The 227,997-nt window shown below is 74.9% G+C and carries 188 protein-coding genes, 7 tRNA genes and 2 riboswitches (1 of these 197 cut by a window edge); of the genes, 104 read left to right on the top strand and 91 right to left on the bottom strand.

Features of this window, described 5'->3' with window-relative positions; genetic code table 11:
• Positions 1–26 carry the end of a hypothetical protein gene (locus ACZ6PY_RS16680; protein WP_091258764.1) on the top strand. It extends 226 nt beyond the left edge of the window, so only the last 26 of its 252 coding nucleotides appear in the window; its start codon lies off the left edge, out of view; its stop codon occupies positions 24–26.
• A 41-nt stretch (positions 27–67) separates the two neighbouring features.
• Entirely contained in the window at positions 68–1,714 is a 1,647-nt protein-coding gene (locus ACZ6PY_RS16675) for a ribulokinase (protein WP_466073032.1), read from the top strand.
• A gap of 237 nt (positions 1,715–1,951) precedes the next feature.
• Here ACZ6PY_RS16675 and ACZ6PY_RS16670 read toward each other — a convergent pair whose 3' ends face one another.
• Positions 1,952–3,388, bottom strand: a complete 1,437-nt coding sequence (locus tag ACZ6PY_RS16670; protein ID WP_466073030.1) for a glycine hydroxymethyltransferase — start codon at positions 3,386–3,388, stop codon at positions 1,952–1,954.
• Between the two features lie 18 nt (positions 3,389–3,406).
• Positions 3,407–3,496: riboswitch (ZMP/ZTP riboswitch) on the bottom strand.
• A gap of 136 nt (positions 3,497–3,632) precedes the next feature.
• On the opposite strand from ACZ6PY_RS16670, the gene ACZ6PY_RS16665 reads away from it, so the two are divergent.
• Positions 3,633–4,439: an SDR family NAD(P)-dependent oxidoreductase gene (locus ACZ6PY_RS16665; RefSeq protein ID WP_466073028.1), complete on the top strand. Its 807-nt coding sequence runs from the start codon at positions 3,633–3,635 to the stop codon at positions 4,437–4,439.
• 61 nt (positions 4,440–4,500) lie between these two features.
• Here ACZ6PY_RS16665 and ACZ6PY_RS16660 read toward each other — a convergent pair whose 3' ends face one another.
• The 4 genes from ACZ6PY_RS16660 to ACZ6PY_RS16645 all read right to left on the bottom strand — a co-directional run bounded on the left by ACZ6PY_RS16660 (position 4,501) and on the right by ACZ6PY_RS16645 (position 8,312).
• Positions 4,501–5,001: a hemerythrin domain-containing protein gene (locus ACZ6PY_RS16660; protein ID WP_466073026.1), complete on the bottom strand. Its 501-nt coding sequence runs from the start codon at positions 4,999–5,001 to the stop codon at positions 4,501–4,503.
• A gap of 110 nt (positions 5,002–5,111) precedes the next feature.
• Entirely contained in the window at positions 5,112–6,587 is a 1,476-nt protein-coding gene (locus tag ACZ6PY_RS16655) for a S8 family peptidase (RefSeq protein WP_466073024.1), read from the bottom strand.
• 146 nt (positions 6,588–6,733) lie between these two features.
• A complete protein-coding gene (locus ACZ6PY_RS16650) occupies positions 6,734–7,597 on the bottom strand; it encodes an NAD(P)H-hydrate dehydratase (RefSeq protein WP_466073023.1) in 864 nt (287 codons plus the stop codon).
• Positions 7,581–8,312, bottom strand: coding sequence for a histidine phosphatase family protein (locus ACZ6PY_RS16645; RefSeq protein WP_466073021.1), 732 nt, complete (start codon positions 8,310–8,312; stop codon positions 7,581–7,583). Before ACZ6PY_RS16645 ends, ACZ6PY_RS16650 begins: the two co-directional genes overlap by 17 nt.
• Positions 8,313–8,521: 209 nt before the next feature.
• On the opposite strand from ACZ6PY_RS16645, the gene ACZ6PY_RS16640 reads away from it, so the two are divergent.
• The 3 genes from ACZ6PY_RS16640 to ACZ6PY_RS16630 all read left to right on the top strand — a co-directional run bounded on the left by ACZ6PY_RS16640 (position 8,522) and on the right by ACZ6PY_RS16630 (position 10,250).
• Positions 8,522–8,752 carry a hypothetical protein gene (locus ACZ6PY_RS16640; RefSeq protein ID WP_466073562.1) on the top strand — a complete coding sequence of 77 codons (231 nt, stop codon included), beginning with the start codon at positions 8,522–8,524 and terminating at the stop codon, positions 8,750–8,752.
• Positions 8,753–8,901: 149 nt separating this feature from the next.
• Positions 8,902–9,231 (top strand): hypothetical protein, encoded by a 330-nt coding sequence (locus tag ACZ6PY_RS16635; RefSeq protein ID WP_466073019.1) that lies wholly within the window; start codon positions 8,902–8,904, stop codon positions 9,229–9,231.
• Between the two features lie 44 nt (positions 9,232–9,275).
• Positions 9,276–10,250 carry a DNA polymerase domain-containing protein gene (locus ACZ6PY_RS16630; RefSeq protein WP_466073017.1) on the top strand — a complete coding sequence of 325 codons (975 nt, stop codon included), beginning with the start codon at positions 9,276–9,278 and terminating at the stop codon, positions 10,248–10,250.
• A gap of 3 nt (positions 10,251–10,253) precedes the next feature.
• On the opposite strand, the gene ACZ6PY_RS16625 is transcribed toward ACZ6PY_RS16630, so the two are convergent.
• Positions 10,254–10,760, bottom strand: a complete 507-nt coding sequence (locus tag ACZ6PY_RS16625) for an Lrp/AsnC family transcriptional regulator (RefSeq protein ID WP_262286519.1) — start codon at positions 10,758–10,760, stop codon at positions 10,254–10,256.
• A gap of 72 nt (positions 10,761–10,832) precedes the next feature.
• On the opposite strand from ACZ6PY_RS16625, the gene pdhA reads away from it, so the two are divergent.
• The 5 genes from pdhA (at position 10,833) to ACZ6PY_RS16600 (ending at position 17,682) form a co-directional block, all read left to right on the top strand.
• Positions 10,833–12,038: a pyruvate dehydrogenase (acetyl-transferring) E1 component subunit alpha gene (gene pdhA / locus ACZ6PY_RS16620; protein WP_466073561.1), complete on the top strand. Its 1,206-nt coding sequence runs from the start codon at positions 10,833–10,835 to the stop codon at positions 12,036–12,038.
• Positions 12,038–13,042 carry an alpha-ketoacid dehydrogenase subunit beta gene (locus ACZ6PY_RS16615; protein ID WP_466073015.1) on the top strand — a complete coding sequence of 335 codons (1,005 nt, stop codon included), beginning with the start codon at positions 12,038–12,040 and terminating at the stop codon, positions 13,040–13,042. The genes pdhA and ACZ6PY_RS16615 overlap by 1 nt, the downstream gene beginning before the upstream one ends.
• A gap of 53 nt (positions 13,043–13,095) precedes the next feature.
• Positions 13,096–14,427: a dihydrolipoamide acetyltransferase family protein gene (locus ACZ6PY_RS16610; protein WP_466073559.1), complete on the top strand. Its 1,332-nt coding sequence runs from the start codon at positions 13,096–13,098 to the stop codon at positions 14,425–14,427.
• Between the two features lie 101 nt (positions 14,428–14,528).
• The gene (locus ACZ6PY_RS16605; RefSeq protein WP_466073013.1) at positions 14,529–16,208 is read left to right on the top strand and encodes a right-handed parallel beta-helix repeat-containing protein; all 1,680 of its coding nucleotides are present in this window, start codon (positions 14,529–14,531) and stop codon (positions 16,206–16,208) included.
• 196 nt (positions 16,209–16,404) lie between these two features.
• Positions 16,405–17,682 carry a L,D-transpeptidase gene (locus tag ACZ6PY_RS16600; protein ID WP_466073011.1) on the top strand — a complete coding sequence of 426 codons (1,278 nt, stop codon included), beginning with the start codon at positions 16,405–16,407 and terminating at the stop codon, positions 17,680–17,682.
• 57 nt (positions 17,683–17,739) lie between these two features.
• Here the strand turns inward: ACZ6PY_RS16600 and ACZ6PY_RS16595 are convergent, their stop codons facing one another.
• On the bottom strand, positions 17,740–18,759 hold the full coding sequence (locus ACZ6PY_RS16595; protein ID WP_466073009.1) for an SMP-30/gluconolactonase/LRE family protein: 1,020 nt from the start codon (positions 18,757–18,759) through the stop codon (positions 17,740–17,742).
• A gap of 179 nt (positions 18,760–18,938) precedes the next feature.
• Here ACZ6PY_RS16595 and ACZ6PY_RS16590 point away from each other — a divergent pair, with 179 nt between their 5' ends.
• A complete protein-coding gene (locus ACZ6PY_RS16590) occupies positions 18,939–19,292 on the top strand; it encodes an anti-sigma factor antagonist (protein ID WP_466073007.1) in 354 nt (117 codons plus the stop codon).
• Between the two features lie 61 nt (positions 19,293–19,353).
• Here the strand turns inward: ACZ6PY_RS16590 and ACZ6PY_RS16585 are convergent, their stop codons facing one another.
• The 7 genes from ACZ6PY_RS16585 to ACZ6PY_RS16555 all read right to left on the bottom strand — a co-directional run bounded on the left by ACZ6PY_RS16585 (position 19,354) and on the right by ACZ6PY_RS16555 (position 23,210).
• Entirely contained in the window at positions 19,354–19,722 is a 369-nt protein-coding gene (locus ACZ6PY_RS16585) for an FKBP-type peptidyl-prolyl cis-trans isomerase (protein WP_091258728.1), read from the bottom strand.
• 211 nt (positions 19,723–19,933) lie between these two features.
• Positions 19,934–20,650 (bottom strand): helical backbone metal receptor, encoded by a 717-nt coding sequence (locus tag ACZ6PY_RS16580; protein ID WP_466073005.1) that lies wholly within the window; start codon positions 20,648–20,650, stop codon positions 19,934–19,936.
• Positions 20,651–20,732: 82 nt separating this feature from the next.
• Positions 20,733–21,284: a hypothetical protein gene (locus ACZ6PY_RS16575; RefSeq protein WP_466073003.1), complete on the bottom strand. Its 552-nt coding sequence runs from the start codon at positions 21,282–21,284 to the stop codon at positions 20,733–20,735.
• On the bottom strand, positions 21,281–21,799 hold the full coding sequence (locus ACZ6PY_RS16570; RefSeq protein ID WP_466073001.1) for a hypothetical protein: 519 nt from the start codon (positions 21,797–21,799) through the stop codon (positions 21,281–21,283). Before ACZ6PY_RS16570 ends, ACZ6PY_RS16575 begins: the two co-directional genes overlap by 4 nt.
• Positions 21,800–21,827: 28 nt before the next feature.
• Positions 21,828–22,220, bottom strand: coding sequence for an Asp23/Gls24 family envelope stress response protein (locus ACZ6PY_RS16565; protein WP_466072999.1), 393 nt, complete (start codon positions 22,218–22,220; stop codon positions 21,828–21,830).
• 11 nt (positions 22,221–22,231) lie between these two features.
• The gene (locus ACZ6PY_RS16560) at positions 22,232–22,420 is read right to left on the bottom strand and encodes a hypothetical protein (protein WP_355061564.1); all 189 of its coding nucleotides are present in this window, start codon (positions 22,418–22,420) and stop codon (positions 22,232–22,234) included.
• Positions 22,421–22,598: 178 nt separating this feature from the next.
• Positions 22,599–23,210: a GNAT family N-acetyltransferase gene (locus ACZ6PY_RS16555; protein ID WP_466072997.1), complete on the bottom strand. Its 612-nt coding sequence runs from the start codon at positions 23,208–23,210 to the stop codon at positions 22,599–22,601.
• Positions 23,211–23,333: 123 nt separating this feature from the next.
• Here ACZ6PY_RS16555 and ACZ6PY_RS16550 point away from each other — a divergent pair, with 123 nt between their 5' ends.
• Both ACZ6PY_RS16550 and ACZ6PY_RS16545 read left to right on the top strand, forming a co-directional pair.
• Positions 23,334–24,200, top strand: a complete 867-nt coding sequence (locus ACZ6PY_RS16550; protein WP_466072995.1) for a PDDEXK family nuclease — start codon at positions 23,334–23,336, stop codon at positions 24,198–24,200.
• A gap of 267 nt (positions 24,201–24,467) precedes the next feature.
• A complete protein-coding gene (locus ACZ6PY_RS16545) occupies positions 24,468–25,820 on the top strand; it encodes a hypothetical protein (RefSeq protein ID WP_466072993.1) in 1,353 nt (450 codons plus the stop codon).
• 57 nt (positions 25,821–25,877) lie between these two features.
• Here the strand turns inward: ACZ6PY_RS16545 and ACZ6PY_RS16540 are convergent, their stop codons facing one another.
• A complete protein-coding gene (locus ACZ6PY_RS16540) occupies positions 25,878–26,702 on the bottom strand; it encodes a hypothetical protein (protein ID WP_466072991.1) in 825 nt (274 codons plus the stop codon).
• A gap of 173 nt (positions 26,703–26,875) precedes the next feature.
• A complete protein-coding gene (locus ACZ6PY_RS16535; protein WP_262286501.1) occupies positions 26,876–27,223 on the bottom strand; it encodes a histone-like nucleoid-structuring protein Lsr2 in 348 nt (115 codons plus the stop codon).
• 245 nt (positions 27,224–27,468) lie between these two features.
• Between ACZ6PY_RS16535 and lon the strand changes: the two genes are divergently transcribed.
• A complete protein-coding gene (gene lon, locus ACZ6PY_RS16530; RefSeq protein WP_466072989.1) occupies positions 27,469–29,805 on the top strand; it encodes an endopeptidase La in 2,337 nt (778 codons plus the stop codon).
• Between the two features lie 79 nt (positions 29,806–29,884).
• Here the strand turns inward: lon and ACZ6PY_RS16525 are convergent, their stop codons facing one another.
• The gene (locus tag ACZ6PY_RS16525; RefSeq protein ID WP_466072987.1) at positions 29,885–31,651 is read right to left on the bottom strand and encodes a DEAD/DEAH box helicase; all 1,767 of its coding nucleotides are present in this window, start codon (positions 31,649–31,651) and stop codon (positions 29,885–29,887) included.
• A gap of 192 nt (positions 31,652–31,843) precedes the next feature.
• A complete protein-coding gene (locus tag ACZ6PY_RS16520; protein WP_466072985.1) occupies positions 31,844–32,584 on the bottom strand; it encodes an ArsR/SmtB family transcription factor in 741 nt (246 codons plus the stop codon).
• Positions 32,585–32,715: 131 nt separating this feature from the next.
• Here ACZ6PY_RS16520 and ACZ6PY_RS16515 point away from each other — a divergent pair, with 131 nt between their 5' ends.
• Positions 32,716–34,935 (top strand): family 43 glycosylhydrolase, encoded by a 2,220-nt coding sequence (locus ACZ6PY_RS16515; RefSeq protein WP_466072983.1) that lies wholly within the window; start codon positions 32,716–32,718, stop codon positions 34,933–34,935.
• Positions 34,936–35,003: 68 nt separating this feature from the next.
• On the opposite strand, the gene ACZ6PY_RS16510 is transcribed toward ACZ6PY_RS16515, so the two are convergent.
• Positions 35,004–35,537, bottom strand: a complete 534-nt coding sequence (locus tag ACZ6PY_RS16510) for a 2'-5' RNA ligase family protein (protein ID WP_466072981.1) — start codon at positions 35,535–35,537, stop codon at positions 35,004–35,006.
• 121 nt (positions 35,538–35,658) lie between these two features.
• Between ACZ6PY_RS16510 and ACZ6PY_RS16505 the strand changes: the two genes are divergently transcribed.
• The 4 genes from ACZ6PY_RS16505 to ACZ6PY_RS16490 all read left to right on the top strand — a co-directional run bounded on the left by ACZ6PY_RS16505 (position 35,659) and on the right by ACZ6PY_RS16490 (position 40,124).
• On the top strand, positions 35,659–36,681 hold the full coding sequence (locus ACZ6PY_RS16505; RefSeq protein WP_466072979.1) for a cytochrome P450: 1,023 nt from the start codon (positions 35,659–35,661) through the stop codon (positions 36,679–36,681).
• Entirely contained in the window at positions 36,678–37,463 is a 786-nt protein-coding gene (locus ACZ6PY_RS16500; protein WP_466072977.1) for an isocitrate lyase/PEP mutase family protein, read from the top strand. The genes ACZ6PY_RS16505 and ACZ6PY_RS16500 overlap by 4 nt, the downstream gene beginning before the upstream one ends.
• Positions 37,464–37,570: 107 nt before the next feature.
• The gene (locus ACZ6PY_RS16495) at positions 37,571–38,539 is read left to right on the top strand and encodes a hypothetical protein (protein WP_466072975.1); all 969 of its coding nucleotides are present in this window, start codon (positions 37,571–37,573) and stop codon (positions 38,537–38,539) included.
• A gap of 4 nt (positions 38,540–38,543) precedes the next feature.
• Entirely contained in the window at positions 38,544–40,124 is a 1,581-nt protein-coding gene (locus ACZ6PY_RS16490) for an asparagine synthetase B family protein (protein WP_466072973.1), read from the top strand.
• A gap of 63 nt (positions 40,125–40,187) precedes the next feature.
• Here the strand turns inward: ACZ6PY_RS16490 and ACZ6PY_RS16485 are convergent, their stop codons facing one another.
• Positions 40,188–41,156, bottom strand: coding sequence for an NADP-dependent oxidoreductase (locus ACZ6PY_RS16485; RefSeq protein ID WP_466072971.1), 969 nt, complete (start codon positions 41,154–41,156; stop codon positions 40,188–40,190).
• A gap of 94 nt (positions 41,157–41,250) precedes the next feature.
• Here ACZ6PY_RS16485 and ACZ6PY_RS16480 point away from each other — a divergent pair, with 94 nt between their 5' ends.
• The 5 genes from ACZ6PY_RS16480 (at position 41,251) to ACZ6PY_RS16460 (ending at position 45,311) form a co-directional block, all read left to right on the top strand.
• Positions 41,251–41,850 carry a TetR/AcrR family transcriptional regulator gene (locus ACZ6PY_RS16480; RefSeq protein WP_466072969.1) on the top strand — a complete coding sequence of 200 codons (600 nt, stop codon included), beginning with the start codon at positions 41,251–41,253 and terminating at the stop codon, positions 41,848–41,850.
• 45 nt (positions 41,851–41,895) lie between these two features.
• The gene (locus ACZ6PY_RS16475; protein WP_466072967.1) at positions 41,896–42,720 is read left to right on the top strand and encodes a MerR family transcriptional regulator; all 825 of its coding nucleotides are present in this window, start codon (positions 41,896–41,898) and stop codon (positions 42,718–42,720) included.
• Between the two features lie 103 nt (positions 42,721–42,823).
• Complete coding sequence (locus ACZ6PY_RS16470; RefSeq protein ID WP_466072965.1) at positions 42,824–43,297, top strand: DUF1203 domain-containing protein; 474 nt, start codon at positions 42,824–42,826, stop codon at positions 43,295–43,297.
• Positions 43,298–43,336: 39 nt separating this feature from the next.
• Positions 43,337–44,272: a PfkB family carbohydrate kinase gene (locus tag ACZ6PY_RS16465; protein WP_466072963.1), complete on the top strand. Its 936-nt coding sequence runs from the start codon at positions 43,337–43,339 to the stop codon at positions 44,270–44,272.
• Between the two features lie 46 nt (positions 44,273–44,318).
• Positions 44,319–45,311: a linear amide C-N hydrolase gene (locus ACZ6PY_RS16460; RefSeq protein WP_466072961.1), complete on the top strand. Its 993-nt coding sequence runs from the start codon at positions 44,319–44,321 to the stop codon at positions 45,309–45,311.
• 43 nt (positions 45,312–45,354) lie between these two features.
• Here ACZ6PY_RS16460 and ACZ6PY_RS16455 read toward each other — a convergent pair whose 3' ends face one another.
• A complete protein-coding gene (locus tag ACZ6PY_RS16455) occupies positions 45,355–46,806 on the bottom strand; it encodes an LVIVD repeat-containing protein (protein WP_466072959.1) in 1,452 nt (483 codons plus the stop codon).
• 138 nt (positions 46,807–46,944) lie between these two features.
• Between ACZ6PY_RS16455 and ACZ6PY_RS16450 the strand changes: the two genes are divergently transcribed.
• The 5 genes from ACZ6PY_RS16450 to ACZ6PY_RS16430 all read left to right on the top strand — a co-directional run bounded on the left by ACZ6PY_RS16450 (position 46,945) and on the right by ACZ6PY_RS16430 (position 53,292).
• On the top strand, positions 46,945–47,643 hold the full coding sequence (locus tag ACZ6PY_RS16450) for a DUF305 domain-containing protein (protein ID WP_466072957.1): 699 nt from the start codon (positions 46,945–46,947) through the stop codon (positions 47,641–47,643).
• Between the two features lie 352 nt (positions 47,644–47,995).
• Positions 47,996–49,231 carry a sensor histidine kinase gene (locus ACZ6PY_RS16445; protein WP_466072955.1) on the top strand — a complete coding sequence of 412 codons (1,236 nt, stop codon included), beginning with the start codon at positions 47,996–47,998 and terminating at the stop codon, positions 49,229–49,231.
• Positions 49,228–49,893 (top strand): response regulator, encoded by a 666-nt coding sequence (locus ACZ6PY_RS16440; protein WP_151460504.1) that lies wholly within the window; start codon positions 49,228–49,230, stop codon positions 49,891–49,893. The genes ACZ6PY_RS16445 and ACZ6PY_RS16440 overlap by 4 nt, the downstream gene beginning before the upstream one ends.
• 148 nt (positions 49,894–50,041) lie before the next feature.
• Complete coding sequence (locus tag ACZ6PY_RS16435) at positions 50,042–50,806, top strand: ABC transporter ATP-binding protein (RefSeq protein WP_466072953.1); 765 nt, start codon at positions 50,042–50,044, stop codon at positions 50,804–50,806.
• A gap of 5 nt (positions 50,807–50,811) precedes the next feature.
• A complete protein-coding gene (locus ACZ6PY_RS16430; RefSeq protein WP_466072951.1) occupies positions 50,812–53,292 on the top strand; it encodes an ABC transporter permease in 2,481 nt (826 codons plus the stop codon).
• Positions 53,293–53,401: 109 nt separating this feature from the next.
• On the opposite strand, the gene ACZ6PY_RS16425 is transcribed toward ACZ6PY_RS16430, so the two are convergent.
• The gene (locus ACZ6PY_RS16425; RefSeq protein ID WP_466072949.1) at positions 53,402–54,802 is read right to left on the bottom strand and encodes a serine/threonine-protein kinase; all 1,401 of its coding nucleotides are present in this window, start codon (positions 54,800–54,802) and stop codon (positions 53,402–53,404) included.
• Positions 54,803–55,363: 561 nt separating this feature from the next.
• On the opposite strand from ACZ6PY_RS16425, the gene ACZ6PY_RS16420 reads away from it, so the two are divergent.
• From ACZ6PY_RS16420 to ACZ6PY_RS16385, 8 genes are all read left to right on the top strand, one after another.
• Complete coding sequence (locus tag ACZ6PY_RS16420; protein ID WP_466072947.1) at positions 55,364–56,005, top strand: RNA polymerase sigma factor; 642 nt, start codon at positions 55,364–55,366, stop codon at positions 56,003–56,005.
• A gap of 16 nt (positions 56,006–56,021) precedes the next feature.
• Positions 56,022–56,798 (top strand): hypothetical protein, encoded by a 777-nt coding sequence (locus ACZ6PY_RS16415; RefSeq protein ID WP_466072946.1) that lies wholly within the window; start codon positions 56,022–56,024, stop codon positions 56,796–56,798.
• A 222-nt stretch (positions 56,799–57,020) separates the two neighbouring features.
• On the top strand, positions 57,021–58,256 hold the full coding sequence (egtA, locus tag ACZ6PY_RS16410) for an ergothioneine biosynthesis glutamate--cysteine ligase EgtA (RefSeq protein WP_466072944.1): 1,236 nt from the start codon (positions 57,021–57,023) through the stop codon (positions 58,254–58,256).
• Positions 58,253–59,590: an ergothioneine biosynthesis protein EgtB gene (egtB, locus tag ACZ6PY_RS16405; RefSeq protein ID WP_466072942.1), complete on the top strand. Its 1,338-nt coding sequence runs from the start codon at positions 58,253–58,255 to the stop codon at positions 59,588–59,590. Before egtA ends, egtB begins: the two co-directional genes overlap by 4 nt.
• Positions 59,591–59,606: 16 nt before the next feature.
• Positions 59,607–60,353 carry an ergothioneine biosynthesis protein EgtC gene (gene egtC, locus ACZ6PY_RS16400; protein ID WP_466072940.1) on the top strand — a complete coding sequence of 249 codons (747 nt, stop codon included), beginning with the start codon at positions 59,607–59,609 and terminating at the stop codon, positions 60,351–60,353.
• Positions 60,354–60,394: 41 nt separating this feature from the next.
• Positions 60,395–61,360, top strand: coding sequence for an L-histidine N(alpha)-methyltransferase (gene egtD, locus ACZ6PY_RS16395; protein ID WP_466072939.1), 966 nt, complete (start codon positions 60,395–60,397; stop codon positions 61,358–61,360).
• A gap of 223 nt (positions 61,361–61,583) precedes the next feature.
• Positions 61,584–62,171, top strand: a complete 588-nt coding sequence (locus ACZ6PY_RS16390; RefSeq protein WP_466072937.1) for a TMEM165/GDT1 family protein — start codon at positions 61,584–61,586, stop codon at positions 62,169–62,171.
• A gap of 162 nt (positions 62,172–62,333) precedes the next feature.
• Entirely contained in the window at positions 62,334–62,537 is a 204-nt protein-coding gene (locus ACZ6PY_RS16385; protein WP_466072935.1) for a hypothetical protein, read from the top strand.
• A gap of 76 nt (positions 62,538–62,613) precedes the next feature.
• Here the strand turns inward: ACZ6PY_RS16385 and nhaA are convergent, their stop codons facing one another.
• On the bottom strand, positions 62,614–63,915 hold the full coding sequence (gene nhaA / locus ACZ6PY_RS16380) for a Na+/H+ antiporter NhaA (protein WP_466072934.1): 1,302 nt from the start codon (positions 63,913–63,915) through the stop codon (positions 62,614–62,616).
• A 347-nt stretch (positions 63,916–64,262) separates the two neighbouring features.
• On the opposite strand from nhaA, the gene ACZ6PY_RS16375 reads away from it, so the two are divergent.
• Positions 64,263–65,717, top strand: coding sequence for a tyrosine-protein kinase domain-containing protein (locus tag ACZ6PY_RS16375; RefSeq protein WP_466072932.1), 1,455 nt, complete (start codon positions 64,263–64,265; stop codon positions 65,715–65,717).
• Here the strand turns inward: ACZ6PY_RS16375 and ACZ6PY_RS16370 are convergent.
• Positions 65,698–66,303 (bottom strand): arsenate reductase/protein-tyrosine-phosphatase family protein, encoded by a 606-nt coding sequence (locus ACZ6PY_RS16370; protein WP_466073558.1) that lies wholly within the window; start codon positions 66,301–66,303, stop codon positions 65,698–65,700. The genes ACZ6PY_RS16375 and ACZ6PY_RS16370 overlap by 20 nt on opposite strands.
• Before the next feature lie 144 nt (positions 66,304–66,447).
• Here ACZ6PY_RS16370 and ACZ6PY_RS16365 point away from each other — a divergent pair, with 144 nt between their 5' ends.
• From ACZ6PY_RS16365 to ACZ6PY_RS16345, 5 genes are all read left to right on the top strand, one after another.
• Positions 66,448–67,671 (top strand): glycosyltransferase family 4 protein, encoded by a 1,224-nt coding sequence (locus tag ACZ6PY_RS16365; protein ID WP_466072930.1) that lies wholly within the window; start codon positions 66,448–66,450, stop codon positions 67,669–67,671.
• Positions 67,672–67,862: 191 nt separating this feature from the next.
• A complete protein-coding gene (locus ACZ6PY_RS16360; protein ID WP_466072928.1) occupies positions 67,863–69,584 on the top strand; it encodes a DUF4012 domain-containing protein in 1,722 nt (573 codons plus the stop codon).
• A 13-nt stretch (positions 69,585–69,597) separates the two neighbouring features.
• The gene (locus ACZ6PY_RS16355; RefSeq protein ID WP_466072927.1) at positions 69,598–70,209 is read left to right on the top strand and encodes a hypothetical protein; all 612 of its coding nucleotides are present in this window, start codon (positions 69,598–69,600) and stop codon (positions 70,207–70,209) included.
• Positions 70,210–70,318: 109 nt separating this feature from the next.
• Complete coding sequence (locus tag ACZ6PY_RS16350) at positions 70,319–70,750, top strand: protein-tyrosine phosphatase family protein (RefSeq protein ID WP_466072925.1); 432 nt, start codon at positions 70,319–70,321, stop codon at positions 70,748–70,750.
• A gap of 11 nt (positions 70,751–70,761) precedes the next feature.
• On the top strand, positions 70,762–72,027 hold the full coding sequence (locus tag ACZ6PY_RS16345) for a D-alanyl-D-alanine carboxypeptidase family protein (protein WP_466072924.1): 1,266 nt from the start codon (positions 70,762–70,764) through the stop codon (positions 72,025–72,027).
• 84 nt (positions 72,028–72,111) lie between these two features.
• Here ACZ6PY_RS16345 and ACZ6PY_RS16340 read toward each other — a convergent pair whose 3' ends face one another.
• On the bottom strand, positions 72,112–72,306 hold the full coding sequence (locus ACZ6PY_RS16340) for a hypothetical protein (RefSeq protein ID WP_466072923.1): 195 nt from the start codon (positions 72,304–72,306) through the stop codon (positions 72,112–72,114).
• 213 nt (positions 72,307–72,519) lie between these two features.
• Here ACZ6PY_RS16340 and ACZ6PY_RS16335 point away from each other — a divergent pair, with 213 nt between their 5' ends.
• Positions 72,520–73,824 (top strand): D-alanyl-D-alanine carboxypeptidase family protein, encoded by a 1,305-nt coding sequence (locus ACZ6PY_RS16335; RefSeq protein ID WP_466072921.1) that lies wholly within the window; start codon positions 72,520–72,522, stop codon positions 73,822–73,824.
• A 12-nt stretch (positions 73,825–73,836) separates the two neighbouring features.
• Here the strand turns inward: ACZ6PY_RS16335 and ACZ6PY_RS16330 are convergent, their stop codons facing one another.
• Positions 73,837–74,862, bottom strand: a complete 1,026-nt coding sequence (locus tag ACZ6PY_RS16330; protein WP_466072919.1) for a LacI family DNA-binding transcriptional regulator — start codon at positions 74,860–74,862, stop codon at positions 73,837–73,839.
• 181 nt (positions 74,863–75,043) lie between these two features.
• Here ACZ6PY_RS16330 and ACZ6PY_RS16325 point away from each other — a divergent pair, with 181 nt between their 5' ends.
• Positions 75,044–75,910 carry a M15 family metallopeptidase gene (locus ACZ6PY_RS16325; protein WP_466072917.1) on the top strand — a complete coding sequence of 289 codons (867 nt, stop codon included), beginning with the start codon at positions 75,044–75,046 and terminating at the stop codon, positions 75,908–75,910.
• Here the strand turns inward: ACZ6PY_RS16325 and ACZ6PY_RS16320 are convergent, their stop codons facing one another.
• On the bottom strand, positions 75,911–76,678 hold the full coding sequence (locus ACZ6PY_RS16320; protein WP_466072915.1) for an alpha/beta hydrolase: 768 nt from the start codon (positions 76,676–76,678) through the stop codon (positions 75,911–75,913).
• 164 nt (positions 76,679–76,842) lie between these two features.
• Here ACZ6PY_RS16320 and ACZ6PY_RS16315 point away from each other — a divergent pair, with 164 nt between their 5' ends.
• Positions 76,843–77,235, top strand: a complete 393-nt coding sequence (locus ACZ6PY_RS16315) for a hypothetical protein (RefSeq protein WP_466072913.1) — start codon at positions 76,843–76,845, stop codon at positions 77,233–77,235.
• 145 nt (positions 77,236–77,380) lie between these two features.
• Positions 77,381–79,387 carry a GTP-binding protein gene (locus ACZ6PY_RS16310; protein WP_466072912.1) on the top strand — a complete coding sequence of 669 codons (2,007 nt, stop codon included), beginning with the start codon at positions 77,381–77,383 and terminating at the stop codon, positions 79,385–79,387.
• On the opposite strand, the gene ACZ6PY_RS16305 is transcribed toward ACZ6PY_RS16310, so the two are convergent.
• Positions 79,365–79,976: a DUF6058 family natural product biosynthesis protein gene (locus ACZ6PY_RS16305; RefSeq protein ID WP_466072910.1), complete on the bottom strand. Its 612-nt coding sequence runs from the start codon at positions 79,974–79,976 to the stop codon at positions 79,365–79,367. The two genes, ACZ6PY_RS16310 and ACZ6PY_RS16305, sit on opposite strands and share 23 nt — an antisense overlap.
• A 478-nt stretch (positions 79,977–80,454) precedes the next feature.
• On the opposite strand from ACZ6PY_RS16305, the gene ACZ6PY_RS16300 reads away from it, so the two are divergent.
• The 6 genes from ACZ6PY_RS16300 to ACZ6PY_RS16275 all read left to right on the top strand — a co-directional run bounded on the left by ACZ6PY_RS16300 (position 80,455) and on the right by ACZ6PY_RS16275 (position 82,170).
• Positions 80,455–80,527 (top strand) — tRNA-Pro (locus ACZ6PY_RS16300).
• 27 nt (positions 80,528–80,554) lie between these two features.
• A tRNA-Glu gene (locus ACZ6PY_RS16295) sits at positions 80,555–80,627 on the top strand.
• A 28-nt stretch (positions 80,628–80,655) separates the two neighbouring features.
• A tRNA-Gly gene (locus ACZ6PY_RS16290) sits at positions 80,656–80,729 on the top strand.
• Positions 80,730–80,759: 30 nt separating this feature from the next.
• Positions 80,760–81,959: an RtcB family protein gene (locus ACZ6PY_RS16285; RefSeq protein ID WP_466072908.1), complete on the top strand. Its 1,200-nt coding sequence runs from the start codon at positions 80,760–80,762 to the stop codon at positions 81,957–81,959.
• A 41-nt stretch (positions 81,960–82,000) separates the two neighbouring features.
• Positions 82,001–82,073, top strand: a tRNA-Arg gene (locus tag ACZ6PY_RS16280).
• Between the two features lie 24 nt (positions 82,074–82,097).
• Positions 82,098–82,170: transfer RNA gene (locus ACZ6PY_RS16275), tRNA-Gln, on the top strand.
• Positions 82,171–82,176: 6 nt separating this feature from the next.
• Here the strand turns inward: ACZ6PY_RS16275 and ACZ6PY_RS16270 are convergent.
• Genes ACZ6PY_RS16270 through ACZ6PY_RS16260 form a run of 3 tightly spaced genes read right to left on the bottom strand, consistent with a single transcriptional unit; the run spans position 82,177 to position 83,036 of the window.
• Positions 82,177–82,341: a hypothetical protein gene (locus ACZ6PY_RS16270; RefSeq protein ID WP_466072906.1), complete on the bottom strand. Its 165-nt coding sequence runs from the start codon at positions 82,339–82,341 to the stop codon at positions 82,177–82,179.
• A gap of 9 nt (positions 82,342–82,350) precedes the next feature.
• The gene (locus tag ACZ6PY_RS16265; RefSeq protein ID WP_091094605.1) at positions 82,351–82,557 is read right to left on the bottom strand and encodes a helix-turn-helix domain-containing protein; all 207 of its coding nucleotides are present in this window, start codon (positions 82,555–82,557) and stop codon (positions 82,351–82,353) included.
• On the bottom strand, positions 82,557–83,036 hold the full coding sequence (locus ACZ6PY_RS16260; protein ID WP_466072904.1) for a DUF2975 domain-containing protein: 480 nt from the start codon (positions 83,034–83,036) through the stop codon (positions 82,557–82,559). Before ACZ6PY_RS16260 ends, ACZ6PY_RS16265 begins: the two co-directional genes overlap by 1 nt.
• A gap of 57 nt (positions 83,037–83,093) precedes the next feature.
• Here ACZ6PY_RS16260 and ACZ6PY_RS16255 point away from each other — a divergent pair.
• Positions 83,094–83,166, top strand: a tRNA-Arg gene (locus tag ACZ6PY_RS16255).
• A gap of 11 nt (positions 83,167–83,177) precedes the next feature.
• Positions 83,178–83,248, top strand: a tRNA-Cys gene (locus tag ACZ6PY_RS16250).
• A gap of 30 nt (positions 83,249–83,278) precedes the next feature.
• On the opposite strand, the gene ACZ6PY_RS16245 is transcribed toward ACZ6PY_RS16250, so the two are convergent.
• From ACZ6PY_RS16245 to ACZ6PY_RS16225, 5 genes are all read right to left on the bottom strand, one after another.
• On the bottom strand, positions 83,279–84,175 hold the full coding sequence (locus ACZ6PY_RS16245) for a Gmad2 immunoglobulin-like domain-containing protein (protein WP_466072903.1): 897 nt from the start codon (positions 84,173–84,175) through the stop codon (positions 83,279–83,281).
• Positions 84,163–85,554: an ATP-binding protein gene (locus ACZ6PY_RS16240; protein WP_466072901.1), complete on the bottom strand. Its 1,392-nt coding sequence runs from the start codon at positions 85,552–85,554 to the stop codon at positions 84,163–84,165. The genes ACZ6PY_RS16245 and ACZ6PY_RS16240 overlap by 13 nt, the downstream gene beginning before the upstream one ends.
• 7 nt (positions 85,555–85,561) lie before the next feature.
• On the bottom strand, positions 85,562–86,242 hold the full coding sequence (locus ACZ6PY_RS16235; protein ID WP_466072899.1) for a response regulator: 681 nt from the start codon (positions 86,240–86,242) through the stop codon (positions 85,562–85,564).
• A 92-nt stretch (positions 86,243–86,334) separates the two neighbouring features.
• On the bottom strand, positions 86,335–86,889 hold the full coding sequence (locus ACZ6PY_RS16230; RefSeq protein ID WP_466072898.1) for an AMIN-like domain-containing (lipo)protein: 555 nt from the start codon (positions 86,887–86,889) through the stop codon (positions 86,335–86,337).
• Between the two features lie 115 nt (positions 86,890–87,004).
• On the bottom strand, positions 87,005–87,598 hold the full coding sequence (locus tag ACZ6PY_RS16225) for an HD domain-containing protein (RefSeq protein ID WP_466072896.1): 594 nt from the start codon (positions 87,596–87,598) through the stop codon (positions 87,005–87,007).
• A gap of 142 nt (positions 87,599–87,740) precedes the next feature.
• Here ACZ6PY_RS16225 and ACZ6PY_RS16220 point away from each other — a divergent pair, with 142 nt between their 5' ends.
• From ACZ6PY_RS16220 to ACZ6PY_RS16195, 6 genes are all read left to right on the top strand, one after another.
• A complete protein-coding gene (locus ACZ6PY_RS16220; protein WP_466072895.1) occupies positions 87,741–88,685 on the top strand; it encodes a TolB family protein in 945 nt (314 codons plus the stop codon).
• Between the two features lie 146 nt (positions 88,686–88,831).
• Positions 88,832–89,623, top strand: coding sequence for a class I SAM-dependent methyltransferase (locus ACZ6PY_RS16215; protein WP_466072894.1), 792 nt, complete (start codon positions 88,832–88,834; stop codon positions 89,621–89,623).
• Positions 89,624–89,678: 55 nt separating this feature from the next.
• Positions 89,679–90,680, top strand: coding sequence for a hypothetical protein (locus ACZ6PY_RS16210; RefSeq protein WP_466072892.1), 1,002 nt, complete (start codon positions 89,679–89,681; stop codon positions 90,678–90,680).
• Entirely contained in the window at positions 90,677–91,330 is a 654-nt protein-coding gene (locus ACZ6PY_RS16205) for a hypothetical protein (protein ID WP_466072890.1), read from the top strand. The genes ACZ6PY_RS16210 and ACZ6PY_RS16205 overlap by 4 nt, the downstream gene beginning before the upstream one ends.
• A 15-nt stretch (positions 91,331–91,345) precedes the next feature.
• On the top strand, positions 91,346–92,248 hold the full coding sequence (locus tag ACZ6PY_RS16200; RefSeq protein ID WP_466072888.1) for an inositol monophosphatase family protein: 903 nt from the start codon (positions 91,346–91,348) through the stop codon (positions 92,246–92,248).
• A 120-nt stretch (positions 92,249–92,368) separates the two neighbouring features.
• Entirely contained in the window at positions 92,369–93,589 is a 1,221-nt protein-coding gene (locus tag ACZ6PY_RS16195) for a helix-turn-helix domain-containing protein (protein ID WP_466072887.1), read from the top strand.
• Here ACZ6PY_RS16195 and cutA read toward each other — a convergent pair.
• Entirely contained in the window at positions 93,543–93,866 is a 324-nt protein-coding gene (cutA, locus tag ACZ6PY_RS16190) for a divalent-cation tolerance protein CutA (RefSeq protein WP_466072886.1), read from the bottom strand. The genes ACZ6PY_RS16195 and cutA overlap by 47 nt on opposite strands.
• A gap of 159 nt (positions 93,867–94,025) precedes the next feature.
• Between cutA and ACZ6PY_RS16185 the strand changes: the two genes are divergently transcribed.
• From ACZ6PY_RS16185 to ACZ6PY_RS16165, 5 genes are all read left to right on the top strand, one after another.
• Positions 94,026–94,280, top strand: coding sequence for a hypothetical protein (locus ACZ6PY_RS16185; protein WP_466072884.1), 255 nt, complete (start codon positions 94,026–94,028; stop codon positions 94,278–94,280).
• A complete protein-coding gene (locus tag ACZ6PY_RS16180; protein WP_466072882.1) occupies positions 94,277–94,456 on the top strand; it encodes a hypothetical protein in 180 nt (59 codons plus the stop codon). The genes ACZ6PY_RS16185 and ACZ6PY_RS16180 overlap by 4 nt, the downstream gene beginning before the upstream one ends.
• A gap of 79 nt (positions 94,457–94,535) precedes the next feature.
• Positions 94,536–95,171 (top strand): M23 family metallopeptidase, encoded by a 636-nt coding sequence (locus tag ACZ6PY_RS16175; protein ID WP_466072880.1) that lies wholly within the window; start codon positions 94,536–94,538, stop codon positions 95,169–95,171.
• Between the two features lie 24 nt (positions 95,172–95,195).
• Positions 95,196–95,654 carry a GNAT family N-acetyltransferase gene (locus ACZ6PY_RS16170; RefSeq protein WP_466072878.1) on the top strand — a complete coding sequence of 153 codons (459 nt, stop codon included), beginning with the start codon at positions 95,196–95,198 and terminating at the stop codon, positions 95,652–95,654.
• Positions 95,655–95,796: 142 nt separating this feature from the next.
• Positions 95,797–96,528 carry a dienelactone hydrolase family protein gene (locus tag ACZ6PY_RS16165; protein WP_466072876.1) on the top strand — a complete coding sequence of 244 codons (732 nt, stop codon included), beginning with the start codon at positions 95,797–95,799 and terminating at the stop codon, positions 96,526–96,528.
• Between the two features lie 64 nt (positions 96,529–96,592).
• Here ACZ6PY_RS16165 and ACZ6PY_RS16160 read toward each other — a convergent pair whose 3' ends face one another.
• Positions 96,593–97,375 carry an SDR family oxidoreductase gene (locus ACZ6PY_RS16160; protein ID WP_466072874.1) on the bottom strand — a complete coding sequence of 261 codons (783 nt, stop codon included), beginning with the start codon at positions 97,373–97,375 and terminating at the stop codon, positions 96,593–96,595.
• Positions 97,376–97,531: 156 nt separating this feature from the next.
• Between ACZ6PY_RS16160 and sigJ the strand changes: the two genes are divergently transcribed.
• Entirely contained in the window at positions 97,532–98,410 is an 879-nt protein-coding gene (sigJ, locus tag ACZ6PY_RS16155) for an RNA polymerase sigma factor SigJ (protein WP_466072872.1), read from the top strand.
• Between the two features lie 45 nt (positions 98,411–98,455).
• On the opposite strand, the gene ACZ6PY_RS16150 is transcribed toward sigJ, so the two are convergent.
• The gene (locus tag ACZ6PY_RS16150; RefSeq protein WP_466072870.1) at positions 98,456–99,355 is read right to left on the bottom strand and encodes a GNAT family N-acetyltransferase; all 900 of its coding nucleotides are present in this window, start codon (positions 99,353–99,355) and stop codon (positions 98,456–98,458) included.
• A 91-nt stretch (positions 99,356–99,446) separates the two neighbouring features.
• The gene (locus ACZ6PY_RS16145) at positions 99,447–100,511 is read right to left on the bottom strand and encodes a questin oxidase family protein (protein ID WP_466072868.1); all 1,065 of its coding nucleotides are present in this window, start codon (positions 100,509–100,511) and stop codon (positions 99,447–99,449) included.
• A gap of 116 nt (positions 100,512–100,627) precedes the next feature.
• On the opposite strand from ACZ6PY_RS16145, the gene ACZ6PY_RS16140 reads away from it, so the two are divergent.
• A complete protein-coding gene (locus ACZ6PY_RS16140; RefSeq protein ID WP_466072867.1) occupies positions 100,628–101,641 on the top strand; it encodes an ArsR/SmtB family transcription factor in 1,014 nt (337 codons plus the stop codon).
• A gap of 47 nt (positions 101,642–101,688) precedes the next feature.
• Here the strand turns inward: ACZ6PY_RS16140 and ACZ6PY_RS16135 are convergent, their stop codons facing one another.
• The gene (locus ACZ6PY_RS16135; protein ID WP_466072865.1) at positions 101,689–102,012 is read right to left on the bottom strand and encodes a nuclear transport factor 2 family protein; all 324 of its coding nucleotides are present in this window, start codon (positions 102,010–102,012) and stop codon (positions 101,689–101,691) included.
• Positions 102,013–102,190: 178 nt separating this feature from the next.
• On the opposite strand from ACZ6PY_RS16135, the gene ACZ6PY_RS16130 reads away from it, so the two are divergent.
• Positions 102,191–102,706, top strand: a complete 516-nt coding sequence (locus ACZ6PY_RS16130) for a winged helix-turn-helix transcriptional regulator (protein WP_466072863.1) — start codon at positions 102,191–102,193, stop codon at positions 102,704–102,706.
• A gap of 16 nt (positions 102,707–102,722) precedes the next feature.
• On the opposite strand, the gene ACZ6PY_RS16125 is transcribed toward ACZ6PY_RS16130, so the two are convergent.
• The gene (locus ACZ6PY_RS16125; protein WP_466072862.1) at positions 102,723–103,955 is read right to left on the bottom strand and encodes an ArsB/NhaD family transporter; all 1,233 of its coding nucleotides are present in this window, start codon (positions 103,953–103,955) and stop codon (positions 102,723–102,725) included.
• A gap of 107 nt (positions 103,956–104,062) precedes the next feature.
• Here ACZ6PY_RS16125 and ACZ6PY_RS16120 point away from each other — a divergent pair, with 107 nt between their 5' ends.
• A complete protein-coding gene (locus ACZ6PY_RS16120) occupies positions 104,063–109,858 on the top strand; it encodes a WD40 domain-containing protein (protein ID WP_466072860.1) in 5,796 nt (1,931 codons plus the stop codon).
• A gap of 227 nt (positions 109,859–110,085) precedes the next feature.
• Positions 110,086–119,751, top strand: a complete 9,666-nt coding sequence (locus ACZ6PY_RS16115; protein ID WP_466072858.1) for a hypothetical protein — start codon at positions 110,086–110,088, stop codon at positions 119,749–119,751.
• Positions 119,752–119,803: 52 nt separating this feature from the next.
• Here ACZ6PY_RS16115 and ACZ6PY_RS16110 read toward each other — a convergent pair whose 3' ends face one another.
• From ACZ6PY_RS16110 to ACZ6PY_RS16100, 3 genes are all read right to left on the bottom strand, one after another.
• Positions 119,804–120,646 (bottom strand): PhzF family phenazine biosynthesis protein, encoded by an 843-nt coding sequence (locus tag ACZ6PY_RS16110; RefSeq protein ID WP_466072856.1) that lies wholly within the window; start codon positions 120,644–120,646, stop codon positions 119,804–119,806.
• Between the two features lie 16 nt (positions 120,647–120,662).
• A complete protein-coding gene (locus ACZ6PY_RS16105; protein ID WP_466072855.1) occupies positions 120,663–121,181 on the bottom strand; it encodes a GNAT family N-acetyltransferase in 519 nt (172 codons plus the stop codon).
• Positions 121,182–121,290: 109 nt separating this feature from the next.
• Positions 121,291–122,535 (bottom strand): RICIN domain-containing protein, encoded by a 1,245-nt coding sequence (locus ACZ6PY_RS16100; RefSeq protein ID WP_466072854.1) that lies wholly within the window; start codon positions 122,533–122,535, stop codon positions 121,291–121,293.
• A gap of 221 nt (positions 122,536–122,756) precedes the next feature.
• On the opposite strand from ACZ6PY_RS16100, the gene ACZ6PY_RS16095 reads away from it, so the two are divergent.
• Positions 122,757–125,402, top strand: a complete 2,646-nt coding sequence (locus tag ACZ6PY_RS16095; protein WP_466072853.1) for a glycoside hydrolase family 3 N-terminal domain-containing protein — start codon at positions 122,757–122,759, stop codon at positions 125,400–125,402.
• Positions 125,403–125,454: 52 nt separating this feature from the next.
• Here the strand turns inward: ACZ6PY_RS16095 and ACZ6PY_RS16090 are convergent, their stop codons facing one another.
• The 3 genes from ACZ6PY_RS16090 to smpB form a co-directional block, all read right to left on the bottom strand.
• Positions 125,455–126,732: an MFS transporter gene (locus ACZ6PY_RS16090; RefSeq protein WP_466072851.1), complete on the bottom strand. Its 1,278-nt coding sequence runs from the start codon at positions 126,730–126,732 to the stop codon at positions 125,455–125,457.
• On the bottom strand, positions 126,729–127,304 hold the full coding sequence (locus ACZ6PY_RS16085) for a helix-turn-helix domain-containing protein (protein WP_466072849.1): 576 nt from the start codon (positions 127,302–127,304) through the stop codon (positions 126,729–126,731). Before ACZ6PY_RS16085 ends, ACZ6PY_RS16090 begins: the two co-directional genes overlap by 4 nt.
• A gap of 89 nt (positions 127,305–127,393) precedes the next feature.
• Entirely contained in the window at positions 127,394–127,876 is a 483-nt protein-coding gene (gene smpB / locus ACZ6PY_RS16080) for an SsrA-binding protein SmpB (RefSeq protein ID WP_466072848.1), read from the bottom strand.
• A 118-nt stretch (positions 127,877–127,994) separates the two neighbouring features.
• Here smpB and ACZ6PY_RS16075 point away from each other — a divergent pair, with 118 nt between their 5' ends.
• Positions 127,995–128,780: a hypothetical protein gene (locus ACZ6PY_RS16075; protein WP_466072846.1), complete on the top strand. Its 786-nt coding sequence runs from the start codon at positions 127,995–127,997 to the stop codon at positions 128,778–128,780.
• Here the strand turns inward: ACZ6PY_RS16075 and ACZ6PY_RS16070 are convergent.
• Positions 128,705–130,936, bottom strand: a complete 2,232-nt coding sequence (locus ACZ6PY_RS16070) for an FUSC family protein (protein ID WP_466072844.1) — start codon at positions 130,934–130,936, stop codon at positions 128,705–128,707. The genes ACZ6PY_RS16075 and ACZ6PY_RS16070 overlap by 76 nt on opposite strands.
• A 176-nt stretch (positions 130,937–131,112) precedes the next feature.
• Here ACZ6PY_RS16070 and ACZ6PY_RS16065 point away from each other — a divergent pair, with 176 nt between their 5' ends.
• The gene (locus ACZ6PY_RS16065) at positions 131,113–131,973 is read left to right on the top strand and encodes an NAD(P)-dependent oxidoreductase (RefSeq protein ID WP_466072842.1); all 861 of its coding nucleotides are present in this window, start codon (positions 131,113–131,115) and stop codon (positions 131,971–131,973) included.
• Between the two features lie 19 nt (positions 131,974–131,992).
• Here the strand turns inward: ACZ6PY_RS16065 and ACZ6PY_RS16060 are convergent, their stop codons facing one another.
• Genes ACZ6PY_RS16060 through ACZ6PY_RS16050 form a run of 3 tightly spaced genes read right to left on the bottom strand, consistent with a single transcriptional unit; the run spans position 131,993 to position 134,195 of the window.
• Positions 131,993–132,646 (bottom strand): lysoplasmalogenase, encoded by a 654-nt coding sequence (locus tag ACZ6PY_RS16060; protein ID WP_466072840.1) that lies wholly within the window; start codon positions 132,644–132,646, stop codon positions 131,993–131,995.
• Complete coding sequence (locus ACZ6PY_RS16055) at positions 132,643–133,470, bottom strand: sterol desaturase family protein (protein ID WP_313720043.1); 828 nt, start codon at positions 133,468–133,470, stop codon at positions 132,643–132,645. Before ACZ6PY_RS16055 ends, ACZ6PY_RS16060 begins: the two co-directional genes overlap by 4 nt.
• Positions 133,467–134,195 (bottom strand): FadR/GntR family transcriptional regulator, encoded by a 729-nt coding sequence (locus ACZ6PY_RS16050; protein ID WP_466072838.1) that lies wholly within the window; start codon positions 134,193–134,195, stop codon positions 133,467–133,469. The genes ACZ6PY_RS16055 and ACZ6PY_RS16050 overlap by 4 nt, the downstream gene beginning before the upstream one ends.
• 135 nt (positions 134,196–134,330) lie before the next feature.
• Between ACZ6PY_RS16050 and htpG the strand changes: the two genes are divergently transcribed.
• The gene (gene htpG, locus ACZ6PY_RS16045; RefSeq protein ID WP_466072836.1) at positions 134,331–136,223 is read left to right on the top strand and encodes a molecular chaperone HtpG; all 1,893 of its coding nucleotides are present in this window, start codon (positions 134,331–134,333) and stop codon (positions 136,221–136,223) included.
• A 60-nt stretch (positions 136,224–136,283) separates the two neighbouring features.
• Here the strand turns inward: htpG and ACZ6PY_RS16040 are convergent, their stop codons facing one another.
• The 3 genes from ACZ6PY_RS16040 to ACZ6PY_RS16030 form a co-directional block, all read right to left on the bottom strand.
• A complete protein-coding gene (locus ACZ6PY_RS16040; protein ID WP_466072834.1) occupies positions 136,284–136,982 on the bottom strand; it encodes an SDR family oxidoreductase in 699 nt (232 codons plus the stop codon).
• A gap of 32 nt (positions 136,983–137,014) precedes the next feature.
• Entirely contained in the window at positions 137,015–137,485 is a 471-nt protein-coding gene (locus ACZ6PY_RS16035; RefSeq protein WP_466072832.1) for a winged helix-turn-helix transcriptional regulator, read from the bottom strand.
• Positions 137,486–137,559: 74 nt separating this feature from the next.
• A complete protein-coding gene (locus ACZ6PY_RS16030; RefSeq protein ID WP_466072831.1) occupies positions 137,560–139,128 on the bottom strand; it encodes an LLM class flavin-dependent oxidoreductase in 1,569 nt (522 codons plus the stop codon).
• A gap of 338 nt (positions 139,129–139,466) precedes the next feature.
• Positions 139,467–139,638: riboswitch (cyclic di-AMP (ydaO/yuaA leader) on the top strand.
• Between ACZ6PY_RS16030 and ACZ6PY_RS16025 the strand changes: the two genes are divergently transcribed.
• Complete coding sequence (locus ACZ6PY_RS16025) at positions 139,638–140,303, top strand: transglycosylase family protein (protein WP_466072830.1); 666 nt, start codon at positions 139,638–139,640, stop codon at positions 140,301–140,303. It overlaps the preceding riboswitch by 1 nt.
• 136 nt (positions 140,304–140,439) lie before the next feature.
• Positions 140,440–140,901 carry a YbaB/EbfC family nucleoid-associated protein gene (locus ACZ6PY_RS16020; protein WP_466072828.1) on the top strand — a complete coding sequence of 154 codons (462 nt, stop codon included), beginning with the start codon at positions 140,440–140,442 and terminating at the stop codon, positions 140,899–140,901.
• 90 nt (positions 140,902–140,991) lie between these two features.
• Here the strand turns inward: ACZ6PY_RS16020 and ACZ6PY_RS16015 are convergent, their stop codons facing one another.
• Positions 140,992–143,049, bottom strand: a complete 2,058-nt coding sequence (locus tag ACZ6PY_RS16015; RefSeq protein ID WP_466072826.1) for a M4 family metallopeptidase — start codon at positions 143,047–143,049, stop codon at positions 140,992–140,994.
• Positions 143,050–143,665: 616 nt separating this feature from the next.
• Between ACZ6PY_RS16015 and ACZ6PY_RS16010 the strand changes: the two genes are divergently transcribed.
• Entirely contained in the window at positions 143,666–145,582 is a 1,917-nt protein-coding gene (locus ACZ6PY_RS16010) for a Xaa-Pro dipeptidyl-peptidase (RefSeq protein ID WP_466072824.1), read from the top strand.
• Positions 145,583–145,624: 42 nt separating this feature from the next.
• Here ACZ6PY_RS16010 and ACZ6PY_RS16005 read toward each other — a convergent pair whose 3' ends face one another.
• On the bottom strand, positions 145,625–146,857 hold the full coding sequence (locus ACZ6PY_RS16005; RefSeq protein ID WP_466072822.1) for a PucR family transcriptional regulator: 1,233 nt from the start codon (positions 146,855–146,857) through the stop codon (positions 145,625–145,627).
• 229 nt (positions 146,858–147,086) lie between these two features.
• Here ACZ6PY_RS16005 and ACZ6PY_RS16000 point away from each other — a divergent pair, with 229 nt between their 5' ends.
• The 4 genes from ACZ6PY_RS16000 (at position 147,087) to ACZ6PY_RS15985 (ending at position 151,303) form a co-directional block, all read left to right on the top strand.
• On the top strand, positions 147,087–147,989 hold the full coding sequence (locus tag ACZ6PY_RS16000; RefSeq protein WP_466072820.1) for a dihydrodipicolinate synthase family protein: 903 nt from the start codon (positions 147,087–147,089) through the stop codon (positions 147,987–147,989).
• Between the two features lie 163 nt (positions 147,990–148,152).
• The gene (locus tag ACZ6PY_RS15995) at positions 148,153–150,210 is read left to right on the top strand and encodes a M6 family metalloprotease domain-containing protein (RefSeq protein ID WP_466072819.1); all 2,058 of its coding nucleotides are present in this window, start codon (positions 148,153–148,155) and stop codon (positions 150,208–150,210) included.
• A 71-nt stretch (positions 150,211–150,281) separates the two neighbouring features.
• Complete coding sequence (locus ACZ6PY_RS15990; protein WP_466072817.1) at positions 150,282–150,713, top strand: hypothetical protein; 432 nt, start codon at positions 150,282–150,284, stop codon at positions 150,711–150,713.
• Positions 150,710–151,303, top strand: a complete 594-nt coding sequence (locus tag ACZ6PY_RS15985; protein ID WP_466072816.1) for a TlpA family protein disulfide reductase — start codon at positions 150,710–150,712, stop codon at positions 151,301–151,303. The genes ACZ6PY_RS15990 and ACZ6PY_RS15985 overlap by 4 nt, the downstream gene beginning before the upstream one ends.
• Before the next feature lie 99 nt (positions 151,304–151,402).
• On the opposite strand, the gene ACZ6PY_RS15980 is transcribed toward ACZ6PY_RS15985, so the two are convergent.
• Together ACZ6PY_RS15980 and ACZ6PY_RS15975 are read right to left on the bottom strand one after the other, a co-directional pair.
• Entirely contained in the window at positions 151,403–152,812 is a 1,410-nt protein-coding gene (locus ACZ6PY_RS15980; protein ID WP_466072814.1) for a CoA transferase, read from the bottom strand.
• Positions 152,813–152,848: 36 nt separating this feature from the next.
• Positions 152,849–155,164 (bottom strand): transglycosylase domain-containing protein, encoded by a 2,316-nt coding sequence (locus ACZ6PY_RS15975; RefSeq protein WP_466072812.1) that lies wholly within the window; start codon positions 155,162–155,164, stop codon positions 152,849–152,851.
• A 223-nt stretch (positions 155,165–155,387) separates the two neighbouring features.
• Here ACZ6PY_RS15975 and ACZ6PY_RS15970 point away from each other — a divergent pair, with 223 nt between their 5' ends.
• Positions 155,388–156,647, top strand: a complete 1,260-nt coding sequence (locus ACZ6PY_RS15970; RefSeq protein ID WP_466072810.1) for a glycoside hydrolase family 6 protein — start codon at positions 155,388–155,390, stop codon at positions 156,645–156,647.
• 45 nt (positions 156,648–156,692) lie between these two features.
• On the opposite strand, the gene ACZ6PY_RS15965 is transcribed toward ACZ6PY_RS15970, so the two are convergent.
• Positions 156,693–157,370 carry a hypothetical protein gene (locus ACZ6PY_RS15965; RefSeq protein WP_466072808.1) on the bottom strand — a complete coding sequence of 226 codons (678 nt, stop codon included), beginning with the start codon at positions 157,368–157,370 and terminating at the stop codon, positions 156,693–156,695.
• Positions 157,371–157,515: 145 nt separating this feature from the next.
• Positions 157,516–158,790, bottom strand: a complete 1,275-nt coding sequence (locus tag ACZ6PY_RS15960; protein ID WP_466072806.1) for a hypothetical protein — start codon at positions 158,788–158,790, stop codon at positions 157,516–157,518.
• A 156-nt stretch (positions 158,791–158,946) separates the two neighbouring features.
• On the opposite strand from ACZ6PY_RS15960, the gene ACZ6PY_RS15955 reads away from it, so the two are divergent.
• Genes ACZ6PY_RS15955 through ACZ6PY_RS15945 form a run of 3 tightly spaced genes read left to right on the top strand, consistent with a single transcriptional unit; the run spans position 158,947 to position 161,846 of the window.
• On the top strand, positions 158,947–159,882 hold the full coding sequence (locus ACZ6PY_RS15955; RefSeq protein WP_466072804.1) for a diacylglycerol/lipid kinase family protein: 936 nt from the start codon (positions 158,947–158,949) through the stop codon (positions 159,880–159,882).
• 43 nt (positions 159,883–159,925) lie between these two features.
• Positions 159,926–160,699 (top strand): nucleotidyltransferase domain-containing protein, encoded by a 774-nt coding sequence (locus ACZ6PY_RS15950; RefSeq protein WP_466072802.1) that lies wholly within the window; start codon positions 159,926–159,928, stop codon positions 160,697–160,699.
• Positions 160,700–160,754: 55 nt separating this feature from the next.
• Positions 160,755–161,846, top strand: coding sequence for a glycoside hydrolase family 18 protein (locus ACZ6PY_RS15945; RefSeq protein ID WP_466072800.1), 1,092 nt, complete (start codon positions 160,755–160,757; stop codon positions 161,844–161,846).
• 15 nt (positions 161,847–161,861) lie between these two features.
• On the opposite strand, the gene ACZ6PY_RS15940 is transcribed toward ACZ6PY_RS15945, so the two are convergent.
• From ACZ6PY_RS15940 to ACZ6PY_RS15905, 8 genes are all read right to left on the bottom strand, one after another.
• Entirely contained in the window at positions 161,862–162,719 is an 858-nt protein-coding gene (locus ACZ6PY_RS15940; protein WP_466072798.1) for a peptidoglycan-binding domain-containing protein, read from the bottom strand.
• A gap of 357 nt (positions 162,720–163,076) precedes the next feature.
• Complete coding sequence (locus tag ACZ6PY_RS15935) at positions 163,077–164,705, bottom strand: hypothetical protein (RefSeq protein ID WP_466072796.1); 1,629 nt, start codon at positions 164,703–164,705, stop codon at positions 163,077–163,079.
• On the bottom strand, positions 164,702–166,501 hold the full coding sequence (locus ACZ6PY_RS15930; RefSeq protein WP_466072794.1) for a hypothetical protein: 1,800 nt from the start codon (positions 166,499–166,501) through the stop codon (positions 164,702–164,704). Before ACZ6PY_RS15930 ends, ACZ6PY_RS15935 begins: the two co-directional genes overlap by 4 nt.
• Before the next feature lie 41 nt (positions 166,502–166,542).
• Positions 166,543–168,384, bottom strand: coding sequence for a hypothetical protein (locus ACZ6PY_RS15925; RefSeq protein ID WP_466072792.1), 1,842 nt, complete (start codon positions 168,382–168,384; stop codon positions 166,543–166,545).
• Positions 168,381–172,895 carry a hypothetical protein gene (locus tag ACZ6PY_RS15920; RefSeq protein ID WP_466072790.1) on the bottom strand — a complete coding sequence of 1,505 codons (4,515 nt, stop codon included), beginning with the start codon at positions 172,893–172,895 and terminating at the stop codon, positions 168,381–168,383. Before ACZ6PY_RS15920 ends, ACZ6PY_RS15925 begins: the two co-directional genes overlap by 4 nt.
• Positions 172,892–177,697, bottom strand: a complete 4,806-nt coding sequence (locus ACZ6PY_RS15915; RefSeq protein WP_466072788.1) for a hypothetical protein — start codon at positions 177,695–177,697, stop codon at positions 172,892–172,894. The genes ACZ6PY_RS15920 and ACZ6PY_RS15915 overlap by 4 nt, the downstream gene beginning before the upstream one ends.
• A 1-nt stretch (position 177,698) precedes the next feature.
• Positions 177,699–181,316, bottom strand: coding sequence for a DUF6603 domain-containing protein (locus ACZ6PY_RS15910; protein ID WP_466072786.1), 3,618 nt, complete (start codon positions 181,314–181,316; stop codon positions 177,699–177,701).
• Between the two features lie 28 nt (positions 181,317–181,344).
• Positions 181,345–185,709 (bottom strand): peptidoglycan-binding protein, encoded by a 4,365-nt coding sequence (locus ACZ6PY_RS15905; RefSeq protein ID WP_466072784.1) that lies wholly within the window; start codon positions 185,707–185,709, stop codon positions 181,345–181,347.
• 295 nt (positions 185,710–186,004) lie between these two features.
• Between ACZ6PY_RS15905 and ACZ6PY_RS15900 the strand changes: the two genes are divergently transcribed.
• Together ACZ6PY_RS15900 and ACZ6PY_RS15895 are read left to right on the top strand one after the other, a co-directional pair.
• Complete coding sequence (locus ACZ6PY_RS15900) at positions 186,005–186,634, top strand: response regulator transcription factor (protein WP_466072782.1); 630 nt, start codon at positions 186,005–186,007, stop codon at positions 186,632–186,634.
• A gap of 114 nt (positions 186,635–186,748) precedes the next feature.
• The gene (locus ACZ6PY_RS15895) at positions 186,749–187,357 is read left to right on the top strand and encodes a LuxR C-terminal-related transcriptional regulator (protein ID WP_466072780.1); all 609 of its coding nucleotides are present in this window, start codon (positions 186,749–186,751) and stop codon (positions 187,355–187,357) included.
• Here the strand turns inward: ACZ6PY_RS15895 and ACZ6PY_RS15890 are convergent.
• The 6 genes from ACZ6PY_RS15890 to ACZ6PY_RS15865 form a co-directional block, all read right to left on the bottom strand.
• Positions 187,287–189,071 (bottom strand): ATP-binding cassette domain-containing protein, encoded by a 1,785-nt coding sequence (locus tag ACZ6PY_RS15890; protein ID WP_466072778.1) that lies wholly within the window; start codon positions 189,069–189,071, stop codon positions 187,287–187,289. The genes ACZ6PY_RS15895 and ACZ6PY_RS15890 overlap by 71 nt on opposite strands.
• A complete protein-coding gene (locus ACZ6PY_RS15885) occupies positions 189,068–190,735 on the bottom strand; it encodes an ABC transporter ATP-binding protein (protein ID WP_466072776.1) in 1,668 nt (555 codons plus the stop codon). Before ACZ6PY_RS15885 ends, ACZ6PY_RS15890 begins: the two co-directional genes overlap by 4 nt.
• A gap of 63 nt (positions 190,736–190,798) precedes the next feature.
• Positions 190,799–190,918: a SapB/AmfS family lanthipeptide gene (locus ACZ6PY_RS15880; protein WP_109816733.1), complete on the bottom strand. Its 120-nt coding sequence runs from the start codon at positions 190,916–190,918 to the stop codon at positions 190,799–190,801.
• A gap of 74 nt (positions 190,919–190,992) precedes the next feature.
• A complete protein-coding gene (locus ACZ6PY_RS15875) occupies positions 190,993–191,112 on the bottom strand; it encodes a SapB/AmfS family lanthipeptide (RefSeq protein ID WP_269692070.1) in 120 nt (39 codons plus the stop codon).
• 72 nt (positions 191,113–191,184) lie between these two features.
• Entirely contained in the window at positions 191,185–193,752 is a 2,568-nt protein-coding gene (gene lanKC, locus ACZ6PY_RS15870; protein ID WP_466072773.1) for a class III lanthionine synthetase LanKC, read from the bottom strand.
• A gap of 243 nt (positions 193,753–193,995) precedes the next feature.
• Positions 193,996–194,850 (bottom strand): S1 family peptidase, encoded by an 855-nt coding sequence (locus ACZ6PY_RS15865; RefSeq protein ID WP_466072771.1) that lies wholly within the window; start codon positions 194,848–194,850, stop codon positions 193,996–193,998.
• Between the two features lie 187 nt (positions 194,851–195,037).
• Here ACZ6PY_RS15865 and ACZ6PY_RS15860 point away from each other — a divergent pair, with 187 nt between their 5' ends.
• The 4 genes from ACZ6PY_RS15860 (at position 195,038) to ACZ6PY_RS15845 (ending at position 200,358) form a co-directional block, all read left to right on the top strand.
• On the top strand, positions 195,038–197,830 hold the full coding sequence (locus ACZ6PY_RS15860; RefSeq protein ID WP_466072769.1) for an FAD-binding and (Fe-S)-binding domain-containing protein: 2,793 nt from the start codon (positions 195,038–195,040) through the stop codon (positions 197,828–197,830).
• 24 nt (positions 197,831–197,854) lie between these two features.
• On the top strand, positions 197,855–198,277 hold the full coding sequence (locus tag ACZ6PY_RS15855) for a glutaredoxin domain-containing protein (protein WP_466072767.1): 423 nt from the start codon (positions 197,855–197,857) through the stop codon (positions 198,275–198,277).
• Positions 198,278–198,354: 77 nt separating this feature from the next.
• A complete protein-coding gene (locus tag ACZ6PY_RS15850; RefSeq protein WP_466072765.1) occupies positions 198,355–199,386 on the top strand; it encodes a nitronate monooxygenase in 1,032 nt (343 codons plus the stop codon).
• A gap of 105 nt (positions 199,387–199,491) precedes the next feature.
• Complete coding sequence (locus tag ACZ6PY_RS15845) at positions 199,492–200,358, top strand: SDR family NAD(P)-dependent oxidoreductase (RefSeq protein ID WP_466072763.1); 867 nt, start codon at positions 199,492–199,494, stop codon at positions 200,356–200,358.
• A gap of 54 nt (positions 200,359–200,412) precedes the next feature.
• On the opposite strand, the gene ACZ6PY_RS15840 is transcribed toward ACZ6PY_RS15845, so the two are convergent.
• Genes ACZ6PY_RS15840 through ACZ6PY_RS15820 form a run of 5 tightly spaced genes read right to left on the bottom strand, consistent with a single transcriptional unit; the run spans position 200,413 to position 204,215 of the window.
• Entirely contained in the window at positions 200,413–201,651 is a 1,239-nt protein-coding gene (locus ACZ6PY_RS15840; protein ID WP_466072761.1) for a styrene monooxygenase/indole monooxygenase family protein, read from the bottom strand.
• A gap of 19 nt (positions 201,652–201,670) precedes the next feature.
• Positions 201,671–202,261: a GTP-binding protein gene (locus ACZ6PY_RS15835; protein WP_313720081.1), complete on the bottom strand. Its 591-nt coding sequence runs from the start codon at positions 202,259–202,261 to the stop codon at positions 201,671–201,673.
• Entirely contained in the window at positions 202,254–202,589 is a 336-nt protein-coding gene (locus tag ACZ6PY_RS15830; RefSeq protein ID WP_466072759.1) for a DUF742 domain-containing protein, read from the bottom strand. The genes ACZ6PY_RS15835 and ACZ6PY_RS15830 overlap by 8 nt, the downstream gene beginning before the upstream one ends.
• Positions 202,590–202,611: 22 nt before the next feature.
• Positions 202,612–203,061 (bottom strand): roadblock/LC7 domain-containing protein, encoded by a 450-nt coding sequence (locus ACZ6PY_RS15825; RefSeq protein ID WP_313720083.1) that lies wholly within the window; start codon positions 203,059–203,061, stop codon positions 202,612–202,614.
• Positions 203,058–204,215, bottom strand: a complete 1,158-nt coding sequence (locus ACZ6PY_RS15820) for a sensor histidine kinase (protein WP_466072756.1) — start codon at positions 204,213–204,215, stop codon at positions 203,058–203,060. Before ACZ6PY_RS15820 ends, ACZ6PY_RS15825 begins: the two co-directional genes overlap by 4 nt.
• Positions 204,216–204,446: 231 nt before the next feature.
• Between ACZ6PY_RS15820 and ACZ6PY_RS15815 the strand changes: the two genes are divergently transcribed.
• From ACZ6PY_RS15815 to ACZ6PY_RS15805, 3 genes are read left to right on the top strand one after another with little or no spacing between them, the layout of a single operon-like run.
• Complete coding sequence (locus tag ACZ6PY_RS15815) at positions 204,447–205,103, top strand: SGNH/GDSL hydrolase family protein (RefSeq protein WP_466072754.1); 657 nt, start codon at positions 204,447–204,449, stop codon at positions 205,101–205,103.
• Positions 205,104–205,140: 37 nt separating this feature from the next.
• The gene (locus tag ACZ6PY_RS15810) at positions 205,141–205,521 is read left to right on the top strand and encodes a VOC family protein (protein WP_466072752.1); all 381 of its coding nucleotides are present in this window, start codon (positions 205,141–205,143) and stop codon (positions 205,519–205,521) included.
• 49 nt (positions 205,522–205,570) lie between these two features.
• Complete coding sequence (locus tag ACZ6PY_RS15805) at positions 205,571–205,837, top strand: YegP family protein (protein ID WP_466072750.1); 267 nt, start codon at positions 205,571–205,573, stop codon at positions 205,835–205,837.
• Positions 205,838–205,848: 11 nt separating this feature from the next.
• Here ACZ6PY_RS15805 and ACZ6PY_RS15800 read toward each other — a convergent pair whose 3' ends face one another.
• Together ACZ6PY_RS15800 and ACZ6PY_RS15795 are read right to left on the bottom strand one after the other, a co-directional pair.
• On the bottom strand, positions 205,849–206,958 hold the full coding sequence (locus ACZ6PY_RS15800) for a carboxylate-amine ligase (RefSeq protein ID WP_466072748.1): 1,110 nt from the start codon (positions 206,956–206,958) through the stop codon (positions 205,849–205,851).
• A gap of 182 nt (positions 206,959–207,140) precedes the next feature.
• Positions 207,141–207,446 carry a hypothetical protein gene (locus tag ACZ6PY_RS15795; RefSeq protein WP_466072746.1) on the bottom strand — a complete coding sequence of 102 codons (306 nt, stop codon included), beginning with the start codon at positions 207,444–207,446 and terminating at the stop codon, positions 207,141–207,143.
• Positions 207,447–207,565: 119 nt separating this feature from the next.
• Here ACZ6PY_RS15795 and ACZ6PY_RS15790 point away from each other — a divergent pair, with 119 nt between their 5' ends.
• Together ACZ6PY_RS15790 and ACZ6PY_RS15785 are read left to right on the top strand one after the other, a co-directional pair.
• Positions 207,566–208,186 (top strand): L-threonylcarbamoyladenylate synthase, encoded by a 621-nt coding sequence (locus ACZ6PY_RS15790; RefSeq protein WP_466072744.1) that lies wholly within the window; start codon positions 207,566–207,568, stop codon positions 208,184–208,186.
• 76 nt (positions 208,187–208,262) lie between these two features.
• Positions 208,263–209,837, top strand: a complete 1,575-nt coding sequence (locus tag ACZ6PY_RS15785) for a Na+/H+ antiporter (RefSeq protein WP_466072742.1) — start codon at positions 208,263–208,265, stop codon at positions 209,835–209,837.
• 59 nt (positions 209,838–209,896) lie between these two features.
• Here the strand turns inward: ACZ6PY_RS15785 and ACZ6PY_RS15780 are convergent, their stop codons facing one another.
• Entirely contained in the window at positions 209,897–211,315 is a 1,419-nt protein-coding gene (locus tag ACZ6PY_RS15780) for a glycoside hydrolase family 10 protein (protein WP_466072740.1), read from the bottom strand.
• A 340-nt stretch (positions 211,316–211,655) separates the two neighbouring features.
• Here ACZ6PY_RS15780 and ACZ6PY_RS15775 point away from each other — a divergent pair, with 340 nt between their 5' ends.
• Positions 211,656–212,495, top strand: coding sequence for a S1 family peptidase (locus ACZ6PY_RS15775; RefSeq protein ID WP_466072738.1), 840 nt, complete (start codon positions 211,656–211,658; stop codon positions 212,493–212,495).
• Between the two features lie 48 nt (positions 212,496–212,543).
• Here the strand turns inward: ACZ6PY_RS15775 and ACZ6PY_RS15770 are convergent, their stop codons facing one another.
• From ACZ6PY_RS15770 to ACZ6PY_RS15750, 5 genes are all read right to left on the bottom strand, one after another.
• On the bottom strand, positions 212,544–212,903 hold the full coding sequence (locus tag ACZ6PY_RS15770; RefSeq protein ID WP_313720093.1) for a hypothetical protein: 360 nt from the start codon (positions 212,901–212,903) through the stop codon (positions 212,544–212,546).
• A 100-nt stretch (positions 212,904–213,003) separates the two neighbouring features.
• On the bottom strand, positions 213,004–214,179 hold the full coding sequence (locus ACZ6PY_RS15765; RefSeq protein ID WP_466072736.1) for a zinc-dependent alcohol dehydrogenase: 1,176 nt from the start codon (positions 214,177–214,179) through the stop codon (positions 213,004–213,006).
• Positions 214,180–214,189: 10 nt separating this feature from the next.
• Positions 214,190–215,170: an SRPBCC family protein gene (locus ACZ6PY_RS15760; RefSeq protein ID WP_466072734.1), complete on the bottom strand. Its 981-nt coding sequence runs from the start codon at positions 215,168–215,170 to the stop codon at positions 214,190–214,192.
• A 114-nt stretch (positions 215,171–215,284) separates the two neighbouring features.
• Positions 215,285–215,617: a putative quinol monooxygenase gene (locus tag ACZ6PY_RS15755; RefSeq protein ID WP_466072732.1), complete on the bottom strand. Its 333-nt coding sequence runs from the start codon at positions 215,615–215,617 to the stop codon at positions 215,285–215,287.
• 46 nt (positions 215,618–215,663) lie between these two features.
• Positions 215,664–216,617 (bottom strand): hypothetical protein, encoded by a 954-nt coding sequence (locus ACZ6PY_RS15750; protein WP_466072730.1) that lies wholly within the window; start codon positions 216,615–216,617, stop codon positions 215,664–215,666.
• A 248-nt stretch (positions 216,618–216,865) separates the two neighbouring features.
• Between ACZ6PY_RS15750 and ACZ6PY_RS15745 the strand changes: the two genes are divergently transcribed.
• Together ACZ6PY_RS15745 and ACZ6PY_RS15740 are read left to right on the top strand one after the other, a co-directional pair.
• Positions 216,866–217,939: a DUF6081 family protein gene (locus ACZ6PY_RS15745; RefSeq protein ID WP_466072728.1), complete on the top strand. Its 1,074-nt coding sequence runs from the start codon at positions 216,866–216,868 to the stop codon at positions 217,937–217,939.
• Positions 217,940–218,001: 62 nt separating this feature from the next.
• Entirely contained in the window at positions 218,002–218,307 is a 306-nt protein-coding gene (locus ACZ6PY_RS15740) for a DUF1330 domain-containing protein (protein ID WP_262281925.1), read from the top strand.
• A 10-nt stretch (positions 218,308–218,317) separates the two neighbouring features.
• On the opposite strand, the gene ACZ6PY_RS15735 is transcribed toward ACZ6PY_RS15740, so the two are convergent.
• From ACZ6PY_RS15735 to ACZ6PY_RS15725, 3 genes are all read right to left on the bottom strand, one after another.
• Complete coding sequence (locus tag ACZ6PY_RS15735) at positions 218,318–219,061, bottom strand: N-acetyltransferase (protein ID WP_466072726.1); 744 nt, start codon at positions 219,059–219,061, stop codon at positions 218,318–218,320.
• Positions 219,062–219,172: 111 nt separating this feature from the next.
• On the bottom strand, positions 219,173–222,316 hold the full coding sequence (locus ACZ6PY_RS15730; protein WP_466072724.1) for a GH92 family glycosyl hydrolase: 3,144 nt from the start codon (positions 222,314–222,316) through the stop codon (positions 219,173–219,175).
• Between the two features lie 104 nt (positions 222,317–222,420).
• Complete coding sequence (locus tag ACZ6PY_RS15725) at positions 222,421–223,458, bottom strand: LacI family DNA-binding transcriptional regulator (protein ID WP_466072722.1); 1,038 nt, start codon at positions 223,456–223,458, stop codon at positions 222,421–222,423.
• A gap of 359 nt (positions 223,459–223,817) precedes the next feature.
• Here ACZ6PY_RS15725 and mmsA point away from each other — a divergent pair, with 359 nt between their 5' ends.
• From mmsA to ACZ6PY_RS15710, 3 genes are read left to right on the top strand one after another with little or no spacing between them, the layout of a single operon-like run.
• The gene (gene mmsA, locus ACZ6PY_RS15720; RefSeq protein WP_466072720.1) at positions 223,818–225,365 is read left to right on the top strand and encodes a multiple monosaccharide ABC transporter ATP-binding protein; all 1,548 of its coding nucleotides are present in this window, start codon (positions 223,818–223,820) and stop codon (positions 225,363–225,365) included.
• Complete coding sequence (mmsB, locus tag ACZ6PY_RS15715; RefSeq protein WP_466072718.1) at positions 225,362–226,660, top strand: multiple monosaccharide ABC transporter permease; 1,299 nt, start codon at positions 225,362–225,364, stop codon at positions 226,658–226,660. Before mmsA ends, mmsB begins: the two co-directional genes overlap by 4 nt.
• 55 nt (positions 226,661–226,715) lie before the next feature.
• Positions 226,716–227,822, top strand: coding sequence for a substrate-binding domain-containing protein (locus ACZ6PY_RS15710; protein ID WP_466072716.1), 1,107 nt, complete (start codon positions 226,716–226,718; stop codon positions 227,820–227,822).
• Positions 227,823–227,997: the final 175 nt, after the last annotated feature.

Here is a 227,997-nt window from a genome sequence, read left to right as displayed (position 1 = left end):
ACCACCTCAAGCGCCCGCTGCGCTGACCGGCTAGCGTGATCCTCCCAGTTCGGGGGAGGAGCAGCGGGTGGGCCGGTACGTCGTCGGGGTGGACCTCGGCACGCTCTCCGGGCGCGCCGTGGTGGTCGACGTGGCCGACGGCGCCGAGCGGGGCAGCGCCGTGCACGCGTACCGGCACGGGGTGATCACCGAGCGGCTGCCCGGCGGGCGTGCGCTGCCGCCCGGCTGGGCGCTGCAGGACCCGGCCGACCACGTCGAGGTGCTGCGCACCGCCGTGCCCGCCGCCGTCCGGGCCGCCGGGATCGACCCGGCCGAGGTGATCGGCATCGGCCTCGACGCCACCTCCTGCACGGTGCTGCCCGCCCGCGCCGACGGCACCCCGCTGGCCGGGCTGCCCGAGTTCCGGGACCGGCCGCACGCCTGGCCGAAGCTCTGGAAGCACCACTCGGCGCAGCGCCAGGCCGAGCGGATCAACGCCCTCGCCGCCGCGCGCGGCGAGCCCTGGCTGGCCCGCTACGGCGGCCGGGTCTCCGCCGAGTGGCAGCTCGCCAAGGCCCTGGAGGTGCTGGAGGAGGACCCGGAGGTCTTCCGCCGCGCCGAGCGCTGGGTCGAGACCGCCGACTGGCTGGTCCGGCGGCTCTGCGGCCGTCCCACGCGTAACGCCTCGGCCGCCGGCTTCAAGGGCCTCCGCCAGGACGGCCACTACCCGGACCCCGACTTCCTCGCCGCGCTGCACCCGGACCTTCCGGACCTGCTCGCGAAGATCGACGACGGGCCGTTGCTGCCGCCGGCCGCCCGCGCCGGCGCCCTCACCGCCGAGGCGGCCGGCTGGACCGGCCTGCCCGCCGGGACCCCGGTGGCCGCCGGGGCCATCGACGCGCACGTCACCGCGGCGGCGGCCCGGTCGGTCGCGCCCGGGCGGATGCTCGCCGTCCTCGGCACCTCCACCTGCCTGATCATGAACGCGGAGACCTGCCACGAGGTGCCCGGCGTCTGCGGCGTCGTCGAGGACGGCGTCACCGCCGGCCGGTGGGGCTACGAGGCCGGCCAGAGCGGGGTCGGCGACATCTTCGCCTGGTACGTCGAACGGGCCCTGCCCGCGCCCTACGCCGAGGAGGCCGCCCGGCGCGGGATGTCCGTGCACGAGCTGCTGGACTCGCTCGCCGCCGACCAGCCGGTGGGCGGGCACGGGCTGCTCGCCCTGGACTGGCACAGCGGCAACCGGTCGGTGCTCATGGACCACGAACTGAGCGGCGTGCTGGTCGGGCTCACCCTGGCCACCCGGCCGGAGGAGATCTGGCGGGCCCTGCTCGAGGCCACCGCGTTCGGCGCCCGCACCGTGGTCGAGGCCTTCGAGGCCGCCGGCGTACCCGTCGACGAGCTGACCGCCGCCGGCGGGCTCACCGCCAACCGGCTGCTCCTGCGCATCTACGCCGACGTGCTGCGCCGCCCGCTGCACGTGGTGGACGCCGCGCACCCGGCGGCGCTGGGCGCGGCCGTCCACGCGGCGGTGGCCGCCGGGGCGTACCCGGACGTGGAGAGCGCGTCGGCGGTGATGGGCGCGGCGATCCGCGAGACCTGGCACCCGGACCCGGCCCGCGCCGACGCCTACGACGAGCTGTACGCCGAGTACCGCGCCCTGCACGACCACTTCGGCCGCGGCGGCACCACCGTCCTCCACCGCCTGCACACCCTCCGCCACCGCACCACCTGACCCCCCACCCGGCGCCCAACCCACCCCGCGCCCAACCCACCCCGCACCCCGGCCCACCCCGTTGATCATGAAGTTAGCGCCATGGAACGCGCTTTCCGTTGGCGCTAACTTCATGATCAACGCGGAGAGGGCGGGGCGGCGGCGGGGGTGGGGTGGGGTGGGGTGGGGTGGGGTGGGGAGTGCCGGACGCCCCGCTCGGCCGGGGGCCGGGCGGGGCGTCGGGGTTGCGTGGTGGGGTCAGCCCAGGTCCACCGCCGGGTAGAGCGGGAAGCCGCTCAGCAGGTCGCTGGCCTGCTTGCTGACCGTTTCGGCCAGGGCCGGGTCGAGGACGTACTTGGCCTTGGACGGGGTGCCGTCCGCGTTCGCGCCCGGCGTGGTCTGGCTGAGCACGGTGTGGATCAGCTCGGCGGTCGTGTCCATCTCGGTGCCGCCGAGGCCGCGGGTGGTCAGCGCCGGGGTGCCGATGCGGATGCCGGAGGTGTACCAGGCGCCGTTCGGGTCCTGCGGGACGGCGTTGCGGTTGGTCACGATCCCGGAGTCGAGCAGCGCCTGCTCGGCCTGCCGGCCGGTGAGCCCGTAGCCGGTGACGTCGATGAGCACCAGGTGGTTGTCGGTGCCGCCGGTGACCAGCTTCGCGCCCCGGCGCAGCAGCCCCTCGGCGAGCGCCTGGGCGTTGTCGACGATCCGCTGGGCGTAGCCGGCGAAGTCGGGGCGGCGGGCCTCGGCCAGGGCGACGGCCTTGGCGGCCATCACGTGCGGCAGCGGGCCGCCGAGCACCATGGGGCAGCCCCGGTCGACCTGGTCGGCCAGCTCCGGGCCGCAGAGCACCATGCCGCCGCGCGGGCCGCGCAGCGACTTGTGGGTGGTCGTGGTGACGATGTGCGCGTGCGGCACCGGGTCGAAGTCGCCGGTGAAGACCTTGCCGGCGACGAGGCCCGCGAAGTGCGCCATGTCGACCATGAAGGTGGCGCCGACCGAGTCCGCGATCTCCCGCATGATCCGGAAGTTGACCTTCCGGGGGTACGCCGAGTAGCCGGCCACCAGGATCAGCGGCCTGAACTCGCGGGCCGCCTCGGCGACCTTGTCGTAGTCGATCAGGCCGGTGGCCGGGTCGGTGCCGTAGCTGCGCTGGTCGAACATCTTGCCGGAGATATTCGGCCGGAAGCCGTGGGTGAGGTGGCCGCCGGCGTCCAGCGACATGCCCAGCATCCGCTGGTTGCCCAGCTCCCGTCGCAGCGCGAACCAGTCCGCCTCGGTGAGGTCGTTGACCTGGCGCACCTGGGCCTTCTTCAGGGCCGGCGACTCGACCCGGTCGGCCAGGATCGCCCAGAAGGCGACCAGGTTGGCGTCGATGCCGGAGTGCGGCTGCACGTACGCGTGGGCCGCGCCGAACAGCTCCTTGGCGTGCTCCGCGGCGAGCGCCTCGACGGTGTCGACGTTCTGGCAGCCGGCGTAGAAGCGGCGGCCGATGGTGCCCTCCGCGTACTTGTCGCTGAACCAGTTGCCCATGGCCAGCAGGGTGGCCGGGGAGGCGTAGTTCTCGCTGGCGATGAGCTTGAGCGACTCGCGCTGGTCGGCCAGTTCGGCCCCGATGGCGTCCGCCACCCGCGGCTCGACGGCGCGGATCACCTCCAGCGCACTGCGGAAGGCGGTGGACTCGGCGTTCAGCGACATGCGACCTCCAGGTGACGTGCGGAAGGCCCAGGCGCTCGGCGTGCGTCCTCATGACGGGACCGCTTCCCGATGGTTCTCCATCCCCACGCGCCAGTCACGGCCCGCGCCGATCCTACCGGGTGCGCCGGAGCCGGGCGGGTGCACCTCCGCCGCGTGCCGGCGGGGTTGGGCGGCCCGGGGCTGGGCAAACCCCCGGGGGAGGGGCCCGGCCACGCGGCCCGCGTCCAGGGAGGGAGACCCGAGGATGAGCACACCGACCACCGACCGTCCGCTCGCCGTGGTGACCGGCGCGTCCAGCGGCATCGGGTACGAGTTGGCCGCCCAGTTCACCGAGCACGGCTACGACGTGGTGGTCGCCGCCGAGGACCCGGGGATCGCCACGGCGGCGCGGAACCTGCGCCGCGACAGCGGCCCCGAGGCGTACCCGGTGCAGGTGGACCTGGCCACGCCCGACGGGGTGGAGCAGTTGGCGCGGGTCGTGACGGAGCTGGGCCGCCCGGTGGACGCCCTGGCGCTGAACGCCGGCCGGGGCGCGGGCGGGAGCTTCGTGGGCGGCACCGACCTGAGCGACGAGCTGAACATCGTCGACCTGAACGTGCGGTCGACCGTGCACCTGGCCAAGCGGCTGCTGCCGGGCATGGTGGAGCGGGGGCGGGGGCGGGTGCTGTTCACCTCGTCGATCGCCTCGACCATGCCGGGGCCGTTCCAGCTCGTCTACAACGCCTCGAAGTCGTTCGTGCAGTCCTTCGCCGAGGGGCTGCGCAACGAGCTGAAGGACAGCGGGGTCACGGTCACCTCGCTGATGCCCGGCCCCACCGACACCGAGTTCTTCGAGCGGGCCCACATGGAGGACACCCGGGTGGGCCAGGGGAAGAAGGACGACCCGCGCGCGGTGGCCGAGGACGCCTTCGAGGCCCTCATGAAGGGGGAGCACAAGGTGGCGGCCGGCTCGTTCGTCAACAAGCTGCAGACCGCCGCCGGCAAGATCGTTCCGGACCGGCTGAAGGCGGAGCAGCACCGGAAGATGGCCGAGCCCGGCTCGGGCAGCTGACCCGCGTACACGGCGGCGGGACCCGGCCCCGGCCGGGTCCCGCCGTCCGGTGAAGCCGAGGTCAGGCGACGACGGCGTCGAGCGACTTCTTCAGCGCCTTCGGGGCGGTCGGCGTCTTCGGGGCCTTCGGGCGCAGGTCGATCATGCGCTGGCCGATCTCCTGGAGCTGGTTACGGCCGAGCGCCTCGCGGACCTTGGGGAACCACTCCTGCTCCTCCTCCTCGACGTGGTGCAGCACGTTCTCGATCAGCACCGTCGTCTTGGCGTTGTAGCGCTCGTCGTCGGCGTCCATGGTGAACAGCTCGAAGCAGAGCACGTCGGCGACGTGGTGCTCCTCGTACGACTCCAGGATGTCGTCCTCGACGTCCGGCACGAGCTTGCGGACCTCCGGGTACATCACCTCGTTCTCCAGGTAGGTGTGCACCGTCAGGGCCTCGATGATCTGCCGCACCAGCTTCTGCCGCTCGCCCGCCGGACCCTCCTCGGCGTCCTGGAAGGCCTTGAACAGGCGGCGCATCTCCTTGTGGTCCTCCTTGAGCAGGACGATCGCGTCGGTGGACACCGGGGGTACCTCCTAGAGTCGGTTGATGTCGCCCCCGTACCCCCGTCCCCACCAGGACAAACGAGTGGGGCCCGGCGACTCGTCGCCGGGCCCCACCGATGGCGCTGCCGCTACCTGACCACGTTGAACGCGTCGACCATGCCGGCGCCGTAGAACGAGTTGCGCGCACCGCCGGAGCAGGTCGCGTCGTAGGCGTCACCCAGCAGCGGGACCGGGTTGTAGACGCCCGCCGGGCAGGACCGCGCGACCGACGTGCGCTCCAGGAACGACGCCAGCTGGCCCGGGGTCATCCCCGGGTGCGCCGACAGGGCCAGCGCCGCGACGCCGGTGGCGTGCGGGCCGGACATCGAGGTGCCCTGCTTGTACCCCCACCCGTTGGTGCGGGTGGCGGTGTTGAAGGTGGTCGACAGGATGGCGTCGGTGGTGGTCGAGCGCGCACCCTGCGTCCGGTACCGGGTGTCGCCACCCGGCGCCGTCACGTCCACCACACCCTGGCCGTACGAGGAGTAGTAGCTCTTCTCGCCGGTCGGGCCCACCGCGGAGACGGTCACCACGCCCGGCGCCTCGGCCGGCAGGTCGAGGCAGGCGTTGGTGAGGTTCTCGCGGTTCTCCGGCGTCCCGTTGTCCGGGCTGCCGGTGTCGGTGATCTTGTGGGCCAGGTCGTAGTTGGAGTTGCCCGCGGACGCCACGGTGAGCACGCCCTTGGACTGCGAGTAGCGGATCGCCCGCTGCACGGCCTGCCACACCGGACGCTGGCGCGCGTCGTTGCGGCAGTTCAGCTCCCACGGGTCGATGTAGTAGCTGTTGTTGGTCAACTGCATCCCGTGGTCGGCGGCCCACAGGAACCCGCAGACCGCGGCCTCCGGGAAGATGTAGCCGTCGTCGTTGACCACCTTCACGGCGGCGACCTTGACGCCCGGCGCGATGCCGGTCACGCCGACGCCGTTGACGGCGGCGGCGATGGTGCCGGCCACGTGGGTGCCGTGGTCGCTGGTGGTCGGGTTCCACGCCGCCTCGGTGGTGTTGCTGACACCGCCGACGCAGGACGTGCTCTTGTCCTTGGCGATCTGCGTCGCCAGGTCCGGGTGGGTGCTGGAGATGCCGCTGTCCAGCACGCCCACGACGACGTTGGCGCTGCCGCTGTTCACCGCGTGGGCCTGCGGCACGTGGATCATGTCCATGTCCCACTGCTGGCCGTAGAGCGGCTCGGTGGTCGGGTCGTCGGTGGCGGCGGCGACGTCGGCCGCGGAGACCTCCACGGTCTCGCCCTCGTCGAGGGCGGTGCCCAGGCCGGCGGTGGACGCGACCGCCTCGACGCCCGCCCCCGCCACCTGCGTGGCGAAGTCCGGGTTGGTCGAGCGGACGACGAGCACGCCGATCTGGTCGTAGGAGGCCACGACGGTGCCCTTGGCAGCCGCCACGCGGGCGGCGGCCTTGCTGGTGTTGGCGCCCTGCGGGGCGAGGACCAGGTACGAGGTGTCCGGTCCGGCGGCGGCCGCCGGTGCCAGCCCACCGCTGAGGGCGAGGCCGACGCCGAGCGTCGCGGCGGACGCGGCGGCCAGTGTCTTGCGACGGAGGTTCTTCACACAGCCTCCCAGGGGGCCGATCTGGTCGGACCCGCTCCCTGGCGGGAAGCGGGCCGGCGGAGGACGAGCAGGCTGCTCGCCTTCGAGGGATCAGCGCCGCCGGTCGGTGTGGTGTTACACACACCTGAACGGCCGGACAACACCCGTCAGACGGTGGCCACCGTGTAGGGGATCTCGTCGAGCAGTTCGCGTGCCAGGAAGCCGATCCGGCCGTACCGGGGGACCAGGCGCTGCCCGCTCACCGCGTGGGCGAACGCGGCCCAGCAGGCGGCCTGCGCCGGCTCGGCGCCCCGGGAGAGCAGCCCGGCGAGCAGCCCGGCCCGGACGTCCCCGCTGCCCGAGGTGCCCAGGCCCGCGTCGCCGCTCTCCTCCCGCCAGGCCCGCCCGTCGGGAGTGGCGATGTGCCCGTAGAGGGAGACCACGGCGTCGTACCGGCGGGCCAGTCGCACGGCCTCGGCGTCCAGGTCGTCGCCGGGCTCCCGGTCGAGCAGGTGCCGGGCCTCGGTGAGGTTGGGCGTGAGCACCACCTTGCGTCCCGAGCCGACCAGCAGGTCCGGCTCGTGGCTGAGCGCGCCGAGGGCGTACGCGTCGAGCACCAGCCCGGTCTCCGGGCCGGCCGCGTCGAGGACGACGTGCAGCAGCGCCCGGGTGGCGTCGATGTCCTTGAGGCCGGGCCCGACCGCCACCACGTCCGCCTCGGCGATCAGGCCGTCGAGCAGGTCGCCCGGGTCGCCCCGGACAGCGCCGTCGGCGGTCTCCGGCAGGCCGACCACCAGCGCCTCGGGCACCTGGATGCTGAGCGCGGCGGCGGTGGACTCGGCGGCGGCCAGTTGCAGCACACCGGCGCCGGCGCGCAGCGCGGCCACCCCGGCGAGCAGCACCGCGCCGGGGGTGAACCGCGACCCGCCGACCACCAGCACGGTGCCCCGGGCCTCCTTGCCGCCGGTTGGCACCGGCAGCGCCCAGTCCCGCAGCAGCGCGGGGGTGATGACCTCAGACCGGCTCGGCATGGACCTCGTCCTCCCTGGTCGGACGCGCCCCCTGCCGGTGCAGGTGGGAGACGTCGTTGAACACGTCCGGGGTCAGCCGGCCGGTGGCGTCCGCCGACCAGCCGGTGACCGAGCAGTTGGCGATGACCTGCTCCCGGGTCAGCGCCATCAGCTCCACCTCGGTGAGCCCCTCCACGAGGTACCGCAGCAGGAAGACCAGCGCGTCGTGGCCGAACAGCAGCACCCGGCCGCCGGCGTGGTCCCGGCGCAGGTCGCCGAGGAGCGTACGCAGCCGCAACGCCACGTCGGTCCAGGACTCCCCGCCGGGCGGCCGGTAGTAGAACTTGCCGAGCCGGTCCCGGCGCGCCGCCTCGTCGGGGTGCCGCCGGCGGACGCCGTGCCCGGTCAGCCCGTCGAGGATGCCCAGCTCGCGGTCGCGCAGCCGCTCGTCGCGGCTCGCCGGCACGCCGGTGCCGGCGAGGGCCAGCTCGGCGGTCCGCACCGCCCGCAGGTACGGCGACACCACCGCCACGTCCGGCCGCCGCGCCTCGGGCAGCCCGGCGAGCCACCGCCCGGTCGCCCGGGCCTGCTCCTCACCGGTGGGCGACAGGGGCACGTCCGCGTCCCGGTGGGTCAGGTCGATCAGCTCGGCGCCCGCGGCCTCGGCGGCCGTGGCCGCCACGTTCGCGGTGCTCTCGCCGTGCCGGACGATCCAGAGGGCTGCCAGTTCCGCCATGGGGCCTCCGGTACCCGGGTGCTCCGGCGGGTAACCGTGCCGGTCGGTGGTGGCCGGCACACCCGCGGGGCGTGAACGGCGGCCGGGCGGGTAAGCGCGGTCGGCCCGTACGCGGGCGGGCCGACCCAGGGGAAACGGCGGCCGGGCGGGTAAGCGCGGTCGGCCCGTACGCGGGCGGGCCGACCCAGGGGAGGTGTGCCGTGGCGACGATGGTGCGAGAGCCGACGAGCCCGGTGAAGGACAAGAACTACGACCTGATCCACGCGGTGCAGATGTCACTCCAGCACGTCTGGCAGATGGAGACGTACATCGCCGACGCGGAGGACCGGGGCGACACCGAGCTCGCCACCTGGTTCCGCGCGATCCAGGAGAACAACCGCAAGGCCGGAGAGCAGGGCAAGAAGATGCTCGCCGACCGGCTCCAGAAGGAGAACGGCTGACCGTACGCGCCGGTGGCCGGGTGGGTGCGCCCGCCCGGCCACCGGCGTGTCCGGTACCCGCCACGCCGGGCGGGCGGCGCGGAGTGGCATCGACCGGGCAGAATGTCGTCCGGCGCACCGGGGTGGGCCCGGTCGCGGGGAGGCGACGCATGGGGACGGTCATCAGGGGTCTGCGCGAAGCGCTGGTGCTCTTCCTGATCGCGGCGGTGGCGATCGCGATCGCGGTGGGGATCTGGGTCGGGGTCAGCGGCGGCGACTTCGTCCACCGGCTTGGCGTGGCGTTCATGCTGGTCGGCGCGGTGATCGGGATGACCGGTGACCTGACGCTGAGCCGGATCGGCATGCTGCCGGCCCGGTCCACCTTCGGTCTGGCTCCGGAGCGGGAGGACGGCGGCGGGGGCCGGGTCCTCACCGGCGTCGGCATCTTCCTCTTCGTCTCGGTGCCGCTGATCATCGTCGGGGCCCTGCTCATCACGTGACGAGATCCCCGCGCCGGGACCGTCCGCGTCGTACGGTGTGAGGCGTGGCGACCACGGCGGCCGAGGAGATCCGGGTGGGGGAGCGGCTGGTCCGCGTCTCCAGCCCCGACAAGCCCTACTTCCCCGAGCGCGGCCTGACCAAGCTGGACGTGGTGCGTTACTTCCTGTCCGTCGGGGACGGCATCCTGCGCGCGCTGCGCGACCGACCGACCATGCTGGAGCGCTGGCCGCGCGGCGTGTTCGAGGGCGCGAAGATCGCCACCCGGCAGACCAACAAGGGCGACGCGTTCTACCAGAAGCGGCTGCCGGCCGGCGCGCCCGACTGGGTGCGCACCGCGCACATCACCTTCCCGAGCGGCCGGACCGCCGACGAGGTGGCCCCGAGTGAGCTGGCCGTGGTGATCTGGGCGGCCAACCTGGGCACGCTGCGGTTCCACCCCTGGCCGGTGTCGGCCGGTGACGTGGAGCGTCCCGACCAGCTCCGCATCGACCTGGACCCGATGCCCGGCGTGGACTTCGCCCAGGTGGTCCCGGTCGCCCACGAGGTGCGCGCGTTCCTCGACGAGCTGGGCCTGGTGGGCTACCCGAAGACCACCGGCGGCCGGGGCATCCACGTCTACCTGTCGATCGAGCCGCGGTGGAGCTTCGGGGAGTGCCGGCGCGCGGTGCTGGCGCTGGGCCGGGAGATGGAGCGCCGGCTGCCCGACCTGGTCACCACCACCTGGTGGCGGGAGCAGCGGGACCGGCCGGTCTTCGTCGACTACAACCAGATGGCCCGCGACCACACCGTGACCTCGGCGTACTCGATCCGGCCCACCCCGCGGGCGCTGGTCTCGGCGCCGCTGGACTGGGCGGAGCTGGACGACGCCCGGCCGGAGGACTTCGACGTGGTCAGCCTGCCGGCCCGCTTCGCCGAGCGGGGCGACCCGCACGCCGGCCTGGACGAGCGCCGGTTCTCCCTGGAGCCGCTGCTGGAGCTGGCCGACCGGGAGGGCCTGGAGGCCCCGCCGGAGCGGTAGCCGTCACTGCCACGGGCTCAGCGTCCCGTCGAACTCCTCGAAGACCAGCCAGGTGCGGGTCGACAGCACCCCGGCGATGCTCTGCACCCGGTCCAGCACCACGTCCCGCAGGGTGGCGTTGTCCGGCGCCCGGACCAGGGCCAACACGTCGTGCTCGCCGCTGAGCAGCGCCGCGTGCTCGATGTAGCGCACCCGGGCCAGCTCGGCGGACACCTCGCGCCAGGTGTTCTGCTCGATGGTCAGCGCGATGTACGCCGAGGTGCCCAGCCCGGCCGGCTCGGGCGCCACCTGGGCCCGGAACCCGGTGACCACCCCGTCCCGCAGCAGCCGCTCCACCCGGGCGTACGCGTTGGTGCGCGAGACGTGCACCCGTTCGGCCAGCGTACGGATGGAGAGCCGGGCGTCCTCGGTCAGTTCGCGCAGGATCCGCCGGTCGACCTCGTCGAGTGGCCCGGCCGAACGTCCCGTTCCGCCCGCCGTGCCCGCTGTGCTTCCGGTCTCCTGGCTCATGAGGGTCGCCTTCCGGTGCCATTCGTCCTGCGTTCACGCCGGATGTTGAGTCAATCATCCGACAGCGGAAGCATAGGGCCACCACACGTCCAGGAGGTCCCCGCCGTGACGACCACACCCCAGGCGGTCCGCAGGGCATCCCCGCGCACCCGCCGGCCGGCAACCCCGGCCGTTCCCGACCCCACCGACGGCCTGCTGCCGAAGAGCGAGCCGGTCCGGCTGCTGAACCCGGACGGCACCCCGCTGCCGGCCCGGGACGACTACCCGGAGCCGCCGGTCGAGGCGCTGCGCGAGATGTACCGCCGGATGGTCGTCGGCCGTCGCTTCGACGTGCAGGCCACCGCGCTGACCAAGCAGGGCCGGCTCGCCGTCTACCCGTCCTCGCGCGGGCAGGAGGCCTGCCAGGTCGGCGGGGTGCTGGCGCTGCGCGACACCGACTGGGTGTTCCCCACCTACCGCGAGTCCATGGCGCTGACCGCCCGCGGCATCGACCCGGTCGAGGTGCTCACCCTCCTCCGCGGCGACTGGCACTGCGGGTACGACCCGACGGCCGTGCACACCGCGCCGCAGTGCACCCCGCTCGCCACCCAGTGCGTGCACGCCGCCGGGCTCGCCTACGGCGAGTCCTACCAGGGGCGGGACACCGTGGCGCTGGCCTTCATCGGTGACGGCGCCACCAGCGAGGGCGACTTCCACGAGGGCGTCAACTTCGCCGCCGTGTTCAAGGCCCCGGTCGTCTACTTCGTGCAGAACAACAAGTACGCGATCAGCGTGCCGCTGTCCCGGCAGACCGCCGCGCCGAGCCTGGCCTACAAGGGCGTCGGCTACGGCGTGCCCAGCGAGCAGGTCGACGGCAACGACCCGGTGGCCGTGCTCGCCGTGCTGACCCGCGCCGTGGCGCACGCCCGCGCCGGCAGGGGCCCGTACCTGGTCGAGGCGCACACCTACCGCATGGAGCCGCACACCAACGCCGACGACCAGACCCGCTACCGGGACGCCGAGGAGGTCGAGGCGTGGCGCGACCGCGACCCGATCGCCCGGCTGGAGGCGTACCTGCGGAACCGGGGCGCGCTGGACGACGCCGCGGTCGCGGCGATCGCCGAGGAGGCCGAGGCGTACGCCGCCGCGCTGCGCGACCGGATGAACGCCCAGCCCGAGGTGGACCCGCTCAGCCTCTTCGACCACGTCTACGCGGAGCCGACCCCGCAACTGGTCGAGCAGCGTGACCAGGTCCGCGCCGAACTGGCCGCGGCCCGCGCCGAGGAGGGGGACGCCTGATGGCCACCATGACCATGGCGAAGGCGCTCAACGCCGCGCTCGCCGACGCGATGCTGGACGACGAGCGGGTGGTCGTCTTCGGCGAGGACGTCGGGCAGCTCGGCGGCGTCTTCCGGATCACCGACGGGCTCCAGGCCCGGTTCGGCGACAAGCGCTGCTTCGACACCCCCCTCGCCGAGGCCGGCATCGTCGGTTTCGCGGTCGGCCTGGCCATGTCCGGGCTGCGCCCGGTGGTCGAGATGCAGTTCGACGCGTTCGCGTACCCGGCGTTCGAGCAGATCGCCTCGCACGTGGCCAAGCTGCGCAACCGCACCCGGGGGGCGCTCAGCGTGCCGATCGTCATCCGGGTGCCCTACGCGGGCGGCATCGGCGGCGTGGAGCACCACTGCGACTCGTCCGAGGCGTACTACGCGCACACCCCGGGCCTGAAGGTCGTCACCCCGGCCACCGTCGAGGACGCGTACTCACTGCTGCGCGAGGCGATCGACGACCCGGACCCGGTCGTGTTCATGGAGCCGAAGAAGCTCTACTTCGGAAGCGCCGAGGCGGGGCTGCCGGCCCGGACCGCGCCCTTCGGCAAGGCCGCCGTGCGCCGCGCCGGCACCGACGCCACCCTTGTCGCGTACGGGCCGGCGGTGCCGGTCGCGCTGGAGGCCGCCGAGGCCGCCCGCGAGGAGGGCTGGGACCTGGAGGTGGTCGACGTGCGCACCATCGTGCCGTTCGACGACGCCACCGTGACCGCCTCGGTGCGGAAGACCGGCCGCTGCGTGGTCATCCAGGAGGCGCAGGGCTTCGCCGGGGTCGGCGCGGAGATCGCCGCCCGGGTGCAGGAGCGCTGCTTCCACGCCCTGCACGCCCCGGTGCTGCGGGTGTCCGGGCTGGACATCCCCTACCCCGCGCCGATGCTGGAGCACACCCACCTGCCCTCGGTCGACCGGGTGCTGGACGCCGTGGCCCGGCTCCAGTGGGACGACCAGCCGGACGAGCGGTGGGTGGCGGCATGAGCGAACGCACCGAGCGAAGCGAGGGCCGTGAGGGCATGCCCGGCCGGCACGGCATGAGCACCGCGACCGGGACGCGGGACTTCCTCCTGCCCGACCTGGGCGAGGGCCTGAGCGAGGCGGAGATCGTCGAGTGGCGGGTCGCCGTCGGCGACGTGGTCACCGTGGACCAGACCGTGGTCGAGGTGGAGACCGCCAAGGCCGTGGTCGACGTCCCCTGCCCGTACGCCGGCCGGGTCGTGGCCCTGCACGGCGCGGTGGGTGAGGTCCGCCCGGTGGGCCAGCCGCTCATCACGATCGCCCCGCTCGACCGCGACGGCGGCGACGACCCGCACGCCACCTACCGCGAGGAGGAGCGGGCCGGCTCCGGCAACGTCCTGATCGGGTACGGCACCGGCCACGGCGGCTCCGGCCGGCGGCGCCGCCGCCCCCGGCTGGCCCTGGCCCCCGAGCCCGGCACCGCGCCGGCCGCCCCCGCCCCGCCGGCCGCCCCCGCGGACGGCACCGCGCCGCTGGTCATCTCGCCGATCGTCCGGCGGCTGGCCCGGGAACACGGCCTCGACCTGGCGGCCCTGCGCGGCACCGGGCCGGGCGGGGTGATCCGCCGCGCCGACGTCGAGGCGGCGTCCACCGCGCCGCTCGCCGCCGTCCCGGACGCCCCGGCCGCGCACGTCGGGCTGGCCCCGGCCGGCGACGGCGACGTGGTCATCCCGCTCACCGGCATCCGCAAGGTCATCGCCGACAAGCTCTCCCGCAGCCGGCGGGAGATCCCCGAGGTGACCATCTGGGTGGACGTGGACGCCACCGGGCTGCTGGCGACCCGGGCCGCGATCAACGCCGCCACCCCGGAGGCGCCGGTCAGCATCCTGGCCCTGCTGGCCCGGATCTGCCTGAGTGGCCTGCGGAGGTACCCGCAGCTCAACGCCCACGTCGACACCGAGGGGCAGCGGATCGTCCAGTCGGCCGGGGTGCACCTGGGCATCGCCGCGCAGACCGACCGGGGCCTCGTCGTCCCGGTGCTGCGCGACGCCCAGCGGCTGACCACCCGGGAGCTGGCCGCGGCCCTCGCCGAGACCACGGCGGCCGCCCGGGCCGGCAGCCTGCCCCCGGCCCGGCTCACCGGCGGCACCTTCACGCTGAACAACTACGGGGTGTTCGGCGTGGACGGGTCCACCCCGATCATCAACCACCCGGAGGCGGCGCTGCTCGGCGTCGGCCGGATCGTCGACAAGCCGTGGGTGGTCGACGGGCAGCTCGCCGTGCGCAAGGTGACCCAGCTCAGCCTCACCTTCGACCACCGGGTCTGCGACGGCGGGGTGGCCGGCGGCTTCCTGCGGCACGTCGCGGACTGCGTGGAACAGCCCGCCCTGCTGGTGGCGAACGTCTGAGCCCCGGCCCCGGCCCCGGCCACCCTCGGGGCCGGGGCCGCACACCTGTTTCTCCGCCGACGGACCGGGAAGACGAGCCCGGTCGCCGACGGGAGGGACGGATGACGTATCCGCACATGCCCTCGGCCGGTGGGGTACGCCCGCATCCGGTCGCCGGCGCGCCACTGATGTGCGACGCGCGGGAGCACGGGCTGACCGGGGACGGGACCACCAACGACCAGCCGGCCTTCGCCGCGCTGGTGGACCTGCTGGGTGACGCGTACGCCGCCGACGGGCGGGCCCGGGTGATCTACTGCCCGCCCGGGGTGTACTCGATGCGGGACGCCGGCACGGTCTGGCGGAGCGGCGTCTCGCTGGTCGGCGCGGGCCCCGGCGCCACCCGGTTCGTGCTCGGCAACCCGGGTGACCGGGCCGACCCGGCCCCGCTGGCGTTCCACACCGCCGAGCTGCACGGCGCGAGCCGGGAGCGGCACCTGGCGTACTGCACCTTCGCCGACTTCGAGATCGACGGGTCCGGGGTGGCGATGGCCGAGTACCACCCGCTGGCCAAGGGGCTGGGCCTCCAGTACGTGGTGCGGGGCATGTTCCGCAACCTCTACATCCACCACACGGCGGCGACCGGCCTGGGCTGCGACTTCCTCCAGGACTGCCTCATCGACGGGGTGCTGGTGGCCGGCTGCGGGCGGATGGACAACGGCACCGAGATGGGCGGCGCGGGAATCGGGATCGGGATCGGCGGCTGGGGCAGCGTCGAGCGGGTCAACGTGGTGAACTGCTCGGCGGTCGGCAACGCCACCAGCGGGATCTTCTTCGAGCTGCAGTTCGAGGGCGGGCTGCGACCGCGCGGCATCCGGGTGGTGGGCTGCCACGCCGAGGGCAACCGCTTCGGCGTCGCCGACTGGGGTGCGAACGGCCTCGTCGTGTCGGCGTGCACGCTGGTCGGCAACCTCGACGCCGGCTTCCAGGTCTCGGCCAAGGGCACCACCGGCACGGCGGGTCGCGGCGGCCTCCTCACCGACTGCGTGATCGACGCGAACCTGCGCGACGGGATCAGCATCGGCAACACCCCCGGCCCGTACACCGTGCGGGGCAACCGGATCAGCGGTAACGGCCGGTATGGCTACCACCAGCGCAGCCTGGGCGGCGCGGGGCAGGAGTGCGCCCGGGAGATCGTCGTCGAGAGCAACGACTTCTACGGCAACAGCCTGGACGCCGTCCGCTTCGACCGGCCGGTCCGGGACGCGTTCGTCGTCGACAACCGGATCCGGGCGAACGGCCGGCAGTGCGGGCCGGCCGACCGGAGCGGCGGCGACACGGTCCGGTACGGCGAGAGGTCGGTGGTCGACCGCCGGGCGAGCTGGCGGGACGACGCGCACCGGGGCAAGACCATCCGGGTGGGCGAGCGGGTCGCGGTGGTCGCCGCGAACGACGAGAACGAGCTGCACCTGGCCCCGGTCCGGCCGGGCGCCTTCACGGGCTGGAGCGGCGACATCCCGAATCCGGGCAGCAGTTACGAGCTACCCGCGCCGCCGGCGACCCGGGCCGGCATCACCGTCAACGCGACCATGGACTCGGCCACCATCCGCGGCAACCGGGTCTGGGACAGCCACGAGCCGACCACCCAGACGCACGGGCTCTGGGTCACCGCGGAGGGCGGCTGCGTCGGCTGCCGTGTCGAGGACAACGACCTGGCCGGGAACGCGGAGGCGGCCGTCCGCCTGGACACGCCGCCCGTGGGCGGCCGTTGGGACCGCAACCACGGGGACGACGACCGGGCGTGAACCGGTCGTCGCGGTCCGTCCGTCGCAACCGGTCACGGCCGTGACGCGCCGCCCGTCCACGTCGCCGATTCCCATTCCCGTACGCTCGCGCCGAAATCGAAGTCAGCCGCCTCTGGCAATTCCGCCGAATATGCCACGCCGTCCCGAGGGCCGTACAGAATGTGAACCAAGGGGGACTGGAAATGGGGTGCGGAATATGGACGTGAGGCGGCGATTGACGCTATTGGCGGTAACCATCGCAGCCACACCGCTGGTGGTCGGCGGGTGCACCGCCGGCCAGCGGGAGGCCGTCAAGCCCGGTCACGGCAAGGCGGCGGCCCCGCCGTCGGTGACCCTCACCCCGGCGGACCGGACGAAGGGCGTGCCGGTCAGCGCCGAGGTGGGAACCACGGTCAGCGGCGGGAAGGTGACCGCCGTGAAGCTCACCGACGACAAGGGCCGGCCGGTGCCGGCGAAGCCGCGCGAGGACGGGTCGGGCTGGGTGCCGGACCGGCCGCTGGAGAATTCGCGGACGTACACCGCGGAGGTGACCGCGACCGGCGATTCCGGGCGGACGACCACGCAGAAGACGACGTTCACCACGATGGCGAAATCCACCAAGCCGACCGTCACGAGCGAGCTCTATTTCACCAGCAAGCAGACGTACGGGACGGCGATGCCGGTGGTTGTCGCATTCGATCCGCCCATTCCTAAAGAGGCCAGAGCGGACGTGCAGCGCCGGTTGTTCGTGAAGACCGACCCGCCGCAGCCGGGCACCTGGTCCTGGATGGCGGACGGCAAGCAGGTCGAATACCGGGCGCCCGACTTCTGGAAGTCCGGTACGAAGATCAGCGTGCGGAGCGCCCTGGAGGGGCTGCCGATCGGCACGGACGCCATCGGCGACGCCGACCACAGCGCGACCTCCACGATCGGCCGGCAGGTCTCGCTCGAGATCGACAACGCCACCAAGCAGATGTCCGTCTTCCGGGAGGGCAAGCTGCTCCGCAAGGTCCCGGTGAGCCTCGGCAAGTCGAGCACGCCCACCTCCAGCGGCAAGATGGTGATCATGGAGAAGTTCGACCACACCACCTTCGACACCCGGGGTTCGGCCGATCCCTACGTGGTCGAGGTGGACGACGCCCAGCGGCTCACCTGGGGTGGCGAGTTCATCCACTCGGCCCCGTGGTCGGAGGGGGAGCAGGGCTTCACCAACACCTCGCACGGCTGCACCAACGTCTCGGCGGCCGCCGCGGACTGGCTGATGGGCGTCACGCAGGTCGGCGACCTGGTGACCGTCAAGGGCACCGAGGTGAAGCTGGACCAGGGCAACGGCTTCACGGCCTGGAACGTCGGCTGGGACGAGTTCGTCAAGGGCAGCGCGCTGCCCGTACCGGCGGGGTTGAAGCCCACGCACAGCGCCGTGCCGCACCCGGGCGCGGTGGCCGGCGGGTCGTCGCCCGCCCCCGCCCCGTCGAAGAGCAACAGCGGCGGCTGACCACCGGGGAGGAACGGCCGGGCCGGCCCGCGACAGCGCGGGCCGGCCCCGCGCCGTTCAGTCCAGGTCGACCCGGGCCACGCCCGTCGCGGTCAGGCTGCCCAGCCAGAGGCGCCGCCCGTGCTGCCGCACGCCGGTGACCATCGGGTACGTCCCGCTCGGGCCGTGCAGGGTGCGCAGCACCCGACCGGTGCCGTCCACCAGGGCGACCAGCCCGTAGCGGCGGGGTTGCGGCTGCACCGCTCCCGGCAGCAGGGCCACGACCTGGCGCACCCGGGGATGCGGCAGCAGCTTCTCCATGATCGGCAGCCGCGGGCTGGGCAGCGCGATCCAGTAGGTCCCGTCGCCCACGGCCGAGACGTTGTCCGGATAGGCCGGCAGGTCGGCCAGCACGGTGGCCCGGCCGTCGGGCAGGTCCACCCGGAGCAGCCGGTGGGTGGCGGTCTCGACCAGCATCAGCGCGGACTCGTCCGGGGTGAGCGCCACTCCGTTGGGGAAGTAGAGCCCGCCGGCCACCACCTCGGTGCGCCCGGTCCGCCGGTCGTACGCCAGCACGCGGCCGTTGGGCCGGTGCTCCAGCAGGTCCCGCTTCCAGTGCGAGAGCGGGAACCGGTCCGACGAGTCGGTGAAGTAGACCGTGCCGTCGCGGGCCACGGCGGCGTTGTCGGCCAGGTGCACCGGGGGCGCGCTGCCGGTCAGCTCCTGCACCGCGCCGTCGGGCGTGACCCGCAGCAGCCCCCGGTAGGCGTCGCAGACCACCAGCCCGCCGTCGACCGGGTCCAGTTCGATGCCGAGCGGCCGGCCGCCGGTCTCGGCGAGCAGCGTGGGGCGGGTGCCGGCCGGAGCGTCCGCCGGCCACCACCAGAGCCGCCCGTCCTCGTCGCCGCTGACCACCCGGCCGTCCGGGTCGATCAGCACGTCCTCCGGGCCGTGCGCGCCGTCGGGCAGCGGCAGCAGGTCGGCTCGGTCGAGCCGCACGTCGGTGGGGGCCCACGGCCCGTCCAGGGGCGGTGGCACGGTGGCCGGCTCACGGACCGGTCGGATCAGCAGGGGCACGCGCGGGCGGGGGACGGCCATCCGGCCATTCTTCCCCGCCGATGGCCCGGCCGGGAGTCCCCGGCGGCGTGTCCGCGTCGCGGTCGCGGGCCCGGGGCTGCGGGATGACCCCGAGGCCGCTCAGGGTCCCACCCGGGACCTACCCGGAACCCCGCTCGCGGGCGGCCGGAACTGTCGGTGGTGGGGGGTAGGTTCGGGACATGCGAGAGCGCGGCGACCGGTTCCACGTGGCGACGAGCGTCAGCGACCACGTGGTGGACCTGCGGGCGGTCGGCGAGATCGACATCGCCACCGTGGCGGCGTTCCGGGCCGCGCTCTGGGCGGCGCCGGCCCGGCCGGTGCTGCGGCTCGACCTCTCCGGTGTGCGGCTGCTCTCCGCCGCCGGGGTGCGCGCGCTGGTCGCCGCCCACCTGCGGGTCCGGGCCCGCGGCGGCGAGCTGGTGCTGGTCGACCCCGACCCGGTGGTCGCCCGGGTGCTGCGGGCCACCGGCCTGCACCGGGTGCTGCCGATCCGCGAGTCGGCCCACGAGCTGGTCACCTGCGCCGCCGCCTGACCGGCGTGCCGCCGCCGGGCCGCCGGCGGCACGCCGACGGCCCTGGCGGACGGTCCGTGGGTCAGCGCACGCCGACCAGGTCCACCACGAAGACCAGCGTCTCGTTCGGCTTGATCACGCCGCCGGCGCCCCGGGCGCCGTAGCCCAGGTGCGGCGGGATGGTCAGCCGGCGCCGGCCACCGACCTTCATGCCGACCACGCCCTGGTCCCAGCCGGCGATGACCTGGCCACCGCCGAGCGGGAACTCGAACGTGTCACCCCGGTTGTACGACGCGTCGAACTCGCGGCCGGTCGAGTGGGCCACGCCCACGTAGTGCACGCTGGCCAGCTGGCCGGGGCGGGCCTCCGGGCCGTCGCCGACCGTGATGTCCTCGATGACGAGATCGGCGGGCGGCGCGCCCTCGATCGGGCCAACCTCGGGCTTCTCCATGAGCGGTCTCCTCGGTGCTGACAGGTGTGGTCCCCGTCGATCCTGCCGGATCGCGGCCGGCCGATACGCGTCGGTCCCCGCCGCGGCGTGGCGGCGGGGACCGGTGGGTGGCACGGGAGTGGAGGCCGCCATGCGTACCCGGCAGGTGCGCGACGGGACGACCCGGGACGTCGGGACGGCGAGGAAACCCGCCGCCTGACCGGCGGCGGCCTCAGGTGGCCGCCGCGAGCTGGGCGGCGAGCAGCGCGGGCGCCTCGGCGAGCGACGGCCCGTACCAGGTGAGGTGCCGGCCGGAGACCAGCGCGGCCGGCACGCCGGGGAACGCCTCCGGCCCGTCGTCGGCGGTGAACCGGTAGGGCTCGTCCGGCAGCACCACCAGATCCGGTTCCCGGGCGCGCAGCTCGTCGAGGCCGGGCCGGGGATAGCGCTCCGCGTGGTCGGCGTACCGGTTGGTGACGCCGAGCCGGCGCAACACGTCACCGGCGAAGGTGTCCCGGCCCAGCACCACCCAGGGGCGCCGCCACACGGGCACCACCGCCGCCCGCGGCGTGGCCGGCGCGGGCGGCGTGGCCCACGCCCGGCGTGCCGCCCGGAGCCAGTCCGGCTCGCCGGGCACTCCGAGGGCGGCGACCAGCGCGCCGAGCTGGGCCAGCGCCTCCGGCACGGTACGGGGAAAGGTGACCCGCACGGGCACGCCGGCCGCCCGCAGCGCCTCCGCGTCGGCGAGGCGGTTCTCCTCCTCGTTGAGCAGCACCAGGTCGGGCTCCAGCGCGCGCACCCGGTCCAGGTCCGGATACTTCGTCCCGCCCACCCGCGCGACGTCCAGCCCGGCCGGGTGGGTGCACCAGTCGGTGGCGCCCACCAGCACCTCGGGGCGGGTCAGCGCCACCGCCTCGGTCAACGACGGCACCAGCGACACCACCCGCACGACGGCTCCCTCCCTCGCCCCGGCCCATCGTCGCCTATCGACGGTCGTGGGTGCGGTGGCCGGGACCGGTGACGCGGCCGGCTCAGCGTGCCGTCTCGTCCACCAGCGCCGTCACGTCCAGGTGGGCGGGGCGGCAGCCGACCGTGGCGGCGAACCGGCGTACCGCCGCGTCGACGTGCGCGCGGGCCGCGCCGATCCCGGCGGACGGGGCCAGGCGCACCTCGACCCACACGTCCGGGCCGGTGACCGGGCCGGTGAGCACGACCCGGGCCCGGCGGACACCGGGCGCCCGCAGCAGATCGCGTTCCAGCGCGCCGGTCAGCACACCGCTCGCCACGCGGGTGCGCCCGGTGCCGTCGCCGGGGTGCGCCAGTGTGCCGCCGAGCCGGTCCGGCACCCGCAGCCCGGCGGCGAGCAGCCGCTGCCCCAGCAGGGCGAGCAGCAGCCCGCCCGCGGCCACCGCGAGGGCGCTCCACGGCGCGCCGGCCCGCCACCAGCTCACCGGCCCGGCACCGATCAGTGGCACGCCGCCGCCGGGCAGCCGGCCCGCCCCGACCGCCGACGCCGTGCCGCCCGCCGCCGCGAGCAGCAGGGCGAGCACCGTCCACAGCAGCCGGTGGGCGGCGTTGCTCACGGCGCCCGCCGGGCGCGGACGAGCCGGACCTCGACGGGGTCGCGGAGGGGCGCGGTCAGCCGGTCCAGCTCCCGGCGCAGCGCGAACTCGACGTCGGCGCGGGCGGCCGGGTCGCCGGTGGCGGTCACCCGGGGTCGCCAGGCGTCGCCGCGCCGGCGGACGCGGACGCGGGCCCGGCGGACGCTCGGCACGGACCGGACCGCCCGGGCCAGCCGCCGCTCCACCGAGCGGCGGTGCAGGTGCCAGCCGTCGCCGTCGGTGAGCCGCAGCCGGGCCGGCCGCCAGCGGCGCAGCTCGGCGCCGAGCACCAGCAGGCCGAGCAGGGTGACGGCGGCGGCGATCCCGCGTACCGGCGGGTCCGCCCAGCGGACCGTGGTCAGCGTGGCCGACCACCCGGACGGCAGGGGACCGGCGCGGCCCAGCGCGGCGAGCAGCCCCGCGACGGCCGCCAGCACCCCGCCGGCCAGCAGGGCCACGGCGAGCAGCAGGGTGGCGACCCGGTTCACCGTCCGCACGGCCCGCTCCGCCCGTCAATGGGGGCGCTCATGTCGCCTCCCGCGCGTCCGCGTCCGGGCCGGCCGCCCGCCGCCGGTCGCGGTCGTCCGGTCCGGCGCCCGGGCTCCCCGGCTCGCCGGGCAGGCGCAGGTCGACCACCGTGACGGTGACCGCCTCGACGGTCAGGCCGGTGTGGGCCTCGATCCGGGCGGCCACCCGGCGGCGGACCGCGGCGGCCGCCGCGGTCAGCGGCGCGCCGTGCGCCACCACCACGTCCAGGTCTACCCGGACGGCGGCGCCGTCGGCGCGCACCGTGGCCACCGGATCGGTGACGGCGTGGGTACCCCGGGCCGCCTCCTCGGCGAGCCCGGCGATCCGCTCCTCCGGCCAGGTGACCGGCGCCGGTCGGGCGGCGGCGCGCCGGGGCAGGGTGCCGGTCATCCCGGTCCGCCTCAACGACGCCGGTCGGCGGTGGCCCGGTCGGCGAGCCCGGGCAGGCTGACATCCCCGTCGCGCACCCGCACCAGCAGCCATCCGACCAGGCCGGCCACGGTGGCGGCGGCCGCCGCCCCGGCTCCGCCCAACGCCCAGACCGCGACCACCAGGAAGCCGGCCAGGAAACCGAACTGCCCGCGCGTCATGCCCCACCCCCGCTCCCGCCGCGATCGACCGGACCGGCGGGGCGTACCCGTTTCGGGACGGGGCAGTCCTCCGACCGCGTCGCTCAGCCGACCGTGCCGCTCAGCCGGCCCCGGCGGGGACGGGCGCGCGCTCGGAGGGGCCGGTTCCTCGGTCTCCTCCGGGGTCCTCCCGGCGAGCCTAGGGTCCCGGGACCTGCCGCGCGCCGGACGACGGGTCGGCATCGGTGGCCGGCCGGCGGGCGGCCCACTCCGCGCGGGTCAGCGCGTACTCCACCTCGCCGTGTTCGGAGCCGGGGATCGCCTCCGGCCAGTCCTGGTGGAACGTCCGTCGGTACGCCAGCCCGGCCTTCTCCAGGACCCGGCGGGACCCGGTGTTGACCGCCATGGTGGTCGCCACCACCCGCTCCACGCCGAGGACGGTGAAACCGTGCCCGACCAGTGCCCGTGCGCCCTCGGTGGCGTACCCGGCGCCCCAGGCGTCCCGGCGCAGCCGGTAGCCCAGCTCCACCTCGCGGGGGTCGCCGTCGCGCAGCGGCCGGAACTCGAACCAGCCGAGGAATTCCCCGTCGGCCCGCCGTTCCGCCGCCCACCAGCCCAGCCCGGGCGGCCGGCGGTACGCGGCCAGCATGGTGGGCAGCACCCGGTCGCGGATCTCGCCGGCCGGGGTGGGCCGGCCGCCGGTCAGGTAGCGCATCACCGCCGGGTCGCCGTCCAGCCCGGTGAGGAGCGGGGCGTCGTCCGCGGTGAACTCGCGCAGCACCAGCCGGCCGGTGGTCAGGAAGATCGCCACACGGGCGATTCCACCCGTCCCGGCCGGACCGGGCAACCGGATTCCGCCGCACCGCCGAGGCGACCGCCATGATCGACGCCCTAGACTCGGGCGTCGACACCAGCGACGGACGGATCTGGCGAGATGACGAGCACCGGCAGCGTGGCCACCACCTGGCTGCGTCCGATCCCGCCCGGGGTCGCGCCGCAGCTCACCCGCGCCGGTCACCTGGCCTATCCGGCCCGCCGGCTCGGTGAGCTGGTGCAGGGCAGGCCGCCGGGCGTCACCGGGCACCAGTGGAGCACCGCCGGGCGGGAGGGCCTCGACCAGGTGGTCTGCGCCGCCGACACCGGCCTGCCGCTGTTCGCCGTGCAGTTCGCCCCGCCCGCGCCCGCCGGGTCGCCGGCCCGCCGGGCCGAACGGATGACCAGCGCGGTCTGCGCCGCCGTCGGGCTGCCGCTGCTGCGGGTCGAGTCGCCGACGTTGCACGCCCCCGCGCACGCCCGCCGCCTCGTCGAGTACGTCATCGACGCGCGCGGCTACGCCGCCGGCACCGGCCCGGACAGCGGCGACGCCGTCGGATTCCGGGACATCGTCGGCCGGCTCCCCGACGGCCGGCGCGGACCGGTCAACGACCTCGGGGCGCTGACCCGGGCCGCCGCCGTCGAGGCGTACGTGGAGCGCCGGCTCGCCGACCCGATCGTCCGCGGGCTGCACGTGCGGTGGGCGGACGGCCCGGCCGAGGGCTGGAGCTGGGTCGAGGTGCGGCCCGGCCGGTGCCTGGTCGAGCGGGTGCACCTGGTGACGCAGCGCTTCTCCTGCGGGGTGGACCCGGGCCGGCTCGCCGAGGACCTGGCCGCCGTGGCGATCGGGGAGCGGCTGCGCGACCTCGACCCCGCCGAACCGTCCCTGCTGGACCGGGACGAGGTACGCGCGCGGATCCGGCGGCTGGCGGCCCGGCGCGACGAGTTCGAGGGCGGCTTCGCCTTCGACCATCTCTGCGCCGACTGACCCGGCGTCGAGGGGCCGCGTCCGGCCGCCCCGGAAATCTCCGCGAATTCTCCCGATCCCCGGTTGAACCTTCGCCGTGCCGGCTCCGTACCTAAGCGGGAATGGACGCAGATCTTCCCCGCCGCGCCGGACGGCGCGGGGACGGTGCGGAAAGGGCATCGTCGGTCATCGACGTGCGACCGGAACGTCGCAGTGATCCTCACCCCGAAATCCATCGGTCCGCCGGGGTCACCAGTCAACTACCGGATCGAGAAGGAGAGCAATTCGATGCGCAGGTCCACACGGGCGCGCCGGTCATCCGGTAACGCGCGGAGCAAGCGTCTGCTGGCCGTGGTCGGCACGCTCGCGGTCTTCGGCGGAATCGTCGCCGTCACCCAGATCTCGTCCGCCCAGGACCGGCGGACCACCGTCCGCTCCGCCTCGGCGTCCTGTGTGGCCCCGAGCCCGGGCGCCACCGCGCCGGACGGCCGCGGCAGCACCACCCGGACCTGGCAGAACGGCCGCTGGGTACGCAACCACTGGGGTGACGGGCAGATGTCGGCCGCCGAGTGCCAGCAGACCAGGGGTGGCGGCGCGGGCGCCGGGACCCCGACCGTGGCCTGCCCCGACGTGCGGAGCAAGCTGCCGCAGGTGCCCGAGCCGGCGCGCGCCGAGGTGGACCGCAACCTCGCCCTGCTGAACGACCAGATCGCCGAGGCCAACCGGCGGCTGGCGGCCGACGGCCGCAACGGCGGCGACTTCATCAACAACGCCATCCTGCGGCCGCTGGCCGAGAAGCGGACCGCGACGTTGAACCGGATCGCGACGGCCATCGGCCGGGTCGCCCAGCGCCCGCAGGGCCTGGACCAGTTGGCCCGGTGCGCCATCGCCGACAACGCCCAGAACGGCGGCCAGAACGGCGGTGGCAACAACGGCGGCGGCAACAACGGCGGGCAGACCGGTGCGCCGACGAGTTCGCCGACCGGCGGCAACAACGGCGGCAACAACGGTGGCCAGACCGGCGGCAACAACGGCGGTAACAACGGCGGCAACAACGGTGGCAACAACGGTGGCCAGAACGGCGGGAACAACGGCCTGAACGTGCTCGCCAAGGACTGCACCAACAGCGAGCTCCAGGCGCACGACGGTTTCCAGAACGGCAACCGGTGCGTGAGCACGGCGTTCGGTGAGGTGGGCTCCGCCGCCAACAACCCCTCGCTGCTCATCACGCAGTTCCCGAACCGGGTCCAGCGCAACCAGCCGTTCACCCTCCGGGTCAGCACCCGGAACCTGGTGCGCGACCGCTTCCTCGCCGCCGGCCAGGGTGGCTACTACGTGGAGAGCTCCCTGCTGAACGAGCAGGGCCTGGTGCGCGGCCACTTCCACACCGCCTGCCGGATGCTGCAGACCACCCAGGCGGCGCCGTCGAATCCGCAGGACGTTCCGGCGTTCTTCGTGGCGACCGAGGACGGCGGCGGCAGCAACCAGGCCGACCAGGTGACCATCCAGGTGCCCGGCCTGCCCCAGTCGGGCCTGGCGCAGTGCGCGGTCTGGGCCGGTGACGGCTCGCACCGCATCCCGATGATGGAACGGGCCAACCAGACCCCCGCCTTCGACGCGGTGCGGATCCGGGTCAACTGAGCATCGACGGCCGGAGCCGCCCGGGGGTCCGCCCCGGGCGGCTCCGCCGTCGCCCGGTCACCGTTCGCCGCCCGCGCAGTGCGGCAGGCGGGTCCAGTGCACGACGGTGGCGTCGTCCGGGACCACCGCGGCGGAGCCGGCCTCGGCCTGCCGGACGCGGCGCAGGACGGCCTCCGGCCCGCCTTCGGCGAGCAGTTCCAGCACGCCGGTCCAGTCGGTCAGGTCGTACGGGCTGACGGCGCGGCTGGCGCCGTTGCTGAGCAGCGCGACGCCGCCCAGGTCGCACAGGGGTGAGCTGCCGGTCACCGCCTCCTCGGCCGCGTGCGGATCGTCCTTGGCGATCCAGTAGCCGCCCGGCTGGTTCCGCCGGGCTCGCAGCGCCTCGGCGCAGGAGGCGCGGACGCAGTCGTACTCCGGTGTGCCCACCGAAAGGCCCGCCAGCGGTGCCGAGCAGGCGCGCCGGGCGGCGACCTCGCGCTCGTCCGTGACGACCCGCGGGCGCCCGCCGAGCCGGTCGAGCACGAGGAAGGAGTCGGCGAGCAGGAGGTGCTCCAGGCGGCCCCGGTGGGCGCGGACGATCGCCACGGTGGCCTGAGGGCTCGCGGGGTGCGTGATGTCGCAGGTGCCACGGTGCTCGGCGGCGATCTCGTCGATCGCGTCGCCGAGGATCGACGTGAGGTCCCGCCCGTCACCGCGCGACAGCCGGCCCAGCAGCGCTCCGCCCAGACGGTGGGTGTACCAGGCGACACCGTGGAAGCAGATCGACGCGGTTCCCGGGATGCCGGCGCCGTCGAGCAGCACCACGGCGGCGGGAACGGCGCCGGCGAAGTCCTCGTTCGGCCGGCCGGTTGTGCCGGCGCTGGTCGCCATGCTGACGTGCACCGATGGACTCCGGAGTCGGGAGTGCGGGCGCCCGGGCGGGCCGGGCGCCGGGACGACGTGGTCTGCCGGGACACCCCGCCCGGCTGAAAAATGTTAACGCCGGGAAAAGCCGACCGGGGCCACGCCGATTTCTCAGCGTGACCCCGGGATGCCCGACGGTGAACCGGGAGGGTTCAGCGGTTCTTGTAGGCCTCCACCACGGAGACCGGGATGCGGCCGCGCTCGGAAATCTCGTAGCCGTTCTTGACGGCCCATTCCCGGATGGCGCGGTTCTGCTCGCGGTCCATTCCCGAGGTGCTCGGGCGGGCACCGCCGCGGGCGGGGCGACCGGCCTCCACGGGGCCGCGACCGATCCGTCGGCCAGCGCTGATGTACGGGTCCAGCGCCTTGCGCAGGACGCCGGCGTTCTCGTCGGAGACGTCGATCGTGTACGCCACGCCGTCCAGGCTGAACTCGACGGTCCGATCGGCCTTTCCGCCGTCGAGGTCGTCGGTCAGAACGGTGATTACTTTCCTTGCCATCGCCATTACTCCCTGTGTCGGGCGGGGTGTGGCTATGAGTTTGACGTATCTCGCGGCAATTTCGCAACAATACCCGTCCTTCGCCATTCGGCGGGTCGGGTTATCCGCGCGGCGGCAAATGCGTCCGCGCGCGCCGCCGCGGGTTCAACCCGCCGCGGGAGTGGTGTGGGTCACAAGCCGGAACAAGGGAGACGGTTTGTTACTTGAGCCTGACACGCTCAACTCAACGTGATAGCAGGTGTTCGATGGCAACTCTTCCGGTACTTCCACTGACCGACGCCGTCCTGCTGCCCGGCATGGTCATCCCGGTGACCCTCGACCCGACCACCCAGGCCGCGGTCGACGCGGCCCGCGCCAGCGGCGACAAGCGGCTGCTCGCCGTGCCCCGCCTCGACGGCGAGTACGGCTCCGTCGGCGTGATCGCCACCATCGAGAAGGTGGGCCGGCTGCCCAGCGGCGAGCCGGCCGCCGTGGTCCGCGGCCTCGCCCGGGCGCGGATCGGCTCCGGCGTGCCCGGACCGGGCGCCGCCCTCTGGGTCGAGGCGACCACCCTCGACGAACCCGCCCCGGCCGGCCGGGCCCGGGAACTCGCCCGCGAGTACCGCGCCCTGATGACCTCGGTCCTCCAGGAGCGCGGCGCCTGGCAGGTCATCGACGCCATGGAGCGGATGACCGACCTCTCCGAGCTGGCCGACGCGGCCGGCTACGCGCCCTGGCTGACCCTGGCGCAGAAGACCGAGCTGCTCGCCGCCCCGGACGTCACCGCCCGGCTGGAGCTGCTGGTCGGCTGGGTGAAGGACCACCTGGCCGAGCAGGAGGTCACCGAGCGGATCAACAACGACGTGCGCGAGGGACTGGAGAAGTCGCAGCGCGAGTTCCTGCTCCGCCAGCAGCTCGCCGCGATCCGCAAGGAGCTCGGCGAGGACGAGCCGGACGGTTCGGCCGACTACCGCTCCCGGGTGGAAGCGGCCGACCTGCCCGACAAGGTCCGCGAGGCGGCCCTGCGCGAGGTCGGCAAGCTGGAACGCGCCAGCGACGCCTCGCCGGAGGCGGGCTGGATCCGCACCTGGCTGGACACCGTCCTGGAGATGCCGTGGAACACGCGTACCCAGGACAACACCGACCTGGCCGCGGCGCGTGCGGTGCTCGACGCCGACCACGCCGGTCTGGCCGACGTGAAGGACCGCATCCTGGAATACCTGGCGGTGCGCAACCGGCGCGCCGAGCGCAACCTCGGCGTGGTCGGCGGCCGCGGCTCCGGCGCGGTCCTCGCCCTGGCCGGCCCGCCCGGTGTCGGCAAGACCAGCCTCGGCGAGTCCGTGGCGCGGGCGCTCGGCCGCAATTTCGTCCGCGTCTCCCTCGGCGGCGTCCGCGACGAGGCGGAGGTCCGTGGCCACCGGCGCACCTACGTGGGCGCGCTGCCCGGCCGGATCGTCCGCGCGCTGCGCGAGGCCGGCTCGATGAACCCGGTGGTGCTCCTCGACGAGGTCGACAAGCTGGCCGTCGGCTACGCCGGCGACCCGGCCGCAGCCCTGCTGGAGGTGCTCGACCCGGCGCAGAACCACACCTTCCGGGACCACTACCTGGAGGTCGACCTCGACCTGTCCGACGTGCTCTTCCTGGCCACGGCCAACGTGGTGGACAGCATCCCCGGCCCGCTGCTGGACCGGATGGAGCTGGTCACCCTGGACGGGTACACCGAGGACGAGAAGGTGGCCATCGCCCGGGACCACCTGCTGCCCCGGCAGCGGGAGCGGGCCGGGCTGACCGCCGAGGAGGTCACCGTCACCGACGGCGCGCTGGCGCTGATCGCAGGTGAGTACACCCGGGAGGCCGGCGTCCGGCAGCTCGAACGGGCCCTGGCGAAGATCCTGCGCAAGGTCACCGTGGCGCTGGCGGCCGACCCGGCGCCGGTCCGCGTCGACACCGACAACCTCGCCCGCTACCTGGGCCGGCCGAAGTTCACCCCGGAGTCGGCGGAGCGTACGGCGGTGCCGGGCGTGGCCACCGGCCTGGCCGTGACGGGCGCCGGCGGCGACGTGCTGTTCATCGAGGCGACCAGCATGGAGGGCGAGCCGGGGCTGACCCTCACCGGCCAGCTCGGCGACGTCATGAAGGAGTCGGCGCACATCGCGCTGTCCTACCTGCGCTCCAACGGGCGACGCCTCGGCATCGACCCGAACGCCCTCGCCGGGCGGCGGATCCACGTGCACTTCCCGGCGGGCGCGGTGCCGAAGGACGGCCCGAGTGCCGGCATCACCATGGTCACGGCGCTGGCCTCGCTGGTCACGGGCCGGCCGGTCCGCCCCGAGTTCGGGATGACCGGCGAGGTGACCCTCTCCGGCCGGGTGCTGCCCATCGGTGGCGTGAAGCAGAAGCTGCTCGCCGCCCACCGGGCCGGCCTGACCGAGGTGATCATCCCGAAGCGCAACGAGCCGGACCTGGACGACCTGCCCGCCGAGGTCCGCGAGGCGCTGACCGTCCACACCCTCGCCGACGTGGCCGACGTGCTCGCCCTGGCGCTCCGCCCGGCCGACGTCGACGCGGAGACCCTGGGCGGCCAGCCGCTCGCCGCGGCCTGACCGGTCCCACACACGGAGAAGCCCCCGCCGTCCCCGAGGACGGCGGGGGCTTCCCCGTGTCGCGAAAGGGCTTCCGCCCTCAGCGGCGCTCGCGGCGCTCCCGGCGGTCGCCGTCGAAGCGGCGGTCGCCGCCGTCGCCGTCCCGGTCGCGATCCCGCCGCACGGTGGCCTTGCGGCCCTTGATGGTGCTGCCGCGCAGCCCCTGGATCACCTCGTCGGCGACCCCGTGCGGGACCTCGACCAGGGAGAAGCGGTCGGCGATCTCGATCGAGCCGATGTCCCGGCCGCTGATCCCGGTCTCGCCGGTGATCGCACCGACCAGGTCCTGCGGGCGAACCCCGGCGCGCCGGCCCAGCCCGATGAAGACCTGCGTCGTGCCGCCGGAGCGGGGACGCCCGCCGCCACCGCGCCGGTCCCGGGCGTCGTACCCGGGCCGGGGCTCCCGCTGGGGGCGGACCGCGACCTGCGGGATCTCCTCCTCCTCGTCGGCGGTGCCGGGCAGGGTGGCCTCGTGGGCCAGCCGCACCGCGGCCAGCGCGACCTCCATGAGGTCGAACTCGTCGGTCAGCGACTCGACGATCGCCCGGAACGGCTCCAGGTCGTCCTCCAGCAGCGACTCCCGCAGCGCCGCCTGGGTCAACTCCAGCCGCCGGGTGCGCAGGTCGGCCACCGTGGGGATCTTGTCGACCGCGATCCGCTGGCCGGTGACCCGCTCGATGGTCTTGAGCATCCGGTGCTCGCGCGGCTCGGCCAGGGTGATGGCCACGCCCTCCCGGCCGGCCCGGCCCACCCGGCCGATCCGGTGCACGTACGACTCCGGCGCCGACGGGACGTCGTAGTTGACCACGTGGGTGAGCTGCTCCACGTCCAGCCCGCGGGCCGCCACGTCGGTGGCGACCAGCAGGTCGGCGGTGCCCGACCGCAGCCGGCCCATCACCCGGTCGCGCTGCTCCTGGCTCATCCCGCCGTGCAGCGCCTCGGCCCGGTAGCCACGGCCGTTCATCGTCTCGGTGAGCCGGTCGACCTCCTCCCGGCTGCGGCAGAACACGATGGCCGCGGTGGGCGACTCGACGTCCAGCACCCGGCCCAGGGCCGCCGGCTTGTGCGCCCGCGCGACGATGTACGCGCTCTGCCGCACCCGCGGCGCCTCACCGGCGACCGGCCGCTCGCGCTCGATCTGGATGCGTACCGGGTCGGTCAGGTGCTGGCGGGCCAGCCCGTCGATCCGGGCCGGCATGGTGGCCGAGAAGAGCACGGTCTGCCGGCCGGCCGGGGCGTGCTCCAGGATCGCCTCGATGTCCTCGGCGAAGCCCATGTCGAGCATCTCGTCGGCCTCGTCGAGCACGACCGTGGCCAGCGCGCCCAGCCGCAGGGTGCCCCGGGCGATGTGGTCCAGCGCCCGGCCGGGCGTCGCCACCACGACGTCCACGCCGGCGTCGAGCGCGCGCAGCTGCCGGCCGATCGGCTGGCCGCCGTAGATCGGCAGCACCCGGGCGCCCAGGTCCTTGCCGTAGCGGTGGAAGGCCTCGGAGACCTGCACCGCCAGCTCCCGGGTCGGCACCAGCACCAGGGACACCGGGTCCCCGCCGGGACGGTCGTCGGGCATCCGCTGCAGCAGCGGCAGGGCGAACGCGGCGGTCTTGCCGGTGCCGGTCGCGGCCTGCCCCAGCAGGTCCTGGCCGGCGAGCAGCGGTGGGATCGCCTCCCGCTGGATGGGGGTCGGCTCCTCGTAGCCGAGGACGGCGAGCGCGTTCAGCAGCTCGGTGCGCAGCCCGAGGTCCGCGAAGGCGGCGGCCTCGTCCTCGGCGGGTTGGGCGGGATCGGTCGGGGTTGGTGCGGAACTCATGGGCCAAGCCTTTCATCACCCCCGCCCGGCCGTCGCGGCGACCGCCGCAAACCGTCGCCCCCGCCACGTCGAGGGCGATCCGGCCGGGCCCGGCCGGCTCGCCCGGACGAACGGCCGGCAGGGTGCGCGCGGCCGCCACCTGGGGGCGTCGCATCGTTCGGAGCGCGGCGACCGACGCGGCGACGGCGGGGGTCAGGCGCGGGCCGGGCCGGTGTCGCGCGAGGGCGGGGCGAGGGCGGCCGGGTCGAGGGCGAGGGCGGCGGCCAGGGCGGGCCGGCCGGCCGGGGTGAGGCGGAGTGCCCGTCCGGCGCCCCGTACCGTCCAGCCGACGTCGAGGAAGTGCCGGCACAGGGCGGCGCCGAGCGCGCCGGCCAGGTGGGGGCGGCGCTCGGTCCAGTCGAGGCAGTCCCGGACCAGCGGCCGCCGGCCGGTCCTCAGCGGCTCGACGGGCACGCCGAGGTCGGTCAGCCAGCCCATCCCGGCCGGGGTGAGCGCCAGGCCGCCGGCGCGGTCGAGCACGCCCCGGGCCAGCAGGGCGTCGTGCACCAGCACGCCGAGCCGGCCGGCCAGGTGGTCGTAGCAGGTCCGGGCGTACGCGAGGGAGGCCTGGGCCGACGCGGCGCGCAGCGTGCGGGGCGGTGCCGCCGGGGCGGGCGCCCGGCCGGCCAGGTCCTCGATGAGCTGGGCCACCGACGGGTCGGCGAGGCGGACGTAGCGGTGCCGGCCCTGCCGCTCCTCGACCAGCAGCCCGCCCCGGACCAGCCGGGTCAGGTGGTCGCTCGCGGTGGACGGGGCCACCCCGGCGGACCGGGCCAGTTCGCCCGCCGTCCAGGCCCGCCCGTCGAGCAGGGCGAGGCAGAAGCCGGCCCGGGTCGGGTCGGCGAGCAGCGCGGCGAGCCCGGCCAGCGCGTGGCCCTCGGTGCGGGTGGTCATGCGGGCAATGCTGGCACGGGAATTGTTCGGTCCCCACCGACCCGTGCGCGTCGCCCTTTACATCGTTGTCTCCAACGTTGTAGAAAGCGGGGGCACCGCAGTGACCTCCGTCTACCTCTGAGGCAGGCCTGATGGGACATCTCCACCGCGGCGGCGTGCTCGCCGCCGCACTCGCTCTGCTGCTGACCACGTCCACGGCGGCGGCGGGCGCGCCCGCCACCGGGGCCGACCGCTACCGGAACCCGGTCTCGGCCGGCTTCGCCGACACCTTCGCCGATCCGGCCGTCGTCCGTGGCGACGACGGCCTCTGGTACGCCTTCGGCACCTCCGACCCCCTCCGCGAGGGCGAACGCCAGGCGCACCGGGTGCCGATCGCCCGCTCCGCCGACCTGGTCGACTGGACCTACGTGGGCGACGCCTTCGCGCCGGACCAGCGGCCGTCCTTCGCCGCACCCGGTGCCGCGTTCTGGGCGCCCGACGTGCGCCGGGTCGCCGACCGCTGGGTCATGTACGTGACGGTCACCGACACCACCGTCTCCGGCGACACCTTCGACACCGCGATCGGGGTGGCCACCGCGCCCGGCCCGGCCGGACCGTGGACGTTCTCCGACACGCCCGTGGTCGCCCCGCGGCCGGGCGGGGGCGGCGGCTACCTCTGGACCATCGACCCCAGCCAGTTCACCGATTCCGACGGCCGGTCGTACCTCTACTTCGGCAGTTACTACGGCGGCATCTCGGTCACCGAGCTGTCACCGGACGGGCTGCACGCGGTCGGCACGCCCAGCCTGGTCGCCGTCGACAATAAGTTCGAGGGCGGCTACGTGCTGCGCCACGACGGCTGGTACTGGCTGTTCGCCTCCACGGCGAACTGCTGCGCCGGCCCCGCCACCGGCTACTCCGTCCAGGTCGGCCGGGCGCGTGACCCGCGCGGGCCGTTCGTGGACCGGGACGGCCAGCGGCTGGACGCCTCCCGAGCCGGCGGCACGCCGGTGCTCACCCAGAACGGCAACCGGTGGATCGGCACCGGGCACAACGCGGTGCTCACCGACCTGTCCGGGCAGGACTGGATCGCCTACCACGCTATCGACCGGGCCGACCCGTACCTGGACGAGCCGTTCGGGATCAACGAGCGGCCGATGCTGCTGGACCGCCTCGACTGGGTGGACGGCTGGCCGACCGTCAACGCCGGCGCCGGCCCTTCCGAGGGTTCCCGGCCCGCGCCGGTCACCACCGGCCGGATCGACGCCCGCTTCGACAGCGCCGACCTGGGTGGCTGGCGGGGCGTTGGGGACCTCTGGCGGGTGACCGGCGGCGTGCTGGCCGGCACCGGAACGCTGACCGCCCGGGCCGGAATCGGCGGCGACATCCGCGCCGAAGCCGACCTGCGGCTGGCCGGCGCCGCAACGGCCGGGCTGCGGCTCGGCCGGGTGGAGGTCACCGTCGGCGGCGGCCGGCTGACCGCCCGGGAGAGCGGCGGCGCGACGGCGAGCGTGCCGCTGCCCGCCGGGCTCGACCTCACCGGCCGGCACAACCTGGCCGTCGAGGTACGCGACCGCCGGCTCGTCGCCGAGCTGAGCCCCGCCCGCCTCGGTGACCAGCTCGCCGTGGTGGCGCTGACGCTCACCCGGCCGGCGGCCGGCCCGCTCGCGCTGCGCGCCGACGGCGGCCCGGCCGAGTTCGACAACGTCAGCGCGGCCGCGCTGTACCGCCCGGTCCGGCACGCGGTCGCTCCGCCGCGCGTCGGCCCGGTGCTGTCCCGGTACTCCGACGAGTTCTCCGCCGGGCTCGACCCGGCCTGGCAGTGGATCCGGCCCAACCCGGCCGCCACGGTGAGCGGCGGCGCGCTGCGCTGGCCGGTCGAGTCGACCGACCTGGTGGGCACCGGCAACACGGCCGGGGTGCTGCTGCGCGACGCGCCCGCGGGCGACTACGTCGCGGAGACGAAGGTGACCCTCGACCTGGGCGAGGACGTGGTCCGCAACTACCAGCAGGCCGGTCTCGTGGCGTACGTGGACGACGACCGGTTCGCCCGGCTCGCCCAGGTGGCCATCTGGAACACCCGCCAGGTCGAGTACGGCTACGAGCTGCCCTTCGCCGGCCAGCCGGTGTACGGCGGCAGCATCGTCGGCACCCCGGCCACCACGACGTGGCTGCGGCTGGCCCACCACGTCGACCGGGCCACCGGTGAGCACGAGTTCCGGGCCGGGTCCAGCCGGGACGGCACGAACTGGACGTGGGGCGCGGTCTGGACCTTCCCGGCCGACACCACGCCCCGGATCGGTCTGGTCGCGCACGGCGGCGCCATCCCGGCGGTGACCGCCGAGTTCGACTACCTGCGGTTCCACCGCTGACCGGTGCGACCGGGGCCGTCCGTACGACGGGCGGCCCCGGTCGGGCCGGGCTGCGCGCGGGGCCCCCGTCAGGGCCCGGGACGCGGGCAGGCCGGGGCCAGCTCGTGGACCGTCCGGGTGTCGCTGTCGTAGCTGCGCGCCGCCACGAACTCCCCGCCCGGCCGGTCCGGGCCGGTGACCGCCCGGGCCCGGCGGCGATCGGCGTCGCGGAACCGCAGGGCCAGGCTCAGGTGCGGCACCCAGCGCCCGGGCAGGTGCCACGGATGCGGCCCGGAAGCCCCGGCGAGCACGTCCCAGACCGCGCCGTGCAGGGCGGTCAGCTGCGGGGTGGGGCGGAGCAGCCAGACCAGCGGGGCGCTGCCGTCGAGGACCGCCACCCGGTCCAGCCGGACCGGCAGCGGCAGCGCCGCGTCGCAGAGGTCGGCGAGGCGTTGCTCCGCGCCGGGCGGGAACTCGTCGACCGAGGCGAGGGTCAGGTGCGGCCGGTTCGTCGGGTGCGGGTGGCGGGCCAGGCTGGGCAGGCCGGCGGCGGCGAGCCGATCCCAGGCCGCCCGTACCGCCTCCTCCAGCTCCGGCGAGCAGAGCAGTTCGACCGTACGCACGCCGTCGAGGCTAGCCGCCGGCGGTGCGCGGCGGCGGCCCATGGGAGATGCCCGCCCCGGGGCGCGCGGGCGGCACGACAGTTCGGTCAGGACCGAAGGGAACCGGCCCTACCGTCGGGCGATGAGTTGGCCGATGATCCCGCCCGCCCCGGACACGCCCGCCTGCGGGCCGCCGCTACCCGCCGACGACGGCTGGGTGGTGACCCGGCACGCCGACGTCGTCGCCGTGCTGACCGATCCCCGGTGCGTGGTGCCGGTCGCGCCCGCCGGGCCGCCCGGCACCCTGGCCTGGCTGCGCGGGACGGTCAGCCGGTTCAGCGCCCCGGACCGGCATCCCGGCCGGCGCGCGCTCGGGGTGGCCGCGCTCCGCGACCTCGACCCGGACGAGCTGCGCGCCGCCGCCGCCCGGCTGGCCGGCGAGACGCTGGACCGGCTGGCCGGGGCCGGCCCGGCGGGCCGGGTGGAGGTGATGGGCCGGCTGGCGCGGCGCGTACCCCTGGCGGTGCTGGCGGCGCGGCTCGGCCTGGCCGACCCGGCGGCGGCCGTGCCGGCGGTGACCGCGGTGGCCGCCGCCTACCACCCGGGCGCCGAGCCGGCGGCCGTGGCGCGCGCCGACCGGGCGGTGGCCGCGCTGCTGGCCCTGTCGCCGCCGGCCCCGGCCGAGGCCGCCGCGAACCGGATCGGGCTGCTGGTGCAGGCCGCCGACGCCACCGCCGGGCTGATCGGCGCCGCCGTCCGGCACGGGCTGGCCGCACCGGCCACGCTCGGCACCGCCGACCTGCTGGCCGAGATGCTGCGCCTGGACCCGCCGGTGCGCGCCACCCGCCGCGTCGCGGCCGGCGCGCTGCGCATCGGCGGCCGGGAGATCGGCCCGGACGCGGCGCTGCTGCTCCGCTTCGACGCGGCCAACCGGGACCCGGCCGTCCACCCGGATCCGGACCGGTTCCGGCCCGGCCGGCCCGGCCGGGTGCTGACCTTCGGCGCCGGTCCTCGGGGCTGCCCGGGCGAACGGCACGCCCTCGCCCTCGCCGCCGGCGTGGTCGACGTGCTGCGCGACCGGTGCCGGCCCGCCGGGACGCCGGCCCGCTACGCCCCGCACCCCACCCTGCGTGTCCCGACCGACCTCGAGGTGATGTTCCGATGACCGACCGCACCGCCGCCTTCCGCGCCCTGCACCGGCCGGGACGGCCCCTGCTGCTGCCCAACGCCTGGGACCACGCCTCCGCCGCGGCGCTCGCCGCCCGCGGCCACCCGGCCGTGGGCACCACCAGCCTCGGGGTGGCCGCGGCGGCCGGAAGGCCGGACGGGACGGGGGCCACCCGCGACGAAACCCTGGACCTGGCCCGCCGGCTGCGGGACCTGCCGGTGCTGCTCACCGTCGACATCGAGGACGGCTTCAGCGCCGACCCGGCCGCCGTGGCCGGGTACGTCGGCGAGCTGGCCGCGCTCGGCGTGGTGGGGGTGAACCTGGAGGACGGCCGGCCGGACGGCACCCTCGCGCCGGTGGACCTCGCCGCCGCGCGGATCGCCGCGGTGAAGGCCGCCGTGCCGGGGATGTTCGTCAACGCCCGCACCGACGCCTGGTGGCTGGACGTGCCCGACCCGCAGCCGGTGGCGCTGGAGCGGGCGGCGGCGTACCGGGCGGCGGGCGCCGACGGGCTCTTCGCCCCGGGCGCGCCGGACGACACGGTCGGATCGCTGGTGGCCGAGGTGGGGCTCCCGCTCAACGTGCTGCACCGGCCGGGCGGCCCGGACCTGGCCACGCTGGGCCGGCTCGGCGTGGCCCGGGTGAGCACCGGCTCGCTGCTGTTCCGCGCCGCCCTGGGCGCGGCGCTGCACCTGGCCGACGCGGTCGGCGCCGGCCGGGACGCCGGCCTGCCGCCCGCACCGGATTACGCCTGGGTGCAGGGCCTGTCGGCGGGATGAGCACCTTAGGGGGGAGATAGGAGGATTGTTCGGGGAGCTGCCGGTCCTGGTGATTACGGTGTTTTCAGGTTCGACTACGCCGTGTCCTGCCCGGAGAGGGGCCGACCATGCGAGTGCCCAGCCGAAGCCCCGGCCACCAGCCCGGGTCCGCCGTAGCGTCCGCCGCCCCCGCCCGCCGGCTGCCCCCGGCCGCCGGCCCGCGCACCGGGCCGGGACAGCAGCCGGACCTGGCCGCGTACCGGGCCGCGGTGGCGGAACTCCTCGTCGAGGTGGGCGCCCTGGCGGACGCGCCGTCGACCACCGCCCGCCAGGTGCTGCTCGACCAGCGGCTGCGGGAGCCGGCCATCGCCGCCGTCCTCGACGCCACCCCGCAGGGATTCGTCGGCGCCCGGGAGACCCTGCTGCTGGAGATGGCCCGCTACCAGCCGAACACCCGCAGCTCGGCGCACGACCTCACCGCGCTGGTCCGGATCTACCTGCTCTCCCGGATCGACGTCATGTGGTGGCGGGACAGCGGGACCTTCCTCACCGACGGCCAGGTCGACACCAGCACCGACCTGGTCGACCTGGAGTGGTTGCGCCGCCGGGGGCTGCTCGCCTTCCGCTACCAGGAGCAGCCCGGCACCGTCCTCGGCCGGGGGCTGCGGGCGGTCCAGCGGCGGCTGCGCCCGGACGCCACCCCGCGTACCGCCGGGTTGCGGTTCCGCCGGGCGCGGCGCGAGATGATCGCGCTGCTCAACGACGTGGGCCGGGAGTTCACCGCGGCGGCCCGGCCCGGCACCCCGGCGCTCTGGGTGACCAGCCTCGCCCGCAGTGCCGAGCACCAGTACCGGCTGCGCCGGCTCGGCTACGCCGCCATGGTGCCCAGCGGGCACTGCCTCGGCTGGGCGGCCGACGTGGAGCTGGAGTGGTACGGGCGGTTCGGCGCCCGCGACCTCCTCGCCGAGCTGCTGCTGGCCCGGCAGGAGGCCGGCGAGATCAACGTGGTCGACGAGGGCCAGGCCTGGCACCTCTGCCTCGCGCCCGCCGCCCGCCGCCGGTTCCGGCGCGCCTACGAGGCCGAGATGGGGGTCTGAGCGGATGTGCGGGATCGCGCTGAGCATCGGCCCCGAGGCCGACCCGGCCCTCTTCCGGCGGATGCTCGCGGTCCTCGCCCCGCGCGGCGAGGTGACCGAGACGCGGCAGGAGCACGGCCTGCTCGCGGGCGTACGCCGGTTGCGGGTGGTGGACCGCGAGCGGGCGGTGCAGCCCTGGGTCTCGCCCGACGAGCGGCACGTCCTCTGCTACAACGGCGAGGTCTTCAACCACCACGAGCTGCGCGCGGAGCTGACCCGGCTCGGGCACGAGTTCCGCACCGCCGGCGACACCGAGGTGGTGCTCACCGCCTTCCGGCAGTGGGGCGAGGAGGCGGTGCGCCGGCTGCGCGGCGAGTACGCGTTCGCCGTGGTCGAGCGGGCCACCGGCCGGGCCTACCTGGCCCGGGACCCGCTCGGGGTGAAGCCGCTCTACTGGTCGCGCGGCCCCGGCTGCCTGCACCTCGCCTCCGAGGTGAAGGCGCTGGCCGGGCACGGCGCGCCGATCAGCGAGGTGCCGCCGGGGCACCACGGCTGGGCCGAGCCCGACGGGCCGGTCCGGTTGCGCCCTTACGTCGACCTGCTCACCCTCGGCGCCGGGCTGCCGGTGATCGACGACCCGGACGAGGCCGCCCTGCTCGTCCGGGTCGCGCTCACCGACAGCATGCGGGTACGGCTGGACACCGACCTCACCGTCGGGGTGGTGCTCTCCGGCGGCCTGGACAGCTCGCTGGCCCTGCTGCACGCCACCCAGCTGCACCCGGACTGCGTGGCGGTGACGGTCGGCGCGCCGGACAGCCCGGACGTGGCGTACGCCCGGCGGCTCGCCGCCGACCTGGGCGTGCCGCACGAGGTGGTCGAGCTGCGCCCGCGCGACATCCGGCTGGTCGACGTGCGCGAGGCGATCCGGATCTCCGAGCTGACCGAGTACGGCGACATCATCAACGCCGTGGTCTCGGTGCCGATCTTCCGGCGGCTGCGGGAGCTGGGCGTCAAGGTGGTGCTCACCGGCGACGGCTCGGACGAGCTGTTCGGCGGCTACCCGATGTACCACCAGGTCGGCCCGGAGCGGTCCCGCCGGCTCTTCCTCCACAAGATCCGCAACCTGTGCCGCACCGAGCTGCAGCGGGTGGACCGGGCCAGCATGGGCCACGGCGTGGAGGCCCGGGTGCCGTTCCTCGACCTCAGCGTGGTCGAGCTGGCCATGCGTCTCCCGCTGGAGCTCAAGCTGCGCGACGGACAGGAGAAGTGGATCGTCCGCCGGGCCTTCGCCGACCTGCTGCCCGACTACGTCCGGCGGCGGCCGAAGAACCCCATGTCGTACTCCTCCGGTCTGCACGAGCGGGCCCGGCTCTACAAGCCGCTCTTCGCCCGGCTGCACCGCGCCTTCGGGTACCAGCTGCTCGAACCCGTCCGGCGCGACTTCGACAGCGTGCTCACCCGGTGCGGCAACGACCTGGACCGGGCCATCGCCGACGGGCTGGCCCGCCCCGACTACACGGTGCTGGAGCACGCCCGGGACCTGGTCGGCGCGGCGAAGTGGAACGCCGTACCGGTGGTCCGGCGCCTGGTCGGCCCGCGCACGTGAGGTCCTGTCGCGCGTCGTGCCCTCGGACGGTCGGACTGCCGGGAAGCGTCGAGGACGGTGGCGTCACATCGTGACGACCAGCTTGCCGGTCGTGTGCCGGCGTGCGAAGTCGACGCATGCCTGAGGGCCCTGGTCGAGGGTGTAGCGGCGGCCGATCGTGGCCGGTAGTCCGCCGCGGACCGCCAGGTCGGCGACGTCGCGCATCCCGCCGAGGGTGCCGTCCATGTCCAGCACGAATTGCAGGCTGACGTCGTCGCGGCCGATCCACTCCTGTTGCGGCACCGGATAGGTGATCGTGAGGAGGCGTCCGCCCGGGCGGACGGCGGCGGCGATGCCGGTGAGCTGGTCGCTGGGCACGGTCAGGTTGAACGCGACATCGACGCCGGAGGGGTAGCCGGATTCCGCGTATCCGATGGTCTCGTCGGCGCCGAGAGCGCGGAGGATGTCCGCGTCGGCGGCGGTTGCCGTGGCGATGACCCGAGCCTGCGCGGCGGCGAGCAGCGGGATCACCGCGGTTCCGACGCCGCCGGTGGCGCCGACGACCAGGACGGTGTCGCCGGGTCGCACCTCGGCGGTGGCCATCAGGGCGCGTGCGGTCAGGCCGATGGTGGGCAGGGCGGCCGCCTGCTCGATGTCGAGGCCGGCCGGCCGGTGTGCCAGGAACGGGGTGTCGGCCTCGAAGACCGCGTACTCGGCCAGCGAGCCGGTGCTCAGCGACGGCCGGGTCGCGCCGGCCATCGCCCGCAGTGCCCGGGGCACCGCCTGGCCGAAGACCTCGTCGCCCACCTGGTAGGCGGTCACGCCGGCGCCGACCTCGCTGACCGTGCCGGCGAAGTCGTTGCCGGGCACGTGCGGAAACTCCAGCGGCACGGCATCGCGGAAGTCGCCGCTGGGCAGCCGGACGTCCGCCGGGTTGATCGAGGCGGCGGCGATCCGGACCTGGATCTGCCCCGGCCCGGGTCGCGGCGTCGGCAGCTCCGCCACCGTGTACGTCTCGGGGGGCCCGTAGCCGGTCACCACAACTGCCTTCATGCGCTTCCTCCAGTTAAGCGGACCGAGCGGTCAGGTTACTGGCCATGAAGCTAGCAATAAGCGGACCGGGCGGTCAACTTGTTAGGGTGGGGACGTGACCTCGACCCGCCCGTTGCGTGCCGACGCCGCCCGCAACCGGCGGCTGCTGCTGGCCGCGGCCGCCGACGAGTTCGCGGAGCGTGGCCTGGACGCCTCGGTCGCCGACATCGCCCGCCGGGCATGTGTCGGCAAGGGCACCGTGTTCCGCCACTTCGCCACGAAGGACGACCTGCTCGCCGCGATCGTCCTCGACCGGATCGACGCGCTCAACGCCGTCGGCGAGGAGCTTCTCGACGCGGCGGACCCGGGCCTCGCCCTGCTGGAGTTCCTCACCGTCGCCGCGGACCAGCGACAGCAACGCGACCTGTCGTTCCTGCAGGAGGCCGGCGACCTGAACGCGGACGTGATCCGGGCTCGCGAGCGGATGTTCCGCACCGTGTACCAGCTCGTCGACCGGGCTCGTCGGCACGGCGCAGTCCGAGACGACGTCACCGGCGCCGACGTCATCCTGCTGATGTGCGCGCCCAACTACGTCACCAGCTACGTGCCGGACGCGCCACCTGACCTGTGGCGCCGATACCTCTCCATCATCTTCGACGGCCTGCGCCCGCAGGGCGCTCACCCGCTGCCCCACCCGCCGCCAGCCGCGCCGTGACCCACTTGACCCTGACACCGTGTCAGGGGCGAGCGTGAGGGGGCCATGTTCACCATCGGAGAGTTCGCCGCACTCGGTCGGGTGTCGGTCCGGATGCTGCGCCACTACGACGCCATCGGGCTGCTCCGCCCGGCCGTGGTCGACCCGCACACCGGCTACCGCCACTACCGGGCGGACCAGCTCGGCCGGCTCAACCGGGTGATCGCCCTGAAGGATCTGGGCCTCACCCTGGACCAGGTCCGGACGATCCTGGACGACCGGCTGGACGTCGCCGAGCTGCGCGGCATGCTGCGGCTGCGCCGTGCCCAGCTCGCGGCGCAGGTCGCCGCCGACACGGCCCGGCTGGCCGGGATCGAGGCGAGGCTCCGGATGCTCGATGCGGAGGGACGCATGACCACCGAGGACGTCGTACTGAAGGAGATCCCGGCGATGCGGATCGCGGAACTGACCGCGGTCGCCGCCAGCTACGAGCCGCCGGACATCAGCCCGGTGATCCAGCCGCTCTACCCGGAGCTGTTCCGCCGCCTGGAGGCCGCGCGGGTCCGCCCCAGCGGGCCGAGCATCGCCTGGTACGAGCCGGAAGGCGAGGGGGAGGCGGTGGTCGTGCACGCCGGGGTGGCCGTCGGCGTCGACCCGGCGGCCGCCGGGGACGTGGCCGTGGTCGACCTGCCGGCCCTGCCCGCCGCCGCGACGCTGGTGCACCACGGCCCGATGGACGAGGCGGAGACCAGCATGCGGGTGCTCGCCCGGTGGATCGAGGAGAACGGCTGGCGGGCCGAGGGCTACGCCCGCGAGGTCTACCTCGACTACTGCGCGGACGCGCCGGAGAAGGGTGTCACCGAGCTGCAGATCCCGGTCTCCCGGCGGTGAACCGCGCGGACGGGCCGCCCGCGCGGGCGGCCCGTCCCACCGGGGACACGCAAGGTCCGATCGCCACCAGCCACCGGCCGCGTTCCGGGCCAGGCTGGACGGCATGACGAGGACCCGCACCAGGTACCTGATCCGCCCCGTGCCCGCCGACCTGCTGGCCGAGGTGCGGCGGACCGGCCGCGACGCCTCCGGCCAGCCGCCCGAGCGGTGCTGCGCCGAGGGCGGCGAGCCGCTGCGCTGCTGCCTCCGCGACGCCGCCCCGGGCGAGGCGCTGCTGCTCTTCGGGTACGCCCCGCCGCTGCCCCCGGGCCCGTACCGCGAGGTGGGGCCGATCTTCGCGCACGCCGCCGCCTGCCCCGGCCCGGCGGACGTGACGGCGTACCCGGCCGACTGGCGGGGGCGGCCCCAGGTGCTGCGGGCGTACGACCGGCGGGGCCGGATCGTCGGTGGCCGGCACCACGACGGCGACGACCCGGACGCCGTCATCGCCGAGCTGCTGGCCGACCCCGCCGTGGACCGCCTGCACAGCCGCAACGTGGTGTACGGCTGCTGGATGTTCACCGTGGTCCGCGGCTGACCCGGGCGTGACCGGCCGCGGCCGGGGTATCAGCCCGGCATGGCCGGACTGGACGCGATCGTGGTGGGGCAGGTGGCGCGGGACCTCGTGCTGCGGGTCGACGAGGTGCCCGGCCCGTCCGGGACGGCGCCGGTGCGGTGCCGGCGGGAACTGCTCGGCGGGAAGGGCGCCAACCAGGCCGTCGGGCTGGCCCAGCTCGGCGTCCGGGTCGGGCTGCTCGGCGTGGTCGGCGAGGACGAGGTCGGCGACCGGCTGCTGGGCCAGGCCCGCAGCGACGGCATCGACGTCGCCCCGGTGCTGCGCCGGCCGGGCACGCCGAGCGCGCTCATCGTGGACGTGGTGGACGGCCGGGGCCGCTGGCGGTACCTGGAGGACATCCCGGAGGCGACCCTGCTCACCGAGGCGGACGTGACCGGCGCGGCCGGGGTGCTGCGGGCCGCGCGCGCGGTGGTCGTCCAGCTCCAGCAGCCGCTGCCGGCGGCGCTCGCGGCGGCCCGGCACGCCCGCGCCGCCGGCCGGCTCGTGGTGCTCGACGGCGCGCCGGACGACCCGGACGACGCGGCGGAGCTGCTGTCCCGGGCCGACGTGCTGCGGGCCGACGCGCGCGAGGCCGGCCTGCTGCTGGGCGGCGACCCGCCGAAGGACGCCGAGGCGGGGCTGAGCGCCGGCCGGGCGCTGGCGGCCCGGGGGCCGGGGCTGGTGGCGGTCGAGGTGGCGGGGGAGGGGAACGCCTTCGTCTGGCCGGGCGGGGAGCTGTTCGTGCCGTTGAGCGAGACGCCCACGGTGGACAGCACCGGAGCCGGGGACGCGTTCGTGGCCGCCGTCACGGCCGGCCTGCTCCGCGACGACCCGTACCCCCGGATCGCCCGGTACGCGGTCGCGGCGGCCGGCGCGACCGTGGGCCACCCGGGGGGCCGGCCCGCCCTCAACCGTGACGCGATCGAGGCGCAGCTGGCCCGGATCCCCGACCGCTGACCATCCCCCATGGACAACCGTCACCGCCTCTTCTAGCGTCGCAGGCATGCGGAGGACCCTGCTCGCCACCGGGCTCGCCCTGCTCCTCGTGACCGGCGGCTGCGCCGAGAGCCGCCGGCCCGCCGCGCCGGCCGGGACCGGCACGCCGAGCGCCTCCCGGCAGGACGCCGGCCAGGCCGAGCGGACACTGGCCAGCCTGCGCCGGGTGGACGACCTGCCGCTGTACGAGATGACCTACGTGGGCGACTACGACCCCACCGTCGGCATCGCGGGCACCCCGCAGGCGACCCCGTTCGGCTGCTCCCTCTTCGCCGCGGGCGGCGACCGGACCCGGCCGCTGTTCGCCCGCAACTTCGACTGGGACGCGAACCCGGCGCTGGTGCTGCGCACCGACCCGCCGGACGGCTACGCCTCGATCTCCCTGGTGGACATCTCCTACCTGGGGGTCACGGCCGACCCGGCCGGCGACCGCCGGCTGCTGAACGCCCCGCTGCTGCCCTTCGACGGGATGAACGAGCGGGGCCTGGCCGTCGGGCTGGCCGCCGACGACGGCGCCACCGCCGCACCGGTGCCCGGCCGGCCCACGGTCGGCTCGGTACGCGTCCTGCGCCTGGTGCTGGACACCGCCGCCACCGTGGACGAGGCGATCGCCGTGTTCGGGCGCTACAACCTGGACTTCGACGGCGGACCGCCGCTGCACTACCTGATCGCCGACGCCACCGGGGCGTCCGCCGTGATCGAGTTCGTGGACGGCGGGCTGCGGGCCGAGAAGGGGCGGGGCGCCTGGCAGGCGCTGACAAACGTGCCGGCCGTCGGGGTGGCCGACCGGGACCTGCGCAACGACCACCGCTACGGGGTGCTGGCCGAGGCGCTGGACCGGGCCGGCGGCGTGGTGGACGCCCCGGCGGCGCTGCGCCTGCTCGACGCCGTGCGGCAGCCGCACACCCGCTGGTCGGTGACGTACGGGCTGCGCACCGGCGAGGTGCGGCTGGTCACCGCGGGCGGCGGCGAGCGCGGCTACCGCCTGCCGATGAGCTGAGCCGGGCCCGGCCCCCACGTGGGGGCCGGGCCCGGCCGGCGGGTCACCAGCTCAGGTAACCCGTCTGGGTCTGCACGTTCAGCTCGGGCACCCGGAACAGCTGTGCCAGCCAGGTACGCGGGTCGCGCAGCTCCAGCACGTCCAGGCCCTTCTGGATGTCACTGGAGAAGATGTGGCCGTTGTACCAGTAGGCCGACCAGGAGCCACCGGTGCGGAGCTGACCGGCGTCCAGCGGACCCCGCTCCCAGAAGGCGATCTCCTTGGGGTGCCGGGAGTCGGTGAAGTCCCAGACCGAGATGCCGCCCTGGTACCAGGCCTGGACCATAATGTCGCGGCCGGGCACCGGCACCAGCGAGCCGTTGTGGGCCACGCAGTTCTCGGTGTCGGCGTTGGCCCGCGGGATCTTGTAGTAGCTGCGGAACGCCAGCCGGCGGTTGTCGCCGCGACCGGTGATGTCGTAGATGGCGTCCGCGCCGCGGTTCGGCCCGGTGACCTCGTTGCAGGTCGCGGCGCCACCGCCGCCCAGCTCGTCGGTGAACACCACCTTGGTGCCGGAGTTGTTGAACGTCGCCGAGTGCCAGAAGGCGAAGTTCTCGGTGTCGCGGACCCGCTCGATCACCCGCGGCGCCTCCCGGTCGGCGATGTCGAGCAGGATGCCGTCGCCCATGCAGGCGCCGGCCGCGATGTCCTTCGCCGGGTACGCGGTGATGTCGTGGCAACCGGTGGTGGCCGACTTCTCACCGGGGATGCCCGGGTAGCCCCCGTCCGGGAACAGGTTCGGGGTGGCCACCACGGCGGCGTCGGTCGGCGACCGCAGCGGCACCTTCACGATGGAGATCGAGTCGTGCGGCGGCTGGCAGTCCGGGAACTCGGCCCGCGGGCTGTACGACGAGACGTACAGGTAGACGGTCCGCCGGTCCTTGCCCGGCACCAGGGTGTGGGTGTGCGAGCCGCAGGCGGTCTCCACCGACTTGACGTAGCGCGGGTTGCGCTTGTCGCCGATGTCGAAGATCTTGATGCCCTCCCACGAGCCCGCCTCGGAGGCGGGCTGGGCCACGCTGCTGCAGGAGTCGTCGCTGCGCGACGAGTCGGTGGACAGGAACAGCAGGTCATCGTGGACGGAGACGTCGTTCTGGGAGCCCGGGCAGAGCACCTGGGACACGACGGTCGGTGCGCTCGGCCGGGAGACGTCGTAGATGACGAAGCCGTCGTAGTTGCCGACGAAGGCGTACCGGCCCTGGAAGGCGATGTCGGTGCCGAACGCCGCGGAGGTGTCGAACGGCGCCTGCTTCGGCAGGTTGGCGACCTGGCGCAGGTTGGGGCTGCTGGAGATCTCGTCGACCCCGGGGACGGCGCTGTCCACGGTGGCCGGTGCGGGCTGCGCCCGGGGGATCTCCTGGGCGCTGCTGGGTGGGGCGGCGACGACACCGGCGACGAGCAGGCCGGCGGCGGCGAGGCTGACGATCCGGGTTCGGGACGTGCGGATGCTGATCATCGGCGGCACCCTCCGAAAGGGGATGATGATTTGCCACACCTTACCGGCCGATGACATACATCAATGTGACGCCGGTCACATTCAGGCAGGATTGTCTATGGATAGGATCGCTCTCACCTCGACCGGAGGGAGTGTCGTATGACCGGCCGGCAGGGACGGGTCTTGCTCGCCGTCACAGCGCTGGCGGTGCTCCTGGTCGTGGCCGGCGTGGCGCTGGCCGGGCGGGGGGACAGCCGGCCCGCGGCCGGTCCGTCCGCCACCGCGCCCACCACCACCACGACCGCGGCGCCGTCGCTCGACGTGCCGCCGGTTGTCGTGCCCGGCCGGCCGGGGGAGCCGGCGGCCACCCGCGCCGCGCAGGAGGTCCGCGACGCCGCGCCGCCGCGCTACAACGGCCTCGACGTCTGGTACGTCCGGATGATGATCCCGCACCACCAGCAGGCGGTGGAGATGGCGACCCTCGCCCCCGACCGGGCTGCCGACCCGCGGGTGCGCGCCGTCGCCGACCGCATCCGGGCCGCCCAGGGACCCGAGATCGGAGTGCTGCGCGGCTGGCTGGACACCCGCGGGCTGCCCGCCGAGGTCCCCGGCCACGACCACGGCACGATGCGCGGGATGCAGTCCGCCGAGGCCATGGGGCAGCTCGCCGCCGCCCGGGGCGCCGAGTTCGACCGCCTCTTCGTGCGGATGATGACCGCGCACCACGAGGGCGCCGTCATCATGTCCACCGACCTGCTCACGGTCGGCGCGGACCAGACCCTCCAGGAGTTCGCCAACGCCGTCGCCGTCGAGCAGTCCGCCGAGATCACCCGCCTCCGCGAGCTGATCGGCGCCTGACCTCCCGGATCGTGGCGGCCCGGACGCCACCTCTCAAGATCCGGCGGGTCCGCCGGGCCGGGCGACGGTCCGCGAGCCGCTACGAACGTGATGACGTGGACGACTCACTCCGGCCCAGCCCGAGCGGCGGTGCGGTGGCGAGTCACTGACGACATCAAGATGGTAGGCACCGGTCCAGGCACCTTCTCCCCGCGCGCCGTCAGAGGCCGACATCGGTGACGGCCGAGTGGCGCCACGACGCGGGGGCCGTCGTGGTCGGTCACGCGGGAGCGGCGGGCGTTGCCGCGCGGCCCTCGTCGCTGATCGGGCGTGACGCGGTAAGCATCGACCTGCGCGCGAGCCCGTACCCTGGGTGACCGTGGAGCGCATCCTCTTCGGCCGTCCGCTGCGCAGCGTCGCGTTCGACGTCGCCGTCTCCGGGCTGGTGGCCTTCTTCGCCGTCCTGGGGATCTTCGCCGAGAACGGCGGCGTCGCGGAGACCACCGTCGGCCTGGCGATGGCGCTGGTCCTGCTGTTCCGGCGGACCCACCCGTCGGCGGTGGCGGCCGGGGTGGCCGTGCTCGCGCTGCTCCAGGTGGTCCTGGGCTGGGGCCCGCTGACCTACGACATCGGCGTGCTCATCGCCCTCTACAGCGTGGTCAAGTACGCCGACCGGCTGCGCGACGGCGTCCTGGCCGGGGTCGTCGCCGCGATCGGCGTGCTCCTCGCCGCCGCCCAGATGCCCGGCGCGGCACCCTGGTGGGCCGGCGCGCTCTACTACGGCCTGGTCACCGGCGCGGTCTGGCTGGTCGGCCTGAACGTGCGCACCCGCCGGCTCTACGTGGTGAGCCTGGAGGAGCGGGCCACCACGCTGGAACGCGAGCGGGAGGCCGAGGCCCGGGCGGCGGTCGCCGAGGAACGCACCCGGATCGCCCGCGAGCTGCACGACGTCGTCGCGCACAGCATGGCCGTCATGATCGTGCAGGCCGACGGGGTGCGGTTCACCATCGACCGCGACCCGGACACCGCGCGGGAGGCCGCCAAGGTGGTGGCGGACACCGGGCGGCAGGCGCTGGAGGAGATGCGGCGCCTCGTCGGCGTACTCCGGGAACCGAGCCGGCCGGAGCCGGCGGGCGTGCCGGCCGCGCCCGACGCCGCCCTCGACGCCGAGCCGGCCCACCGGCGGCCGGCCCTCGTCGAGCTGCCCGACCTGCTGGACCGCTTCCGCGCGGCCGGCCTGCGGATCACCGACACCGCCACCGGCACGCCCGTCGCCCTGCCGCCCGGCCTGGAGCTGACCGTCTACCGGGTCGTGCAGGAGAGCCTCACCAACGCGCTCAAGCACGCCGGCGTCGGCGCGGCGGTCGAGCTGCGCCTCGACTGGTCCGCGGACGCCGTCGTGGTCCGGGCGGTCGACGACGGGCGCGGCCGTCCGGTGGTGCGGCCGGCGCCGTCCGGCGGGCACGGCCTGGTCGGCATGCGCGAGCGGGTCGGGGTGTACGACGGCAGCCTCGCCGCCGGCCCCACGCTGGGCGGGGGGTGGCGGGTCGAGGCGCGGCTGCCGCTACCGTCGGCGTCGGGCACCGAGGAAGGGAAGGCGGCGGCATGACCGTCCGGGTGGTGATCGTCGACGACCAGGCGCTGGTGCGCGCCGGGTTCCGGATGGTGCTCGACTCCCAGCCCGACCTCGCCGTGGTCGGCGAGGCCATCGACGGCGCGGACGCGCTGCGGGTGCTGGACCGGGTCGAGGCCGACGTGGTGGTGATGGACCTGCGGATGCCGACCATGGACGGCGTGGAGGCCACGAAGCGGATCTGTGCCCGCCCGGCCGAGCGCCGCCCCCGGGTGCTGGTGCTCACCACCTTCGACACCGAGGCCGACGCGTTCGCCGCCCTGCGGGCCGGTGCCAGCGGCTTCCTGCTCAAGAACGTGCCGCCGGAGGACCTGCTCGCCGCCATCCGGGTGGTCGCCGAGGGCGACTCGGTGGTGGCCCCGTCGATCACCCGGCGGCTGCTCGACCGGTTCGCCGGGCAGCTCGGGCCGGCACCCACGGAGGACCCGCGGCTGGCGCAGCTCACCGAGCGGGAGCGGGAGGTGCTGCTGCTCGTGGCGCAGGGTCTCTCCAACGCCGAGATCGCCGCCCGGGTGCACGTCGCCGAGGCGACCGTGAAGACCCACGTCGGCCGGATCCTCGCCAAGCTCCAGCTCCGCGACCGGGTCCAGGCCGTCGTGCTGGCGTACGAGAGCGGGCTGGTCACCCCCGGCGGCTGACCCGGCGTACGACCTGGGGCGTACGGGTCCACCCGGTCGGGGGCGACCACCGGCGTACCGAGGTCGAGCGCGCAGGTGGAGATCATCGGCGGGGTGCCGCCCCTAGCGTCGGAAGGGTCTCAGGAACCTGCCCGACAGGAGCACCACGTTGTCCGCAACCACCAGCACCGGCGTCGCCGTCACCGCCCGTGAGCTGCGCAGGGAGTACGGCGCCGGGCCGCACCGGGTCGTCGCGCTCGACGGCGTCGACCTCGACCTGGCCGCCGCCCGGTTCACCGCCGTGATGGGCCCGTCCGGCTCCGGCAAGTCCACCCTGCTGCACTGCCTCGCCGGCCTGGACCGGCCGTCCGCCGGCAGCGTGCGCATCGGCGACGCCGACCTCGCCCGCCTGGACGACCGCCGGCTGACCCGGCTGCGCCGGGACCGGGTCGGCTTCGTCTTCCAGAAGTTCAACCTGCTGCCCACCCTCACCGCCGAGGAGAACATCGTGCTGCCGCTGGCCATCGCCGGCCGGCGGCCCGACCCGGAGTGGCTGCACCAGGTGGTGACCGCGGTCGGTCTCGCCGACCGCCTCCGCCACCGGCCCGCCGAGCTCTCCGGCGGCCAGCAGCAGCGGGTCGCCGTGGCCCGCGCCCTGGTCACCCGGCCGTGGGTGATCTTCGCCGACGAACCCACCGGCAACCTGGACTCGCGTTCCGGCGCGGAGGTGCTGCGGCTGCTCCGCGAGGCGGTGGACACGCTCGGTCAGACCGTGGTCATGGTGACCCACGACCCGAAGGCCGCCGCCCACGCCGACCGGGTGGTCTTCCTCGCCGACGGGCGGCTGGTCGACGAGCTGTACGCCCCGACCGCCGGCCAGGTCCTCGACGCGCTCACCCGGCTCGAGGCCGGCGCGCCGGCCGCGGGGCGGTGACCGGGATGCTGCGCCTGACCCTCCGCCAGATCCGTGCCGACGGGCTTCGCCTGCTGCTCTCCTCGCTGGCGATCGTCCTCGGCGTCGCCTTCGTGGCCGGCACCCTGATGCTCACCGACGGCATGCGCGCCGGAGCCTACGAGCGGGCCGGCGCCTTCGACCGGCACACCGACCTGGCCGCGTACGCCGGCAAGACCCCGCTGCCGCCGTCCCTGGTCGACCGGGTGCGCGCGGTCGACGGGGTGGCCGCCGCCGAGGGGGAGCTGACCGGCACCGCCGGGGTGGTGGGTGCCGACGGGCGGCCGGTGCTCGGCTACGCCGTGCTCGCCGCGATCCCCACCGACCCGGCCCTCCAGTCGTACGACGTGGTCGCCGGCCGGCTGCCGCAGCGGACCGGCGAGCTGGTGCTCGACGAGGAGACCGTCGCCGACCAGCACTTCACCCTCGGCAGCCCGGTGCGGGTCGGCGGGAACGGCGGGCCGGCCCGCCCGTACACGCTGGTCGGCACCGTCGACGTGGCCGGCAGCTCACGGGACGTCGGCGGCCCGTTCATCGGCCTGACCGGCCCGGACGCCCTCGCCGTGGGCGGGGAGCGCGGCTACGGCCGGATCATGGTGGCCGCGCGGCCCGGCGTCGACCGGGCGGCGCTCGCCGACCGGGTCCGCGCTGCCGTCGGGCCGGCGGTCGCGGTGCGGGACCGGGCGGCGATCCTCGACGAGGCGGTCGCGGACGCGGTCCGCGACCGGCGGCAGTTCGAGCTGTTCCTGGGCACCTTCGCCGCGGTGGCGGTGGTGGTCGCCGGCTTCGTGATCGCCAACACCTTCGCCATCGTGCTCGCCCAGCGGTCCCGGCGGACCGCGCTGCTGCGGCTGGTCGGCGCCACCCGGGGGCAGGTCTACCGGGCCGCCCTCGGCGAGGCGGCGCTGACCGGGCTGCTCGCCTCGGCGGCCGGGGTGCTGGCCGGGGTGGGCCTGGCCGCGGGCCTCGGCGCGCTGCTGTCCACCCTCGACGCGCCGGTCGGCGACGCGGTCACCGTCACGCCCCGGACGGTGCTGCTCTCCCTCGGGCTCGGGACGCTGCTGACCGTGGTGGCCGCCGCCGTGCCGGCCTGGCAGGGCACCCGGGTCGCGCCGGTGGCCGCGCTGACCGACGCGGCCGTGCAGCCCGCCGGCCGGGCCGGGCGGGTGCGGCTCGTCGCCGGAGCGCTGGTCCTCGCCGCCGGGGTGGCCGCCCTGGTCGGCGCCGGAGCCCTCGCCCAGGTGCCGCTGGTCGCCGCCGGCGGGGTGCTGGCCTTCCTGGGCATCGTGCTGTTCGGCCCGGTGCTGGTCCCGGCCCTGGTCCGCCTGCTCGGCCTGCCGGCCCGCGGGCTGCTCGGCGTGCCGGCCGCGCTGGCCGTGGCGAACGCCGTGCGCAACCCGCGCCGGGTCGCGGCCACGGCCACCGCCATGGTCATCGGCATCGGCCTGGTCTCCGCGTTCGTGGTCGGCGCGGGCAGCGCGAAGGCGGGCATCGAGCGCGCCGTGGACGCGGAGATCGGTGTGGACTTCGTGGTCACCGGGATCGGCGGGGACCTGCCGGCGCCGCTGGCCGGGGAACTGGCCGCCCGGCCCGAGCTGGGCGTGGTGCACGAGCAGCGCAGCCGCGTCGTCGACGGGATCGAGGTGCGCGCCGCCCACCCGGCGCTGGTCCGGCGGACGCTGTCCGCCGTGGACGCCGGTGACCCGGCCGCCCTCGGTCCGGGCACGGTGCTGGTGCACCGGGAACTGGCCGCGGCCCGCGGCTGGTCAGTGGGCAGCAGCGTCCCGATCGCCGGCCGCTCGTTCCGGGTCGCCGCCGTGGTGGCCGACGACACCCCGGCGCTGGCCGGCAGCCCCGTGCCCGCCGGGCACGTGCTGGACGTCGCCGACGCCGACTTCGCCGGCCTCTTCCCGGCCGAGCGCGGCCACCTGGCCGAGGTGGATCCCGCCGGCGGGGTGTCCACCGACGCCGCGCGGGCCGCCGTCGAGTCGGTGCTCACCCGCTATCCGACGGTCAACCTGCTGGACCAGGCGGCCTATAAGAAGATGCTCACCGGCACGGTGGACCTCGTGCTCGGCTTCGTCACCGCGCTGCTCGGCCTGGCCGTGGTGATCGCGCTGGTCGGCGTGGCGAACACGCTCACCCTGTCGGTGGTGGAGCGGGCCCGGGAGAACGCGGTGCTGCGCGCCGTGGGCCTGACCCGCGGCGGGATGCGGGCGGTGCTCGCCGTCGAGGCGGTGCTCACCGCGCTGGTCGGCACGCTGCTCGGCGTCGCCCTGGGCACCGGGGTGGCCGCCGGCGGGATGGCGGTGCTGGCCAGCATCGGCGGGGACTTCACCCTGGTCCTGCCCTGGGGGCGGCTCGGCCTGATCGTCGCGGTGGCGGTGGTCGCCGCGCTGGCCGCGTCGATCCTGCCGGCCCGGCGGGCGTTGTCCCGGCCGGTGGTGGCGGCCCTCGGCGCGGAGTGAGCGCCGGTCGCCCTAGGCGCCTCGAGCCGGTCCCGCGACAGCCGCGGGACCGGCTCGGCCGGCTACGGGCGCCGCGGGACCTGGGCGTAGCGGCTCGGGTGCAGCTAGGTCAGCGGCCCGACGCCGGTTGAGCCCCGCCGCCCTCGCCCCCGCCCTCGCCGCCGTCCGCAGGCGTGGTCGTGGTCGACGTGGTCTCGGTCGGGGCCGTGGTCTCCACCGGCGGCGAGCTGGTGGTCGGGGCCGTGCTCGGCGCAGTCGGCAGGGTCGACGGAACGCCGGACGGGCTCGGCTGGGCCGATCCGCTCGCGGAGGGACTCGGGGTCGCCGAGCCCGAGGTCGACGGCCGGCCGGTCGGGCCCACGGGCCGGTAGCTGTGGCCGCCCTCGTCCGTCGGCGGCCCCTCGGTGACCGCGGCGTCCGCGACGGAGTTGCTGGGCGCAACCGCCGGTGCGGTCGTGTCGATCCGGGTGGCCGGCGCCTCGGCGTTCTTCGCCGCGCCCAGGGCGGCGCCCAGCGCGGTCAGCGCCACGAGCACGGCCGCCAGGGCCCCGACCAGCGTGCCGCGCCGGCCCGGCCGGCGGGCCGGGGCCACCAGGGCGCCCGCCGCGGCGCTCAGGTCGTCCCGGGTGTGGCTCGACCCGGTGGCGCCGCGCAGCGCCACCGGCACCATGGCGGTGGGCGACTCGGCGCCGGCCGCACGGGCGGCCTCGGCCATCGCGGCGGCCGTGGGAAAGCGGTCCGCCGGGTCCTTGGCCAGGGCCCGGCTCACCAGGTCCCGGACCGGCTGCGGGATGTCCTCCGGCAGCTCCGGCGGCTCGTCGTCGAGGTGCCGGACGGCCACCTGCAGCGGGTTGTCCCCGGTGAACGGCGGGCTCCCGGTGAGGCAGCAGTAGGCCACGGCGCCGAGCGCGTAGACGTCGGTGGCACCGGAGACCGGTCGTCCGGCGGCCTGCTCGGGAGCCATGTAGAGGGCGGTGCCGGGCACCGCGTTGGTGCTGGTGATGCTCGTCACGTTTGTCGACCGGGCCACGCCGAAGTCGACCAGGACCACTGTCCCGTCGTCCTGCACGAGCAGGTTGCTCGGCTTCACGTCACGGTGAACGATGCCCCGGGCGTGCGCCCCCTGGAGGGCCTGGGCCACCTGCGCCACGATCGACATGGTCTCGCCGACACCGAGCTGCCCGGCGGCCTCGATGCGCCGGGAGAGGGGCTCGCCCGCCACGAACTCCATGACGAGGTAGTCGGCCCGGCTGCCGTCGGGCAGCTCGTCCTCGCCGCAGTCGAAGACCTGGACCACGCCCGGGTGGCGCAGCGACGCCATGATCCGTGCCTCGGAGCGGAAGCGGGCGATGAAGTCGGGATCGGAGACCAGCGCGGGCAGCAGGACCTTCACCGCGACCGGACGGCCGAGCACCAGGTCCGTGGCACGCCAGACGTCGCCCATGCCGCCGGTGGCGACACGGTCATCAAGGCGGTACCGACCGCTGAGTACGACGTCGGAAGTCAACACGTCAATACCGTACCCAGAGGGGCCGCGGAGTATTTCCCGCGATATCTCCCGTCACGGCCGGCGGGCGGTCGGAGGCGCCTGGGCCGAACGGTCAGCCGGCTCCGCGCCGATCGGCTGACCGTGACGAATCGCGTACGATCGGGCAGGAAAATGTGCCCGGAGGTTCGTGTGTCCGGCTCCGACCTGGTGTTTCGTCCCGGTTCGCCGGCGCCGTAGCGCACGGCAGGCGGCATTCGTTACGCCGACGCGCCGTCCCGGGCCGTAGACAAATATCACTCTTTCTCCGGCGGGCGGCACCTTGTCGAACCCGCCGGCCACTCCTAGCGTTGGCCCGGCTCCCGGCCGCCCCACGACGCCGGTACGGTATGTCCGCCGACGGCCGTCCTCACTCCCGGCGGTGTCCATACGCGCGCCCGCGCCCTCCCGGTGCCGGTGCCGATCAGGCCAGCGGGGGGCTGATGGTGCGGGTGGAGGTCCGGTCGACCGACCGGGCGGGCGTCGGGCACGCCGGCACCGGTGGCCGCCGGCGCGGGCAGTCGGCACGGCGGGAACGGCGGAACCATGACCGGTGAGCTGAGCGAGGCGGTCGCCGCCGCGCAGGCGGGCGACGAGGAGGCGTTTCGCTTCCTCTACCGCAGCCTCCAGCCCGGCCTGCTGCGCTACCTCACCGCCCTGGTCGGCGCCGACGCCGAGGACGTGGCCTCGGAGACCTGGCTGCAGATCTCCCGCGACCTGCCCGGCTTCACCGGCGGCGAGTTCCGCGCCTGGACCGTCACGATCGCCCGCAACCGGGCCATGGACCACCTGCGCCGGCAGCGCCGGCGGCCCGCCCTGCCGGTGCCCGTCCAGGCGCTCAGCGAGCTGGCCGGGGACGCGGACACCGCCGAGCGCGCCGGCGAGACCATCGGCACCGAGAGCGCCCTCGCGCTGATCGCCAGCCTGCCGCCGCGCGAGGCGGAAGCGGTGCTGCTGCGGGCCGTGATCGGGCTCGACGCGGAGACCGCCGGCCGGGTGCTCGGCCGGCGGGCCGGCGCGGTGCGCACCGCCGCGCACCGGGGGCTGCGGCGCCTGGCCGGCCTGCTGGAACGCGCCGATCAGGACCAGCCGGCGGACCGGGCCGGGGGAGCGACACCACCCCGCGCCCGGACCGGCCGGGGACGGCAGGCGTCGCAGGCGCCCAAGGCCGAGCCGGCGGACGGCTGACGTGGAGGGAAACGGGATGAGTTCTGGCCGGTCCGACCGGCCCGCCGACCGGGCGGAGTCGGAGCGCCTCCTCGACGCGGCCCGTGCCGGGGCGCCTCGGGAGGCGCCGGCCGACCCGCTGGCGCACCTGCTCGCCGCTGCCGCCGCCCCGGGCACCGCGGCCGAACTGGCCGGCGAGGAGCAGGCGCTCGCCGCGTTCCGTGCCGCCCGGGCCGATCCCGCCCCGGCCGCGGCGCCGCGGCCGCGCCACCGCTCCCGGCTCGGCGCGGTCCTGGCCGGGCTCGCCGCCACCGCCACCGCCGGGGTCGCCTTCGCCGCGGTGAACCTCGACCGGGCCCCGGAACCGGCGCCACCGCCGGCCCCGACCACGCCCGGCGGCAGCACCGGCGGCGCGAGCGACCCCGGCTCCCCGACGCCCTCGGGGGGCGCGACCCCGACCGGCGGGGCCTCCGGCGGCGTACCGTCCACCGCCCCGACACCCGGTGGGCCCGGCGGCTCCGGCAAGCCGGCGAGCGCCGGGAACCTCGCCGGGCACTGCCGGGCCTATCTGGCCAAGTCCGACCAGCAGCGGGCCAGGGCGCTGGAGAGCCCCGGCTTCGCCGATCTGGTGACCGCCGCCGGCGGCGCCGGCCGGGTGGAGGGCTACTGCCTGGCGCTGGTGCCGGAGCAGTCACCGGAGCCGAAGTCGGCGCAGTCCCCGGAGCCGAAGCCGAAGCCGACGCCGAAGCCGAAGCCGACGCCGAAGCGGAAGTCCGAGCCGAGGTCGGAGCCCGGCTCGACGGCGAAGCGGTAGTTGTCGGCCGGCGCGCAAAGGGCGCCGCCCGCCGTGTCGCCGCCATCCGGAAGGCCCGGCGCCGCCCGCGCCGCAACCGGATTCCGGACAAAAATTCATCTCCACGGGCGCGCGGATTCCGTCTGCTAGACAGAAGATGGTGGGACCCACCGACGCCCGGCCGCCACGGCACGGCCGCCGGCCGACAGCGTGGTCGCCCGCCCCGGGGAGAGGAGCCGTCTCTTGGTGATGTCGCCCGAGTTGGACCGGACCACCGTGCTGGGGGACGAGGCGGCAGCCCGCGGGCACCTCGCCAGGATCTGCTTCAAGACCGGCCCACCCAGCCTCACCGGCGTCGAGCTGGAATGGACGGTGCACGACGCCGCGGACCCGACCCGCCCGGTCGACCGCGAGCGACTGCGCCGGGCGCTGGGACGGCACAGCCCCGTCACCCTCGACCCCACCAGCCCGGCCGCCGGGCTCCGGCGCGGTGGCACCGTGACCGTGGAGCCGGGCGGGCAGGTGGAGATCTCCTCCGCGCCGCGACCGTCGATCGCCGCGCTCATCCTGGCCACCGAGGCCGACCTCGCCGAGATGCGGGCGCTCCTGGACGCCGCCGGCCTCGTCCTGGGCCGCACCGGCATGGACCCCTGGCGTCCCCCGCACCCCGTCGTGGACACCCCGCGTTACCGGGCCATGCGCGCCGTCCTCGACCGGCACGGCCCGGCCGGCCGGGCGATGATGTACAGCACCGCCGGGCTCCAGGTCTGCCTCGACGCGGGCGACCCGGACCGGCTGGCCGAGCGGTGGGCCGCCGCGCACGCCGTCGGGCCGCCGCTGCTGGCCGCGTTCGCCACCGCCGATCGGCACGCCGGACGGCTCACCGGCTGGGCCTCCACCCGGATGGCCGCCTGGCTGGCCATGGACCCGGCGCGCACCCGGCCGGTCTGGTCCCCGGCACGGGCCGACCGCGACCCGCTCGCCGCCTGGACCGGGTACGTCCTGGCCGCGCCGCTGCTGTGCGTGCGCGACGACGGTCCGGACTGGACACCGCCTCCGGGTGTCACGTTCGCCGACTGGCTGGCCGGGGCGCTGTCGCGGCCGCCGACCGCCGACGACCTGGAATACCACCTCAGCACGCTCTTCCCGCCGGTCCGCCCGCGCGGCTACCTGGAGGTCCGCTACCTGGACGCCCAGCCCGGTCGGGAGTGGACCGTGCCGCTGGCGGTGCTGGCGGCGCTCTTCGCCGACCCGGCCACCACCCGGGACGCCCTCGCCGTCGCCGCCCCGGTCGCCGGGGACTGGGTCGCCGCGGCCCGGCACGGCCTGGCCGAGCGCCCGCTGGCGGCCGCCGCGGCGGCCCTGTTCGACCTGGCCCTGGCTGCCCTGCCCCGGCTCGAGCTGCCGGCCGGGATCCACGACGAGACGAGCCGAGCGATCCGGCGGCGCCGCGCCGCCGCGGAGAGGGGACAGCCGTGACCACGACCGAACGGCCGGCGATCGAGGGCGAGCGGCTGCGTAGCCGGATCGCGGCCGAGCTGGAGCGCACCCGCGCCCGCACCGCCCTGCTCACCGACGCGGTGGACGACGACGACCTGGTGCGGCAGCACTCCACGCTGATGTCCCCGCTGGTCTGGGACCTGGCGCACGTCGGCAACCAGGAGGAGCTGTGGCTGGTCCGCGACGTCGGCGGGCGCGAGCCGGTGCGCCGCGACATCGACGACCTGTACGACGCGTTCAAGCAGCCCCGCAGGGACCGGCCCGCGCTGCCGCTGCTGCCCCCGGCCGAGGCGCGGGCATACGTGCGCACCGTCCGGGAGAAGGTCTACGACCTGCTCGACGGGATCCGGTTCACCGACCGGAAGCTCGTCGAGGACGGGTTCGCGTTCGGCATGATCGTCCAGCACGAGCAGCAGCACGACGAGACCATGCTCGCCACCCACCAGCTGCGCGCCGGCGGGCCGGTGCTCGACGCCCCGCCGCCGCCCGAGCCGCGGGTCCCGGTGGGCGGCGAGGTGCTGGTGCCGGCCGGGCCGTTCACCATGGGCACCTCGACCGACCCGTGGGCACTCGACAACGAGCGTCCCGCGCACACCGTCGAGCTGCCGGCGTACGCCATCGACGCGGCGCCGGTCACCAACGGGCAGTACCGCGCGTTCATCGCCGACGGTGGCTACGAGGAGCCGCGCTGGTGGAGCGCGGCCGGCTGGCGGCACCGGGTCGAGGCCGGGCTGACCGCGCCGATGCACTGGCGGCGCGACGGGGACGGGTGGGCGTACCGCCGGTTCGGGCGCTGGTCGCCGGTACGCGACGACGAGCCCGTGGTGCACGTCTGCTTCCACGAGGCGGAGGCGTACGCGGCCTGGGCCGGCCGGCGGCTGCCGACCGAGGCGGAGTGGGAGAAGGCGGCCCGCTGGGACCCGGCGACCGGCCGGTCACGCCGCTACCCGTGGGGCGACGCGGACCCGACGAGTGCGCACGCCAACCTGGGGCAGCGGCACCTGTGGCCGGCGCCGGTGGGCGCGTACCCGGACGGCGCCTCGCCGCTCGGCGTGCACCAGCTCATCGGGGACGTCTGGGAGTGGACCTCGTCCACCTTCCGCGGCCACCCGGGCTTCGCGGCGTTCCCCTACCGCGAATACTCGGAGGTCTTCTTCGGCGACGACCACCGGGTGCTGCGCGGCGGCTCGTTCGGCACCGACCGGTCGGCCTGCCGGGGCACCTTCCGCAACTGGGACTACCCGATCCGGCGGCAGATCTTCAGCGGTTTCCGCTGCGCCCGCGACGCCCGCCCCGAGGAGTCGCACGCGTGATCGGCGGCCGCGCCTGATGTGCCGCCACCTGGCGTACCTCGGTCCGCCGGTCAGCCTGCGGAGCCTGCTCTACGACCCGCCGTACGGGCTGCTGCGGCAGTCCTGGGCGCCCCGCGACATGCGCGGCGGCGGCACGATCAACGCCGACGGCTTCGGCGTCGGCTGGTACCCCGGGGGCGGGGATCCGGTCCGCTACCGGCGGGCGCAGCCGATGTGGAGCGACACCACCCTGCCGGAGCTGGCCGCGGTGACCACCACGGGCGGGGTGCTGGCCGCCGTCCGCTCCGCCACGGTGGGCATGCCGCTGCACGAGACGGCGGCCGCGCCGTTCGCCGAGGGGCGCTGGCTGTTCAGCCACAACGGCGTGGTGCGGGGCTGGCCGGACAGCCTGGTCCCGCTGGCCGGCGGGCTGCCCCTCCGCGACCTGCTGACCCTGGAGGTGCCGACCGACTCGGCGCTGCTCTGGGCGCTGGTCCGGCACCGGCTGCGGGCCGGCGCCACGGCCGGCGACGCGGTCGCCGAGACCGTCGCGGCGGTCGCCGCCGCCGCCCCCGGATCACGGCTGAACCTGCTGCTCACCGACGGCGTCACCGTGGCGGCCAGCGTGGCCGGGCACGCGCTGTCGGTACGCCGTACCCCGGAATCGGTGCTGCTCGCCTCCGAGCCTGGCGACGACGACCCCGGCTGGCGGCCGGTGCCGGACGGCCGGCTGGTGGTGGCGACCGCCGCCGGGCTGGACGTCCGGGAGCTGACGGCCGCCTGACATCCCGTTTCCCACACCGGTAGGAACAGGAAGGACTGCTGATGAGCGCGGAGCCACTGGAGATCCACCTGGAGCAGCAGGACCTCGACCGCGGCCTGCGGGAGGACGTCCGGGTCGGCCTCACCGCGACGCCGAAGTGGCTGCCACCGAAGTGGTTCTACGACGCCCGGGGCAGCGAGCTGTTCGAGGAGATCACCCGGCTGCCGGAGTACTACCCGACCCGGGCCGAGCGGGCGGTGCTGGCCGCGCACGCCGGCGACATCGCCGCGCTGACCGGCGCGAAGACCCTGATCGAGCTGGGCTCCGGCTCGTCGGAGAAGACCCGGCTGCTGCTGGACGCCTTCACCCGCCACGGCGACCTGGGCAGCTTCGTGCCGCTGGACGTGTCGGTCAGCGCGCTGCGCGGGTCCACCGAGCAGATCGCCGCCGCGTACCCCGGGTTGCGGGTGCGCGGCATCGTCGGCGACTTCACCCGGCACCTGGACCGGCTGCCGACCGGTGGCCGGCGGTTGGTGCTGTTCCTCGGCGGGACCATCGGCAACCTGCTGCCCGCGGAGCGGGCCGAGTTCCTCACCGCGACGCGCGCGGCGCTGGAGGCCGGCGACTGGCTGCTGGTCGGCACCGACCTGGTGAAGGACCCGTCGGTGCTCGTCCCCGCCTACGACGACGCGGCCGGGGTGACCGCCGAGTTCAATCGCAACGTGCTGCGGGTGATCAACCGGGAGCTGGGGGCCGACTTCGACCCGGCGGCGTTCCGGCACGTGGCGGTCTGGGATCCGCGGCACGAGTGGATCGAGATGCGGCTTCGGGCCGAGCGCCCGGTCCGGGTGCGCGTGCTCGACCTGGACGTCGAGTTCGCCGCCGGCGAGGAGTTGCGGACGGAGGTCTCGGCCAAGTTCCGGCCGGAGGGGATCGGCCGGGAGCTGGCCGCGGCCGGGTTCGTCCGGCAGGCGTTCTGGACCGACCCGGAGGGGCTGTTCGGCGTCAGCCTGGCCCGCGCCGACTGAGCTCCGTGAGCCCGTTCACCCGGCGCGGTCCCCGCACTGGTGATCGGCTAGGCTGGTCGGCGCGAAGGGGAGTAGCCCCCAATGTCGTGGTCGACATACTGGTGCGTTCCGCATCCGGCCACGCGGCCCCGGTCCCCGGGGCGGGCGAGACCTTCGACTCAGGCTGTCGCAGCCGGGTCGAGGGCGCCCCATACCTCCTCCCGGCTTGATCGGGAAGGTTCGCATGGACGGTTTCCTCGTCGCGCTGGTGATCAGCTTCGGCGTCATCTTCGTCGCGGAGCTGGGCGACAAGTCACAGCTCATGGCCCTGACGTTCGCCACCCGCTTCCGGCCGCTGCCGGTGCTCATCGGCATCACCGTCGCCACCGCGGTCGTGCACCTGGCGTCGGTCGCCATCGGCTACGGGCTCAACGCGGCGCTGCCCACCGGCTGGATCTCGCTCGTCGCCGGTCTGGCGTTCCTCGGCTTCGGCGCCTGGACCCTGCGCGGTGACAAGCTGACCGAGGAGGAGAAGCGCAAGGCGGAGAAGAGCAGCCGCAACGCGATCGTCGCCGTCGGTGTGGCGTTCTTCCTGGCGGAGCTGGGCGACAAGACCATGCTCGCCACCATCACCCTGGCCACCAAGTACGGCTGGTTCGGCACCTGGCTGGGCTCGACCCTGGGCATGGTCGCCGCCGACGCCCTGGCGATCCTGGTGGGCCGCCTGCTCGGCCGGCACCTGCCCGAGCGGGCCATCCGGTACGGCGCCGCCGTCCTCTTCGCCATCTGCGGCCTCTGGCTGGTCTTCGAGGCGATCGCCGAGCTGACCTGAGCGTGCCGGCCGGTTCCACCGCGCCCGGCGCGGCGGAACCGGCCGCGGATGATCGAGGACCGCCTCCGCGGGGTATGCACCATCCGGGCGACGCCGCGGCGGGGACGACCACCGCCGGGTGTGCGCCACGAGAGGAAACCGGACGACCGGGAGGTCCCGCGCATGAGCAGGCATGACGAGCCCAACGAGTACGGCTTCGCCGGGGGCGCGACGGCTCCGGAACCGCCGCCGGGCGGGCGTCCCGACGAGCAGGACCGGGCGGAGGAGGTCGCGGTTCCGGGCGACGACTTCACCGAGCCGCTCGCCGACGCGCTCGAGGAGACCGAGGAGCACGGCGAGGAACGCCCGGCCGGGCGCCGCCGCTGAACCGCCGCGCGCCGGCCGTCACCGGGCGGCCGGCGCGCGGACCGGCGGCCGCTCCTGATCGGCGGCCGGCGAGCCGCTAGGCCCCCCGCTCCTGGTAGACGTCCGGGACGCCGTCGCCGTCGGAGTCGCGGCTCTCCCGCTCGCTGATCCGCCGGTAGACGCGGTTGCGCCGGACCAGCACCGCCGAGGCCAGGCCGGCGGAGACCAGCGAGCCGAGCAGCACGGCCGCCTTCACCCGCTCGTCCTCGGGGCTGCCCGGCCCGAACGCCAGCTCGCCGATGAGCAGCGACACGGTGAAGCCGATGCCGGCCAGCAGCGCCAGCCCCGCCAGGTCCGCCCAGGTGATCTCCTCGTCGAGTTCGGCCCGGGTGAACCGGGCCAGCAGGAACGTCGATCCGAACACCCCGACCGCCTTGCCCAGCACGAGCCCGGCCGCCACGCCGAGCACCACCGGGTCGGCGAGCACCGCGGCCAGGTCGACGTCGACCAGGGACACGCCGGCGGCGAAGAACGCGAAGACCGGCACCGCGAGGCCCGCCGAGACCGGCCGCCACCGGTGCTCCAGCCGCTCGGCCAGCCCCGGCCCGCCACCCGCGCCGGGGCGGACGGGAACGGTGAAGCCGAGCAGCACCCCGGCCACCGTGGCGTGCACGCCCGAGGCGTGCACCAGCGCCCAGGCGGTCACCGCGAGCGGGAGCAGCGACCACCACCAGGTGTGCCGGCGCCGCACCAGCAGGGCGAAGGCGACGATCGGCAGCACCGCGCCGAGCAGGGGCAGCGGGTGGAACTCGGCGGTGTAGAAGACCGCGATGATGACGATCGCGAAGAGGTCGTCGACCACCGCGAGGGTGAGCAGGAAGGCCCGCAGCCCCTGCGGCAGGTGTGAGCTGACCACCGCGAGGACGGCGAGCGCGAAGGCGATGTCGGTGGCCGTGGGAATGGCCCAGCCGCGCAGTCCTTCGCCGCCGGCCGCGAGCGTCACCGTGAGGTAGACCAGCGCCGGCACGACCATGCCGCCCAGCGCGGCCACCACCGGCAGCGCCGCGCGGCGCGGGTCGCGCAGGTCGCCGGCCACGAACTCCCGCTTGAGCTCCAGCCCGGCCACGAAGAAGAAGATCGCCAGCAGGCCGTCGGCGGCCCAGGCGGCGAGGCTGAGGTCCAGGTGCAGCCCGGCGCCACCCGGCCAGGGCACCCACTCGCCGAGGCGGGTGTACACGGCCCGCCAGGGCGAGTTGGCCCAGACCAGGGCGACAAGCGCGCCGAGCAGGAGCAGCCCGCCGCCGACGGTCTCGGTGCGCAGCACATCGGCCAGGAAGCGGGCCTCGGGCCAGGAACGGCGGGACAGCAGGCGGGGGGACGGTGGGCGGCGTTCGGTCATGCGGCGTCCGTTCCGGAAGGAGGGTCGGCGGAGTCGTCGCCGACCAGACTTCCCGGCACACCGGTCCCGACCCTATCCGGCCGGCTGACCGGCCGCACCACGTGGCCGAGTCCGGCGTTAACAGGAGGAGGGCCGCCGCACCGGCGGCCTGACGATCCATGGGTTGCCCGGATAGCTGCTCCGAAATGGAAGGATTTAGACCGTCTGTGCGGTTCTGATCGTTTACATTCGCTGAGTCGCTTACCGTGATGTATAGGCGTTTTTGATCCTGGCACGCGTATTGGGGTTTCTAGGGGGGCTTTCGTGCAGTTTCATCGGCAGACCGGCGTGTGGCGAGGGGGAGCGTGATGGACGTTCTCGGTTATCTGCGCCTGGTCCGACGCCACTGGTGGATCGTGCTGGTCACGGTGATGGTCGCCCTGGGCACCGCCGCTCTGGTGACGGTCCGGACGGCGCCCCGCTACGAGGCCACGGTGACCTTCTTCGTCACCACGCCGAGCCAGGGCGTCACCGACGCCTACCAGGGCAGCCTCTTCCTCCAGCAGCGGGTGAAGTCGTACGGTGACCTGCTCACCAGCGACCGGCTGGCGCAGAGCGTCGTCGCCGAGGCCCCGCTCGGGCTCACCGCCGACCAGGTGCAGCGCCGGATCACCACCTCCACCGAGGCCGGCACCGTGCTGCTGAAGGCCACCGTCACCGACACCGACCAGACGCGGGCGCTGAAGACCACCGAGACGCTCTCGGCCAAGTTCATCGAGCTGGTGCAGAAGGTGGAGACCCCGCCGGACGGCAAGGCGCCGCCGATCAAGCTCGAGGTGGTCAGCGGTCCCCGGGTGACCTCGAACCCGGTCTCGCCGCAGCCGGTGCGGAACCTGGTCCTCGGCGGCCTGCTGGGGCTGCTGCTCGGTGCGGGGCTGGCCGTGCTGCGGGGGCTGGCCGACGTCCGGATGCGGGACGCTGCCGCGCTCCAGCGGGTCACCGGCAGCCCGCTGCTCGGCGAGATCCCGTACGAGTCCGGTGCCAAGTCGGCACCGCTGATCGTCGGCGAGGCGGCCAACTCGCCGCGCGCCGAGGCCGTCCGGAAGCTGCGGACCAACCTGCGCTTCGTCGACGTGCACGAGCCCGCCCGGGTCATCGCGGTCACCAGCGCGCTGCAGGGCGAGGGCAAGACCACGATGGCCTGCAACACCGCCATCGCCCTGGCCGAGGCGGGCTGGCGGGTGCTGCTCATCGACGCCGACCTGCGCCGTCCGAAGGTCGCCGACTACCTCGGCGTGGACGGCGGCGTGGGGCTCACCGACGTGCTTGTCGGTGACGTGCAGGTCGGCGACGTGGTGCAGCGCTGGGGCGACAAGTCGCTGCTCGTGCTGCCCAGCGGCGCGACTCCGCCCAACCCCAGCGAGCTGCTCGGCTCCAAGGCGATGGCGGACCTGCTGGTGGCGCTGCGCGAGTCGGCGGACATCGTGGTCATCGACACCGCACCGCTGCTCGCGGTCACCGACGGCGTGGTGGTGGCCGTGCAGGCCGACGGCGCGCTGCTGGTCACCCAGCAGGGGCGGACCTCGCGCAGCCAGGTCGCCGCCGCGGCCCACGCCCTGCACTCGGTCTCGGTGCGCCTGCTCGGCTGCGTGCTGAACATGGCCAAGGTGGCCAAGGCGGACGCCTACCAGTACGAGGCGTACAAGGTGGTCGTGCCGGCCGCCGGGCCGTCCGTGCCCGCCGACCGGGCCGGCGTGGCCCGGCGCGGGGAGCAGGTCCCCGCGGGCGATCACACCCAGGAACTCACCCGGCTGTCCCGATGAGCGCGAGCACCGGTCGGATCGACCGCTCGATCTCCTCGGCACAGCGCCGGAAGTCGGCGGGGGAGCCGCCGATCGGGTCGCGCAGGTCGTCCGCGTCGAGGGTGGCGGGTTGCAACCGCCCCCGGGCGCGGGCGGCCGCCGCCACGGCGGTCCGCAGCGGCGAGGCCTCGCCCGGTGCGGCCGGCGCGAGCGGCTCGGCCGGTTGCGCCGCCTCGGTCGCCTCGGTCGCGTGGACCGAGGCGGCCGCGGCCAGCCGGGCGAACTGGCGGAGCGTGAAGGTCCGGTGCAGCGCGGCCGGGGCCAGCGCGGTGCAGACCGAGCGCTGCCGCCGGGTCGCGGTCAGCACCAGGGCGGCCCGGGTCAGGTGCTCCGGTCGGAGCCGGCGGGTGCGGAACGCCGCCGGGTCGGCACCGGTCCGGGCGGCGACCTCGACCGCGTACGGGTGCATGGCCGCCCCGTCGGGAGCGTCGGTGCCCGCGCTGGTCACCACGACCGGCAGGTCCCGCAGCAGCCGGCGGGCGATGAACTCCGCCATCGGTGACCGGCACATGTTGGCGTGGCAGACGAAGAGCACCCCGTCGACCATCTGCACCCCTCTCGTCGGCACGGTCGCGGGACGCGGCGCCGCGACGGCGGTGTTCCGGCGATCGCGGCCGGTCGCAGAGGGGATGCCGGCATCCTACGGGGTGCCGGGGCCCGCGCGTCGGGAAGCCGCGCCGGGAGCGCGGCCATGAAGATCGGCATCCTGTCGTACCACTTCCCGCCCGAGCCCGCGTTCATCCCGGGGAGCCTGGCCGAGGAGCTGGCCGCGCGCGGCCACGAGGTACGCGTGCTCACCGGCTTCCCGGACTATCCCGGCGGGCACGTCTATCCGGGCTGGCGGCAGCGCTGGCGGCACCAGACGCACAGCGAGCGGCTGACCGTCCGCCGGGTGCCCCGGTACGCGGCCGGCGACGGCTCGGCGCGGATGGCGAGCTGGCTCTCTTTCGCCGGCAGCGTGGCGCTGACCGGCCGGCGCTATCTCGGCGACGTCGACGCCCTGTACGTCTTCCAGCTCCCGGCGGTCACCTTCGCCGCGGCCGGTCTGCTGCGGTTGCTCGGCCGGGTGCCGACCGTGCTGCACGTGCAGGACGTCTGGCCGGAGGAGGAGCCGTCCCGGGCGGGGGAGACCCGTCGGTGGTCGGGCCGGCTGGACGCCACCCTGCGCCGGATCTACCAGGAGGCGGGCGCCGTCGCGGTCACCGCGCCCTCCATGCGGGACCTGGTGGTCGCCGGGGGCGCCGACCCGGACCGGGTGCGGGTGGTGCTGAACTGGACCGACGAGCGGATCTTCCGCCCGACCGAGCCCAGCCGGGCGGCCCGGAACCTGATCCGCCGGGACGACCGTTCCGTGGTGATGCACGCCGGCACGATCGGCGTGCGGCAGGGGCTGGAGACCGCGGTGCGCGCGGCGGCCGCGCTGGGCGACCGGCTGGACCTGGTCCTGGTCGGCTCGGGGGCCGAGGAGCGGCGGGTGCGGGGGCTCGCCGCCGAGCTGCGGGCCGACAACGTGCGGTTCGTCGACCGGCGGTCCCCACCGGACATGCCGGAGCTGTACGCGGCGGCCGACTACCAGCTGGTCATGCTGCGGGACCTGCCGGAGCTGCGGGGCATGGTGCCCGGCAAGCTCCAGGCCGCGCTGTCCTGCGCCGCGCCCGTGGTGGCGTCGGCGGGCGGCGACACGGTGGCGCTCGTGGAACGGGCGCGGGCCGGGCTGTCCTGCCCGCCGGAGGACTGGGCGGCGCTGGCGGACCGCTTCTGGCTCGCCTCGGCGATCCCACCGCCGGCCCGCGTGGACATGGGCCGCCGGGGTCGGGACGCCTACCTGCGGGAGATGTCCCTGCGGACCGGGGTCGACCGGATCGAGGGGCTGCTGCACGAGGTGTCGTCGCGAGCCCGCGGCGCCCGCCGCTGATCGGAGTGTTCCTCGCGAAAACGCCACACAACGGCTAAGTGCGCGATAACGCCACGAAGCGGTGGAAATTCGTGCTAGAAAGCGATCAATCGTCAATGGTGTCCGATTTTCGAGCACGGGAGAGTGGTGTGACGGAAAGCGGTGGGCTGCCCCGCCGGCGGCGGCGCTCCCGGCGCCGAAGCCGCGCCCGCGTGCGCCGGGTCCTGCTCGTCGGGCTGGTCGTGGTCTCGGTGCTGCTCGCCGGCGGCGGCTGGGTCGGGTTCCGCGGCTGGCAGGCCCGGGCGCACCTGCTCAACGCCGCCGGGCTGGCCCAGGAGCTGAGCACCCAGGTGGTCGGCGGCGACGTGGCCCGGGCCCAGCGCACGCTGGCCGCGCTCCAGGAACAGGCCGCCTCGGCCCGGACCGCCACCGGCGACCCGGCCTGGTGGCTCGGCCAGCAGGCCCCCTACGCGGGCGACGACCTGGCCGCGGTCCGTCAGATCGCGGTCGCCGTGGACGACCTGGCCCGGCTCGCCTTCCCCACCCTGCTCCGGGTCGACCTCGCGTCGCTGGTGCCGAAGGAGGGGAAGCTCGACCTGGGCCGGCTGCGTGCCGTCTCGGCCGAGGTCTCCGCCGCCGACCGGGCGGTGCGGCAGACCGAGGAGCGGTTGCGGGCGGTGTCCACCGACGACCTGGTCGGGCAGGTGCGGGACGCGGTCTCCGGGCTGCGGACCGAACTGGTCCGGCTGGGCGAGCTCACCTCGGCCGCGGACCAGGGCGCCCGGCTGCTGCCGTCGCTGCTCGGCGCCGACGGCCCCCGCAGCTACCTGCTCGTCTCGCAGAATCCGGCCGAGCTGCGGGCCACCGGCGGCATGTTCGGCGCGTACGCCGTGTTGAGGGCCGAGGGTGGCCGGATCCGGATGTCCGGCCAGAAGAGCGCGAGCAGCCTCGCGTCGTTCACGCCGCCGCTGCCGGTGGACCGGGAGCTGCGCAGTCTCTGGAAGGACCTTCCCGGGACGTACCCGGCGGACGTCAACCTCAGCCCGGACTTCCCGACGGCGGCGGCGCTGTACCGGGAGATGGTCCGCCGGCGCACCGGCACCGAGGTGGACGGTGTGCTCGCGGTGGATCCGCTGGTGCTGTCCTATCTCCTGGGCGTGATCGGGCCGGTGTCCGTGCCGGACCAGCCGAGCCTGGTCGGCAGCACCGTGGTCCGGACCCTGCTCAGCGACGCCTACCGGACGCTCGACACCAAGGCGCAGGACGCCTTCTTCGCGCGGGCGGCCTCCTCGGTGTTCGACGCCCTGTTCACGAAGGCGGTGAATCCTCGGGCTCTTTTGACCGTTTTCAACCGTTCTATCGCCGAACGCCGGATATTGTTCTGGAGTGCCCATCCCGCGGAGCAGCGCGTCCTCGGCGACAGCCGGTTGGCCGGGAAGCTCCGCGAGAAGGACATCGTGCCGACTGTCGGCGTGTTCCTCAACGACGGCAGCGGCGCGAAGCTCGGCTACTACCTCAGGTTCTCGGCAACCGTGACGGTCGGCGACTGCCAGCCGGAGGGGCGCCGCGAACTGCGGCTACGGGTCACGGTCCACTCGACCGTCCCGCGGTCGGGCCTGTCCGAGTCGGTCACCGGCCTCGCCCTCTCCGGCGACCCGTACACCGCCCGCACCCTGGTGTCGGTGTACACCCCGACCGGAGGGGCGGTGCTCGGCGGCCGGCTGGACGGCAAGGACACCGCGATGGGCAGCGGGACCGCCGGTAGCCGCCAGGTGACCGTGGCGAACGTGGAGGTCAAGCCGGGCAGGACCCGGACCCTCGACATCACCCTGCTCACCGGAAAGACGAGCGCCGGCACTGCCGAGCTGGTGCTCACACCCACCGTCACCCCATGGACCACCCAAGTTGTTTCCGCACCAAGCTGTGATCAGTAGGAGGGAATCCATCATGCGGCTATCCCGCATCATCATGGCGTTCACGGTCGGCCTGGCCGTGGCGGCCGTGCCGACCGCGGCCGGCGCGGCGCAGCCGCAACCGCCCGTGTACCCGCCGGCGAACCCGACGCTCACCGTCTCGCCGCCGACCATCCGCCTCGGCGGGACCTTCACGCTCCGGGGCGAGGGCTTCCTGCCCGGCGCCGTCCAGATCAGCGTGGCGATCAGCGGCAACCCCAACGCCGCACCCGCCCAGGGGTCGGTCCGCAGCGACGGCAGCACCGTCGCGATGACCGCGGTGGCCTACCAGCAGCCGCAGCCGGCGCCGACCCTGTTCAGCGTGACGGCGGACGGGGACGGCGAGTTCACCGTCACCTACAAGCCCACCCGGACCGGGCGGCACACCTTCACCGCCACGCAGGACGACCGGGTGGACAGCGCCACCGGCATCGTCCTGCCGGCCCGGCCACGGCCGCCGCACGGCGGCGGCAACCTGCCGGTGACCGGTGACAGCCTCGGCACCCCGCTGAAGCTCGGCGGTGGCCTGGCCGGCGCTGGTGCGGTGCTGGTGCTGCTCTCGCTGGCCTGGCGTCGGCGCGGTCGCTTCGGGATCGGCTCCCGCTGATTCCTGCCGCACCCCGGGCAACGCCCGGACCGTTCGTGAAGGTGCCCGCCGGACCACGTCCGGCGGGCACCTTCACGCCTGCCGCTTCCCGACGCCGCACAATGACCGGATGGACCCGACCCAGCCGTGGACGGACCGTACGGGCCTGCTGGTGCTGCCCGGCGGCGCGACCGTACGCGGGCGGCGGATCGCCGCCCCCACCGCGCCCGCCGACTTCGCCCTGCTGCTGGCGCCCGGCCCGCAGCCGGCCTGGCCGGCCCGGCGGATCCGCTGGCCCGACTTCTGGGTCCCGCGCGACCGCGCCGACGCGCTCGACGCGCTGCGGGAGGCGTGGCGCCGCGCGTACGCGGGGGAGCGGGTCGAGGTCGCCTGCCACGGCGGCGTGGGACGGACCGGCACGGCCCTCGCCGCCCTGGCCGTCCTCGACGGGCTCGACCCCGTGCACGCGGTGACCTGGGTCCGGGCGGGCTACCACCCGCGAGCGGTGGAGACCCCCTGGCAGCGCCGATGGCTGCGCGGCGTCGGCCCGGCCGCTCGGTAGGGTGCCTCTTCATGAGAGTCCGGGCCCTGGCCGCCACCACCGTCCTCGCCCTGCTCGTCACCGGGGCGCCGGCCCCGGCGCAGGCGGCGCCGCCGGTGACCGCCGCCCCCGCCGCGGCGGTGCCCTGCCCGCGGCTGCCGGCGCCGAAGGTGACCCGCCCGCCGCGGCCCACCCCGCCGCCGCCCGTGCCCGAGAACCAGGCCGTCGGCGGTGACGCGCTGGCCACGGCGGGCCTGGTGACGGCGCCCGGCAGCCCGGCGCCACCGGCGGTCACGGCCACCACCTGGCTGGTCGCCGACCTGGACACCGGCGCCGTCCTCGGCGCCTGCGGCCCGCACGAGTACGGCATCCCGGCGAGCACCCAGAAGCTGCTGCTCGCGGCCACCCTGCTGAACCGGCTCGACCCGAAGCAGGTGGCCGTCGCGACTCGGGCCGACCTGGACATCGAGCGGGGCAGCTCCGCTGTCGGCCTGCTCGTCGGCGGGCGCTACCCGGTGGAGACGCTGTGGCTGGGGCTGCTGCTCCAGTCCGGCAACGACGCGGCGAACATGCTGGCCCGGCTCGGCGCCGGCAGCGCCCGTGCCGGTGTCGCCGAGATGAACGCCGAGGCGCGCCGGCTGGGCGCCCGCCAGACGCACGCCGCGACACCGTCCGGGTTGGACGGTCCGGGGCAGTTCACCAGCGCGTACGACCTGGCCCTGATCGCCCGGGCCTGCTTCGCCGATGCGGCGTTCCGCCGCTACGCGCTCACCGAGCGGACCCAGATCCCCGCCCAGCCTGCGCTCAAGGCGGGCGGTTTCCAGATCCAGAACGAGAACCAGCTGATCTACCGCTACCCGGGTGCCCTGGGCGGCAAGACCGGCTTCACCGAGCTGGCCCGGCACAGCTTCGTCGGCGCGGCCCAGCGCGGCGGCCGGCGGCTCGTGGTCACCCTGCTCGGCGCCGAGTCCCGCCCGGTACGCGGCTGGCAGCAGGGCGCCCAACTGCTCGACTGGGGCTTCTCGCTGCCCCGGGACGCCTCGGTCGGCCGGCTGGTCGACCCCGGCGAGCTGGACGCCGAGCGGGCCGCCCCGAGCGGCTCACCGGCGGCGGCCCGCCCGACCCCGCCGCCCGAGTGGCGCGGGCCGGCCGGGACCGCGCTGCGCCGGATGGCGGACGGCGACTGGCAGGTCATCGTGCCCGCCGCAGGCCTGCTCGCCCTCACCGTCGGCGGGTTCGTGACGGTCCTGGTGGCCCGCCGCGGCCGGTCCCACCGGGCCGGTCGCCGCCGCGCCTGACCGGCGGCCCCGATCCGGCGTCGCTCACGCCGGTGTCGCCGGCGCCCGCGCCGCCGGGGAGTTCCCGGCCTCCCGGCGTGGCGGTCAGGGCCGGGGCTCGGCGTCCTCGCCGGCGGCCCGGGCGCGGTCGGCCTCGGCGTCGGCCGCGCCGACCGGGGTGCCGTCGGAGTCCCGGGTGACCTCGGTGGCGTCGGCGCCCGCGCCGTCGCGCTCCTCGGCGCCGTCGACGAGGTCGGCAGCGGCGGCCAGGCCGAGGGGGTTGAAACGGGGGTCGGTCATGATGTCCTCCTTCGATGTCCTCCCCTCGGGCTACCCCGCCCGCGGAACGCCGACACCTCACCGGGCCGGACGATGGCCCGCTGCCGCCGCCCGCCCCACGGCCGCCGGGTCCGCCGCTGTCGGGTCGGGGAGCCTACCTCGGACGACAGGTCCCCGGACGCGAATGGCGGAGCAGGCGACCCGATCGGGTCGGCGTGGCTACCGTCCCGGTTCATGAGGACCTGGGGACCGCCCGTGGCGCTGGCCGCCGCCCTGCTCGTGCCGGCCTCGCTGCTGCCCGCGCCCGCCACGGCGGCCGCCCGGACGGGCGCGTCCGCAACCCGCGCCGGCCGGCTGCCCGCCGGAGCGCCGCCCTGCCCGAACGTGCCGGCCCCGGCGACCCGGCCGCCGCAGCCGCCGCCCGCGGCCCGTCCCGGCGCGCGGGCCGTCGGCGGCGCCGCCCTGTCCGCCGCCGGGCTGGTCCTCCCGCCGGCCGCGCCCGCGCCGCCGGCGGTGACCGCGACCTCCTGGGTCGTCGCCGACCTGGACAGCGGCGCGGTGCTCGGCGGCTGCGGACCGCACGAGTACGGCGTACCGGCCAGCGTGCAGAAGCTGCTGCTGGCAGCCACCATGCTGCCGAGGCTCGACCCGGACCGCGAGGTGACCGTGACGGCCGAGGACCTGGCCATCGAGCCGGGTAGTTCGGCGGTGGGCCTGGCCGAGGGCGGGCGGTACCGGATCGAGACGATCTGGCTGGGGCTGCTGCTGAAGTCCGGCAACGAGGCCGCCAACGCCCTGGCCCGGCTGGGCGGCGGCCCGGACGGGACGGCCGGGGGCATCCGTGCCATGAACGAGGAGGCCCGGCGGCTGGGCGCGGTGCAGACCCACGCCGTCACGCCGTCCGGGCTGGACGGACCCGGGCAGTTCACCAGCGCGTACGACCTCGCGTTGATCGCCCGGGCCTGCTTCGCCGACCCCGCGTTCCGCCGGTACACCGCCACCCGCACCGCCCGGATTCCCGCCCAGCCGGCGCTGCGCGAGAAGGCGTTCGAGATTCAGAACGACAACATGTTGCTCGACCACTACCCGGGCGCGATCGGCGGCAAGACGGGCTTCACCGACCTGGCCCGGCACACGTATGTGGGCGCGGCCGAGCGGGGCGGGCGGCGCCTCGTGGTGACCCTGCTCGGCGCGGAGACCCCCACCCAGCGTGGCTGGCAGCAGGGGGCCGCCCTGCTCGACTGGGGCTTCGGCCTGCCGCGGGACGCGGCGGTCGGCCGGCTGGTCGACCCCGGTGAGCTGGACCGCGCCGCAACGCCCACCGGGGCGGCGTCGGCCCTCGCCGGAGGCGCGGGGCTGGCCGGCACCCGTTCCGCGGCCACCGCCGCCCGGCCGGGCGCCGGCCCCTCGATCGCGGTCGGCGTGGTGCTGGTACTCGGGGGAGCGGTGCTGCTGGCCCGGCGGCGCCGGCACGCCGCGCTCGCCGCCCTGCCGCCCGGCACGACCCTCGGTGGCGGGAGGATCCCCGACGACGACTGAACGGGCTCGGGCCTACCGGCCGGCGGGGCGGGCGGTGCTGTCGCGCACCACCAGTTCGGTGGCCAGCTCCACCCGGGGCGACTCGAGCTCCTCACCCTCGGCCAGGCGCAGCACGGTGCGGGCGGCGAGCCGGCCCATCTCCACCAGCGGCTGGCGCACCGTGGTCAGCGGCGGGGAGGCCCACCGGGCCTCCGGCAGGTCGTCGAAGCCGACGATGCTCACGTCGTCGGCCACCCGCAGCCCGCGCCGGCGGACCGCCTCGTAGACGCCGAAGGCCATCTGGTCGCTGGCCGCGAAGATCGCCGTCGGCGGGTCGTCCAGGTCGAGCAGGGTGCTGCCGGCGGTGAAGCCGGAGGCGTGGTAGAAGTCGCCGGGCTCCACCAGCCGCTCGTCCGGCGGCACGCCGGCCGCCTCCAGCGCGGCCCGGTAACCGTCCAGCCGGGCGCGGCTGCACAGCAGGTGGGTGGGGCCGGCCACGAAGCCGATCCGGCGGTGGCCCAGCCCCAGCAGGTGCTCGGTGGCGGCCAGGCCGCCGGCCCAGTTGGTCGCCCCGATCGCCGGCACGTCCCGGTCGGGCACGCCGGCGGCCGGGTCGACGACCACCACCGGCACGTTGAGCCGGCGCAGCTGGGCGTGCACCGGCGGGGTCAGGTGGGACGTCACCACGATGACCCCGTCGGAGGCGCGGGCCCGCAGGTTCTGCAACCACTTCCGGGTCGAGGTCGACTCGCTGTGGATCGCCGACACGACGGTGCCCACCCCGACGGCGTGCCCGACGTCCTCCACGCCCCGGATGATCTCCACGGCCCACGGGCTGTCGAGGTCGTTGAAGACCAGGTCGACCAGGTCGGCCCGGCGTACCGTGCGGCTGCCCCGGCGCTGGTAGCCGTGGTGGCGCAGCAGCTCCTCGACCCGTTCCCGGGTGTCCGGTGCGACGTCCGAGCGCCCGTTGAGCACCCGGGACACGGTGGGCACGGAGACACCCGCCTCCCGTGCGATCGCGGTGATGGTCACCCTGGGCTCGTCGTCCGCGTTCACCCGTGTCTCCTTCGCCCCGGCCGGAGGTTCCGGCCGCCGACGCCCGGGACGGCGGCCGCGTCCCACCGGCCATCTTGCCGTACGGGTTCGAGCCGTGGACATCACGACCAGCGGCGACGGGAACCCCCGGTCCGGGACGATGCCGGCGCGGGGGCCCGGCGGTGGTGGTAGACACGGCAGGGTGGGGACCGGGAGACGGGTGGTCGCGGCCCTGGCCGTGCTGGCCACGGCGCTCGCCGCCGCCTGCCAGCAGCCCGCGCCGCGACCCGCCCCGTCCGCGCCGTCCACCCCGTCGGCGCCGCCCGCGCCGTCCACGGCACCCGCGCCGTCGGCACGCCCGAGCGGCCCCCACGCCCCGGCCGACATCGTCGACCTGGCCGCCGTCGACCCGGGGGTCCGCACCGACATCCGGTACGCCACCGCGCACAACTTCGTCGGCCGGCCGATCACCGGTTACGCCGAGCCGCTCTGCCTGCTCACCCGCCCGGCCGCGGAGGCGCTGCGCCGGGTGCAGGCCGCCGCCCTGGCGCAGGGCCGCCGCCTCAAGGTGTACGACTGCTACCGCCCACAGCGGGCGGTGGACGAGTTCGTCGCCTGGGCGAAGCTTCCCGGCGAGCAGCAGATGAAGGGGGAGTTCTATCCGGACGAGCCGAAGAGCCGCCTCTTCGCCGACGGCTACATCGGCGCGCCGACCGCACACAGCCGGGGGAGCACCCTGGACCTGACGCTGGTCCCGGCGTCCACCCCCGACCAGCCGGCGTACGTGCCGGGCCAACCGCTGACCGCCTGCACCGCCCCGGCCGGGCGGCGCTTCCCGGACAACTCCGTCGACATGGGCACCGGGTTCGACTGCTTCGACCCGCGCGCACACACCGCGGACGCGCGTGTCACCGGGGCGGCCCGGGACAACCGGGAGCTGCTGAAGCGGCTCATGACCGCACAGGGCTTCGAGAACTACCCGCGCGAGTGGTGGCACTACCGGTACGTCGAGGAGCCGTACCCGGACACCTACTTCGACTTCCCGGTGGCCCGCTCGTCGCTGCGCTAGCTAGCGCAGGGGCAGCCAGGCCAGCACGTCCTGGATCTTCGCGTCCCAGTAGGCCCAGTCGTGGTCGCCGGGGGAGAAGTCCACGGTGACCGGTACGCCCCGGCGGCGCGCCGTCTCCACGAAGCGGGTGTTGTCCCCGTACAGGAAGTCCTCGGTGCCGCACGCCACGTAGAGCGCCGGCAGGTCGTCGCCGGCCCGCTCCAGCAGCGCCACGGTGTCGTCGTCCGGCCCGGCCACCTCCCGGTCGCCCCACACGGTGTTCCAGACGGCCGGGTCCATCGGGCTGGTCGGGTGGTGGCGCCGGCGGGCGACGTCCAGGGCGCCGGAGAGGCTGGCCGCCGCCGCGAACCGGTCCGGCTGGCGCAGCGCCCACTTCATCGCCCCGTAGCCGCCCATCGACAGGCCGGCCACGAAGGTGTCCGCCGGGCGCTCGGAGAGGCGGAAGTACGACCGGCACACCTCGGGCAGTTCCTCGCTGAGGAAGGTCCAGTACCGGTTGCCGTGCACCTCGTCGCAGTAGAAGCTGCGCTGCACCTGCGGCATCACCACGGCCAGGCCGAGCGGCGCGACGTACCGCTCGATCGCGGTGCGCCGGGTCCAGATGGTGTCGTCGTCGGTCAGGCCGTGCAGCAGGTAGAGCACCGGCGGATCCCCGGCGCCGGCCCCGCCGGCCATGCCGATGCCGGCCGAGTTGTCGGGCAGCAGCACCGTCATCGACGTGCCCATGCCGAGCGCCGAGGAGAAGAAGTCACACCGGATCCGGGCCATGGATCCGGAGCGTACCCGGCCCCGGGCGGCGGCCCGAAGGTGGTCGAATCGACAGTTCCTATTGCCGTGGGGCGTCCAGGGGGGACAGGATGACCAGGCGCGCCGGAAACACACCCGTAACCTGCGTGCTGCTGGTCTCTGTCACGAGGAAGTGGGAGTCAGTCATGAGCGACGTGTCCACGGCACTGGGTGTGCGTCTCTACCCGGATCTGGTCGAGCCGGGCGGCCTGGCTCCCGCGCTCGTGCAGACCGCGGCCCGGCACCAGCTCGACATCGGCCGGGTGACCGCCCCCGAGCAGGGGCGCAGCCGGTTCACCTGTGCCGAGGCGACCTCCGACCGGGGGGTGGTCTGCGTCAGCCTCGGCGCCCAGGCCCGCTACTTCATGATCGACCTTCGGATCGACGGCGAGGTCCAGGCGCGTGGTGACGCCACCGACCTGCTCCAGGTCGCCCAGGTGGCCGCCGCCTGGCGGGCCGGGTGCACGCTCGCCGAGCTGACCGCGCGCTACCCCTTCATGGAGGAGATGAAGCGCCACCCCGTGGCGCACGCCCAGTAGCGCACCGACGGTAAACCGGTTGCCGGCGCCCGCGCCGGCTGCTGCAATCGACCACGACAGCCAGGGAAGGAGGAGCTCGAGATGCGAGCCGCGTGCATGTCCCCGCAGAAGCGAATCACCGCCGACCACAAGGACATGACGCTGCGTGAAAACCCTCAATCTCGGCATCCTCGCCCATGTCGACGCCGGTAAGACGAGCCTGACCGAACGGCTGCTGCACAGCGCCGGGGTCATCGACGAGCCCGGCAGTGTCGACGCCGGCAGCACCCGCACCGACACGCTGGCGCTGGAGCGGCAGCGGGGCATCACCATCCGCTCCGCCGTGGTCTCCTTCGCCGTCGCCGGGACCACCGTCAACCTCATCGACACCCCCGGCCACCCCGACTTCATCGCCGAGGTGGAACGCGTGCTCGGCGTGCTCGACGGCGCGGTGCTCGTGGTCTCCGCCGTCGAGGGCGTCCAGGCCCAGACCAGGGTGCTGGCCCGCACCCTGCGCCGCCTCGGCATCCCCACCCTGTTCTTCGTGAACAAGGTGGACCGGGCCGGCGCCGACCTCGACCGGGTGCTGCGCCAGCTCGCCGACCGGCTCAGTCCCGACGTCGTCGCCCTCGGCCGGGTCGACGCCGCCGGCACCCCGGGCGCCCGCTGGGTGCCGTACCCGCCGGGCGACCCCGGCCACCGGGCCCGCCTGGTCGACCTGCTCTCCGCGCACGACGACGCCCTGCTGGCCGCGTACGTGGCCGACGAGCAAGCGATCACCGCGGACCGGCTGGGCACGGCGCTCGCCGCGCAGACCGCCCGCGCCCGCGTGCACCCGGTGCTCGCCGGCTCCGCCATCACCGGCGCCGGGGTGGCCGACCTGATCGACGCGGTCACCGCGCTGCTCCCCGCCACCGCGGGTGACGACCACGCCCCGCTCTCCGGCGCCGTCTTCAAGGTCGAGCGCGGTCCGGCCGGCGAGAAGGTCGCGTACGCCCGGATCTTCGCCGGCACCGTGCGGGTCCGCGACCGGATCCGCCACGGCGACGGCCAGGAGGCCCGGGTCACCGCCCTCGGCGTCTTCGACGGCGGCGACGCGACGCCCGGCGACGCGGCCGGGGCCGGCCGGATCGTCCGGCTGCACGGCCTCGCCAGCATCCGCGTCGGCGACGTGCTCGGCGTCCCGCCCGACCGCCCCGCCGCCCGGCGCCAGTTCGCCCCGCCCACGCTGGAGACCGTGGTCGAGCCGGTACGCCCGGCCGACCGCCCGGCCCTGCACGCCGCCCTGACCCAGCTCGCCGAGCAGGACCCGCTGATCAACCTGCGGCAGGACGACAGGCGCCAGGAGATCGCCGTGTCCCTCTACGGCGAGGTGCAGAAGGAGGTCGTCGAGGCCACCCTCGCCGACGACTACGGCGTCCCGGTCACCTTCCGGGAGACCACCACGGTCTGCGTGGAGCGGGTGGTCGGTGTGGGCTCCGCCGTCGAGTGGATCGGCCGGGAACCCAACCCGTTCCTCGGCACCGTCGGCCTGCGCGTCGAGCCCGGGCCGGCCGGTGGCGGCGTCGAGTTCCGGCTCGGGATCGAACTCGGCTCGATGCCCCTGGCCTTCCTCAAGGCCATCGAGGAGACCGTGCGCGAGACCCTGCGCCAGGGCCTGCACGGCTGGGAGGTCGTCGACTGCGTGGTCACCCTGACGCACGGCGGCTACTGGGCCCGGCAGAGCCACGCCCACGGCGTGTTCGACAAGAGCATGTCCAGCACGGCCGGGGACTTCCGGAACCTGACCCCGCTGGTGCTCATGGCCGCGCTCACCCGCGCCGGCACCCGGGTCCACGAGCCGATGCACCGGTTCCGGCTCGACGTCCCCGCCGACCTGGTGGGGACGGTGCTGCCCGTGCTCGCCGGGCTGGGCGCCGCGACCCGCGCCAGCACCCTGCGCGGCGCGTCCTACCTCGTCGAGGGGGAGGTGCCGGCCGGGCGGGTGCACGCGCTGGAGCAGCGGCTGCCCGGACTCACCCGGGGCGAGGGCACCCTGGAAGCCGAGTTCGACCACCACCGGCCGGTACGCGGGCCGGCCCCGAGCCGGCCGCGCTGGGACCACGACCCGCTGCACCCCAAGGAGTACCTGCTCGCCGTCGCGCGCCGGGTCACCGGCCGGCCGGCGCGCTGACCCGCCGCGGATACCGGGCACGTACCCCGTCCACGCAGGTGTCCCGGGAGGTCGGGCCGCCGAACCGGAGCCGGTCGTAGCCGGTGAACGCCGGCTCCAGCGCGTCTAGCTCGTCAACGAGCGCGTGCAGCCGGTCGAGCCACGCCGCCGACCCGGCGTCCGGCTCGGCGGGCGCCGCCCGGATCGCCCCGGTCAACTCGTCCTTGCGCCGGATCGTCTCCGGCGACACCGAGCGCAGGCAGACGTACTGGCCGCTGAGGTAGGCGTCCCACTCCTCCGCGCCGCGCGCCCGGTCCGCCCAGTGCGCGACGAACCATCCGGGCAGGGCGTCCACCCCGCCGGCCCGGTCCGGCAGCGCGAACAGGTCCGCCGGGACCATCTCCGCGCCGTCCGAGCGCAGATAGCCCGGCAGCGGCAGCCGCCGGTCCAGCATCAACCGGCGTACGCCGTCCGGGTCCCGCCCGGACGCCGCGCAGAGCGCGTCGAGCACCACGAACTGCGCGCTGACGTACGCGTCGTCCGCCGCCGTCATCGGATGCTCCCCGTTGACCTCCCGGAACCGCTCCGCCACCCGTCGCCGCCAGTCCATAACCCGTGCTCCTCCCGTTGTGCCTGGCCACAGGCTAGGGCCCGCACCGTTCGGCGCCGGGCGAAACGTCCTCGCGAATATCCGTTGCCGCCGTCCCGGCACCGCCCGTACCGTGAACGGGCCACCATCAACCGGTTCCACCACCCAGGGAGCACACCGTGTCGCAGCAGAACCGCACCCGAGCCGAGCGGCCCGCGCCGCGCGGCGGTGCCCTGCTGCCCGAACCGGGCCCGGGTCGCTGCCGGCGGCAGCGGTGGCAACCGGGGTGGTGGCGCGACTAGCGCCGGCGCGACACACACGCGCAGCCGCCCACCCCGAGCCAGGGGACCGGGCGGCTTTTTCGTCGCCCAACCCGGGCTCGCGTACCTCTCCGCACTCCTCGTCCCGGCCTGCGGCCGGCGGCGTCGCTCCTTCTCAACTCCACAGTGGACGGCATGAGCACGAATGCCCGGCCGGCGCCCGCGCGCCGGCCGGACAACCGGGACGAGGGAGCTGGCTGACCCGCTCGCCTTGGGCGCGAGAGACACGCGGTTCGATTCCGCGGTCCCGGACACACGCGGACGGCATCCCCGTCCCGCGGGCCGTTGGAGCAATTGGCAGCTCACCCGGTTCTCACCCGGGAGGCTACGGGTTCGAGTCCCGTACGGCCTACGCCTGGTCCCGATCCCGGGACCACCACGCGGTTGTAGCGCAGTCAGGCAGCGCGTCACCCCGCCACGGTGAAGATCGCCGGTTCGAATCCGGCCAGCCGCTCGGACAACACCCCTGAACGAGGAGACGACGATGGGTTTCACCCCGCTGGCCGGTACCCGGGCGCCGGTCCGGGTCTGGACCGACCCGTACACGATCGAGGCGCAGGCGGCCCGGCAGCTGCGCAACATCGGCGCGCTGCCCTGGGTGCAGGGCGTCGCCGTGATGCCGGACGTGCACTTCGGCAAGGGCGCCACCGTCGGCTCGGTCATCGCCATGCGGCAGGCCGTCTCGCCCGCCGCGGTCGGCGTCGACATCGGTTGCGGGATGTCCGCGGTGCGCACCTCGCTCACCGCGGCCGACCTGCCCGACGACCTGGCCCCACTGCGCAGCGCCATCGAGGCGGCCATCCCGGTCGGCTTCGCCATGCGCGCCGACGCGGTCGACCCGCGCCGCGTCCGCGGCCTGGAGCAGGGCGGCTGGGACGACTTCTGGCGCCGCTTCGCCACCCTCGACCGGAAGGTGGCGCAGCTGGAGACCCGGGCCCAGCGCCAGCTGGGCACCCTCGGTGGCGGGAACCACTTCATCGAGGTCTGCCTGGAGCAGGGCGGCCCGGACGACGGCCGGGTCTGGCTGATGCTGCACTCCGGCTCCCGCAACATCGGCAAGGAACTGGCCGAGCGGCACATGGCGGTGGCCCGCGGGCTGCCGCACAACGTCGACCTGCCCGACCGGGACCTCGCGGTGTTCCTCGCCGGCACCCCGGAGATGGACGCCTACCGCCGGGACCTCTTCTGGGCCCAGGAGTACGCACGCCGCAACCGGGCCGTCATGCTCGCCCTGCTCTGCGGGGTGGTCCGGGACGAGTTCCCGCAGGTCAGCTACGACGAGCCGGTCTCCTGCCACCACAACTACGTGGCGGAGGAGAGCTACGACGGGGTCGAGGTGCTGGTGACCCGCAAGGGCGCGATCCGGGCCGGCCGGGGCGACCTGGGCATCATCCCGGGGTCGATGGGCACCGGGTCGTACATCGTGCGCGGCAAGGGCAACGTCGACGCGTACTGCTCGGCCTCGCACGGGGCCGGGCGGCGGATGTCGCGGGGGCAGGCGAAGCGGACGTACAGCACCGCCGACCTGGCCGCCCAGACGGCGGGCGTCGAGTGCCGCAAGGACGCCGGGGTGGTCGACGAGATCCCCGGCGCGTACAAGGACATCACCCAGGTGATGGCCCAGCAGGAGGACCTGGTCGAGGTGGTCGCCCACCTCAAGCAGGTCGTCTGCGTGAAGGGTTGAACCGACCGGCGCCCCCCGAGGGGGAGGGGCGCCGGTCGTCCGCCCCGGTGGCGCAGCGGAGAGCGCGCCGGTCTACGAAACCGGAGAGCCCAGGTTCGAATCCTGGTCGGGGCACGGTCCGCGGCGTCGCGGATCCCATGCGAGCTGGTGCAACCAGGCAGCACATCCGACTCTGGATCGGAGAATTGAGGTTCGAATCCTCAGCTCGCAGCGACGGCTACCGGCTGCGTCGGACGATCCGCACACCTATCGCGATCGCGCCGATGACGAGCAGGGCGGCCAGCAACTGGAGACCGGGCGAGTCGTCGGCCTCTCCGTACACGATGCCGGCGACACCGAGCGCGACGGCGAGGACGGCGACGAGGCCGAGTGCGTACTTCATCGGTTTCTCCTATTCCTCGACCCACTCGAGCAGGTCACCGGGCTGGCAGTCCAGCACCCGGCACATGGCTTCCAGCGTGCTGAAGCGGACCGCCTTGGCCCGGCCGTTCTTCAGCACCGCGACGTTCGCCGGGGTGAGCCCGACCCGTTCGGCGAACTCGCCGACGCTCATCTTCCGCTTGGCCAGTTCGACGTCGATGCGGACGACGATGGGCATCAGATCACCGCCTCCATGTCGGTGCGGAGCGTGGTGGCCTGCCGCAGCAGCTCCCGCATCACCACCATCAGCAGCCCCAGCACGGTCACCCCGGTCACCAGCAGGAACAGCAGCATCGGCAGTCCGGGGTCGTCGGCGTGGAAGCCGACGTAGAGGAAGACGGCCACGAGCACCAGCCACGCGGCGGCGATGGCCCACACGATCGCGTCGACCCACGCCAGGGACGCCTCGCTGAAGATGCGGTCGTTCTTGACCAGGGTGAGCAGCTTCCAGGTGCACACGATCACCACCTGCACGCAGAGCACCCAGAACACCGTCACCGCGGTCGCCGGCCAGCGAAGGTAGGCCATGTCGGGGTTCTCCCGGGCCATGTGCGCGAACTGGCCGGGCAGCGACATGACCTGGAAGACGACCAGGATCCCGAACAGCAGCACGAGGAAGGCCTTGAGCGGAGCGACCGCCCGTTGAGCTGTGAACATGCATCGACTATCACTCGTAACCTATCGAATGTCAATAGGTTTCGGATGATTGCCCATGCCCCCGTGGCGCAGCGGAGAGCGCGTCGGATTCCGGATCCGAAGGCCGCTGGTTCGAATCCAGCCGGGGGCACGCACCGACCCGACCGAATGCCCGAGTGGCCAGGGAGCGGACTGCAACTCCGCGCACCGGGGTTCGAATCCCCGTTCGGTCTCGACCGTGCCGTCCGCTGTGGGGCGAACCGTCACCGTGCGGCGGCCAGATGGACCGGGATGCGGACCACGTTGATCCGGGAGCCGTCGCGCGCCGACACCTCGTAGACCTCGACCGTGCCCGGTCCGGCCGCGGCCCGCCCGTACCGGACGTTCAGCCGGTAGGCGCCGCGGCAGCCCGAGCCGCAGGACGCCGTGGTGAACGCGGTGCCGATCTCCCGGCCCGCCGCGTCCAGCACCCGGACGCTCACCGTCGCCTCGTACACGTCGGCGGTCCCGGTGACGGTGACCGGGCTGGTCACCCGATCGCCGATCGCCGGGGCGGTCACCACGATCGGCGGCAGCAGGTCGGCGTAGTCGTCCCGCCCGGTCGCGGCGTCGGGCGGGGCGAAGGCGACCCGCCGGACGGTGGGGAACTGGGTGAGCGTCCAGACCACCTGGGCCCGGCGCAGCCGCGCGGCGGCCGCCCCGCCGGCGTCGAAGCCGGCCGGGGGCGACAGTGTCGCCACCCCGCCAGCGATGCGGGTCACCTGCGTGCCGGCCGGGACCAGGGTGCTCAGCCCGGCGGCCGTCTCGGCCGGGGACGGGCCGGCGGCCAGCTCGGTGAGCGCCAGCCGCGACGTGGCCACGGTCGCCGGCAGCGCACGCCGGGTGGGCACGAGCTTCCCGCCCCGCGCGAACCAGAGCTGCACGGTCAGCGTCCCGTCCGGCGCCGGCGGCGCGGCGCTGGCCGGCGTACCCGTCCTCCCGGGTGTGGTCGGGGTGCCCGGCGCGGACGGTGTCGGCGCGCGGGACGCGCCGGTCGGGCCGGCGGCAGCGGTGGTGGTGGTCGACGGGCCGGCCGGGGCGGGTCCGAGGGTGCCGGTGCGCGGCGGGGCGCAGCCGGTGGCCAGCAGCAGCGCGGCGAGCGGCGGGATCAGGCGTCGCATGGGGTGCTCCCGGCGTCGAGGGGGAGGGTGAGGCGGAACCGGGTGCCCCGGCCGACCTCGCTCGTCACGTCGAGCCGGCCGCCGAGCAGCCGGGCGTTCTCGTGGGCGATGGCCAGGCCGAGCCCGCTGCCGGGGCCGGTGCGGGCCGGGTCCACCTTGTAGAACCTGTCGAAGATGTGCGCCAGGTGCTCGGCGGGGATGCCGGGCCCGCGGTCGGCGACCTCGACGACGAGGCCGGCGGCGCCGGGCCGGATCTGGACGCGCAGATCGCCGCCGCCGTGTTCGACGCCGTTGGCCACCAGGTTGGTCAGGATCCGTTCGAGCCGGCGCGGGTCGGTCACCACGAGCGGCGCGTCGCCGTCCACGCTGGTCCGGGCGGCGTCCGGGTGGGCGGCCACGATCCCGCGCAGCAGCGCGCCGACGTCGACCGGGCGGGTGGCGAGCACCTCCCGCCCGGCGTCCAGGCGGGAGATCTCCATCAGCTCCTCGACGAGCCGGCGCAGCCGGACCACGTCGGCGACGAGCAGTTCGGCGGCGCGGCGGGCGTCGGCCGGGAGGGCGTCGAGCTGGTCGGCGAGCAGCGAGGCCGCCGCCACCAGGGCGGTGACCGGGGTACGCAGCTCGTGCGCCACGTCGCCGGTGAACCGCCGCTCCCGGGCCTGCGCCTGGGACAGCGCTTCGATCTTGGTCTCCAGCGCCTCGGCCATCTCGTTGAAGGAGCTGGCCCACGCGCTGAACTCGTCCCGGCCGCGCACCGGCAGCCGGGTGTGCAGCAGCCCTTCGGCGACGGCCCGCGCGGCCCGGCTGGCCCGGCCGACGGGTTCCAGGGTGCGGCGGGCGAGGACGTTGCCGACCCCGGCGGCGAGCAGCACCACCACCGCCCAGCCCACCACCGAGGCGGTGCGGAGCTGGTCGAGGGCGTCGACGAGGTCGTCCTCGACGGTCACCACGTACAGCTCGGCGGTGGAGCCGGGGATCCGGCCGCCGACCACCAGCAGGTGCGGCCGGCCGGAGGCGCGCTGGAAGCCGAGCTGGCCGGCGGCGACGGCCGCGCGGACATCGGGGTCGGGCGTGGGCGCGTACCGGGGATTGGACGCCTGGGCGTCACCGGCGACCAGCAGCACGTGGCGGCCGGACTCCTCGAAGCTGGCCAGCAGGTCGGTGCGGCGGGCGTCGGTCAGCGGCAGGAACTGCGCGGCGACCACGAGCTGGTAGCGGGCGTCGGCGGCCGCGCGTTGCAGCGAGCCGTCGAAGCGGGCCTGCCGCAGCATGAGGTAGGAGCCGGTGGCCAGCGCGCCGGCGGACATGCCGGCGACGAGGACGAACGCGACGACGAGCCGGCGTCGCAGCCGCCCGGGTACGACTCTGCCGGCCACCATGGCGCGCTCACCCCGTCGAGAGCTTGTAGCCGGCCCCGCGGACCGTCCGGATGAGGGTCGGCGCGCCCGGGTCGTCCTCCACCTTGGCGCGCAGGCGCTGCACGGCGACGTCGACCAGCCGGGAGTCGCCGAGGTAGCTGTGTCCCCACACCCGGTCGAGCAGCAGCTCGCGGGTGAACACCTGGCCGGGACGCCGGGCCAGCTCCAGGAGCAGCCGGAACTCGGTGGCGGTGAGGGTCAGCTCGCGGCCGTCGCGGCGGGCCACGAAACGGGCCGGGTCGATCTCCAGCGGCCCGGCCGTCACGGTGGTCTCGGGAGCCGGGGCGACGGTCCGGCGGAGCACGGCGCGGACCCGGGCGACCAGCTCCGGCAGGTCGAACGGCTTGCGGAGGTAGTCGTCGGCCCCGCACTCCAGACCGACCACCACGTCGATGGTGTCGGTGCGGGCGGTGAGCATGAGGATCGGCACCTGACTGGTCCGCCGGATCTCCCGGCACACCTCGAATCCGTCGAGGCGGGGCAGCATCACGTCGAGCACGATGAGGTCGACCGGGCCGGCCCGCCACGCGGCGAGGGCGGCGGGCCCGTCGACGGCGGTGGCCACCCGGAACCCGGCCCGGCGCAGGCCGAGGGCCGACACCTCCCGGATGGAGGCGTCGTCCTCGACGACCAGCACACGGCCCTCCATGGCTACCCACGGTAGTCCGGTGCGACGCCTCGGGGCGTGGGCGCAACGGACGGTGATGAGGGGCCGGTCGGCCCCTCTCACCTGGGAAAGGGTCACGCCTGCCACTGGTGGGCCACGTCGATCACGATGCGGCTGTGCGTGCCGGGGCCGCTGAGCACGAACACCCGGAACGGCAGCTGGGCGCGAACCCCGACCGCGAAGGTGGTGTAGCCCTCGAAGCTGCCGCCGAAGACGACGTCCCGCAGCGTGCGGTAGCCCAGCACGGTCGCGGCGTGCTCGCCGGCGCGGTAGGGCAGCGTGGCGACGTGCTCGTCGTCGTACGCGGGCGCCCGCAGCGACACCGACAGCAGCGCGCCACCGGCGGTGTACGGGCTCAGCGGAAGGCCCTGCCCCTCGGTGTACGTCTCGCCGTAGGCGACGGAGTAGCCGTTCGCCGGTCCGGCGAACTCGAAGACCACCCGGTCCCAGCAGTCGTGCCGCCCGGTGCGGACCTCGATCAGCGGGTCGGTGCTGAGGGCGCCGGCCGTCTTGGCCGTGCTGCCCCAGGTGATCCCGCAGTACGGCGCCGCCGCGGTGGCGCCGCCGGCCCCGGCGACCAGACCGCCGAGCACGACGACCAGCGCCAGCAGTGTTCTCCTCAGTTTCATGGTGGCCTCCCTGACGGTGTGCCGGGACCCCGTCCGGTGTCCCTGCCCAGACGGTCGACCCGCCGTGCCACAGCGCCTTCGCAGCCGGGTAACCGCCCGGTAACAGGCGCGCGGGTCAGCCGTGCACCGGATGCTCGGCCTGGAAGGCGAGCCGGCGGTCCGCGCCGGCGGCCAGCCCGGCGAGCACGTCGTCGAGGTCGAGGAAGGACTGCCAGCGCGGCTGCCCGGTGATGTCGGCGAGCCGGTCGACCACCAGCTCCTCCAGGTCGGTGACGCGCTTGCCCTTCCACACCTTGTCGGCGAGGCTGACCAGCAGGTCCTCCAGCTGGACACCGGGCGCGTGCCAGGCCGCGTGGGTGACGGCGAAGCGGGCCCGCTCCTCGGGCACGCCGAAGCGCAGCAGCAGCTGGTAGCCCGCCTCCTCGTGCGCCGAGCCGGGACCGGACAGCTCCTCGGGGTGCTCGACCTTGCCGAGGTCGTGGACGGCCGCCCCGAACAGCACCGCCTGCCGGTCGAACGGCACCAGCGGGAAGCGGGCGGCGAACGCCGCGGTGAGCTGCCGGGCGACGTCGTGCACGAGCCGCAGGTGCGCGGCCAGGCGGGGCGGCGCGTCGAGGGCGTCGAGCAGCTCCACGGCCACCCCGGGCAGGGGCGGCAGCGGCGGGTCGCCGGGGTCGGTGAGAGCGCGGCGCAGCGCGTCGGAGGTCACCGGGGCGAGGGTACCGGCCCGGGGCGGTCACCGTACGGGATGACCGTGTGGCCGACGGTGGTCCGGCCGCTCGTCCGATGCGTGGTGATCGTCCGTTCAGGAGGGTGAGGCGACGTCCACCACGGGGGGTTCCATGACCGAGATGAATCGACGCGCTCTGCTGCGCACCGCCGCGCTGGCCGGCGTGGCCGCGGCGACCGGCCTCACCGCCGCGGCGCCCGCCGCCGCCGCGGGGACCACCGAGGTGGTCAACGGGCCGTGGCTGGTCAGCGTCGGCTGGGGGGTGCTCCAGGTCAACCCCGGGCGCACCACGCCGCAGCCGCTGCTCGCGGACGGCGACCAGGCCACCACGTCGCCCGACGGGCGGTACGTGGCCTGGGTCAACAACGCCCGCTCCGGCGACGGCAGCCTCGAGCCCTACGTGTCGCTGTACGACCGGGTCACCGGCGAGGTCCGGAACCTGCTCGCCGACCCGTTCGGAGTCGTCTACGGCGCGCCGACCTGGTCCCCGGACGGCACGCGGATCGCCCTCGTCATCGGGAACGACACCCTGGTCGCGGTCGACGTGGCCACGGGCGGCAAGCGGGTGCTCGTCCAGGGGCACGCCATGGCGTACCCGAACTGGTCCCGGGACGGCTCGATGATCGTCATGCGCTGGCTCAGCCGCTCCGAGGGGCCGCAACTGCGCACGCTGGAGCTGGCCACCGGCAAGGTGCGGCCGATCTACACGCCGGAGGCGGCCGGCGAGCTCTTCCACGGGCCGGTGTTCATGCCCAACTCGGAGCGGGTGGTGTTCTGCACCAACCGCTGGACCCGGGACACCGAGGTGCTCGGCGGGGCGGCGCTCGGCTCGGTGCGCATCGACGGCACCGGGCTCAGGCGGCTCACCGACGAGCCCCGCTACTACCAGTCCCCGGTGTTCTCGCCCGACGGGCGCTACTGCGCCGCGCTGTCGATCCCGCCGACCAACGAGGCGCCGGACGGCGGCAACATCATCGTCTCGACCAGCGGCTTCGGCGAGCCCTGGTGGATCCCCGGCGACGAGTACGACGACAGCAGCCGGCTCGACTGGGCCCGCGCCATCTGACCCGACACGACCCGCGACGCGGCGACCGGTGCTCCGGCCGCCGCGTCGGCGTACCCGGGGTGGATTTCCGCGCCCCCGGCCGGGCGCGGTGCGAGGCTGGAGGGCGGGCGCCGCCGACGGGGGCGACGACCGCAGTGGAGGGTGCGATGGCCGAGCCGCCGACCGGGACCTCGTCGCGCAGCGCGCAGGCGCACGGCCGCCACGCCAACCGGCGCAGCTACCACGACGGCGCGCAGGTCAACGGGTACGTCGACGACCCGTACCACCGGGTCCGCCGCGCGGTCGCCGCCCGGCTGATGGTCGACGGCGTGCCCGGCGGCCGGCCGGTGCTGGAGCTGGGCTGCGGTCCCCGCGGCATGCTCGACCCGGCGGCGCTGCCCGGCCCGCTCGTGGTGGCCGACATGGCCGAGACCGCGTTGGGCGCGGCCCGCCGGGCCGCGGGCGGGGCGGCCCTGCCGGTCTGCCTGGACGCCACCCGCGGTCTGCCCTTCCGCGCCGGCAGCTTCGCCGGCCTGCTCACCGGCGAGCTGATCGAGCACGTCTACGACCCCCTGGCGCTGCTGCGGGAGTGCCACCGGGTGCTCGCCCCGGGCGGCCTGCTCGTGCTGACCACGCCCAACCTGGCGCCCGCGCAGGACCGGCTGGCGTTCCTCGCCGGCCGGGCGCCCCGCCAGGTGGACCCGCTGCACCCGTACCTCTGGCTGCACATCCGGCCGTTCACCGCCTCGCTGCTGCGGCGGGTGCTGTGCCGGGCCGGGTTCACGCCGCTGGCCATCCGGTCCAACGAGGTCGGTTGGCGGCTCCCCGGTGGACGGTGGGTCGCCTCCCGGCTGCTGGCCCGGGTCGCACCGGGGCTCGGCGGGTCACTGATCTGCGCCGCCCGGCGGACGGCGGAGGCGCCGTCACCCAGGGGTGCGGAACGCCCGAACAGCGCGTGATGGCGAGATTGACAAAGGGCTATCATGAGGGTTCCGTCGTCGACCGGGGGATGTCATGGCGCGCCTGTTCACCTGGGTCGTCAACAATCTCGACGCGTTCATCGGCCTGGTCCTGGCCGTGACCGTGGCCGTTCTCGGCCTGACCAACACGGTCAGCCAGGACGTGGTCAACAGCGCCATCCTGCTGGTCCTCGCCGTGCTCGCCCAGGCCGTGCTGCGCGACCGGCTGCGCCGGGAGACCGCCCAGCAGGAAATGCGGGAGGTCATGCGGGCCACCCGCGACCGGCTCACCGAGCTGGTCCCGCAGATGCACGAGATCACCGGCCCGGACGGGGCGCTCAACCGGGCCCGCGAGGCGATCGACAGCGTCTCCATGGTGCGGGTGCTGCACGGCAGCGAGGTCGGCCGGGCCCTCGCCGAGGCCCGCCAGCACACCGACTCGTGGGCGTTCAAGGGCGGCACCGGCACCTTCACCCGGGCGGTCACCCTGCCGCAGTGCCTGGAGCACGCACGCCGGCGCAACGCCACCCTCAGCTTCGCCATCGAGATCATCGACCCGACCGACGAGGACGTCTGCGAGCGCTACGCGCGGTTCCGGCGCAGCCTCGACCCCGACGCGCCGGGGGAGCGCTGGACCGTCGACCGCACCCGCAAGGAGTCCTACGCGACAGTGCTCGCGGCCTGCTGGCACCTGCAACGTTCCGGGCTGCTCACCGTCGAGGTCCGGCTCTCCGCGCAGATGACCACCTTCCGCTACGACCTCTCCTCGTCGTGCGTCATCATCACCCAGGAGAACCCGCAGACACCCGCCCTGCGGATCGACCGCAGGGAGCTCTACTACAACCGGTTCAACATCGAGCTGGACTACAGCCGCAAGCAGAGCCGGCGGGTGCCCATCGAGGCCGCCGCGACGGTGAAACTGGACGACGAGCCCTCCGTCGAGCAGGTCCGCAAGCTGTTCGCCGGGCTCGGGATACCGCTACCCCGGTCCTTCGGCGACCGGGAGGTCGCCGACATCGTGAGCCGGGCCATCCAGGCGAGGAACCCGTACGCATGATGACCTACGCCGACCTCGAACGGGAGATCGACCGGGGCGCCCGGCCGGAACTGCTGCGCGGCTGGGTGCTCGACGTCCTCGACGACGTCGCCGAGGGGCGGCGGCCGCTGCTGGCCGTCCGGCACCCGCTCGGCTTCACCTGCCTGCCGGTGGAGCGCACCGGCGCCGACGGGATCTGCGTGCACGCCTGGCCGGCCGACCCGCCGCCGGTGCGGCCGACCACCTCGACCATGCACTCGCACAGCTGGGACCTGCTCAGCCACGTGCTGCACGGCACGGTCCGCAACGAGCTGATCGAGGTGACCGACGACCCCGCCGACCCGTCGTGGCGCATCTACGAGGTGCACAGCCGGGGCGACGTGGACGAGATGGCGGCCACCGACCGGCTGGTCACCGCGGTGACCGCCACCGTGGAGACGCACTCCGCCGGCGACTCGTACGCGCTGCGCGCCGGCGGCTTCCACACCTCGGAGGTCCACGCCGGCGAGCCGGCGGTGACCGTGGCGCTCGGCCGGACCACGCCCGGCGTGTGCGACCTGAGCCTCGGCGCGGTGGACGGGCGCAGCCACCGGATCCGCCGGGACCGCTGCGACGCGGCCGAGACGGCGCGGATGGCGCGGGACATCGCGCGACTGGTGGCACGGGGCTGACCGGCTGGAGGAGCCATGGACGTGGACCCGAACAGAGACGGGCCCGAGCTGCGCGACGCGCACCGGTTCGCCGTGGAGGCGGCCCAGGCGGCCGGGCGGCTGCTGCGCCGGGGCACGAGGGGCGAGCTGCACGCCCGCGCCAAGAACGACTCCGGTGACCTGGTCACCGACCTCGACCTGGCCGCCGAACGGCTGATCGTCGACCGGATCCGCGCCCGCTGGCCGGAGCACGGGGTGATCGCCGAGGAAGGCGGCGAGTACGCCGCCGACAGCACCTGGGCCTGGCTGGTCGACCCGCTCGACGGCACCAACAACGTGGCGATCGGGCTGCCCGCGTACGTGGTGGGGATCGCGCTCTGCGACCGCGGCTCGCCGGTGCTCGGCGTGGTGCACGACCCGGTCGCCGGCCGCACCTGGTCCGCCGTGCGCGGGCAGGGCGCCTTCGTGCACGAGTCCGGCCCGGCCGCCCGCCCGCTGCACGCGCCCCGCCGGCCGGTGCCGACCGCGCCGGTGCTGGCCTGGACCCAGGGGCACGGCGTGGCCCGCGACGACAGCACCGCCCGCGCCCTCAAGGTGGTGCTCGACACCACCGCGCGGCGGGTGCTGCAACTGTGGGCGCCGCTGCTGTCCTGGGTGATGCTGGCCCGCGGCGACATCGACGGCATCGTGGGCTACCGCCCCGAGGCGGTCGACCTGCCGGCCGGGATGCTGCTCGCCGCCGAGGCCGGCATGGCGGTCCGGGCCCTCGACGGTGGCTCCTTCGACGACCGCTACGGCTGCCCGGCCGACCGGCGCAGCTTCGTGGCCGGCCCGCCGGAGACCATCGACCGGCTGGTCAAGCTGGTCACCGCGGCACAGTGGATCGAGCCGCAGGTCCGCCAGCTCACCCCCATCAGCCTCACCACCGTCGGCTGGTGAGGCGGGGCTGGCCGGGAATCTGGCGCCGGGCGGCGTGCGGACTTTCCGTGCTCGCTCGGCTACGGTGTGATGTTGGCGCTTGTCTCTGACGTCGCTCGGGCCACCTCGGTAGGTGAGTAGATGACCGAACCCTCGTTCGCGGGCCGGCTGCGTGCGCTCCGGGAGGAGAGCGGGCTCTCCCTGCGCGGTCTGGCGAGACTGACGTTCTACGGCAAGTCCTACCTGCACGAGCTGGAAACCGGCGCCAAGACTCCGACGCCGCGGATCGCCCAACAGCTCGACCGGGTGTTGCGCGCCAGAGGTGAACTCGTCGCGCTGGCCGCCAGACCGGGTGTCCGCCGGCGGGACCTGGTCGCCGCCGCAGGCCTCGCGGCCGCCCTGCCCCACACTCTGCTGAACCACGGTCGCCAGGTCGGCGCGGCGACGCCCGCGCGGCTCGCCGAACGCACCGCCCGGCTTCGCCGCCTCGACAACTACCTCGGTGGCGCCGACACCCGGCACGCCTACGCCGCCGAGGTCGAGTCCACGACCCGCCTCATCCGAGACGGTTCCTACCGCGACCGGGTCGGCCGAGAACTGCTGGCGATCCTCGCGGAGCAAGCGCAACTGGCCGGCTGGGCGGCCTTCGACGCGGGTGTCCATGGCGACGCGGAGCGCCTGTACCGGACCAGCCTCGCGGCAGCCCGAGAGGCGGATGATGCGGCGCTCGTGGCCAACGGACTCGCGCTGCTCGCCTATCAGCAGCTCACTCTGCACGGCCGAGCCGTCGACCTGGCCGAGGCGGCCCGCACCGCCGTGGGCGCAGCCGCGACACCCGGGGTCCGGGCGTTGCTGCACCTGCGCGCCTCCTGGGTATTCGCGAACGCCGGGGAGGCGGACACGGCAGACCGCTACCTGGGCATCGGCACCCGCTGTCTCGCGGAGCCGGACGGCGGGCCGGAGCCGGACTGGGTCTACTGGGTCGACGGCCGGGAGGGCGAGATCATGACCGGGCGGTGCTGGACGGCGCTCCGTCGACCGGTCCGGGCCATTCCGGTCCTTGAGCGGGTGCTGGCCGGCTTTGACGACACCTACGCCCGGGACAAGGCCCTCTACCTCACGTGGCTGGCCGACGCGTACCTGGACGCGAATGAGGTCGAGCTGGCCTGTGACGCCGCCGCCACCGCTCTACGGCTGGCGGGTGGCGTCGCCTCCATCCGGCCCGGCCAACGGATTGGCACACTGCTGCGTCGCCTGGACCCGCACCACGCGTTGTCCTGTGTGGTCGAGCTGCGGCAACTGGCCGCCGAGGCGGCTACGCGTCCTGGACCGACCGCCGCAGCCACTCCAGATAGTCCGTAGCCCCTCGCGCGATCGGCACCGCGACGACCTGCGGGTTCTGCCACGGGTGCTCGGCGAGCAGGAACCGTTCCAGCTCCGCGTATCGCGCGGCGGTGGTGACCAGTAGGACCTGCCATTCCTCGCTGGTGCCCTGCTCGCCGAGGTGCCAGAACACACTCGTCACCGGGCCCAGCACCTGTGCGCTCGCGGCGAGGCGGGCCGCCACGGCTCCCTCCGCCAGCCGGACCCCGGCGGCACGGGTTTCGGTCGCCGTCGACACCTGAAGGAAGTCGTCCACTTGGCACACCCTAGTGGCGGTGTCTGTCCGCGGACAGCGCGGACGAACAGCGGACGGCAGCCCGCTGGATCTCGCGCCGATCCCTGGTCAGGCTTCTTCTGACCAGGAAAACTCCGCCCGCCGCGATCTTTCGCCGGGCGATGCCGGCAGGGAGTGACCGTGAGCGCACAGGCCTTCGCCCCGCACGCGCGACCGATCAGCGGCCACGAGCCGGTGTTGCCGATCTGGAGCTGTGGTGGGTGTGCCGCGCCGTGGCCCTGCGCCGACCGCCGGCAGCAGTTGACGGCCGAGTTCGCCGGGGCGCCCGTGTCACTCGCCCTCTACCTGGGCGCGCAGTTCGTGCGCGCCACCGCTGATCTGCACTGGGTGCCGGCCGGCGTGCTGCACCGGCGGTTCCTCGGGTGGGTGCGGTGAGCGTTCTCCGCGCCGGGGACGCCAAGTTCCATTACAGCGACGGGTCGCACCGGTGGATTCCGCCGGATCCGGACTACGACCAGGAGGTCTGGAACGAGCAGGTGCGGCAACACCTGCACCGGCACCTGCGAAACGAGCGTCCGACAGTGCGGGTGCGGCGCGTCGTCGTGGGTTGACCGGGGCACCGGACCGCGGCGGGGAAGGGAAGGTGCCTGGTGTCCGCGATTCCCGCCGGTGTCTGCCATGCTCGGGGCGATGACCACCGGGCAGCCATCCAGACGCCGCGACCGGCGGCGCGTGGTGCGGGTCGGGCTCGCGGTCGGCGCGGCCGCGGCCGTTGTCGCGCTCGCCGTGGTCGTCGTGCCGCTGCTGCTGCCGCCGGGCCCGCGCCCGCCGTTCCAGCTTCCCGTGCCCTGCGGCGAGACCTGGCGGCTGGGCACCTACCCCGGTCACGACGACTACGACGTCGCCCCGTTTCCCACGGCGGGCGAGGCGTGGGGGCGGCCGGTGCTCGCGTCGGAGGCCGGCACGGTCACCGTGGCCGGGATCAACGGGTCGCTCGGTGGGCGTACCCCGGACAACCCCAAGGGTCCGCGCGGTCGTGGCGGAGGCTACTGGGTGACGATCGACCACGGCGGCCGGTGGGAGACGCAGTACCTGCACCTGCTCGAACCGCCGCTGGTCCGGGCCGGGCAGCGGGTCGCCCGCGGTGAGCAGCTCGGGCGGGTGGGCAGCACCGGCGACTCCGGCGCGCCGCACCTGCACTACGAGCAGCACCGGGGCTGGGAGAAGGTCGAAACCTGGTTCGACGGCTCACCCTCGGGCATCACCCAGGACGACTCCGAGTACAGCGTCACGCTGACGAGCAACAACTGTTCGACAGCGGGATGAGTCGTGCCCGCTAGTCTGGCGATCATGGGGGACTGGAGGCTCCGACCGGCCGCGGCGGCGGACGTCGAGGCAGTCGCCGAGTTGCGGGCCGTGGTGCTGCGGGCGGACCTGGAGCGGCTCGGGCGGTACGACGAGCATCGGGTGCGGCAGCGACTGCGGGACGGGTTCCGGCCCGCGCACACCTGGGTGATCGAGGTGGGCGGCGGGTTCGGCGGCTGCGTGGCGCTGCGGCCGGCCGAGGACGGCCACTGGCTGGAGCACTTCTACCTGGCCCCGCACCTGCAGGGCGGCGGCATCGGTGCGGCCGTGCTGCGCGGACTGCTGGAGCGGTGCGACCGCGCCGGCACGCTGGTCCGGCTGAATGTGCTGCGGGGAAGCCCGGCGCGGCGGCTGTACGAGCGGCACGGATTCACGGCCGAGAACGAGGACCCGGTGGACGTGTTCATGGTGCGCGAGCCGGCCTCGGCCGTATGTGGCAAATGATCTTCGTGATATGTTCTGCGTCGCTGTGCGCTGCTGCGAACTGAGGAGGTGAGACCGATCAACGCTGTGACAGGTCGGGGCTCCCTCCCTCGCATGGCCTAGGGAGTGCCCGCACAAGGCATCCCGAAAGGCTCGACACGCTATGCGCTTCACCTCTCAGGCGTCGTCCGACGGCGTCTCCGAACAGCTCTTCACCCTCGGTGAGATTCCCGGCGTGCTGTGGACGCCGGACGGCGCCACCGGCACCCGCCCCCTCATCCTCATGGGCCACGGCGGCGGCCAGCACAAGAAGGCCCCCGGCATCCTGGCCCGCGCCCGCCGCTTCGTGACGGAGTGCGGTTTCGCGGTGGTGGCGGTCGACGTGCCGGCGCACGGCGACCGGCCGAAGGTCGAGGAGTACGACCGGATCGCGGCCGGGAACCAGGCTCGCGTGGCGGCCGGGGAGGACCTGGCGCCGCTGATCGCCGGTTTCCAGGCGCTCGTGGCCCGCCGGACCGTTCCGGAGTGGCGGGCGGTCCTGGACGCGGCCCAGGCCCTTGACCACGTCGGTGCCGGCCCGGTGGGCTACTGGGGTGTGTCGCTGGGGTGCGGCCTCGGCGTTCCGTTCGTGGCCGCCGAACCCCGGGTCCGTGCGGCGGTGCTCGGCCTGGGCGGGGCGCTGGCCTCGGCGGAGGCCGCCGCGCGGATCACCGTCCCCGTGGAGTTCCTGCTGCAGTGGGACGACGAGCGGGTGCCGCGGGCCCAGGGACTGGCGCTGTTCGACGCCTTCGCCTCGACCGAGAAGACCCTGCACGCCAACCCCGGTGGGCACGGGGAGATGCCGGCGTTCGAGATGGACAGCACGCTGCGGTTCTTCGCCCGGCACCTGGGCTGACACCGCCGGTTCACCGACGCGCCGATCGGGATCCCGGTCCCGATCGGCGCGGTCGGCGGACCGGTCAGACCCGCGCGGCAGCCGGCTGCCGCAGCCGCTCGGCCAGGAACGCCTCCCAGGTGCGTACCCCGAGGGTGGCGTCGGGGCGGGCCAGGTTGTCCCCGTTCCGGTACGCCCGGCCCGCCTTGCCGGGCAGGCGGACCGGCACCCGCGGCCGCCGCCGGCCCACGGCCGCCAGGTATCCGGTGACCAGCTCGTCGAGGCCGTACACCCGGGGCCCGGCCAGGTCGGGCACCAGGCCGGCCGGCGCGCCCAGCGTCAGCGCGACCATCCGGGCCGCCACCTCGCGGGCGTCGACCGGCTGCAGCCGCAGCCCGCCGGGGACCGGCACGACCGGCAGCTTCGCCATCTTCTCCACCATGGTCAGCACCAGGTTGTGGAACTGGGCGGCGCGGATCGTCGTCCACGGCACGCCCGACGCGGCGACGGCCCGCTCGGCGTCCAGCTTGGACCGCAGCCAGGCCAGCGGCACCCGGTCCGCGCCGACCACCGAGATGTGCACGAGGTGCCCCACGCCGGCGCGCCGGGCGGCGTCGACCAGATGGCGGGTGGCCACGTCGTCGCCCTTCGGGCCGCCCGCCAGGTGCAGCACGGTGCCGACTCCGCGTACCGCCGGGTCGACGCCCTCGCCGGTGAGCAGGTCGGCGGTGACGTGCGTGACGCCGTCGCCGGGCCGGCCCCCGTGCCGGCTGAGCACGCGCACCGGGTGGCCGGCCTCGCGCAGCAGGGGTACGACCAGCCGCCCGAGGGTGCCGGTGCCGCCGGTGACCAGGATGGGTGCGTTCATGTCGTCCTCCGTGTCGAAGATCCGTTCCGTTTCGGCTTCACCGGCTCGACCCGCGGGAGGCGGCGGATGTGACCGGAGTGAGCGGCGTCACCTCCGGTCACACGGGCGGGCCGGCCGGGGTCGGTCAACCGGGAACCCGCGAGGAAGGATGGGGACATGGGCGAGGACAGCTGGCTGGCCGAACGGTTCGAGCAGCAGCGACCGCAGCTGCGGGCGGTGGCCTACCGGATGCTCGGCTCGGTGAGCGAGGCCGAGGACGCCGTGCAGGAGACGTGGTTGCGGCTCGCCCGTGCCGACGCCGCCGAGGTCGACAACCTGGCCGCCTGGCTGACCACGGTGGTCGCCCGGGTCTGCTTGAACACCCTGCGGGCCCGCGCCGCCCGCCGGGAGGACCCCCTCGACGTACGCCTGCCCGACCCGGTCGTCGAGGTCACCGGGGCGGACGCCGATCCGGCGCAGGCCGCGGTGCTGGCCGACTCGGTCGGGTTGGCCCTGCTGGTGGTCCTGGACACCCTCACCCCGAGCGAGCGGCTCGCCTTCGTGCTGCACGACATGTTCGGCGTGCCCTTCGAGGAGATCGGCGCGCTGGTCGACCGGTCGCCGGCCGCGGCCCGGCAGCTCGCCAGCCGCGCCCGCCGCCGGGTCCGCGGTCAGGCGCCCGCGCCCGACCCGGACCTGGCCCGCCAGCGGGAGGTGGTCACCGCGTTCCTGGCCGCCGCCCGGGACGGTGACTTCGACGGGCTGGTCGCCGTGCTGCACCCCGACGTGGTGCTGCGCTCCGACGGCGGGACCGCCCGGGCCCGGCACTCCACCGTGCTCACCGGCGCGCGGGTGGTCGCCGCGCAGGCCACCACGTTCGGCCGGTTCTCGCCGTTCGCCCGGCCGGTGCTGGTCAACGGCGCCGCCGGGGTGCTGGTCAGCGCGGCCGGCCGGCCGCTGTCGGTGATGGCGTTCACGGTCACCGGCGGGCGGATCGCCGCCATCGACGTGATCGCCGACCCGGAGCGGCTGGCCGCGCTGGACCTCGCGGGCTGATCCCGGCGCCGGGGCGCGGAGCCGGCCGGCCGGCCGGGGCCGGCGTCAGGGGACGATGACCAGGTTGGCCATGTCGACCACGGGCCGGAAGCCGAGGTTGGCGTAGATCCGGTTCGAGGTCGGGTTGGCCTGGTCGGTGAACAGGCACACCCGCGCCCCCTCGGCCCGCAGCAGCCCGGACACCTCGGCCACCGCGTTGCTGGCCCAGCCGTGCCCGCGCTGCTCCGGCGGGGTGTACACCGGGCCGATGCGTGCCACGCCGAACGACGGCGGGTGGGCGGCGGTGAGGTGCACCCGCCGGCCCGTCTCGTCGGTCCAGAACCACAGCCGTCCGCCGCGGATCCGGCGCAGCAGTTCGGCGCGGTCGGGGGTCTCGTGCGCGCTGACATCGCGCGGGCGGCCCGCCTGCTCGTCGGCGTCGGCCATGAACGCCGCGAACCACTCGGCGGCCAGGTCGACGTCGTCCTCGGTCGCGACGGCCAGGGAGCCGGGCACCCGCGCCGGTGCCACCAGGTCGCCGAGCTCGTGCAGCCGGGTGTGCTGCGCGACCTCGACCCGGCCGCCACCGAGCCGGGCCACCTCGGCGGCGCACCGCCGCACCGCGGGCAGCGCGCCGTTGACGGCGCGTACCTCCTCCCCGCGCTCGTGCCAGGCCTGAGCCAGCGCCACGGCCGCCTCGTCGGGCATCGGGAGCAGGAACGGCGGGCGCGGCGCGAAGGGCGCCGTCCGCATCCCGGCCCCGACGACCTCGCCGGAGGCGTCCCGCACCACCAGCCACCAGTCGTCCTCGGGCGGCGCGACCCCGTCGGCCCGCCCGGCCGCCTGCCGGTGCGCGACGGTGGCCACCACCGTGCCGACCACGGGGTCCGCCGCCAGGTGGTCGCCGGCCGCGGCGAGGAACTCGGCCGGGTCGGTGTGGAAGTGCAGGGTCGGCGCGTCGCTCATCCGCGCACGGTAGCCCGCGGCCGGTGCGCGGCCGTACCGGATTTCCGGCGCCGCTCCCGACCTGCGGCGGGACGTGCCGCCGGGGCGCCCGTCAGGGGCGGCCGATCAGCTCGCCGACGTAGAGGGTCGCGGCGAGCAGGTCGGGGTCGCCCGTGCGGTCGTAGCACTCGACGGCCGTGTCGGCGAACTTCAGGACGTGCTCGTCGCCGTGCTCGGCGGCCCGCTGGAGCGCGTCCTCCCGGGTCGGTTCGGGCCAGCGCCGGACGATCTCCGTGGCCGGGGCCGGCCGGGCCGGGGCGTACGTCGCGACGACCGCCGCCACGGCCGCCCAGGCCGCCCCGAGGCTGGGCAGCCACTGGTCCCTCGGCAGCACCGGGAGTACGTGCCGCACGGCGTTGGGTGCGGTCGCGGCGTGGACGAGCAGGACCGGCGAGCCGTGGCCGAGCCCCAGGTACGCCCGGGCGGCGCCGTCGACCAGTGCCTCCAGTCGCGCCGGGACGTCGTCGGCGGACCCGGCCGGTTCCAGCGCGCGCAGGCTCGCGGTCCAGCCCGGGCTGCGCTCCAGCCGGTCGAGCCGGTGGGCGATGAAGCCGCTCTGGTCGGTGAGCCGCGTGACGGCGGCCAGCGCCTCGTGCGGTGGGAGGGTGCCGGCCGGCGCGACCACCCCGGTGAGCTCGCGGTAGCGCGCCGCCCAGAACGCCAGCCCGTGGGCCAGCTCGTCGAGGGCCGGCCGGGCGGGGACGCGAGTGCCGCGCAGGGCACGCACCGCGTGGCTGACCCGGATCACGCCGTGGGTCGAGCCGGCCACGATGCCCGGCAGCAGCCGCGGCCACCACTCGGCGAGCACGGTCCGCCACGGCCGCTCGGCCAGTTCGTGCCGGAAGTACGCGGTCCAGTCGGGCAGCCGCCGTGCCCGGCCGAGCGCCGCGCCCCACTCGCCGGGGCGGATGGCCTCGCTCGTGGGGGGCAGCTCGGCCAGGCAGCCCACGTAGCGGTCGAGCCAGCGCTCGACGTCGACGTCGAGGCCGCGCCGGACCATCACCTCGACGGCCATCGGGCCGTGGTTGGTCAGCCCGTGGTTGCCCTCCTCGTCGCCCCCGAACTCCGGCCCGTACGCGTGCAGCCGCTCGTACGCCTCGGGCAGAGTCTCGGTCATCGATTCGCGGGTCATCGTGGGTGTCCTCTCCGTGCTCCGGTTGGGTGTCCTCAGTGTCCGGTGGCGTCCCGGAGCCGGCCACGATTAGGCTGCGTCCTAATCGGGGAGGCTCGGGCATGATCCACCTGCACGTCACGGCGGCGGACCTGACCCGGGTGCGTTTCGCCGCCGCACCGCTCACGGAAACCGTCGCCAGCCTGCGCACGCTGTCCGCCGGCGGGCAGGGGGCGCACCTGCACCGCCCCTGGATCGACAGGTTCGCCGAGCGGGCGAGCCGGCTGCGCGAGCGCGACCTCGACCTGCTGCGGGCGCTGGTGCGCCCGGAGGGCTACATTCCCGACTTCCTGCTGCCGCCACCGGGCCGCCGGTCGGCGACCTTCGCCGACGCGCTGGCGCAGGTCGCCGACGCCGACCCGGAGACGGTGGCGACGGAGTTGGCGCACCTGGCGACCCACCGGGTCGCCCAGCGGGGGCCCGGCCGCGAGGGGCGGCGGGTTCTGCTCCAGGCGCTGGTGGACCGGCCGGACGCGGGCATCGGCCCGGTGACGGACGCGCTCGCCGCGTACCACCGGGTCGCGATCGCGCCCGACTGGCCGCGGATCGACGCGTTGCTCAGCGACGACATCGCCTACCGGCTCGACGCCCTGGCCGACGGCGGCGTCGTCCGGATGATGAGCAACCTGCACCCGTCGGTCACGTTCGCCGGTCAGACGCTGAGCATCGTGAAGTACTACGACGGCCACGCCGACTGCGGCGGGCGCGGCCTGCTCCTCGTGCCGTGCGCCTTCGCCTGGCCGGACGTGCTGGTGCGCACCGCGCACCCCGATTCCCCCAGCGTCTCCTACTCGCCGCGTGGCCTGGGCCGGCTCTGGGCGGAGCAGCCCGAGCAGCGCGGCTCGGCGCTCGCCGGCGTGCTCGGCCAGACCCGGGCCGCGCTGCTGGCCCAGCTGGACCTGCCGATGTCGACGAGCCAGGCCGCCACCCAGATGGCCCTCTCCGCGCCGACGCTCAGCGTGCACCTGCAGGCGCTGCGCGCCGCCGGGCTGCTCACCTCGCGCCGGGCGGGCCGGCAGGTGCTCTATGCGCGGACCGACCTCGGCGACCGGCTGCTTCGCGGGGCAGGCGCCTGAGTCGCCCGCCCCCGGGCCGCTTCGCGCGGGCACGCCCCGGCCGGTGGTCAGGGTGCGATGCGCAGCCGGCGGATGCGGGCGTCGTCGTAGTCCTCGAAACGGAACCGCAGGCCGGCGAACGGGCTGCCGGGGAAGTCGCCGGTGATGGTGGCGGTCACCACGGTGCCCGCCGGGGTGTCCTCGACGTCGGTGATCTCGTAGGAGACCAGCGGGGTCCCACGGCGCCACTCGCGGATCGCCGCGATGCCCCGGTGGGTCCTCCCCTCGTCCTCGACCACGGCGTCGTCGGCGAAGAGGGCGAGGTAGGCCTCCCGGTCCGGCTGGCCGGCGAGCGCGAAGTAGCGGCGGATGATCTCGGGTGCGGTGTCCACGGGGTGCTCCTTGCCGTTGGGATGCTGGTGGGCCGGCGGCGGGTCCCGCGGGTGGCGAGACGGTCGCCCGCGCCTCACCCGGGCAGCACGGGACGGACGCGCGGCGGCGTCGTATCGTGTAACTGCTGAATTGAAAGTAAGTCGCTTCGACTTTAGCACCTACCGGCGAGGAGCTGGCATGCCAGGGAAGATCCGCCTGGAGGACCGTGAGTGCCCGCTCTCGGCGACGCTCGGCGTGGTCGGCGAGTGGTGGATCCTCCTGATCCTGCACGACGCGTTCGACGGCTATACCCGCTTCGAGCAGTTCCAGGAGAACCTCGGCATCTCCTCCAGCATGCTGACCAGCCGGCTCCGCACCCTCACCGGTAACGGCCTGCTGGAGCGCCGCCGCTACCAGACCCGCCCCGACCGGTACGAGTACGTCCTCACCGAGCTGGGCCGCAGCCTGCGGCCGGTGATCGTCGCGCTCGCCGCCTGGGGCAACTCCCGCCTCGCGCCCGAGCGGCGCAGCATGATCCTCGTCGACCGGGAAACCGGGGCGGAGGTGGAGCCGGTCGTGGTGGACCGGGCCACCGGCCGGGAGCTGGACCCGGAGCACTTCGTCTTCGCCGCCGGACCCGCCGCCGGTCCGGTGATGCGCGCCCGGTACGAGGGCGGCACGCCGGAACGGTCTCCGCGCCGGCAGCCGGACTAGCGGGGCCGGAGCGTGGTCAGGAACCGGGACCGAGCAGCAGGGCGGCCACGGTGGCCGCGGTGGCCAGCACGGCGAGCGCGGCGCTGGTGGCCACGAACCGGCCCAGCGGCACGGACACCCCGGCGGCCCGGCAGCGCTCGTACCAGATCAGCGTCGCCAACGAGGCCCACGGCGTGGCGAGCGGGCCGACGTTGGTGCCGACCAGCAGGGCGAGCAACTGGGTGTGCCGGTCGGCGGCGATGACCGCCTCGCCGGCCACGTACGCGGGCAGGTTGTTGACCGCGTTGGCGAAGAGCGCGCCGACGCCGCCGGCCCGTAGCGCGCCCTCCGCGCCCGGATCGGCGCCGATCAGCGTGCCCATCACGGTGTCCAGGCCGTGCCGGCCGATGGTCTGCACCACGAGGAACAGCCCGGTCACGAAGACCAGCAGACGCCACGGCACCAGCGCGAGGCGCAGGCTGCCCCGGGCGCGCACCGCGAACCCGGCGACCAGGATCGCGGCCGCCGCCCCGGAGGCGAGTCCGATCTCGACCCCGGCCAGGATCCCGGCGACGAAGAGCAGGCAGGCGGCGAGCGCGGTGCGGTAGAGCGTCCGGTCCGGCGGCACGTGCGGCGGCGGCGGGACGAACGGGTCGGCGCCCGCGCGGGCCGGTCGCCAGTACCACCACCAGAGCAGCAGCATCGTGATCAGGATGGCGACCAGCTGCGGCCACCACATCCGGGCCGCCCAGGGCACCGGCTCCAGGTCGATCCGTTCGCTGGCCAGGATGTTGGTCAGGTTGGACACCGGCAGCAGCAGGCTCGCCGTGTTGGCCAGCCACACCGTGGTCATCGCCAGCGGGGTCGGCGGCACGCCCAGCTTGCGGGCCAGGGCGATCATCACCGGGGTGAGCAGGACGGCCGTGGTGTCCAGGTTGAGCGCGATGGTGGTCACCGAGGCGAACCCGACGCAGAGCCAGAACAGGGCCCGGTAGCTGCCCCGGGCCGTGATCGCCACCCGGGCGGCGAGCGCGTCGAACACGCCGGCCACCGCGGTCAGCTCGGCCAGCACCACCACCGTGCCGAGGAAGATCAGGATGGGCACGATCCGGCGTACGGTGGCCTCGGCGTCGGCCCGGGGGAGGAGTCCGGTGAGGACGCAGACGACGCCCACCACGGCCAGGCTCAGCGCGATCCAGTCCAGGACGTGCAGCCGTCCCCAGCGGGATCGGTCCGGCGCGGCGGACGGCGGCTCGCCCACGGTCTCCACGAGGGATGATCCTCGCACACCCCCGCCCGGCCGGACCGGCCGACGCGACCGCCCCGGCGGCTGCCGTGGGTGTCCACGAATTGACCGTCAGTGGCCATAATGATCGGGTGGCTGTAGGCGCGCACCCGACCCGGTCCGACCGCCCCATCGACTTCTTCATCAGCTACTCCCCGGCCGACGAGCGGTGGGCGACCTGGCTGGCGTGGGAGTTCGAGGCGGCCGGCTACCGCACCCTGCTCCAGGCGTGGGACTTCGTGGCCGGCACCAACTTCATCGACTTCATGGACCGGGGGGTCCGCGAGGCCGAGGTGGTGGTGGCGGTGCTGTCCGAACGCTACCTGCACTCGACCTACGGCAAGCTCGAATGGCAGGCCGCGCTGCGCGCCGACCCGGACGGCACCGGCAACAAGCTGGTCACCGTGCGGGTCGAGGACTGCCCTATCGACGGCCTGCTCGCCACCATCACCTACGTCGACCTGGTCGGCGTGAGCGACCCGGCGCAGGCGCGGGGCCGGGTGCTCGACCGGATCCGCCAGACGCTCGACGGCCGCGCCAAACCGATGCGACAGCCGGCCTTCCCGCACCATCCCGCCGACCCGGCCGGGGTGCTCGCCGCGCCCGCCGCCGGCGCGCCCGCGCCCCGCCGCGCCCGGCGTACCCCGATCAACCCGCCGCCGTTCCCGCCGGCGGCGGCCGTGCCGACGGCGCGCGGCGCCGTGACCGTGCTCCAGGTCGCCGGGCCGCGCTTCGGCCGCGGGGTGATCGAGCCGGGCGCGCCGGTCACGCCCGGCGAACTCCAGGAACACCTGATGGGCGACCTCACCCTGCTGCTGAACGACGGGGTGCCGCGGCCGGACCTGCTGGTGGTGGCCGGCAACCTGACCGAGTCGGGCAGCCCCCGGGAGTTCTCCGACGCGCTGAGCTTCCTCACCGGGCTGCGGGTGCTGCTCGGCCTGGAGCCGCACCGGCTGGTCGTGGTGCCCGGCCCGCGCGACGTCACCATGGCCGCCAGCCGCGCCTACTTCGCCACCTGCGAGGCCGACGACGTCGACCCGCAGCCGCCGTACTGGCCGAAGTGGCGGCACTACGCGCGCCTCTTCGACGAGCTCTACCAGGGCCTCGACGACCGCATCTTCGACAGCGAGCAGCCGTGGACCCTCTTCCCGGTGCCGGACCTGCGGGTCGTGGTGGCCGGGCTGAACTCCACCGTGGCCATCACCCACCGCGAGGAGGACCGGTACGGCTTCCTCGGCGAGGCCCAGTCCACCTGGTTCGCCCAGCGGCTGCGCCACTACCAGCAGTCCGGGTGGCTGCGGCTCGGCGCCATGGCACACGCCCCCGGCCCGCGCACCCCGTACGCCGACGAGGTGGCCGTGCCCGACGGGGTGTCGCTGCGCGACCGCGGCTCGTTCAACCGGCTGGTCGGCCCGATGCTCAACCTGCTGCTCGCCGACGCCGCGCCCGGCCCCCGGGTCGAGCCGGTGGTGCCGCTGGCCACCGCCTCCCGGGACGGCCGGGCCCAGGTGCTGCGGCTCGGCGCCGACGGGATGACCCGCTGGGTGCTCGGCCGCGACGACCGGCACGACGTGGGCGAGCCGACCCGGCTGAGCTGGCCGCGGGCCGACGCGACGTTCGGCGCGGCGGGCCCCGCCCAGGTGCCCGACCCGCGGCTGCCCACCGTGGTCGAGGGGCCCACCCAGGGCTCCGCCGAGGACCCGTCGGCCGCCACTCCGGCCGCGCCCGCGCCCGCCCCGCTGGAGCGCCTGCTCGACCGGCTCGCCGAGGTCTGCGAGGCCCGCCACGACCGGGTGGTGGTCCGCCGCGTCGAGGCCGACCCGCCGCACCTCTACGTCACCTACCGGGCCGACGGGGTGGTCCGGCAGCAGCGCGTCGGGGCGCACGTCGGCACCCCGTCGGCGGCCGACGTCGACGGCTTCGCCCGGCGGGTGCACGCCACCGACCCGGACATCCCCTCCGAGCTGGTCTACGACGGCGACCGGGCGCCGCGGGGGCTGGCCGAGGCGGCGCAGCGGCGCGGGGTGCGGCTGCTGCACCTGACCGAGTTCCAGGGCCTGCTCGACCTGCGCGAGTACGTGGCCGCGCAGACCGCCCGGCTGCAGGCCGACCGGCTCTACCCGCCCGGGCAGTACGTCCCGCAGCGCTACCGGCACCTGGTCGGCGCGGACCAGCGGGTCCGCGAGGACGTGGTGGACGAGCTGCTGGAGCTGATCTCCGCGCCGGACGGCCGGTTCGTGCTGGTGCTCGGCGACTTCGGCCGGGGCAAGACCTTCGCCCTGCGCGAGGTGGCCCGCCGGCTGCCCACGGCCGCCCCCGACCTCATCCCGATCCTGGTGGAGCTGCGCGCGCTGGACAAGGCGCACTCGGTCGACGGCCTCGTGGCCGCGCACCTGGCCAACCACGGTGAGCAGGTGATCGACCTCAAGGCGTTCCGCTACATGCTCCGGCAGGGCCGCATCGTGCTGCTCTTCGACGGCTTCGACGAGCTGGTCGCCCGGGTGACCTACGACCGGGCCGCCGACCACCTGGAGACGCTGCTCCAGGCGGCCGAGGGCCACGCGAAGATCGTGGTGAGCAGCCGGACCCAGCACTTCAAGACCAACTCGCAGGTGCTGACCGCGCTGGGCGAGCGGGTGGGGCTGCTGCCGCACCGCCGGGTGCTGGCCATCGAGGACTTCACCCCCGGCCAGATCGAGACGTTCCTGCGGCACCGCTACGGCGGCGACGAGCGGGCCGCGCGCGAGCGGCTGGACCTGCTGGCCGGGGTGAAGGACCTGCTCGGCCTCTCCCGCAACCCGCGCATGCTCGGCTTCATCGCCAACCTCGACGAGGGGCGGCTGGCCGCCGTGGCCGGCGCGGGCGGCACGTTCAGCGCGGCGGCGCTCTACCGGGAGATCCTGGAGTCCTGGCTGGACTTCGAGGAGCGCCGCACCCAGGGCATCCCGGGCGCGCCGGTGAGCCTGCGCCGGCCCGAGCTGTGGCAGGCGGTGAGCCGGCTGGCCTTCCAGCTCTGGGAGAGCGGCGAGTCCTACCTGCGACTGGCCGAGCTGGCCGAGGCCGCAGGCCACCTCGCCGGGCTGGCCGACTCCCGGCTGTCCGGGCCGCAGGCGATCCACGCGGTGGGCGCCGGCAGCCTGCTGGTCCGCACCGACGACGGGCTGTTCGGGTTCATCCACACCTCGGTGATGGAGTGGCTGGTCGCCGAGGGGGTGGCCGAGCAGCTCAACCGGGGGGAGGAGCCGGCCGCGCTGGCGGTGCGCCCGCTGTCCGCGCTGACCGTCGAGTTCCTCGGCGATCTGGCCGACCCCGCCCGCTGCACGGCCTGGACCGCCCGGGTGCTGGGTGACGAGGGAGCCGGCGAGACGGTCCGGGCCAACGCGCTGCGGCTCAGCGCCCGGCTGCGGCTGCCCGACCGGGCCGACCTGCGCGGCGCGGTGCTGCGCGGCGAGGACCTGTCCCACCGGGAGCTCGCCGGGGCGGACCTGACCGGCGCCGACCTGACCGACACCCGGCTGGTCGCCACCAACCTCACCGAGGCGCGGCTGGAGCACGCCCGGCTGCGCGGCGCCCGCCTGGACCAGGCCCGCCTGGCCGGGGCGGATCTGCGCGACGCGGAGCTGGCCGGTGCCCGGCTGTTCCGCGCCGACCTGCGCGGCGCCCGGATCACCGGCAGCCGGTGGCACCGGGCGGCGCTCATCGACGTGAGCGCCGACGCGGCGTTGCTGCGCGCGCCGGAGCTGCGCGGCGCCGTGGTCGCTCCGGGCCGTCCGGTCGCGCCGGGCCTGGCGCCGCCGGCCGTGGGCGTCGCGTACGGCTTCGAGGTGGGCCGGCTGCCCGTGCCGGTGGCGTACAGCCCGGACGGGTCGGTGCTCGCGGTGGGCAGCGACGACGGTGGTGTGCTCATCTGCGACACCGCCGCCGGGCTGCCGGTGCGGACCCTCCAGGGCCACCGGGGCCGGGTCTACGCGGTCCGCTTCGACGCCGCCTCGCACCAGCTGGTGACCGGGGCGGCCGACCTCACCGTGCGGTTCTGGGACGCCGACCACGGCGACGTGCGGCACGTCATCGAGGACGTCTTCGACGGCTGGGTGTGGCCGCTGCTCACCGACGGCGCGCGGGGCCGGCTGGTCGTCGGCGACGCGGCCGGCGTGGTCCGTCTCTACGACACCCGCACGGCCCGGCTGCGGCAGGAGTGGCCCGGCCACGCCGCGCCGATCTGGGGCACGTCGTTCAGCCCGGACGGCCGTCGGGTCGTGGTGGTCGACAGCGCCGGCGTGGTGCGCGGCTGGGACATCCCCTCCGGCCGGCTCGCCTTCGAGGTGCGCGAGCCGGAGGTGGTCTACCGGGTGGTGCACAGCCCCGACGGTCGGCTGCTGGCCGCGGTCGGCCAGCACGGGCGGGTGTGGATCCGCCGGGCCACCGACGGGGAGCTGCTGCGCCAGCCGCGCGGCCACGAGGCCGACGTGTACGCGCTCGACATCCACCCCGACGGCACCCTGATGGCGACCGGCGACACCCACGGCGCGCTGCGGCTCTGGGAGCTGGAGACCGGCCGCCCGGTCCGGGTGCTCGGCCGGCAGCGCGGCGCGATCTACAGCGTCCGGTTCAACGGCGACGGAAGCGTCCTGGCCACCGCCGCCAGCGACGGGGCGATCCAGCTCTGGGACAGCGCCGACGGGCAGCTCCGGCACGAGCTGACCCGGCACCGCGGCTCGGTGTGGCCGGTGGTCTGGCGGCCCGACCAGGCCCAGGTGGCGACCAGCAGCAACGACGGCACCACCCGGCTGTGGGACGTGCGTTCCGGGCAGCTCCAGCACACGCTGCGGGGGCACGGCCGGCGGGTCACCGCGCTGTCCTTCCGGGACGACGGCGAGGTCCTGGCGGCCTGCGGCAACGACGGCGTGGTCCGGCTCTGGGAGCCGCGCACCGGCCGGCTGGTCCGGCAGCTCGCCAGCCCGGCGGACCGGCTGCTCTCCGTCGTCTTCTGCCCGGGCGAGTCGCTGGTCGCCGCCCCGAGCGGCGACGGCGGCGTGCACCTGTGGAACACCGAGACCGGCCTCGACGAGCGGGAACTCAACGTGGACACCGACCACGTGTGGGCGACCGCGTTCAGCCCGGACGGCGACGCCCTCGCCACCGCCAACGACGACGACACCGTGCGGCTGTGGTACCGGCGTACCGGCCGGCACTTCGCCACCCTCACCCCGCACCGGGGCCGGGTGCGCGCCATGGCGTTCAGTCCGGACGGCGAGACCATCGCCACCGGCTGCGACGACCAGCTCGTCCGGCTCTGGGACGCGGCCACCGCGACCTGCCGGCTCACCCTCGAACACCACACCGACCGGGTCTACGCGGTGTCCTTCAACACCGACGGGACGCTGCTCGCCAGCGCCAGCAACGACGGCGTCGCCGTGGTCTGGGACGCGCTCACCGGTGAGCGGCGCACGGTGCTCACCGAGCACACCGGCCGGCTCTGGTCCTGCGCGTTCAGCCCCAGCGGCAACCTGCTCGCCACCGCCGGCGACGACCTCGTCATCCGGCTCTGGGACCCGGGCACCGGCCGGCTGCACGGCACGCTGGCGGCACACACCCGGCGGGTCTGGTCGGTGGCGTTCAGCCCGGACAGCAGCCTGCTGGCCAGCGCCGGCGACGACGGGACCGTGCGGCTGTGGGACGTCGCCGACCCGGAGCACGCCCAGCTGCGGGCCACCCTCATCGGGCTGCCCGACGGCTGGGCGGCGGTGAGCCCGGACGGCCGGTACAAGCTGGACGGCGACCCGGGCGGCCAGTTCTGGCACGTCATCGGCACCTGCCGGTTCGAGGTGGGTGAGCTGGACCCGTACCTGACCCAGGTGCGGCGGCTCGCCGTGGACGCCCCGTTCTGACCCGCGACGCGACCGTTACCAGCGTCGGCGCCGGCCGCTTCGTTACACGCCTCGACAGGTTCTGGCTGACCGATCAGTCCATCCCGGACGTGCGGTGTAGCGATGTGAACCGATCAGTTTGACGCTCTGTCACGATCTCGACACAGAAGTTGTGGGTCTCCTCCGCGATCGATGTGCTGGCGCGGGACCAGCGCCGTCGATGACGGCCATCGAGGAAGAGGTGGCTCATGGTGGCTCTACGACGGCTGCTCGCCAGCCTGACGGCGGCGGTGGTGACCGCCGCGCTCGCCCTGGTGTGGACGGCGGCGCCGGCCCAGGCGGACGAGGCCTGGGAGACCGCGCTCAAGACCCTGATGTCCCGCACGGCCACCTGGGCCGAGGGCGGGCTGTCCCGGGTCGGCCTGCTCGGCCAGCCGCTGCCGCTGCTCGGCGTCAGCCCGGGCGCGCTCGTGGACACCGACAAGCTCACCCGCAAGGCCTCCGACGCCCTGGCCGGCGGCCTCACCAGGGACGATGTGGACCTCGGCGGGGGCACCCGGTTGACCAGCACGGTGAGCACCAGCGGCGGCGACCACCTGCTCGACGTGCTGGTGACCACCAAACGGCAGGTCACCGCGAAGGACCTCGCGGTCGGCGGGGTGACCGTCGGCAAGGCGGTCGACGTCACCGGCTGGGCCACCCTGCACCTGCGAGCCCGGCACACCGCCGCGGGGGAGACCTACCTGGTCCGCGACGGGGACACCCCGCGCCTCGACGTCGACGCCGCGGCGACCCTCCGCGCCGACCTGGACCAGGCCACCGCCTCGGTCGGCATCCTCGGCGTCACGCTCACCGCGGGCAGCACCCTCACGGCCCGTACCCATGTCAAGGTCACCGTGACCGACCCCAACGGCGACGGCCGGCTCGCCTTCGACACCGGCGCCGGCACCGGAACCGGTGAGCTGGGCGCGGCCGGCTCCCTCGGCGGGCTCGTCCAGGTCGCCCTGGACAACTCCGGCGGCGGCCGGATCTCCGACACCGAGAGCGAGCCGGGCCCCGGCTCCGTCCACGGCCAGGTGAACCTCGGCGCGGCCACCGCCGGCGCCCCCTTCGCCGTGCCGGCCGTCGCCGCCACCGTGAAGGTCGACTGGAACGACATCAGCGTGGGCAGCCCGACCGTCACCACCACCGGGCTCGACGAGACCATCGCCAAGTTCCGGAACATGAGCCCGCTGGACCTGGCCTCCGGGCTGGCCCAGCTCGCCACCCTGCTCGGTGGGGTGCAGCAGAGCGGGCCGGCCGGCAACCTGAGCCTGCCCTTCCTGCGTGGCACCTTCGCCGACGCCGTGAAGGTCAACGAGAAGCTCACCGGCTTCCTCAAGAAGTACGTGCACCCCAAGCCGGACGACCCGGAGTTCGACCCGGCCACCGACGACCCCGCCAAGGCGGGCCAGCCGAAGTTCAGCTCGATCCAGCAGCTCGTGGCGCTGCTCGCCGCCGAGGGGCTGCCGGTCGACAACCTCTCCTTCGCCGACGAGAAGCTGGTCTTCCGGGTGAAGCTGGAGCGGGAGTCCACCGTGGCGGTGCCGCTGGACCCGGGCGCCGCCTCCGTCTCCGGCCGCGGCGCCACCTTCACGGCCAAGGGCTTCAGCGTCGGCGAGAACCGGTTCACCCCCGGCGAGCTGGTCGGCCAGCGGGTCGTGGCGGGCACCTCGGCCGGCACCATCGCGGCGAACACCGCCACCACGGTCACCCTCCAGGAGAACTGGATCGGCGGCCAGCCCGGCCCGGACAGCGTCTGGGTGATCAGCGGCTCCAGCCCGAACATCGGCGCTGTCGAGCTGGCCGGCACGCTCACCAAGCCGGCCGGCGGCGACAAGAAGGTCGGCCTGCGGGCCGCGAACGCCCAGGCCAGCTTCGCCACCGTCAAGCCCCGCTACAGCGCGGCGGTCACGCTCGTGCTCGACCTGCGCGACGACCTCGGCAGCCCGGAGGCCAACGCCGACCGGGTGCTGCTGCGCACCGACCCGTCCACGCCCCTGTTCGCGGCGGACTTCCCGATCGCCACCGCTGTCGACTTCTTCGCCACCGCCGGCTTCCTCAAGGTCAAGCTCGGCGGTGACCTCGCCGTCGGCCCGGCCGCGGCCGGGCAGCGGATGGTCCAGGTCAGCTTCAAGCAGGCGCAGGACGTCAGCCTCGGCGAGCTGTTCCGCCGGCTGCAGGCCGAGCCGGGCAACCTGCTCGCCGTCTCCTCCTCCGTGAAGACCACCGGGCGGGTCACGGTCAGCGTCCCGGGCGCCACCGGGGCCCTCGGCCAGGGCGTCGGCGTGGACGTGAGCTGGAAGGCCGGCGAGCAGCCGGTGGTGGACACCAGCAGCCTCGACGGGATCTTCGCCGTCGACTTCAACCCGGACGACCCGAAGGCCCTCTTCGCGGTCGTGATCGAGGCGCTGCGGCTGGTCAACGCCGCGCTCACCCAGCCCGGTGGCGGCAGCGGGCCGTTGAACACCGAGATCCCGCTGCTCGGCCGGTCCGCGCGGGAACTGCTCGGCGCCGACGAGAGCGGCGTCGGCAAGGGCGTCACGTTCGCCGCCGACGGAACGAACTTCCTGCTCAAGGACGCCAACCGCAGCGGCGACGCCGCCTTCGAGCCCCGGCTCGCCGGGCGGACCCTGGTGATCGGCAGCAAGGCGTACCGGGTGCTGGACCGGGTGGACGGCCAGACCCTGCGGGTCGACGCGGCCGGCACACCGAAGCCCGCGGACGGCACGGCGTACGCGCTGCGGCCCGAGCTGGCCGACGCGCTGGACAAGCTGCTCGCCGCGCCCCCGGACACCCTCCAGGACGCCCTCGACCAGCTCAACGGCGCGATCGGCGCGGACAGCGGGATCCAGTTCACGCTGGACGAGCGGGCCGGCGGCCCGTACCTGCGGGTCGGCCTGGACTGGAAGCGCAACGTGCGCACCGCCGGGCCGCTCGCCTTCGCCTGGGACGGCGCGCGCGACCTGGTCAGCCTGGACAGCTCCGGCACCTTCGCCGTCGACGTGGACGCCCAGGCCAAGCTGGGCCTGCTGCTACCGCTGAAACTGAACGCGGCGCCCCTGCTGGACAAGAGCTCCTCGGCCAAGGTGACGGTGAAGGGTGGGGTGGACGACGCCGCGCTGGCCGCCCGGGTCGGCCCGCTCGCCCTCAACCTCGGCAAGGACCCCGACTTCGCGACCGTCAAGGCGAACCTCAGCGTGGGCGTGGGCGGGCTCACCGCCGACGGGCCGGTCACCGACCTGCTCGGCCTGACGCCGACGTTCACCACCGCCGGCGTGGACTGCGGCGGCGGGGTCGGCAGCGCGACCACCCCCATCTGTGCCCGCGCGCCGCTGTTCGTGGACAACTGCGAACCCGCCGACGCCACGAACCTGCTCACCTTCACCATGGGGCTGGACCTGGCGCCGCACGCGCAGACCCCGGACCTCACCTCCTGCTTCGCCAACCTGTCGCTGAAGCTCACCGACTTCAACGTCGGCATCGACGGCTACCTGGCCAAGGTGGAGGACGCGCTGCGGCTGGCCAGCTTCGACGGCAAGTTGCCCCTGGTCGGCGACGACCTGCAACAGGGCCAGAAGTTCGTGGCCCAGCTGCGCGCGGACGTCAAGGCGGCCATCGGCCCGGTGCTGGCGGACGCCACGCTGGACAGCGCCGGCGTGCAGAGCGGGCTCAACGACGTGCTGGCCGACCTCGACCCGGGCGTGAGCGCGGTGGTCGGCTGCCGCAGCGGGGTGGCCACTCCCTGCCAGCCGGAGGACTTCCAGTCCATCCGGATCAAGCTGACCGCCGCGCGGGGCGCGCCCTCGGCCGCGGCCGGCTGCACCGACGCGAGCGACAGCGACACGTGCCTCGGTGTGAACGTCCCGCTCGACCTGGGCATCCCCGGCCTGTCGCTGAAGGCCAAGAAGGGCGCCCCGGACGGCATCCAGGCCAAACTCGGCTGGAAGCTGCACCTGGACCTGATCCTCGACCGGGACGAGGGCTTCTACGTCCCCACCCACGACGGGGACACCGCGCCCGAGGTGCAGATCGGCGCCAGCTTCGACATGACCGGCGACCTGGCCGCCCAGCTCGCCTTCATCCAGGTGAACGCCACCAAGCAGGGCACCGCGCCGCTGGTGCGGGCGTACTTCGGGGTCGACCTGAAGGGCTCGGCGGGGGAGAAGAGCTGCTTCGACCCGGCGGTGGCCGCGGACTGCGCCGCCGACCCGGACGCCAAGCTCACCCTCGCCGAGTTCGCCGACCTGGGCTCCCTGCTCGCCACCGACCTCACCGCCCAGGTGAACATCGACTGGAAGCTGGCGGCGACGGTCAACGCCGGTGACGAGGTGGGCTCTGCGCTGCCCGGCGTCAGCGCCCGCTTCGGCCTGAAGTGGGGCCTGGAGCACAAGCAGGGCGGGCTGAGTGCCACCGGCGGCGGGGTCAGCACCCCGCTGCAGGTGACGTTCACCGACATCGCGCTGGACGCCGGCGCCTTCTTCAGCAAGATCCTCAAGCCGGTGGTGGAGAAGCTCAAGGCCGTCACCGGCCCGCTCCAGCCGGTCCTCGACACGCTGTACGCGCCGATCCCGGTTCTGTCGGACCTGTCGAAGGCCACCGGCGGACCGGACATCACGCTGGTCTGGCTCGCCAAGACGTTCAGCACCCTCACCGGCGGGCCGAAGCTCGACTTCGTCGACACCGTCCGCGCCGTGGTGAGCTTCGTGAACCGGATACCGGACTGCGACGCCGGCTGTTCGATCCCGCTCGGCCAGTTCCTGGTCGACCCGGCGAAGGCGCTCACCACCGAGGCGTCGCCGGCGTCCGCGGAGAGCCTGATCAAGCGGGACGACCCGTTCACGAAGGCGAAGACCGCCGCCGAGGTGAAGTCCGCGGTGGACGGCGCGGCCGGAGACGACGGCGAGAAGCTGTTCGCGGCGGGCTCCGACGGGAAGTCCAACGCCCAGAAGACCGGCTTCAGCTTCCCGATCTTCGACAACCCGGGCTCGCTGTTCGGCCTGCTCATGGGACAGGACGTCGAGCTGGTCGGCTTCGACTCCGGCCCGCTGTCGCTCGGCTTCAGCTGGCGGCAGTCCTTCGGCCCGGTGTACGCCCCGCCGCCGGTGCTGGTCACCCTCTCCGGCAGCGCCTCGGTGACCGCCCGGTTCATCGCCGGCCTCGACACCGCGGGCATCCGGCACGCCGTGGAGGCCGCCACCGACGGCACCGACCTCGACGCGGTCAGCCTCCTCGACGGTCTCTACTTCAAGACCGCCGACAGCACCGGCAAGGCCGTCCCGGTGGTAACCCTGCGCGGCGAGATCGCCGCGGGGGCCGAGGTCAGCGTGCTCATCGTCAAGGCGGGCATCGAGGGCGGCATCCGGCTGACCGTCGGGTTCAGCTGGAACGACCCGAACAACGACGGGAAGTTCCGCACCAGCGAGTTCCTCCAGGCCCTGCTGGTGAACCCGGTCTGCCTCTTCACCACCAGCGGGCAGCTGTCGGTCTTCCTCAAGGTCTACATCACCATCGACCTGTTCCTGTTCTCCAAGACCTTCGACTTCACCCTGGTCGACGCCACCCTCCTGGACTTCCGCGCCCAACCCGACTGCACACCGAAGCCACCCGAGCTGGGCGGCACGGTCGGGGACACCCTGGTCGTCTTCGCCGGCAGGTTCGGCACGGACGACGAGCGTGGCGAGACCGCGTGGGACAACACCAAGCCCACCTACGCCGGTGACGTGATCAAGGTGTACGCGGTGCACTTCGCGGACGACAACGCCGACTTCGACGGCTTCGCGGTCGAGGCGCTCGGCCGCAAGCAGGAGTTCCTCGACCCGAACCTGACCCGGGTCGTGGTCGACGGGCGGGGCTACAGCGTCGCCGACGCGGACAAGGTCGCCATGTCCGTGCTGCTGCTCGGCGACGGTGACACCGGCGGCGACGGCACGAAGACCTCCGCGTTCGACAAGGCCGCCGTGGTCATCGGCTCGGACGGCAAGGACCAGATCCGCACCGGCACCGGCCCGGCCTGGGTGGACGGGCGCGGCGGCGAGGACGTGATCGTCACCGCCGAGGCGGCCGGCCAGGTCAGCCGGGTGGCCGGCGGCGCCGGGAAGGACACCGTCACCACCGGCGACGGCAACGACGTCGTGGCCGGCGACAGCGACCTCGGCGCGGTCGACCGCCCCGGCACCACCACCGTGCACACCTCGGTCGGCGACAAGGGCCTCACCGGCCTGGTCGACTGGACGAAACTGAAGGACCCGACCGAGGAGACCACCGGCGCCGACGACCACGTCACCGTCGGGCACGGCGCCAGCACGGTCTACGGCAACGGCGGCGACGACGTCGTCGGCGTGGTGCTCGACGACCGGCCGAACGGGAAGAACGTCATCGTCGGCGGCCCCGGCGCGGACATCCTCAACGGCGGCAAGGCCGACGACACCATCCACACCGCCGGCAGCACCGCGCCGGCCGACCCGGACGCGGCCGGCAGCGGCGACGCCGGCCTGATCAACCGGGTCGACACCGGCGCCGGCCAGGACACCGTGCACGGCAGCGCCGGCGCGGACCTGGTCGTGTCCCACTCGGCCAACGGCCAGACCGGCCACGTGTACGGCTACGGCGGCGACGACGTGCTGGTCGGCGGCTACGGCACCGACGAGCTGTTCGGCGGCCCGGACGAGGACTACGTGATCGCCGAGCCGTCCAGCGTCGGCGACCCGGACGGCACCGACGGGTACGGCCCGGCCCGCCAGGTCGTCCACCAGCCGCTGCCGGCCGGCACCGAGTCGCAGACCAAGCTGCTCGTCGGCGGCCTGGGCAGCGACCACGTGGTCGGCGGCGACGGCGGGGCCACCGTCTTCGGCGACCGGCGACTGACCGCCGAGACCTGCGCCGACGCCACTCTCGCCGGCGGCCAGCCGGCCCCCACCGACCAGGGCTCGGCCGACCTCATCCTGGGCGGGGCCGGGGTCGAGGTGGTCACCGCCGGCAGCGGCGACGACCGGGCCGACCTCGGCGGCGGTGACGACCGGGCCTGTGGCCAGCTCGGCGACGACACCCTGCACCTGGGCGGCGGCGCCGACCGGGCCTGGGGCGGGCCGGGCGTCGACCAGCTGCACGGTGACGACGGGGTCGACCTGCTCTTCGGCAACACCGGCGACGACGGCCTGTACGGCGGCACCGGCGTGGACACCGCCGAGGGCGACGAGGGTGACGACCAGGTGCTCGGCGGCCCCGACGACGACGTGCTCTACGGCGGCGGACGGGTGGCCGGCGTGGCCGACGGCCGGGACTTCGTCTACGGCGAGGACGGCGTGGACCGGATCGTCGGGGACAACGGCACCCCGCGCATCGGTGACGTCGGGCCGTACCCGCTGGACCTGGCCGGGGACGTGCCGGCCGCCGGCGCCGGGGACGTGCTCTCCGGCGGGCCCGAGGGCGACGTCGCGTACGGCGGGCTCGGCGCCGACCGGGTCGACGGTGACGGCGGGGACGACCAGCTGGAGGGCAACAACGGCGCCGACGTGGTCCACGGTGGCATCGGGAAGGACGAGATCGTCGGCGGCTCCGCCCAGGAGCCCGTCGCCGGGACCGGGCGCCCGGACACCGGCGACCAGCTCTTCGGTGACGGCGACGCCGACCTGATCGCCGGGGACAACGCCCGGTTCACGCCGGCCACCGCCGATGCGACCCGGGTCACCCAGGCCCGCGCCGTGCCGTCCCGCAGGGTCACGCTGCTCGACCTCGGGTTCACCCCGGCGGCCGGCACCTCCGGCGGGGACCTGATCTCGGGTGGCGACGCCGACGACGTCATCTTCGGCCAGGGCGGCCCGGACCGGGTGCACGCCGACGCGGGCGCCGACTTCGCCGAGGGGGGCCCCGACTCCGACTGGGTCGAGGGCGACGCCGGCGACGACGACCTGGTCGGCGGCTCCAGCACCGCGTACGACGGGACCGGGCCGGCCACGACGGGCCAGCCGGACACCGCGGACGCCGTGTTCGGCGGACCCGGCTCCGACGCGGTCATCGGGGACAACGGCGCGGTGCTCCGCCCGCTCCCCGGTGAGCAGCCGACGGCCGTGACGGTCCGGCTCGGGGCGGACGGCAACCCGTTCGGCCCGCGGATCGTGGTGCTGCTGGACCGGGCGGCGGTCAGCCCCAACCGGTTCGGCGCGGACCGGATCAGCGGCGGCGACGGGGTCGACACTCTCTGGGGTCAGGACGGCGACGACGCGCTGACCGGCGACGGCGACGGCGACTACCTGGAGGGCAACGGCGGCGCGGACGCGCTGCGCGGCGACACCGCCCTCGGCGCGGCGGGCCGGACCTCGGTCACGCCGCTGCCCGACCCGGGCTGGCCGGGCGACCCGGCGGCCGCCGCCGACCTGGTCGGCGCCGGCGCGCCGGCCGGGCAGGACGACCTGATCGGCGGCAGCGCGGCCGCCGGGTTCCGGGACACCGGGGACGTGGTCGAGGGCAACGGCGCCGACGACGTGCTGCTCGGCGACAACGGCTCGCTGCTGCGGACGGTGACCACGGTGAACGGGAAGCCGGCCGAGCGGGTCTACTCCGAGCGGTACCCGACCGGCGCGGTGCCGGCCGACGCCACCGCGGCCCGGACCCACGACCCGGCGCTGCCCGGCCCGTCCACCCGGTTCTGCACCACGGCCCAGGCCACCTGCGAGCCGGCCGGCGCCTACGGCAACGACCAGCTCTACGGGGACGCCGGCAACGACGGCGCCTGGGGTCAGGACGGCGACGACCAGATCCGGGGTGGCGCCGGCGACGACGACCTCTTCGGTGAGCTGGGCGCCGACAACCTCTACGGCGAGGACGGCCGCGACGCCATCCTCGGCGACCGGGGCGGCGTGGTGAACCAGTTCCTCAACGCCGACGACGTGGCGGCGCTGGGCTTCACCGTGACGCTCTCCTCGGTGCCGCAGGAGTCGTACACCGGGTTCCGGGCCGGCGGCTACGACCGCCGGGTGGACCTGCTGCACGACACCGACGGGGACGCCTGGATCGGCAGCGCCACCTCGGCGCCCATGCCGTACGCCGGGTTGACCGCCGGGGCGGGCGACCTCATCCGGGGCGGGGCCGGCGCGGACAACATCCACGGCGGCTTCGGCGACGACGTGGCCAACGGTGACAGCGGCGGCGACGAGGTGTTCGGCGGCGAGGGCTCGGACGTGCTCTGGGGCGGCAGGGGCTGCGACCCGGTACTCGACGCGGCCAACCCGCAGTGCCTGGTGAACGGCGTGTTCAGCGCCGCCGCCCGGGGCGCCCAGGACCAGTACGTCGACCACCTGTTCGGCGGCGCCGGGGCGACCAGCGGCCCGGCGGTCACCGCGGTGCTCGGCTCCGACCTGCTGGACTTCCGGCCGCGCGGCTCCTACCCGGGCAACTGCGCGGCGGGTGCCTGGCCGGTGGACCTGGCCGCCGGCACGGTCGACCCGTGCCGCTGGTTCGAGGCGACCAACCTGGACAACGACGTCCTCGCCGACAACCAGCACCACCACGGCACCGACTGGATCTACGGCGGCTGGGACCGGGACGTGCTCCAGGGCGACGTGACCCAGAACGGGCCGAACAACGGCGACCGGCTGTTCGACTGGAACGGCGCCTACAACCTGTTCACCCACTGCAACTCGGCGTACGGCGGGTTCAACGACATCCGCCAGCACAGCCCGGCCATGCAGGACTTCCTGACCCGGCTGGCCTGGGCGACGGGTGCCGGACGCAGCGCCGGCGACGTGACCACGGCGGGCACCTCCGCCTTCCTGGAGCTGTCCTACGTGTACCCGCGCGACAACAAGGACCAGGGCGCGGGCGCGGCGTTCCCGAGCACCCCGGGGCACTTCGACACACCGTCCTGCACCGACTGAGCGACGCGTCCGGGGCCCGGCTCTCCCTCGGGGAGCCGGGCCCCGGCGTCGGTCAGCTCGCCGGCATGACCACGGCGTTGCCGGTCACCCGGATGCCGCCGGTGGCCGGCACGTCGACCACCAGCAGACCCGGCCGGCCGAGGTCGGCCCCCTGGTGCAGGCGCAGGGTGGTCGGCGGCTCGACCAGACCGTGGGTACGCAGGTAGCCGCCCAGCGCGGCGGCGGCCGCCCCGGTCGCCGGGTCCTCGACGACGCCGCCCACCGGGAAGGGGTTGCGGACGTCGAACCGCGTGCCGGAGGCCCGCCACACCAGCGCCACGGTGGTCCAGTCCCGCCGCCGCATCAGGTCGCGCAGCCGGTCGAAGTCGTAGTCGAGCGCCGCCAGCCGCTCCCGGGTCCCCGCGCCGAGGATCAGGTGGTGCGCCCCGGCGTACGCGACGCGGGGCGGCAGCGACGGGTCGAGATCCGTCGCGGCCCAGCCCAGGGCGGCGAGCGCCTCGGCGAGATCGTCCGGCGCCACCGGCGCGTCCGAGGGCGCCACGCTGGTCAGGGTCGCGGTGGGCCGTCCGTCGGCGTCCCGGGCGGTCGCCACCCGCACCACGCCCGCTCGGGTCCGGAAGACCAGATCGCCGGTGCCGGCGCGCTCGGCGACGGCCACCGCGGAGGCGATGGTCGCGTGGCCGCAGAACGGCACCTCGGCCTGCGGGCTGAAGTAGCGGACGTCGAACTCGCCCGGGCCGGCGGCGGTGAGGAACGCCGTCTCGGAGTATCCGACGTCGGCGGCGATGGCCTGCATCTGCGGATCGGTGAGCGCGTCCGCGTCGAGGACCACCCCGGCGGGGTTGCCCGCCGCCGGGTCGGTGGTGAAGGCGGCGTACCGCAGGACCTGCGTCATGGCGCCACCGTACGCGTCAGCGCCCGGCGGGACCCACCCACCGGATCTCGCCCTCGTGCCGGACGTCGGTGGGCGCCAGGCCGGCGGCGGTGGCCACGGCGGCGGAGGCCCGGTGCTCCGGGTGGATGTGGGCGACGACGGTCCGCACCCCCTGCCGCCCGAGCCAGGCCACCAGCCCGCGGGCCGCCTCGCCGGCGATGCCCCGTCCCTGCCAGGGCGTGCCCACCACCCAGGCGATCTCCGCGACACGCTCGTGGGCCGGCCCGGTGACGGTCGCCTGCACGGTGCCCACCAGGCACGCCTCGTCGCGGAGCCGGACCACCCAGTTGCGCCAGGCGACGGCCGGGTCGGGCGAGCCGGCGACCAGGCGTTCGTACCGCGCACGCAGGCCCGCCGGATCAGCCGGAGCGCCCCCGATGAAGGCGTGCAGCTCCGGATCACCCAGCACGACCGCCATCTCCTCGGCATGGTCGACGCGCAACGGCACCAGATCCAACCGCGCGGTACGAACCACCCCGACCCCATCCCCGCTCATGCCCACCACACCACCACCCCAGCCCGTCGATCATGAAGTTAGCGCCCGTGGCAAGCGCGTTCCAGGGCGCCAACTTCATGATCAACGGGCTGGGGGTGTGGTCAGGGGGTCAGCGGCGCCATTTCTGGTTGGCGCCGCCGGTGCAGTCCCAGATCTGCAGCCGGGTGCCGTCGGCGGAGCTGGCGCCGGTCGCGTCCAGGCACTTGTTGGCCTGCGGGTTCACGATGTCGCCGTTGGCGCTGAAGACCCACCGCTGGGCGCCGCTGCCGTTGCAGTCCCAGAGCTGCACCTTCGCACCGTTGGCGGTCGACCCGCCGCTCACGTCGAGGCACTTGCCCAGGGCGCGGACCGAGCCGTCGGTGTTCCAGGTCCACCGCTGGGCGGCGGTGCCGTTGCAGGTCCAGAGCTGGACCGCCGTGCCGTTGGCGGTGTTGGCGCCGGCCACGTCCACGCACTTGTTGCCGTACCCGACGATCTGCCCGCCGGTGCCACCGCCGCCGCCACCACCGTTGTCCCAGGCCTGCACCCGGACGTAGTCGATGGTCATGGTCTGCGGGAAGGTGGTGCTGCCGTCCGGCGAGCCCGGCCAGTTGCCACCGACCGCCACGTTCATGATCATGAAGAACGGGTGGTCGAAGACCCACCGGTTGCCGCCCGCGTCGGCCGGCGTCTTGCGGGAGTACGCGACGCCGTCCAGGTACCAGGTGATCGAGTCGGGCGCCCAGTCGACCGTGTACGTGTGGAAGGCGTCGGCGAGCGCCTGGCCGCCGGGCAGCGAGGTCTGCCCGGTCAGCGGGTTGCCGCCCGAGTAGCCCGGCCCGTGCAGGCTGCCGTGCACGGTGGACGGTTCGCGGCCGATGTTCTCCATGATGTCGATTTCGCCGCTGTTGGGCCACGGGTTGGTGGCGATGTCGTTGCCGAGCATCCAGAACGCCGGCCAGATCCCCTGCCCGCGAGGGATCTTGATGCGCGCCTCGAAGCGGCCGTACGCCTGGCTGAACGTGCCGTTGGTGAGCAGCCGCGCCGAGGTGTACTGGCAGGTGCCGTACCAGCAGGAGAAGCCCGACGGGTTCTCCCGGCGGGCGGTGATGACCAGGTTGCCGTTGCCGTCGAGGGCGGCGTTGCGGGTGCTGTTGGTGTAGTACTGCAGCTCGTTGTTGCCCCAGCCGCTGCCGCCGATGTCGTACCGCCACCGGCTGGCGTCCGGCGGCGTCCCGGCGGCGCCGTTGAAGTCGTCGGACCAGGTCACCGCGCCGGGCGCGGCCACGGCGGGGGTGTCGGTGACGGTGGTGAGCGCGGCCGTGAGGCCCACGGCCGCGAGGGCCACGGCGGCGATGGTGCGGATCCTGCGCACGGTGCCTCCCTGCTGTTAACAAGTCATAAAGATAGACTTCGATGAAGTTATGAACGAAGTGCCAAGCTGTCAAGAGAGCGCTCCCTGAGCTGGCGTGACGGTTCCGGAACCGGCCGGAAACATTGACGTGATGCGATGCGGTTCGGGAGGATCCGGAACCGGGACGTGGGCGGACCCGGGCCGACGGGGCACCGGGCGACCGGTCCCGTGGGAGGCGCGAGATGAGACTGCCCAGACACGCCACGCTCGGCGCGGTCGGCGCCCTGGTGGTGGCCCTGACGCCGGCCCCGCCCGCGGTGGCCGCCGACGCCGGCACGGTCACCGTCACCGCCGGCCGGCCGGTCTACGCGGCGGCCGAGGGGAGCCGGGTGCCGGTGGACCTGGCGGTGTCCACCTCCGACGGACGCCCCCTGGCCGCCGCGGTCACCGTGCGCTGGGCCACCGGCTCCGGCACGGCCGTGCCCGGCGCCGACTACGCCGCCGCGTCCGGCACGCTCACCTTCCCGGCGGGCAGCCCGTCCGGCGCCACCCGCTCGGTCACCGTCGCGGTGCGCGCCGACGGCGTGGCGGAGACCGCCGAGACCGTGCCGCTGACCCTCGACGCCGACGGGGCCACGGTCGCGACCCGGCCCACCGTGGTGGTCGACGCGCACGGCCTGCCGTACCTCGATCGGCGGCTGCCGGTGCGGCGGCGCGTCGCCGACCTGCTGGGCCGGATGACCCTCGCCGAGAAGGTCGGCCAGATGACCCAGGCCGAGCGGGCGGCCGTCGCCGACGACCCGACCGCCGTCGCCCGCTGGCAGCTCGGCTCGGTGCTCTCCGGCGGCGGCTCGACCCCCGCCAGCAACACCCCGGCCGCCTGGGTCGAGATGGTCAACGGGCTCCAGGCGCAGGCGCTGAGCACCCGCCTGCAGATCCCGCTGATCTACGGCATCGACGCCGTGCACGGCCACGGCAACGTGGTGGGAGCCACCGTCTTCCCGCACAACGTCGGGCTCGGGGCGACCCGCGATCCGAAGCTGGTCGAGCGGGTCGGCCACGCCACCGCCGCGGAGGTGCGTGCCACCGGCATCCCGTGGAACTTCGCGCCCTGCCTGTGCGTGTCCCGCGACGAGCGGTGGGGCCGCAGCTACGAGAGCTTCGGCGAGGACCCGGCGCTGGTGGTGTCGATGGAGACGGTCATCGACGGCCTGCAGGGCCGGCCCGGCCGGCTCGACGACGCCGACCGGGTGCTCGCCACCGCGAAGCACTACGCGGGCGACGGGGACACCGACTACGACGAGGCGGTCGCCGCCGCGAACCAGGGCAAGCCCTGGTGGGAGCAGAAGTACCCGATCGACCAGGGGGTCACCGTCACCGACCGGGCGCACTTCGCCCGCGTCGACCTGGCCCCGTACCTGCCCGCCGTGCGGGCTCACGGGGTGGGCAGCGTCATGCCCTCCTTCTCCAGCGTGGACTGGACCGAGGACGGGCTCGGCAACCCGACCAAGATGCACGCCCACCGCGAGCTCATCACCGACGTGCTCAAGGGCCGGCTGGGCTTCGACGGGTTCCTGATCTCCGACTGGGAGGGCATCCACCAGATTCCCGACCCGGCCGAGCCGACCAACGGCGGGCTGACCGCGTACAAGGTCCGCGTCGGCGTCAACGCTGGCACCGACATGTTCATGGAGCCGAACACCGCCGAGCAGTTCGAGCAGCTGCTCCTCGCCGAGGTGACCGCCGGCCGGGTGCCCACCGCCCGGATCGACGACGCGGTCCGGCGGATCCTCACCAAGAAGTTCGAGCTGGGCCTCTTCGAGCACCCGTACGCCTCGGCCGACAACCTCGACCAGGTCGGCAGCGCGGCGCACCGCGCCGTCGGCCGGGAGGCCGTGGCGAAGTCCCAGGTGCTGCTGAAGAACAGCGGCCGGGCCCTGCCGTTGCGCCCGGACGCCAGGCTCTACGTGGCCGGGCGCAACGCCGACGACCTCGGCAACCAGGCCGGCGGCTGGACGGTGACCTGGCAGGGCGTCTCCGGCGCCGACGCCGTACCCGGCACGTCCATCCTGGACGGCATCCGCCAGGTCGCCCCGGGCGCACAGGTCACCTACAGTGCCGACGCCTCCGCGCCGACGGACGGCGCCCAGGTCGGTGTCGTGGTGGTCGGCGAGACCCCGTACGCGGAGGGCTACGGCGACGTCGGCGGCCCGGAGTGCGGGTGGTGCAGCGTGCCGCAGCAGGAGGAGAAGTCACTCCGGCTCCAGCCCGCCGACCGGGCCGTCGTCGACAAGGTCTGCACGGCGCTGCCCACCTGCGTGGTGCTGGTGGTCTCCGGCCGGCCGCAGGTGCTCACCGACCAGCTGGGCGAGATCGACGCCCTGGTGGCGTCGTGGCTGCCGGGCAGTGAGGGCGCCGGGGTGGCCGACGTGCTCTTCGGTCGCCGGCCGTTCACCGGCCGGCTGCCGGTGAGCTGGCCGCGGGACGAGGCGCAGGTGCCGGTCAACGTGGGCGACGCCGACTACCGGCCGCTGTTCCCGTTCGGTTGGGGCCTGCGGACCGTCCCGGGCCGCGCCGGGCTGTCCGCCGTCGCCGCCGACCGGGCGCAGGTGCGGGCGGCCCTCGCGCCGGCCGGCTGGAACGCCGACGGCTCGCTGCGCGACGCCCCCCGGGTGCTGGACCGGCTCGGGCGGCAGCTCGGCGCCGACCACCGGGACGGCGCGCTGGTCGAGGCCATCCTCGGGGTGGCCCGGGACGCCGCCCAGGCGGCCGTGGTGCGGGGGAGCGCGCCGGACGACTGGGCCGCCCTGATCGCCGATGCCGACCACGCCCAGCTCACCGGCGACCCGGTCCGGGCGTTCACCCTGCTGGCCCGCGTCGCCAGCTGACCCGCGCCGGTCGGCCTCCCCGGCTCACCCGGGGAGGCCGACCGGCCGGTCGTCACTGCGGCGTGGCGGCGGTGGCCGCGGGCGCGCGGTCCGGGCGGGCCGGTTCCGTGGCCACCGGCCGGCGCAGGTCCCGCCACGGCCCGCCGAGCAGCGGGGTGAGCACCACCAGCAGGTAGGCGGCGCCGATGGCGACCAGGGTCCTGGTGGTGCCCAGGTGGTCGGCGGCCAGTCCGGCGCCGAACGCGCCGACCGGCATGGCGGCCCAGGCGCCCGCCCCGATCACGCCGTAGACCCGGGCGCGCATGGTCGCCGGGACCCGTTCCAGCTTGACCGCGCCGATGAGCGGGTTGATCGCGCCGGCGGCGAGGCCGGCCACCACGTAGACGGCGGCCACCACCGGCAGCGGCGGGGCGGCGGCGAGCGCCCAGAAGGGCGGCGCGCCGGCCACGGCGAAGGCCGTGACGAAGGTGGCGCGGCGGGGCAGCCGGTGCCCGACGGCGCTGAAGATCAGCGAGCCGACCAGCGCGCCGCCGCCCATGGCGCCGACCAGCAGGCCGAAGGCGGCCGCCCCGCCGAGTTCCCGGGTGGCGACGATCGGCATGAGCACGTTGCTCTTGGTGGCGTCGAAGAGGTTGGTGACCAGCACGAGCAGCACCACGGCGCGCAGCAGCGGCTCGCGGACCAGGAAGCGCAGCCCGGCGGCGAAGTCCCGCCAGTAGCCGGTCGAGGGGGCGTCGTGGTCGGCGGACGCCCGCAGGCTCGCCGGCACCAGCACGGCCACAGCGAGCGCCGAGACGGCGAAGGTGGCCGCGTCGACGGCCAGCACCGGCAGCGCGCCGAGCGCGCTGACCAGGACGCCGGCCACGGGCGCGCCGATCAGGCGGGCGCCGCGCTCGGTGGCCTCGAACCAGCCGATCGCCCGTTCGATGGGCACCCCGGCCGCGCTCGCGGCCTCGGGCAGCAGCGCCAGGCGGGCCGTCTGGCCGGGGGTGTCGAGCAGGCCGCTGAGGAAGACCAGCCCGAGCAGCGCCGGGAAGGGCAGCCCCACCGTGGCGTGCAGCACCGGCACGGCGGCGACCGTCACGCCGGAGACCAGGTCGGCCAGCACGCTGGACCGGCGGTAGCCGATCCGGTCGACGAGCACGCCGCCGAAGGCGCCGCCGAGCACCACGGGGGCGGTGGCGAACGCGCCGGCCAGCCCGGTGGCGGCGGGGGACCCCGTCTCGGCGAGCACGTAGAGCGGCAGCGCGATCAACGTGAGCATGTTGCCGCTGAGCGAGACCGTGTGCGCGGTGAGCAGCCCGGCGAGGGGCGCCCGCCGGCGGCTCACTGCGGCCCCCGGTAGGCCTGCCAGATCAGCGTGACGGTGCGCGCGTCCGGCCGGTCGGGGTTGCTGCGGGCCTGCCAGCGCTCGCCCAGTTCGGACAGCTCCCGCCGCAGCTCCACGAGCTCGTCCGGGGTGAGGTGGAGGAAGTTGTCGCTGCTGGTGGTGCCCCGGACCCAGGCGGGGTCGAGGGACGCCTCGGCATCGAGGTACGCCTCGAACCGGGCCACGTAGCGCTGGAGGAAGGCCCGGCGCAGCAGGTCGGAGGCGAGCCGCCGCTCCGGGTCGTCGAGCAGTTCCACCGGCTCCCAGTTGGTGCGCGCGTGCGCCGCCCGCCACCACCGCTCCCGGCGGTTGCGGGCCAGCTCGGGCGCCTCCACGACGAAGCCGTGCTCGGCCAGCTTGCACAGGTGGTAGCTGACCGAGCCGACCGCCTCGCCGGTGACGTCGCTCAGCATGCCGACGGTCTGCGGGCCGCGGATGCGCAGCTCGCCCAGGAGCCGGATCCGGGTCTCGTGGGCCAGCGCCCGCATGGCCTTCGGATCGGTGAGGTGCAGGGTCTTCGGCTCGTCCGCCATGCCGCCGAGGTTAGACCTACAACGAGTGATGTACAAGAAGCCTTGTATTTATGGGCCGGGGAAGCTCGATCAGACAGGGCGGTGCTGGATCAGGCGGGGCGGCGCCCCTTGAGGCGGCGGCCCAGCTCGCGGGCGATCTCCCGCTTGGCGTCCCGCTCGGCGAGGGCCTGGCGCTTGTCGTACGAGCGGCGGCCCCGGGCCAGGCCCAGCTCGACCTTGGCCCAGCCGTTCGAGAAGTACATCGACAGCGGCACCAGGGTGATCCCGCCGTCGCGCAGCTTCTCCAGGATCCGGGCGATCTCGACGCGGTTCAGCAGCAGCTTCCGGGTGCGCCGCGGCTGGTGGTTGGTCCAGGTGCCGAAGCCGTACTCGGCGATGTGCAGGCCGTACAGCATGATCTCGCCGTCGCGCTCCTGGGCGAACGCGTCGACCAGCGACACCCGCCCCTCCCGCAGCGACTTCACCTCGGTGCCGGCCAGCACGATCCCGGCCTCGTACGTCTTCAGGATCGTGTAGTCGTGCCGCGCCTTCTTGTTGGAGGCGACGAGCTTGCGCCCGGTCTCCCTGGTCACGCCCCACCTCCTCGCCCGCCGACGCGGAGCAGGATACCCGGTGTCCGCCGGGACCCCGGAGCGAAATTCGGCCCGGCCGCGGGTGCCGGGCCGGCGCCGGGTCCCCTAGCGTCGGGGGATGGACCGGCTCGACGAGATCGCCTTCCGCCTGCCCCGGACGCCCGCCGCGCGGACCTTCCTCGGCCAGGTCCGCACCCTGCTGGCCGACGTGCCGTACGCCGTCGACGGGCCGGCGGAGCGCCTGGTGCTCACCCCGCCGCGGCCGGACGGCGCCCGGCCGGTGACCACCATCGGGCTGGCCGACGTGCCCGCGCCGGTGGTCACCTTCCATCCCGGGCCGTCCCTCGGCGTCGAGGGCGCCGGGCCGCCCGCCGGGCCCGCGCCCACGGTCGACGTGGCGGAGCTGGCCCGCCGCCTCGCCGGGCACGTGCGGCGCGTCGACCACACCGGCGTGAACCTGCCCACCGGCACGACGCCGCCCGAGGCGTGGCGCGGCCTCGTGCGGGCGCTCGCCGCGAGGTCGACGATGTACCGCTACCCGACCGGCGAGGAGTGGCCGTTCATCCTGCCGTCGACGCCGGCCGAGCTGCGCGCCGACATCCGGAGCTTCGTCGTCGGCCGGGAACCACGGTTCGAGCTGGTCCACGACGCGTGGCGCAACCGCACCGAGTGGCAGTTCGCGCTCTGGACCGACCTGACGCGCACGGAGCTGGCGGAGCTGTTCCCCGAACCCGAGGGGCTCACGTTTCCCGGTCTGGACGACATCTTCCGGGTGGTCCCGGTCCGCCACCCCTGGTGGCCGGAGCTGGGGATCCGGTTCGACCTGTGCTACCGGGTGGTGGGCGGGCCGTCGGACTGGGAGACCGGCGAGTGGCTGGTCACCGCCGGCGGCCGGATCGGCTGAGCCGGCTCGTCCGGAACCGCCGTGCCGGCGCGGCGGAGGTGACCGTCGAGGTCGCCGAGCCAGCCGTCGACCTCCACGAGGGCCAGCACCTCCGGCCGGTCCTCGCCGTCGCGCACCATCCCGTGCACCTGCCGCGCGACGTCCCCGGGCGGGTCCGTCGGCGCCGGCGGCCGGTCCACCCGGCCCCGCGTCACCTGGCCGCCGAGGTCGGCGTAGCCGTCGCGCAGCCGCCCGGCCCGAGCGACCAGCGCCGCCGCCGGGCCGGGCCACGGGGCCAGCACCCCGGGCCGACGGTCGGCGAGCAGGGCCTGCCCGCCGTAGCCGGCGCGGTGCGCGGCCGCCAGCACCGCGTCCCAGTCGACGTGCGACAGCCGGGGGTCGTGGCGCTCACCGTGGTACTGCACGAGGGACGTGGTGGCCAACGCCTCCGCGCGGCGGGCCGCGGCGACCGCCGGCCGCGCGTCCGCGCCGCTCGCGAACGCCTCGACGATCCGCTCGGCGGCCCGCCCGCTCGCCGTCAGGTAGGCGCCCGCGTTGCGGCGCAGTTCGGCGCCGCTGCCGCGTGGCCAGAGCAGCAGGCCGGCCAGGACGCCCACCACGGCGCCGATCGCCACGTCCACCACCCGGGCGCCGGCCAGTTGCCAGGACGCGGGGTTGAGCTGGGCGAACACGACGATGAGCAGCAGGGTGAGCAGCGCCTGGGCCCAGCCCAGGCCGAGCAGCGGGCCGACGCCGAAGGCCAGCACGAGCGCCAGCGGCAGCAGGGCGGCGTACGCCTGCCGTTCGGGTGAGACGAGCAGCAGCAGGCCGCCGGCGGCGCCCCCGGCGAGGGTGCCGACAAGCGCCGGACGCAGCGTGGTCCGGGTGTCCGACGCGGAGGCCCGCATGAGGCTGAGCGTCGCCAGGAGCACCCAGAACCCGTGCTGCAGGTTGACCACCCCGGCGATCACCCGTGCCGCGGCCAGGGCCACGGCGAGCCGGACGGCTCCCTCGAGGTACACCGACCGCGGGGTGAGGTGCGCCCGGAACTGCCGCCGGTACAGCGACCAGGTGCTGCGCCCCGCGTACCAGAACCGGTCCGCGCCCGCCTCGGCGGTCCGCTCGGCGCGGCCGCGCGGACCGGTGGCGATCCCGATCGCCGTCGCGTACGTCCCGACCTGGTCGGCGAGCGTGCGGACCGCCGCGTCCACGCGCAGCCGGACCGGACCGGCGGCCCGCCACGACGGCGGCGGGGTGGCCGGCTCCGGTCCGCCGGTGGCCGGCGTGCCCGGTCGGCGGACCGTGCGGTCGGCGGACCGGCGGAGCGCGGCCGCGTACCGGCGAAGCGCGTCCGCCAGGTCGGGGTCCCCGCTGCCCGGGACGTCCGGCCGGGAGGCGAGGGACTCGGCGACCGCGAGCACCTCCTGGGCGGCGGCGGCCGCGTCCCGCCAGGCCCGGTCGCGGCGACCGGCCGACGTGGGGCGTGCCGTGACCGGCAGTCGCGGCAGCCGCACCTGGTCGAGCAGCTGTGCCGCCCGGGCGTGCCGGCGCGCCGCCGCCTCGGCCGCGCCCGGCGATCCGAGCAGCACGTCCGCGAGCGCGTCGAGGTAGTCCGCGAGGCCGCCCGCGGCCGCGGCGAGGCGCTGCGGGAAGGAGAACGGCGCCGGGTCCGGCCAGAGCGTCACCTCGGCGAGCGCGACCAGGGCGACGCCCAGGGTGACGCCGGCCAGCCGGGCCGGGAGGGTGTCCGGCTGGTACGGCGGGAAGCAGGCCAGGATGTAGAAGAGCTGGAGCGCGTTGGCCAGCCCGACGAGGCGCGGCCCGCCGACGCCCGCGAACGCCACGGCGAACCCGATGACGAGCATCCCGGCGGACGCGGCCGCGGTGCTGACCGCCAGGACCGTGCCGACCGCCACGAGCGCCCAGGCCACCGGTACGGCCGCCAGCAGGGTGCGCGCCCGCACGGCGGCCGGCCCCGGCAGCTGGGCGAAACTGCCCGTGGCGACCGTGGCGAACAGCGCGTACGTGGCGAGGGTGACGCTGCCGAGGCCGTAGCGGCAGCCGTAGAAGGTGAGGGATGCGACCACGGTGAGCCGGGCCGCCCGACGGATGAGGCGGTAGCCCGGGTCGCGCCGGCGCAGCCGGTCCCGCAGCTCCCCGCCGGGCCGTCGACGCATGCCCACACCGCTCCCCACCAGGTCTCCCGGGGGGCGGGCCGTCTGCTTCCGGGACTCTATCCGGTCCGGTGCGGCGGCGTTTCCCGGTTGGCCCGACACGGGCGTGTCCGCGATCGGGATGCCGCCCGCCGTCGGTGCGCCTAGGCTGCCGGGTAGGCGAGGCGGGGGAGCGGCGGATGACGCGGGTGGCGGTGCTCGGGCTCGGCGGCATGGGCGCGCCGATGGCGGCGAACCTCGTCCGGGCCGGCCTGACGACGGTGGTGTGGAACCGGCATCCGGAGCCGGCCCGTGCGCTCGTCGACCGGGGCGCCGAGGTCGCCGCGGACCCGGCCGAGGCGGTACGCGGGGCCGACGTGGCGGTGACCATGGTGACCGACGCGGACGCGGTGCGCGCGATCGCCGTCGACCAGGGCATGCTGGCCGCGCTGCCCGACGGGGCGGTCTGGGCGCAGATGAGCACCATCGGTGTGACCGAGACCGCGCGCCTGGCGGAGCTGGTCGGTGCCGAGCGCCCCGGCGTGACCCTGGTGGACGCGCCGGTGGCCGGGAGCCGCGGCCCCGCCGAACAGGGCCGTCTCGTCGTCCTCGCCTCCGGGCCGGAGCAGGCGCGCGACCGGGTGGCGCCCGTCTTCGACGCGGTCGGGCAGCGGACCGTCTGGGTGGGGCCGGTCGGCGCGGGGTCGCGGCTGAAGCTGGTCAACAACCTGCTGCTGGCCTTCGTGAACGAGGGGCTCGCCGCGGCGGTCGCCCTCGGCGACGCGCTGGGCCTGGATCGCGCCACCGTGCAGGGGGCCCTGCGGGGCAGCCCGCTGGTGTCGCCGTGGGCGGCCGAGAAGCTGGACCGGATCGCCGACGACGACTACACGACGCAGTACTCCCTGGCCCTGGCTCTCAAGGACGTGGACCTCGCGCTGCGCGAGGTGCCGTCCGGCCGGTTCCCGGCCGCCGAGGCCCTGGCCGGCGAGTGGCGACACGCGGTCGAGCAGGGCCTCGGCGGTGACGATCTCACGGTCGTGACGCGGGCCCTCGGCCGCTGACCCATCGCCGTCCCGGGGATCAGGCGACGGGTTGGGCGACCTCGGCGGGCGACGGCGGGCGGGCCGGTCGCGTTTCCGTGGCGGCGGCCCAGCCGGTGGTGATCAGGAGGAGAGCCGCCGCGTAGGTGGTCATGACGACGAGGTCCCGGCCGGAGAAGTCGCTGCCCGCCGCGCCCACCCCGATCAGCAGGTCGGACACGAGGAAGAGCGCCCCGCCGGCCGCCGCGCGCCGGGACACCCCGGTCGCGGCGGCGGCCATCAGGGACAGCGCCAGGCTGTAGCCGAGCACCGGCAGCCGCAGCGGACCCAGCGCGCCCCAGAGCAGCGCGTTCGCGCCGGCCCAGGCGAGCAGGTAGCCGACCACCGCCGCCACCGGCGGCCGGCGGCGGCGCAGGAAGGCCGTGAGGTACGCGACCTGGGTGACGAGGAAGCAGCCCATGCCGGCCAGGAACGCGGCCTGCCCGGACAGGAGCAGGGCCACGTCCCCGGCGGTCGCGGACACGAGCCCGACCGCGACGCCGTCGAGCCGGCGGCGGGCCGTCCAGAGGTACGCCAGCAGCAGCGGCGCCAGCAGCGGCTTGGCCAGCCACTGCGTCGGCGTCGAGTCGAGCGCGACCCCGACCAGCTCGACCAGGGCGACGACCCCGAACAGGGCCAGCCAGGTTCGCCTCACCGGGCCGGCTGCCAGCCGGGCCGGCCGAAGACGTAGCCGAGCCGGGCGCGCCACGAGGTGGCGTGCCGGACGTCGGACCAGATCGCGGCGAACTCGTGGGTGGCCACCCGCAGCGGGTTGTAGGTCTGGATGTTCTTGGTCAGCCCGTACCGGGCCGGGGCCCGCTCGGGCTCGAAGGACCCGAAGAGCCGGTCCCAGACGATGAGGATGCCGCCGTAGTTGCGGTCGAGGTACTCGGCGTTCGAGCCGTGGTGCACACGGTGGTGCGAGGGCGTGTTGAAGATGAGCTCGATCGGCCGCGGCAGCACGCCCACCCGCTCGGTGTGCAGGAAGAACTGGTAGAGCAGGCTGACCGACTGCTGCAGGAAGATCATCCACGGCGGGATGCCGAGCAGCGCCAGGGGCAGCCAGAACGGCAGCGACGTCATCGGCGTCCAGCTCTGCCGCAGCGCGGTGGAGAGGTTGTAGTAGACGCTGGAGTGGTGCACGACGTGGCTGGCCCACAGCACGCGGACCTCGTGGTGCAGCCGGTGGAACCAGTAGTAGGCGACGTCGTCGGCGAAGAAGACGATCACCCAGGTCCACCAGTCGCCGGGGGAGAGGTGCACGGGCGCGACCACCCACAGCGCGGCGTAGATGCCGACGGTGAGCAGCTTCCAGGGGAAGCCGATGATCTGGCTGCCCAGGCCCATGGAGAGGCTGGTGGTGGTATCGCGCAGCTCGTAGCCGCGTTCCTCGTCGTCGGGGAGGAACCGGTAGGAGACCGCCTCGATGATGATGAGCAGCAGGAACGCCGGGACGGCGTAGAGCACGGCGGGAATCATGCTCGGGCTTCCCTTCGGGTGGCGGGGGTGGTGGGGGTGGTGACCGGGGCGGTCAGCAGGGCCCGGGCGTGCCGGGCGGCCGCGGCGCCCTGGCCGGCCGCGATCGCGGCGGCGAGCCGGCGGTGGCCGGCGACGTCGAGCAGCTCGGCGGCCCGGGCGTCCGGGGGGACGTCGCCCACGGCGAAGGTGCCGGCCACCAGGCTGTTGAACGCCAACAGGTAGGCGGTGTTGCCGCTGCCCCGCACGATCAGCCACCAGATCGCGATGTTGGCCTCGTTCATCCGGTCCAGGTCGGGGGCGAGGGAGCCGTACTCCTCGGCGGCCCGGACCAGCGCGTCGGTGACCTCCGGGTCGCCGCGCTCGGCGCAGAGCCGGGCCGCGTCGATCCCGACGCAGGCCCGCATCTCCAGCATGTCGCGGACCAGGTTCTCGACCGGGAGCACGTCGGCGGAGCGGGCCAGTGACAGCGCCAGGTCGAGGCCGGCGTGGACCCGCCAGTCGAGCACCCGGGTGGCACCGCCCTGGCTGACCCGGACCAGGCCGAGTTGCTGGAGCCGGCGCAGCGCCTCGCGGACGGCGTGCCGGTTCACCGCGAACGCGGCGGCCAGCTCCCGCTCCCCGGGCAGCGTCTCCTCCGGCCGGTAGCGGCCGCTGACGATCGCGTCGCGGAGCTGACCGAAGACGTGGTCGGAGACCGAGGCGCGGGGGACGGGAGCGAAGGCCATGGGCAGCAGTGTGGCCCCGCACACATCAACACGTCAACTGGTTGGACCAGATCCGATTCGGCCACCCTCCGGTGCCCCGGCGCGTACGCCTCGTATCCTTTCCGCCGGAAGCCCGCGAACTGGAAGGGAGTCGGTGTGAGCGATCGGGTCGAGACGTTGGAGTTCCAGGCCGAGGCCCGTCAGCTGCTCCAGCTGATGGTGCACTCGATCTACTCCAACAAGGACGTCTTCCTGCGCGAACTGATCTCGAACGCCTCCGACGCGCTGGACAAGGTGCGCCTGGAGTCGCTTGTCGACAAGGACCTCCAGGTCGACACCACCGATCTGCACATCGAGATCGAGGTCGACCGGGAGGCCCGCACGCTGACCGTGCGGGACAACGGGATCGGCATGTCCCGCGACGAGGTGGTCGGACTCATCGGCACCATCGCCAAGTCCGGCACCGCCGAGCTGCTGCGGACGCTGCGCGAGTCGAAGGACGCCGCCGCCTCGCAGGAGCTGATCGGGCAGTTCGGCGTCGGCTTCTACGCCACCTTCATGGTCGCCGACCGGGTGACGTTGCTGACCCGCCGCGCCGGGCAGGCCGGCGGCACCCGGTGGGAGTCCACCGGCGAGGGCACCTACTCGGTCGAGAGCGTCGACGACGCCCCGCAGGGCACCTCGGTGACCCTGCACCTCAAGCCGGCCGACGCCGAGGACAACCTGCACGACTACACCGCCGAGTGGACCATCCGCGAGATCGTCAAGCGCTACTCGGACTTCATCGCCTGGCCGATCCGGATGACCGTGGAGAAGCCCGGCGAGGACGGCGCCACCACCCGCGAGGAGCAGACGCTCAACTCGATGAAGGCGCTCTGGGCGCGCGCGAAGGACGAGGTCGACGAGGCCGAGTACAAGGAGTTCTACCGGCACGTCGCGCACGACTGGGCCGACCCCCTCGAAACCATCCACATGCGCGGCGAGGGCACCTTCGAGTACGAGGCGCTGCTGTTCCTGCCGTCGCACGCCCCGCTCGACCTGTTCGCCCCGCAGGGCCGCCGGGGGGTGCAGCTCTACGTCAAGCGCGTGTTCATCATGGACGACTGCGACGCGCTGATGCCCAACTACCTGCGCTTCGTCAAGGGCGTGGTGGACGCGCACGACCTGTCGCTGAACATCTCCCGGGAGATTCTCCAGCAGGACCGGCAGATCCGCGCCGTGCGCCGCCGCCTGGTCAAGAAGGTCCTCGCCACGCTCAAGGACCTCCCGGCCGAGGCGTACCGGACCTTCTGGGCCGAGTTCGGCGCGGTGGTCAAGGAGGGCCTGCTGGAGGACCCGGACAACACCGAGGCCCTGCTGGACCTGGTCCGCGCGGCCAGCACCCACGACCCGGCCGAGCTGACCACGCTGCGCGACTACGTCGAGCGGATGCGCGACGGCCAGACCGAGATCTACTACGCCACCGGCGAGAACCGGGCCACCATCGAGAACTCCCCGCACCTGGAGGCGTTCCGCGCCAAGGGCTACGAGGTGCTGATCCTCACCGACCCGGTCGACGAGGTGTGGGTCGAGCGCGTCGGCGCGTACGACGGGAAGACCCTGCGCTCGGTCGCCAAGGGCCAGGTGGACCTGGAGACCGACGAGGAGAGGGAGCGGGCCGAGGCCGAGCGGCAGGAGTACGCCGACCTGCTCACCTGGATGAGCGGCGCGCTCGCCGACAGCGTCAAGGAGGTCCGGCTCTCCACCCGGCTCACCACCTCACCGGCCTGCGTGGTGGGCGACGCGCACGACATGACGCCCACGCTGGAGAAGATGTACCGGGCCATGGGTCAGGAGGTGCCCCGGGTCAAGCGCATCCTGGAGCTCAACCCGACCCACGCCCTCGTCACCGGGCTCCGCAAGGCGCACGAGCAGGGCGGCGACAGCGCCGCGCTGACCGAGACCGCCGAGCTGCTGTACGGCATGGCGCTGCTCGCCGAGGGCGGGGAGCTGGCCGACCCGGCCCGGTTCACCCGGATCCTGGCCGACCGGCTCGCCCGGAACCTGTAGGCCGAGCCGCCCGCCGGCCGGGACTCCCGTGCCCCGGCCGGCGGGCGGTCCCGGTGCGGCTCAGGGCAGGGCCGGGTAGAGGGCGGCCACGCCGCCGGAGAGGCCGGCGAGGACCTGGCGGGAGGTCTCGTCGGCGACGATCTCGTACCGGTCGGTCTCGATCCCGTCGACGGCGAGCCGGGCGATCGCGGCCGGGTCGGACTTCGGCGCGGTCACCCGCGCGGTCATGTCGGTGTCCATGTAGCCGACGTGCAGGCCGGCCACGCGCACGCCCCGGCCGGCGAGCTGCGCGCGGAGCGCGTTGGTCATCGACCACTCGGCGGCCTTGGCCGCGCCGTAGGCGCCCACCTCGGGGAACGTGATCCAGGACAGGACGGAGAGGACGTTCAGGATCGTCCCGCCGCCGTTGGCCGCGATCCTGGGGGCGAAGGCCCGCACCACGGACAGCGTGCCGAGGTAGTGGGTCTCCAGCTCCAGGCGGATCTCCGCCAGGTCGCCGTCGAGCAGGTCGGCCCCGGTGCTCACCCCGGCGTTGTTGACCAGCAGGGTGACGTCGCCGGCCAGCTCCGCGGCGGCGGCCACCGAGGCCGGGTCGGTGATGTCGAGCCGCACCGGCGTGGCGCCCGGCAGGTCGACGGTGTCCGGGTTGCGCGCGCCGGCGTAGACGGTGGCGCCGCGGGCCAGCAGTTCGGCGGCCAGGTGCCGGCCGAAGCCCCGGTTGGCCCCGGTGACCAGGGCGGTGCTTCCAGCGATCTTCATGGGGTGCTCCTGAGGGTGGGAAGGGTGGGTCGTCAGGACGGCAGCAGGCCGGGCCCGGGCAGCACGTCCATCTGGTCGGCCGGCACGTCGTGCCCGGCCGCGCAGCGCAGCGCCACGTGCACCGCCGCACCGCAGTCGTGGTGGGCCAGCCGGACCGACGGCTGTTCGACGGCGTACGTGTCGCCCCACTCGCGCAGGGCGGCGAGCACGGGCAGCAGGTCCCGCCCCTTGGCGGTGAGCACGTACTCGTCGCGGGTGCGCTGCCCGGGCTCCCGGTAGGGCCGCCGGTCGAGCAGCCCGTCGGCGACGAGCTGCTTCAGCCGGGCGGCGGCCACCGGCTCGCTGACGCCGACCCGGCGGGCGAACTCGTCGAAACGCCGGGTGCCGAACGACGCCTCGCGCAGCAGGAGCAGCGTGGTGCGGTTGCCGACCACGTCGAGCGCGCCGGCGATCGAGCAGTTGGCGGTGGACCAGGCGTCACGCCGCGCGAGGAAGTCCGTCATGGGGGCGACGCTACCCGGCTGACTTAGGAAAACAAAAGCCAGCTATCTCACGCCGGACCCGGGAATAACCACCCTCAGAGCTGGCCGGCGTAGAAGCCGTGCCGGGCGAGGGTCTCGACGATCTCCCGCTCCTCGTACGACAGGTGGGACAGCAGGGTGTCGGTGAGGAGGTCCACGGCCGCCTGGAGCTCGGTGAAGTCGCCCGGCTCGCGGATCAGGTCCACGAGCGCCCGGTCCACGCTCTCCACCACCCCGTGGATCACCACGTGCTCCTCCTCGAGGCGGTCCAGCACCGCCGCGAGCCCCGCGTCGGCGCGGCGCAGGTGGGGAAAGATCGAGTTGTCCTCCAGGCCGTGGTGCTGGGTCACCACGGTGCAGTACGCCGCGCAGTAGGCGCCCAGCGTCCAGTTGTTCTGCCGCATGGTCATCTCGTTGAGCACGGCGCGGGCGGCGCCCGGGGCCACCGCGCCCCGCTTGACCTGTTCGAGCAGGTCACGCACCTGCGCGAGTTCCTGGCGCAGGTGGTCGTGAACGTCCACCAGGTGCTGCCCGGCGGCCTGACCGTGCGGGCTGTAGACGTGCCCGGCCGGTGCCGGCGGCGCGGCCGGCCGGGTGGACTCGTCCCACAGCCGGCGCGGGCTCAGGCGTACCCCCGGGTCGGGGGTGGGGGTGACCGCGAGTGCGGTCGACCCGCCGGCCGCGGCGGCGGCCTGCTGCTCCTCGACGGCGTGGGCGCGGCTGCCCGGCGTGGTGCGTTCGGCGGCGACCAGCTCGCGGACCGCGGGCGCCACCTCCTGGGCGAAGAGCTGCACGGCGCGCGGCTCGTCGCTGCCGAGGATGAACGTGGCGACGCCGTGGTCCAGGGCGAGCCCGGCCAGCTCCTCGACCCACTGCTCCGGCGGGCCGTCCAGGAAGCCGCCGGAGGACCGGGCGAAGGTGCCGGTGACGTTGAGCAGCCGGCGGACCGCGCCCGGCTCACGCCCGGCCTCCGCGGCGGCCTCGTCGATCAGCGCGTTCAACGCGGGCAGCTCCGCCGGCCCCTTCGGCAGGTACGCCAGCGACGGCAGCCAGCCGTCCGCGCGGCGACCGACCAGCCGCAGCATCCGCGGCTTGTACGCGCCGACCCAGACCCGCACGGGGTGGGCCGGGGCCGGCCCGCGCTTCGCCCCGACCACCCGGTAGTGCTCGCCCTCGACCCGGACCATGCCGCGCCGTTCGGTGTCCCACACCTCGCGGATCACCCGGATCGCCTCGTCGAGGGCGTCCACGGCCGCGCCCGGGGAGAGCCGCCGGCCGCCGACCGCCTCGATCGCCTCCCAGAACGCGCCGGCGCCGAGCCCCAGCTCCACCCGGCCGCCGGTGAGCAGGTCCAGACTGGCCACGCTGCGGGCCAGCACCACCGGCTGGCGCAACGGCAGGTTGAGCACGTTGCCCGCGAGGGTGATGCGACTGGTGGCCGCGGCCACGAAGGACATCAGCGTCCAGGTGTCCAGGAACCCGGGCTGGTACGGGTGGTCCTGGAAGGTCACCAGGTCCAGACCGGCCTGCTCGCACAGCTTGGCCCGCGCCACCACCTGCTCCGGTCGCCCGGCGCTCGGGGTGAGGAAGCCGCCGAAGGCCAGCTCGTGTCCGTGGTCGCTCATGCCTCGCCGCCTCGTGCCGATCTTGCGTGAACCTGCCCACGGTAGCCCTCCGCGTCGCGCGGCAACCGGGGAACCCACCGGCTCCGGGATCCGCGACGCGACGCGGCCACTTGCCACGGTGGACCCGGCGCGGCTCGGCCGTCCTCTTCGGCCGGAACCCCGGAAGAGCCTTCGTGAGCTGGGAAAACTCGGCGATGGCCAGGTTGCTACGACAGATTCGACGGTTCCGCAGCCGAGGGGCGGGGCCGTCGCCCGGCCGGGTGAAGAACTTCACAAGAAGTGGGCGTTCGTCACAAACCGTTCCTAACGTCGAGTCCGTTCGCGATCGCGGACACCACGGGCCGGCAACGCCTAATCCCGCCGCCGGCCCGGTGGTACCTGGACCTCGGGCGGGAGCGGGGGACCCACACGTTCCTCGGTGCACGACACCTCGGGGTGAAGCCGCCTGCGGCGGCCGGGCTCCTCGCCCGAACCCGACAGCTCACCTCGTCGGCGTGGAGGACAACCACATGGCAACTGAACACGTCGCCCGTCATCGACGGGTCGCGCGGCGTCGCACCGCCGTCGGGGCTCTCGTCGTCGGCGCCGCCACCGGCGCCGCCGCCTTCCTCGGCCCCGCGGCTCCGGCCAGCGCCGCCGGCGTCAACTGGGACGCCGTCGCCCAGTGCGAGTCCGGCGGCAACTGGCACATCAACACCGGCAACGGCTACTACGGCGGGCTCCAGTTCACCCGGAGCACCTGGAACGGCTACGGCGGCCAGAGGTACGCCAGCCGGGCCGACCTGGCCAGCCGCGGTGAGCAGATCGCCGTCGCCGAGAAGGTCCTCGACGGACAGGGCATCGGCGCCTGGCCGGTGTGCGGCAAGAAGGGTGGCTCGACCAAGCGGTACTCGGCCAGCGACTCGGGCTCGAAGAAGGCCGCGACGAGGAAGGCCACGACGAAGAAGGCCACCTCGGACCGGTCGTCGCGGGGCGACCGGCCGGCCGCCCACGGCGCCCGGCGCACCACGCCGAGCGCCGGGGGCTACCTGGTCCGGCCCGGGGACACCCTCTCCGGGATCGCCGCCGCGACGGGCGTCGCCGGCGGTTGGCGCGCCCTCTACGAGCGCAACAGGGGCGTGGTCGGCACCGACCCGGGTCTGATCTTCCCGGGCCAGAGGCTGCGCCTGCGCTGAGCCCCACCGGGCCCGGCCCGCGCGGGCCGGTCCACCGCACCACGAACGCCCGGCCGGGGCTCCCCGGCCGGGCGTTCCACGTCGGGGCCGGTTGCTATCGTCACGGTGCTCGGAAAGACGTGAAGAAAGCGCGGATATGACCAACGACTCGTTCTCCGCGGCCGCGAGCCTCGACGAGCTGCTGACCAGGACGCAACAGGCGCTGTCCGCGATGCGGTCCCGGGCCGTCGAGCACGCCGACGGCGCGCCGGCCGAGCTGCTCCGCGCCGAGGGCGCCGCGGCCGGCGGCCGGGTCCGGGCCGTCGCCGTCCAGGGTGGCCGGCTGGAGTCCCTCACCGTCGACCCGGAGCTGGCCGGGGAGCCCTTGGAAGCCCTGTGCGGGCACCTCGTGGTGGCCGTGAACGCCGCGCTCACCGAGCTGGACGCGCGGGTCAGCGCGTCGGCCCGGGCGGACGTGGACGCCCTCGCCGCCCGGCTCGGCGGCCTGCCGGAGCAGTCCGCGCGGGACATGGAGCGGTTCAGCCGGGCCATGGAGGGCGTCGCGGCCCGGATCCGCCGCGACGGCGCCGCCGGCCCGCGCGCGACCCACCCGGCCTGACCGCGGCCGCGACCGACCGGCCACGTCCCGCGGCGGAGACGACGAAGCGGCCGGCCGTCGGGAGGACGACGGCCGGCCGCTCCGGTGTGCTCAGCTCAGGGTGAGCGAGGTGTCGTCGACGACGAACGAGGTCTGCAGGGAGCTGTCCTCCACGCCGCTGAACGAGATGGTGGCGGTGGTGCCGGCCAGCGACGAGACGTCGAAGGACCGCTGCACGTAGCCGGTGGCCTTGTTGAGGTTGGAGTAGGTGGCCAGCGTGGTGCTGCCCGCCTTCACGGTCAGCTTGTCGTAGGCGGTGGTCGTGGTCGACTCCGCGCTGTCGATGTGCAGCCAGAAGCTCAACGTCGCCCGGCAGCCGGCGGGGATCGACACCGACTGGGTGAGGGTGTCGGTGTGCGTCGAGCCGTAGCCGTCGAGCCAGGCCTTGTACGAGCCGCCGTGCGCGGCCTGGGCGGTGTCGTTCGTGATGACGCCGGAGCTGGCGCTCCAGCTCACGTTGCCCGACTCGAAGCCGGGGTTGGCCAGCTTCTGGCCGGTGCAGCTGCCCGACGGCGGGGTGGTCGTGGTGGTCGGCGTCGGGGTGCTGCCCGTGCACGTGGCCTCACCGGTCTGCGCCGGCACGCTGATCGCGGTCCAGGCGGCCTTGACCGCGTTGAACTCGGTGCAGCTGGTCGGGTAGAGGTTCTTCGCGGCCTGCAGCGTCCAGACCCGGTACTTCAGGTACGACGAGGACGAGGTCTTCAGCAGCATCGCGTTGTACATGATCTTCATGGCCTTCTGGATGCCCAGGCCGGTGACGCTGCTGCCGTTGCAGGTGGAGCTGGCCGGCTGGCCGTTGGTCGGGCTGCTGCCGTTGGCCAGCAGGTAGAACCAGTGGTTGCCGGGGCCCGCCGCGGCGTGCACCTCGGTGCCCGGGATGCTGCTGGAGTAGCAGTTCGGGTCGCCGAGCGCCGACGGGTTGTACATGTTGCGGATCGGGCCGCTGCCCACCAGGTTGACCTTCTCGCCGACCAGGAAGTCGGGAGCGTCGTAGCTGGACGGCTCGTTGGCGAACCACTCGGTGGCCGCGCCGAAGGTGTCGGCGACGAACTCCTGCGTGCCGCCGCCGGAGATGCCGCCCGGCGTGTGGTCGTCGATGCCGTGGCCGATCTCGTGGGCCACCACGTCGAGCGAGCCGATCCACTGGCCCGAGGTGTTCTTGCCGATCTGGACCTGGCTGCCGTCGTAGTAGGCGTTCTGGTCGTTCAGGCCCACCCGGATCGGCCAGTAGCCGCCGTTGCCGTCGGCGCCGTTGCGGCCCAGCCACTGCGCGAGCATCTTGTGCTCGGTCTGCGCGGCGAACAGCGCGTCGACGCAGCCGGTCTCCTTGTTGGTGGCGGTGCCGTTGCCCCAGACGTCGTCGGAACCGCTGAACGTCGTGTTGTTCGCGGCGTCCTGGCAGCTCAGGTTGGTGACGGTCGGGTCCTTCATGGAGTACGTGCCGCCCGACTGCGTGGTGTTCAAGGTCAACGGGTTGGGCCCGTTCCACGCCCCGGTGCCGGTGCCGTGCACGACGTGCTCCTGCGTGCGCAGCACCGCGCCGGTGACGGCGTCGACGTCGACCGTGAGCCGGCTCGGGCCCTCGGCGCCGGTGCCGCGCACCGTGGTCTCCCAGGCCAGCGCCGGCCGGGCGCCGAGGGTGTAGACGACCAGGTTGGTGCCCTCGACGGTGGTTACCGTCCTGAGCTGGGCGCGCGCCGTCCTCGTCGCGGCGGCCGAGGTCAGGTTCGGCGTGGTGGCGAGGCTGCCGATGGCCTGCTGCTGGGCGACGGAGGCGTACTTCAGGTTGCCGGCCGTGTCGGTCGCGAGGACGAAGTCGCCGCCGACCACCGGCAGGCCCTTGTAGGTGCGCTCGTAGGGCACGTACTGGGTGCCCTCGGAGGAGATGACCGCCTTCTGCACGAACGCGTCGTCCGAGCTGGCGTGGAGGTAGGCGGGCCGGCCGGCGACCAGCGCGCGCGCCGAGTCGGCGGCGATCGCGCGGGCCTGGGCGGCGTCGGGTGCGGCGGGGCCGGGCGGCGCGGCCTGCACGGCCGCGGCGGTGCCGGCGGCGAGCAGACCGGCCGCCGCCGCGCCGGAGAGCGCGACGAGGCGAGGTGAGAGCTTCAAGGGGGTTCGCTCCTGTTCCTAGGCGCGCCGCACGGAGCCCGGTGGGGACGGGCGGCGCGGTGTGGTGAGGCGGGGTGACGGCCGTTCTCCGAGGCTGCCGGCGTGGCCCCGGTTCGACAGATCGACCGTCGTGAGTCGCCGGGGGTCGGCGACTCGCTGGGGGCACAATCACACGGGCCCGGGCCGGGATCAATGGGTGACCCGGGCAACCGGCGCCGGGTGGTCGCCGCGCCGTCGCCGGGAATTCAGGAACCCATGATCTTCAATATGCTCTGATCAGGCCGAATGTTCTCCGCGACCGACGGCGTCCTGTCGGATCTGCGCCGATTGCCGCTCCGTGCAGGTGGCGCGCATTACCCCTCGGTCGAGCCGCCGGTCGCCCCGCCCCGTCCGGCCGGCGTCCCGGTGCCGGACGGCTCGCGGATGATCACCCGTTCGGTCGCCTCCCGGGCGGGCCGTCCTGCGACAGGCGTAGGAGCGGACGCCGACCTTCTGCCACAGGTGTCCGAAGACGTGGACGTCTGTCGATCCGTAGGTTCGGGGCGACCGTCGCGGCGGCGTGTCCCCTGTGCGCGCCGCCCGCTCGGCGGACGGCGCGGGGAGGAGGAGCACGCGGATGCGAAGCGGAAGACATGCCTGGCGGGCCTCGGTGGTGGCCCTGGCGATCGCGGTCACCGGCCTGCCGGCGACCGGCGCGCTGGCCCGGCCGGGCGCGAACGAGCACCCCCGGCTCGTGGTCGAGGACGGCGTCACCCAACCGGTGTTCGGCTACGCCGACGCCGTCCGGGAACGGGTCTTCGTCACCTCGGACGTGGACACCGACGGCGACGGCGCCCGCGACGTCGTGGCCATGGACATCATCCGGCCCCGGGCCAGCGAGAACGGCCTCAAGGTGCCGGTGGTGATGGACGCCAGCCCGTACTACTCGACGGTCTGCCGGGGCAACGAGAGCGAGTGCAAGGCCGACGTCGACGGTGACGGGCTGAACGACACGTGGCCGCTGTTCTACGACAACTACTTCGTGCCGCGCGGCTACGCGGTGGTCCTGCTCGACATGATCGGCACGAACAACTCGACCGGCTGCCCGGTGACCGGCGGCCGGGCCGACAACATCAGCGCGCCGACGGCCATCGACTGGCTCAACGGGCGCCGGCCGGGCGTCGACGCCGCCGGCCGGACGGTCGTGGCGGACTGGCACAACGGCCGGACCGGCATGATCGGCAAGTCGTACGACGGGACCCTGGCCAACGCCGCCGCGGCCAGCGGCGTACGCGGGCTGACCACGATCGTGCCCATCTCGGCCATCTCCAGCTGGTACGACTACTCCCGGAGCAACGGCCTCGTCACCCGGGCGAACAACTACTCGGGCAGCCTCGCGAACACGGTCACCAATCCGGCGCGCCGGGCCCACTGCGCGCCGGTGCGGACCGCCCTCGGGGAGGGCGGCGACGACGTCACCGGTGACTACAACGACTTCTGGGCGGAGCGGGACTACGTGCCGCACGCCGACCGGGTCCGGGCCAGCGTCTTCGTGGTGCACGGCATCAACGACGACAACGTCCGGCCGGACCACTTCAGCACGTGGTGGGCCGCGCTGGGCGAGCAGGGCGTGCCCCGCAAGCTCTGGCTGACCGGCACCGGCCACGTCGACCCGTTCGACTTCCGGCGGGGCGCCTGGGTGGACACCCTGCACCGCTGGTTCGACACGTGGCTCCAGGGCCTCGACAACGGGATCATGCGGGAGCCGGCCGTCGACATCGAGCGGGCCCCGGACGTCTGGGAGACCGCGCGTGCCTGGCCGCTGCCGGACGCCCGGCCGACCCAGGTGTTCCTCCGCGCGCCGGCGGACGGGAACGTCGGCGGGCTCGCCCTCCGCTCCGGCCCCGGCAACGCGTCGGCGACGTTCCAGGACACCCCCACCATGACGGCCACCAACGCCGTCCGGCACCCGTCGGACCCGGCGGCCAACACCGAGAACCGCCTGGTGTTCCTCTCCGGGCCGCTGGCGGCGCCGCTGCACCTCTCGGGCACCCCCGTCGTGAAGATCAACGCCACCGTCGACGGGGAGGACACCAGCTTCGCCGGACTCCTCGTCGACTACGGCACCCGCCCCCGGTTCAGCACCAGCGGCGACGGCATCCGGACGCTGACCGAGGAGGACTGCTGGGGCGCGACGGCGACCTGGGGCGGCTTCGCCGAGGACGCCTGCTACCGGAAGACGGAGAAGACCGTCGCGACCAACCCGCAGGAACTGGTCACCAAGGGGATCATCGACGGCCTCAACCTCGACTCCCGGTCGGTGTCGACGCCGCTGGTGCCCGGGCGGAAGACCGCTGTCGACCTGAACCTGCTCCCCGAGGACTACGTCTTCGCCGCCGGTCACCAGATCGGCGTGGTCCTGCTCGGCTCGTACTCCGGCTACAGCAGCCGGGCCAAGCAGAACCGGGCCCACATCACCGTCCACTTCGACCGCAGCCGGATCACCCTGCCGGTGGTCGGCGGTCGGGCCGCCGCGGCGGCCGCCGGCCTGTAGGAGAGTCCGGGGCGGGGCGCCGACGGCGTCGCCCCGCCCCGGCTACCGGGCCGGCTGGTACCGGCCGGTGAGCCGGCCCAGCTTCAGCGCCAGGTGCAGGCAGAGCCGTTCGTTGCCGTCCTTGAGGTCGGTGCCGGCGAGCAGCTCCACCCGTTGCAGTCGGTAGTACAGCGTCGTCCGGTGCAGGCGCAGCCGCTCGGCGGTGGCGTGGGCGTTGCCGGCCAGGTCCAGGTACGCCTCCAGGGTCTCCAGCAGCACCTGGTGCGCCTCGTCGCCGAGCAGCCGGCCCAGTCCCGGATGCACCCGCGCGACGTCCAGGTGCCCGGCGTCCACCCCGGACAGCAACCGGTAGATCCCCAGGTCGGCCCAGGGCACCACCGGGCCGAGGACGGGCAGTTGCAGGCCGACACGGGCCGCCTGGAACGCCTCCTGGTAGGACAGCAGGCTGTCGTACAGCCGGGGCCGGCCGTCGCCGACCCCGAGCACCGTGCGGCTCACCGACGCCAGCCCCCGGGTCGCCGCCCGCAGGGCCTGGTCGAGGTGCGCGGCCGCGTCCTCCGCCGCCACCCGGCCGGTGGCCCGCCCGCCGCACAGCAGCAGCACGCCGTGGTCGTGCCGGACCAGGTGCAGGGTCTTGCGCGACCCCACCCACTGCCGGGTGGCGACCAGCGCGTGCTCCAGGGCGACCCGGGCCGCGTCGTCGAGCACCTCGTCCCGGGCCACCGCGAGCTGGGCGACAAGCGCCGTGACCTGGCCGTCGCGGGCCACCACGCCGTCGGTCAGCAGCGACCGGACGGCCTCCCGGCGGGCCTCCGGGGAATCGACCAGCAGCGTCCGGGTCGCCTCCGCCTCCCGCTGCGAGGTCAGCTCGCCGAGCAGGTTCTCCCGGTAGAGGGCGAGCGACAGGTCCGGCATCGCCTCGGTCACCACGGAGATGTCCTCGTCGCTCATCCCGTCGACCGCGTCGATGAACCAGACGAAGCCCAGCAGGAGGTCCTGGTGCCGGATCGGCACGCAGACCCGGGGGAGCAGGTCCAGGTCGGGGCGGGCCGGGGTACGCACGGGCTGCCGGGCCTCCATGATGCCGATCTCCCGGGCCCAGGCGATCACCTCGGGCGTGGTGTGCCGGCGCAGGATCGAACTGCGGCGGACCCCGTCGATCACCCCGGTGTGTTCGCTGTAGACGACGACGCGCTGGCGCCGGTCCTCGATGAGTGCCGGACGCTTCACCCGCGCCGCGACCCGGTCGACGATGCGTTGCAGCTCCATGCGCATGCGCTTCCCCCGGACCGGCCCGGGTCCCAGCGGGGTCCCCGCACGGCGCGGGCCGGACGTGTGCTGGTAGGACCCTCGGCCTACCTTCCGATGATGTTGGCGGGCGCGCAATACCCCGCGACAGCCGTACCTTCCGGGGCGGCGGGGTTCCGGCATCTGTCGGAAGACCGCCGGCCGGCACGCCCCTAACGTGTGCGGGGCCGGGTCCCGCCGAGAAGGGAACACCGTCGTGGCCGCAACCAGGCCCTGGCAGGGTGTCGTCGTCGCCCTCCCCACGCCGTTCCGGAACGACCTCTCCGTCGACTACGACCGGCTCCAGGAGCACGTGCGCTGGCTCGGCGACGCCGGCTGCCGGGGCGTCACCCCGTGCGGTCCGCTGGGGGAGTACCCGGCCCTGTCCGAGGGGGAGCGCGCCGACGCGGTCCGCGCCGCCGTGGAGGCCGCGCCGGCCGGCTGCGCGGTGCTGCCGGCCGTCGGCGGGTACGGCAGCCGGCAGGCATGCCACTGGGCCGAGCAGGCGCGGGCCGCCGGGGCGCAGGCGGTGCTCGCCCCGCCACCGGTCGGCTACCCGGGCGGCCCCGCCGAGGTGGTCGCCCACTACCGCGAGGTGGCCGCCGTCGGGCTGCCGGTGGTGGTGTGCCGCGATCCGGCCGAGACCACCGTGGACCTCACGCCGGACCTGCTGGCCCGGGTCGCCGAGACCGACGGCGTGGTGGCGGTACGGGAGGACGACGTCCGCCGGCTGCACCGGATCCGGGACCTCTGCCCGCACCTGGACGTGCTGGCCGGCGCCGACGACGTGCTGCTGGAGCTGACCGTGTGCGGCGCTACCGGGTGGCTCGCCCGCTGCCCCAACGCCCTTCCCCGGCTCTGCCTGAGCCTGTACCGGCTCTGTGCGGCCCGGGACCTGGCCGCCGCGCTGCCGCTCTACGCCCGGTTGCATCCCCTGCTCGGCTGGGGTGCCCGGACCGAGGCGGTGCAGGCGGTGAAGCTGGCCATGGGCCTGGCCGGCCGGTACGGCGGCCCGTGCCGGCCGCCGCGCGGCGCGCTGCCGCCCGAACTGGAGGAACGGTTGTGCCGGGACCTGCGGCGCGCCGAGCGGGCCGACACCGGTCCGGTGCCCGCGGCGTGACCGTCCTGCACGTGTCGGAAGTCGCCGGGCCACCTGCCGACATCTGCACGGTGACCGCCGCGCCGGCCGGCTCCTAGGGTCGAGATCGGGCGTGATCAATGCGGACGGGTGAGCGCCCCCTTGAGCACCCCGCCCCCTCCGCCCGGACCTGAGAGGTGACCCCATGCGCCTTCTGCTCACCAGGCGTGCGGCGTGGCGCTCGGTGCTGGCCGCCGCCGTCACGACCGTCCTGGTCGCGACCGGCTCCGCCGGGCCGGCCGCCGCCGCACCGGACGGCCCGCCGGGCGGGCCCGCCCCGTTCCAGCCGCTCGACCCCCAGCGCTGGCAGAACCCGGACACGATGACCTGGGACGACTACCGGCAGGTGCCGGGCCGCGACTGGTCCGACCCGACCGTGCGCGGGTCGGTCCGCAACTTCAAGATCGCGCTCGTCACGCTGGACTACGTGGACCAGCCGTTCGTCATCACCCAGCCGGCCGGCTCGACGGTCTTCGGCAACCCGCAGGCGACCGCCGCGAACGTGCCCCGCAGCCAGGTCGCGACGTTCTACACCGACTTCCTCAACAAGCCCGGCGACCTGAACCGGGGGCACACCCTGCACGAGTACTGGATGCAGGACTCCAACGGCCGGTACGGGGTGGACCTCAGCGGCTTCGGCCCGTACGAGATGCCGGCGAAGTCCTACCAGTACGGCATCGACAACGGCTTCAACCCCGGGGCCTGCCCGGCCGGGGAGACCTGCGCCAAGAACATCCGCACCGACGGGCTGGGCGCCTGGCGCGCGGCGGTCGGCGACGCCGTGGCCGATAGCTTCGAGCTGGTCTTCATCCTCTCGGCCGGCCAGGACGAGTCGTCCACCTGGCAGGAGTTCGGCCAGATGATGTTCCAGACCAAGGAGGACGTGCCGGACGCGTGGGGCCCGCCGGACCCCGCCCTGCCCAACTACGCGAAGACCCGGTACGTCGAGTGGACGTCGTGGAAGGCGGCCGCCACCATCTGGCCGAACGCCGGCGGCGGCTCGTCCACCCAGGCGGAGAGCTCCGGCCAGGGCGTGTACGCCCACGAGCTGAGCCACCTGCTGAGCATCGGGGACAACTACAACAACCCGTACGGCACACCGTTGCGCCGCGCGTACACCGGCATCTGGAGCATGATGTCGCGCGGGTCGTTCAACGGGCCGGGCGGGCCGCACACCCGCTGGCAGATCCCGCCGGTCAACGGCGGCTCCATGGGGTCGCTGCACATGCTGCGGGACAAGCTGAAGATCGGGCTGCTCGGTGAGGAGCACGTGCTGCGGCTGTCCCGGGAGGGCCTGGCCACCTCGGGAATCGTGGTCGCCGACGTGACCGCCCGCGCCGTGGACGCCGGGCCGGGCGGCCTGACCGGTCTCAACATCGCCATGAACGCCGACCGCGCGCCGGCGTGCAGCGTCACCACCGACCCGCTCTGCGACGGCGGCCGGTACAACAACTACACCGTCGAGGTCGTCGACCGGCTGGGCGCGGACTCGTTCACCCCGGACAACGGCGTCCTGATCAGCAAGACCAAGAACACCGACAGCGCGCCGTTCGTGTGGGTGGTCGACGCCAACCCGCAGGACATCGACATGGTCGACTTCTACCAGCCGAACGGCACCCCGCAGAAGATCACCATGGGTGACTACCGGCAGCTGTCCGACGCGCTGTTCCACGCCGGGGCCAACTCCGGCAGCGAGTACGAGTACGTGGACGAAGCCAACCGGCTGCACTTCTACGTGCTCAACCTGCGCCGGGACGACGACGGGGTGCTGTCGTACACGGTGGCCGTGCGGTCGCTGGACGGCGCCGGGCCGAGCGTGCACGGGGTGGCGCTGTCCAAGGGCCACCTGGTGACCCACGGCAAGCCCACCGGCAAGGGCGCCACCTGCACGTTCGACCTGACCAACACCGGGACGTACGTGGCCGGCGGGCAGCCGCACCCGGAGGACGCCGGGGCGTACCTGCGCTCCGACGTCTACCGGCTCTCGGCGACCGTCGGTGGCCGGGGCTGGCGGGTGGAGCTGCCGAACGAGCTGGCCACGGCCGAGTTCGGGGCCCGCACCCCGGTGGCCGTCTCGGTCGGCGCCGGCTCCGGCGCGACCGCGACCACCCTGGTGACGCTCACCGCCACCTCGGAGAGCGACCCGAGCAGGACGGTGACCAGCCAGTGCCGGGTCGAGCGGCCCCGCGCGCAGCTCGGCTGACCCCGTCCGGGGCGGTGCGGCCCGCGTGCCTCACCGCCCCGGGCACCACCCCCGAACGCCCAGGAGGACAGATGCGGCGCCTGCTGGCAGCGCTCGTGCTGCCGTCGCTGCTCACCGGCGCGCTGACCGCGTGCGGTGACGCCGAGGAGGCCCGGAAGGCGATGACCGTGCGGGTGCTCGTCCGGGACATCAACATCCGGCCGGCGGGCGTCGAGTGCGCCGGCACCGGCCCCTACACGCACTTCCACAACCGGGCCCCGTTCCAGGTGGTCGACACCGGCGGCCGGACGCTCGCCGAGGGATCGCTGTCCCCGGGCCGGTCGGTGGCGACCTTCGCCGAGGACCTGGAGGTGACGCGCGTGCCGACGTACTGCGAGTTCGCCGTGCCGGTCGACCTGGCCGCGCGGGACGCCTACCGGCTGGTCGTGGACGGCCACCCGCCGGTCGACCTCACCCCGAACGACAGCGAGGGGCCCGCGCTGGTCGCGGTGGTGCCGTCGTGACCCGGGCGTACGCCGTCCGGCTGGCCGCCGTCGCGCTCGCGGCGGCGCTCGCGGCGACCGGCTGCTCCGGCGGTGACGAGGCGCCCGCCCCGCCCGCGCCGGTGGCCGGTGGGGCCGCGGCGCTGCCCGGTCCGGCGCCGGCGGACCTGGCGCTGCGGCCCGCGCCGTCCGGGGCGCCCGGCGCACCGGCCGTCACCGGCGCGCTCGCCGACGGCAGCCCGGTGGCCCTCGCCGAGCTGTGGGCCGACCGCCCGGTCGTGCTGGTCTTCTTCACCTCCTGGTGCACGCTCTGCGCCGACCGGCAGGCCGCCCTGAGCGAGCTGGCCCGCCGCCACTCCGACGAGGTCGTCCTCGTCGGGGTGGCCACCGAGGACAAGCCCGAGGACGTCCAGCGCTACCTGCGGGAGCACCGGGTCGGATACCCGGTCGTGCTCGACGCCGACGGCACGATCTGGCGGTCGTACGCGGTCCGCGAACCCCCGGCCGTGGTGGTCGTCGCCAAGGGCGGCGCGCTGCTGCGCGGCTGGCCGGGCGGTGTGGACGCGGCCACCCTCGACACCGAGCTGCGGCGGCTCGTGCTGGCGCGCTGACCGCCGGGTCGGTCCGCGGGGTGGCCGGCGAGCCGGTCCCGCCCGGCGTCCGCTCGGGCGCCACCGGCTCGGCCGGTGGCGCCATCGGTCCTCCCGCGCTCAGCGGGCCAGCCAGGCCGCCGCGTCGGTGCCCCACCGGGTCGGCGGGCTCGCCCAGTCCGGCCGGCCGCCGGGCAGCGTGACCGGCGGCAGCGCGTACCGGAGGCGGCCCGTGGGGCCGTCCCGCTCGGCGCACCAGGGGTCGGGGTCCGGCGGCGCGGCGGCGGTGACCGGCCCGGCCGGCAGGTCGTGCCGCAGCCACCGGGCGGTACCGGCCAGCGACAGGTCGGCGGTCCAGGCGCCCCCCTCGTGGGCGCGCCGCGCCAGGGCCCGGAGCACCGCCGCGGCGAGCAGGTAGCCGGTGCCGTGGTCGAGTGCCTGGGCGGGCAGCACGCCGGGCGTGCCGTCCGGCCGCCGCTCGAGCACGGCGATGCCGGCGGCGGCCTGCACCAGGCTGTCGAAGCCGCGCCGCCCGGCCCACGGGCCAGTGCCGCCCCACGCGGACAGCCGCGCCACCACCAGGTCGGGGCGGTGCCGGCGCAGCGCCTCCGGCGAGAGGCCCCACCGGTCCAGCGCCCCCGGCCGGTAGCCGGTGACCACCACGTCGGCGCCGGCCAGCAGCGCCGCGAAGCGGGCCCGGTCGGCGTCCCGGCCCAGGTCGAGCAGGGTGGAGCGCTTGCCGGCGTCGGTGTCCAGGTGCTGGGGCTCCAGCTCCGGCAGGCCGGGGGAGTCGACGCGCAGCACGTCGGCGCCGAGCAGGGCGAGAAACCGGGTGGCCACCGGGCCGGCGATCACCCGGGTCAGGTCGAGCACGCGTACCCCGGCGGCCGGGAGCCCGGGCGGCGCGGGTGGCGCCGGGCGGGCCGCCGCCGGAGCGTCGGCGCGCAGCCGGACCAGGGGTTCCGCCGCGACGGCCGCGGCCTGCGGGTGGGCGTCCCACTCCGCCGGCGTGCGGGCGGCGACGGCGAGCCCGCCGGCCGCGGTGACGTGCTCCTCGACCTCGACGGCCCGCCGGGCGCCGAGCCGGTCGCCCACCGCCGCCGCGAGGGCCTCGTCGTCGGGGCGGGCCGGGTCCAGGTCGAGCGCGGCCAGCAGCCGCCGCCGGTGGTGCGGGTAGTTGGCGTGGGTACGCACCCAGCCGTCGGCGGTCGGCCAGTACCGGGACAGCGGGGCGAAGCCGTCGAACGACCGCCCGTCCACCCGCAGGTGCCGCTCGCTGGTGAAGGAGACCGCCACGGCGCGGGTGTCCACGGCCAGCGGGTCGGCGGACCCGGCCCCGCGGGCGCGGGCCAGTTCCCGGGCGGCCAGCCCGGCGGCGGCGACGCACGCGACGGCCAGGTCGGTCACCGGCAGCCGGGCCGGCAGCACCCCGTCCGGGCCGGCCGGACGCACCGCCGCGACGGCCGCCGGGTCCCCGCCCAGCGCCGTCCAGGCCGACCGGATCGCCGCCGTCGTCGTCGAGTCCACCACCGGTCGATCATCGCACCGCCGGCGGCGGCCCGACGCTCACCGGGGTTTCCGGGTCTTCGACGGTGTCAGGCTCGGCAGCGGGCTGAGCGAGGGGGAGATGGTCGGCAGCGAGGTCGGCCGCCTGCTGGGGCTGGGACTCGGGCGCGACGGGGTGGTGCTCGGCGTCGGCCGGGCGGACGGGGTGGGCGAGGACGTGGCCGGCGGCGGCGTCGGGGTGCTGGTCGCCGGGGCGTCGTCCGGGAACGCCGGTTCGGCGAACCGGTACTTGTCCGGGTCGAGCTTCAGCGCCGCGGTGGCGTCGGCCATGAACTGCCGCCAGATCGGCCCGGGCCCGGTGGAGCCGTAGACCTCGTAGCTGCCGCCCGCCGTCCGGAGCGGCTTGCCGTCGGTGGTGCCCAGCCAGACGGCGGAGGCGAGCGCCCCGGTCCAGCCGACCATCCACGTGTGCACGTTCTGGGTGGTGCTCTGCCCGGCCTGCCAGGTGCCGGTCTTGCCGGCGGAGTCCCAGCCGTTGTCGAGCTCGGCCGCCTTGACCCGGCGCAGCGTCCAGTCGAGCTGGTTGATCGCCTCCTGGTCGAGGCCCAGGTCGGTCTGCTTGAGCTGCTCGCCCCAGACCTTCTCGTCGCCCTTGGTGACCGACCGGACGAAATGCGCGTCGGCGCGCTTGCCGCCGGCCGCGAAGGTGGCCATCCCGTTGGCGTGGTCCTGGACGCTGATGCCGTACTGGCCGATGCCGACCTCGGTGGAGAACCGCCGGGCCACCTCGTCGGCCGGCTCGGTGCGCAGGTCCACCCGCTGGGGCTGCGGGTTGCCCTTGACGGTCTCCCACATCGACTCGACGCCGGCCCGCTTCGCCATGTCGATGACCTTGGCGGTGCCGAGCTTCTCGGTCAGCTCGAAGTAGGTGACGTTCAGCGACGCGACGGTCGCCTCCCAGAGGGCGCAGTTCGGCTGGCAGGCCGCGTGCTCGGCGTTGCGGATGGGGCCGGCCGGGCTGCCCTTGGTCCGCCCCGACCCGGGGAACTCCTTGGTGTCCGGCGAGTCGAACCGCTGCTTCACCGAGATGCCGTCCTCGACGGCGGCGGCCAGGTCGTACACCTTGAACGACGAGCCCGGCGGGTGCTGGCCGAACCCGCGGGCCTGGCCGTTCTCGTCGCGGTACCAGCCGGCGTAGTCGGCGCCGGATCCGCTGCTCCCGCCGTAGTAGCCGAGCACCCGGCCGGTGCCGGGCTCCACGGCGACGAGCGCGGCCTGCCAGTTCTTCGGCTGGCCGCGGACCGCCTCGGGCGCGGTGTCCCGGCGGATGTCGGCGGCGGCCTCCGCGGCGTCCTGCACGCGCTTGTCGATCGTGGTGACGATCTTGTAGCCGCCGTCGCGGATCACCTCGTCCGGCTTGCCGCGGAACGGCTCGGTCTCCCGCAGTTCGCCGAGCACGTGGTGGACCACCAGGCCGGTCGGCCCGTCCAGGCCCGAGCGGCCCGCGTTCGGGTCGATGGGCCGCACCGAGTCCGGGTACGCCAGGTTCGCCGCCTGCTCCGGGGTGAGATAGCCGAGTTTCACCATGCCGTCGCGGATGTAGTTCCAGCGGTCGATCGAGTTCTGCTTGGCGAGGGCGTTGCGCCGGGGGTCGTAGCCGGGGGAGCCCTCGGGGTCGGCCGGGTCGGCCTCCGGCTGCTTCACCATGGCGCAGAGCACCATGGCCTCGGCCTGGGTGAGCTGCTGCTGCGGCGGGGCGTCCCGGCGCACCGTCTTGCCGAAGAAGGTCTGGGCGGCCGCCTCGATCCCGTACGCGCCCCGGCCGAACGGGACGGTGTTCAGGTAGAAGCCGAGGATCTCCTCCTTGGAGTAGGTGTCGTCCAGCTTCCAGGCGACGACCGCCTCCCGCAGCTTCCGCGAGTAGGTGACCCCGCGCAGGTCGGCGGCGACCCGCGCGTACTGCTGGGTGAGGGTGGAGGCACCCTGCCGCTGCCCGCCTGTGACGTTCGCCCAGGCCGCCCGGAGCACGCCCTTGAAGTCGATGCCCTTGTTGCTCCAGAAGGTCCGGTCCTCGGCCGCCACGATGGCCTGCTTGGCCGAGTCGTTCATCTGGTCGTACGGGACGATGGTGCGGTTCTCCGCGCCCAGCTTCGCCATCGCCGTGCGCCCGTCGGCGTAGTAGACGGTGGTCGACTCGGGGAGCTTGAGGTCGGTGGGGGTCGGCACGCTGTCGAAGTAGTAGCCGCCGGCCACCAGGCCGGAGCCCGCCAGCAGCGCGAACACCGCCAGGAAGGTCAGCAGGCGGTTCCGCCGGCGCCGCCGCCCCGGCGTGGGGGTCGTGGAGCCGTCGGCCTCGTGGTCACCGGTTGGACGCATCCGCACCCGATACCCTCCGTCTGCTCGGCCGAATCGTGTCCCTGCCCGGCTCGCAGGCTAGCGGAGCTGCGACGACGGCACCGGCCTCCGGCGTTCTTTCCCGTGGCGGCCGCCGCGCCGCACCGCCGGGAGACATTGACAGCCGCGGCTGCGCCGGGCAGGCTCTGACGAGCTGCGGGAACGCTCCCATCACCCGTTCCCCCGTCCCCTCAGGAGCAATGACGTGGCCCTGACTCCCTTTCGGCGGCGCGCCCTGACGGCTGTCGCCGCCGTCGCCGCGACCCTCGCCGCGGCGGTGCCCTTCTCGCCCGGGCCCGCCGGCGCCGAGATCCGCGACGGCGTGCGGTTCTACACCCCCCGACCGGACCACGGGGCGGTGGCCCAGATCGCCCGGCTGACCGCCACCGGGCACCACCGGCAGGCCGCCGCGCTGCGCACCATGATCCGTACCCCCCAGGCGGTCTGGGTGACCGGCGGCTCGGCCGCCACGGTCACCCGGACGGTCAACGCCGAGGTGCGCCGGGCGGCCGGCAAGAGATCCGTGCCCGTGCTCGTGGCGTACAACATCCCGTTCCGCGACTGCGCGCAGTACTCGGCCGGCGGCGCCACCTCGGTGGCCGAGTACGAGCAGTGGATCGACGCGTTCGCCCGGGGCATCGGCGGCCACGAGGTGGCCGTCATGCTGGAGCCGGACGGCCTGGGCATCATCCCCTGGTACACCACGATCAACGGCAGCCAGGACTGGTGCCGCCCCGCCGAGGCGGACCCGGCGACGGCCGCCGCCGACCGGTTCGCCATGCTCAACTACGCCGTCGACAAGCTCGGCGCGCTGCCCCGCACCAGCGTCTACCTCGACGGCACGCACAGCGCCTGGCTCGGCGTCGGCGACGCCGCCGACCGGCTGGTCAAGGCCGGCGTCGGCCGGGCCGACGGCTTCTTCCTGAACGTCTCCAACTACGAGACCACGGAGCGTCAGCTCAAGTACGGCAACTGGATCGCCAAGTGCGTCCACTACGGCACGGCGGGGCCCGAGTGGGCGCGCGGCCACTTCGAGTGGTGCGCCAGCCAGTACTTCCCGGCCGACCCGGCCGACTTCAGCACCTGGGTCCGCACCGACGAGTGGTACGCCGAGAACGTCGGCGACGTGCCGGCCGACCGGCTCGCCCACTTCGTGGTGGACACCAGCCGCAACGGGCAGGGCCCGTGGACCGCGCCGGCCGGCGTGACCTGGCCGGACCCGCAGACCTGGTGCAACCCGCCGGACCGGGGGCTGGGCCTGCGCCCCACCACGGCCACCGGTGACCCGCTCGCGGACGCGTTCCTCTGGGTGAAGACGCCCGGCCAGTCCGACGGCCAGTGCGACCGGGGCACCGGCACCGGGCGGGACCCGGCGCGCGGCGGCATGGCCGACCCGCCCGCCGGCGCCTGGTTCGCCGAGCAGGCCCTCGAACTGGTGCGGTACGCCAACCCGCCGCTGCGGTGAACCGGCCCGGGCCGGGGCGGTCGACCGCCCCGGCCCGGATCGACCTCAGCGCAGGGCCCACCCGGTGGCCCGGCCGTTGCGGGTCCTGGTGATCCGGCGCGTCGACCAGCGGCCGTTGCCGCCGGCCCGGTTGCCCCAGAACGGCGACAGCCGCCACATCGGGTGGGTGGTGGTGTCGCCCGGTCCCGGGAAGGCCTCCCGGTCGGCGTACCCGTGCTGGCGGAACAGGTCCCGGTCGGCCTCGGTGAACACCTCCGCGTACGTCGGCAGGCTCAGCGTGTCCATCCAGCGCTGCGCCCCGACGAGCACCGCGGCGGCCCGCCGGGCGGCCGCCGGGCCGGGTGCGGCCAGCAACGCGAGGTGGTTGTGCGCCTCGGCCGGTCGCCGGACGGCGAGCGCCTCGTCGAGCCGCAGGAAGCGCTCCTCGTCCGGGCCGGCGGCCGCGGCGAGACGGTCGGCGTACCGGTTCGGCGCCGGGATCGGCCGGTAGCGGTGGAACCAGACGGTCGCCGCCGTGCCGTCCCGGAGCAGGAACGCGTCGCCGAAGAGCATCGCGTGTTCGGTCCAGATCCGGGCCACGGCGGCCAGGACGGCGGTGCGGCGGTGCGTGTCGGGGACGAGCCACGCGGCGAGTGCGGTCGGGGAGAGGGCCTCGGCGACGAGATCGGCGATGCGGCCGATGTCGCACCACCGGGCCCGGACGACGGGTGTGGCTGTGCTCATGAAGACTCCTGGTCACCAGGGTGATCGCGTACGTGGGAGGGCGCCGGGAACGGTCGTCGTCCGGCGCCGGCCGTGAGCGGCCGTGCAGCGTGTGGCAGGAGGAGGCCGGGTGCGGTGCGCGGCGGCGGACGCCACCGCGGGCCGGTCAGGCGGGCCGGGTGCCCGGGCGGGGCGAGCGCGAGGCCGGCGGCGGGCCGTCGGCCGGGCCGCCGCGGTGGCCGACCAGGGCCGGCGGGGCCCAGGGGGTGGGGCCGGTGACGGCCGGCGCACCGTGGCCGCTGCCCGACGGCCCCGCCGCACCGCTGCCGGCCGGGGTGGCCGGGGCTGCCGGCGTGGCCGGGACCGGGTCCCGGTCCGAGCGGCCGCGCTGCGGCCGGGAGGACGGGCCGGAGCCGCCGTCGTGGGGCCGCGCGGCACCGGCCGTGTCCGACGGTCCGTCGCTGGTGGTCGCCGGGCGTGTCTCCGGTCCCGCGGCGCGGCCGGTGGCGTCGGCCGGAGCCCTCGGGGCGTCGGCGGGCCGGTCCGGCGCCGGGCGGTCGGTGGGGCCGCCGGTGGACGGTGGCGACGTGCCGGGCGGGGTCGTCGCGGGTGGCGGCGGGGTCACCGGGCCGGTGGGTGGGTCCAGCAGGTCGGTCACCGGGGTCAGTGGCGTCAGGACCGGGTCCAGTGGCCGGCGCACCGGCTCCAGGACGCGCCACACCGGGGCGAGGACCGGGGCGAGCGGCCGGGTCACCGGGGCGAGCACGCCGGCGACGGGCGCGAGCACGGCGTCGCGCAGCGGGTCGGTGACCGGGCGCAGCGTGCCGGCGACGGGCGCGAGCACCGAGTCCCGCAGCGGGTCGGTGACCGGTCGCAGCGCCCCGGTCAGCGGGTCGAGCACCCCCGTGCGGACCGGGTCGAGGGCCGTGTCGAGCCCACGGTGGCCGCCCGCCCGCCGGTCCGGCCCGCTCGGGGTGCGCCGCGGGTCCGCCGGTCGCCGCGCGTCGTCGCGGGCCGCCGGAGCAGGGTGCCGGCCGGCCGGGCGGGCGCCCGGGGTGGGCCGGCGGTCGGTGTTCGCCCCGGGGCGGGTGGCGGGAGCGGCGCGGCGGCCCTCCGGCCGGGTGGCCGCCCGCTGGCCGGCCGTCCCGTCGGCCCGGCCGCCGGACGCGGACCGGTCGCCCGGAACGGGTCGGTCGCCGGTCACGGGCGGCGGGTCGGCGGCGGCGTCGTCGGAGGGCGGCGTCACCACGGCGAGGACCGGGCTCAGCGTGTCGGTGAGCAGGCCGACGACGGCGGTGAGCGGGGCCGCGGGCGGGCGTTCGGCGGCCTGCGCGGCGCTGCCCGTGGCGACCTCGTGGACGCCCCAGGCCGCCGCGACCCCGCCGAGCAGCAGGCCGACGCGCAGCACCACCCGCGTCAGCCGTCCGCCGCGTCGAGTCATCCCGGGCATCCCTCCGGCCACCGGGCAGCGCCGGCGGTCACCGCCCGCACTCTACCGAACGAGGTCGGTCGATCACAGTACGCTGCTGATCGAAATCGGGCGCGTCGCCGGATCCGCAGGCGTGGGAGATCGGCCGGTGGGGTACCGAGGGCTGTCATGAGCACGCGCGCCGCCGACCATCCCGCCACCGACTCCGGCACGCCGCCCGCCGGCGCCGTCGCGGTCGTCGCCCACCGGAAGAAGACCTTCGGCGGCGGCCTCGACGAGCTGCGCGCCGGGCTGGTCGCCGCCGGGGTCGGGCGGCTCCTCTGGTACGAGGTGCCGAAGAGCCGCAAGGCGCCGAAGAAGGTCCGCAAGGCGCTCGACAAGGGCGCCGAGCTGATCCTGGTCTGGGGCGGCGACGGCATGGTGCAGCGGTGCGCCGACGCCCTCGCCGGGTCGGACGTGCCCATGGGCATCCTGCCCGCCGGCACCGCCAACCTCTTCGCCACCAACCTCGGCATCCCCGCCGACCTGCCCGGGGCGCTCCGCATCGCCCTGCACGGCCGGCGGCGGGCGCTGGACCTGGGCCGGCTCAACGGGGAGCACTTCGCGGTGATGGCCGGCGCCGGTTTCGACGGCGACCTGATCCGCGACGCCGACCGCCAGCTCAAGGGCCGGCTCGGCCGGATCGCGTACGTCTGGACCGGGCTGCGGCACGTGCGCGGCGAGTGCGTCCGGACGCGGATCACCGTCGACGGCGCCGACTGGTTCGACGGCGACGCGAGCTGCGTGCTCTTCGGCAACGTCGGCACGATCACCGGTGGCATCCCCGCCTTCGACGACGCCCGGCCCGACGACGGCGCGCTGGAGATCGGCGTCTCCACCGCCAGCGGCGCCGTGGACTGGGCCCGCACGCTCGGCCGGATGGCCGCCGGCAGGTCCGACGAGTCGCCGTTCGTGCGGATCACCCGGGGGCGGAAGGTGCGCGTCCGGTTCGCCGAGCCGAAGACGTACGAGCTGGACGGCGGCGCGCGCGGCACGGCGAAGAAGCTGAAGGTGAAGGTGGTCCCGGAGGCCCTGACCGTCTGCTGCCCGGACCCGCCGGACTGACCCCGCCCCGCGCCGCCGCGGCACCGACCGGCAGGATGCCGGCATGGACGACGACGTGCGCCGCTACCTCGACGAGCTGGTCGGGCGGGCCCGGGCCGTGTTCGGCGACGACCTGGTCGGCGCGTACGCGGCCGGTTCGGTGGGCCTCGGCGTCTACCAGCCGGGACGCAGCGACGTGGACGTGGCCCTCGTGGTCGACCGACCGGTCGGCGGGCCCGCGAAGCGGGCGCTGGTGGACCGCCTGCGGCACGAGGCGTTGCCCTGCCCGGCGCGGGGCCTGGAGCTGGTGGTCTACCGGCGGGACGTGGCCGGTTCCGGCACCCCCGAGCCGGGCTTCGAGGTCGAGCTGAACACGGGCGCCACCATGCCCTTCCGCGCCACCTACGACCCGGCCGACCGGCCCGCCGCCGACGGGCGGTTCTGGTACGCGCTGGACCGCAGCATCCTGCGCCAGTCGGGGCTGGCCCTGCTCGGTCCGCCCGCCGCCGAGGTCTTCGGCGACCCGGGGCCGAGCGAGCTGCGGGGGCTGCTGGTCGACGCCCTGCGCTGGTGGCTGGCACTGCCCACCCCGCCCGGCGACGCCCCCGCCCCCGGCGCCGAGGACGCGGTGCTCGGCGCCTGCCGCGCGCTGGTCCGCTGTCGGGACGGCGTCTGGCTGGGCAAGGTGGACGCCGGGCGGCGGCTCGCGGCCGACGACGCGGACGCCGAGCTGATCCGCCGGTCGATCGCGGCCCGCCGCGGTGGACCCCCGCCGGCCGGACCCGAGGCCCGCGCCTTCCAGCGACGGGTGCTGGACCGGATCGCCGCGACGCATTGACGCAGGTCGTCGGCCTACTGTAAACAAGGCGTACTGATCAGTCGGGGAGGTCCCCATGCGACGCTCGGTACTCCTGGCCGCGCTCCTGCTCGTCCTCACCACCACGGGCCCGGCCGTGGCCGCGCCGCGGCCCGCGCCGCTGGCGGCCACCCCGGTCCAGGTCTACGGCGCCTGGCACTGCGGCAACGACTTCTGCACCTGGGGCACCGCCCGCACGGTCGCCCAGTTCGACAGCCAGAACCACTGGCTCATCGACCGCGGCGACGGCCGTCCCTCGGTCAACCTGGTGGTGCTGAGCTTCGTCAACCCGCTCGACCTGCTGCGCCAGACCACCGACGCCACCACCCTGGACGGTGTGCCGCGCGGCATGACCAGCGAGATCGTGCAGTACTTCACGGCCCGCGGCATCCGCGTGATGCTCTCGATCGGTGGCATCACCTACACCGACGACTGGGACGCGGCGCTCGCTGAGAACCCCACCCTGCTCGGGCAGCGGGCCGCCGCGGTGGCCACCCGGCTCGGCGTCGGCATCGAGATCGACTACGAGCAGAACACCGGCCCCGACCTGGCCGGCCTCCAGTCCTTCATCGACGCCTACCGGGCGGTCCACCCCTACGACGCCACCGGCGCCCGCCCGCCGGCCCGGCTCACCATCGACGTGGCCGCCGGCGACCGCTGGCTGATCGACCTCAACCGCAGGGCCACCACCGACTGGCTGCGCACCGACGTCCCGGTGCTCGACTACGCCAACGCCATGGTCACCGCCCGGCCCGCCTCGGCCGGCACCGCGCAGGCGGACTGGCAGGAGCACGTCGACGGCAAGTCGCAGTACAGCCCCCCGGTGCCCCCGCTCGCACCGGCCAAGTTCACCGGCGCGGTCTACCTGGCCTACGGCGGCAAGCCGCTGCCCGAGTGCGTCAACTACGCCAACTCGGTGCAGAAGGCCGCCGCCCCGTACGTGCAGAGCGTCGCCCCGCACGGCGCGGGGAGCACGGCCGGCATGCTCGGTTTCATGTTCTGGGCGGCGGAACGGCCCGCCACCCGAGGCATCGGCACCGTCCCGCCGAACACCTGCGAGGGCGGCGCGGGCGCCGGGGCGACCGCGCTCGCCGTGCCGGTGCCGATGCCGGCGCTGCGGCAGAGCTGACCGGACCCCGCCCGGTCAGTACGTGATCCGCACGCCCATCTGCCCCCAGGTGAGCCGGCCGACGACGCCGTCGTCGTCGAGTCCCCGCATCCGCTGGTACCAGCGGACCCCCTCCTCGGTAAGCGCGTCGAAGTCGACCCCGGCCGGGCCGCACCGGCGGGTGCCGATGAACCGCTTGACGAACGCCACGTCCTCGCCGGCGGTGCCCCGCTTCAGCGTGCGGCACCCGGGCGCCCGTCCCGGCTGCGGCCGGGGTGGGGCGGTGGCCAGCCGCAGGGCGGCCAGGGTGGCCGGGCCGACGAGCCCGTCCACGGTCAGCTTCCGGGCCTGCTGGAACGCGCGCACCCAGGCGGCGGTGCGCGGACCGAAGACGCCGTCGAGGGTGAGCCGGGCGTTCAGGCGGTTGGCCATGGTCTGCAACTCGCGGACGTCGCTGCCCCGGCACCCGTTCTTCAGCACCCGGTCACCCAGGCGGGTCGTCGCCGCGGTGGCGATGCCCCAGGCGCGGTGGCTGTCCTCCAGGGAACGCTGGTGGCTGACGCTGACGTGCAGGTGCTTCTGGTGCGGGTTGCTGCCGGTGTAGCGGGCGGCGGTGAACCCGCGGGTCCGGCTCCAGATCGTCCGGTTCCAGATCACGTACTGGCAGGACGGGTGGGTGATGGCGTGCCGCACCACCAGCAGCGGGTCGATGCCGTCGACGTCCACGTCGAGGGCGTTGACCGAGGCGTCGTCGCCGTCCGGGTTGTGGTCCGAGCGGCGCGCCTGGTGCGCGGCGTCGCCGATCCAGCCGTCCGAGCTGTGGTCCCGGTGCGGCCACCGGGTGTTGATCTCGTCGCGCAGCACCCGCAGCACGGGTGCCAGGTGAGCGCTCACGTCACTGCTCCTCTTCCGCGGCGAGGTCGTACTCGATCTCGTCGCCGATCAGGGCCTCCGGGTCGTCGTCCTCCTCGAAGACGGTCACCTGGTAGTCGGGGTCGATGGTCGAGGTGTCCATCGGCGGTGCCTCCGCTTCCTGCTCGGGCCGGGGTCGCGCGGCGGCGCGAACTCGCCGGCGGGGTCTGCGTCCACTGTCGAAACCCCAGGTCACCTGGGGCAACACCTGAGTCGGCTATCAGCGCCACGCCGACCCGGGCGGCTGCCGCGTCCCGCCGATCGTGCGGGTGCTCCGCCGACCGGCTCGCCGGCCCGGGGACTGGCGGAGCCCGGCGCTCCGCCGCCCGGGCCGCCCGCTCACCCGATCGGAGGAGCCACCAGATCGGCCAGCGCGGCCCGGAGCGCGGCGGTCAGCTCCTCGCCGGAGACCCCGGAGGCGTGCGCCGGCAGCGCGGCGAGCACCCGGCCCGCCACCGCGTCGGCGAGCGCGTCGACCTCGCCCGGGGCAGGCCGAAGACCGGCGGGCGCGTCGTCCGCCGGGCGCGGCTCGGGCAGCCGGGCCAGGGCCGCCCGGACCGGGGCCGGCTCGGCGGACTGCCGGGCCACGGTCTCGCCGATGATCCGGACGGTCTGCACTATTTCGTTGAGCACGCCGAGCGTGGACATGCCCTTCGGGATGCCACCGCCGACGTACTGCCAGGGCAGCGCGCGCAGCTGGAGCGCCACCGCCGGGTCCTTGATCATCGCCAGGAAGCGGGTGGCGTCGGATCCGGTCTCCTCGACCAGCCCCCACGGGCGCTGGTCCCGCTCGGCCGCCTCGGTGGACCGGATGCCCAGGTGGAGGCGGTCCTTGCCGGGGTCGGCCCCGGCGTACGGCCGCCGGGTCCAGCCGTCGTCGGCGCGGGCCGTGGTGCCCGCGTGGATCCAGTGCGCCGCCGACGGGTGGCGCTGGAACGCGGCCAACAGCGCCGCGGTGTCCACGCCGGTGACGTCCACGTCGAGCGCGTCGACCGCGCCCCGGGCGTTGGACCGGTGGTCGGCGTGGTGGGCCGAGTCGACCACGGTCCGGGTGGCGCCCGGCCAGCGCCGGGTCAGCTCGGCGCGCAGCGTCTCCAGGGCCGGGGCGAGGCGGCGGGGCGCGGCCGCCTCGGCGGCGATCAGCTCGCGCAGGGCCTGCTGCTCGATCTTCCGTTCGGTGAGGTCGCCCTCGTCCCGGTGGTAGTGCGACCAGACCTGGCAGCCGTTCGCCTTCGCCCAGGCGTGCATCCGCCGGTACCAGGCGGCGCAGCGGCTGCCGTCGGCGTCCAGGTCGGCCGGGTAGCCGCCCGCCGTGGTGATCCGCGGATGGTCGATCTCGGCGATGCCCCACGGCTTTCCGGTGGCCTGGGACAGTTCCAGCATGATCGCCAGGGCGGAGGCGGGTTCCTCGTAGGTGGCCGGGCGGAACGGGTTGCGGGCCGTCGGGTCGTACGGGTACCAGTCGGCGAGGACCCAGTCCACGGCGTCGGCCTCCTGCTCGGGCCACCAGGTGCGCCAGTCGTTGACCCGGCGCCCGGCGGCGTCGACCCGGCGTACCCATTGCAGGGTCCAGCAGACCGCGAGCCGCAACCGGCCGTCGAGCCGGGCGGGATGATCGCCCACCTGCTTGCGGGTCCGGGTCCACGAGGTGCGGAACGCGGCCGGGGCCGGGTCGCCGCCGGTCTGCTGCTCCGGCTCGTGGTGCGGCACCAGGATCAGCCGGCCGGTCCGGCCGGTGGCCTGCCAGGCGGCGACGAACGCGGCGGCGTCCACCTCCGGGTCCTTGTGCGACACGATCACGTCGGCGTCGGCGGGCGCCTGGGCCAGCCGCTGCCGCTGGTCGGTCCACGCCGCCGCGGGCAGCCCGTCGCCCGGCCCGAAGAAGATCCGCACGCAACTCGTCCCCGGGTAGGTGCCGACCATCGCGCTCACGGTGCGGGTGCCCGGGCACCAGCCGGTCGGCATCATGCCGGCACCTCCACGGCGAGCGGCTCCAGGTCGGCGCGGATCGCGGTGACCTGCCAGCAGAAGGCGTGCGAGGCGGGGAAGCCGTCAACCGTACGGACCCGGAACGCCCCGTCCCGGACCCGGCCGGCGGCCAGTGCCGAGACCGGCTCGTCGTCCTCGAAGACCGGGGTGAGCTGCACGGTCCGTCCCTCCGCCCGGGTCAGCGCCTCGAAGTACGCGGGCAGCTCCACCGTGGCCGTGCCGTTCTCCAGGCGGCCCTCCCCCCGGTAGTAGACGCCGTTCTCCGGCCCCTCCAGTGCGGCGTGGATGAGCTGCCGGCGCTGCGCGGCGTCCGGCGCGTCCAGCGGATGGTCGATGGCGAACTGCTTCGACTTGCCCTTGATGATGCCGGTGCCGGCGTTGAGGCTGATGGTGTAGCCGCTGGCCTCGCTGTTGCCGAGGTAGATGGCGCCGGAGGCGAACAGGTCGTAGGTGCTGATGCCGCCGCCGCTCCAGGAGGCCAGGGGCGGCGTGGCCGGACCGACCACCATCTTGCCGGTGACCCGCATGTCGCCGCCGAAGGAGCTGCGGTTCTCGACGAAGAGGCAGCCGCTGTCGGCGCCGCCGACGCCGCCGAAGCCGATGTGCACGCCGGCGGCGTTGAGCAGATACAGCCGTTCCGGGCCGCCGATGTGCAGCCGGGTGCCGCCGTTGATCCAGGTCCAGTTCGGCATGTTGAGGTTTCCGGCCACCGTGAGCACGCCGCCGACGCTCAGGTCACCGGTGCCGCTGCCGTCCTTGACCACGCTGACCCCGCCGGTGGCCCGCAGGCCGAGCGCGCCCTCGGCGACCACCGACAGCCCGCTGCGCCCGCGCAGGGTGGCCGCCTTCAGCTCCTTGACCGCCAGGTCCGCGTACGGCTTGCTGCCCTCGGTGTAGGCCAGGTTCGGGCCGTCGGCGCTGCGGTCGACCAGCTCGAAGCCCTTGCCGGCGCGGAACGAGAACTGGGCGTGCTGCACGCCCGGGCCCCAGAACCCGAGCGCGCTGACCACCTGCCCGGCGCCGACGTTGACGCCCTCCATGCTGCCGAGGTGGAGCATGCCGCCGCCGATGCGCAGCCGGTCGGCGCCGTACTGGGTGAACGCGATCAGGTCGTCGGGGTCGTTGTTGTTGGCGATCCGCAGGATCGTGTTCTCCCCGCTGTACGGCCAGTAGCGGACGTACGCCTCGTCGCCGGCGCCGCCGCCGGGGTCGGTGGGGAACGTGATGCCGGCCTGCGACCCGCCGCCCACGGCCGGCACGATCGCGCCGACCGGTACCCGCAGCCCGGCGACCTGCCGGCCGGTGCCCAGCACGGTGACCGTGCCGCCGGTGCGGGTCACCTTTCCGAGCAGCACCGCGTGCGCCGTGTCGGTGGGTGCGGTCGCGCTGACCTTGACCAGCCCCTCCTCGGTCCACCGGGTCTCCGCGGCCACGCCGCCCTCGTCGCGCCGGTCGGTCAGGAACTCGTGGTACTCGATCCAGACGAAGAAGGTGCCGTCGCCGGGGAGCGCGGTGCGCCGGTTGTCCGGCAGCACGATCACGTTGCCGTCGCCGTCGATCGCCACACCCTGGCCGACCGTCACGTCGCTGCCGGTGGCGGTGAGGTCGAGGCCGCTGACCACACCCATCGGGCGCAGCAGCCGGGCGGCCAGGTTCTGGCGGGCCAGCAGGTAGTCCAGCGCCTGGGTGAGGTCGTCGGCGCGCAGGTATTCGTAGTCGTAGTACCGGGGCCGCGCCATCGGCAGCGGCAGGTCCTTCTTCCAGATGATCGTCATGAGCAGTTCTCCGCTGTCTGTGTCGGTCGCGGGCGGGATGGTCAGCGCGGTTGGACGGTGTCGTAGCGCAGGCCGCTGGAGACCTCGCCCGCGCCGCTGTGCCGGGTACGGCCGAGCCAGAGGTGCACGGACCCGTCGGCCCACCGGGCCAGCTGCCACCGGCGCAGCAGCCGGCTGCCGACGCGGGGCACCTCCTCCTCGGGGAAGGCCAGCTCGACGAGGCGGCCGTCCCGCTCGCGCCAGTCGAGCAACCGGCTGTAGCCGGTCACCGCGACCGGCGCGCCGTCCCGGTTCGGCTGTTGCAGGGGCACCCGGCGCAGCCGGACCACGTCGGGGCGGTCCTGCGTGGGGCCGGGTAGCAGCGGCACCCAGTTCTCCGGCACGGTGGTGGCGAAGGCGTACGACAGCGTGGGCACGTCCGCGTCGGGATCGGCCGGCGGGCGCGGCGGCACGGCGGCCCGCCCCACCTGGGCGGCGCGGTCGATCGGCCGGCCGGTGGCCCCGGTGACCGTCTGCTCGACGGCCCAGGCCAGGTTGGCCGTCTCGTCCCGGCCGAGCCGGACCTCCTCCACGGGCGCCGAGTCCAGGGTGGCGGCCGCGGTGGCCGGCAGGACCAGCACGTCGGCCGCCCCGCCGCCGGTGGCCCCGGCCGGGCGGAACAGCGCGACGCCCTCGGGGGCGGCCGGCACCAGCGTCTGGGTGCCGAAGGTGTCGGTGACCAGCAGCGAGCGCACCCGGGTGGCCGAGCCGACCGGCAGTTCCAGCGGGAGCAGGAAGTGGTCGTTGGCGTAGACCAGGCCGTACTCCAGCACGAACATGCGGGCCAGGTCGCCCGCGCCGGCGCCGACGCCGGCCAGGTTGACCCGGGCGTCCTCCAGCTCCCAGAACCGGGTGGACGGCATGCCGGCGTACGCGACCGGGGTGGGCAGCAGCACCTTCACGACGTCCTGGACGGCCGGCCGGGCCTCCAGCGTGGTGCCCGGCTCGTGGTCGAAGTGGTACCAGTCCAGCCGGTTACCGTCGTACTCGTGGGCGGTGAGGACCAGTTCGGCCCGCCCGTCGTGCGCGGCGACGGCCGCCTCGTGCTCCAGCCGCTCCCGCAGCCACGCCGGCCCCTCCAGCCCGGGGGTGCTGTACAGCGGCGTGAAGTCGGCCGGCGGCCACGGCGGCACGGCCGGCCGGGTGCCGCCGGGCGCCAGCACGGCGGGCAGTTGCAGCAGGTAGCCAGGGCGAGGACCGGCCGGCCGCGCGGGGACGCCCAGCCAGGCGTACCAGTCGGCGACGGCCCGGTCCACGGCGGTGGCGAGCGCCGCCGGCACCGCGACCTCGCGGGCGAACCGCCCCTCGGCGCAGGCCCGCAGGGCGAGGTCCCCGTGCGGCACCCGGCCGGCGGCGATGCGCAGGTAGCCGACGGTCTCCGGGTCGGCCGCCGAGGCGCCGTCGGGCGGGGCGGCCGGCACCGGGTACGCGGCGCACACCCGGCCGGCCAGCTCGCCGGCCCCGGCGGCGGCCAGCAGCCGCAGCAGGTGCTGGCCGCTCTCCACGGCGTGGCGCAGGTCCCCGGCCGTCGCCGCGGGCTCCCGCTCCACCAGCGCCTCCCACGGCACCCCGGCGGGCAACCCCACCGCGCCGGCGTACGGGCCGGGCCGGTAGCGGGTGAACCGGGCGACCTCGGCGTGCACCCGGGCGCTGACCGGGGAGCCGGCGTCCTCGCCGGTGAACTCGCCGAGCTGCCACTGCCGGGCGAGCAGCCAGAGCGGGTCGGCGATCCGGGCGTCCACGGCCGGCGCCAGGTCGGCCCGCCGGGTCCGCGGCTCCAGCCGGGTCCAGGTGGTCACCGAGGGACCCTCGGTGACCGTGCGCGGCTCCTCGACGGTCGTCATCGGTTGGCCTCCAGTCCGCCCTGCGGGGTCAGCGTCGCGTCCGGCACGAAGTCGGTGGTGGTCGTCGTCTCGCCCACGTTGGTGGGGAGGTAGAGGGCGGGCAGGAACTGTCCCGCCGCGCCGAGCGAGTCGAGGTCGACGGCCCGGGCCAGGGCCAGGTCCAGGGCCTCGTCGAGCACCTGGACGAGGCCCGCCGGCTGCCAGCCCGTGGCGCCCTGCGGGGCCAGGCCGAGCAGCACCGCCTGCGGGGCGGCCGCGCCGGGCGCGTCGTACTCGAACGTGAGCCCGGTCTGCACCTTCTCGGCCGGCACCACCTCGGTCCACTCGTCGACCACGACGCCCTGCACCGGGCGGGTCGGGTCGATCCCGCCGGGGGCGACCACCACGAGCGACAGCGGCTCGGTGCCGGCCCGCGGTGCCGCCTCGCCGACCCAGCGGTCGCCCGGGGCGTACGGCAGTTGGGCCACCGTGACCGTGGCCGGTACCTTCACCACGCCCCCGGCATCGAGCGCGTCGGCGCTGGTGAGCACCTCCTGGAGCCGGCCGACGGCGGGGCGGACCCGGCCGTAGCGGGACAGCCAGCGGCGTACCGGATGGGGTGAACCGCCCTGGAGCGCGTCGCTGGCGGCCAGGGCCGTGACCAGCTGGGCCGGCTGCGGCGCGAGCGCCTTGGGCAGCACCGGCAGGTCGGGGCCGAGCAGGGCGCGCAGCCGGGCGATCTGGGCCTCCCGGCGGCGGGCCGGCGGAGCGTCCGGCCGGTCGAAGTCGGTGGCCGGGTCGCAGGTGCAGCCGCCGGGCGGGCAGGGTACTCGGTCGTGCAGGTCGGCGACGACCCGGCAGTGCGCGGCGAGCCGGCGGTCCAGCTCGAACCGGGCGGTGACCGCCGTGTCCGCGACCGCGCCCGCGACGCCCGGCCGGACGGGCGGTGGCACCGCGCCGACGACGCCGAGGCCCGCGGCCACGGTGAGCAGGGTCCGGGCGGTCGGCTCGTCCCAGCCGGCCGTGTCGGGCGCCGGCAGCGCGGCCAGTCCGGCGGCGGTCTGCCGGGCCGCCTGCCAGGTCTCGTCGGCCTGCGCCCTGGTCGTGGCGTCCATCTGGGGCGGGACCGACGGGTCGACGCCGAGGTCGGCGGCGGTCGCCGGGCGGGACCGGCCGAACAGGTCGCGCAGCACGGTGACCGCGTGCAGGAACTCGGCGAGGCTGACCCGCTCCAGCGGCCAGCCGGGGTCCCGGTCGTAGTCCAGTTCGAGGGTCCAGTCGTCGCCGACGTCGGCCGGGCGCAGCGGGCCCCAGGCGTCCAGGGCGATCCGCCGGTCCAGCTCGGCGTCGTCGGGCCGGCCGGGGTGCGGTGGCGCGGCCAGCAGATCCACGGCCGGGACCTGCATCCGGTCCAGGCTGGCCGGCCGCCAGACGGTGGCGGTGACCCCGTCCGGGGCGTGCCACCGGTAGCGCCAGAACACCCGGAACGAGGGCGGCAGCAGCACGCTGGCGAGGGCGTCCAGGGCGGCCCCGGCGAGCCGCGGGTGGTGGCCGCGGGCGGCCGGCCAGTCCTGACGGAGCCGGTCGAAGCGGGTGTCCACGTTGACCAGCAGCAGCACCCGGTGGGTCAGCGCCGTCCCGGTCGCCGGTGTGCGGGTGACGTGCAGCTCGGGCGGGTTGGTGGCCGCGCCGGAGGCGGCGTCCACGGCCGCGGCGGCCCGGTTCGTGTCGCCCAGGGCGAGCTGGTGCACGCTCTCGGCGAGCAGCGTGTCGGAGACCGCGTCGACCGCGTCGGCCAGATCGGCGAGCACGTCCCGGACGGCGGCGCGTTCGCCGGCCGGCCGGGCCGCAAGCCAGCCGTCGAGCCCGCCGGTGGTGTGCAGCCGGTGCAGCTCCAGGCCGTCCACGGTGACCGTCGACTCGACGGTGACCGCGACCCGGGTGCGGCCGTCGTCGGCGGGGTCCACCCGGTGCGCGCGGACCGGGGCGAGCCGGCGCAGCGCCGGCAGCAGCTGGTCCCACGGGCCCGCGGGGTGGTCGTGCAGGCCGCGCTCGAAGCGGTAGCCGAGCAGCGCGCCGAGGCTCTGCCCGGCGCGCACGCCGTCGAGGAGCTGTTCGGCGAGGCGGACCCGGCGGGAGGAGAGTTCCACCGCCAGGGCCCGGTCGCCGCCGTGGCTGCGCGACGCGCTGCGCAGCACCGCGGCGGTCACCGCCTGCGCGGGGGAGGGCGCGTGCACGTGACCGGCCCCGGCGGGAGCGAGCGGCAGGGTCGGCGGGGCCACCGACTCGGGAATGTCCGCCGGCCGGTCCACCATGGTCGGCTTGCCGGCCGGAGCCAGGTCGACGACCCAGCCATAGCCGCCGACGTGCACGCCGGGCGCCGGGCCGGCGGTCAGCTGGGCGAGCCGGCGGGTGGCCAGCGAGGTGATCCAGGCGTCCAGGCGGTGGCTGGCCAGCCCGAGCGTGCCGGCCACGTGCCGGTGCAGGTCCGCGGCGGGCAGGCCGGCGTCGAGGGCGTCGCGCAGCCCGGTCAGCGCGGTGCGGAAGTCCCGGAGGTCGGCGGTCGCCCGCACCTGCCGGGGGTCCGCGGAGGTGCCGGCCAGGTAGGCGCCGACGGTCTGGTCGGTGCCGGGAACCGGCACGGCGAGCCGCCGGCGCAGCACGGGGGTGCGCTCGCGTGGGCGGATGTCGACCAGTTCCGGCTCGGGCAGCTCCGCCGCACCGGGCAGGTTCGCCTCGGCGGCGAACGCGTCCGCGGCGGCCGAGTGCTCGGCGATCAGGGCGGCCCGCAGCAGCCGGTGGAACAGCGGCACCGGCCCGTCACCGGGTGCGGCCGGCACCTCGTCGCCGCGCAGCCCGACCGCGGCCAACGCGTCCAGGTACGCCCGCACCCGCCCGGCCCGGGGCGCGCCGGGCCCGTCCAGCAGCGGGGTGCCCAGCGCGTACGCCTGTTTCGCGAAGACGGCCAGGGACAGCCGCGGGTCGGTGGGGCCGCCCAGCCCGAGTGCCGCGAGCAGGTCCCGGGCCGGTTCGACCACCTGCTCCCGCCAGTCCGGGCCGAGGCCCAGCCGGGCGAAGCGCCACAGCCAGCTCACGTACTCGTTGCCGAGCATGCTGCGGGCCCGTACCTCGAGCACCCTGGCGTCGGTGCCGAGGATCTCCAGCAGGGTGGCCTCCGGGTCGGCCAGGCCGGGCACGACGCGCGGCACCGGGGAGGCGAGCCAGACCTTGCGCCACAGGTTGGTGAGCAGGGCGACCGCCTTCGACTCGCCCGGCCCGGCCGGCTGCCAGTCCCGCAGGCTGGCCACCGGCAGCAGCCCGTACGGCTGCCGGCCGATCCGCAGCGTCGGCAGCGGACCCTCGGCGTGCACGTGCTCCACGAAGTGCGTGCGGACCGCGGCCCGCTCCGCCGGAGTGGCCACCGGCAGCAGATGGCGCAGCAGGCCCCCGAAGCTGGCCGGCCAGAGCGACCGGCGGACCAGCCGCCCGGTGGGCCGGTCGACGGCGGTGGCGCCGTCGCCGCGGGCCAGTCCGGTGGGCGCGCCGGCCCGGGCCGGGGACCGGCGGGCGGCCGCGAGGGCGTCGTCCGGCGCGGCGGCCAGCGGAACGCCCAGCGCGGCGGCGGCCAGCGCGGCGGCCGCCTCGGGCGCGGCGGCCCCGGCGGCGGTGTCCGCGGTGGACACGGCCCCGGCGGCCGGCGTGGCGGCCGGCGCGTCCGTGCCGGTGTTGTTGGTCGGGCTGTCCGGCGCGAGGAAGGCCAGCCCGTCGGTGGCGGCGTGCGCCTCCAGCAGCCGGGCCAGCGCGCGGGCCGACCCGGCCGGGCCGGTGGCGGCGTCGAGGCCGAACACCACCAGCCGCTCGACCCGCTCCGGCTCGCCCTTGGCGTCGAGCGGCACGGTCACGGTGAACGCCATGCCGGCGGCCCTGGCGGCGGCGAAGTCGACCGTCCAGCGCATCCCGGCGTCGATCGGCAGCGCCTCGTCGGCCGGGTCGATGGTCCCGGCCGCGGCGTCGGGCACCGGGCTGGGGCCGACCGCCAGGTCCCGGGTCACCGGATCGGAGGTGCCGCTGAACAGTCGGCCGCCGGCGGTGCGGCCGACCGCGTACCACTGGGTGGGCAGCAGCCGGGCCCGCGCCGGCTCGCGCCAGGGGCCGGTGCGGGTCAGCGGGTCGGGGAAGACCCCGCCGACCGGTTCGAGGACCCGGGCGATCCAGCCGGCCCGCGGCGCGCCGAAGCGGCGGACCAGGTCCGTCCAGGCCGCCGCGTCCGGGGTCCCGACCGGCCCGTCCGGCAGCCCGTCCCCCCAGTACGCCCGGCCGGCCGCGATCTCCTCGGCGGTCAGCCCGGGCTCGTGGTCGTCCACGTGGATCTGGTCCGGGTAGACACGGATCTTCAGGGTGGCACCGGCGAACCGGGTCTCCAGGCGGACCGGCAGCAGGACGGCCGGTGCGGCGGCGGTCAGCGTCCACGGGGTCGCGGTCAGCGCGCCGGACAGCGGCGGCCGGTCGGCGGCGTACGTCGAGGTGCTCATGACTGGCTCTCCGGCGTCGGTAGCAGGTCACTGGCGTGGCGGGCCAGGAGGACGGGGCGTTGCAGCACCGCGCGGGCGGTGTCGGCGGCGTTGCGGCCCTGCCGGGCGGCGAACACCACCGCGTCCGGCGGCGGCGGGTCGCCGGTGAGGTCCACCCCGAAGCGGGGCGCGGCGGGCTGCTCGCGGAGCACGAAGAAGTGGCCGGCCGCCCCCTCGGCCTGGCGGTTCGCCCCACGGGCCACCTCGGCGGTGTACGGAAAGCCGAACAGCAGCAGGTCGGGGGAGAGCCACGCGTTGAAGATGGGCAGCACGTCCCGCCCGGTCGGGGTGCGCTCCTCGGGGCCGGTCCAGGTGGCCGCCCGCATGGTGACCACGGTGGACGGGTAGCGGCGCAGCAGTTCGCCGCGGATGACCAGCACCAGCGACTGCTCGCCGGGCGCGCCGACCGCGGTGAGGTGGCTGCCCAGCGGCCCGTTGCGCCAGGCCGGGTCGGTCAGCGGCGGGATGTCGGTCAGCGGTGCGCCCGCCGACACCGCGCCGCGCACGTCCCAGAACTGCCGGAACCAGGTCTGCCGCGGGTCGGCGGGGAACTCCCGCCACAGCATCTCCCGGCTCATCTCGTGATTGAGCCCGACCAGGAACGCCTCGATGAAGCGCGGGTTGGCGGCGAGCGCGGTCATCGTCTCCGGCGCGACGGCCGGCAGATTCGGGACCACGTGCTCCTGCGACAACCCGCGCAGCAGCTCGTAGGCGGGCACGTCGAAGGTGACCCCGGCGAGCAGCCGGCGCAGCGGGTCGCCGCTGTCCGGCAGGGCGTCGACGAGGTCGCCGTCGCCGAGCGTGAGCCCGGCCAGCACCTCGCCGGCCACGGCGGTCTCCGGGCGGACCGTCTCGCGGACGGCCGCGGCGGCGTCGTCCAGCGCCACCGGGGCCGGGTGGTGGTCGCGGGCCAGCGCCTGGGCCGGGGCGAGCCGGCCCTGGTGGTTGGCGGCGGCCGCCATGAAGTCGTCGCCCATCTTCGCCCGGTCGGCGACCAGGTCGGCGCGCAGGTCGGCGATGGTGACCGCACAGCCCCGGGCGCCCGCGTCGGCGGCGCCGGTCGCCGTGCGGGCGGCGGTCCAGCTCACCGGGACACCGTCCGGGTCGAGGTCGAAGGCGGCCCGCCAGGTGACGGTGGCTCCCGTACGCCGGGCCACCACGAGGTCCGGGCGGCGGGTGCCCGTGATGTCGGCGACCGCCACGCCGGCCCCGTCCGCGGCCGCGAAGGCCGCCTCGTCGGGCACCGGCCGCGCCACGGTCCACCCGCCGACGATCCGGCCCCGCCGGTTGAGACCCTTCCCGGTGAGGTAGCGGGCGACCGGTGCGCCGCCCACCGTACCGGTGGCGAAGACGAGCAGGTCCGGCGTCTGGTCACCGGTCAGGTCCACCACGTCGACGCCGACCGCGGTGACGGAGCCGAGCTGCATCGGGGTGGGCAGCGAGTCGGTCCAGCCGTCGGCGACCGCGCCGGTGTCGTCCAGCCGCCAGCCGATCCGGTAGAACACCTGGTTGTCGGTGCGGCCGGCGCGGTTCGTTGCGTAGGCCACGATCAGCTCGGGCCGGCCGTCGCCGTCCAGGTCAGCCAGGGCCACGTCGAGCCCGGCGGTCTCCGCGCTGACCGGGTCGGGCAGCTCGAAGGGGCCGGTCCAGCCGCCGGCCGCCGCCCCGTTCGCGTCCGCCTCACGGCCGATCCAGTAGGCGATCCGGGCGGTGCCGGTCGTCGTGCCGGGCAGCAGGGCGGCGGTGACCAGGGTGGGCCGGGCGGTGGGCAGCACGGCGCCCAGCGTGGTGGCCGTGGCCCGGGCGACCGCCGGGACGGCCGGCCCGTCCACCGCGGCGGTCAGCGCCGGCTCGCGCGCCGCGCCGTCCTCGGCGAGGCTGTGCGCGACCTGGGTACGCGGCCGGCTGCCGGCGCCCTGGGTGACGGTGTGGGTGAAGACGAGCGAGGAGAGCAGCCCCACCTTCGGGGCGAACCGTACGTGCGCCGGCGCGGGCGCGTCGGCCGGTCCGCTTCCCCGGGGGTCCGCCGGCGTGCCGTGGTCGACCCAGACGGTCGGCCGCGGGTAGCCCCAGCGCCAGGAGGTGAGCCGGCCGTCCCCGGTCACCGCGAACAGCTCGCCGTCGCGTGAGTCGCCGACCAGCGGCCCGGGCCGGTGCGCGCCGAAGCCGCCGGCCGGCACCTGGGTGGTCTCGGTACGCCAGCCCCAGAGGAACCGTTCCTGCCCGTCGTGGTACCAGAGGTAGCGGGTCATGAGGCGCACGTCCGCCGGGTTGGTGGCGCTGACCGTGAGCGTGGCGATGCCCGGTTCCTCCTCGTTGCCGAACGGAGGCGCGTCCTGGGCCAGCGAGATCACCCGCCGGCCCTCCGGTACGGGATCGTGCTGCTGGGTGGCGTCGCCGCCGTACAGCGACACCAGCTGGCCGGCCGGGGTGACGTACTCGATGGCCCGCCGGTTGTCGGGGTGGACGTGCTCGGCGGCCGGGGAGCCCCAGATCGGTGGGCCGGGGATCAGTCGCCACTGCGTCCCGTACCCGAACAGGCGGTTGCTGCTGGTGGCGACCAGCACGCCGACGAAGGACGGCCGGGGCGTGCCCCAGAGCCGCTCGTTGCCGCCGACCGGGGTGCCCAGCGAGGTCCAGGAGCGGGCGGTCGGGTCGAACCGCCACAGCGCGGTGTCGCCGCCGAGCACGTAGATCAGGCCGCCGCCGGCCGCCGGGCGGCTGTGCACGCCGCCGGCCGGGCCGCCGCAGTCCGCCCACACCCACCGGTCCCCGTCCCAGCGCCGCTCGAACAGCCGGCTGTCGTGGGTCCGCACGTACACCCGGCCGGGTGCCAGGACGGCGCCGGAGGTGGCGACCGCGGTGCCGGGCGGGGTGCCGTGGTCCCGCCACACCCAGCGGTCCGGGCCGAGCCGGCGCCGCTCGAACAGCCGGCCGTCGGCCGCGCCGACGAAGAACCGGTCCCCGGTGAGCAGGTCACCGCCGTTGGTGACCACCCGCGTGACCGGGTCGTCGGCGGCCAGCGCGGTGGCCGGTGCGGCGAGGGCGCGCACGCCGGTTCCGCCCGTGTGCCACCACGGGTTCGCGGCGGCCGCCTCGATCACCGCCCGGGTCAGGTCACCGACCCCGCGCCCGTCGCTGACCAGCGTGTCCAGCACGGCGCCGCCGGCCGGCACCCGGGCGGCGGGGACCGCGCTGGCGCCGCCGGCCAGCCGGGTCAGCGCCGCCGCCCCGTCGGTGTCGACCCGCCGGGCGAGCGGGCCGCGCGGACGCAGCAGCCGGCGCACCGACGCGGAGGTGGCCGCCGCCGCGCCCGGGTTGCCGGCGAGGCGGCGGTCCAGCGGCTCGGCGGCGTCGGCCGCCAGCCCCGGTTGCGACACCTCGACCAGGTCGTGCACCGGCCGGGTGAGGGCGACCAGCCGGTCGTCGCCGACCGTGGCGCCGGGCGCGTCCGGGTCGACCCGGCGGGCGTACAGGGCCTCGGCGGTGTCGCGGGCGGCCTGGCCGCGGCGCAGCTGCTCGTTGACCTCGCGGATCTCGGCGGCCCGCTGCCAGGCCGCCGCCGCCAGGTCCTCCTGGTGCCGCTGCACGACCTGGGTGCCGAGCGCGGCGGCGGCGCGGTGCCGCGGGTCCAGGTTCAGGCCGGCCAGCCAGCGCGGTTCCGCCCCGGTCGGGGGAAGCTGGGTTTCCTGGCTGTGCAGGTCGCCGTAGAGCGGCGGGGTGAGCCGGTCGGCGGAGTGCCGCAGCAGCCCGGTCAGGGCGCCCTGCCAGGCGGCGCGGACGTCGTCCGCCCAGGTGGTCGGGGTCATTGCGGGAGAGGCCAGCGCGCCCTCGAAGCCGAGCACCGAGCGGCCCTCGACGCCCTCCTGCGCCTGGGCCGGCAGGCCGCCGCCGGGCGCGGCGATGTCCACCGGCTGCCGGCCGACGTCCGCCGGCAGCGGCCGGGCCCGCAGCCGGCGCGCGAGGGACTCGAAGTCGCCGTCCGGCCCGGTGCGGAAGGTCCAGTGGTGGTAGACGGGCAGCAGCACGGCGTCGTCCGGGCCGGGGTGCGCCGATCCGGGTCCCCAGGCCGGGGCGAGGGGACCGCTGTCCGCCACCGGTTCGCCGAGTCCGGCCCGCACGCCCGCCTCGAACGCCGGGACCACGGCGGCCAGGTACTCGGCGCCGGCGGCGAGCCGGCGGGGGCAGACCAGCCGGGACAGGGTCCGCTCCGGCGCGTTGGCGATCACCGCGGCGACGTCCTCGTCCTCGGTGGTGACCAGCACCTGGGCGTGCGCCCAGGCCCACGACTCGGCCAGCGCCGGCAGCTGGCGGACGGTGGTGGCCAGCCGGGGCAGCGCCTGGCCGGCCTCGGTGCGCAGCTCACCGCCGCCGTCCACCGGCACCACGACCAGCACCAGCCAGGGGCGCAGGCCGCCGTTGGCGTCGGGCCGGGCCGGGGTGTAGAGCCAGGGCAGGTCGGGGCGGTCGAACTCGACGGCCGCGAACATCGACACCTCGACGTTCTCCGCTCCCGGGGCCGGGAAGCTGCGGATGACCTCGTCGGGGTCGACGCCGACCACGTCGCCGGGGCCGTGCAGCAGCGCGGTCGAGGTGCCGGTGATCTCGCGGGTCGCCCCGGTCGCGGTCTCGGTGCCCAGCGCGGTGACGGTCAGGTCGACCGCGGCGCGGGCCCGTGGCAGGGCCCCGGCGAGCGGGTCGGTGTCGGCGACCACGCGGGCGACGCCGTCGCGTACCCAGGGCAGGAAACGCAGGCCACCCATGTCAGCGGACCTCCAGTTCGGCGGGGACGATCCGGGGGCGCGGCACCCGGACCCGGGGCCGGCGCAGCGTGCCGGCACGGCGGGACGGTTCGGTGGCCCCGGCCGCGGCGCGCGGCGCCGGGACCGGCCCGCGGGCGGCGGCGCGGCGCGGCGCGGGCACGGTGAACCCGGCGTCGCCGGGGCCGGCGTCGGCCAGGCCGAGGGCCGGGCCGGTGAACCGGGCCGGCCCGGCACGGCGGCTGCCGGCGAACGCGGCCGGCGCGGTGGCCGCGAACCGGGCCAGCAGGTCGCCGCCGCCGGTCGCCGCGAGGCGGCGCGTCGCGGGCAGCGGCCGGCCGGCGGCGTCCGGGTCGTCGATGACGATCCGGTCGTACGCCGAGTCGTCGCTCAGCGGGGCGAACGCGGTGAGCGCGGCGTCCGGCAGCGCGGTGCCGTCGGGCAGCGCCACCGTGCGACCGGCCGCCAGGCGGACGAACCCGGGAGTGGTGAGCTGCTCCTCCGGCGACAGGTCACGGAACTGGCCGGGGGCGAAGTCGTCCTCGACCGGCTCGCCCAGCGCGCCGGCCAGCTTGTCGTCGCCGGCGCCGACGCTCACCCCGGTCAGGGTGAACCGGTTCGGGCCGCTGATCCGCGAGGTGCCCATCCGGGACAGCTCGGTGTCCAGCGGCAGCACGTTCTCCCGCACCGACAGCAGGGCGCCCGGTTGCAGCAGCACCGGGCCGCTCCAGCCGGCCAGGTCGCGCAGGGTGACCGGCTCCCCAGCGGTGATGGCGGGGCGGACCTCCCACGCCTCCGGGGTGGACAGCGCCGCGCGCAGCGCCTCGCCGGCGTCGACCCAGCTGGGCTCGTCGGCCGCGGCGGTGTCCCCGTCGGTCCAGGTGAACTTCGCCGACACCTCCCAGAACAGGAACTTGATGCGCGCCTCGCCCCACGCCTTCCACGGGCCGGGACCGCTGATCCCGACCAGCAGGTTGACCGCCAGAAGTTCCTTGTCCTTGAACTTCAGTGACACCGTGGCGCCGATCTCGGCGGTGAACCAGAACGGCTTGAACTGGAACATCACGTCGAGCCAGGCGCGGCCGTCGATGACGAAGCCGCCGCCCTCGAAGTGCAGCTTCAGCTCGGCCCCGAACTGGGCGGTGTTGCTGGTCACCGCGAGGTACGCGCTGAGGTTCAACCCCTTGCCGGACTTCTGCAGGGCGATGGTGAACCGTTTGACCGGCGGGAAGCCGGGCGGCGGGTCGTAGCGGGGGTGGAAGCCGCCGATGGAGACCGCGAAGGTGCTGCCCGCGCCCCACCGGGCGCGCAGCGCCATCTCCCCGGAGACCGGCCGGCCGAACAGCTTCGAGTCGATCAGCGCGGCGTCGACGCTGATCTCCCGCTTGGCGAAGTCGACGATGCCGGCCGAGTCGAGCCGGAACTTCCCCGCGTCCTTGAAGTCGATGACCAGCTTGCCGAGCAGCAGGATGCGCACCGGGTCGGGGAACTCGACAAGCACCGCGAGGTCGGCGACGACCTGGCCGCCGAGGAAGTTGAGCCGGACCATCGCGCCGAGCACGGTGCCGGTGGTGTCGACCGGGAAGATCCGGCTCAGCGTGGCGATGACCGCGGGCGCGTTGCCGACCGGGTCCGCCGGGAAGAGCAGGGCGTCCAGGGTGCCCGCGCGGGCCGCGTTGCGCACCTCCTCCGGGTTGGTCCGCCGGTTCCAGCCGACCACCAGGCCGAGGCCGGTGATGGAGATGCCCCAGAACAGCATCAGCCCGGGGAACCACTCGTACGTGCCGGCCAGCAGCAGCGAGAAGGTGTGCCCGCCGTCGGCCTCGGTGAGCCGGCTGCCGTCCGGGTTGCGGGTGTTGAGGATGGCGGTGGCCTGGAGCCGGAAGCCCTTCATGGGGGCCAGCGGCGTGGTGGAGGTCATGCCGAGCTGGAGCACCCCGGCGTACATGCCGCGGGCCTCGTCGACGAAGAGGTAGCCGCCGCCGGAGACGATGCCGTTGTCCATCCGCAGCCCGACGCCGTCCGGGCCCTTGAACCGGGGGCGCAGGTTCGCGGCGCCCAGGTTGCCGCCGGTGGCCCGGTCACCGGACTCGGCGGGCAGCGCCGGCGGGAAGGTCAGGTCGGCCGCGACACCGATGTTCTGCACGACGGCGTGCAGCGGGCCGAGCGTGGCCCGGACCGTGGTGGTCAGGGTCAGGCTCAGCGCGCGGGTGGCGGTGGACGCCTCCAGCGCGATCCGCAGCCCCTCGATGCCCAGTCCGTGCCAGGACAGGTGCACCGGGTACTCGGCGGCGAGCGCGGCCGCGCCGGACAGGTGCAGCCCGCCGCGCATCGACCAGGCGAGGCCGAGGTCGAGGCCGACCCGCAGCCCGTCGGCGGGGAGCAGCTTGGTCAGCAGGCCGTCGCCGTCGCCGGCCCGGACGACCAGTTCGGCCCGGCCGGCGCGGAGGCTCAGTTCGACGTCGTCGCGGCCGGCGCCCAGGGTGGCCCGGCCGTCGATGACGAGTTGCTCGACGGCGAGGTGGGTGCCGCCGGGCGAGCCGAGGATCCAGCCGGGCTGCCCGGCCGGGGCGATCCGGGCGACCTCGGCGGCCCACTTCACCACCGCGGCGTCGCCGCTGAAGGTCACGCCCGCGCTGTTGATGGCCAGGGCCGGTCCGGCGCCGCTCAGTTCGGTGGCGACCGTCCACTTGCCGATGGCGCCGTCCAGGCGGGCCTCGCCGGTCGGGGCGAGGATCACCGTGAAGCGGCCGTCCCAACTGGCCAGGCCGAGGGTGGCGCCGAGGCCGAAGGTGGGGGTCCAGGGCGCCAGCCCGGCGCCGGGCGGCGGCGTGCCGTCGGGGGTGCGCAGGCCGCTGAACCGCAGCCGCAGCAGGCTGTCCGCCAGCCGTCGGCCGACTTCGCCCTGGTCGGGGCCGAGGTCGGGCCGGACGCCCTGGTCGGCGTCGAGGCCGAGGGCCCGCAGCGCCCGGGCCAGCCGCGGCAGCAGTCGGGCGGAGAACTCGGCCACCCCCTCGGGGGTGTCCAGGCCCTGCGGCGCGTACCGGTCCCTGAAGTACGCGCCGGGGTCGCGGACCAGGTCGACCACCCGGTCCAGGTGCAGCTCGTCACGGCGCTTCGGCAGCCGGACCGGCGAGTCGCCCGGCGGCATCGGCGCGCTGGGCGGGTTGGCGGCGGCCGGGTCGACCAGGCCGAGCAGGTCGAGCAGCGGCACCACCCAGGGCGCCCGGCGCAGCAGGTAGGTCAGCACCAGCAGGTCGACCAGGTCGTCGGCCAGCTCCTCGGCGAGCCCGGGCACGTCCGGCAGGCCGTTCTTCACGGTCGGCAGGTCGCCGATCTTGCCGACCACCCCGCCGACGGCCTCGCCCAGCTTGGTGAGGCCGGCGATGCTGTCGAGCTTCGCGTCGTCGCGCACCGCCGCGAGCGCCTCCAGGGCGTCCCCGACGGTGCCCGCCCACTCCTCGAAGCGGGCGGCGTCGAAGCCGCTGACCGCCTCCAGGTCCCAGCCGAGCGCGCGCATCAGCCGCGCCCGCCGCCACGGGTCGTACGCGGCCAGCACCGGCTCGGCGAACAGCTTGATCTCGTCCCACAGCAGGGCGAGCACGTTCTTCGGCTCGGTCATCGCAGCTCCCGTCCTTGCGTACCGCCGGTCATGCCGTGACCCGCGGCAGGTCGCTCAGGTCCAGCCGCAGCGAGCCGCGGGCTGCCGAGAGGGTCCGCTCGCCCGCCGGCAGCGCCGTCACGGGCAGCGTGTAGCGGTGCCCGGCCGGCCAGGTGGGCCAGCCGACCAGCGAGGCGAGCGCGGTGGCCACCGGAGCGTCGGCGCTCACCACCTGCCGGATCGCGCCGATGAGCGCGTTCTCGTGGGCGTCGGTCCACCCGGTGGGCGGACCGTCGAAGTTCTGCAGCGCCTTGGCCCGGGTCAGCACGGTGTGCAGCTCGCTGGCCGCCCGGGGCCGGGTGCGGAACTCCGGCTTCTCGCCCACCGACGCCGGGGGTCCGACCGCCACGAGCTGGTGCGCCCGGTACTGCTGCCAGCAGGCGAGCAGGGCGACCGACCGTTCGGAGGTGAACAGGTCGCCGATCCGGGCCCGGCGGGGCTGCCCGTCGGCGCCGGTCACCCCGGGCACCGTCGGCGCGGCCGCCGGGTCCGGCGAGTCCCAGTCGGTGACGAGCAGGTCGTGCAACCGCTGCCTGGCGACCGTCCACATACCCCGGCGCACCCCGTCGTGGCCGCGCAGGGCCAGCGCGTACCGGTGCAGCCAGTGCCAGGAACGGAGCCCGAGCAGCTCCAGCGTGGTGCCTACCGATTCGCGGGCCGCGCCGGTCGAGTCGGTCTCCGCCGGGCGGGCCCGCAGCACCCGCAGCTCCGGGTGGAGCAGCCCGCCCCCGTCCTTGCCCCAGCCGGGCACGGCGTTGATCCCGCCGAGCCCGCCGAGCGCGTCGTACGCGTCCCGGTCGGTGGCCCGCAGCCAGGCCAGGTACGCCCACATCTCACCGGGCTCCGCGCCGATGTCCAGCGCCGGGGGCAGCGTGGTGGGCACGGTCCGCGGCCCGTCCGCCCGCCAGCCGAACGGGCCGAACCGGAGCACCGCCGGGTCGTCGGCCGCGACGGCGTCGAACCAGCCGCCGGCCGCGTCGGGCACCCGGTTCTCGGCGACCGCGCGGAGCACCTTGAAGGTGGAGAGCTGACGGGCGGCGCGGGCGCCGGGGTCACCGCCGCCCGCGATCGCGGCGGCCAGCGCCGTCAAGGTGGGCCCGGTGCCGTCGTCCTGCGGCCGGGGCAGCAGCGCCTCCGGCAGCAGCTCCGACTCCGGGTCGAGCACCGGCCCGCTCCACTCGGCGTCGGTGGCGTGGCCCCGGTACGCACCGAGCCGGATCAGCTCCGGGTGCCCGGGCGGCGGGTTGCCCGCGCCGGCGGGCCGGCCCGTCACCACGCGCGAGTAGAGCCGCTGGTCGGTGGCCGTGACCTCGTCGAAGAGCCAGACGTTCGGCTGGGCCAGCCGCTGTGGGGTGTCCCCGGTGACCTGCCAGGACTCCACCACCACGGGGCAGCGCCAGCGCTTGTCCAGCCAGTGCTTGACGGCGACCTGGGTGGCCAGGTCGGCCACCCCGCTGATCGGCCCGAGGTAGCGCTCGGACTCCGGCACGTCGACCGGTTGCAGCCGGTCCGACCACCGGGGCGCGGTCGCGCCGGCCGGCTCGACGGCCGCGCGCTCCCCCCGGGCGTACGCCTGGAACTCCCGCACCGCCCAGTAGGTGACGAGGCCGTAGCTGCCGTCGGTCGCGCCGGGCGTGCGGAAACCCAGTGTGGCGAGGTCCTGCTGGAGGCGGCTCACCCAGCGCTCGGTGACCAGTTTCCCGGGCCGCTCCACCCCGTCGTAGCGGGCGAGCGCCGTGCCGGCGGCGTCCTGGTCGCCGGCGCGCAGCACGAACCCGCCGTACGGCGCCGGCGTGGTCAGCGAGCAGCCGAACGACAGGTCGACGGTGTACGTGGTGAGCGCGGCGGCCCGGTTCTCCCCGGGCAGGTGCCACCAGAGCCGCTGGGTGGCCGTCTTGCACTCGCCGGCCGGCCAGTCGAAGGTGATCTCACCGAGGTTGTTGCGGCCGACGATCTCCTTGCCGTTGCCCCAGGAGCCCTTGTAGTGGTCCAGGTTGCGGGCCGCCGCCAGGTACTGGGCGAGCGCCTGGTCGCGGGGCAACCCGGCCGGGTCGACCACGGCCTCCGGGGTGCCGTCCCGGCGGACCTCCGGGTCGGCCTCGTCGTGCCGGAGGAACTGCACGTACACGTTCCACTCGGGCGGCCGGCCGAGGATCTTCAGGGCGTCGTAGTCGCTGACCGAGGGCCGGCCGGACACCCACCAGCCGGTGGTGGCGTCGGCCCCGACGGTCACCTGCACGCCGGCCTGCATCCGCTGGCCCTCCTTGTCGGGCCGCTCGTTGGCCCAGCCGACCAGGTCGATCCGGCCGGTCACGTCGAGCAGCGGCACGTAGCCGACGTCGTGCAGCGCCCGCGTCGCCGTGTCCTCGTTGCGGAACGCGCTGGCCACGAAGCCGGCGAGCACGCCCTCGGTGCGGTTGACCCCCTCGTACGGCTTGGCCCGGTCGGGCCCGCAGCCGTAGGGGAGCGTCGCCGAGTAGCGGATCCGCTCGGCCGAGCCGAAGTGGATGTCCCCGCCGAGCAGCACGAGCCGCCGGCGGCGTACCCCGTCCGGGCCGGGCGGCGCGGCGGCGAAGAGCCGGGCCAGCACCTTGTGCACGGCGGCGTCGCTGGCCACCCAGGCGTCCTCGGCGTCGGCGGTCCACCGCCCTGCCGCCGCCTTGGCCAGCGGCTGGGCGAACTGTTCCAGGATCGGCACACCGAACAGCGCCACCGGCTGCGCGACCACGCTGACCCCGTCGTCGCCGAGCACCCCGCCGCCGGTGAGCATCTCGTCCAGCGGGTCGTCGTCCAGCAGCAGGCCGCCGGGGTGGCCGGGACCGCCCGGATACTGCCGCCAGGTCCGGGTGTCCAGCGCGATCAGCTGGTAGCGCGGCCAGGTCACCGTGTAGTGGTAGGTCAGCGCGCCGGCCGGGCGCACGAGCTTCCCCTCCGGGGTGACCCCGGTGGGCAACCCCAACCGGGTACGCAGGGCCAGGTCGTCGGCATCGTTGGGCGCGGCGGACCAGCCGCGCAGGGCGGTGAGCGCGGCCCGGCCGGGCTCACCGGCGGCGCCGCTCTCGGCGAACCGGTCCGGGGTGTTGCCCCAGGCCTGGAAGACCACGAAGGCGGCCATCGCGTTGCGCACGATCCGCCGGCCCAGCGGCGAGGTGACCACCGCGTCGTCCACCCAGGACCGGGTCATGTTCCAGTCGTCGGTGACCTCGTGGTCGTCGGCGACCATGTACGTCGTCACGTTGGCGAGCTGCCGGCGCACCGCGGCCAGGCCGGCCCGGAAACCGGTGAGCGCGAGGGCCTGCCGCTGCCACCGTTCCCAGCGCTCGATGATCTCCTTCTGCTGGGCGCTCGGCGAGTACGGCCGGCCGGCGCGCATCAGGTCGTAGACCGTCTCGCCGGGGCGGCGGTCCTGCGGGTCCTTGAGGATCCGGGTGTCCGCGGGCAGCACGTGCTCGAAGGTCGGCCAGCTCGCCGGCCAGAGCACGTCCGACCAGGCCAGCAGGTACATGCACAGGTACTCGCGCAGCGACATCAGATGACTGTCGGCGTACCCGGAGGTGAACTTCGCGTCCCGGGCCACGGCGGTGGCCCGCTTTCCCGGCAGGTACGTCAGGTCGGTCGGCGGCGAGCTGGTGCCGACCGGCATCGCCTCCGGGGCGAGCCCCAGCCGCGCCGCCACCCCCTGGTACGCGGGGACCGCCGGCTCGCTGCCGACGGCCGGCAGCGCGTCGTGGCCGTGGATGATGCCGAGCAGCGGATCCGCCACGTCGTCGGCGTAGATCTGGTCGCCGCCGAGGACGAGCTGGTGCGGGCGGCGCGCCGGGTCCCCGCCCGCCGCCGCGATGATCGGGTCGAGGGCGGGGAAGGCGTCCTGGCCCTCGCCGTGCGGCTTGCGGCACGAGCCGTGGAAGATGCGCAGCTGGTTGGGGTCGGTCGGCGGGGTGACGAAGGTGGGCACGGCCGGCACCGCGGCCGGCGCCTGCGGGTGGCCCTGGTAGGTGAGCGCGGTGCGGGCGGCCGCGGCGGTGGCGGCCACCACGTCGGGGTCGAACAGGCTGCCCGCGCTCGCCCCGCCGGCGAACGCGAGGTCGTAGCCGTAGAGGGTGCCCGGGGCGAGGGTCACCCCGGTGACGGTCACCGCGGCCACGTGGAGCCGGTCGGCGAGCTTGACGGTGGCCCGGCTCCCCGTGCCGACGGTGGCGCCGCGGGCGTAGCCGGGGGCGGCGCCGAGCGCGAAGACGGTCAGCGTCACCGTGCACTCGGCGCGCAGGGCGACGAAGACGGTGACGCCGGTCGGGTCGGCGCGGCGCACGATCGGGCCGCAGAGCACGAGGGGCAGGCCGGTCGGAGCGGTCATGCGGTGTCCCTTCACCCGCGGCCGGTGTTTCGTTCGGCCTTGATTGAAGTCACTGCGTAACCGCGCGAACACCCTCGCAACAGCGCGAAGGTTCGACCTTGCCGGGTGACAACCGTCGGGCCGACGACGGGGGTGCCCGGCTGACCGTCCAGGCTGAACGTCCACTCAGGCTGTTTCACTGACGGAGACCCGACGCGCGCTTGTCCCGGGCGGCCCGGGCGCGCTAGTACCGCGGCCGCGGTACATCTCCGCGCCAACTCGACTATCCGGCGGCGTTTCGGGCACAGTGTCCCGGGTGGGCGACGTACGGGATGGAACGGTGGCCGCGCCGGTGCGGGTGGCGGTGGTCGCCGAGCCGGGTCTGCTGCGGACGGTCGTGGTCGCGGTCCTCGCCGCCACGCCGGACTTCGAGGTGGTCGGCGAGACCGAGCCGGACCGGAGCGTGTCGGCGCTGCTCGCCGCCTGCCGTCCGGACCTGCTGCTCGTGGACCTCGACGCGGTGGATGACCCCGCCGCCGTCGCCGGGCCGCCCGGCGCCGACGGGCGCGCGGTCGTCGTGCTGACCGCGCGGCGCACCGCGCGGGCGCTGCGCCGCGCTCTCGGTGCCCGGGTGCGCGGGGTGGTGGCCACGGACGTGCCGCCGGAGGAACTGGTCGAGCTGTTGCGGGCGGTCGCCCGCGGGCAGCGCATGATCGACCCGCTGACCGCGCTCGCCGCCCTCGACGCCGCGGTGAACCCGCTCAGCGAACGGGAGCGGGAGGTGGCCGCGGCGGCGGCGGAGGGTCTGCGGACCGGGGAGATCGCGAAGCAGCTCCACCTGGCCCCGGGCACCGTGCGGAACCACGTGTCGAGCCTGTTGCGCAAGACCGGGGCCCGCAGCCGCTGGGAGGCGGTCCAGCGGGCCCGGGATGCGTGCTGGATCTGACGACACGCGGATCACGGCTGTTGCGTAGCGGTCACCTTCGATTAAATTCCTGACGGTGCGTCACCAGGCGCGCACGTGTTGTCAGGGATCGGGGGGTCATGTCCGGGAGTCGCCATGGTCCGCACGCTGCTCGCGCTCAAGGGTGGGTTGATCCGAGGGGCCCTCGCCCACCTGCTGGCGGCCGAGGGCGACATCGACGTCGTGGGCGAGGCGGCCACGGCGCACGCGTTACGGGACGCGCTGGCGGGTGACCGGCCGGACGTGGCCGTCGTCGACGCCGACCTCGTACCGCTGCACCAGCTCGCCCGGATCGCCGCGGCCGGGCCCGACGGCGGGGGCCGGCTGCTGGTCCTGGTCGAACAGCGCCGCGCCGCCCGGGTCCGCCCGGTGCTCGCCGAGCACGGGCGCCGGATCGGTTTCCTGAGCCGGGACGTGCCGCCGCAGCGGATCGCCGAGGGCGTACGGCTGCTCGCCCGCGGTGAACTGGTGCTCGATCCGGACCTGGTGGTCGCGGCGCTGGAGGTCGCCGACAGCCCGCTGACGCGCCGCGAGCGGGAGGTGCTCGACGTGGCGGCCGAGGGACATCCGGTCCGGGACATCGCCGAGAAGTTGACCGTCTCGGCGGGGACGGTGCGCAACCACCTGTCCCGGATCATGGCGAAGACCGGCGCGCGGACCCGGTTGGAAGCGGTGCGGATCGCCCGGGAGTCGGGCTGGATCTGACCGGCTCCGCCCCGGCCTCCCAGTAGCCCACCAGCTCCCGGTAGGCGGCCGAGCGGGCCAGCAGACCCTGGTGGTCGTCGAGCAGCGCGTGGCGGCCGTCGAGCAGCAGCACCCGGCGGGCGCGCAGCGCCGAACTGACCCGGTGGGCCACCACCACGAGTGTGCCGGCCCGTTCGGCGAACGCGGTCTCCAGCCGCGCCTCGGCGGCCGGGTCGAGGTGGCAGGTGGCCTCGTCGAGGACGACCAGGGGGGCGGGCGAGAGCCAGGCGCGGAGCAGGGCCAGTTCCTGACGCTCCCCGGCGGACAGGCCGGTCGGGCGCAGCGTCGCGTCCAGGCCGCCGAGGCGGTCCACCAGCCCGGACAGGCCCAGCCGGGCCGCCGCCCGGACGATCGCCGGGTCCGCCAGGTCGGGCCGGAGATAGCGGAGGTTGTCCCGGAGACTGCCGGTGAAGACGTAGGCCTCCTGCGGGATCAGCACCCGTCGCCGGGCCAGCTCGGCGGCCGTGGCCCCGGCCACCGGCGTCCCGCCCACCTCGACCGTGCCGGCCTGCGGACGCAGCACCCCGGCGATCAACGCGGCCAGGGTGGACTTGCCGATCCCGCTGGCGCCCACCACCACGAGGTGGTCGCCGTCGGGCACGTCGAGGTCGAAGCCGTCGAGCACCGGTTCGGCGTGCGGCCCGTACCGGAACGTCACGCCGCGCAGGGACAGCGCCGGCGGGCCGGGTCGCGCGGGCCGGGCCGGGCCGGCGGGCGTGGCCGCCCCGGACACCGGGACGGCGGTGCGCAGCAGCCGGTCCAGGGTGACGGTGAACCGCAGCCCTCCGGCGGCCACGCCCTGGACGAGGGTGTGCAGGGCGGGTTGCACCCCGCGGACGACGTAGACCAGGGCGCCCAGCACCGCGCCCGGCCCGAGGCCCTGCCGGACCAGCCAGGGGGTGGCGAGCACGACCACCGGCACCGGCAGCCAGCCGCCGACGGCCAGGCTCAGGCCACGGGTGACGGCCATGCCGGCCAGCCGCCTCTCCACCCGCGCCTGCGCGTCGACGTGCCGGCCCAGCCACCGGGTGACCTCGTCCCGCACGCCGCTGGCCGAGACGTCGCGGTGGCCGGCGATCGCCGTGACCGCGACCCGGGTGAGGCGTTCGTCGGCGAGCACGTACTCCCGCTGGCGGGCGATCATCGCCGGTACGGCCGCCGCGAACAGGGCGAGCCCGGCCAGCACCGGCACGGTGACGAGCAGGGCGGCCGGGGCGGCGAGGGAGCACAACCCGACGATCGCGGCGCAGGCGGCGAAGAGGAAGCCGCGGACCACCGTCAGCAGGCCGGCCCAGGTGTCCCGGACGATCTCCACCTGATGGGTCAGGCGGCCCACCGCCGCGTCGTCCACCCGGCCGTCGCTCGCGCCGGCCAGCGCGCCGGCCACCACCCGGCGCAGCAGGTCGTCCCGGAACGGCTCGACCACGTCGCCGAGGCACGCGTACGCCCGGTTGGTGCCCACGGCGCCGACGAGCACGGCGGCCGCGAGCAGCCCCAGCCAGAGCAGCCCGACCACCGGGCGGCCGGCCAGGAAACCGGCGTCCACGGCCCGCGCCGTCAGCAGCCCGGCCAGCGCCGCCGGCAGCGCCTCGGCCACCGACCAGGCCGCCAGCCGGGCGAGCGCGGGCCGCCGCGCCCGCAGCGCGGCCCGGGTCACCGCACCGACCGTGGTCACGACCGGAACACCGCCCGGTAGTCGGGGTCGGCCCACAACTCGGCGTGCGGACCGACCGCGCGGATCCGTCCGCCCGCCACCCAGGCCACCAGGTCGGCCCGGGCGGCGGTGCCGACCCGGTGGCTCACCACGACCCGGGTACGCCGGTCCGCCCGGTCGGTCAGCGCCCGGCTCACCCGGTACTCGGTCACCGTGTCCAGGCTGGACGTGGCGTCGTCGAGGATGAGCAGCCGCTCGGCCCGCAGCGCGCGGGCGAGGCCGAGTCGTTGCCGTTCCCCGCCCGACATGGCGACCCCGGCCAACGGCGTGCCGTACCGGTCGGGCAGCCGCTCGACGAAGTCGTCGATGGCGGCGGCCCGTGCCAGCGGCACCGGGTCGGCTCCGCACCCGACCGCGGCGCCCACCGTCTCGCCGACCAGCACGGGCCGTTCGAACCCGTAGCCGACCGCCGCGTGCAGCGCCGCGGCCGACAGGTCGGGCAGCGGCACCCCGTCCAGCCGCACCTCCCCGGCGTCCGGGTCGCGCAGCCGGCCGGCGACGGCCGCGAACAGCGACTTGCCGGCGCCGGACGGGCCGACGACAGCGAGCAGCGCGCCGCCCGGCACCCGCAGGTCCACCCCGTCGAGCAGCGGCCGGCCGTCGTCGGCCCGCACGGCGACCCCGCGCAGTTCCAGGTGGCCGGGGCCGGGCGGCAGGGTCCGGGCGCCGTACCGGCGGGCCGGTTCGGTGAGCACCTCGGCGGCGCGACGACAACCGGCGCGTACCCGGACGGCCTTGTTGAGGGCGCTGACCACGGTGCCCAGGCCGGCGCCGAGCGCGGCGTACTGGAGGGCGGCCAGCAGGTCGCCCGGCGTCAGCCGCCCGGCGGCCAGGGAGAGCCCGCCCACGGCGACGACCGCCAGTTGCAGCATGGGGCTGAGCACCGCACCCCGGGTCGCCGCCCCGGCCAGCACGGTCCACGTCCGGGTGCCGTGCCGCCGCAGCTCGGCCACCGGGGCCAGGACCCGCTCGACCTCCCGACCGGTGGTGCCGGCGGCGGCGATGGTCCGCGCTCCGGTCAGCGCCTCCACCAGCAGCCCGGCGAGGTGCCCCTGGGCCCGCTGGTAACCGGCGACGGCGGCGGACGCGTCGGCGACGAACCCGCGCAGCAGCACGCCCAGCAGCACCAGCCCGACGACGAATGTCGCGCCGAGCCACGGATCGATCATGGTGAGGGCCACCAGGCTGCCCACCGGCGGCAGCAGCACGGTGCCGGCCAGCACGACGGTCGGGGCCGCCTGCCCCGCGTCGGCCACTTGGCCCACCAGGCGACCGACCAGGTCACCCACCGGGTGACGGGCCGCGGTCCGGGGATCGAGGGCGAGGAGGTGCCGGATCAGGGTGTGGCGCAGGCCGGCGACCGACCGTGCGCTCGCCGCGCCGGTGCCGTAGTCCCGCACCACGCCCGCGCCGACCAGCAGGGCGACGAGGCCACCCACCGCGGCGAGCCAGCGGCCGGCGGACTCCCCGGCGGTGGCGCCGACGGCGGCGTCGACCGCCCGCCCCAGGGCCGCGGGCAGCGCCAACTCGGCCGCCGCCCCGGCCACGGTGACCAGGGCCAGCACCGGGGTCCACCAGCCGGCGGACCCGACGGCGCGCCACAGGAGCCGGTCGGCCGGGGTCATCGCACCTCCACGGGCGCGGCCCCGGACCGGCGTGAGCCGGCCCGGGGCCAGGCGAACCGATCGTCAGTTGCAGGTGGTGATGCTCAGCGAGCTGTCGCCGCAGAGCAGCAGGCTGGCCTGGCTGCCACCGCCGGTACGCTCGGCGGCCGGCAGTTCCATCCCCTGAAGGTCGAGCAGTGCCATGACTTTCCCCTTTCGCTGGTGATGACGTGTCGCTCGGGTCGGTTGGCTGGTCATCGGTGCCGATAACCGCCGGGTCAGTTGCAGGTGGTGACGCTCAGCGAGCTGTCGCCGCAGAGCAGCAGGCTGGCCTGGCTGCCACCGCCGGTACGCTCGGCGGCCGGCAGCTCCATCCCCTGGAGGTCGAGCAGGGCCATGTCGTTCACCTCCTTCCGTACGCGTCGGGTCGGTCCGCCCCGGGGTGACCCCCGGGGAGCTGGGTGGGCCGGTCAGTCACCGGCCGGTGGGGTGGGCCCGGCGGGCGTGGCGCCCGGCAGCGGTGCGAGGAACGGCAGGCCGGGGCCCGCCGGCCGGGTCGCGGCGAGGGCGCTCAGCACGCCGGCGGTGCCGGTGGCCAGGTCCATGGAGAGCCGCAGCAGCTGGTCGCCGGGGAAGGCGGTCAGCCCCCGGTACGGCAGGGCGTGCCAGCTCAGCAGCCGGGCCTGCCGGCGAGCGGCTTCGCGCTCACCCCGCGCGGCCAGGTAGGTCACGATCCCGGCGCGGCCGGCGAAGAGCCCGGACTGGGCGTAGAACGGGAAGTCGGCGCAGCGACGGATCCGGGCGGCGGCGGTGCGCGACGTCTCGTCGCCGTGGTGGCGCAGGTACTGGTCGAGCACCAGGCCGACGCCCACGCTGCCCTCGGCGAGGTAGGGCATGGTCCGCCAGCCCTCGTTGACCTCCAGGTGGCCGGCGTCGCGCCGGACGCACCGCCGCAGGTCCTGGCGCAGCGCGGTCGCGGCGTGGTCGAGCAGGCTCCGGTCGTGGTCCAGCTCGTACATCCGCAGCAGCATCAGCGCCACGCCGGCGCCGCCCCGGAACAGCCCCGCGTACGGGTGGCGGCCACCGCTGACCTCGGCGACCGAGTCGACGTCGCCGAGCCGGTCGACGACCAGGTCGACGGCCCGCCGGGCCGCGTCGGCGTAGCGCCGGTCGCCGGTGAGCCCGGCGAAGTGGGCCAGGTTGAGCGCGACACCGGACAGGCCGCTCATCAGGTCGTTGCCGAGTTCGGTCCACGGCTCGTCGAGGCAGCGCTCCAGCAGCCGCAGCGCCTCGGCGCGGTGCCCGAGCAGGTCCAGCACGTACGCGACGCCGTGCAGCCCGTCGTAAAAGCCGAGCCGGCTGCCCGACGCCGGTTCCCGTACCCGGTCGATCAGCCACCGCTCGTGCTCGGGGTCGGTGCCGGCGCCGGCGGCGTGCAGCGCCCAGAGCACCCCGGCCGCGCCGTGGGCCAGGTTCAGCCCGCCGTCGGCCCCGGCGAACTGCCGGATGTCGCCGGGGAAGAGGCGGTCGTCGCGGTGCGGGGTGGCGCTCGCGGTGATCGCGGCGGCGAGCCGGTCCCGCAGTGCCGGCCAGTCCTCCGGGTCGATCCGCGACGCGTCCTGGTGTCCGCTCCCGGTCGCGGTCGCGCCGAGGATCACGGCGACCGCCTCGTCGAGCAGGCCCCGGGGGACGGGGAACTGTTCCGCCACCACGTCGGCCAGGTGGGCCGCCTTCTCCGGCGCCAGCCGGAGCATCGCGGTCAGTGGCAGGAAGAGGGCCAGCCGCAGGCAGGCCAGGGCGTACCGGTCGACGTCGAAGCCGGTCCGGTCGCGGGGCGCGGCGAAGGCCTGGTTGCGCAGGGCCGGCCGGGCGGCCGCCGCGGCGGGGGTCGCGACCTCGAAGTCGACGAGCGTGACGGCCCCGTCGTCGCCGACCATGATGTTGAACATGTGCAGGTCGCCGTAGACCACGCCGTGGGCGTGGATGGCGTCGACCGCCTCGGCGACCTGTCGGTGGAGGTCGAGGGCCCACCGGGTGTACGCCTCCCGGTCGGCGTCGAGGTGGACCAGCGGGTAGCGCTCCACCACCAGCTGGTTCAGCGGGCGGCCCGCGACGAACGCCAGCGCCAGGAACTCGTGCCCGCCGAAGCTGAACTCGTCGTGCACCCGCACCAGGTGCGGCACCCCGGCGAGCCGGCGCAGCGTCTCGGCCTCCCGGCGCAGGCGGGTCACCGCGTCCGCGCCGGTGGCGTCCAGCCCGGCGTGCGGGCGGGCCTCCTTGAGCACGACCCGGTCCCCGGTGCGGGTGTCCCGGGCCTCGTAGAGACCGCCGCCGTTGGAGAAGTGGATGACCTTCTCGATCCGGTAGGGCAGGTCGGTGGTGGTGGCCGCGTTCCGGGCGGCCAGGTGCGGGGCGAGGAAGTCGGGCAGGGTGACCCAGTCGGGCACGTGGAAGACCGGGTCGCGCCGGTCGGGCACCAGGGTGCCGGTGGCGTCCTCGACGGCCGGCACCACCTGGCCCTCGGGGGAGAGGCAGTACCGGGCGGCGAAACCGCCGTAGCGCAGGTACACCGGGCCGTCGCCGTAGCGCAGGTCGCTCAGGATGTACGGCCCGGTCTCGCCGTCGAGCAGCGCGGCCAGTTCCTTGGCGGTCAGCTCCAGTTCCGCGTTGTCGCGGGGGTAGACCGTGATGAACTTGCCGCTGGCGGCCCGGCGGGCGTACTTGCTGTTGCGCATGAGCAGCATCCGCGGGCCGCGCAGGTACTTGAACGGGATGCCGCGGGGCTCGCAGTAGTCCATCACCCGGGCCAGCACCCGCTCGGCGTTGTCCAGCCGGGCCGACACGTGGATCTTCCACCCCTGCGGCGGGAGGGAGCCGGCGACCGGACCGTGCACCAGCCAGTCGTCCTTGACCTCACGCTCCCAACCGGGCGCCGGCGGGCGGTCCGCCGCGTAGCCGGGGGTCTCGACGTCGGAGCTGGCGAGCGAGTCGTAGAACAGCGGGTCGACCGCGCAGTACGAGTCGTACCGTTCGTCCATGTCGTCTGCCTCCACCGGCTGATCGGTTGAGGTCCATCCTTCGGACGGCGGAGGGGGGAGCAAAGTGTGCTCAGTCATGACCCGGGCGTGAGTTTCACACCCCGATTTCGTGACAACGGCGGAGTTTGAACTCGCGAATGCCGCGCCAGGAGTGCGGCGCTCTCCCGCCGGACAGGCGAAGACCCGCACCGGCCGCGGGCCGGTGCGGGTCTTCCCGGGCCGGCCGACGGCCGGCGGGTGGACTCAGTAGACGGTCACGCCGTACGCGCTCGCCGCCTCGGTGACGGGCTGGAAGAAGGTGGTGCCGCCGCTGCGGCAGTCACCGCTGCCGCCGGAGGTGATGCCCAGCGCCTTGGTGCCGTCGTAGAGCGGGCCGCCGGAGTCGCCCGGTTCGGCGCAGACGGTGGTCTGGATCATGCCCCGGACCGTGCCGCCGCCCTGGTAGCGGACTGTCACGTTCAACGCGGTGACCGTGCCGCCGTGGGTGCCGGTGGTCGAGCCGGTGCGCTTGACCGCCTCACCGACGAACGCGTTCGCGGCGGTGTAGCCGCCGGGGTGGCTGAGCGCGGTGTTGTCGTAGCGGACGAGGGCGTAGTCGTTGCCGGGGAAGCTGGAGCTGACGGTCGGCCCGATCAGCGTCTTGAGGCCGGAGTCGGTGTACCAGGTCTTCGCGACGTTGCCGCAGTGCCCGGCGGTGAGGAAGTAGTAGACGTTCGACTTCACCACGTTGAAGCCGAGCGAGCACCGGTAGCCGCCGCCGTAGATGGCGTTGCCGGCGGACAGCAGCGGGCGGAAGGTGCCCCGGGCCCGGTCGACCCGGATCGCGCCCGCCGCGGCCCCGGCGCTCTTCTTGACCGCCGCGACCTCGGCGGCGGACACGCTGTCGTCGGCGGTCACCACGACGCGGCCCGCCTCGACGCGCCAGGCGATGCCCTGCACGCCGGAGGCGGCGACGGCGGCGTCGACCCGGGCCAGCTGGTCGGCGGTGAAACCCGGGGCGGCGGCGGAGGCGGCGCCCGGTACGGCGAAGGCGCCGGCGGCCACGAGGCCGACGGTCGCGGCGAGCAGGGGGGTGAATCGGCTTCGGCGGATTCTCACGGTCTTCTCCTGACGGTGAAGGCCGCCGGTTGCGTCGGCGTCCATGCCGTGTCGACGGGGTCGGCTCGGGGTGTGACCTCGACGAACGCTGTAGCGGCGAGTATCTACCCTGGTCGATGGGGATGCAAGGGGTCGGTGGCGCGTCGTCCGGTGCTGACTAGGGTGAGCGCGGGGAGGTGCGGCGAGCATGGTGGAGCTGAGCGGCGACGCGCGGGCCGGACTGGAGGCGGTGGTGCCCGGTGGGGTGGCCACCCGGGCGGCGGACCGGCTCCGGCTGGCTCACGACGCGTCGCACTACCTGCTGCACCCGAGCGCGGTGGTGACGCCGGCCGACGCCGACCAGGTCGCTGCCCTGCTGCGGCACAGCCGCCGCACCGGCACCCCGCTGACGTTCCGCTCCGGCGGCACCAGCCTGAGCGGGCAGGCGGTCACCGACCGGCTGCTCGTCGACACCCGGCGGCACTTCCGCGACCTTGACGTCCTGGACGACGGCCGGCGGGTGCGGGTGCAGCCCGGCGTGGTGCTGCGGCAGGTCAACGCCCGCCTCGCCCCGTACGGCCGCAAGCTCGGCCCGGACCCGGCCAGCGAGTCCGCCTGCACGGTCGGCGGTGTGGTCGCCAACAACTCCAGCGGGATGACCTGCGGCACCGAGTTCAACACCTACCGGACGCTGGAGTCGCTGCTGCTGGTGCTGCCCAGCGGCACCGTGCTCGACACCGGCGCCCCGGACGCCGACGCCCGGCTGCGCGCCGCCGAGCCGGACCTGCACGCCGGCCTGCTGCGGCTGCGCGACCGGGTCCGCGGCAACCCCGACTCGGTGCGCCGGGTCCGCGCCCAGTACGCCATGAAGAACACCATGGGGTACGGGGTGAACGCCTTCCTCGACCACGACGACCCCGCCGACCTGCTCACCCGGCTGGTGGTGGGCAGCGAGGGCACCCTCGCCTTCGTGGCGGCGGCGACCTTCCGCACCGTACCCGTGCACCGGCACGCCGCGACCGGCCTGCTGGTCTTCGACACCCTGGCCGCGGCGATGGCCGCCATGCCGGCGCTGGTGGCCGCGGGGCCGGCGGCGATCGAGCTGCTCGACGCGGCCGCCCTGCGGGTCGCCCAGGGGGACCCGAGGGCGGACGCCGCGCTGCGCGGCCTGGCCGTGCGCGACCACGCGGCCCTGCTGGTCGAGTGGCAGGAGTCCGACCCGGAGGCGCTGGCCGGGCGCGTCGCCGCCGCCCGGCCCGTGCTGGCCGACCTGCCGCTGACCACCCCGGCCCGGCTCAGCGGCGAGGCCGCGGCCCGCGCCGCGCTCTGGCACATCCGCAAGGGCCTGTACGCGGCGGTGGCCGGCGCCCGCCCGTCCGGCACCACCGCGCTGCTGGAGGACATCGCCGTCCCGGTCGAGGCCCTCGCCGACACCTGCGCCGCGCTCGCCGGCCTCTTCGACCGGCACCGGTACGAGGAGAGCGTCATCTTCGGCCACGCCAAGGACGGCAACCTGCACTTCATGCTGAACGAGCGGTTCGCCGGCGGGGCGGCCCCGGAGCGCTACGCCGAGTTCACCGAGGAGATGGTCGACCTGGTGCTCGGCCACGGCGGCACGCTCAAGGCCGAGCACGGCACCGGCCGGGTGATGGCCCCCTACGTGCGCCGCCAGTTCGGCGACGAGCTGTACGCGGTGATGCGCGAGGTCAAGACGCTCTGTGACCCGGACTGCGTGCTGAACCCGGGTGTGCTGCTCAGCGACGACCCGGAGATCCACCTGCGGCACCTGAAGACCGTGCCGACCGTGGAGGAGGAGGTGGACCGCTGCGTCGAGTGCGGCTACTGCGAGCCGGTCTGCCCGAGCCGCGACCTCACCACCACCCCCCGGCAGCGGATCGTGCTGCGCCGGGAGATCGCCGCCGCCCGCGCCGCCGGCGACCCGGCCCTGGCCGGGGAACTGGAGGACGCCTACGACTACGACGCGGTGGACACCTGCGCCGTGGACGGCATGTGCGCCACCGCCTGCCCGGTCCTCATCAACACCGGCGACCTCGTGAAGCGGCTGCGGGCCGACCGCAACGGCGGGGCCGCGCAGGCCGGCTGGCGGGGCGCCGCCCGCCGTTGGGACGCCACCACCCGGGGCATGGCCCGCGGGCTGGACCTGGCCGGCGCGCTGCCGCCCGCGCTGCCCGAGGCGGCCACCCGGGCCGCCCGCGCGGTCCTCGGCGCCGAACGGGTCCCGCAGTGGCGGCGCGACCTGCCCCGGGGCGGCCGGGCGCGCCGGCCCCACCCGGTCGGTGAGCCGGACGCCGTCTTCGTGCCGTCCTGCCTCGGCACGCTCTTCGCCCCGGCGCAGGGCGGCTCCGGCGTGGCCGCCGCCCTGCTCACCCTCGCCGACCGGGCCGGCGTGCGCCTGCTCGTGCCCGACGGGATCGCGAGCATGTGCTGCGGCACCCCCTGGTCGTCCAAGGGCCTCACGGCCGGCTACGAGGCGGTACGCGACCGGGTGCCGCCGGCGCTGCGCGCGGCCAGCCGCGACGGCGTGCTGCCGGTGGTCAGCGACGCCGCCTCCTGCACCGAGGGCTTCACGAAGCTGCTCGCCGGAGCCGGCGACCTGCGGGTGGTCGACGCCGTCGCGTACGCGGCCGGCGAGCTGCTGCCCCGGCTCACCGTGCGCCGCCGGCTCGGCTCCCTCGCGCTGCACCCGACCTGCTCGTCCACCCGGCTCGGGCTGGACGACGCGCTGCTCGCCGTGGCCTCGGCGATCGCCGACGAGGTGGTGGTGCCGGAGGGCTGGCAGTGCTGCGGGTTCGCGGGCGACCGGGGGCTGCTGCACCCGGAGCTGACCGCGTCGGCCACCCGCGCCGAGGCCGCCGCCGTCACCACCCGCTCCTTCGACGGGTACGCCTCGGTGAACCGCACCTGCGAGATCGGCATGGCCCGGGCCACCGGGCAGCCCTACCGCCACCTGCTCGAACTGCTGGCCGAGGCGACCGCCTGACCGGGGCGGGTAGCATCCCGCGACGTGCTGCGTAGTTGGTGGATGGCCGGCCTGGTGCTGGTGGTCGGGGTGGTCGTCGCGGTCCGGGCGTACAGCCCGGTGGTGGGTGTCGTCGAGCTCCTGGTCTTCGCGGTCCTGGCGGCCCTGTTCTCGCCGCTGGTGTTCCCGCGGTCGCTGACCGCCGCCGAGGCGCGGGAGCGCAGCGCGCGCGACGGGCGGCCGGTGGTCTACTGGCGGCCCGGCTGCCGCTACTGCCTCCGCCTGCGGCTGCGGCTGGGTCACCGGGCCGGGCGGGCGTACTGGGTGAACATCTGGCGCGACCCCGACGGGGCGGCGGCGGTCCGGGCGGTCACCGGCGGCGACGAGACGGTGCCGACCGTGGTGCTGCCCGGCGAGGCCGTGGTCAACCCCGAGCCGGCCTGGCTGCGCGAACGCCTGCCGGCCTGACGGAGCGCCGCGTCCAGGCGGCGTGAACCTCGCCGGGCGGGCGGAGATGATCCGCGGCGGGCGGGCAGACTGGTGCCGTGGACGGGATACGGGAACTGCTCGGGGTGGACCTGCCGGTGGTGGCCGCGCCGATGGCCGGTGGGCCGACCACCACGGGGCTGGCGACGGCGGTGGGTGCGGCCGGCGGGTTCGCGTTCCTGGCCGCCGGCTACAAGACGCCCGAGGCGGTGGCGGCCGAGATGGCCGAGCTGCGCGCCGCCGGCCGGCCGTTCGGGGTGAACGTCTTCGTGCCCACCCCGGTGCCGGTGGTGGAGGCGGAGTTCCGCCGCTACGCGACCCGGATCGCCGCCGAGGGCGCGCCCTACGGCCTCGACCTGGCGGCCGCCCCGCGCACCGAGGACGACGACCACTGGGCGGCGAAGCTCGACCTGCTGCGCGCCGAGCCGGTGCCGGTGGTCAGCTTCACCTTCGGCCCGCCGCCGGCGCCCGTGGTCCGGGACCTGCGGCGGGCCGGCACCCGGGTGCTGGTCACGGTGACCGACCCGGCCGAGGCGGCGGCAGCGGTCGACCTCGGGGTGGACGGGCTGGTCGCGCAGAGCGGCGCCGCCGGCGGGCACCTGGGCACCTTCACCCCGGACGCCCCACCGCCGCCGCGCCCGCTGCCCGACCTGGTCGCACTGGTGGCCGGCCGGACCGGGTTGCCGGTGCTCGGCGCGGGCGGGATCGGCGGCCCCGGGGACGTCCGGGCCGCGCTCGCCGCCGGCGCCACCGGCGTGCTGGTCGGCACGCTGCTGCTGCGGGCCGACGAGGCCGGCACCGGCCGGACCCACCGGGACGCGCTGGCCGACCCGCTGCGGGACCGGACGGTGGTCACCCGCGCCTTCACCGGCCGCCCGGCGCGCGGGCTGCGCAACGACTTCATCGACCGGCACGAGGCGGCCGCCCCGCTCGGCTACCCGGCGCTGCACCACCTGACCCGGCCGCTGCGGGTCGCCGCCGCCGGGGCCGGGGACGCCGACCGGCTGCACCTGTGGGCCGGCACGGGCTGGCGCGGCGCCCGGGACGCTCCGGTCGCCGACCTCCTCACGGACCTGACCCACACGCTCTGACCGGGCCCGCCCGCCGTCGCGCCGGCGAACGCCGGGCGCGGAGGGTGCGGACGGGTCTACGGTGCGAGAGGGGACCGGGTGCCGTCGGCGGGGAGGTGGGGTGCGATGTCCGCAGCGCCGCTGTCCGGGCGGGTCGCCGTGGTCACCGGCGCGGCGCGCGGGATCGGCCGGGCCGCCGCCGTGGCGCTCGCCGAGGCGGGCGCGGAGGTGGCCGGGGTGGACGTGGCCGGGCCGGTCAGCCCGATCCTCGACTTCCCGCCGGCCACCCCCGACGACCTTGCCGAGACCGGCCGGCGGGTCGCCGCGGCCGGGGTGCGCTGGTCCGCGCATGTCGCCGACCAGCGGGACATCGGGGCGGTGCGCGCGGTGGCCGCGGCGGTCGAGCGCGAGCACGGCGGCGTCGACGTGCTGTTCGCCAACGCCGGCATCCAGGCGTTCAAGCCCCTGCTGGAGATGGCCGACGCCGACTGGCACGACCAGATCGACGTCAACCTCACCGGCACCGCGAACGTCCTGCGGGTGTTCGCCCCGCTGCTGGTCCGCCGCGGCGGCGGCCGGATCGTGGTCACCTCCTCCACCCAGGGGCACCACGGCACGACGAACGGTGCGGCCTACTCGGCGTCGAAGTGGGGGCTCATCGGCCTGGTCAAGTCGGCGGCGCTGGAGCTGGGCGCGCACGGGATCACGGTGAACGCGGTGATCCCCGGCCTGGTCGACACCGCCCTGACCCGGCACCAGGACCGCTACGCGCAGGCCATCGTCGAGGGCGGGAAGTCCCCGTCCGGGGACCCCGCCGCCGACGAGCGGAGCGCGGTCGAGGCCCTGCGGGCGAAGACCCCGCTCGGGGTGCCGTGGATCCAGCCGGAGGACGTGGCGCCGCTGGTGGTGTTCCTCGCCTCGGACGGCGCGCGGATGGTCAGCGGCACCTCCTTCGCCGCCACGGCCGGCGACAGCGCCCACGTGACCGCCTGACCGGCCGGCGCGGGCCGGGAGCCGCCCGGGCGGCGGCCCCCGACCGTCGGGCGGTCAGCCGGCGACCGAGGCCAGGTAGCGCTCGGCGGCGTCCGGGGTCAGGAACCAGTCCCGGAAGTCGTTCGGGTCGCCGAACCCGTTGGCGAACCGCCGGGCCACCACCGGGTTGCCGGCGGCGGCGCCGAGCAGCTGCTGCACGTGCGGCGGCAACGGTTGCAGCATGGCGTTCGTCCAGCCCGTGACGGCCTCGCCGGTCCCGGCCCAGAAGCGTTCGAAGGTCCGCGTCATCCAGTCCCGGTCGAAGGGCCGGTCGCCGTGCTCCAGGATCGACCCCAGGTACGCGTACGCGCACTTGGCGGCCGTGTTGCTGCCCTGGCCGGTGATCGGGTCGTTGGCCACCACCACGTCGGCCATGCCCAGCACCAGCCCGCCCGAGGGCAGCTCCGCCACCGGGTGGCGCACGGTCGGCGTGTAGCGCCCGGACAGGGTGGCCCGCCCGTCGGTCAGCTCCACCTCGGCGCACCGCTCGTAGATCCACGGCGTGTAGCGGCGGGCCAGGTCGAGGGTGAGCTTCAGGTGCTCGGCCGGGTCGCGCCGCTCGGTCCACAGGTCCAGCGGCCCACCGGGTACCGCCTCCCAGAACAGGATCTCGCAGGGTCCGGAGTGGGTCAGGGCCGGGATGACGAACAGCTCACCCAGCCCCGGGACGGCGTTGAAGCTGACGTGCGGCACCGGCAGCAGCGGGTCCGGGGCCATCCCGTGCACGTACGCCACGGCCAGCCCGCGCTGCGGCGCGTCGTACACCGAGCGGGCCGGGTCGCGGTCGAAGACGCCGACCAGGTCGCCCTTGCCGGCGGCCACCACGGTCAGGTCGTAGCGGCCGAGCCGGGCCAGGCCGTCCAGGTCGCTGGTGGTCACCGTCTGGTAGAGCACCGTCCCGCCGCGCTGCTCGAACAGCCCCAGCCAGTCGGCCATCTTGATCCGCTGGTCGGTGCTCTGCGCCGGCTCGTCGAGCGGGCCGACGATGCGCAGCGCCCGCTCGCCGGGCGGCGCGGAGAGCGACACGTGCAGTCCCTCGATCCGGGGCGCGCGGTCCTGCCACAGGTCAAGCCCGTAGCGGCGTTCGGTGGCGAGCGCGGGGCCGAACATGGCCTGGGTGCTCATCACCCAGCCCCGCCGGATCTCGTCGGGCGTCCGGGCCGACATCACCGTGACGTCGTAGCCCTCGGCCTGCAGGCTCAGGGCGAGCTGGAGCCCGGACTGTCCGGCCCCGACGATCAGGATTCTGCGCATGGTTCCTCCAGGGGTTGGGCTACCGCGCCGCGAGCGCGCCGGCGGCGGGCCGGGGGGTGCGGGACATGGCGTGTTCCACGACCGTGAGCAGCGCCCGCGCCACCGACGACGGGTCGCGGGCGTCGCAGGCGGTCAGGGGTACGTGGGCCGGAAGCGCGAGCGCGGCGCGGACGTCGTCGAGCGGGTGGTGCAGCACCCCGTCGAAGAGGTTCACGCAGACCACGAAGGGCACGTCGCTGTCCTGCTCGAAGTAGTTGACAGCCGGGAACGAGGCGCCCAGGTCGCGGGTGTCGGCGAGCACCAGCGCGCCGACCGCGCCGCGGCACAGGTCGTCCCACATGGGCCAGAACCGCGGCTGGCCGGGTGTGCCGAACAGGTAGAGCACCAGGTCGGGACCGATGGTGAGCCGGCCGAAGTCCATGGCCACGGTCGTGGTCGTCTTGTCGATGCCGGGGTCCAGCCGGTCGACGGTCTCGCTGGCCGCCGTCATCCACGCCTCGGTGTTGATCGGCGGGATCTCCGAGATGGACCCGACGCAGGTGGTCTTGCCGACCCCGAAACCGCCGGCGATGACGATCTTCGCCGAGGTCAGCAGCGGGCTGTCAGGCAAGTTCGCGGAGGCCATCGCGCAGTCTCTCCAGGAGGCGGAAGTCGACGTTGTGGTGGTCGTTGTGCACCAGCAGCCGGTCGGTGGCGGCCAGGTCGTCGACGACGACCCGGGTGACCCCCAGCGAGATGCCGCACACCGCGGAGAGTTCGGCCACCGAGCGGGCCGCCCGGCGGGCCTGCTCGTAGAGCGAGCGGGCCTCGGGCAGCAGCCCGGCGGCGAACACGGCGTCGTAGTAGGGCACCGACACCAGGGTGTGCACCAGCAGCGGCTGCCGGGTGCGGGTGCGGCCGGCGGTCAGCACGTACGGCCGGACCTTCCAGTACCTCATCTGCATGGTCGTCCTCCGGCCGTCAGCGGGCCTGCGCGGCGGTCATCCGGTGCAGCTCGTGCCGGACGGCCGGCGTGAGGGCGTGCCAGACGGCGCCGACGAACTGCGTCATCCGGTACGAGACGACCCGCAGGTCGCAGCCGGGCGCGGCGGCCACCGCCAGGCCCGCGGACTCGCCGACCCGCATGAAGAGCAGGTGCCCGCGGGGCAACCGGACGGTCAGGTACTCGGCGGAGCCCAGCTCCAGCAGGGCGGCGCTGCGGTCGGCCATGCTGAGCAGGCCGGCGGTCAGCGCGGCGAGCTGGTCGCCGAGGTCGCGGCCGACGCCGTGCGAGGCGGCCAGCTGCAGGCCGTCCAGCGACACCAGCATGGCGTGGTTGACCCCGGGCACGTCCTCGACGAACTGCCGGATCAGCCAGGCGCAGTCGGGCAGCCCGTTGCCCGTGCCGGTTCCCGGGTACGCGTGGTTCATGGCTGCCGTCCTTCGTGGTCGGTGGGGGTGCGGGCGTCGCTGACGCCGGCCGCGAAGGCGGCCGTCTCGTCCGGCCACGCCTCGGGCGGGGAGCCCCCCGCGCCGGGGTCGGCGGGGGGTCGGGGCGCCGGGACCTGGTCGCGGACGCTCTCGGGTACCCGTCGGGGCAGTCCGGCGGTGGGCCGTGGGTCGGCGGCGGGCCCGTCGAGGGTGGTGAGCCGGACGGTCGGCCCGTTGGTGCCGTCGTGGGTCGCGGCCATCGGCGTACTCCAGTGGTTGGTCCCGCGCCGGCCGGGTGGCCAGGCCGGCGGTGGCGCGGGCGCGGCGGTGGCCGGCTCCGGGGCGGGGATCTCGCAGAGGAGGGCGCCGGGGACGGCCACGGAGGCGGTGGTCCCGCCGGCGGGCCGGGTGGTGAGGGTGACCCGCAGCTGGTGGGCGACGGCCAGGTGGGCCACCACGGCGAGCCCGAGGTGGGCCGCGGGGTCGAGGGTGACCGGGGTGGCCGGCCGGCCGCTGAGCAGCGCGTTGAGCTGGCCGAGGTGGTCGGGGTGCAGGCCGACGCCGGCGTCCTCGACCCGCAGCAGGACGCCGCCGTCCTCGGTGACGAACGCCGACACGGTCACGGCCGCGGTGGGCGGGGAGAACCGGGTGGCGTTGTCGAGCAGCTCGGTGAGGACGCGGATCACGTCGTCGGCGGCGAACTCGACCACCGCCAGCTCGACGACGTGCCCCACCCGGATGCGCGGATAGTGCTCGACCGCGGAGGCGGCGGCGCGGACCACGTCGACCAGCGGGACGGTCTGGGGATCGGCGTCCTCGACCCGGCGGCCCAGCAGCACCTGGAGGTTCTCCGCGTGCCGCCGGATCCGGGTGTTCGCGTGGTCGATGCGGTAGAGGCGCTCCAGGCGTTCGGGGTCCTGCTCGTCGGCCTCGACGGCCTCCAGGTGGGCGCCCATCTGGTACGCCGCGGCGAGGATCCGCAGGGCGAACTGGTCGCAGATGGCGGGCCACGGTCCGGGCCCCGGGTCCTCCCGGGGTGCCGGTTCGGGTGTCTCCGGCGGCGCGACGTCCCACCGGGCGACGGTGGGATCGAGCCAGCGGGCCGCCCGTTGCCGCCAGGTGGCCCGCGGTGGGGTGGTGTCCGCGCTTCTCACGAAAGAACCGACCTGTCCATGATTTTCGGCTCTGGCATGGTGCAGCAGTCAACCATCCGCTGTGCACCGATTGCAACGTTGGAGGGCAAATTGGTGAGGTTGTCACACTCCCGTCGCCACGCCGTCACGGTGGTGTGATCGGTCCGGGGCCGCGAAACGCAACAGCCGGACGGAGGTTTTTTCCCGGCGGGTCGGCCGGCCGTGGGGCGGCGAGCGGCGTACGGCATGATCATGGAAAGCGACGCGGGAGGGGACGGGCGGATGACGGTGGAGGTGCCGCGCGGCGGCCGGGTGCTCTTCATCGGCGACAGCATCACCGACGCCGGCCGGGACCGGTCCGGCGGCGAGGACCTCGGCACCGGATACGCCATGATGGCCTCCGCCTGGTTCACCGCCCGCCACCCCGGCCACGGTGCCACCTTCCTCAACCGCGGGATCAGCGGCGACCGGGTACGTGACCTGCGGGCCCGCTGGGAGGACGACTGCCTGGCCCTCGCCCCGCAGGTGGTGTCGGTGCTGATCGGCATCAACGACACCTGGCGGCGCTACACCCGCGACGACCCGACCAGCGCCGCCGACTTCGCCCGCGACTACCGGCACCTGCTCGAGGCCACCCGGCCGCTGGGCGCCCGGCTGGTCCTCGTCGAGCCCTTCCTGGTCCCGCTGGACGACGCGCAGCACGCGTGGCGGGAGGACCTCGACCCGAAGGTCGAGGTGGTCCGCACGCTCGCCGCCGAGTGCGGCGCGACCCTGGTGGCGGTGGACGAGCTGTTCCAGGCCGCCGGCGTGGACGGCCGCGTCTGGACCCGCGACGGGGTGCACCCGACTCCGTTCGGTCACGCGCTGATCGCCCAGGCCTGGCTGCGGGCCGTCAGCCCCACGGCCTGAGCCTGCCATCGACGCCGATCATGGTTAGGCTCGGCGGATGCACCGCTCCCGGCTGTACGCCCTGATCCTCGACGCGCCCCGCGACGCCGCCGCCCCGGCGGTCGAGTTCTGGTCCGCGGCGCTCGGCGCGCCGACCCGCACCGACCCGGCCGAACCGCAGTTCACCGGCCTGTCCGGGGTGGTGCCCGGCCTGGTCACCGCCGTCCAGTCGGTGGACGACGCGCCCCGGCACCACCTGGACATCGAGACCGACGACGTGACCGCCGAGGTGGACCGGCTGGTCCGACTCGGCGCCACGCCGGTCTCCCGCTGGCTCGACTGCCACGTGCTGCGGGCGCCGGGCGGTCACCTGCTCTGCGTGATCCCGGTGGCCAGCGACCCGGAGCTGTTCGCCGCGACGGCCACCCGGTGGGACTGACGGCCGGGAGCGGGGGTGTCGCCGCCGGTCCGCCGGGTAAGCGCCCGGGATGAAGTTCCTCATCGCCGCGGCCGACACCGGCACCTACGGGTTCACCCTGCTCGGCGACGACGGCCAGGTCATCGCCACCGGCCGGCAGTACCCCGACAAGGCCGCCGCCCTCGCGGTCGTCGCGGACATGATGCGCGAGATCGGTGACGCCGAGATCGAGGAGCGGACCGAGCCGGCGGAGCGGGCCGTGACGCCACCCAGCCGGACGGTCGACGGGGAACCCGACCTGGCCCGGATCGGGCGGTCCGGCATCCCGCCCGTCTGACCGCCGGGCGCTCAGGCGTCCAGGGTCCGGGCGGCCAGGTCGTCCAGGACCGCCCGGACGTCCCCGTCGGTGTCGGCCAGGATCCGCCGCTGCCGGGTCGCCCCGTTGCCCTCGCGGCGCAGCCGGTCGAGCTGCCGGGTCACCAGGTCCAGGTCCCCGTACCCGGCCAGCGCGGGAGTCACGGTGGCGACCAGGTCCTCGATCAGCTCCCAGGCCGGCCGGGACCCGCCGGCGCGCAGGTCCACCAGGTCCCCGTCCACCCCGTCGTGGGCGGCGCGCCAGTGCGCGGCCGCCACCAGGCAGTCCCGGATGCGCGGCGCGGGCCGGCCCGCCCGGACGTCCTCGACCGTCGTGGCGACAAGCGCCCGCAGCAGGGCGGCGACCAGCACGGTGTCGTCGACCGTCGGGCAGACGTCGCCCACCCGGACCTCGACCGTGGGGTAGGCGACGGACGGGCGGGCGTACCAGTAGACCATCTGGGGGTCCAGCATGATGCCGGCGTCGACGAGGTCCCGCACCGTCCGGTCGTAGTCGGCGGCGGACTCGAAGTGCGGTGTCGGCCCGACGCTCGGCCAGCGGTCGAACTGGATGGCGCGCCAGCTCGCGTGCCCGGTGTCCCGCCCGTCGTGCAGGGGCGAGTTGGCGGTGAGCGCCTGCACCACGGGCAGCCAGGACCGCAGGTGGTTGCAGACCTGCACGGCGAGTTCCCGGTCCGGCACCCCGACGTGGACGTGACACCCGCAGACCGCCGGGTCGTGCGCCACCGGCCCGAACCGGTGCGACATGGCGCGGTAGCGGTCCTTGTCCGGCACCGAGCGGTGGGGTTCGCACACCGGTGTCGCGGCGACCGCCACCAGCCGGGCCCCCGCCGCCTCGGCCGCGCGGGCCGCGGCCCGGCGGAGCACCACCAGGTGCTCCCGCAACTCGGCCAGGTCGGTGCAGACCGGTGTCACCATCTCGACCATGCTGTGCCGGAACTCCTGCCGGCTCTGCTCCCGGCTCGGGCCGGAGAGCGCGGCGAGCACCCGGTCGGCCACCGGCAGGCTCTGCCCGGTCACCGGGTCCAGGAGCAGGTACTCCTCCTCCACGCCAAGCGTGCAGACCGCCGGGGCGGGGGCCACAGCTCACCTCCGGTTGCGGCGGGCACGCGGCGCGGCGGACGCGTGCCGGCGTACCGCGCGGGGCAGGGCACGACCGGCGCACCAGAGGATGCGCCTGTCGCCTCACCTCACGGTACGGTCCGTCCCCGGAACCCGGCGGCTGTTCGCCCTGATCACCGCCCCGACCGGGTGCAGCGGTGCGGTCAGGCGGCGCGGACGGCGAGCTGCTCGGCGCCGGCCGGCACCTCGTCGGTGGACCACCCGCTCGAGGCGGTCGGTCCCGGCTCGGCGGGCGCCGGTGCGGGACGCGGCATCCGGGCGGCGCGCAGCCCCTCCTGCGCGTTCTCCCAGGCGGCGCACGGCCAGGCGGCGCCGACGCAGCTCGGGCTGACGCAGACCTTCGCGTCGTCGGGCTGGTGCGCGTCGGCCACCGCCGCGGAGAGGCCCCACAGCAGCGGGTCGGTGACCTCGGCCGGACGCTCGGCGCGGTCGGTACTGGTTTCGGACATGGTCAGGTCCCCCCTCGTTGAGCCGCCCCACTGTTTCCAGAACGCCCGCGCGGCAAACCTGGTCACGCCGGATCTTCTCCGTTGGCCCGCGCCGGCCCCGGCGGCATAGGGTGACGGACGTGGCGAGGTACTACGACCTGCACCCGGACAATCCCCAGCCCCGGGTGCTCCGGCAGGTCGTGGACCTGCTGCGCGGCGACGGCCTGATCGCCTACCCGACGGACTCCTGCTACGCCCTCGGCTGCCAGCTGGGCAACCGCGGCGGCGTCGCGCGGATCCGCGAGATCCGCCGGCTCGACGAGCGGCACCCGTTCACGCTGGTGTGCCGCGACTTCGCGCAGCTCGGCCAGTTCGTCAAGCTCAGCAACGCGGTCTTCCGCCAGGTCAAGGCGGCCATCCCGGGCAGCTACACGTTCATCCTGCCGGCCACCTCCGAGGTGCCCCGGCGCCTCCAGGACCCGCGGCGGCGGGCCGTCGGGGTCCGCGTACCGAAGCACACGGTGACCCAGGCGCTGCTGGCCGAGCTCGGCGAGCCGCTGCTCTCCAGCACCCTGCTGCTCCCCGGCGAGGAGGAGCCGCTGACCCAGGGGTGGGAGATCAAGGAGCGGCTGGACCACCTGGTCGACGCCGTGGTCGACGCGGGGGACTGCGGCCTGGAGCCGACCACCGTGGTCGACCTGACCGGGCCGGAGCCGGAGATCCTGCGCCGCGGTGCCGGGGACCCGTCCCGCTTCGAGTAGCTATCGGCCGTTCCAGCCCGTCGCGGCCCGGCGGTGCGGCACCGTGGGATCCGGCGGACGGTGACGGGGGTACGGCGTGAGCGCACTCGTGCTGATCACGGTGCTCGGCGCCACCGTGCTCGTCGGCACCACCATCGGCGGCCGGTACAGCGTCGCGCCGCCCGTGCTGCTCATCGCCATGGGCGCGGGGCTCGGCCTGCTGCCGATGTTCGACAACGTGATCCTCGAACCCGAGGTGGTGCTGCTGCTCTTCCTCCCGGCGATCCTCTACCGGGAGAGCCTGGTCATCAGCCTCCGCGAGATCCGGGCCAACCTCGTCGTGATCGCCCTGCTGGCCGTGGCGCTGGTGATCCTCACGATGGTCGCCGTGTCGTACACGACCCAGGCGCTCGGCGTCGAGCCGGCCGCCGCCTGGGTGCTCGGCGCGGTGCTCGCGCCCACCGACGCCGCCGCCGTGGCCGGTCTGGCCAAGCGGATGCCGCGCGGCATCCTCACCACGCTGCGCGCGGAGAGCCTCGTCAACGACGGCACGGCGCTGGTCCTCTTCTCGGTGGCCGTGGGGGTGATCGCCGGCGGGACGGTGCCCGACGCGCTCGAGCTGGGCGGCCAGTTCGTCGGCAAGGCAATCGGCGGGGTCCTCGCGGGTCTGCTCGTCGGCGGCGTGGTCGTCCTGATCCGCAAGCACGTGGACGATCCGATGCGCGAGGGCGGGCTGAGCATCCTCACCCCCTTCGTCGCCTTCCTGCTCGCCGACGCGGTACACGCCAGCGGGGTGCTCGGGGTCGTGGTGGCCGGCCTGGTTCTCTCCTACGCGGGGCCCCGGGTGATCCGGGCCCGCTCCCGGGTCACCGCGTTCGCGTTCTGGGACCTCTCCACCTTCATGATCAACGGCAGCCTCTTCGTGCTGCTCGGCATGCAGGTGCCCCGGTCGCTGCGCAGCATCACGAGCCACTCGCCGCTGGAGTCGTTCGGCATCGCGGTGCTGATCGTCCTGGTCGTGGTGGCCACCCGGATGATCTGGGTGCAGGTGGCGGTGGCCGGGTTGCAGGGCGTCGACCGCCGGGAGTCCCGCCGGGCCCGCCGCTTCGACGCCCGCGTGCGTGCCGCCGCCGGCTGGGCCGGGTTCCGCGGCGCGGTCTCGCTCGCCGCCGCCCTCGCCGTGCCGGTCACCGCGCACGACGGGTCCCCGGTGCACGAACGCGACCTGATCATCTTCGTCACCGTGGTGGTGATCGTGCTGATCATGCTGGTGCAGGGCACCACCCTGCCGGCCGTGGTCTCCTGGGCCCGCCTCATGGGCGACCGGGAGAAGGAACAGGAGGTGCGCTGGGCCCGGATCCGGGCCACCGAGGCCGCCCTGGAGGCGCTGCCCCAGGTCGCCGCGGAACTCGGCGCCGACTCGGACACGGTGGACCGGCTCCGCGCCGACTACCAGGGCCACCTCGCGGACGTCCGCTCTCCGCGCAGCGACGAGGCCGACGAGGCGCGGGAGATGACCCGGCGGTTGCGCCTCGGCGTGCTGGACCGCAAGCGGCAGGAGGTCACCCGGCTGCGCAACAGCAACCAGATCGACGACGTGGTCCTGCGGGAGATCCAGTCGGCCATCGACATCGAGGAGATCCGGCTGCTGGGCCCGGAACCGGAGGACTGAGCGCCGCCACCGGACGGCGGGTGGCCCGGCGCGGCGACGCCGCGCCGGGCCCCGGACGGTCAGCCCGCGGTGCAGGTCGGGGCGCCGGAGGGGGCGGTGCCCGTGCCCTGGAAACCGAACTCGGTGCTGCCGCCCGCGCCGACCTGGCCGTTGTAGGCCACGTTGCGGAAGGTCAGCGCGCCGCTGGTGCCGCTCGGCTGCGCGTTCCAGGTGTTGGTCAGGCTCGCGCCGGCCGGCAGCGTCAGCCCGACGGCCCACCCGTTGAGCGCGGTGGCGCCGGCGGTGACCCGGACGGTGGTGACGAAGCCGCCCTGCCACTGGTTCGTGGTGAGCGACGCGGTGCAGCCGTTGCCCGACGGCGGCGGGGTGGTCGGCGGGTTGCTGGTGGGCGGCGGGGTCGTCGGGGTGGTGGGCGGCGGGGTGGTGCCGCCCGCGTTCAGCGCGTCGAGCACCGCCGTGTACGCCGGCTTCTTGTTGCCGCTGCCGTCGAAGAGCAGCGGGGTGCCGCTGGCCCGCCACGAGTCGGTGTCCCGGATGCCCCACACCGTGATGCCGGTGCAGCGGGACACGGCCAGGCAGTCCCGGACGACGTTGCCGTAGGTGGTGGCCTGGGTGCTGCCGGAACCCTCGATGTCCAGCTCGGTGATCTGCACGTCCACGCCGAGGGCGGCGAAGTTCTGCAGGGTGGTGCGGTAGTTGCTCGGGTACGGCGAGCCGCTGTTGAAGTGCGACTGCAGGCCGACGCAGTCGATCGGCACGCCCCGCGCCTTGAAGTCCTTGACCATGTTGTACACGGCCTGGGTCTTCTCCCAGGTCCAGTTGTCCGTGTTGTAGTCGTTGTAGCAGAGCTTCGCGGCCGGGTCGGCGGCCCGGGCGGTGCGGAACGCCACCTCGATCCAGTCGTTGCCGGTGCGCTGGAGGTTGGAGTCCCGGCGGCCGCCGCCGCTGTCGGCGAACGCCTCGTTCACCACGTCCCAGGCGTAGATCTTGCCCTGATAGTGGGTGGCGACCTGGGTGATGTGGTTGACCATCGCCTGCCGCAGGGCGGTGCCGGACAGGTTCTGCGCCCAACCCGGCTGCTGCGAGTGCCAGGCCAGCGCGTGGCCGCGGACCCGCATGCCGTTGGCCTGGGCGTGGCTGACGATCCGGTCGGCGCTGGTGTAGGTGAACTGGCCCTGGGACGGCTCGGTGGCGTCCCACTTCATCTCGTTCTCGGGGGTCACCATGTTGAACTCGCGGTTCAGGATGCCGACGTACGTGGCGTCCGACAGCTTGTTCGCGGCGACCGCGGTGCCGAAGTAGCGGCCCTTCTCGGCGGCCGAGGCGCCGAGTGTGGTTCCGGCGCTGGCGCTGGTCGCCACCGCCACCGTCGCGGCGATCATCGCGGCGCCGGCCATCATCGACACCACCGCGGTCCGCGGGCGCGACCGGGCTGCCGCGCTCATGCTCCCGCTGCCGCGGGCGAGCACCTTGTCCATCTGGAAGCCTCTCCTAGCCGTATCGGTGTGGACAGCCCGCCCCGACCACTGCCCGCCACGGTGGTCGGCTCGGTGCGCGGCCGCCCGGAGGCCGCGCGGGGTGGGGAGGGCGCTCCCCGCCACCGTGAGTTGATCGAAGCGAATCTCTGGAGCGAGACTACCGGAACGGTTCCGAAAACTTAACAGCGTCGATGGGGATGTGTTCTCCCGTGCGGGCTCGGTGGCGTGCGAACCTGACGCGCACGGAGGTCCCGAAAGTTCCAGACCCGGTTGAACCGGGGGTGGTCGGGGTGGATGCTGGGCAGGCATCGACATCAGACGATGGAGGAGGCATCCCCGCATGCGCCGATCACTCGCCGTCCTCGCCCTGGCCACCCTGCTCGCCGGCCCGCCGACCGCCGCCCGGGCCGACGTCGCCGCGGAATCCACGCCCACCGGGCTCGCCGCGGTGCGTACCGCCGGCACCGCGTGGGGGGTCGACCCGGCCAGCGGCCGGATGACGCTCACCGTCGACGACACCGTCACCGGCGTCGACCTCGCCGCGCTGCGACGCGCCGCGGCCCGGGCCGGCGCGGTGCTCCGCCACGAACCCGGCCGGCTGCGCACCCTGATCGCGGGCGGCCAGGCGATCTACGGCGGGGGAGGCCGCTGCTCGCTCGGCGCGAACGTGCGCAGCGGCAGCACCTACTACTTCGTCACCGCCGGGCACTGCACCAACCTGGCCGGCACCTGGTACGCCGACAGCGCCCGCACCACCGTGCTCGGCAGCCGGACCGGCACGAGCTTCCCCGGCAACGACTACGGGGTGGTCCGCTACACCGGCACGGTCGCCCACCCCAGCGCCGTGTACACCTATCCCGGCCAGGTGACCGTCAACGGTGCCGGCACCGCGTACGTCGGCCAGGCGGTCTGCCGCAGCGGCGCCACCACGGGCGTGCGGTGCGGCTCCGTCACCGGCCTGAACCAGACCGTCAACTACGCCGAGGGCTCCGTGTCCGGGCTGATCCGCACCAACATCTGCGCGGAACCGGGGGACAGCGGCGGCCCGCTCTACGTGGCGTCGACAGGCACGGTCATCGGGATCCTCTCCGGTGGCAGCGGCAACTGCACCTCCGGGGGCACCAGCTACTACCAGCCGATCACGGAGATCCTCGCCGCGTACGGCCTCACCATTCCCTGAGCGGGCCGGGCGGGGGCGCCGACGGCGTTCCCCGCCCGGCCCGTCCGGTCAGCCGGCGCAGTTGTTGTTGCGCGCCGGCTGGGTGAGCTTCTCCTGCGTGCCGAACTTCGCGTACAGCCGCAGGTAGCACGGCAGCTCGACGTCGCCGTAGTAGCTGACGACCTGGTTGTCGTAGTGCGTCGTGCCGCTCTCGGTGACCTGCCAGCTGCCGCCGTCGCCGGACTGGATCTCCCAGTAGACGTCGCCGGAGCAGCCCTCCAGGCCCCGGGCCCAGGCGATGATGTTGGCCCCGTTGTAGATCTCGGACTGCACCAGGGTGCAGGCCGCCGCCTGCGCCGGTGCGGCGCCCACGAACAGTCCCGCCGTCAGCAACGCCCCCGCACCGACCGCCGACATCAGCTTGCGCATGGTCCGACCCCTCCAAGGTGGATAGTGGATCACTTCCTTCGGAGGGTAGCCGGCCGCGCAAAGAAGCTTCAATATCGAAGGCGCTGATTGTTGGAAATTTTCAGGGCTTGAGCACCACCTTCAGGCAGTCGTCCTGCTTGTTCTTGAAGATGTCGTAGCCGTGCGGCGCGTCGTCGAGCCCCATCGTGTGGGTGATGATGAAGCTCGGGTCGATCTCGCCCTTGCGGATGCGCTCCAGCAGCGGGCGCATGTAGCGCTGCACGTGGGCCTGCCCGGAGCGCAGGGTCAGCGACCGGTTCATGAACGAGCCCATCGGGAACTTGTCGATGAACCCGCCATACGCCCCGATCGCCGAGACGGTGCCGCCGTTGCGGCAGGCCAGGATCGCCTCGCGCAGCGCGTGCGGCCGGTCGGTCTCCGCCTTCACCGCCTGCTTCGCCCGGTCGTACGCGTGCAACGCCGCCGAGGGGTGGTGCCCCTCCATGCCGACGGCGTCGATGCAGACGTCCGGCCCGCGGCCGGCGGTCATCTCGCGCAGCGTGTCCAGGACGTCGGTCTCCTCGTAGTTGATGGTGTCCGCGCCGGCCCGGTCCCGCGCGATCCGCAGCCGGTACGGGAACCGGTCGATGACCACCACCTGCTCGGCGCCGAGCAGGAAGGCGCTCACCGCGGCGAACTGGCCGACCGGCCCCGCCCCCCACACCGCCACCACGTCGCCGGGCTTGACGTCGCCCATCTCGGCGGCCATGTAACCGGTGGGCAGCACGTCGGACAGGAACAGCACCTGCTCGTCCGGCAGGTCGTCGCCGACCTTGAGCGCGCCGACGTCGGCGTACGGCACCCGGACGTACTCGGCCTGCCCGCCCGCGTACCCGCCCATGAGGTGCGAGTAGCCGAAGATGCCGGCGGGGGTGTGGCCCATGGCGGTCTCCGCGATCGCCGCGTTCGGGTTGGAGTTCTCGCAGACCGAGTAGAGGCCCCGTTGGCACGAGGCGCAGTCCCCGCAGGCGATGGGGAAGCCGACGACCACCCGGTCGCCGACGCGCAGCCCGTCCCGCGCCCCCGGGCCCAGCTCGACGACCTCGCCCATGAACTCGTGGCCCAGCACGTCGCCGCGCTTCATGGCCGGGATGAACCCGTCGAGCAGGTGCAGGTCGGAGCCGCAGATCGCCGTCGAGGTGACCTTGACGACCGCGTCGCGCGGGTTCAGGACCGTCGGGTCCGGTACCTCCTCCACGGCCACCCGGTTCGGTGCCACCCAGCAGTTGGCCTTCATGGTGCCTCCCTCACGCGGTCCGGTGCGTCGCCAGCGGGCGCGCGGGACGCTGCTTCGCCTGGTTCTGGATGCTCGTGCCGTCGGGCGTCCCGTCCGACCGGGTCAGCTCGCCGGTCTCGATGACCTGCTTGAACCGCCGCAGGTCGTCGCAGATCTGCTGCTGCGGGTTCTCGCCGAACGCCTTCGCGACGAGCGTGCCCACCCGGCGGCCGGGCACCGCGTACTCGAGTTCCACCCGCACCTCGGTGCCGCTGCCGCCGGCGGCCGGGGTGAACCGGACGGTGCCGGCGTTAGGCACCCGGGCGCCGTCGACCGAGCGCCACCGGATGAACTCGCCGGGGCGCTCGTCGACGATCTCCGCCTCCCACTCGACGGTCCGGCCGGCCGGCGCCTTCGCCGACCAGCGGGAACGCCGCGGACCGGTGCTGGTCACCGACTGGAGGTGGTACATGAACCGCGGCAGGTTCTCGAAGTCGTGCCAGAAGCGGTAGGCCTCCTCGGGGGTGCGGTTGATCGTCACGGAGCCGTGCGCGAAGCCCTCCGGGCTGACCCGCCGGTTGCGGACGGCGCGCACCGAGGCGTAGAGGTCGACGGCGGTGATGCCGCCCAGGACGGCGAGCGTGAGACCGGCGCGGCGACGCCGGTCGCCGCACCGGTTGCGGTACGCGCGGCCGGTCGCGGCCAGGTCCAGCACGTCGCCGGCCACCCGGGTCCAGGGCCCCAGCCCCGCCCGGCGCGGCACCAGCAGCACCGCGGCGTGGCCGATCTCCCGGATCCCGGTGGCCCGCAGCACCGTCCGGGCCGTGCGCGAGTCGTCCACGCCGGCCGCGCGGGCCACCCGCGACCCCGCCGCGAGCGCGGTCACGCCGAGGCCCAGGCTGAACCAGCCCAGGAGGCGGGCCAGTCCCTCCGACCCCTGGTCCCCGGTCGCCCGCTGGATCCCGAGACCGTCGGTCACCGAGCGGGCCCCCATGGTCGTCTCTCGTGTCATCCGTCGTCACCCCGTGTCCGAGAAGGTGTCGGTGACCGGTCGAGTGGGCGGCCGGGTACCGACAGGCCGGCGTGCCTTTCCCGCTCATCCCGGCCGTACACCCCTCGGGCCTGGTCAGTCGCCCTCCGGCACGGCCATCTCGCCGAGCCGCGACCAGTCCTGCTGCGGCACGGTCGTGTTGACGATCCGGGGCGTCTCGGCCAGGTGCGGCGGGAGGGTGCGCTGCGCCTCGCGGAAGTGCGCGGACCGCACGTGCGCCGCGCCGGCGTCGTCGTCGCGGAAGGCCTCGACCAGCACGTACTCCGTCGGGTCGTCCAGGCTGCGGGACCAGTCGAACCAGAGGCAGCCCGGCTCGGCCCGGGTGGCCTCGGTGAACTCGGCGGCGATCTGCGGCCAGCGGTCGGCGTCCTCGGGCCGGACCCGGAACTTCGCGGTAATGAAGATCATGCGCTTCAGGCTACCCAGGGCGTCGCCGGCTCGCGGCCGTCGCCGGTCAGGCCTTCGTGACCGGGGTGAGCAGCTCGGACGCCCGGCGATCGGCGAACGCGGTGACCGCCTGCTGGCCGGCGCCGAAGACGATGGCGACGCCCAGCAGGGCGGCGGTGCTGTTCACCGTGGTCTCCACCAGACCGCCGATCACCAGCATGATCCCGACGACCGCGACGAGTGGACCGATGGCCAGCTTCAGCAGGCCCTGCTGGAAGGGCAGCTTGTAGGGCAGGCCGCCGGAGCGCGAGGTGATCATCGAGGGTAGGGCGCTGATGAACGCGCCGAGCGCCCCGGCGATGAGCACGAAGAACAGCAGCCGCCAGGCCGGCACGCCGGGCGCGTCGGTCGGCGGCTTGAGCAGCTGCACGTCCCGGCTGCGCCACTGCACCAGCACCATGAGCACCTCGGCGACCAGCGCGAAGACCGACAGCCCCAGCATCCGGTTGCGCAACCGGCGCACCGACTCGTGGAACTCGTCCGACGCCGCGTGGTAGCGCAGCAGCAACGCCTGCACCTTGGCCTGGAACCGGGCCGGGGCCGCCGCGTCGGCCGCGGCGTCGAAGTCGGTGAGCACCTTGTCGTCGGCCTTGAGGAACTGCGCGGCCGCGCCCTGGTACGCCGGCAGCAGGCCGAGCAGCTCCTCCGGCGTCCGCAGCCCCACCATGGCGCGTTCCACCGAGTGGATGGTCTGCCAGGCGTACTCCAGGTTGCCGCCGCGCAGCCACTCGACCACCCCGCTGCGGCCGAGCACCGACTCCACACCGGACAGCTGGGCGCGCAGCGTGGCGACCCGGTCGGCGCTCGCGCTGCCGGCCTCCAGGCCGCTCAGCTGCTGGTACAGGTCGTCCAGCTTGGTGCGTACCCGCACCTGCCAGACCGCTGTCGGCACGGTGGACCCGGGCGGCGCCGGCGGTGGTGTCTCCGGTGTGGTCCCGGGTTGGGTCTCCTGGTCGATCATGGTGACTGCCCCCCCAACCGGCGCAGCTCGGCGGCTGGCCTCTGGTCCAGTATCCGCAGGTCAGAGGCAATATGGCCAGGGCGGTTCGGGCAGTTGACAGCTTCCGTGCCGCAGGGGCTCCCGAGCCGTCCGGGTCGGCGGGCCGCGCCGGGCGGTGGATGCCGGGAGGGCATCCACCTCGGACGATGGTTCGAGGTGGAGCGGCGGCGACCGGCGCGGCTCCCGGGCACCGGCGCGGGGAGGACGACGTGCGCGGACAGGACAGGCTCCGGCGGGTGATGGGCGCGGCGACGGTCGTGGTGGTGGTCGGGGGGCCGGGAGTGGCGTCGCCGGCCGCCGCGGCGCCGGGGTCGCGGCCCGACGTCGTGCACTACGACTCGGCCGACCTGGCCGAGTACGAGCGGAAGTGGTCGAACATCTACGGCCCGCTGGACGGGGCGACCCGCGCCGTCGCGGACGGCGTGCTCACCGTCAGCGACGTGCCGTTCAAGACCGGTGTGGACTACAACGTCTACGACCACCTCAAGTACATGGCCGTCAGCACCCGGACCTTCCCGGTGCCCCGGCAGGGATCGGTCGAGTTCTCCGTGGACATCACGGCGCGCACCCCGGGCGCGGCCGGCGGGCACGTGGTGCACGGCCGCTACGGGCCGCCGGGCTCGGCCGCCGTCGGCGGCCCCACCGCCCGCCCCTACGCCGGCGCGGTGCGGGAGGGGCAGCAGGCCGCCGTCGTGCTCAACATGATCGACTTCTGCACCGGGCAGCTCTTCGACTGGTTCGTCTCCGGCACTCGCGCGTTCCCGCTGATCGAGCGGCTGCCCAGCACGGTCACCGGCAACACCACCGACCCCAACTGCCCGGGCGCCACCGAGGTCGGCCTGGACCGGGCGTACACGCAGATCATCCGCGAGGTGCCGATCACGCCGGGCGTGCCGCACCGGGCCGCGATCCGCTACCGCGAGGCGGGCGGGCACGCCAGCGTGACGTACCTGCTGGACGGCGTGGTCGTCGCGCGGGTCGGGCAGGTGGGTGTGCCGCTGGACCGGCAGGGCGTCCCCTACACCGGCACGTACCCGTCGCTGGGCCCCGGCGAGAACCTGGCCGGGAAGATCCGGTCGTTCTCCCTGGCGCACGGCCTGTTCAGCCTGCTCGACGCGTTCCCGTTCCAGTACGGCTGCACCCCGCCGGACGCCACCGGCCCGGGCGTCTGCGACCCGCGGTACGCGCCCTACAGCGTCTCCATCCCGCCCGCGGAGCGGGCCTTCGGCCAGGGCGCGGTCGGCTCGTACCGCAACTTCACCGTCCGCACGGTCGGCCGGTAGGCGGCCCCGCGCCGCCGGGCCGGGGGACACCGACGGCGCGTACCGGTGCGTAGCCTGGGCCGGTGACCGTCTACGCCCTCGCGCAGATCACCGTCCACGACCGGCAGCGCTACGACCGGTACGTCGCCGCCTTCCTGCCCGTCCTGGCCCGGCACGGCGGCCGGTTGCTCGCGGCCGACCCGTCCCCGCGGGTGGTCGAGGGCAGCTGGCCCCACGAGAAGGTCGTGCTCATGTCCTTCGACAACCGGGAGGACTTCGAGCGGTGGTCCACCTCGCCGGAATACCGGGAGATCTCCCGGGACCGGGAGGCCGCCACCGAGGGAGTCGTCCTCCTGCTCGACGGGATCGGTCACGCCTGGCCGGCCTGACCGCCGCCGGTCACAGCCGGTGCCGCACCCACACGTTCGGCTCGACGTAGGCGGCGTGGTCGTGCGCCACGTCGACCAGCACGGGCGCCAGGGCGCCCGGCACGTGCACCGGCCCGCTGGTGTCGAAGGGCAGCCCGGTCCACCGCCGCCAGTCGGCGAGGGTGCCGGTGACCGCCATCGACCGGGGCGCCACCCGCTCGATCACGCCACCGGCCCGCACGTGCACCCGCAGCCACGGGTCGACCGGCAGGCCGTCGGGGCGCACCCGCGCCGCGTACCCGGCCATCGGCAGGTCGGGGACCGCGGCCTTGCCGTTGGGGCGTACCGGCGCCACCAGGGTGTCGAAGCCCAGCCGGGCGACCGCCGCGCGCATCGCCGCCAGCATCAGCCCGGACACGCCGCCGCCGCGCCGGTCCGGCCGCACGCAGATCTCCAGAGCCGAGACCAGGTTCGGGGTGGCGCCGGTGAGCCGGCCGACGGCCGCCCGCTGGATCATCCGGTCCCAGCCGCCGTCGGGCAGCTCGTCCTCGGTCCAGCGCAGCGGCACGGCGTACGCCCGGGCGACGGCGCGGCCCGGCTCGGCCGGGTCGACGGCGGCGAAGACGAACTCCGGGTAGAGGTCGTGGGCCACGCTGTAGTACACCGAGCCCATCGGGTCCCAGAGCATGAACGGCGGCCAGGCGCCGTCGAAGTCCTTGTCGAGCAGCGGCGCCAGCTCGGGGCGTTCGGCGAGGCTCACGATGTCCAGGGTCACGCCGGGCACGGTAGGGCGGTCGCCGCCCGATCCGCACGCGCTTTTCCGCTCCGGCGGCGGCCGGTGCCCGCGGGCACCGGCCGCCGTCCGGGCGGGTGTCGGCCCTCAGGGTCAGGTGCCGAAGACCTCGACCTCGTAGAGGCGGGCGGCCGCGTCGCTGGTCTGGGTGGGGGTGAGCACCCTGACCTGCACGTACCTGCCGTCGACGGACATCGGGTGGCTGCTCACGCCCGCCGTGTTGCCGCGGACCTGGGCGACGGTCGTCCACGTCGACCCGTCGGGGGAGACCTGCAGGTCGAAGTCCCGGGTGTTCCAGGCGGGATCCTCGCCGCCGGCGGCGGCGTGGTGGACGGTGACGGACTGGAGGTGGTGGCCGGCGCCCAGGTCGATACGGAGGGACTTCGTGGCGCCGGTCGAGCACCACTTGTCGGAGTTGCCGCCGGTGGTGCTGCCGTTGACGGCCTTCTCGGGCCCCTCCGTGCTCGCGCACTGCGAGTCGGCGGTGGCGGGCCGGTTCAGCGCCAGGTTCGTCGCGCCGGCGCCGCCGTACACCTCGAACTCGTCGATGCGGGCGGCGGTGTTGCCGTTGTTGGCGGGCGTGGTGATGGCGAGCCGGACGTACCGGGCCGTCACGGCCGGGACGGGGTGGTAGGTGCGGCTCGCGCGGTTCCCGGTGCCGGTGGCCCGGGTCGTCCAGGCACTGCCGTCGGTGCTGGTCTGGATGGTGAAGTCACCGGTGTTCCAGCCGGTGTTCTCCCCGCCCAGGCCGGCGTGCTTGACGACGAAGGAGCGGACGGTCTGGTTCGCGCCGAGGTCGACCTGGAGGAACTTCGTCCCGGAGGCGAGCGAGCACCACTTGCTGGCGCTGCCCAGGCGGCCGTCGAACGCCTTCTCCGGGCCCTCGGCGGTGTTGCACGCGGCCGAGCCGCTGGCCGGCTTGCCGGCGGCCAGGTTGGCGCCCAGCTCCGGCGCGGCGGCCGGTGGGGTGGCGCCGTCGGTGAACGACGGCGGCGCGTCGGCGGGGTTGGTGCCCCACAAGGACGGCGCGCCGCCCATCGTGTACGCCAGGGTGGCGCCGCCCGCGAGGTCGCCGTAGCGCAGCCAGGTGCGCGGGGTGGTGGCCCCGTTGACGGCGAGGCTCTGCACGTACTGGTTGCCCTGGCCGGCGTTGGCGGCGGTGATCTGGACGTCACCGGCCGGCCGGTCGACGAGGATCGACGGGAAGATCGGGCCGTGCAGGGCGAGGGTGTCGGCCCCCGGGGTGGGCGGATACATGCCCAGGGCGGACCAGACGTACCAGGCGGAGGTCGCCCCGAGGTCGTCGTTGCCGGGCAGCCCGCCGGGGCCGGTGGTGAACGACTCGTTCATGATCCGCCGGACCGCGGCGCTGGTGCCGGCCGGCGCGGCGGCGAAGTGGTAGGCCCAGGGGACGCCGTGCTCCGGCTCGTTGCCGATGTAGAAGTACGGCTGCGACTGGCCGCCGTTGGTCTGGGTGAAGTGGTGGTCGAGCCGCTGGACGGCGGTCTGCCGCCCGCCCATCAGGTCGATCAGTGCGGCGAGGTTGTAGGGGACCATCCAGGTGTACTGGGACGCGTTGCCCTCGACGAAGTTCGACTGGCTGGCCGGGTCGAGCGGCCACGGCCAGGTGCCGTCGGCGTTGCGCGGGTGGACGTAGCCCGACTCGGGGTTGAACGTGTTGCGCCACCACTGGGCCCGCGCCATGTGCGTGTCGTAGGTGGCGGTGTCGCCCAGGGCCCGGGCGAACTGGGCCACCGCGAAGTCGCTGGCGGAGTACTCCAGCGAGTCCGACGGGTCGCCGTCGATGTAGTGGCGCTGGACGTAGCCGCTCTGCCGGCCGCGGATCGGGCTGCCCTGGGTGGTGCCACCGGCGGAACTCTTCTTCATCAGCGCCAGCGCCGCCGCGGTGTCGAACCCGCGTACGCCGAACTGGTACATGCTGTCCACGATGATCGGGCCGGGGTCGCCGGTCATGACGAAGGTCTCGTTGGTGTTGTGCGACCACTTCGGCAGCAGGCCGCCCTGCTGGCCGTCGAGCACCATGGACCGGGCGATGTCGGCCGCCTCGGCGGGCGCGAGGAAGGCGATCAGCGCGGCCCAGGAGCGGTAGATGTCCCAGCCGGAGTAGTTCTGGTAGACCGGGTGGCCGGCGGTGTGGACGGCGTTGTCGAAGCCGCGGTACTGCCCGTCGACGTCGCTGGCGAGGTTGGGGTTGATGAACACCCGGTACAGCGCGGTGTAGAACTTCTGCAGGTCGGCGGCGGCGCCGCCGGTGACCTGCACGCGGTTGAGGATCGCGTTCCACTGGGCGTCGGCGTTGGCGCGGACGGTGTCGAAGGCGAAGCCGGACTGCTCGGCGGCCAGGTTGGCCTGCGCGCCCGCCGCGCTGACGAAGGAGATGCCGACCTTGACCTGCACCACCGGGTTGCCGGAGGTGTCGAAGGTCAGGTACCCGCCGGAGTTGGTGCCGCTGGCGCTCGTGGAGCCGGCCGTCACGGTGCCACCGAGCCAGGTGCCGACGCCGCTGGGGGCGCGGTCGAACTCCATCCGGTAGAAGATCTGATACGTCCTGCTGTTGCCGCAGAAACCGCCGCCGGTGACGCTGCCGGTCACGGTGGAGCCGCTGATCTGGATCGAGCCGGCGCGGCTGCCGGTGGCGCTGCGGCTGGTGTTGATCAGCACCCGCGCGGTGCTGGTCGCGGGATAGGTCAGGCGCAGGGCGGCGCTGCGCTGGGTGGCCGACGCCTCGACCCGGGTGTTGCCGTAGTTGCTGAGCACCGCCCGGTAGAAGCCGGGTCGGGCCTGTTCCTGCGCCTTGTCCTGGGTGGCGCGGTAGGAGGTCCACGAGGTGCCCGGCGACGCGCCGAGCGCGCCGGTCACGGGCAGGATCCCGAGGTCCTCGTTGTTGGCGCAGCCGGCGCCGTTGAAGTGGGTGAGGCTGAACTCCTCGATCTGGGTGTCGCTGAACCGGTAGCCCGACGGTGAGGCGGTGGGGGTGCCCGGGCTCAGCTGCACCATGCCGAAGGGCTGCACCGGGCCGGGGACGGTGCTGCCGCCGGCGCCGCCGCCGACGGGGTTGGGCGCGTTGCTGTCGTCGGTGCCGATGAACGGGTTCACGTACGGGGTGAGGCTGAGCGGCGCCGCCGCGGCGGGCGCGGCGACCGCGACGAGTGTGGACGCTCCGGTGACGGCGGTGGCCACCAGGGTGAGCAGACGGGACGGGCCTGATCGGAGCATGAGGCGATCCTCCTTGAGGCGCGGACGACACTCCATGACATCGTTGTCATCGAGAGGTGTCATTGTCCTGTGTAGAGCCCAGGAAGATGCCTGTCAATGGGGAACTAGGAGCCGGTGATTCCCGCCGGGGCCGGCGGCCGTTCGCCGGAACCGCGCGCCAGCAGCCGGGTCGGGATCACCACCTGCCGGGCCGGGCCGCGATGGCCGTCGATCCGGTCGAGCAGCAGGCCCGCCGCGCGCCGGCCCATGTCCTCCGGGTCGTGCGCCACGACGCTCACCCCCAGCACGTCACCGACGTCCACCTCGTCGAAGCCCAGCAGCGCGGGCGGAGCGGGGTGGTCCCGCAGGGCCCGCAGGGCGCCCAGCGTGATCCGGTTGTTCAAGGTGAACAGGGCGGTCGGCGGGGCGGCGCGGCCCAGCAGCCCGCGCACGGCCTCCTCGGCGGCGTCGACGTCGTGCGCGTTCTCCACCAGGTAGTCCGCCCAGTTCGCCACGCCGACCACGCGCATGGCCTCGGCGAAGCCGTCCAGCCGGTCCCGGTGGGTGCTCAGCCGGGCCAGGTCGCCCACCACCCCGATGCGGCGGTGGCCCGCCGCGGTCAGGTGGACGCCGGCCTGCCGGGCGCCGTGGTGGTTGTCCAGCAGCACGGTGTCCGCGCTCAGCTCGACCGGCGGCCGGTCCACGAAGACGAACGGGATGCCGTGGCGGTGTTCGGCCGCGAAGTGGGCGTGTTCGGTCGCGGTCGAGGCGATCACCAGCCCCCGGACCCGCCGCTCCAGCAGGGCGTCGGCGAGCCGCCGCTCCCACTCCGGATCCTCGTCGGTGCTCGCGGTGATCAACTGGAGGCCGCGCATGCGCAGGTCGCGCTCCAGGCCCCCGGCCAGCCGCGAGTAGAACGGGTTCGCGAGGTCGCCGATGAGCAGGCCGACCAGCGTCGACGTGCTCGCGCCGCGCCGGAGCTCCCGGGCCACCCCGTTCAGCCGGTAGCCGAGCTGGTCGGCGGCGTCGCGCACCCGTGACCGGGTCTCCGGTGCCACCCGGGGCTCGCCCCCGAGGGCCCGGGAGGCGGTCTTCACCGACACGCCGGACAGCGCCGCGACCTGCGCGAGGCTCGGTCGACCAGCCTTCCGGTCAGCGGTCATGGCGGGAATTATGACACCGGCGTGTCGGGGGACCGCCGGCTCGGGCCGGCGGCCGGTCGCCCCGTTCCACCAGGGCCGCCCCGGGTCGTGAGGGTCGCTCGGGAACCGCGGTATACGATTCGCGTCAACGATGTCATGGGCTGGTCGCTAGCACCCCGGTCGCGCTTGTCCGCAAGCCGAGGGGGCGTCGCGAACGTCACTGAGCGTGGCGGTCGATATTACCGACTTGTTACGCAAAAGAGCGACATGGGCACTTGCGGAAGCGCCTCTGGCGAGATTTCCTTGCCCACGACAACGAAAAGTGAGCGAAGGTCATAACCCGCGGAGGCGGCCATGGCGTTGGCAAGGCGGTGGGAGCGATGAGCGATTTGCCCGTCCTCCTGGAGATGCGCTCCATCACCAAGGAGTTCCCCGGCGTCAAGGCCCTGGCCGACGTCAACCTGGTGGTCCGCGCGGGCGAGATCCACGCGATCTGCGGCGAGAACGGTGCGGGCAAGTCGACGCTGATGAAGGTCCTCAGCGGCGTCTACCCGTACGGCAGCTACGACGGCCAGATCATTTACCAGGGTGCCGAGACCCGCTTCGCCGACATCCGGGCGAGCGAGAACGCCGGCATCGTGATCATCCACCAGGAGCTCGCGCTCATCCCGGGCATGTCGATCGCCGAGAACATCTTCCTCGGCAACGAGCCGCGCAAGCACGGGGCGATCGACTGGAAGGCCGCCAACCGGATGGCGCTGGACCTGATGGCCCGGGTCGGCCTGCGGGAGGACCCGGACACCCTGGTCAAGGACATCGGCGTCGGCAAGCAGCAGCTCGTGGAGATCGCCAAGGCGTTCGCCAAGGACGTCAAGCTGCTCATCCTGGACGAGCCGACCGCCGCGCTCAACGAGGCCGACTCCCGGCACCTGCTGGACCTGCTGCGCGGATTCCGCTCGCGCGGCATCACCTCGATCATGATCTCGCACAAGCTCAACGAGATCGAGGCGATCGCCGACGAGATCACCATCCTGCGCGACGGCCGCACCGTCGAGACGCTGGACGTCCGGGCGGACGGCGTCGACGAGGACCGGATCGTGCGGGGCATGGTCGGTCGGGAGCTGCACAGCCGCTTCCCGGACCACACCCCGAAGATCGGCGAGGTCTTCTTCGAGGTCCGGAACTGGAACGTCCGGCACCCGATCTCGGCGGAGCGGCAGGTCTGCAAGAACGAGAGCTTCGTCGTACGCCGCGGCGAGATCGTCGGCTTCGCCGGCCTGATGGGCGCCGGCCGCACCGAGCTGGCGATGAGCGTCTTCGGCCGCTCCTACGGCGTGTACGAGTCGGGCACGATCATCAAGGACGGCAAGGAGATCGTCCTGAAGTCGGTGGCCGACGCGATCGCCCACGGGCTCGCGTACGTCAGCGAGGACCGCAAGGCGATCGGCCTGAACCTGCTCGACGACATCAAGGCGTCGACGGTGGCCGCCAAGCTGTCGAAGATCTCCCGCCACGGCGTGCTGGACGAGGTCGCGGAGTACAAGGCGGCCGAGTCCTACCGGCGGGAGCTGCGCACCAAGGCGCCGTCGGTCGACGAGAGCGTCTCCAAGCTCTCGGGCGGCAACCAGCAGAAGGTCGTCCTGGCGAAGTGGATGTTCACGGACCCGGACCTCCTGATCCTCGACGAGCCGACCCGCGGCATCGACGTGGGCGCGAAGTACGAGATCTACGGCATCATCCAGCGGCTCGCCGACCAGGGGAAGGGCGTCGTCGTCATCTCCTCGGAGCTCCCCGAGTTGATCGGGCTCTGCGACCGCATCTACACCGTGTTCGAAGGCGCCATCACCGGCGAGATCGCCCGGCAGGACGCGGACCCGGAAACCCTCATGAAGCAGATGACCTCGACGAAGAAGATGCAGACACGATGAGCCGAATCAAGGACCTGCAGAAGAACCTCTTCGGAGGGACCACGTCCAACGCCCGCCAGTTCGGGATGATCTTCACCCTGGTGGCGATCGTCGTCCTGTTCCAGATCCTCACGGACGGCCTGACCCTGCGGTCGGACAACCTGATCGCGTTGTTCAACCAGAACTCGTACATCCTCATCCTGGCCATCGGCATGCTGATGGTGATCGTCGCGGGGCACATCGACCTCTCGGTCGGTTCGATCGCGGCCTTCACCGGCATCCTGGTGGCCAAGTCGATGGCCGAATGGTCGCTGCCCTGGCCCGTCGCCATCCTGTTCGGCCTGGTGATCGGCGCGGTCATCGGCGCCTGGCAGGGCTTCTGGGTCGCCTACATCGGGGTGCCGGCGTTCATCGTCACCCTGGCCGGCATGCTGCTCTTCCGGGGTGGCAACCAGTTCATCGGCAACGCGAACACGATCTCCGTGCCGGAGGGCTTCCGGGTGATCGGCTCCGGCTTCCTGCCCGAGGTCGGCCCGAACACCGGCTACAACAACCTGACGCTCCTGCTCGGCCTCGCCGCGTGTGTGGCGGTGGTGTGGCGGGAGTTCCAGGCCCGCAAGACCCGCCGGGACATGGACGCCGAGCCGGCGCCGATGTGGATCTCGGTGCTCCGGATGGCCGTCATGGTCGGCGTGATCGTCTTCGCCTCGCTCCGCTTCGCCAGCGGCCGGGTCGGCACGAGCTTCCCGGTCTCCGGCATCATCCTGGTGGCGCTGGTGCTCGCCTACTCCTTCTACACCCGGAACACCGCGGGCGGTCGGCACATCTACGCCGTCGGTGGCAACTCCCGGGCCGCGGAGCTCTCCGGTGTGAAGCTCAAGCGGGTCAACTTCTTCGTCATGATGAACATGGCCGTCCTGGCCTCCCTGGCCGGCATGATCTTCGTGGCCCGCTCGGCCGCCTCCGGCCCGCAGGACGGCAACGGCTGGGAGCTGGACGCGATCGCGGCGGTCTTCATCGGTGGCGCGGCCGTCTCCGGCGGCATCGGCACCATCAGCGGCTCGATCGTCGGCGGTCTGGTCATGGCCGTGCTCAACAACGGCCTGCAACTGCTCGGCGTCGGCACCGACCGGGTCCAGATCATCAAGGGCCTCGTGCTGCTGCTGGCCGTCGCGCTCGACGTCTACAACAAGAAGCAGGGCCGGTTCTCCGTCATCGGCAGCCTCACGCGCTCGTTCCGCCGGGACACTCCCGCCCCGCCCACGGCACCACCGGACGCGGACCGGGAGACCGCCCGCACGGCCGTGCCGAGCTGACGCTTCACCCCGCCTCACACCCCGTATCACCTCTCCAGAAGGGCACCATCCAGCCATGCGTAAACTGATCGGCAAATCGATGGCCATCGGCGCCATCGCCGCGCTGGCCCTGACCGCGACCGCCTGCGGCAACGGCCGCGAGGGCGACGGCGGCGGCGCCAAGGGCGACACCAAGGGCTTCGCGGCCGACTCCCTGATCGGCGTCGCCCTGCCGTCGAAGACCTCGGAGAACTGGGTCCTCGCCGGTGACCTGTTCACCAACGGTCTCAAGGAGGCCGGCTTCAAGAGCGACGTGCAGTACGCCGGCGCGTCGACCACCGTCGCCGACCAGCAGGCCCAGATCACCGCCATGGTGACCAAGGGCGCCAAGGTCATCGTCATCGGCGCGACCGACGCCGCGCAGCTGTCCACCCAGGTGGCCGCCGCGCACGCCGCCGGCGCGAAGGTCATCGCGTACGACCGGCTCATCAAGAACACGCCGGACCTCGACTACTACGTCGCGTTCGACAACTTCAAGGTCGGCCAGCTCCAGGGCCAGGCCCTGCTCGACGGCATGAAGGCCAAGAAGCCGAACGGCCCGTACAACATCGAGCTGTTCTCCGGCTCGCCGGACGACAACAACGCCGGTGTCTTCTTCGACGGCGCGATGAGCGTGCTCAAGCCGGAGATCGACAAGGGCAACGTCGTCGTCGCCTCGAAGCAGACCGACGTCAAGCAGACCGCCATCCAGGGCTGGAAGGCCGAGGGCGCCCAGGCCCGCATGGACCAGCTGCTGACCTCGACCTACGGCAGCAAGACGCTGGACGGCGTCCTGTCCCCGAACGACACCCTGGCCCGCGCGATCATCACGTCGATCAAGGGTGCCGGCAAGCCGATCCCGGTCGTCACCGGCCAGGACTCCGAGGTCGAGTCGGTCAAGTCGATCATGGCTGGCGAGCAGTACATGACGATCAACAAGGACACCCGGAACCTGGTCAAGCAGACCATCGAGATGGTGAAGTCCCTGCAGGCCGGTAACACCCCCGAGGTGAACGACACCAAGTCGTACAACAACGGCTCCAAGGTCGTGGACACCTACCTGCTGCCGCCGGTGGCCGTCACCAAGGCCAACGCGGCCGAGGCGTACGCCAACGACCCGAAGCTCTCCCCGCTCACCAAGTAATCCCGCTCGCACGACGAAGGGCCCCGGAGTTCGCTCCGGGGCCCTTCGTCGTGCGCGGCGCGGGCGGGGGGGGGGGCCCCCCCCCCCCCCGCCGGCCCCCCCCCCGGGGCCCCAATGCCGCGCGGACCCCCCGGGCGCGGTGGCCCCCCCCGCTGAACCCGGAGACCCCCCCCAC

Source organism: Micromonospora sp. NPDC048907 (assembly GCF_055586885.1).
The sequence above is the reverse complement of the archived record's forward strand: the minus strand, read 5'-3'. Positions and strand labels throughout refer to the sequence as shown.

Bases quoted from the DNA above. Each gene is read 5' to 3' on its own strand.
- ACZ6PY_RS16270 (WP_466072906.1), bottom strand. From the start codon at position 82,341: ATGAAGTACGCACTCGGCCTCGTCGCCGTCCTCGCCGTCGCGCTCGGT.
- ACZ6PY_RS16010 (WP_466072824.1), top strand. From the start codon at position 143,666: ATGCGAAGCGGAAGACATGCCTGGCGGGCCTCGGTGGTGGCCCTGGCG.
- ACZ6PY_RS16200 (WP_466072888.1), top strand. From the start codon at position 91,346: ATGGACGTGGACCCGAACAGAGACGGGCCCGAGCTGCGCGACGCGCAC.
- ACZ6PY_RS15920 (WP_466072790.1), bottom strand. From the start codon at position 172,895: ATGAGCACCTCGACGTACGCCGCCGACCGGCCGCCGCTGTCCGGCGCG.
- ACZ6PY_RS15910 (WP_466072786.1), bottom strand. From the start codon at position 181,316: ATGACCGAGCCGAAGAACGTGCTCGCCCTGCTGTGGGACGAGATCAAG.
- ACZ6PY_RS16025 (WP_466072830.1), top strand. From the start codon at position 139,638: ATGGCAACTGAACACGTCGCCCGTCATCGACGGGTCGCGCGGCGTCGC.
- ACZ6PY_RS16640 (WP_466073562.1), top strand. From the start codon at position 8,522: ATGGTGCGAGAGCCGACGAGCCCGGTGAAGGACAAGAACTACGACCTG.
- ACZ6PY_RS16495 (WP_466072975.1), top strand. From the start codon at position 37,571: ATGCGAGTGCCCAGCCGAAGCCCCGGCCACCAGCCCGGGTCCGCCGTA.
- ACZ6PY_RS16390 (WP_466072937.1), top strand. From the start codon at position 61,584: ATGGACGGTTTCCTCGTCGCGCTGGTGATCAGCTTCGGCGTCATCTTC.
- ACZ6PY_RS16055 (WP_313720043.1), bottom strand. From the start codon at position 133,470: ATGATTCCCGCCGTGCTCTACGCCGTCCCGGCGTTCCTGCTGCTCATC.
- ACZ6PY_RS16650 (WP_466073023.1), bottom strand. From the start codon at position 7,597: ATGCCGAGCCGGTCTGAGGTCATCACCCCCGCGCTGCTGCGGGACTGG.
- ACZ6PY_RS16030 (WP_466072831.1), bottom strand. From the start codon at position 139,128: ATGAGCGACCACGGACACGAGCTGGCCTTCGGCGGCTTCCTCACCCCG.
- ACZ6PY_RS15710 (WP_466072716.1), top strand. From the start codon at position 226,716: ATGCGTAAACTGATCGGCAAATCGATGGCCATCGGCGCCATCGCCGCG.
- ACZ6PY_RS15885 (WP_466072776.1), bottom strand. From the start codon at position 190,735: ATGACCCCGGCCGACCGGCTCCTGTGGCGCGCCGTCGGGTCCGCCGGC.
- ACZ6PY_RS15830 (WP_466072759.1), bottom strand. From the start codon at position 202,589: ATGAGGTACTGGAAGGTCCGGCCGTACGTGCTGACCGCCGGCCGCACC.
- ACZ6PY_RS16215 (WP_466072894.1), top strand. From the start codon at position 88,832: ATGGCCGAGCCGCCGACCGGGACCTCGTCGCGCAGCGCGCAGGCGCAC.
- ACZ6PY_RS16595 (WP_466073009.1), bottom strand. From the start codon at position 18,759: ATGGCCGTCCCCCGCCCGCGCGTGCCCCTGCTGATCCGACCGGTCCGT.
- ACZ6PY_RS16115 (WP_466072858.1), top strand. From the start codon at position 110,086: ATGGTGGCTCTACGACGGCTGCTCGCCAGCCTGACGGCGGCGGTGGTG.
- ACZ6PY_RS15780 (WP_466072740.1), bottom strand. From the start codon at position 211,315: ATGGACAAGGTGCTCGCCCGCGGCAGCGGGAGCATGAGCGCGGCAGCC.
- ACZ6PY_RS16285 (WP_466072908.1), top strand. From the start codon at position 80,760: ATGGGTTTCACCCCGCTGGCCGGTACCCGGGCGCCGGTCCGGGTCTGG.
- ACZ6PY_RS16485 (WP_466072971.1), bottom strand. From the start codon at position 41,156: ATGAAGGCAGTTGTGGTGACCGGCTACGGGCCCCCCGAGACGTACACG.
- ACZ6PY_RS16145 (WP_466072868.1), bottom strand. From the start codon at position 100,511: ATGACCGAGACTCTGCCCGAGGCGTACGAGCGGCTGCACGCGTACGGG.
- ACZ6PY_RS16625 (WP_262286519.1), bottom strand. From the start codon at position 10,760: ATGAGCCAGGAGACCGGAAGCACAGCGGGCACGGCGGGCGGAACGGGA.
- ACZ6PY_RS15915 (WP_466072788.1), bottom strand. From the start codon at position 177,697: ATGGGTGGCCTGCGTTTCCTGCCCTGGGTACGCGACGGCGTCGCCCGC.
- ACZ6PY_RS15765 (WP_466072736.1), bottom strand. From the start codon at position 214,179: ATGAAGGCCAACTGCTGGGTGGCACCGAACCGGGTGGCCGTGGAGGAG.
- ACZ6PY_RS15995 (WP_466072819.1), top strand. From the start codon at position 148,153: ATGCGCCTTCTGCTCACCAGGCGTGCGGCGTGGCGCTCGGTGCTGGCC.
- ACZ6PY_RS16565 (WP_466072999.1), bottom strand. From the start codon at position 22,220: ATGACCGGCACCCTGCCCCGGCGCGCCGCCGCCCGACCGGCGCCGGTC.
- ACZ6PY_RS16615 (WP_466073015.1), top strand. From the start codon at position 12,038: ATGGCCACCATGACCATGGCGAAGGCGCTCAACGCCGCGCTCGCCGAC.
- ACZ6PY_RS16245 (WP_466072903.1), bottom strand. From the start codon at position 84,175: ATGCGACGCCTGATCCCGCCGCTCGCCGCGCTGCTGCTGGCCACCGGC.
- ACZ6PY_RS16440 (WP_151460504.1), top strand. From the start codon at position 49,228: ATGACCGTCCGGGTGGTGATCGTCGACGACCAGGCGCTGGTGCGCGCC.
- ACZ6PY_RS16665 (WP_466073028.1), top strand. From the start codon at position 3,633: ATGAGCACACCGACCACCGACCGTCCGCTCGCCGTGGTGACCGGCGCG.
- ACZ6PY_RS16230 (WP_466072898.1), bottom strand. From the start codon at position 86,889: ATGAAACTGAGGAGAACACTGCTGGCGCTGGTCGTCGTGCTCGGCGGT.
- ACZ6PY_RS15725 (WP_466072722.1), bottom strand. From the start codon at position 223,458: ATGACCGCTGACCGGAAGGCTGGTCGACCGAGCCTCGCGCAGGTCGCG.
- mmsA (WP_466072720.1), top strand. From the start codon at position 223,818: ATGAGCGATTTGCCCGTCCTCCTGGAGATGCGCTCCATCACCAAGGAG.
- ACZ6PY_RS16590 (WP_466073007.1), top strand. From the start codon at position 18,939: ATGCGAGAGCGCGGCGACCGGTTCCACGTGGCGACGAGCGTCAGCGAC.
- ACZ6PY_RS15960 (WP_466072806.1), bottom strand. From the start codon at position 158,790: ATGACTCGACGCGGCGGACGGCTGACGCGGGTGGTGCTGCGCGTCGGC.
- ACZ6PY_RS15795 (WP_466072746.1), bottom strand. From the start codon at position 207,446: ATGTCCGAAACCAGTACCGACCGCGCCGAGCGTCCGGCCGAGGTCACC.
- ACZ6PY_RS16340 (WP_466072923.1), bottom strand. From the start codon at position 72,306: ATGACCGACCCCCGTTTCAACCCCCTCGGCCTGGCCGCCGCTGCCGAC.
- ACZ6PY_RS15895 (WP_466072780.1), top strand. From the start codon at position 186,749: ATGGTCCGCACGCTGCTCGCGCTCAAGGGTGGGTTGATCCGAGGGGCC.
- nhaA (WP_466072934.1), bottom strand. From the start codon at position 63,915: ATGACCGAACGCCGCCCACCGTCCCCCCGCCTGCTGTCCCGCCGTTCC.
- ACZ6PY_RS16150 (WP_466072870.1), bottom strand. From the start codon at position 99,355: ATGAGCGACGCGCCGACCCTGCACTTCCACACCGACCCGGCCGAGTTC.
- ACZ6PY_RS16430 (WP_466072951.1), top strand. From the start codon at position 50,812: ATGCTGCGCCTGACCCTCCGCCAGATCCGTGCCGACGGGCTTCGCCTG.
- ACZ6PY_RS15935 (WP_466072796.1), bottom strand. From the start codon at position 164,705: ATGATGCCGACCGGCTGGTGCCCGGGCACCCGCACCGTGAGCGCGATG.
- ACZ6PY_RS16545 (WP_466072993.1), top strand. From the start codon at position 24,468: ATGCGCAGGTCCACACGGGCGCGCCGGTCATCCGGTAACGCGCGGAGC.
- ACZ6PY_RS16035 (WP_466072832.1), bottom strand. From the start codon at position 137,485: ATGACGGACTTCCTCGCGCGGCGTGACGCCTGGTCCACCGCCAACTGC.
- ACZ6PY_RS15730 (WP_466072724.1), bottom strand. From the start codon at position 222,316: ATGCTCCGATCAGGCCCGTCCCGTCTGCTCACCCTGGTGGCCACCGCC.
- egtD (WP_466072939.1), top strand. From the start codon at position 60,395: ATGAGCGCGGAGCCACTGGAGATCCACCTGGAGCAGCAGGACCTCGAC.
- ACZ6PY_RS16075 (WP_466072846.1), top strand. From the start codon at position 127,995: ATGGACCGGCTCGACGAGATCGCCTTCCGCCTGCCCCGGACGCCCGCC.
- ACZ6PY_RS16240 (WP_466072901.1), bottom strand. From the start codon at position 85,554: ATGGTGGCCGGCAGAGTCGTACCCGGGCGGCTGCGACGCCGGCTCGTC.
- ACZ6PY_RS16235 (WP_466072899.1), bottom strand. From the start codon at position 86,242: ATGGAGGGCCGTGTGCTGGTCGTCGAGGACGACGCCTCCATCCGGGAG.
- ACZ6PY_RS16065 (WP_466072842.1), top strand. From the start codon at position 131,113: ATGACGCGGGTGGCGGTGCTCGGGCTCGGCGGCATGGGCGCGCCGATG.
- ACZ6PY_RS15955 (WP_466072804.1), top strand. From the start codon at position 158,947: ATGAGCACGCGCGCCGCCGACCATCCCGCCACCGACTCCGGCACGCCG.
- ACZ6PY_RS16335 (WP_466072921.1), top strand. From the start codon at position 72,520: ATGAGGACCTGGGGACCGCCCGTGGCGCTGGCCGCCGCCCTGCTCGTG.
- ACZ6PY_RS15775 (WP_466072738.1), top strand. From the start codon at position 211,656: ATGCGCCGATCACTCGCCGTCCTCGCCCTGGCCACCCTGCTCGCCGGC.
- ACZ6PY_RS16320 (WP_466072915.1), bottom strand. From the start codon at position 76,678: ATGGCCCGGATCCGGTGTGACTTCTTCTCCTCGGCGCTCGGCATGGGC.
- ACZ6PY_RS15990 (WP_466072817.1), top strand. From the start codon at position 150,282: ATGCGGCGCCTGCTGGCAGCGCTCGTGCTGCCGTCGCTGCTCACCGGC.
- ACZ6PY_RS16610 (WP_466073559.1), top strand. From the start codon at position 13,096: ATGAGCACCGCGACCGGGACGCGGGACTTCCTCCTGCCCGACCTGGGC.
- ACZ6PY_RS16165 (WP_466072876.1), top strand. From the start codon at position 95,797: ATGCGCTTCACCTCTCAGGCGTCGTCCGACGGCGTCTCCGAACAGCTC.
- lanKC (WP_466072773.1), bottom strand. From the start codon at position 193,752: ATGGACGAACGGTACGACTCGTACTGCGCGGTCGACCCGCTGTTCTAC.
- ACZ6PY_RS16585 (WP_091258728.1), bottom strand. From the start codon at position 19,722: ATGGAGAAGCCCGAGGTTGGCCCGATCGAGGGCGCGCCGCCCGCCGAT.
- ACZ6PY_RS16020 (WP_466072828.1), top strand. From the start codon at position 140,440: ATGACCAACGACTCGTTCTCCGCGGCCGCGAGCCTCGACGAGCTGCTG.
- ACZ6PY_RS16095 (WP_466072853.1), top strand. From the start codon at position 122,757: ATGAGACTGCCCAGACACGCCACGCTCGGCGCGGTCGGCGCCCTGGTG.
- ACZ6PY_RS16160 (WP_466072874.1), bottom strand. From the start codon at position 97,375: ATGAACGCACCCATCCTGGTCACCGGCGGCACCGGCACCCTCGGGCGG.
- ACZ6PY_RS16350 (WP_466072925.1), top strand. From the start codon at position 70,319: ATGGACCCGACCCAGCCGTGGACGGACCGTACGGGCCTGCTGGTGCTG.
- ACZ6PY_RS16195 (WP_466072887.1), top strand. From the start codon at position 92,369: ATGACCGAACCCTCGTTCGCGGGCCGGCTGCGTGCGCTCCGGGAGGAG.
- ACZ6PY_RS16140 (WP_466072867.1), top strand. From the start codon at position 100,628: ATGATCCACCTGCACGTCACGGCGGCGGACCTGACCCGGGTGCGTTTC.
- ACZ6PY_RS16375 (WP_466072932.1), top strand. From the start codon at position 64,263: ATGGACGTTCTCGGTTATCTGCGCCTGGTCCGACGCCACTGGTGGATC.
- ACZ6PY_RS15880 (WP_109816733.1), bottom strand. From the start codon at position 190,918: ATGGCACTGCTCGACCTTCAGGGGATGGAACTGCCGGCCGCCGAGCGT.
- ACZ6PY_RS15750 (WP_466072730.1), bottom strand. From the start codon at position 216,617: ATGATCGACCAGGAGACCCAACCCGGGACCACACCGGAGACACCACCG.
- sigJ (WP_466072872.1), top strand. From the start codon at position 97,532: ATGGGCGAGGACAGCTGGCTGGCCGAACGGTTCGAGCAGCAGCGACCG.
- ACZ6PY_RS16005 (WP_466072822.1), bottom strand. From the start codon at position 146,857: ATGCGCATGGAGCTGCAACGCATCGTCGACCGGGTCGCGGCGCGGGTG.
- ACZ6PY_RS16525 (WP_466072987.1), bottom strand. From the start codon at position 31,651: ATGAGTTCCGCACCAACCCCGACCGATCCCGCCCAACCCGCCGAGGAC.
- ACZ6PY_RS16420 (WP_466072947.1), top strand. From the start codon at position 55,364: ATGACCGGTGAGCTGAGCGAGGCGGTCGCCGCCGCGCAGGCGGGCGAC.
- ACZ6PY_RS16600 (WP_466073011.1), top strand. From the start codon at position 16,405: ATGGACGTGAGGCGGCGATTGACGCTATTGGCGGTAACCATCGCAGCC.
- ACZ6PY_RS15950 (WP_466072802.1), top strand. From the start codon at position 159,926: ATGGACGACGACGTGCGCCGCTACCTCGACGAGCTGGTCGGGCGGGCC.
- ACZ6PY_RS16050 (WP_466072838.1), bottom strand. From the start codon at position 134,195: ATGGCCTTCGCTCCCGTCCCCCGCGCCTCGGTCTCCGACCACGTCTTC.
- ACZ6PY_RS16550 (WP_466072995.1), top strand. From the start codon at position 23,334: ATGACGAGCACCGGCAGCGTGGCCACCACCTGGCTGCGTCCGATCCCG.
- ACZ6PY_RS16505 (WP_466072979.1), top strand. From the start codon at position 35,659: ATGAGTTGGCCGATGATCCCGCCCGCCCCGGACACGCCCGCCTGCGGG.
- ACZ6PY_RS16345 (WP_466072924.1), top strand. From the start codon at position 70,762: ATGAGAGTCCGGGCCCTGGCCGCCACCACCGTCCTCGCCCTGCTCGTC.
- ACZ6PY_RS15755 (WP_466072732.1), bottom strand. From the start codon at position 215,617: ATGATCTTCATTACCGCGAAGTTCCGGGTCCGGCCCGAGGACGCCGAC.
- ACZ6PY_RS16205 (WP_466072890.1), top strand. From the start codon at position 90,677: ATGATGACCTACGCCGACCTCGAACGGGAGATCGACCGGGGCGCCCGG.
- ACZ6PY_RS16210 (WP_466072892.1), top strand. From the start codon at position 89,679: ATGGCGCGCCTGTTCACCTGGGTCGTCAACAATCTCGACGCGTTCATC.
- ACZ6PY_RS15860 (WP_466072769.1), top strand. From the start codon at position 195,038: ATGGTGGAGCTGAGCGGCGACGCGCGGGCCGGACTGGAGGCGGTGGTG.
- ACZ6PY_RS16535 (WP_262286501.1), bottom strand. From the start codon at position 27,223: ATGGCAAGGAAAGTAATCACCGTTCTGACCGACGACCTCGACGGCGGA.
- ACZ6PY_RS16645 (WP_466073021.1), bottom strand. From the start codon at position 8,312: ATGGCGGAACTGGCAGCCCTCTGGATCGTCCGGCACGGCGAGAGCACC.
- ACZ6PY_RS16605 (WP_466073013.1), top strand. From the start codon at position 14,529: ATGACGTATCCGCACATGCCCTCGGCCGGTGGGGTACGCCCGCATCCG.
- ACZ6PY_RS16305 (WP_466072910.1), bottom strand. From the start codon at position 79,976: ATGGACTGGCGGCGACGGGTGGCGGAGCGGTTCCGGGAGGTCAACGGG.
- ACZ6PY_RS16110 (WP_466072856.1), bottom strand. From the start codon at position 120,646: ATGACGCAGGTCCTGCGGTACGCCGCCTTCACCACCGACCCGGCGGCG.
- ACZ6PY_RS15965 (WP_466072808.1), bottom strand. From the start codon at position 157,370: ATGAGCACAGCCACACCCGTCGTCCGGGCCCGGTGGTGCGACATCGGC.
- ACZ6PY_RS15845 (WP_466072763.1), top strand. From the start codon at position 199,492: ATGTCCGCAGCGCCGCTGTCCGGGCGGGTCGCCGTGGTCACCGGCGCG.
- ACZ6PY_RS16265 (WP_091094605.1), bottom strand. From the start codon at position 82,557: ATGCCCATCGTCGTCCGCATCGACGTCGAACTGGCCAAGCGGAAGATG.
- ACZ6PY_RS15905 (WP_466072784.1), bottom strand. From the start codon at position 185,709: ATGACCGCTCCGACCGGCCTGCCCCTCGTGCTCTGCGGCCCGATCGTG.
- ACZ6PY_RS16475 (WP_466072967.1), top strand. From the start codon at position 41,896: ATGTTCACCATCGGAGAGTTCGCCGCACTCGGTCGGGTGTCGGTCCGG.
- ACZ6PY_RS16365 (WP_466072930.1), top strand. From the start codon at position 66,448: ATGAAGATCGGCATCCTGTCGTACCACTTCCCGCCCGAGCCCGCGTTC.
- ACZ6PY_RS16465 (WP_466072963.1), top strand. From the start codon at position 43,337: ATGGCCGGACTGGACGCGATCGTGGTGGGGCAGGTGGCGCGGGACCTC.
- ACZ6PY_RS15945 (WP_466072800.1), top strand. From the start codon at position 160,755: ATGCGACGCTCGGTACTCCTGGCCGCGCTCCTGCTCGTCCTCACCACC.
- ACZ6PY_RS16260 (WP_466072904.1), bottom strand. From the start codon at position 83,036: ATGTTCACAGCTCAACGGGCGGTCGCTCCGCTCAAGGCCTTCCTCGTG.
- ACZ6PY_RS16635 (WP_466073019.1), top strand. From the start codon at position 8,902: ATGGGGACGGTCATCAGGGGTCTGCGCGAAGCGCTGGTGCTCTTCCTG.
- ACZ6PY_RS16500 (WP_466072977.1), top strand. From the start codon at position 36,678: ATGACCGACCGCACCGCCGCCTTCCGCGCCCTGCACCGGCCGGGACGG.
- ACZ6PY_RS16385 (WP_466072935.1), top strand. From the start codon at position 62,334: ATGAGCAGGCATGACGAGCCCAACGAGTACGGCTTCGCCGGGGGCGCG.
- ACZ6PY_RS16455 (WP_466072959.1), bottom strand. From the start codon at position 46,806: ATGATCAGCATCCGCACGTCCCGAACCCGGATCGTCAGCCTCGCCGCC.
- ACZ6PY_RS16520 (WP_466072985.1), bottom strand. From the start codon at position 32,584: ATGACCACCCGCACCGAGGGCCACGCGCTGGCCGGGCTCGCCGCGCTG.
- ACZ6PY_RS15875 (WP_269692070.1), bottom strand. From the start codon at position 191,112: ATGGCCCTGCTCGACCTCCAGGGGATGGAGCTGCCGGCCGCCGAGCGT.
- ACZ6PY_RS15805 (WP_466072750.1), top strand. From the start codon at position 205,571: ATGAAGTTCCTCATCGCCGCGGCCGACACCGGCACCTACGGGTTCACC.
- ACZ6PY_RS16470 (WP_466072965.1), top strand. From the start codon at position 42,824: ATGACGAGGACCCGCACCAGGTACCTGATCCGCCCCGTGCCCGCCGAC.
- ACZ6PY_RS16130 (WP_466072863.1), top strand. From the start codon at position 102,191: ATGCCAGGGAAGATCCGCCTGGAGGACCGTGAGTGCCCGCTCTCGGCG.
- ACZ6PY_RS15975 (WP_466072812.1), bottom strand. From the start codon at position 155,164: ATGCGTCCAACCGGTGACCACGAGGCCGACGGCTCCACGACCCCCACG.
- ACZ6PY_RS16560 (WP_355061564.1), bottom strand. From the start codon at position 22,420: ATGACGCGCGGGCAGTTCGGTTTCCTGGCCGGCTTCCTGGTGGTCGCG.
- ACZ6PY_RS16450 (WP_466072957.1), top strand. From the start codon at position 46,945: ATGACCGGCCGGCAGGGACGGGTCTTGCTCGCCGTCACAGCGCTGGCG.
- ACZ6PY_RS16490 (WP_466072973.1), top strand. From the start codon at position 38,544: ATGTGCGGGATCGCGCTGAGCATCGGCCCCGAGGCCGACCCGGCCCTC.
- ACZ6PY_RS15815 (WP_466072754.1), top strand. From the start codon at position 204,447: ATGGAAAGCGACGCGGGAGGGGACGGGCGGATGACGGTGGAGGTGCCG.
- ACZ6PY_RS15930 (WP_466072794.1), bottom strand. From the start codon at position 166,501: ATGACGATCATCTGGAAGAAGGACCTGCCGCTGCCGATGGCGCGGCCC.
- lon (WP_466072989.1), top strand. From the start codon at position 27,469: ATGGCAACTCTTCCGGTACTTCCACTGACCGACGCCGTCCTGCTGCCC.
- ACZ6PY_RS15760 (WP_466072734.1), bottom strand. From the start codon at position 215,170: ATGACACGAGAGACGACCATGGGGGCCCGCTCGGTGACCGACGGTCTC.
- ACZ6PY_RS15925 (WP_466072792.1), bottom strand. From the start codon at position 168,384: ATGACGACCGTCGAGGAGCCGCGCACGGTCACCGAGGGTCCCTCGGTG.
- ACZ6PY_RS16415 (WP_466072946.1), top strand. From the start codon at position 56,022: ATGAGTTCTGGCCGGTCCGACCGGCCCGCCGACCGGGCGGAGTCGGAG.
- ACZ6PY_RS15825 (WP_313720083.1), bottom strand. From the start codon at position 203,061: ATGAACCACGCGTACCCGGGAACCGGCACGGGCAACGGGCTGCCCGAC.
- ACZ6PY_RS16515 (WP_466072983.1), top strand. From the start codon at position 32,716: ATGGGACATCTCCACCGCGGCGGCGTGCTCGCCGCCGCACTCGCTCTG.
- ACZ6PY_RS16070 (WP_466072844.1), bottom strand. From the start codon at position 130,936: ATGCGTCGACGGCCCGGCGGGGAGCTGCGGGACCGGCTGCGCCGGCGC.
- ACZ6PY_RS16315 (WP_466072913.1), top strand. From the start codon at position 76,843: ATGAGCGACGTGTCCACGGCACTGGGTGTGCGTCTCTACCCGGATCTG.
- ACZ6PY_RS16105 (WP_466072855.1), bottom strand. From the start codon at position 121,181: ATGAGCGGGGATGGGGTCGGGGTGGTTCGTACCGCGCGGTTGGATCTG.
- ACZ6PY_RS15810 (WP_466072752.1), top strand. From the start codon at position 205,141: ATGCACCGCTCCCGGCTGTACGCCCTGATCCTCGACGCGCCCCGCGAC.
- ACZ6PY_RS16040 (WP_466072834.1), bottom strand. From the start codon at position 136,982: ATGAAGATCGCTGGAAGCACCGCCCTGGTCACCGGGGCCAACCGGGGC.
- ACZ6PY_RS15770 (WP_313720093.1), bottom strand. From the start codon at position 212,903: ATGCGCAAGCTGATGTCGGCGGTCGGTGCGGGGGCGTTGCTGACGGCG.
- ACZ6PY_RS16355 (WP_466072927.1), top strand. From the start codon at position 69,598: ATGCGGCTATCCCGCATCATCATGGCGTTCACGGTCGGCCTGGCCGTG.
- ACZ6PY_RS15840 (WP_466072761.1), bottom strand. From the start codon at position 201,651: ATGCGCAGAATCCTGATCGTCGGGGCCGGACAGTCCGGGCTCCAGCTC.
- ACZ6PY_RS16175 (WP_466072880.1), top strand. From the start codon at position 94,536: ATGACCACCGGGCAGCCATCCAGACGCCGCGACCGGCGGCGCGTGGTG.
- ACZ6PY_RS16460 (WP_466072961.1), top strand. From the start codon at position 44,319: ATGCGGAGGACCCTGCTCGCCACCGGGCTCGCCCTGCTCCTCGTGACC.
- ACZ6PY_RS16170 (WP_466072878.1), top strand. From the start codon at position 95,196: ATGGGGGACTGGAGGCTCCGACCGGCCGCGGCGGCGGACGTCGAGGCA.
- egtC (WP_466072940.1), top strand. From the start codon at position 59,607: ATGTGCCGCCACCTGGCGTACCTCGGTCCGCCGGTCAGCCTGCGGAGC.
- mmsB (WP_466072718.1), top strand. From the start codon at position 225,362: ATGAGCCGAATCAAGGACCTGCAGAAGAACCTCTTCGGAGGGACCACG.
- ACZ6PY_RS16220 (WP_466072895.1), top strand. From the start codon at position 87,741: ATGAATCGACGCGCTCTGCTGCGCACCGCCGCGCTGGCCGGCGTGGCC.
- ACZ6PY_RS16370 (WP_466073558.1), bottom strand. From the start codon at position 66,303: ATGGTCGACGGGGTGCTCTTCGTCTGCCACGCCAACATGTGCCGGTCA.
- ACZ6PY_RS16085 (WP_466072849.1), bottom strand. From the start codon at position 127,304: ATGGCGGACGAGCCGAAGACCCTGCACCTCACCGATCCGAAGGCCATG.
- ACZ6PY_RS16670 (WP_466073030.1), bottom strand. From the start codon at position 3,388: ATGTCGCTGAACGCCGAGTCCACCGCCTTCCGCAGTGCGCTGGAGGTG.